The sequence below is a fragment of the Pandoraea soli genome, assembly GCF_902459595.1.
Lineage (GTDB): Bacteria > Pseudomonadota > Gammaproteobacteria > Burkholderiales > Burkholderiaceae > Pandoraea > Pandoraea cepalis.
The window spans coordinates 113546-344231 of record NZ_CABPSG010000002.1; the positions used below are offsets into that span (position 1 = coordinate 113546).

Annotated in this window: 207 protein-coding genes, 7 tRNA genes and 4 pseudogenes (2 of these 218 cut by a window edge); 115 read left to right on the plus strand and 103 right to left on the minus strand. The window is 64.3% G+C overall.

Translation table 11 applies throughout. The annotated features are described in order from the left end of the window. The 7 genes from purH to PSO31014_RS04520 all read right to left on the minus strand — a co-directional run. On the minus strand, positions 1-1477 hold the 5' portion of the coding sequence (gene purH, locus PSO31014_RS04490; protein WP_150550529.1) for a bifunctional phosphoribosylaminoimidazolecarboxamide formyltransferase/IMP cyclohydrolase. 89 nt of this gene lie to the left of the window's left edge; 1477 of the gene's 1566 nt are visible here — the first part of the coding sequence; its start codon is at positions 1475-1477; its stop codon lies beyond the left edge, outside the window. 143 nt (positions 1478-1620) lie between these two features. Continuing rightward, on the minus strand, positions 1621-1854 hold the full coding sequence (locus tag PSO31014_RS04495) for a Fis family transcriptional regulator (protein WP_010803993.1): 234 nt from the start codon (positions 1852-1854) through the stop codon (positions 1621-1623). Further along, on the minus strand, positions 1851-2879 hold the full coding sequence (gene dusB / locus PSO31014_RS04500) for a tRNA dihydrouridine synthase DusB (RefSeq protein ID WP_425494847.1): 1029 nt from the start codon (positions 2877-2879) through the stop codon (positions 1851-1853). The genes PSO31014_RS04495 and dusB overlap by 4 nt, the downstream gene beginning before the upstream one ends. 108 nt (positions 2880-2987) lie before the next feature. Beyond that, entirely contained in the window at positions 2988-4322 is a 1335-nt protein-coding gene (locus tag PSO31014_RS04505; RefSeq protein WP_150550531.1) for a UbiH/UbiF/VisC/COQ6 family ubiquinone biosynthesis hydroxylase, read from the minus strand. Then, complete coding sequence (locus PSO31014_RS04510; protein ID WP_425494848.1) at positions 4322-5665, minus strand: aminopeptidase P N-terminal domain-containing protein; 1344 nt, start codon at positions 5663-5665, stop codon at positions 4322-4324. Before PSO31014_RS04510 ends, PSO31014_RS04505 begins: the two co-directional genes overlap by 1 nt. Before the next feature lie 30 nt (positions 5666-5695). After that, positions 5696-6436 (minus strand): N-acetylmuramate alpha-1-phosphate uridylyltransferase MurU, encoded by a 741-nt coding sequence (gene murU / locus PSO31014_RS04515; protein ID WP_150550832.1) that lies wholly within the window; start codon positions 6434-6436, stop codon positions 5696-5698. 19 nt (positions 6437-6455) lie between these two features. Continuing rightward, entirely contained in the window at positions 6456-7541 is a 1086-nt protein-coding gene (locus PSO31014_RS04520; protein WP_174976389.1) for an aminoglycoside phosphotransferase family protein, read from the minus strand. Between the two features lie 214 nt (positions 7542-7755). Between PSO31014_RS04520 and PSO31014_RS04525 the strand changes: the two genes are divergently transcribed. The 4 genes from PSO31014_RS04525 to rsmA are packed head-to-tail and all read left to right on the plus strand — an operon-like array spanning position 7756 to position 13400. Continuing rightward, on the plus strand, positions 7756-10065 hold the full coding sequence (locus PSO31014_RS04525) for an LPS-assembly protein LptD (RefSeq protein WP_174976390.1): 2310 nt from the start codon (positions 7756-7758) through the stop codon (positions 10063-10065). After that, positions 10058-11425 carry a peptidylprolyl isomerase gene (locus PSO31014_RS04530; protein ID WP_150550534.1) on the plus strand — a complete coding sequence of 456 codons (1368 nt, stop codon included), beginning with the start codon at positions 10058-10060 and terminating at the stop codon, positions 11423-11425. The genes PSO31014_RS04525 and PSO31014_RS04530 overlap by 8 nt, the downstream gene beginning before the upstream one ends. Before the next feature lie 51 nt (positions 11426-11476). Beyond that, a complete protein-coding gene (pdxA, locus tag PSO31014_RS04535) occupies positions 11477-12556 on the plus strand; it encodes a 4-hydroxythreonine-4-phosphate dehydrogenase PdxA (protein ID WP_150550535.1) in 1080 nt (359 codons plus the stop codon). A gap of 10 nt (positions 12557-12566) precedes the next feature. Next, entirely contained in the window at positions 12567-13400 is an 834-nt protein-coding gene (gene rsmA, locus PSO31014_RS04540; protein WP_150550536.1) for a 16S rRNA (adenine(1518)-N(6)/adenine(1519)-N(6))-dimethyltransferase RsmA, read from the plus strand. On the opposite strand, the gene PSO31014_RS04545 is transcribed toward rsmA, so the two are convergent. Continuing rightward, positions 13375-14265, minus strand: a complete 891-nt coding sequence (locus tag PSO31014_RS04545; protein WP_130027072.1) for a DMT family transporter — start codon at positions 14263-14265, stop codon at positions 13375-13377. The genes rsmA and PSO31014_RS04545 overlap by 26 nt on opposite strands. 241 nt (positions 14266-14506) lie before the next feature. Between PSO31014_RS04545 and PSO31014_RS22605 the strand changes: the two genes are divergently transcribed. Then, entirely contained in the window at positions 14507-14944 is a 438-nt protein-coding gene (locus tag PSO31014_RS22605) for a rubredoxin (protein WP_150550537.1), read from the plus strand. A gap of 109 nt (positions 14945-15053) precedes the next feature. Here the strand turns inward: PSO31014_RS22605 and gloA are convergent, their stop codons facing one another. The 15 genes from gloA to PSO31014_RS04625 all read right to left on the minus strand — a co-directional run bounded on the left by gloA (position 15054) and on the right by PSO31014_RS04625 (position 30530). Beyond that, the gene (gloA, locus tag PSO31014_RS04555; protein ID WP_150550538.1) at positions 15054-15455 is read right to left on the minus strand and encodes a lactoylglutathione lyase; all 402 of its coding nucleotides are present in this window, start codon (positions 15453-15455) and stop codon (positions 15054-15056) included. A 111-nt stretch (positions 15456-15566) separates the two neighbouring features. Further along, positions 15567-16445 (minus strand): M48 family metallopeptidase, encoded by an 879-nt coding sequence (locus PSO31014_RS04560; protein ID WP_150550834.1) that lies wholly within the window; start codon positions 16443-16445, stop codon positions 15567-15569. Positions 16446-16530: 85 nt separating this feature from the next. Next, positions 16531-17334 carry a lysophospholipid acyltransferase family protein gene (locus tag PSO31014_RS04565; protein ID WP_150550539.1) on the minus strand — a complete coding sequence of 268 codons (804 nt, stop codon included), beginning with the start codon at positions 17332-17334 and terminating at the stop codon, positions 16531-16533. A 91-nt stretch (positions 17335-17425) separates the two neighbouring features. Continuing rightward, a complete protein-coding gene (gene gmhB, locus PSO31014_RS04570) occupies positions 17426-18019 on the minus strand; it encodes a D-glycero-beta-D-manno-heptose 1,7-bisphosphate 7-phosphatase (RefSeq protein WP_017235209.1) in 594 nt (197 codons plus the stop codon). Between the two features lie 32 nt (positions 18020-18051). Continuing rightward, the gene (gene glyS / locus PSO31014_RS04575) at positions 18052-20181 is read right to left on the minus strand and encodes a glycine--tRNA ligase subunit beta (protein WP_150550540.1); all 2130 of its coding nucleotides are present in this window, start codon (positions 20179-20181) and stop codon (positions 18052-18054) included. Further along, positions 20178-21116 carry a glycine--tRNA ligase subunit alpha gene (gene glyQ / locus PSO31014_RS04580; protein ID WP_150550541.1) on the minus strand — a complete coding sequence of 313 codons (939 nt, stop codon included), beginning with the start codon at positions 21114-21116 and terminating at the stop codon, positions 20178-20180. Before glyQ ends, glyS begins: the two co-directional genes overlap by 4 nt. Positions 21117-21321: 205 nt before the next feature. After that, a complete protein-coding gene (lnt, locus tag PSO31014_RS04585) occupies positions 21322-22878 on the minus strand; it encodes an apolipoprotein N-acyltransferase (protein WP_246176361.1) in 1557 nt (518 codons plus the stop codon). A 48-nt stretch (positions 22879-22926) separates the two neighbouring features. Further along, entirely contained in the window at positions 22927-23802 is an 876-nt protein-coding gene (locus tag PSO31014_RS04590) for a CorC family transporter (RefSeq protein ID WP_150550543.1), read from the minus strand. A gap of 152 nt (positions 23803-23954) precedes the next feature. Next, complete coding sequence (locus PSO31014_RS04595; protein WP_174976391.1) at positions 23955-24641, minus strand: gamma-glutamylcyclotransferase; 687 nt, start codon at positions 24639-24641, stop codon at positions 23955-23957. An 11-nt stretch (positions 24642-24652) separates the two neighbouring features. After that, positions 24653-25180 carry an rRNA maturation RNase YbeY gene (gene ybeY, locus PSO31014_RS04600; RefSeq protein WP_150550544.1) on the minus strand — a complete coding sequence of 176 codons (528 nt, stop codon included), beginning with the start codon at positions 25178-25180 and terminating at the stop codon, positions 24653-24655. Beyond that, the gene (locus PSO31014_RS04605; RefSeq protein WP_150550545.1) at positions 25177-26235 is read right to left on the minus strand and encodes a PhoH family protein; all 1059 of its coding nucleotides are present in this window, start codon (positions 26233-26235) and stop codon (positions 25177-25179) included. The genes ybeY and PSO31014_RS04605 overlap by 4 nt, the downstream gene beginning before the upstream one ends. Before the next feature lie 123 nt (positions 26236-26358). Then, the gene (miaB, locus tag PSO31014_RS04610; RefSeq protein ID WP_150550546.1) at positions 26359-27702 is read right to left on the minus strand and encodes a tRNA (N6-isopentenyl adenosine(37)-C2)-methylthiotransferase MiaB; all 1344 of its coding nucleotides are present in this window, start codon (positions 27700-27702) and stop codon (positions 26359-26361) included. 211 nt (positions 27703-27913) lie between these two features. Continuing rightward, positions 27914-28843, minus strand: coding sequence for a metal ABC transporter solute-binding protein, Zn/Mn family (locus tag PSO31014_RS04615; protein ID WP_150550547.1), 930 nt, complete (start codon positions 28841-28843; stop codon positions 27914-27916). Positions 28844-28854: 11 nt separating this feature from the next. Further along, positions 28855-29718 carry a metal ABC transporter permease gene (locus PSO31014_RS04620; RefSeq protein WP_150550548.1) on the minus strand — a complete coding sequence of 288 codons (864 nt, stop codon included), beginning with the start codon at positions 29716-29718 and terminating at the stop codon, positions 28855-28857. Further along, entirely contained in the window at positions 29715-30530 is an 816-nt protein-coding gene (locus PSO31014_RS04625) for a metal ABC transporter ATP-binding protein (RefSeq protein ID WP_174976392.1), read from the minus strand. The genes PSO31014_RS04620 and PSO31014_RS04625 overlap by 4 nt, the downstream gene beginning before the upstream one ends. A gap of 1177 nt (positions 30531-31707) precedes the next feature. Here PSO31014_RS04625 and PSO31014_RS04630 point away from each other — a divergent pair. From PSO31014_RS04630 to PSO31014_RS04645, 4 genes are read left to right on the plus strand one after another with little or no spacing between them, the layout of a single operon-like run. Then, entirely contained in the window at positions 31708-33630 is a 1923-nt protein-coding gene (locus PSO31014_RS04630) for a PrkA family serine protein kinase (RefSeq protein WP_150550550.1), read from the plus strand. A 15-nt stretch (positions 33631-33645) separates the two neighbouring features. Next, the gene (locus tag PSO31014_RS04635; protein WP_017232878.1) at positions 33646-34908 is read left to right on the plus strand and encodes a YeaH/YhbH family protein; all 1263 of its coding nucleotides are present in this window, start codon (positions 33646-33648) and stop codon (positions 34906-34908) included. Between the two features lie 37 nt (positions 34909-34945). After that, complete coding sequence (locus tag PSO31014_RS04640) at positions 34946-36490, plus strand: SpoVR family protein (protein WP_150550551.1); 1545 nt, start codon at positions 34946-34948, stop codon at positions 36488-36490. Next, complete coding sequence (locus tag PSO31014_RS04645; protein ID WP_150550552.1) at positions 36490-36909, plus strand: VOC family protein; 420 nt, start codon at positions 36490-36492, stop codon at positions 36907-36909. The genes PSO31014_RS04640 and PSO31014_RS04645 overlap by 1 nt, the downstream gene beginning before the upstream one ends. A gap of 13 nt (positions 36910-36922) precedes the next feature. On the opposite strand, the gene PSO31014_RS04650 is transcribed toward PSO31014_RS04645, so the two are convergent. Further along, positions 36923-38290 carry a GGDEF domain-containing protein gene (locus PSO31014_RS04650; RefSeq protein ID WP_150550553.1) on the minus strand — a complete coding sequence of 456 codons (1368 nt, stop codon included), beginning with the start codon at positions 38288-38290 and terminating at the stop codon, positions 36923-36925. 887 nt (positions 38291-39177) lie between these two features. Here PSO31014_RS04650 and PSO31014_RS04655 point away from each other — a divergent pair. The 7 genes from PSO31014_RS04655 to PSO31014_RS04680 all read left to right on the plus strand — a co-directional run bounded on the left by PSO31014_RS04655 (position 39178) and on the right by PSO31014_RS04680 (position 44501). After that, on the plus strand, positions 39178-39912 hold the full coding sequence (locus PSO31014_RS04655; protein ID WP_174976393.1) for an ABC transporter permease: 735 nt from the start codon (positions 39178-39180) through the stop codon (positions 39910-39912). A 20-nt stretch (positions 39913-39932) separates the two neighbouring features. Further along, the gene (locus PSO31014_RS04660; protein WP_246176229.1) at positions 39933-40874 is read left to right on the plus strand and encodes a glycine betaine ABC transporter substrate-binding protein; all 942 of its coding nucleotides are present in this window, start codon (positions 39933-39935) and stop codon (positions 40872-40874) included. A 48-nt stretch (positions 40875-40922) separates the two neighbouring features. Next, positions 40923-41570 (plus strand): ABC transporter permease, encoded by a 648-nt coding sequence (locus PSO31014_RS04665; protein WP_150550554.1) that lies wholly within the window; start codon positions 40923-40925, stop codon positions 41568-41570. Further along, positions 41567-42766 carry an osmoprotectant ABC transporter ATP-binding protein OsmV gene (locus PSO31014_RS04670; RefSeq protein WP_150550555.1) on the plus strand — a complete coding sequence of 400 codons (1200 nt, stop codon included), beginning with the start codon at positions 41567-41569 and terminating at the stop codon, positions 42764-42766. Before PSO31014_RS04665 ends, PSO31014_RS04670 begins: the two co-directional genes overlap by 4 nt. 167 nt (positions 42767-42933) lie before the next feature. Continuing rightward, positions 42934-44181 carry a mechanosensitive ion channel family protein gene (locus PSO31014_RS04675; RefSeq protein ID WP_150550556.1) on the plus strand — a complete coding sequence of 416 codons (1248 nt, stop codon included), beginning with the start codon at positions 42934-42936 and terminating at the stop codon, positions 44179-44181. Between the two features lie 36 nt (positions 44182-44217). After that, positions 44218-44361, plus strand: a complete 144-nt coding sequence (locus PSO31014_RS22335) for a hypothetical protein (protein WP_174976394.1) — start codon at positions 44218-44220, stop codon at positions 44359-44361. Between the two features lie 11 nt (positions 44362-44372). Beyond that, positions 44373-44501, plus strand: a complete 129-nt coding sequence (locus PSO31014_RS04680; RefSeq protein WP_246176362.1) for a type II toxin-antitoxin system PemK/MazF family toxin — start codon at positions 44373-44375, stop codon at positions 44499-44501. Positions 44502-44600: 99 nt separating this feature from the next. On the opposite strand, the gene PSO31014_RS04685 is transcribed toward PSO31014_RS04680, so the two are convergent. Together PSO31014_RS04685 and PSO31014_RS04690 are read right to left on the minus strand one after the other, a co-directional pair. Then, the gene (locus tag PSO31014_RS04685; RefSeq protein WP_150550558.1) at positions 44601-45725 is read right to left on the minus strand and encodes an alkene reductase; all 1125 of its coding nucleotides are present in this window, start codon (positions 45723-45725) and stop codon (positions 44601-44603) included. Between the two features lie 179 nt (positions 45726-45904). Beyond that, positions 45905-47191, minus strand: a complete 1287-nt coding sequence (locus PSO31014_RS04690) for an MFS transporter (protein ID WP_150550559.1) — start codon at positions 47189-47191, stop codon at positions 45905-45907. 210 nt (positions 47192-47401) lie between these two features. Between PSO31014_RS04690 and PSO31014_RS04695 the strand changes: the two genes are divergently transcribed. Beyond that, positions 47402-48169, plus strand: a complete 768-nt coding sequence (locus PSO31014_RS04695) for a TetR/AcrR family transcriptional regulator (protein ID WP_150550560.1) — start codon at positions 47402-47404, stop codon at positions 48167-48169. Positions 48170-48206: 37 nt separating this feature from the next. On the opposite strand, the gene PSO31014_RS04700 is transcribed toward PSO31014_RS04695, so the two are convergent. Beyond that, positions 48207-48803 (minus strand): helix-turn-helix domain-containing protein, encoded by a 597-nt coding sequence (locus PSO31014_RS04700; RefSeq protein ID WP_246176230.1) that lies wholly within the window; start codon positions 48801-48803, stop codon positions 48207-48209. A 204-nt stretch (positions 48804-49007) separates the two neighbouring features. On the opposite strand from PSO31014_RS04700, the gene kbl reads away from it, so the two are divergent. Together kbl and PSO31014_RS04710 are read left to right on the plus strand one after the other, a co-directional pair. Next, complete coding sequence (gene kbl / locus PSO31014_RS04705; RefSeq protein ID WP_150550561.1) at positions 49008-50225, plus strand: glycine C-acetyltransferase; 1218 nt, start codon at positions 49008-49010, stop codon at positions 50223-50225. Positions 50226-50227: 2 nt separating this feature from the next. Continuing rightward, positions 50228-51193, plus strand: a complete 966-nt coding sequence (locus PSO31014_RS04710) for an NAD-dependent epimerase/dehydratase family protein (RefSeq protein WP_174976395.1) — start codon at positions 50228-50230, stop codon at positions 51191-51193. A gap of 157 nt (positions 51194-51350) precedes the next feature. On the opposite strand, the gene PSO31014_RS22340 is transcribed toward PSO31014_RS04710, so the two are convergent. Beyond that, positions 51351-51494, minus strand: a complete 144-nt coding sequence (locus PSO31014_RS22340; protein ID WP_017232894.1) for a hypothetical protein — start codon at positions 51492-51494, stop codon at positions 51351-51353. 442 nt (positions 51495-51936) lie between these two features. On the opposite strand from PSO31014_RS22340, the gene PSO31014_RS04715 reads away from it, so the two are divergent. Continuing rightward, positions 51937-52821 carry an outer membrane protein gene (locus PSO31014_RS04715; protein ID WP_150550563.1) on the plus strand — a complete coding sequence of 295 codons (885 nt, stop codon included), beginning with the start codon at positions 51937-51939 and terminating at the stop codon, positions 52819-52821. Between the two features lie 71 nt (positions 52822-52892). On the opposite strand, the gene PSO31014_RS04720 is transcribed toward PSO31014_RS04715, so the two are convergent. Together PSO31014_RS04720 and PSO31014_RS04725 are read right to left on the minus strand one after the other, a co-directional pair. Then, positions 52893-54209 (minus strand): ABC transporter ATP-binding protein, encoded by a 1317-nt coding sequence (locus PSO31014_RS04720; protein ID WP_150550564.1) that lies wholly within the window; start codon positions 54207-54209, stop codon positions 52893-52895. A 10-nt stretch (positions 54210-54219) separates the two neighbouring features. Beyond that, entirely contained in the window at positions 54220-55959 is a 1740-nt protein-coding gene (locus PSO31014_RS04725) for an ABC transporter permease (protein WP_150550565.1), read from the minus strand. Positions 55960-56425: 466 nt separating this feature from the next. On the opposite strand from PSO31014_RS04725, the gene PSO31014_RS04730 reads away from it, so the two are divergent. Then, the gene (locus PSO31014_RS04730; RefSeq protein WP_174976396.1) at positions 56426-58027 is read left to right on the plus strand and encodes a tetratricopeptide repeat protein; all 1602 of its coding nucleotides are present in this window, start codon (positions 56426-56428) and stop codon (positions 58025-58027) included. Here the strand turns inward: PSO31014_RS04730 and PSO31014_RS04735 are convergent. Together PSO31014_RS04735 and PSO31014_RS04740 are read right to left on the minus strand one after the other, a co-directional pair. Further along, entirely contained in the window at positions 58009-59082 is a 1074-nt protein-coding gene (locus tag PSO31014_RS04735) for an AI-2E family transporter (protein WP_150550567.1), read from the minus strand. The genes PSO31014_RS04730 and PSO31014_RS04735 overlap by 19 nt on opposite strands. Continuing rightward, the gene (locus PSO31014_RS04740; RefSeq protein ID WP_150550568.1) at positions 59069-60034 is read right to left on the minus strand and encodes a LysR family transcriptional regulator; all 966 of its coding nucleotides are present in this window, start codon (positions 60032-60034) and stop codon (positions 59069-59071) included. Before PSO31014_RS04740 ends, PSO31014_RS04735 begins: the two co-directional genes overlap by 14 nt. A 185-nt stretch (positions 60035-60219) precedes the next feature. On the opposite strand from PSO31014_RS04740, the gene PSO31014_RS04745 reads away from it, so the two are divergent. Both PSO31014_RS04745 and PSO31014_RS04750 read left to right on the plus strand, forming a co-directional pair. Then, positions 60220-60999, plus strand: a complete 780-nt coding sequence (locus PSO31014_RS04745) for a TerC family protein (RefSeq protein WP_150550569.1) — start codon at positions 60220-60222, stop codon at positions 60997-60999. A gap of 173 nt (positions 61000-61172) precedes the next feature. Continuing rightward, a complete protein-coding gene (locus PSO31014_RS04750) occupies positions 61173-61493 on the plus strand; it encodes a TFIIB-type zinc ribbon-containing protein (protein WP_150550570.1) in 321 nt (106 codons plus the stop codon). Between the two features lie 113 nt (positions 61494-61606). Here the strand turns inward: PSO31014_RS04750 and PSO31014_RS04755 are convergent. From PSO31014_RS04755 to PSO31014_RS04770, 4 genes are all read right to left on the minus strand, one after another. Beyond that, positions 61607-61683 (minus strand) — tRNA-Met (locus PSO31014_RS04755). 180 nt (positions 61684-61863) lie between these two features. Next, a complete protein-coding gene (locus tag PSO31014_RS04760) occupies positions 61864-63522 on the minus strand; it encodes an MFS transporter (protein ID WP_150550571.1) in 1659 nt (552 codons plus the stop codon). Between the two features lie 171 nt (positions 63523-63693). Beyond that, positions 63694-65337, minus strand: a complete 1644-nt coding sequence (locus PSO31014_RS04765; RefSeq protein ID WP_150550572.1) for a sensor histidine kinase — start codon at positions 65335-65337, stop codon at positions 63694-63696. A 50-nt stretch (positions 65338-65387) separates the two neighbouring features. Continuing rightward, positions 65388-66077, minus strand: coding sequence for a response regulator transcription factor (locus tag PSO31014_RS04770; protein ID WP_150550573.1), 690 nt, complete (start codon positions 66075-66077; stop codon positions 65388-65390). 202 nt (positions 66078-66279) lie between these two features. On the opposite strand from PSO31014_RS04770, the gene recA reads away from it, so the two are divergent. From recA to PSO31014_RS04810, 8 genes are all read left to right on the plus strand, one after another. Further along, on the plus strand, positions 66280-67344 hold the full coding sequence (gene recA, locus PSO31014_RS04775; RefSeq protein ID WP_150550574.1) for a recombinase RecA: 1065 nt from the start codon (positions 66280-66282) through the stop codon (positions 67342-67344). Positions 67345-67443: 99 nt separating this feature from the next. Next, complete coding sequence (gene recX, locus PSO31014_RS04780; RefSeq protein ID WP_150550575.1) at positions 67444-67989, plus strand: recombination regulator RecX; 546 nt, start codon at positions 67444-67446, stop codon at positions 67987-67989. Between the two features lie 309 nt (positions 67990-68298). After that, entirely contained in the window at positions 68299-68985 is a 687-nt protein-coding gene (locus tag PSO31014_RS04785) for a DUF2889 domain-containing protein (protein ID WP_150550839.1), read from the plus strand. After that, on the plus strand, positions 68982-70148 hold the full coding sequence (gene sucC, locus PSO31014_RS04790) for an ADP-forming succinate--CoA ligase subunit beta (protein WP_150550576.1): 1167 nt from the start codon (positions 68982-68984) through the stop codon (positions 70146-70148). The genes PSO31014_RS04785 and sucC overlap by 4 nt, the downstream gene beginning before the upstream one ends. An 82-nt stretch (positions 70149-70230) precedes the next feature. Continuing rightward, positions 70231-71112, plus strand: a complete 882-nt coding sequence (gene sucD / locus PSO31014_RS04795; protein ID WP_017232938.1) for a succinate--CoA ligase subunit alpha — start codon at positions 70231-70233, stop codon at positions 71110-71112. 155 nt (positions 71113-71267) lie between these two features. Next, positions 71268-71996: a TerC family protein gene (locus PSO31014_RS04800; protein WP_150550577.1), complete on the plus strand. Its 729-nt coding sequence runs from the start codon at positions 71268-71270 to the stop codon at positions 71994-71996. Positions 71997-72225: 229 nt separating this feature from the next. Then, on the plus strand, positions 72226-72744 hold the full coding sequence (locus PSO31014_RS04805) for a pilin (protein WP_150550578.1): 519 nt from the start codon (positions 72226-72228) through the stop codon (positions 72742-72744). 309 nt (positions 72745-73053) lie between these two features. Beyond that, complete coding sequence (locus tag PSO31014_RS04810; protein ID WP_150550579.1) at positions 73054-74850, plus strand: PglL family O-oligosaccharyltransferase; 1797 nt, start codon at positions 73054-73056, stop codon at positions 74848-74850. 90 nt (positions 74851-74940) lie between these two features. On the opposite strand, the gene thiD is transcribed toward PSO31014_RS04810, so the two are convergent. Further along, on the minus strand, positions 74941-75783 hold the full coding sequence (gene thiD / locus PSO31014_RS04815) for a bifunctional hydroxymethylpyrimidine kinase/phosphomethylpyrimidine kinase (protein ID WP_150550840.1): 843 nt from the start codon (positions 75781-75783) through the stop codon (positions 74941-74943). A 217-nt stretch (positions 75784-76000) separates the two neighbouring features. On the opposite strand from thiD, the gene PSO31014_RS04820 reads away from it, so the two are divergent. The 7 genes and pseudogenes from PSO31014_RS04820 (at position 76001) to PSO31014_RS04850 (ending at position 82101) form a co-directional block, all read left to right on the plus strand. Next, positions 76001-76171, plus strand: a complete 171-nt coding sequence (locus PSO31014_RS04820; RefSeq protein ID WP_006400971.1) for a rubredoxin — start codon at positions 76001-76003, stop codon at positions 76169-76171. Positions 76172-76411: 240 nt separating this feature from the next. Beyond that, on the plus strand, positions 76412-77800 hold the full coding sequence (locus tag PSO31014_RS04825; RefSeq protein ID WP_150550580.1) for a hypothetical protein: 1389 nt from the start codon (positions 76412-76414) through the stop codon (positions 77798-77800). Between the two features lie 135 nt (positions 77801-77935). Continuing rightward, complete coding sequence (locus PSO31014_RS04830; protein WP_150550581.1) at positions 77936-78505, plus strand: YqgE/AlgH family protein; 570 nt, start codon at positions 77936-77938, stop codon at positions 78503-78505. Beyond that, positions 78502-78930 carry a Holliday junction resolvase RuvX gene (gene ruvX, locus PSO31014_RS04835; RefSeq protein WP_150550582.1) on the plus strand — a complete coding sequence of 143 codons (429 nt, stop codon included), beginning with the start codon at positions 78502-78504 and terminating at the stop codon, positions 78928-78930. The genes PSO31014_RS04830 and ruvX overlap by 4 nt, the downstream gene beginning before the upstream one ends. Positions 78931-79028: 98 nt before the next feature. Then, a pseudogene (locus PSO31014_RS04840) lies at positions 79029-79982 on the plus strand (aspartate carbamoyltransferase catalytic subunit); the annotation flags it as partial. 7 nt (positions 79983-79989) lie between these two features. Next, positions 79990-81258, plus strand: a complete 1269-nt coding sequence (locus tag PSO31014_RS04845) for a dihydroorotase (protein WP_150550584.1) — start codon at positions 79990-79992, stop codon at positions 81256-81258. A gap of 12 nt (positions 81259-81270) precedes the next feature. Beyond that, positions 81271-82101, plus strand: a complete 831-nt coding sequence (locus PSO31014_RS04850) for a lysophospholipid acyltransferase family protein (RefSeq protein ID WP_150550585.1) — start codon at positions 81271-81273, stop codon at positions 82099-82101. 123 nt (positions 82102-82224) lie between these two features. Here the strand turns inward: PSO31014_RS04850 and PSO31014_RS04855 are convergent, their stop codons facing one another. The 6 genes from PSO31014_RS04855 to PSO31014_RS04880 form a co-directional block, all read right to left on the minus strand. After that, positions 82225-83232: a symmetrical bis(5'-nucleosyl)-tetraphosphatase gene (locus PSO31014_RS04855; protein ID WP_150550586.1), complete on the minus strand. Its 1008-nt coding sequence runs from the start codon at positions 83230-83232 to the stop codon at positions 82225-82227. 96 nt (positions 83233-83328) lie between these two features. Then, on the minus strand, positions 83329-84420 hold the full coding sequence (locus PSO31014_RS04860; protein ID WP_150550587.1) for an MraY family glycosyltransferase: 1092 nt from the start codon (positions 84418-84420) through the stop codon (positions 83329-83331). Then, the gene (locus PSO31014_RS04865; protein ID WP_150550588.1) at positions 84414-85556 is read right to left on the minus strand and encodes a glycosyltransferase family 4 protein; all 1143 of its coding nucleotides are present in this window, start codon (positions 85554-85556) and stop codon (positions 84414-84416) included. Before PSO31014_RS04865 ends, PSO31014_RS04860 begins: the two co-directional genes overlap by 7 nt. A gap of 19 nt (positions 85557-85575) precedes the next feature. After that, positions 85576-86706 (minus strand): glycosyltransferase, encoded by a 1131-nt coding sequence (locus PSO31014_RS04870; RefSeq protein WP_174976397.1) that lies wholly within the window; start codon positions 86704-86706, stop codon positions 85576-85578. Then, positions 86703-87839, minus strand: a complete 1137-nt coding sequence (locus PSO31014_RS04875; protein ID WP_174976398.1) for a glycosyltransferase family 4 protein — start codon at positions 87837-87839, stop codon at positions 86703-86705. The genes PSO31014_RS04870 and PSO31014_RS04875 overlap by 4 nt, the downstream gene beginning before the upstream one ends. Positions 87840-87843: 4 nt before the next feature. After that, positions 87844-89061 (minus strand): oligosaccharide flippase family protein, encoded by a 1218-nt coding sequence (locus PSO31014_RS04880; protein WP_150550591.1) that lies wholly within the window; start codon positions 89059-89061, stop codon positions 87844-87846. A gap of 357 nt (positions 89062-89418) precedes the next feature. Between PSO31014_RS04880 and PSO31014_RS04885 the strand changes: the two genes are divergently transcribed. From PSO31014_RS04885 to waaA, 4 genes are all read left to right on the plus strand, one after another. After that, positions 89419-90816: a phosphomannomutase/phosphoglucomutase gene (locus PSO31014_RS04885; protein WP_150550592.1), complete on the plus strand. Its 1398-nt coding sequence runs from the start codon at positions 89419-89421 to the stop codon at positions 90814-90816. A gap of 244 nt (positions 90817-91060) precedes the next feature. Beyond that, the gene (waaC, locus tag PSO31014_RS04890) at positions 91061-92029 is read left to right on the plus strand and encodes a lipopolysaccharide heptosyltransferase I (RefSeq protein WP_246176378.1); all 969 of its coding nucleotides are present in this window, start codon (positions 91061-91063) and stop codon (positions 92027-92029) included. A 5-nt stretch (positions 92030-92034) separates the two neighbouring features. Next, the gene (gene kdoO / locus PSO31014_RS04895) at positions 92035-92922 is read left to right on the plus strand and encodes a Kdo hydroxylase KdoO (RefSeq protein WP_150550842.1); all 888 of its coding nucleotides are present in this window, start codon (positions 92035-92037) and stop codon (positions 92920-92922) included. 3 nt (positions 92923-92925) lie between these two features. Then, positions 92926-94233, plus strand: coding sequence for a lipid IV(A) 3-deoxy-D-manno-octulosonic acid transferase (waaA, locus tag PSO31014_RS04900; RefSeq protein WP_174976418.1), 1308 nt, complete (start codon positions 92926-92928; stop codon positions 94231-94233). Positions 94234-94245: 12 nt separating this feature from the next. On the opposite strand, the gene PSO31014_RS04905 is transcribed toward waaA, so the two are convergent. From PSO31014_RS04905 to PSO31014_RS04915, 3 genes are read right to left on the minus strand one after another with little or no spacing between them, the layout of a single operon-like run. Further along, a complete protein-coding gene (locus PSO31014_RS04905) occupies positions 94246-94569 on the minus strand; it encodes a rhodanese-like domain-containing protein (RefSeq protein ID WP_017232120.1) in 324 nt (107 codons plus the stop codon). A gap of 33 nt (positions 94570-94602) precedes the next feature. Further along, positions 94603-95271, minus strand: a complete 669-nt coding sequence (locus PSO31014_RS04910; RefSeq protein ID WP_150550594.1) for a protein-L-isoaspartate O-methyltransferase family protein — start codon at positions 95269-95271, stop codon at positions 94603-94605. Positions 95272-95331: 60 nt separating this feature from the next. After that, positions 95332-96018, minus strand: a complete 687-nt coding sequence (locus PSO31014_RS04915) for a TetR/AcrR family transcriptional regulator (RefSeq protein ID WP_150550595.1) — start codon at positions 96016-96018, stop codon at positions 95332-95334. Between the two features lie 98 nt (positions 96019-96116). Here PSO31014_RS04915 and PSO31014_RS04920 point away from each other — a divergent pair, with 98 nt between their 5' ends. The 4 genes from PSO31014_RS04920 to PSO31014_RS04935 all read left to right on the plus strand — a co-directional run bounded on the left by PSO31014_RS04920 (position 96117) and on the right by PSO31014_RS04935 (position 98808). Next, a complete protein-coding gene (locus PSO31014_RS04920; protein ID WP_174976399.1) occupies positions 96117-96899 on the plus strand; it encodes an SDR family NAD(P)-dependent oxidoreductase in 783 nt (260 codons plus the stop codon). Between the two features lie 5 nt (positions 96900-96904). Next, positions 96905-97168: a YkgJ family cysteine cluster protein gene (locus PSO31014_RS04925; RefSeq protein WP_150550597.1), complete on the plus strand. Its 264-nt coding sequence runs from the start codon at positions 96905-96907 to the stop codon at positions 97166-97168. A gap of 68 nt (positions 97169-97236) precedes the next feature. Continuing rightward, positions 97237-97878 carry a DUF1439 domain-containing protein gene (locus PSO31014_RS04930; RefSeq protein WP_150550598.1) on the plus strand — a complete coding sequence of 214 codons (642 nt, stop codon included), beginning with the start codon at positions 97237-97239 and terminating at the stop codon, positions 97876-97878. A gap of 87 nt (positions 97879-97965) precedes the next feature. Further along, positions 97966-98808: an undecaprenyl-diphosphate phosphatase gene (locus PSO31014_RS04935; protein WP_150550599.1), complete on the plus strand. Its 843-nt coding sequence runs from the start codon at positions 97966-97968 to the stop codon at positions 98806-98808. Between the two features lie 48 nt (positions 98809-98856). Here PSO31014_RS04935 and trmB read toward each other — a convergent pair whose 3' ends face one another. The 11 genes and pseudogenes from trmB to PSO31014_RS22910 all read right to left on the minus strand — a co-directional run. Next, positions 98857-99657: a tRNA (guanosine(46)-N7)-methyltransferase TrmB gene (trmB, locus tag PSO31014_RS04940; protein ID WP_246176236.1), complete on the minus strand. Its 801-nt coding sequence runs from the start codon at positions 99655-99657 to the stop codon at positions 98857-98859. Positions 99658-99943: 286 nt separating this feature from the next. Further along, positions 99944-100834 (minus strand): DUF2894 domain-containing protein, encoded by an 891-nt coding sequence (locus tag PSO31014_RS04945; protein WP_150550601.1) that lies wholly within the window; start codon positions 100832-100834, stop codon positions 99944-99946. Then, positions 100827-101495 (minus strand): OmpA family protein, encoded by a 669-nt coding sequence (locus tag PSO31014_RS04950; protein ID WP_017232113.1) that lies wholly within the window; start codon positions 101493-101495, stop codon positions 100827-100829. The genes PSO31014_RS04945 and PSO31014_RS04950 overlap by 8 nt, the downstream gene beginning before the upstream one ends. After that, complete coding sequence (locus tag PSO31014_RS04955) at positions 101492-104332, minus strand: DUF802 domain-containing protein (protein ID WP_150550602.1); 2841 nt, start codon at positions 104330-104332, stop codon at positions 101492-101494. The genes PSO31014_RS04950 and PSO31014_RS04955 overlap by 4 nt, the downstream gene beginning before the upstream one ends. Then, a complete protein-coding gene (locus tag PSO31014_RS04960) occupies positions 104313-105110 on the minus strand; it encodes a DUF3348 domain-containing protein (RefSeq protein WP_150550603.1) in 798 nt (265 codons plus the stop codon). Before PSO31014_RS04960 ends, PSO31014_RS04955 begins: the two co-directional genes overlap by 20 nt. Before the next feature lie 74 nt (positions 105111-105184). Beyond that, positions 105185-106201 (minus strand): glycoside hydrolase family 191 protein, encoded by a 1017-nt coding sequence (locus PSO31014_RS04965; protein ID WP_246176239.1) that lies wholly within the window; start codon positions 106199-106201, stop codon positions 105185-105187. Between the two features lie 76 nt (positions 106202-106277). Then, positions 106278-106351: transfer RNA gene (locus PSO31014_RS04970), tRNA-Gly, on the minus strand. A gap of 175 nt (positions 106352-106526) precedes the next feature. Continuing rightward, a complete protein-coding gene (locus PSO31014_RS04975) occupies positions 106527-106862 on the minus strand; it encodes a hypothetical protein (RefSeq protein WP_150550604.1) in 336 nt (111 codons plus the stop codon). Between the two features lie 378 nt (positions 106863-107240). Beyond that, positions 107241-107948, minus strand: a complete 708-nt coding sequence (locus PSO31014_RS04980) for a VIT1/CCC1 transporter family protein (protein ID WP_150550605.1) — start codon at positions 107946-107948, stop codon at positions 107241-107243. A 106-nt stretch (positions 107949-108054) separates the two neighbouring features. Further along, a pseudogene (locus tag PSO31014_RS22905) lies at positions 108055-108198 on the minus strand (IS3 family transposase); the annotation flags it as partial. 82 nt (positions 108199-108280) lie between these two features. Then, a pseudogene (locus PSO31014_RS22910) lies at positions 108281-108412 on the minus strand (transposase); the annotation flags it as partial. A gap of 253 nt (positions 108413-108665) precedes the next feature. Between PSO31014_RS22910 and PSO31014_RS04990 the strand changes: the two are divergent. Next, a complete protein-coding gene (locus tag PSO31014_RS04990; RefSeq protein ID WP_150550606.1) occupies positions 108666-109454 on the plus strand; it encodes a deaminated glutathione amidase in 789 nt (262 codons plus the stop codon). A 91-nt stretch (positions 109455-109545) separates the two neighbouring features. Here the strand turns inward: PSO31014_RS04990 and PSO31014_RS04995 are convergent, their stop codons facing one another. The 3 genes from PSO31014_RS04995 to PSO31014_RS05005 form a co-directional block, all read right to left on the minus strand. Then, positions 109546-111462 (minus strand): EAL domain-containing protein, encoded by a 1917-nt coding sequence (locus tag PSO31014_RS04995; protein WP_150550607.1) that lies wholly within the window; start codon positions 111460-111462, stop codon positions 109546-109548. Positions 111463-111799: 337 nt separating this feature from the next. Then, complete coding sequence (locus PSO31014_RS05000; RefSeq protein WP_017234820.1) at positions 111800-111991, minus strand: hypothetical protein; 192 nt, start codon at positions 111989-111991, stop codon at positions 111800-111802. A gap of 380 nt (positions 111992-112371) precedes the next feature. Then, positions 112372-113148, minus strand: a complete 777-nt coding sequence (locus PSO31014_RS05005) for an NAD(P)H-dependent oxidoreductase (protein WP_150550608.1) — start codon at positions 113146-113148, stop codon at positions 112372-112374. 106 nt (positions 113149-113254) lie between these two features. Between PSO31014_RS05005 and PSO31014_RS05010 the strand changes: the two genes are divergently transcribed. After that, entirely contained in the window at positions 113255-114148 is an 894-nt protein-coding gene (locus tag PSO31014_RS05010) for a LysR family transcriptional regulator (protein ID WP_150550609.1), read from the plus strand. 3 nt (positions 114149-114151) lie between these two features. On the opposite strand, the gene zapE is transcribed toward PSO31014_RS05010, so the two are convergent. Then, positions 114152-115186: a cell division protein ZapE gene (gene zapE / locus PSO31014_RS05015; protein ID WP_150550610.1), complete on the minus strand. Its 1035-nt coding sequence runs from the start codon at positions 115184-115186 to the stop codon at positions 114152-114154. A gap of 232 nt (positions 115187-115418) precedes the next feature. Between zapE and PSO31014_RS05020 the strand changes: the two genes are divergently transcribed. Next, positions 115419-116276 (plus strand): arylamine N-acetyltransferase family protein, encoded by an 858-nt coding sequence (locus PSO31014_RS05020; protein WP_150550611.1) that lies wholly within the window; start codon positions 115419-115421, stop codon positions 116274-116276. 108 nt (positions 116277-116384) lie between these two features. Here PSO31014_RS05020 and PSO31014_RS05025 read toward each other — a convergent pair whose 3' ends face one another. Next, positions 116385-117623 (minus strand): MFS transporter, encoded by a 1239-nt coding sequence (locus PSO31014_RS05025; protein WP_150550612.1) that lies wholly within the window; start codon positions 117621-117623, stop codon positions 116385-116387. A 98-nt stretch (positions 117624-117721) separates the two neighbouring features. Between PSO31014_RS05025 and PSO31014_RS05030 the strand changes: the two genes are divergently transcribed. After that, the gene (locus tag PSO31014_RS05030; protein ID WP_425494849.1) at positions 117722-118702 is read left to right on the plus strand and encodes a LysR family transcriptional regulator; all 981 of its coding nucleotides are present in this window, start codon (positions 117722-117724) and stop codon (positions 118700-118702) included. A 6-nt stretch (positions 118703-118708) separates the two neighbouring features. Here PSO31014_RS05030 and PSO31014_RS05035 read toward each other — a convergent pair whose 3' ends face one another. Further along, the gene (locus PSO31014_RS05035; RefSeq protein WP_150550613.1) at positions 118709-119686 is read right to left on the minus strand and encodes a LysR family transcriptional regulator; all 978 of its coding nucleotides are present in this window, start codon (positions 119684-119686) and stop codon (positions 118709-118711) included. Positions 119687-119828: 142 nt separating this feature from the next. Here PSO31014_RS05035 and PSO31014_RS05040 point away from each other — a divergent pair, with 142 nt between their 5' ends. The 3 genes from PSO31014_RS05040 (at position 119829) to mmsB (ending at position 123711) form a co-directional block, all read left to right on the plus strand. Then, positions 119829-121067, plus strand: a complete 1239-nt coding sequence (locus PSO31014_RS05040; protein ID WP_150550614.1) for an ABC transporter substrate-binding protein — start codon at positions 119829-119831, stop codon at positions 121065-121067. A gap of 179 nt (positions 121068-121246) precedes the next feature. Continuing rightward, a complete protein-coding gene (locus PSO31014_RS05045) occupies positions 121247-122746 on the plus strand; it encodes a CoA-acylating methylmalonate-semialdehyde dehydrogenase (protein ID WP_150550615.1) in 1500 nt (499 codons plus the stop codon). A 35-nt stretch (positions 122747-122781) separates the two neighbouring features. Next, positions 122782-123711: a 3-hydroxyisobutyrate dehydrogenase gene (gene mmsB / locus PSO31014_RS05050; RefSeq protein ID WP_150550616.1), complete on the plus strand. Its 930-nt coding sequence runs from the start codon at positions 122782-122784 to the stop codon at positions 123709-123711. A gap of 87 nt (positions 123712-123798) precedes the next feature. On the opposite strand, the gene PSO31014_RS22345 is transcribed toward mmsB, so the two are convergent. Next, positions 123799-123972 carry a hypothetical protein gene (locus PSO31014_RS22345; protein ID WP_174976380.1) on the minus strand — a complete coding sequence of 58 codons (174 nt, stop codon included), beginning with the start codon at positions 123970-123972 and terminating at the stop codon, positions 123799-123801. A 90-nt stretch (positions 123973-124062) separates the two neighbouring features. Between PSO31014_RS22345 and PSO31014_RS05055 the strand changes: the two genes are divergently transcribed. The 4 genes from PSO31014_RS05055 to PSO31014_RS05070 all read left to right on the plus strand — a co-directional run bounded on the left by PSO31014_RS05055 (position 124063) and on the right by PSO31014_RS05070 (position 126963). After that, entirely contained in the window at positions 124063-124977 is a 915-nt protein-coding gene (locus tag PSO31014_RS05055) for a bestrophin family protein (protein ID WP_150550617.1), read from the plus strand. A 55-nt stretch (positions 124978-125032) separates the two neighbouring features. Next, complete coding sequence (locus tag PSO31014_RS05060) at positions 125033-125389, plus strand: ArsR/SmtB family transcription factor (protein WP_017234833.1); 357 nt, start codon at positions 125033-125035, stop codon at positions 125387-125389. Next, positions 125373-126320 (plus strand): SRPBCC family protein, encoded by a 948-nt coding sequence (locus tag PSO31014_RS05065; RefSeq protein ID WP_150550618.1) that lies wholly within the window; start codon positions 125373-125375, stop codon positions 126318-126320. Before PSO31014_RS05060 ends, PSO31014_RS05065 begins: the two co-directional genes overlap by 17 nt. Positions 126321-126555: 235 nt before the next feature. Beyond that, positions 126556-126963 (plus strand): DUF4148 domain-containing protein, encoded by a 408-nt coding sequence (locus PSO31014_RS05070; protein WP_017234835.1) that lies wholly within the window; start codon positions 126556-126558, stop codon positions 126961-126963. Positions 126964-127056: 93 nt separating this feature from the next. On the opposite strand, the gene kefC is transcribed toward PSO31014_RS05070, so the two are convergent. Beyond that, a complete protein-coding gene (kefC, locus tag PSO31014_RS05075; protein ID WP_150550619.1) occupies positions 127057-128982 on the minus strand; it encodes a glutathione-regulated potassium-efflux system protein KefC in 1926 nt (641 codons plus the stop codon). After that, complete coding sequence (kefF, locus tag PSO31014_RS05080) at positions 128982-129716, minus strand: glutathione-regulated potassium-efflux system oxidoreductase KefF (RefSeq protein ID WP_246176241.1); 735 nt, start codon at positions 129714-129716, stop codon at positions 128982-128984. Before kefF ends, kefC begins: the two co-directional genes overlap by 1 nt. 284 nt (positions 129717-130000) lie before the next feature. On the opposite strand from kefF, the gene PSO31014_RS05085 reads away from it, so the two are divergent. Then, a complete protein-coding gene (locus tag PSO31014_RS05085; protein WP_150550620.1) occupies positions 130001-130294 on the plus strand; it encodes a hypothetical protein in 294 nt (97 codons plus the stop codon). A gap of 56 nt (positions 130295-130350) precedes the next feature. On the opposite strand, the gene bcaP is transcribed toward PSO31014_RS05085, so the two are convergent. The 4 genes from bcaP to PSO31014_RS05105 all read right to left on the minus strand — a co-directional run bounded on the left by bcaP (position 130351) and on the right by PSO31014_RS05105 (position 136187). Further along, entirely contained in the window at positions 130351-131751 is a 1401-nt protein-coding gene (gene bcaP, locus PSO31014_RS05090; protein ID WP_150550621.1) for a branched-chain amino acid transporter BcaP, read from the minus strand. 612 nt (positions 131752-132363) lie between these two features. After that, a complete protein-coding gene (locus PSO31014_RS05095; RefSeq protein ID WP_150550622.1) occupies positions 132364-133134 on the minus strand; it encodes an SH3 domain-containing protein in 771 nt (256 codons plus the stop codon). A gap of 78 nt (positions 133135-133212) precedes the next feature. Then, positions 133213-134319: an S-(hydroxymethyl)glutathione dehydrogenase/class III alcohol dehydrogenase gene (locus PSO31014_RS05100; RefSeq protein ID WP_150550623.1), complete on the minus strand. Its 1107-nt coding sequence runs from the start codon at positions 134317-134319 to the stop codon at positions 133213-133215. Positions 134320-134465: 146 nt separating this feature from the next. Continuing rightward, on the minus strand, positions 134466-136187 hold the full coding sequence (locus PSO31014_RS05105; RefSeq protein ID WP_150550624.1) for a putative bifunctional diguanylate cyclase/phosphodiesterase: 1722 nt from the start codon (positions 136185-136187) through the stop codon (positions 134466-134468). 496 nt (positions 136188-136683) lie between these two features. On the opposite strand from PSO31014_RS05105, the gene yfiR reads away from it, so the two are divergent. From yfiR to PSO31014_RS05125, 4 genes are all read left to right on the plus strand, one after another. Continuing rightward, complete coding sequence (yfiR, locus tag PSO31014_RS05110) at positions 136684-137238, plus strand: regulatory sequestration protein YfiR (protein WP_150550625.1); 555 nt, start codon at positions 136684-136686, stop codon at positions 137236-137238. Positions 137239-137348: 110 nt separating this feature from the next. Then, entirely contained in the window at positions 137349-138605 is a 1257-nt protein-coding gene (gene dgcN / locus PSO31014_RS05115) for a diguanylate cyclase DgcN/YfiN (protein ID WP_150550846.1), read from the plus strand. Positions 138606-138686: 81 nt separating this feature from the next. Next, on the plus strand, positions 138687-139277 hold the full coding sequence (yfiB, locus tag PSO31014_RS05120) for an outer membrane lipoprotein YfiB (RefSeq protein WP_246176243.1): 591 nt from the start codon (positions 138687-138689) through the stop codon (positions 139275-139277). Between the two features lie 190 nt (positions 139278-139467). Beyond that, positions 139468-140739 (plus strand): SGNH/GDSL hydrolase family protein, encoded by a 1272-nt coding sequence (locus tag PSO31014_RS05125; RefSeq protein WP_150550626.1) that lies wholly within the window; start codon positions 139468-139470, stop codon positions 140737-140739. An 18-nt stretch (positions 140740-140757) separates the two neighbouring features. On the opposite strand, the gene PSO31014_RS05130 is transcribed toward PSO31014_RS05125, so the two are convergent. After that, the gene (locus tag PSO31014_RS05130; protein ID WP_150550627.1) at positions 140758-141420 is read right to left on the minus strand and encodes a 2-hydroxychromene-2-carboxylate isomerase; all 663 of its coding nucleotides are present in this window, start codon (positions 141418-141420) and stop codon (positions 140758-140760) included. A 291-nt stretch (positions 141421-141711) separates the two neighbouring features. Here PSO31014_RS05130 and PSO31014_RS05135 point away from each other — a divergent pair, with 291 nt between their 5' ends. Further along, positions 141712-142731, plus strand: coding sequence for a YeiH family protein (locus PSO31014_RS05135; RefSeq protein WP_150550628.1), 1020 nt, complete (start codon positions 141712-141714; stop codon positions 142729-142731). A gap of 122 nt (positions 142732-142853) precedes the next feature. Next, on the plus strand, positions 142854-143024 hold the full coding sequence (locus tag PSO31014_RS22350) for a hypothetical protein (protein WP_157211307.1): 171 nt from the start codon (positions 142854-142856) through the stop codon (positions 143022-143024). Between the two features lie 93 nt (positions 143025-143117). Here the strand turns inward: PSO31014_RS22350 and PSO31014_RS05140 are convergent, their stop codons facing one another. From PSO31014_RS05140 to PSO31014_RS05155, 4 genes are all read right to left on the minus strand, one after another. Next, positions 143118-144011, minus strand: a complete 894-nt coding sequence (locus PSO31014_RS05140) for a glycosyltransferase family 2 protein (RefSeq protein WP_150550629.1) — start codon at positions 144009-144011, stop codon at positions 143118-143120. A 15-nt stretch (positions 144012-144026) separates the two neighbouring features. Beyond that, positions 144027-145220 carry an O-antigen ligase family protein gene (locus tag PSO31014_RS05145; protein WP_174976401.1) on the minus strand — a complete coding sequence of 398 codons (1194 nt, stop codon included), beginning with the start codon at positions 145218-145220 and terminating at the stop codon, positions 144027-144029. A gap of 242 nt (positions 145221-145462) precedes the next feature. Next, entirely contained in the window at positions 145463-145810 is a 348-nt protein-coding gene (locus tag PSO31014_RS05150) for a hypothetical protein (protein WP_150550631.1), read from the minus strand. Between the two features lie 60 nt (positions 145811-145870). Next, positions 145871-146083, minus strand: coding sequence for a hypothetical protein (locus PSO31014_RS05155; RefSeq protein ID WP_150550632.1), 213 nt, complete (start codon positions 146081-146083; stop codon positions 145871-145873). Positions 146084-146368: 285 nt separating this feature from the next. On the opposite strand from PSO31014_RS05155, the gene PSO31014_RS05160 reads away from it, so the two are divergent. The 3 genes from PSO31014_RS05160 (at position 146369) to PSO31014_RS05170 (ending at position 149605) form a co-directional block, all read left to right on the plus strand. Next, the gene (locus PSO31014_RS05160; RefSeq protein WP_150550633.1) at positions 146369-147322 is read left to right on the plus strand and encodes a LysR family transcriptional regulator; all 954 of its coding nucleotides are present in this window, start codon (positions 146369-146371) and stop codon (positions 147320-147322) included. Between the two features lie 214 nt (positions 147323-147536). After that, positions 147537-148190 (plus strand): DUF4286 family protein, encoded by a 654-nt coding sequence (locus tag PSO31014_RS05165; RefSeq protein ID WP_150550634.1) that lies wholly within the window; start codon positions 147537-147539, stop codon positions 148188-148190. 65 nt (positions 148191-148255) lie between these two features. Further along, complete coding sequence (locus PSO31014_RS05170) at positions 148256-149605, plus strand: MFS transporter (protein ID WP_246176245.1); 1350 nt, start codon at positions 148256-148258, stop codon at positions 149603-149605. A gap of 67 nt (positions 149606-149672) precedes the next feature. Here the strand turns inward: PSO31014_RS05170 and PSO31014_RS05175 are convergent, their stop codons facing one another. The 4 genes from PSO31014_RS05175 to PSO31014_RS05190 form a co-directional block, all read right to left on the minus strand. Beyond that, positions 149673-152435: an ATP-binding protein gene (locus PSO31014_RS05175; RefSeq protein WP_150550635.1), complete on the minus strand. Its 2763-nt coding sequence runs from the start codon at positions 152433-152435 to the stop codon at positions 149673-149675. Then, the gene (locus PSO31014_RS05180) at positions 152432-153193 is read right to left on the minus strand and encodes a response regulator transcription factor (RefSeq protein WP_246176384.1); all 762 of its coding nucleotides are present in this window, start codon (positions 153191-153193) and stop codon (positions 152432-152434) included. Before PSO31014_RS05180 ends, PSO31014_RS05175 begins: the two co-directional genes overlap by 4 nt. A 426-nt stretch (positions 153194-153619) precedes the next feature. Then, on the minus strand, positions 153620-154921 hold the full coding sequence (locus tag PSO31014_RS05185) for a UDP-N-acetylglucosamine 1-carboxyvinyltransferase (RefSeq protein WP_150550636.1): 1302 nt from the start codon (positions 154919-154921) through the stop codon (positions 153620-153622). A 207-nt stretch (positions 154922-155128) separates the two neighbouring features. After that, positions 155129-155929: a GntR family transcriptional regulator gene (locus PSO31014_RS05190; protein WP_246176247.1), complete on the minus strand. Its 801-nt coding sequence runs from the start codon at positions 155927-155929 to the stop codon at positions 155129-155131. A gap of 314 nt (positions 155930-156243) precedes the next feature. On the opposite strand from PSO31014_RS05190, the gene PSO31014_RS05195 reads away from it, so the two are divergent. The 7 genes from PSO31014_RS05195 to mdoH all read left to right on the plus strand — a co-directional run bounded on the left by PSO31014_RS05195 (position 156244) and on the right by mdoH (position 166205). Then, positions 156244-156480: a DUF3311 domain-containing protein gene (locus tag PSO31014_RS05195; RefSeq protein WP_150550637.1), complete on the plus strand. Its 237-nt coding sequence runs from the start codon at positions 156244-156246 to the stop codon at positions 156478-156480. Next, positions 156477-157952, plus strand: a complete 1476-nt coding sequence (locus tag PSO31014_RS05200) for a sodium:solute symporter family protein (RefSeq protein WP_150550638.1) — start codon at positions 156477-156479, stop codon at positions 157950-157952. Before PSO31014_RS05195 ends, PSO31014_RS05200 begins: the two co-directional genes overlap by 4 nt. 20 nt (positions 157953-157972) lie before the next feature. Next, positions 157973-159163, plus strand: a complete 1191-nt coding sequence (locus tag PSO31014_RS05205; RefSeq protein WP_150550639.1) for an amidohydrolase family protein — start codon at positions 157973-157975, stop codon at positions 159161-159163. Continuing rightward, entirely contained in the window at positions 159160-160431 is a 1272-nt protein-coding gene (locus PSO31014_RS05210) for an MFS transporter (RefSeq protein WP_150550640.1), read from the plus strand. Before PSO31014_RS05205 ends, PSO31014_RS05210 begins: the two co-directional genes overlap by 4 nt. 184 nt (positions 160432-160615) lie before the next feature. Continuing rightward, a complete protein-coding gene (locus PSO31014_RS05215; protein WP_150550641.1) occupies positions 160616-161692 on the plus strand; it encodes an alpha/beta hydrolase in 1077 nt (358 codons plus the stop codon). Positions 161693-162042: 350 nt separating this feature from the next. Further along, the gene (locus tag PSO31014_RS05220) at positions 162043-163566 is read left to right on the plus strand and encodes a glucan biosynthesis protein G (RefSeq protein ID WP_150550642.1); all 1524 of its coding nucleotides are present in this window, start codon (positions 162043-162045) and stop codon (positions 163564-163566) included. Next, on the plus strand, positions 163563-166205 hold the full coding sequence (gene mdoH / locus PSO31014_RS05225; RefSeq protein ID WP_150550643.1) for a glucans biosynthesis glucosyltransferase MdoH: 2643 nt from the start codon (positions 163563-163565) through the stop codon (positions 166203-166205). Before PSO31014_RS05220 ends, mdoH begins: the two co-directional genes overlap by 4 nt. A 114-nt stretch (positions 166206-166319) precedes the next feature. On the opposite strand, the gene PSO31014_RS05230 is transcribed toward mdoH, so the two are convergent. Continuing rightward, positions 166320-167084: a peptidoglycan DD-metalloendopeptidase family protein gene (locus tag PSO31014_RS05230; protein ID WP_150550644.1), complete on the minus strand. Its 765-nt coding sequence runs from the start codon at positions 167082-167084 to the stop codon at positions 166320-166322. Between the two features lie 336 nt (positions 167085-167420). Here PSO31014_RS05230 and PSO31014_RS05235 point away from each other — a divergent pair, with 336 nt between their 5' ends. From PSO31014_RS05235 to PSO31014_RS05245, 3 genes are all read left to right on the plus strand, one after another. After that, the gene (locus PSO31014_RS05235; RefSeq protein ID WP_010805153.1) at positions 167421-167624 is read left to right on the plus strand and encodes a cold-shock protein; all 204 of its coding nucleotides are present in this window, start codon (positions 167421-167423) and stop codon (positions 167622-167624) included. A gap of 223 nt (positions 167625-167847) precedes the next feature. Further along, complete coding sequence (locus tag PSO31014_RS05240) at positions 167848-168483, plus strand: LysE family translocator (protein ID WP_150550645.1); 636 nt, start codon at positions 167848-167850, stop codon at positions 168481-168483. 269 nt (positions 168484-168752) lie between these two features. Next, positions 168753-169520: a flagellar brake protein gene (locus tag PSO31014_RS05245; RefSeq protein WP_150550646.1), complete on the plus strand. Its 768-nt coding sequence runs from the start codon at positions 168753-168755 to the stop codon at positions 169518-169520. Between the two features lie 98 nt (positions 169521-169618). Here PSO31014_RS05245 and PSO31014_RS05250 read toward each other — a convergent pair whose 3' ends face one another. From PSO31014_RS05250 to PSO31014_RS05280, 7 genes are all read right to left on the minus strand, one after another. Continuing rightward, on the minus strand, positions 169619-170968 hold the full coding sequence (locus PSO31014_RS05250; RefSeq protein WP_150550647.1) for a hemolysin family protein: 1350 nt from the start codon (positions 170966-170968) through the stop codon (positions 169619-169621). Positions 170969-171112: 144 nt separating this feature from the next. Next, positions 171113-172024, minus strand: a complete 912-nt coding sequence (locus PSO31014_RS05255) for a LysR family transcriptional regulator (protein WP_150550648.1) — start codon at positions 172022-172024, stop codon at positions 171113-171115. Between the two features lie 124 nt (positions 172025-172148). Beyond that, positions 172149-172976, minus strand: coding sequence for a dioxygenase family protein (locus PSO31014_RS05260; RefSeq protein ID WP_150550649.1), 828 nt, complete (start codon positions 172974-172976; stop codon positions 172149-172151). Between the two features lie 47 nt (positions 172977-173023). Continuing rightward, entirely contained in the window at positions 173024-173428 is a 405-nt protein-coding gene (locus PSO31014_RS05265) for a DoxX family protein (RefSeq protein WP_150550650.1), read from the minus strand. A 183-nt stretch (positions 173429-173611) separates the two neighbouring features. After that, complete coding sequence (gene glcF / locus PSO31014_RS05270) at positions 173612-174862, minus strand: glycolate oxidase subunit GlcF (protein ID WP_150550651.1); 1251 nt, start codon at positions 174860-174862, stop codon at positions 173612-173614. A gap of 8 nt (positions 174863-174870) precedes the next feature. Continuing rightward, positions 174871-175995: a glycolate oxidase subunit GlcE gene (gene glcE, locus PSO31014_RS05275; RefSeq protein WP_150550652.1), complete on the minus strand. Its 1125-nt coding sequence runs from the start codon at positions 175993-175995 to the stop codon at positions 174871-174873. After that, positions 175995-177491: an FAD-linked oxidase C-terminal domain-containing protein gene (locus PSO31014_RS05280; RefSeq protein WP_174976402.1), complete on the minus strand. Its 1497-nt coding sequence runs from the start codon at positions 177489-177491 to the stop codon at positions 175995-175997. The genes glcE and PSO31014_RS05280 overlap by 1 nt, the downstream gene beginning before the upstream one ends. Positions 177492-177859: 368 nt before the next feature. Between PSO31014_RS05280 and PSO31014_RS05285 the strand changes: the two genes are divergently transcribed. Beyond that, entirely contained in the window at positions 177860-178666 is an 807-nt protein-coding gene (locus tag PSO31014_RS05285) for a FadR/GntR family transcriptional regulator (RefSeq protein WP_174976403.1), read from the plus strand. A gap of 995 nt (positions 178667-179661) precedes the next feature. Continuing rightward, complete coding sequence (oxlT, locus tag PSO31014_RS05290; RefSeq protein ID WP_150550654.1) at positions 179662-180987, plus strand: oxalate/formate MFS antiporter; 1326 nt, start codon at positions 179662-179664, stop codon at positions 180985-180987. Between the two features lie 150 nt (positions 180988-181137). Here oxlT and PSO31014_RS05295 read toward each other — a convergent pair. The 3 genes from PSO31014_RS05295 to fdxA form a co-directional block, all read right to left on the minus strand. Further along, positions 181138-181213, minus strand: a tRNA-Asn gene (locus PSO31014_RS05295). A gap of 86 nt (positions 181214-181299) precedes the next feature. Next, positions 181300-181375 (minus strand) — tRNA-Asn (locus PSO31014_RS05300). A 103-nt stretch (positions 181376-181478) separates the two neighbouring features. Then, positions 181479-181802 (minus strand): ferredoxin FdxA, encoded by a 324-nt coding sequence (gene fdxA / locus PSO31014_RS05305; RefSeq protein ID WP_150550655.1) that lies wholly within the window; start codon positions 181800-181802, stop codon positions 181479-181481. A 262-nt stretch (positions 181803-182064) separates the two neighbouring features. Between fdxA and pncB the strand changes: the two genes are divergently transcribed. The 5 genes from pncB to PSO31014_RS05330 all read left to right on the plus strand — a co-directional run bounded on the left by pncB (position 182065) and on the right by PSO31014_RS05330 (position 188348). After that, positions 182065-183258 (plus strand): nicotinate phosphoribosyltransferase, encoded by a 1194-nt coding sequence (gene pncB, locus PSO31014_RS05310; protein WP_150550656.1) that lies wholly within the window; start codon positions 182065-182067, stop codon positions 183256-183258. 190 nt (positions 183259-183448) lie between these two features. Then, on the plus strand, positions 183449-184111 hold the full coding sequence (locus tag PSO31014_RS05315) for a LutC/YkgG family protein (RefSeq protein WP_150550657.1): 663 nt from the start codon (positions 183449-183451) through the stop codon (positions 184109-184111). Positions 184112-184356: 245 nt separating this feature from the next. Then, entirely contained in the window at positions 184357-185775 is a 1419-nt protein-coding gene (locus PSO31014_RS05320; protein WP_150550658.1) for a sodium:proton antiporter, read from the plus strand. Between the two features lie 14 nt (positions 185776-185789). Further along, positions 185790-186806, plus strand: coding sequence for a 2-hydroxyacid dehydrogenase (locus PSO31014_RS05325; protein ID WP_150550659.1), 1017 nt, complete (start codon positions 185790-185792; stop codon positions 186804-186806). An 87-nt stretch (positions 186807-186893) separates the two neighbouring features. After that, positions 186894-188348, plus strand: a complete 1455-nt coding sequence (locus tag PSO31014_RS05330) for a DNA recombination protein RmuC (RefSeq protein ID WP_150550851.1) — start codon at positions 186894-186896, stop codon at positions 188346-188348. A gap of 48 nt (positions 188349-188396) precedes the next feature. On the opposite strand, the gene PSO31014_RS05335 is transcribed toward PSO31014_RS05330, so the two are convergent. The 7 genes from PSO31014_RS05335 to PSO31014_RS05365 all read right to left on the minus strand — a co-directional run bounded on the left by PSO31014_RS05335 (position 188397) and on the right by PSO31014_RS05365 (position 197083). Next, on the minus strand, positions 188397-188900 hold the full coding sequence (locus PSO31014_RS05335) for a GNAT family N-acetyltransferase (RefSeq protein ID WP_150550660.1): 504 nt from the start codon (positions 188898-188900) through the stop codon (positions 188397-188399). A gap of 114 nt (positions 188901-189014) precedes the next feature. Next, entirely contained in the window at positions 189015-189299 is a 285-nt protein-coding gene (locus PSO31014_RS05340) for a hypothetical protein (protein WP_150550661.1), read from the minus strand. A gap of 103 nt (positions 189300-189402) precedes the next feature. Beyond that, on the minus strand, positions 189403-190686 hold the full coding sequence (moeA, locus tag PSO31014_RS05345; protein WP_150550662.1) for a molybdopterin molybdotransferase MoeA: 1284 nt from the start codon (positions 190684-190686) through the stop codon (positions 189403-189405). 87 nt (positions 190687-190773) lie between these two features. After that, positions 190774-191430 (minus strand): molybdenum cofactor guanylyltransferase MobA, encoded by a 657-nt coding sequence (mobA, locus tag PSO31014_RS05350; protein ID WP_150550663.1) that lies wholly within the window; start codon positions 191428-191430, stop codon positions 190774-190776. Positions 191431-191469: 39 nt separating this feature from the next. Next, a complete protein-coding gene (locus tag PSO31014_RS05355) occupies positions 191470-192150 on the minus strand; it encodes a hypothetical protein (protein ID WP_150550664.1) in 681 nt (226 codons plus the stop codon). A 271-nt stretch (positions 192151-192421) separates the two neighbouring features. Next, the gene (moaA, locus tag PSO31014_RS05360; RefSeq protein ID WP_150550665.1) at positions 192422-193549 is read right to left on the minus strand and encodes a GTP 3',8-cyclase MoaA; all 1128 of its coding nucleotides are present in this window, start codon (positions 193547-193549) and stop codon (positions 192422-192424) included. Positions 193550-193846: 297 nt separating this feature from the next. Further along, entirely contained in the window at positions 193847-197083 is a 3237-nt protein-coding gene (locus tag PSO31014_RS05365; RefSeq protein WP_150550666.1) for an Rne/Rng family ribonuclease, read from the minus strand. Between the two features lie 621 nt (positions 197084-197704). Here PSO31014_RS05365 and PSO31014_RS05370 point away from each other — a divergent pair. The 4 genes from PSO31014_RS05370 to PSO31014_RS05385 all read left to right on the plus strand — a co-directional run bounded on the left by PSO31014_RS05370 (position 197705) and on the right by PSO31014_RS05385 (position 200903). Continuing rightward, positions 197705-198709, plus strand: coding sequence for an RluA family pseudouridine synthase (locus PSO31014_RS05370; protein ID WP_150550852.1), 1005 nt, complete (start codon positions 197705-197707; stop codon positions 198707-198709). Then, positions 198696-199358, plus strand: a complete 663-nt coding sequence (locus tag PSO31014_RS05375; RefSeq protein ID WP_150550667.1) for an HAD family hydrolase — start codon at positions 198696-198698, stop codon at positions 199356-199358. Before PSO31014_RS05370 ends, PSO31014_RS05375 begins: the two co-directional genes overlap by 14 nt. Then, positions 199355-199771 carry a Rieske (2Fe-2S) protein gene (locus PSO31014_RS05380; protein ID WP_150550668.1) on the plus strand — a complete coding sequence of 139 codons (417 nt, stop codon included), beginning with the start codon at positions 199355-199357 and terminating at the stop codon, positions 199769-199771. The genes PSO31014_RS05375 and PSO31014_RS05380 overlap by 4 nt, the downstream gene beginning before the upstream one ends. Positions 199772-199847: 76 nt before the next feature. Further along, a complete protein-coding gene (locus tag PSO31014_RS05385; protein ID WP_150550669.1) occupies positions 199848-200903 on the plus strand; it encodes a S49 family peptidase in 1056 nt (351 codons plus the stop codon). 90 nt (positions 200904-200993) lie between these two features. Here the strand turns inward: PSO31014_RS05385 and PSO31014_RS05390 are convergent, their stop codons facing one another. Both PSO31014_RS05390 and PSO31014_RS05395 read right to left on the minus strand, forming a co-directional pair. Beyond that, positions 200994-201710, minus strand: a complete 717-nt coding sequence (locus PSO31014_RS05390; protein WP_150550670.1) for an SAM-dependent methyltransferase — start codon at positions 201708-201710, stop codon at positions 200994-200996. After that, positions 201707-202327: a Maf-like protein gene (locus tag PSO31014_RS05395; RefSeq protein WP_150550671.1), complete on the minus strand. Its 621-nt coding sequence runs from the start codon at positions 202325-202327 to the stop codon at positions 201707-201709. The genes PSO31014_RS05390 and PSO31014_RS05395 overlap by 4 nt, the downstream gene beginning before the upstream one ends. A 178-nt stretch (positions 202328-202505) precedes the next feature. Here PSO31014_RS05395 and PSO31014_RS05400 point away from each other — a divergent pair, with 178 nt between their 5' ends. The 21 genes and pseudogenes from PSO31014_RS05400 to nagZ all read left to right on the plus strand — a co-directional run bounded on the left by PSO31014_RS05400 (position 202506) and on the right by nagZ (position 222074). Further along, a complete protein-coding gene (locus tag PSO31014_RS05400) occupies positions 202506-203108 on the plus strand; it encodes a YceD family protein (RefSeq protein ID WP_150550853.1) in 603 nt (200 codons plus the stop codon). 128 nt (positions 203109-203236) lie between these two features. Beyond that, complete coding sequence (gene rpmF, locus PSO31014_RS05405) at positions 203237-203416, plus strand: 50S ribosomal protein L32 (RefSeq protein ID WP_017232500.1); 180 nt, start codon at positions 203237-203239, stop codon at positions 203414-203416. A 118-nt stretch (positions 203417-203534) separates the two neighbouring features. Then, on the plus strand, positions 203535-204587 hold the full coding sequence (plsX, locus tag PSO31014_RS05410; protein WP_150550672.1) for a phosphate acyltransferase PlsX: 1053 nt from the start codon (positions 203535-203537) through the stop codon (positions 204585-204587). A 39-nt stretch (positions 204588-204626) separates the two neighbouring features. Then, entirely contained in the window at positions 204627-205616 is a 990-nt protein-coding gene (locus PSO31014_RS05415; RefSeq protein WP_150550673.1) for a beta-ketoacyl-ACP synthase III, read from the plus strand. 96 nt (positions 205617-205712) lie between these two features. Then, entirely contained in the window at positions 205713-206642 is a 930-nt protein-coding gene (gene fabD / locus PSO31014_RS05420; RefSeq protein ID WP_150550674.1) for an ACP S-malonyltransferase, read from the plus strand. A gap of 24 nt (positions 206643-206666) precedes the next feature. Then, positions 206667-207416, plus strand: a complete 750-nt coding sequence (fabG, locus tag PSO31014_RS05425) for a 3-oxoacyl-ACP reductase FabG (protein ID WP_150550675.1) — start codon at positions 206667-206669, stop codon at positions 207414-207416. A gap of 136 nt (positions 207417-207552) precedes the next feature. Next, positions 207553-207792 (plus strand): acyl carrier protein, encoded by a 240-nt coding sequence (gene acpP / locus PSO31014_RS05430; RefSeq protein WP_017232505.1) that lies wholly within the window; start codon positions 207553-207555, stop codon positions 207790-207792. A gap of 147 nt (positions 207793-207939) precedes the next feature. Then, complete coding sequence (gene fabF, locus PSO31014_RS05435) at positions 207940-209178, plus strand: beta-ketoacyl-ACP synthase II (RefSeq protein ID WP_150550676.1); 1239 nt, start codon at positions 207940-207942, stop codon at positions 209176-209178. A 167-nt stretch (positions 209179-209345) separates the two neighbouring features. Further along, a complete protein-coding gene (gene rpoE, locus PSO31014_RS05440; RefSeq protein WP_150550677.1) occupies positions 209346-209945 on the plus strand; it encodes an RNA polymerase sigma factor RpoE in 600 nt (199 codons plus the stop codon). Between the two features lie 38 nt (positions 209946-209983). Next, on the plus strand, positions 209984-210679 hold the full coding sequence (locus tag PSO31014_RS05445; protein ID WP_150550678.1) for a sigma-E factor negative regulatory protein: 696 nt from the start codon (positions 209984-209986) through the stop codon (positions 210677-210679). Next, entirely contained in the window at positions 210680-211738 is a 1059-nt protein-coding gene (locus tag PSO31014_RS05450; RefSeq protein ID WP_150550679.1) for a MucB/RseB C-terminal domain-containing protein, read from the plus strand. Between the two features lie 129 nt (positions 211739-211867). Beyond that, entirely contained in the window at positions 211868-213355 is a 1488-nt protein-coding gene (locus PSO31014_RS05455) for a DegQ family serine endoprotease (RefSeq protein ID WP_150550680.1), read from the plus strand. Positions 213356-213367: 12 nt separating this feature from the next. Next, complete coding sequence (locus PSO31014_RS05460; protein WP_130026950.1) at positions 213368-213613, plus strand: glutaredoxin family protein; 246 nt, start codon at positions 213368-213370, stop codon at positions 213611-213613. 199 nt (positions 213614-213812) lie between these two features. After that, positions 213813-215618, plus strand: a complete 1806-nt coding sequence (gene lepA / locus PSO31014_RS05465) for a translation elongation factor 4 (RefSeq protein ID WP_130026949.1) — start codon at positions 213813-213815, stop codon at positions 215616-215618. A gap of 18 nt (positions 215619-215636) precedes the next feature. Beyond that, positions 215637-216551: a signal peptidase I gene (gene lepB / locus PSO31014_RS05470; RefSeq protein WP_150550681.1), complete on the plus strand. Its 915-nt coding sequence runs from the start codon at positions 215637-215639 to the stop codon at positions 216549-216551. A 274-nt stretch (positions 216552-216825) separates the two neighbouring features. Then, a pseudogene (gene rnc, locus PSO31014_RS05475) lies at positions 216826-217785 on the plus strand (ribonuclease III); the annotation flags it as partial. Positions 217786-217844: 59 nt separating this feature from the next. Then, complete coding sequence (gene era, locus PSO31014_RS05480; RefSeq protein WP_150550683.1) at positions 217845-218738, plus strand: GTPase Era; 894 nt, start codon at positions 217845-217847, stop codon at positions 218736-218738. Further along, positions 218725-219729 (plus strand): DNA repair protein RecO, encoded by a 1005-nt coding sequence (recO, locus tag PSO31014_RS05485; RefSeq protein ID WP_150550684.1) that lies wholly within the window; start codon positions 218725-218727, stop codon positions 219727-219729. Before era ends, recO begins: the two co-directional genes overlap by 14 nt. Further along, positions 219726-220487 (plus strand): pyridoxine 5'-phosphate synthase, encoded by a 762-nt coding sequence (gene pdxJ / locus PSO31014_RS05490; RefSeq protein WP_150550685.1) that lies wholly within the window; start codon positions 219726-219728, stop codon positions 220485-220487. The genes recO and pdxJ overlap by 4 nt, the downstream gene beginning before the upstream one ends. Positions 220488-220524: 37 nt before the next feature. Then, positions 220525-221043: a holo-ACP synthase gene (gene acpS, locus PSO31014_RS05495; RefSeq protein WP_281349070.1), complete on the plus strand. Its 519-nt coding sequence runs from the start codon at positions 220525-220527 to the stop codon at positions 221041-221043. Beyond that, a complete protein-coding gene (gene nagZ, locus PSO31014_RS05500) occupies positions 221040-222074 on the plus strand; it encodes a beta-N-acetylhexosaminidase (protein WP_150550686.1) in 1035 nt (344 codons plus the stop codon). Before acpS ends, nagZ begins: the two co-directional genes overlap by 4 nt. 123 nt (positions 222075-222197) lie before the next feature. On the opposite strand, the gene efp is transcribed toward nagZ, so the two are convergent. Both efp and earP read right to left on the minus strand, forming a co-directional pair. Then, the gene (gene efp / locus PSO31014_RS05505; RefSeq protein WP_150550687.1) at positions 222198-222755 is read right to left on the minus strand and encodes an elongation factor P; all 558 of its coding nucleotides are present in this window, start codon (positions 222753-222755) and stop codon (positions 222198-222200) included. A 139-nt stretch (positions 222756-222894) separates the two neighbouring features. Then, positions 222895-224130, minus strand: a complete 1236-nt coding sequence (gene earP, locus PSO31014_RS05510; protein ID WP_425494851.1) for an elongation factor P maturation arginine rhamnosyltransferase EarP — start codon at positions 224128-224130, stop codon at positions 222895-222897. Positions 224131-224281: 151 nt separating this feature from the next. Here earP and uvrC point away from each other — a divergent pair, with 151 nt between their 5' ends. After that, on the plus strand, positions 224282-226519 hold the full coding sequence (uvrC, locus tag PSO31014_RS05515; RefSeq protein WP_246176259.1) for an excinuclease ABC subunit UvrC: 2238 nt from the start codon (positions 224282-224284) through the stop codon (positions 226517-226519). Positions 226520-226532: 13 nt separating this feature from the next. Here the strand turns inward: uvrC and kch are convergent, their stop codons facing one another. After that, positions 226533-227741, minus strand: coding sequence for a voltage-gated potassium channel protein (gene kch, locus PSO31014_RS05520; protein ID WP_150550689.1), 1209 nt, complete (start codon positions 227739-227741; stop codon positions 226533-226535). Between the two features lie 194 nt (positions 227742-227935). Here kch and pgsA point away from each other — a divergent pair, with 194 nt between their 5' ends. From pgsA to PSO31014_RS05545, 5 genes are all read left to right on the plus strand, one after another. Next, the gene (gene pgsA / locus PSO31014_RS05525) at positions 227936-228529 is read left to right on the plus strand and encodes a CDP-diacylglycerol--glycerol-3-phosphate 3-phosphatidyltransferase (protein ID WP_150550690.1); all 594 of its coding nucleotides are present in this window, start codon (positions 227936-227938) and stop codon (positions 228527-228529) included. Positions 228530-228706: 177 nt separating this feature from the next. Further along, a tRNA-Gly gene (locus tag PSO31014_RS05530) sits at positions 228707-228782 on the plus strand. Between the two features lie 49 nt (positions 228783-228831). Further along, positions 228832-228907, plus strand: a tRNA-Gly gene (locus tag PSO31014_RS05535). A 113-nt stretch (positions 228908-229020) separates the two neighbouring features. Further along, positions 229021-229094, plus strand: a tRNA-Cys gene (locus PSO31014_RS05540). A gap of 201 nt (positions 229095-229295) precedes the next feature. Beyond that, positions 229296-229949: a glutathione S-transferase family protein gene (locus tag PSO31014_RS05545; RefSeq protein WP_150550855.1), complete on the plus strand. Its 654-nt coding sequence runs from the start codon at positions 229296-229298 to the stop codon at positions 229947-229949. A 136-nt stretch (positions 229950-230085) separates the two neighbouring features. Here the strand turns inward: PSO31014_RS05545 and PSO31014_RS05550 are convergent, their stop codons facing one another. Beyond that, positions 230086-230686 carry the 3' portion of an MBL fold metallo-hydrolase gene (locus tag PSO31014_RS05550; protein ID WP_150550691.1) on the minus strand. Its footprint extends 161 nt past the window's final position, so 601 of the gene's 762 nt are visible here — the last part of the coding sequence; its start codon lies off the right edge, out of view; the stop codon is at positions 230086-230088.

Below are 230686 nucleotides of genomic sequence, written 5' to 3' on the forward strand. Positions count from 1 at the left end.
CGCCCGGGTGAATCACGCAGGTCGCGCCTGCGTCGACCACCACGTCGAGGCCGTCACGGAACGGGAAGAAGGCGTCCGAGGCCACCGCGGAGCCGCTCAGCGACAGGCCGGCGTTCTGGGCCTTGATGCTGGCGATGCGCGCCGAGTCGACACGGCTCATCTGACCGGCGCCCACGCCCAGCGTCATACCGCCGGCGCAGAACACGATGGCGTTCGACTTCACGTACTTGGCCACGCGCCAGGCGAAGAGCAGGTCTTCCATTTCCTTCGGCGTCGGATGACGCTTCGTCACCACGCGCAGTTCATGCGGGGCCACGTTCTTCGCATCCGGCGACTGCACCAGCAGGCCACCGCCCACACGCTTGAAATCGTACTGATTCACGCCGTTGCCGAGCGGCACTTCGAGAAGACGCACATTCTGCTTGGCCGCAAAGACTTGCTTGGCGGCGTCGGTGAACGACGGCGCGAGCAGCACTTCCACGAACTGCTTGGCGACGGTTTGTGCGGCGGCTTCGTCGACTTCACGGTTGAACGCGATGATGCCGCCGAAGGCCGACGTCGGGTCGGTCTGGAACGCCTTGGCATAGGCTTCGACCGGCGATGCGGCCACGGCCACGCCACAAGGATTGGCGTGCTTGATGATGACGCAGGCAGGCGCGTCGAACGTCTTCACGCATTCCCACGCGGCATCGGCGTCGGCGATGTTGTTGTACGACAGTTCCTTGCCCTGGAGCTGGCGATAGTTCGCCAGCGAGCCTTCCGGCGTGACGATGTCGCGATAGAACGCGGCGCTCTGATGCGGGTTCTCGCCGTAGCGCATGTCCTGCACCTTCGTGTACGCGAGATTCAGCGTGGCCGGGTAGGCGGAGCGCTCGGTGTGGCGCAGCGACTCGCCCAGGCTCGTGAGGTAGTTCGTGATCGCGCCGTCGTACTGCGCCGTGTGAGCGAACACCTTCGTGGCCAGACGGAAGTTCGTGGCGTAGCCGACCGTGTTGCCGTTCGCCTTCATTTCGTCGAGCACCACGGCGTAGTCGGCCGGATCGACGATCACGGTGACATCGCGATGGTTCTTCGCGGCCGAGCGCAGCATCGTCGGGCCGCCGATGTCGATGTTCTCGATGGCGTCTTCGAGCGAGCAGTCATCGCGCGCGATGGTCTGCACGAACGGGTACAGGTTCACCACGAGCAGGTCGATCGTCGGAATGTCGTGCTTCGCGAGCGCGGCCATGTGCTCGGGCAGGTCGCGGCGGGCCAGAATGCCGCCGTGAACCTTCGGATGCAGCGTCTTCACGCGTCCGTCGAGCATTTCCGGGAAGCCGGTGTAGTCGGCCACTTCGGTCACCTTGAGGCCGGCTTCCGCCAGCAACTTGGCGGTGCCGCCAGTGGAGAGGAGCGACACGCCCTGGGCAGCGAGCGACTTGGCGAAGTCGACGATGCCGGTCTTGTCGGAGACGGAAATGAGAGCTTGCTTGATCATGACGGACGGTAGTGAAGCGGCAAAAACGGGCGATGTGGGCAAATGGGGCGGGCACCATGCGGCGTCGTCGACGCAGGTGCGCCCCGCGATGGGGCTGACGGGCGGCGCGCGGGTCTAGACGGCCTCCCGTTCGCGCGCAACGGCTAGAGCAGGCCGTGCTGCTGCAACTTCTTGCGCAGCGTGTTGCGGTTGATCCCCAGATATTCTGCAGCGAGCGACTGGTTGCCGTCGGCCTTGCCGAGCACGAACTCGAGCAGCGGCTTCTCGACGACCGAGACGACCATATCGTAGACATCGTGTGGCCGTGCGCCATCCAGATCGCGGAAATACGAATCCAGACTGTCGCGCACGCATTGTTCTATGTTTGTTTTGCTCATGCGGCTAATAGCTCCCTCGGCGATTCTTGTTCATAGCAGAGACGGTCCGAGTGCGCCTTCTGCTGTTCGAAAAACTCGTTGACCGCAGCCAACTGGTCCTGCGTGGTGTCGAGCGTATTCATACGCTGGCGGAACGTGGCTGCCCCCGGCAGGCCACGCGAATACCACGCGATATGCTTGCGCGCGGTCCGCACACCGGTGTATTCCCCGTAAAACTCGTAATGATCCTCGAGGTGTTCGTTCATGATTTGCTGAATCTCGTCGACGCGCGGCGGCAAGGCGATCTCGCCCGTCGTGAGAAACAGCTCGATGTCGCGGAACAACCACGGACGCCCTTGGGCGGCGCGCCCGATCATGATGGCGTCCGCGCCCGTGACGTCCAGCACATGCCTGGCTTTTTGCGCCGAGTCGATATCGCCGTTGGCGACGACCGGAATGCGGGCCGCAGCCTTGACGGCGGCGATGGTCTCGTACTCCGCGTCGCCGTGGTACAGGTCGGCGCGCGTGCGGCCGTGCACCGTGAGCATGCTGATGCCGCAGTCTTCGGCGATACGGGCGACCGTGAGGGCGTTTTTGTGGTCGCGATCCCAGCCTGTGCGAATCTTCAGCGTGACCGGTACCACATCGCCCACGGCGCCGACGACGGCGGACACGATGCGGGCAACGAGCGGTTCGTTTTGGAGCAGGGCCGAACCGGCGGCGACGTTGCACACCTTCTTGGCCGGACAGCCCATGTTGATGTCGATGATCTGGGCGCCGCGCTCCACGTTGTAGCGGGCGGCCTCGGCCATCATGGCCGGGTCGGCACCTGCGATCTGCACGGAGATCGGCGCGACTTCGCCCGCGTGATTGGCGCGGCGCATCGTCTTCTCGCTCTTCCAGAGCTGGGCGTTCGAGGCCACCATCTCCGAGACGGCATAGCCCGCACCGAGTCGTTTGCACAACTGGCGGAACGGCCGATCCGTCACACCCGCCATGGGGGCGACGAACAGGTTATTGCGAAGTTCGTGGGGGCCGATATGCACGATGAAGGGAAAAGGCGGGAAAAAGTTGGCATTTTACTGCGAAAACCCATTCTCGTCGCCTAAAAAATGAGCAGGCGGTTCGATCGTCGCACCGGGCAATCCAGACACTCAGCCGCGCTGGCCGAACATCATCTGGCGGGCAAAGGCCGTTTTGAGCGGCGGAACGAGGTCGAGGCTGGCGAGGGCCACACTGCGCAGCAGGGCGACCGGGGCTGCGTCGATGCCGAAGACGCGGGGCAACAGGTCGGTGATGCGGATCGTGAGACTCCGGTCGGCGCGGCGCCGGCGGGCGAAGTCGGTCAGCGCCGCGGGGCCCGGCACGCCGTGGTGTGGCGGGCCGCCGCGAATGTCACGAACGAGGGCGTCGGCCAGGTCGAAGGCGTCGCGCAGGCCGAGATTCAGCCCTTGTCCCGCCACCGGGTGGAGCGTTTGCGCGGCGTTGCCGATGGCGGCGATACGGCCGTCGACGACATGGCCAAGCGCGTTGAGGCCCAGCGGGAAACCCGCACGGCCAACAATCGAGGTGAACCGGCCCATGCGGTCGCCGAAGGCGGCGTGCAGCTCGCCCAGGAACTGGGCATCGTCCAGTTCGCGCCGACGTTTCGCCTCGGCGTGCGGGCAGCACCACACCAACGCGTAACCGTTTTCCTGCGGCAGCAGGGCCAGCGGGCCGTCCGGCGTGAAGCGCTCCCATGCCCAGCCGATGCGCGGCCGCTCGCAGGTAACAAACCCGACGAGGGCCGTCTGACCGTAATCGCGCGCGTGAGGGCGCGCCATCTGACGCTCGAACAGACCACCTTCCGCATTGACGGCCAGGGCGGCGTGCAGCGTTTGGGCGCGATCGTCGACGGACGTGCCGAGGGTCATGGTGACTTGCTGTGCGTCCTGGCTTAGGGCGATGGCCCGATAGGGGCGGAAGTGATGCAGACCCGGTCGATCCGGTGCGGGCAACGCGTCGGCCCCCTCCGGCGAGGCGGACGCTGGCGGCGGCGCGTGTTCGACGCGCCCGGGAACGCGCGACATGGCGGCGTCCAGTGCGCGCATCAGGGCGCCGTATCGCACCACGTAACCGAGTGCGGGGACGCGGTGATCGAGATAATCAATTTCCGTGCTGCCGAAGCGTCGCGCTTGCGAGACGTGAATATGTTGAATCGGTGTGCTGTCGAGCCCGGACGCGTTGTGCGGCCAGGCGCCGGCGCGCGCGAGAATCTGGCGGCTGCCATGCGAGAGCGCGAGGGTGCGCGGGTCGTCGTACCCGGCCTGCGCGCCGCGCGCGTCCACCAGCGCGATCCGTAGCTGCGGCGCGCGCTGCGCGAGCAGAAGCGCGAGTGCCGTGCCGACGGGGCCGGCGCCAACGATCGCCAGATCGAACCGACGCGCGCGACCGGCGTCCGCCACGGGGGCGGCGTGGGCGGAGACAGCGGGGGCCTGAGCGTCAGTCATCAGCCACGCATCAGCGCTTCGATCTCGTCGGCATCGACCGGCACGTCGCGCGTGAGCAGCGTGCAGCCGTCGGCGGTCACGACCGCATCGTCCTCGATGCGAATGCCGATGTTCCAGTAGCGCTCGTCGATGTCCGGCGCGGGACGCACGTAGATGCCTGGCTCGATGGTCGTCACCATGTTCGCGGTCAGCGTGCGCCACGGACGTTCGCCGTTCGGACCCTCCTCGCGGTACTCGCCGCAGTCGTGGACGTCCATGCCGATCCAGTGCCCCGTGCGATGCATGTAGAAGCGGCTGAACGACTTGTTGGCGATCACGTCGTCGAGGCCGCCCACCGCATCGCGCTTGAGCAGGCCCGTGTCGAGCATGCCTTGGGCAAGCACGCGCACGGCGGCGTCGTGGGGAGCGTCGAAGCGCACGCCTGCGCGCGTCACGTCGATAGCGGCCTGTTGCGAGGCGAGCACAATGTCATACAGCTCGCGCTGTGCCGCGGTGAACTTCCCGTTGACCGGGAACGTGCGCGTGATGTCCGATGCGTAGCCATCGAGTTCGCAAGCGGCATCGATCAGGCATAGATCGCCGTCGCGCAGCTTGGCGTCGCCGGCGCGATAGTGCAGCACCGTCGCATTGGCGCCGGTGGCGACAATCGAACCGTAAGCGGGGAATTGCGAGCCGTTGCGGCGGAATTCGTACAGCAGCTCGGCTTCGAGGTGATATTCGCGCAGCCCCGGGCGCGACGCCTTCATCGCACGCACATGGGCTTCTGCCGAAATCTTGCCCGCGCGCGCCATGATGTCGATTTCGACGGGGTCTTTGACCAGACGCATCTCATCGAGGATCGCGCGGATATCGCGTGCGGCAGACGGTGCCGACACGCCCGTTCGGCCCTGCGCGCGCACCGCGCTCAGCCAGTGACGGACCTGACGATCCTGCTGTGCCGACGCCCCGAGCGCATAGAACAGTGCCGGGGCGTCGGCGAGCAGTTGCGGCACGCGTGTATCGATCTCGTCGATGGGGTAGGCGGCGTCGAATCCGAAGGTCTCGCGCGCGGCTTCCGGGCCGTAGCGATAGCCGTCCCAGATCTCGCGTTCTTCGTTCTTCGCGCGGCAGAACAGGATGGAATGACCCGTGCGGCTGTCGAGCACCACGACCGCATCGGGCTCCGTGAAGCCTGACAGGTAATAAAAATAACTGTCGTGACGATAGGGATAGTCGCTGTCGCGGTTGCGCGGCACTTCGGGCGCGGTCGGCAGAATGGCGACGCCGCCACCGGCCTTGCGCATCTGTTCGATGACGCGCTCGCGGCGGGCGCGGTACGGGGAATCAGTCATCGCGGGCTCCATTTCGGTCGGTACGGTCGATTGAAAACGTCGTCAGGCGATTCTACTGCCGGGTGGGCGGTTGTGCCGGGCTTGCACGTCGGCATCCAAGGCGACGAGTTGTGCCGGGGTGCCAACGTTTTCCCACAGACCATCGAAGCGCTCGCCGCTCACATGCCCTGCGGCGATCGAGCGCTGGTACAGCGGCGTGAGCGCCATGCGCGTGCCCGAGGCGATGTCGGCAAAGAGCCGAAGGTCGTACAGCGCGATGCTGCCGAACGTCAGCGCCTGGGCCGTGGGCGGCGCGGCGTCGGGGAGATACAGTTGGCCAGCCGGGTCGAGGGCGAAGTCACCTTTCGGATGAAACGGTGGGTTCGGCACCATCACCAGGTGCATGCCGGGCGTAGGCTGCGCGGCCATGCGTGCCGCGTGAGGGCGCAACGCCGCGTAGTCGAACGAGGTGAAAATATCGCCCGCGATCGCCAGGAACACGTCGCCGGCGCCTTCGAGCAAGGGGCGTGCGCAGGCGATTCCGCCGGCGGTTTCCAGGGCTTCGCGCTCGGCCGAGTACGCAAGCCGAACGCCGAATGCGCGGCCGTCGCCGAGCGCGGCCTCGATCTGCGCGCCCAGCCAGGCGTGATTGATCACGATATCCGTGAACCCCGCGCGCGCCAGCGCTTCGATCTGCCAGACGATGATCGGCTTGCCGCCAACACCGAGCATTGGCTTGGGCGTGGCGTCGGTGAGCGGGCGCATGCGCTCGCCGCGCCCGGCCGCGAAGATCATCGCCTTCATTGCGGACATGCGGTGCGCCTCAGAACGTGTAGCCGACATCCGTCTGCTGGCCAGTCAGTGCATCGAGCAACTGGGCCAGCGGGCGGAGCGGCGCGTAGCGGTCGGCGACCTTGCGCGCGTAGCCGAGGAAGCGCGGCGTGTCGGCCAGATAGCGCGGCTTGCCGTCACGATAGTTGATGCGCGCGAAAATACCGAGCACCTTCAGATGGCGCTGCAGCCCCATCCATTCCGCCTGACGGTAGAACTCGCCGAAGTCGGCGTCGACCGGCAGGCCGGCCTTGCGGGCGCGTTCCCAGTAATACGCCAGCCAATCGAGCTGACGTTCCTCGTCCCAACTGAGGAAGGCGTCGCGCATCAGCGAGATCACGTCGTACGTGAGCGGTCCGTAGACGGCGTCCTGGAAGTCGAGAATGCCGGGGCCCGTGGTGCCCGGCAGGCCCGGCATCAGATTGCGCGGCATGTAATCGCGGTGCACGAACACCTTGGGTTGCGCGAGCGCATTGTCGATGAGCAACTGATTGACGCGGTCGAGCGTCGCCCGTTGGTCCGCGCTCAGTGTCACCTTCAGGTGCTTGCCAACGTACCAGTCCGGGAACAGATCGAGCTCGCGCTGGAGCAGTGCCGTGTCGTAGGCGGGCAGCACGTCCGGGCGGGACTGCATCTGCCAGACGATCAGCGCATCGAGCGCGGCACGCATGAGCGGGCGGGCATTGTCCTCGTTGATGACGTCGAGATACGTCTCGCGCCCGAGGTCCGTGAGCAGCAGGAAACCCTGCGCAAGATCTTCGGCGAGCACCTTCGGGGCCTGCAGGCCCGCGTCGGCGAGCAATTGGGCGACGTGCACGAACGGACGGCAATCCTCCTGCGGCGGCGGCGCGTCCATCACGATCAGGCTCGGATGGGCAGGATCGTGACTGCCGATACGGAAGTAGCGCCGGAAACTGGCGTCCGCGGAGGCCGGCGCCCACTGCGCCATGTCGAGCGCGAACGGTTCGGCGATGCTGGCGAGCCAATGGCCGAGGGCTTGCAGGCGAGAATCGGTGGCGTTGGAGAGCGCGTGGGAAGCGTCGGAAACACTCGCGGAGGCGGTGGGATGTGCGGTCATGATGGGGGTCGTAAACGTCTTGCCATATAATACCCGATCATGTTTTCCAGACGCCCTGTTTCTCGACCTCGATCGACCGTCCCGAATGTCCCGGCAACGCCGTGCAGACATGCGGGATTGGCTGCCTGCAAGCGGCGCCTCGATTGTCACGCTGTTTGCGTACATGCCGGATAAACAAGTCCATACGAATGATGTTTCTTCGCTGCGGCGCCTGATGCGCGCGCGCCGAAAGCCACTGGCACTCCTGCTCTCCCTGCCGGGCGTGTGGTGTTCGCTCGCCGGTGCGCAGGAAGCCCCCCCTCCCGATATTGCCAAGAGCGACGGTTTGATGTTGCGCACGGTGCCGGCGCTCGTCGACAACCCGTTGGGCGCCGGTGAAGACGTGCCGATGTATGTGCGCGGCATGCACCTCACCGGCCGGACCAACGTGGATGCGACGGTCGATGGCGACGCCGAGGCGCGCAAGTACCGTTCGTTCGTGAAGGGCGATCGCCTCACGTACGATCAGGACTCTGACGAGGTCGTGGCGCGTGGCAATGCGCGCTTGTCGCAAGGGGGCAATCTGTTCCTCGGCCCCGAGGCGCATATGTACACCGGTGCGGGCGACGGCTATATGCTGACGCCGACCTACAAGCTCGTGACGGGCGGTGGCGGAAAGTCGGAGCGCGCGGACGTCGAGGCGAGCAATGTGGTGACCCTGCAGCGCGGCACGTATTCCGCCTGCGCATGCACGGACGACGGCAAGACGCCGGCCTGGTACATCAAGGCGTCCGAGTTCGAGTTCGATCAGGAGCAGCAGGAAGGCACGGCGTACAACGGCATCCTGTTCTTCCAGGGCGTGCCGATTCTGGCCAGCCCGTATTTGTCGTTCCCGACGTCGAACGAGCGCCGCTCGGGTTTCCTGGCACCGACCTTCACTCAGTCGAGCCGCACCGGCTTCGAGCTGGCGACGCCGTATTACTTCAATATCGCGCCGAACCGTGACCTGACGCTCACCCCCCGCTTCATGACCAAGCGCGGTGTGATGCTCAACGGCGATTTCCGCTACCTCGAGCCGACATACGCAGGGTTGTTCCATTTCGAATACCTGCCGAAGGACCGAATTACGGGGGACGCCCGTTACACGTTCACATGGCAGCATAGCCAGTCGCTCGGCTACGGCGTGAATGGCTACGTCAACTTCACGAAGGTCTCGGACGACACCTATCCAGACGATTTCGGTGCCGGTACCAACTTCCAGACCGGTGTGCAGCGTGTCTACAATCGCGAAGCCGGGTTGACGTGGGGGTACGGCAATTGGTCGTTCCTCGCTCGAGTGCTGAAGTATCAGACGCTCGCGCCGACCGCGCCGCAGTATGAGTCGGTGCCGGAACTGTCGGCGACCTACAACAAGCTGGACTTCCACGGCTTCGATTTCACGATGCCGATCAAGTACAACCGGTTCCAGATTGCGTCGTCGACGGGGCAGCCAAATGGCGAGCGCCTTTATGCGCAGCCGACGTTGAGCTACCCGATCCTGACCCCTGGCTACTTTATCGTGCCGAAGGTCATCTTCAACGCGGCCGCGTACAACATCGATTATCCGAACGGCTCGACGATGCAGTCGTCGATCACGCGCACGGTGCCGACGGTCAGCCTTGATACCGGACTGACGTTCGAGCGCCCGCTGAACCTGTTCGGCTCGGCGATGCGGCAGACGCTGGAACCGCGCCTGTTCTATGTCTACACGCCATATCGAAATCAGAGTTCCATTCCGATTTTCGACAGCGCGGTCTCCGACTTCAACCTGGCGGAAATCTTCAGCGAGAACTCGTTCATCGGTGTCGACCGGATTCAGGATGCCAATCGCGTGACGGCGGCACTGACCTCGCGCCTGATCGATGCGGAATCGGGGGTGGAACGAGGCCGTGTCTGGTACGCGCAGCGCTACAACTTCACACGCTCGCTCGTGACGATGCCGGGCGGCACGCCGGAAGACGCTGGCATTTCCGACTTCCTGGTCGGGGGTTCGGCGTTGCTATACAGAAACATCACGTTCAGCACCGCCGTGCAATACAGCCCGAGCACGTCGGAGTTCAACCGGTCGGATGTCGGGGTGACATGGCGCCCGGGGGAGCGACGGGTGTTCAACGTGTATTACCGCTACCTGCGAAACCCCGTGCCGGTCGTGGGACAAACGGCGTTGACCGTCACGCCGATCAATCAGGTCGAACTTTCCGGTCAGTGGCCGATCACACCGCGGTTGGGCGTTGTGGGGCGATTGAACTACAGCATTACCGACAAGACCTTCATCGATGCCCTGGCGGGTTTCGAGTATGATGCCGACTGCTGGGCCTTCCGGGTGGGGCTCCAGCGCTACGCGACCAATGCCACCACGACAACTTCGCGTATCTTCGCGCAGTTGGAGCTAAAAGGCTTGACGAAGTCCGGCAACAGCGCCACAGAAGCCTTCAAGGTCGGGGTGCCGGGATATCAGGCACCGCCGACGAACCAGATTCCTTCTCGATTCAGCAACTATGAATGACATGTTTGTGAAGCGTGCCTCGCTGCTGGCGAGCCTGTGTCTCGCCGCCGGGGTGGCGGTGGCCCAGCCGGCGCCGGTCGGTGCCCGTGTCGCGGGAACGCCTGCGTCGTCAGTGCGCGCGGTCGATTCCATCGTGGCCGTGGTCAACGACAGCGTGATTACCCGCAAGGAACTCGACGCGCGTATCGAGGAGGCCAAGCACCAGCTCGTGCTGGCCAAGCGCCCGATTCCGGACGCCGATCTGCTGCAACGCCAGGTGCTCGAGCAATTGATCGTCACGCAAGTGCAGCTTCAACGCGCGAAGGAAGACGGCATCGTCGTGAAGGACGCCGACGTCGAGCAGGCCCTGCAACGCATCGCCGCCGACAACCATCTGAGCATCGATCAGTACAAGGCGCGACTGTCGCAGGCCGGTGTGCCATGGGACGCTTTCCGCAAGGAAGTGCGCGAACAGATCGTGATGGCACGCCTGCGCGATCGCGAAGTCGACAGCCAGGTGCAGGTCAGCGATTCGGAAGTCAACACCTTCCTCGCCGCACAGCGCGGTGCCACGGCGACGCCGTCCGAGACTGAGTACCGCCTGAGCGAAATCCTCGTGAAGCTGCCCGAGGGTGCGTCGCCCGACCAGGTGAGCGCGGCGCAGAAGAAGGCTGACGAAGCGCTCGACAAGGCGAAAGCCGGCGGAGATTTCGCGGCGCTTGCCAAGCAGTATTCGGATGCCTCCGATGCCGCCAGCGGTGGCGACATGGGCTTCCGCATTCCCGAACGTATTCCCGATCTGTATCTGAGCCAGATTCAGAAGCTGAAGCCAGGGACGGTGGTCCCGCAGGTGCTTCGCAGCGACAACGGTTTCCACGTCATCAAGCTGGTCGAGACCCGCAAACAGGGTGGAGAGCAGGGCATGACCGTGCCGCAGATCCATGCGCGTCACATCCTGATCCGGGTGGGCGATGGGGTGTCGGAAGCGCAGGCGCGTCAAAAGCTGCTCGACATCAAGGCCAAGATCGAAGCGGGCAAGGGCGATTTCGCGGACTTCGCGCGACAGTTCTCGGTGGACGGCTCGGCATCGCAGGGCGGTGATCTTGGCTGGATTTCGCCGGGTGAGACCGTGCCGGCATTCGAGCGCGCCATGTCCGAACTCAAGGACGGTCAGATCAGCGACCCCGTGCGCTCGGAGTATGGCTATCACCTGATTCAAGTGCTGGGTCATCGCGAGACACAGGTCTCGGGCGATCAGGAGCGCAATGTCGCCATGCAGGAACTGCGTGGCCGCAAGGCCGAACAGCAGTACCGCGACTGGTTGCAGCAACTGCGCGACAGTGCTTACGTCGACTATCGTCTCAATAACGCGCAGCAGTAAGCGGCGTGTGAGACATTTCACTCCCCCTCTCCTTTCTCTCTCGTCCCAGGCATGACTTCCGACCGGTCCTTCGTCCTCGCCATCACCACGGGTGAACCGGCGGGCGTCGGGCCGGAGTTGACGGTGCAGGCACTCGCGAAGTGCCTGTCGCCGGCGGAAGGTGCCACCGCCGTCAGCGTCGACGCCCCCCTTGCCCGTTGCCAGTTCGCCGTGCTCGGCGATGCGTCGCTGCTCGCTGCACGCGCGCAGGCCGTGGGGCTCGGCGACGCGTGGCAGGCATTGCTGGCCGCTGCTCGCGTACGTGTGGTGCATCATCCGCTCGCCGTCACGGCGCAGCCCGGGAAGCTCGACGCCGCCAACGGTCGTTACGTGCTGGCCTTGCTCGACGATGCCATCGATGGTGCGCTGGCGGGCACGTATGACGCCGTCGTCACGGCGCCGCTGCAGAAGAGCACGATCAATGACTGCGGCGTGGCTTTCACCGGCCACACCGAGTATCTTGCCGAGCGCACCGGCACGCCACGCGTCGTGATGATGCTGGCCGGCGGCGGACTGCGCGTGGCGCTGGCGACGACGCACCTGCCGCTCGCGCAAGTGCCGGGCGCGATTCGTCGCGACGATCTGCTGAAAACGCTCGTCATCCTCAATCAGGATCTGATGCGTCATTTCGGCGTGACGCGTCCGCGCATTCTCGTCACCGGACTCAATCCGCACGCAGGGGAGTCGGGCTACCTCGGCCGCGAGGAAATCGACGTCATTACGCCGGCCCTCGACGACGCACGCGCCGCAGGCATCGACGCCCGCGGCCCGTATCCCGCCGATACACTCTTCCAGCCACGCTATCTCGAAGGGGCCGATGCGGTCCTCGCGATGTACCACGACCAGGGCCTGCCGGTGCTCAAGTACGCGAGCTTTGGCGCAGGCGTGAACATCACGCTTGGCCTGCCGATCATCCGCACGTCGGTCGATCACGGCACGGCACTCGATCTCGCGGGTACCGGGCATGCCGAGAGCGGCAGCCTGCTTGAAGCATTGCGTACGGCGGCCACCATGGCGGCCAACGCCGCGACACACGCATCATTGACCGCAGGCGCGAGCGGCGATCCGCACGCCCCAAAACCGCGTTCATAAGGAATTTCACATGAGTAGCGCATCGAAGCGCACGGGCGTCCAACAGGGCCACGTGGCGCGCAAACGTTTTGGTCAGAATTTTCTCGTCGACATGGGCGTGATCGACGCGATCGTGGGCGCGATCTCGCCGCGCACCGACGACCTGATGGTCGAGATCGGGCCGGGGCTGGGTGCGCTGACGACGCCGCTCACGGAGTGGCTCGCGCATCTGCATGTGGTCGAACTCGATCGCGACCTGGTCGCACGGCTTACGCGCAAGTTCGGTGAGCGCGTGAGCGTGCATGCGGGCGATGCGCTCGACTTCGATTTCGGATCGCTTGTTCCGGCGGATCGACGTGACGAAGCTCCGCTGCGTATCGTCGGCAACTTGCCGTACAACATCTCAAGTCCGCTGCTTTTCCACCTGATGCGCTACGCCGCGCTCGTGCGCGATCAGCACTTCATGTTGCAGGACGAAGTGGTCGAGCGCATGGTCGCGCCAGCGGGGTCGAGCAACTACAGCCGGCTCTCGGTCATGCTTCAGTATCGCTACTGGATGGACAAGGTGCTCGACGTGCCGCCGCAGGCGTTCAATCCGCCCCCGAAGGTCGACTCGGCCGTGGTGCGGATGATTCCGCGTGCCGTGGCCGACCTGCCGCAGGTCGATCTGGAGGTGTTCGGCGCGGTGGTGGCGCAGGCGTTCTCGCAGCGCCGCAAGATGCTGCGCAACACGCTGCACAGCTACCGCGATCGTGTCGATTTCGACGCGCTTGGATTCGATCTCACGCGCCGCGCCGAGGACGTTCCGGTCGACGAATACGTGAATCTCTCGCGCGCTATCAGTGGCGTCGGTTCACCAGGCTGATCCCGGCGAACACGAGCACGACGGCGCCCGCGAAGCGCCAGCCGACGGATTCGCCGAGCACCAGCACGCCGAACGTCACGCCGAAGAGCGGACTCAGGAACGAGAACGACGCGAGGCGGGCGGCGCTGTAGCGCGTCAGCATCCCGAACCAGATCAGGTAGCTTGCAAACGCCACGCCAATGGACTGATAGGCGAGGCTGACCCATGTCGTGGCCGTCATCGGGCCGACGTGCACGCTGCCTGTCCCCAGTGCCAGCGCGCACAGCAACACGGCCGAGACGGCGAGTTGGTAAAGCAGCGTCTTCGACGGCGCGGCGCTCGCCAGGCGTGACGCACGGACGATCACTGTCGTCATTCCCCAAAACACGCCAGCGAGGAGACCGAGCAGGTCGCCGGGCCATGTTTTCGCGAGGTCCGAACCGCTGCCGTCGGAGAACGCCACCACGATGCCGCAAAAGGCGACGGCCATGCCGAGCCATTGCATCGGTCGCAGCCGTTCGCTCGGCACCGTCCAGTGAAGACCCATGGCGGTAAAGCACGGGGCCGAGTACAGAAAGACGGCCATGCGCGAGGCCGTCGTGTGCGTCAGGCCGACGAAGATGCAGAGGAATTCCAGCGAGAAGAGCAAGCCCGCGAGGAGGCCCGCCGGCAAGGTGCCATCGCCGGTGAAGAGCTTCTGACGGCGCCACAGCATCCAGCCGCCGACAAGCACGGTCGCGATCAGCGAACGCAGGCCGGCTTGCAGCACGGGCGGCACGACAGGCACGGCCAGTTTGACGGCGACCTGCTGGCCGCCCCAAACCGCACATAGGCCAAACATGATGGCGAGCGCGGCGGCATCGATCGGACGCGGAGTGGTTTTCATGGAATTGGTTCGGATGGCGACGTATCGTGAGCCCGCTACGCTGTGTCGCACATTGTCTCCGATCCCGGTCGCTTGGGCATCATTCTGGTGCGGGCAACAGGGGTAATGCGGGGTGTATTGTTTCGTCTCGCGACACAATGTTTCCCTATTCTGCGGGTTTATTGCACATAGCCGTGCCGATACAATGCTCCGCACGGGCCATGGTGCCCACCCCCTGCCGTCATTTTCTGCAACATTGCGCATGTACAAGAAAGGCTCCGCCGTCGAACTTCAGTTCTCCCCGTCACGACTCAATGATGGGGCCGGCGATCCGTACTGGATCGATCTCACCCGCGACGAAGCGCAAGCCCTGCTCGCCGCGCTGCAATCGCATCTGAGCCGACCGGAACACGCTGCCTCGGGCACCGAATCGCCGCTTGTGTTGTCGCTGTTTGATCCGGGGGCAACGAAGACGACCGAAACGACACAGAACGACGGCGTTGCGCCGGTCGTGTCGGGTGATACGGCATCGGCCTACCGCCAATGGGTCTGCGTGATCTGTGGCTGGATTTACGACGAAGCGCTCGGCTGTCCGGACGACGGCATTGCACCCGGAACCCGCTGGGAAGACGTGCCGGAAGATTGGCGCTGCCCGTTGTGCGACGTGGGCAAGGAGGACTTTGCGATGGTGGAGTTCTGACGCGTCGGGCCGGTCTGCACAGAAGTTGCCGGCACGCTGTTGTGTCATCCGGGTAACGGCCGCCGCAAATGGTCGGCCGCTACCGCATGGCGCGCAGACTGGGCGGGCTTTACAAGCCGCCCTTGGCCGAATGCTTCTGGATCAATTCGATCTTGTAGCCGTCCGGATCTTCGACGAAGGCGATGACCGTGGTGCCGCCCTTGACAGGACCGGCTTCGCGGCTGACCTTGCCACCGGCCGCACGGATTGTGTCGCACGCAGCGTAGGCGTCGTCGACTTCGATGGCGAGATGGCCGAACGCGGTGCCGATTTCATACGTCTCCACACCCCAGTTGTAGGTCAGCTCGAGCACGGTGTGCTCCGACTCGGCGCCATAGCCGACAAAGGCCAACGTGTACTTGTACTCGGCGTTCTCGCTCTGACGCAGCAGTTGCATGCCGAGCACGCGCGTGTAGAAATCGATCGAGCGCTGCAGGTCGCCGACGCGCAGCATGGTATGGAGCATTCGCATGGTGTTTTTAACCGATGGGGACAACGAGAACTCGATTGTACCCGCGCGCATGAAAATGAGCTGCATTCACGCAGCGTTGAGCCATTCTAACGATCAGGCGCGATCGTACGGTCAGAATTCCGGTAGCCACTCGGGCGCATGCGACTTGAGGGTGTCGCGCGCAGACTCGAACTCCGGGAAGATCGACGCCACGGCTTGCCAGAAACGAGGCCCGTGGTTCATCTCCTTCAGATGTGCCAGTTCGTGCGCGACCACGTAATCGATCACGCCCAACGGGAAGTGGATCAGCCGCCAGTTCAAGCGGATACGCCCGTCAGCGCTGCAACTGCCCCATCGCGTCGTGGCCGACGACAGCCCCAGCGCCGAATGGCGCACGCCGAGGCGCTCGCCATAGACTTCCAGCCGTGTCGTGAAGAGTTTGCGGGCTTCCTGCTGCAGCCAGCCTTGCACGCGGTCGCGCATCTGCTCCGGTGCGGCTTGCGGTGGCAGATCGAGCCACAACGTATGCGTATGGATGTCGTACTGCGCAGCGCGAGCGCTCGCGCCGAGTCGAATCGTCAGCGTGTGGCCGAGGAACGGCAGCGTGGTGGCGTCGGTCCAGATCACGCGCGGAATCACACGACGCGCGGCGCGGTCGCGAAATTCGGCAATCTTGTTGAAGATCCAGCGTTTTTTCTCGACGACGGCCGCCTCGACATCCGCGAGCGTGACCCAGCGCGGGGCCGTGACGGCCAGTCCCGACTCGTCGATCATGAACCCGATGGTGCGTCGTGAGGAGCGCTTGAAGCGGTAGTAGATGGCATGACCGTCGAGCACGATCACCCGCTCGCCGGCGGCGGGCATTCGACGCGGACCCGGTGCCCCCGACGTGGGCCCGTGGCGTGTGCTCGTGTCGCTGCCCGAGGGGTTTAGTGCGACGGAAGGGCCCGGCGCGTCGGTGGCCACGCCATTCGCTTCGGCCGCCGGGTTGCCGAATAAATCGAGTTCCATCTGGGGAACGGCTGTCTCATGCCGGGAGCGGGTGTCGCGCATAGCGTATTTGACTTTCGACATGAGACGGTCTCGGGGGATGGCGTCAGGTCCGTGGCGTGGTGTCGGGCTTGTCCGACGAGGCGGGTGAATCCGACGATTGGGCCGCGGTCTTCGCCGGCTTTGCCGTATAGGCACTCGGGTCGATACGCACCATCTCGCGCTCGATCCACTCGGCCACGTCGGCGTTGACGGCCTCGGCCGTGCGGCCTGCCGTCTCGATGACCGGCCCGATCGATACGATCACTTCCCCGGGTTTTTTCATGAACGTGTTGCGCGGCCAGACGCGTCCGGCATTGTGCGCGATGGGCACCACAGGCGCGCCGGTCGCCGTTGCGAGACGCGCGCCGCCCGACTTGTACTTGTTGCGCGAGCCAGTCTTCGTGCGCGTGCCTTCCGGGAACATGATGATCCACGATCCTTGGGCCAGGCGCTCGCGACCCTGCGCAACGACCGACTGAAACGCATCGGTGCCTTTGCTGCGATTGATGTGAATCATGCTGAGCAGGCCCAGCGTCCAGCCGAAGAATGGCACGTAAAGCAGCTCGCGCTTGAACACGAAACACAGCGGACGCGGCATGAGTGCCGGCAGCGCAATCGTCTCCCAGGCCGACTGATGCTTCGACAACAGGACCGCGGGGGTATCCGGCAGATTTTCCCAGCCGATGACCCGGTAGCGCATGCCACACAGCTTGTCGCCCACCCAGATGACCACCTTGCACCAGCCCGCCGCGACCCAGTAGCGTTGCACGCGCGAGAGGAACGGGAAGGAGACGATGCACGCGATGGCGTACGGAATCGTCCAGACGATCTGGAAGATGAAGAAGAGAATCGAACGAAGTTGCAACATCGGATCTTGGCCTGAAATAGGGTGCCGGAGCGATTGTCCTACGCGCGCTGATGCGCGTCCTGGGTTATGAGGCGGGCACGCGCCGCGCCACTCACGCGCTCTTGGCGTCCTCTTCGGCGAGCAGGTCGTTCACAAACGCCTGCAGGCTGTCATGCACACGCGTGCCTTCGGGCAGATTGCCTGCGGCGAGCGTCTTTTTGCCCTTGCCGGTCAGCACCAGATGCGGGCGTGCGCCGACCGCCGCCGCCGCCTGCAAATCGCGCAACGAATCGCCTACGGCCGGCACGCCGGTCAGGTCGACCTCGTACCGGCGCGCGATTTCCTGAAACAGGCCGGGCCTCGGCTTGCGGCAGTCGCAGGCGTCGGCGGCGGTGTGCGGGCAGAAGAACACGGCGTCGATGCGGCCGCCGGCGGCGACGGCCAGCTTCGACATCTTGGTGTGCATGGCACCGAGCGTCGCCATGTCGAACAGCCCGCGCCCCACGCCTGACTGGTTCGTCGCCACGACGACCCGGTAGCTGGCCTGATTCAGGCGGCCGATGGCCTCCAGACTGCCGGGCAACGGTACCCACTCATCCGTCGACTTGATGAACTGATCCGAGTCGGCGTTGATGACGCCGTCCCGGTCGAGAATCACGAGCTTGCGGGCGGCGGGGCCGGGGGTGCGGTCTTTACGCGAATCCATGACGAACGGGCTTCCGGGACATTAAGCCGCAATCAAGCGGCGAGCTTCGAGAGATCGGCCACGAGGTTCATCTTCAGATGCAGATGGCTGAGCAGGGCGAGGCGATTGTTGCGCAGTGCCTCGTCGTCGGCCATCACCATCACGTCGTTGAAGAACGCGTCGACGGCATCGCGCAGGTCGGCCAACGCCGACAATGCTTGCGCATACTCGTGTGCCTTGAACTTTTCATCCACCACCGGGGTGACTTTGTCCAGTGCGGTGGCGAGTGCCTTCTCGGCCGGCTCGATCAGCAACGACGCCTTGATGACGCCCTCGGGCGGCGGCGCCGTCTTCTTGAGGATGTTGCCGATGCGCTTGTTCGCGGCGGCAAGCGCGTCGGCTTGCGGCAGCGCGGAGAACGTACGCACGGCCTCCAGGCGCTCGATCACATCGCTCAGGTCAAGATAGATCGACGGGGAAACCAGCACGGCCTCGATCTCGTTGGCGGCGTAGCCACGCTCACGCAAATAGCCACGCAGGCGATCGAGCACGAACTGGTAGACGTCGCTCAGGTAGGCGTCGCTGGCGACACCCGACGTAAATTGTTGGTAGGTCACGTTCAGCAGGTCCGACAGCATGACCGGCAGGCGCCGCTCGACGAGCATACGCGCGATCCCCAGCGCATGGCGGCGCAGCGCGAACGGGTCTTTCTCCCCAGTCGGTTGCAGGCCGATGCCCCAGATGCCGACGAGCGTCTCGAGCTTGTCGGCCAGCGCCACGAAGAGACCCGTGTCGCTCGCGGGCAGGGCGTCGCCCGCGAAGCGCGGCTGATAATGCTCCGAGCAGGCGCGCGCGACGTCTTCGGCTTCGCCGTCGTGACGCGCGTAATACGTGCCCATCGTGCCTTGCAGTTCCGGAAACTCACCGACCATATCGGTCAGCAGGTCGGCCTTGGCCAGCAGGGCGCCGCGCTCGGCCAGTGCCACGCCGTTCTGGTCCGCGCCGCGGATCATCTGCGCAATGGCGCCGGCCAGTCGCACCAGACGTTGCGTACGCTCGAACTGCGAGCCCAGCTTGTTGTGATAAACGACGTTCGCGAGCTGCGGCACACGGTCCGCGAGCGGCTTCTTCTTGTCCTGCTCGAAGAAGAACTTCGCGTCCGCGAGACGCGGGCGCACCACACGCTCGTTACCCGTGACGATCTGCTCGGGCGTGTCGGTCGCAATGTTGGAGACGATCAGGAAGCGGTTCGTCAGACGGCCGCCCTCGGCGAGTGGCTTGTCGGTGAGCGCGAAGTACTTCTGGTTCGTCTGCATCGTGAGAATCAGACATTCCTGCGGCACCGCGAGAAATTCCTCCTCGAAGTGGCAGGCGTAGACCGCGGGCCATTCGACGAGTGCAGTCACTTCGTCGAGCAGTGCGTCGGGCATGATCACATGATCGTTGCCCGCCGCGTCAAGCAACTGCGTGCGAATCGCGTCGCGGCGATCCGCGAAACCGGCAAGCACCTTGCCTTCGGAGGCGAGGGTCGAGGCGTAAGCGTCGGCATGCGCGACGACGACTTCGCCGTTCGACAGGAAGCGATGTCCCAGCGTCTGGTTGCCCGAGGCGAGGCCAATCGCCGTGGCGGGCACGACGGTGTCGCCATGCAGCGCGATCAGGCCGTGCACCGGGCGCACGAATTGCACCGTCTCGCCGTCCGGACGCTGGTAGCTCATGACCTTCGGGATCGGCAGTTTGCCGAGCGTCTCGTCGAGCGACCCTTGCAGCGCGTCGCCCAGTTGGGCGCCCGCCGCCGTGTAAGTGTGGAAAAAGGCCTCGGCCTTGCCATCCATCGCGCGCTCCAGGCGGGCGACCGGCAGGTCGGCAAAGCCCATGGCGGCAAGCTTCTTCGCCAGCGGCGGGGTTGGGTTGCCGTCGGCGTCGAGGGCGACGGAGACCGGCAGTACCTTGGCGCGGATGGTCGCGTCCGGGGCGCGTTCGAGCACGTTCGAGATCGAGACGGCCAGGCGTCGCGGTGTGGCGTACGGCGTGACGACGCTCGCGTCCGTGGTGAGGCCGCGCGAGCGCAGGCCGTTGGCAATGCCGTCGGCGAACGCGTCGCCCAGACGCGCCAGCGCCTTCGGCGGCAGTTCTTCGGTCAGCAGTTCGACCAGCAGGGTGCGTTGTGCGGTGCTCATCATGCGGCTTGCGTTTGAGTTGGGACGGCAGGGGCGTTCAGCATCGGAAAGCCGAGCTTCTCGCGCGAAGCGTAGTAGGCCTGTGCGATCAGGCGCGACAACGCCCGGATACGGCCGATATACGCCGCACGTTCCGTCACCGAAATGGCGCCGCGCGCGTCAAGCAGGTTGAACGTGTGGGCGGCCTTCAAAATCATCTCGTAGGCGGGCAGCGCAAGTTCGGCTTCGATGAGGCGCTTGGCTTCGCTCTCGTAGTTGTCGAAGAAGCCGAACAGCATCGGTTGATTCGAATGCTCGAAGTTGTACGTCGACTGCTCGACTTCGTTCTGATGGAACACGTCGCCATAGGTCAGGCGACGCGTGACGGGGCCGTCGGCCGTTTGTTCTTCCCACTCAGTCCACACGAGGTCGTAGACGTTCTCGACCTGTTGCAGATACATGGCCAGACGCTCGATCCCGTAAGTGATCTCGCCGAGCACCGGCTTGCAGTCCAGCCCGCCGACCTGCTGGAAATACGTGAACTGGGTCACTTCCATGCCATTGAGCCACACTTCCCAGCCTAGGCCCCAGGCACCGAGCGTGGGGTTTTCCCAGTCGTCTTCCACGAAGCGCACGTCGTTTTCGGTCAGATCGAGGCCAAGCGCGCGCAGCGAACCCAGGTACAGGTCGAGAATGTTCTCCGGCGCTGGCTTGAGCACCACCTGGTATTGGTAGTAGTGCTGCATGCGATTCGGATTCTCACCGTAACGGCCATCCTTGGGACGGCGCGACGGCTGCACGTAGGCGGCGCGCCACGGCTCGGGGCCGATCGCGCGCAGGAACGTGGCAGTGTGCGAGGTACCGGCGCCGACCTCCATGTCGTAAGGCTGGAGCAACGCACAGCCTTGCTTGTCCCAGTAATCCTGCAAAGTCAGGATGACTTGTTGAAAGGTAAGCATGATGAATTCGCGCGGACGATCAGAAAAAATGCGGATTTTGCGCAGTCTTTCGGCCCGGCCGCGAGCGCGACCAAAAGACTAAAACATTGAATTTTAGCGGGAATTCGACTTGAACGGGGCGTCGATGCCCTTCGGACAGCGCGACAGGGGGATTTTCACGGCCCCCCGCGTCATTTCGATGTCGTTGGTGCGACCTCGGCGCGACTCAGCGCACCCGGCGCGACATCGCCAGTCCGAGGCCCAGCGCGATCAGGGCGAGCCCCAGCGCGGGCAGGTTGCCAAAGCGGACGTACGGCGTGAGGCCGCTGTAAGGCTGCACGCTGCCCGTGAGAGCGCCCGTGGTCATCGTCGGCAGACGGCCCTGTACGCGGCCGTGCGCATCGATGATCGCCGTCGTGCCGGTGTTCGTCGCCCGCAGCATCGGGCGTCCCGTTTCGAGCGTGCGCATGCGCGCAATTTGCAGATGCTGGTCGAGCGCGATGGTGTCGCCGAACCACGCGAGGTTGGTCGAGTTGGCGAGCACCGTCGCGGGCTCGGGCATGCTGCGCAGCGTCTGGGCGATTTCCTCGCCGAACAAGTCTTCGTAGCAGATGTCGAGCGCCACGCGCTGGTCGGCGACCGCGAAGCCGCTCGGCGTGGCCGTGCCGCGCAGGAAGTCGCCCAGCGGGATGTGCATCATGTCGACGAACCAGCGAAAGCCCCACGGAACGAATTCGCCGAACGGCACGAGATGATGCTTGTCGTAGCGGTGCAGCGTCGCGTCGCGCGGCGTGACGCCGAACAGGCTGTTGGTCAAGTCCGTGGGGCCGCGATCGGTGAACGTGGCACCGACGGCCCCGAGCACCACGTGGGAGCCGGTGCGATCGGCGAATTCGCGGATCGGGCCGGCCACATCGGGCGGAATGCCTTGCAGCAGCACGGGGAAGGCGGTCTCCGGCGTGATGATGAGGTCCGCCGGCGCGGCCACGATCATGTCGCGATACAGTGCCATCGCGTGATCGATCCCCGTGCGCTCGAATTTCATGTCCTGCGCGATATTGCCCTGCAGCAGCCGAACGGTGAGCGGCTTGCCCGACGGGGTGGTCCAGGCGTGGCGCGCGAGCCCGGCACCTGCGCCGAGCAGCGCCAGCACACCGGCGACCGCCGCCAGTCGCCGGGCCGGCCCAGCCGGTGGTGTCGTGTCGGCGACGGGAAGCACTGCGCGGGCGAGCCAGGCCGCCGCAAGTGCGGCGAGTCCGCCAATGCCGTAGACCCCGATGAGCGGCGCAAAGCCTGCCAGTGGGCCATCGACATGGGCGTAGCCGGGCGACAGCCACGGGAAGCCGGTGAAGACGGTGCCGCGCAGCCATTCCGCGAGCGTCCATGCCCCCGCGAACGCGAGGGTACGCCACGGGCCGCTGGGGGAGACGCCACGCGTGATGAACGTCGCCAGCGCAGGATAGATCGCGAGATAGATCGAGAACAGCAGCACGGCTGCGCCAGCCATGATGCCGGGCATGCCGCCGTACGTATGCATGCTGATATAGAGCCACCAGATGCCGGACGCGAACGACGCGACGCCGAAACTGCCGCCCAGCCAGAGGGCTTCGCGCCGCGACGCGCTGCGCTCGACGAGCGCGAACAGCCCGGCCATGGCAAGCAGTTGCAGCCACCAGACATCGCGCGGTGCGAAGGCGAGGGTCTGGGCGATACCGGCCAGGCCGGCGAGCGCGCGGGCACGCCAAGCGGGCCACGAGCGCCGCTCGGGCGCGTGGAGGGTCATTTCCTGCATGGGTCGATGAAGACGTTGATCGGAACGTGGGTCAAGACGTCAGGCGGACGGATCGGCGCCCGCCGTTTCCATGCGCCGCAACAGCAGCACGTGAATCTGACGGCCGTCGGCACGCAGCACTTCGAACACGAGATTGCCCATGCGCATGCGCTCGCCACGACGCGGCACACGGCCGAACTGGTGCGTGATCATACCGCCGATCGTGTCGTTCTCGGCATCGACGAACTGCGTGCCGAACGCCTCGTTGAACTGCTCGATCTCGGTGAGGGCACGAATGCGATACGTGCCGTCGGGCGCGGCAATGATGTTGTCTTCTTCCTCGTCGAAGTCGTACTCGTCCTCGATATCGCCGACGATCTGTTCGAGCACGTCTTCAATCGTGATGAGGCCGGCCACGCCGCCGTATTCGTCTACGACGATGGCGATGTGATTGCGATTGACGCGGAAGTCGTGCAGCAGCACGTTCAGACGTTTCGACTCAGGAATGAACACCGCCGGGCGCAGCATGTCGCGCACGTCGAAGTCGTGATTCGCGTAGTAACGCACCAGATCCTTCGCGAGCAGAATGCCGATGATGTTGTCGCGATTGCCTTCGTACACCGGATAGCGCGAGTGCGCCTGTTCCAGCACGAAGGGGACGAACTCCTCGGGCGTCTGCTCGATGTTGATGGCGTCCATTTGCGCGCGCGGCACCATGATGTCGCGGGCGCACAGGTCGGCCACCTGGAACACGCCCTCGATCATCGCCAGGGAGTCGGCGTCCATCAGGTTGCGGGCGTGGGCGTCTTGCAGAATTTCGAGCAACTCGGCACGCGACTCCGGCTCCGGAGAAATCAGATCGGTGAGGCGTTCGAGCAGCGAGCGGGGTTTATCGGTGTTTTTTCGACCGGGTCGACTGGGATAAGGGTCGTTCATGACGGCGCGTCCAAGGTGGGCGGACGCCGAGCTGTTACAGGAAGCTCAAGGATACACCAGATGTACGGCAACTCTGCGTCAGTACCGCAGCGTCTCGTGGCGCCGACTTCGTGCCCACGCGATGCCGCGGATTTCAGGACGAACAGACGACGTCAGCGCGCACCGCAGCGGTGCAGCACGGCTTCCAGCGCCGGATCGGGCATGCCGGCGTCGCGCAGCGCCTTGACCGTGCGCGCGACATAATCGTGCGTTGTGCCGTAGCGACCCTGCGCCTGATCGAAGACCTTGCGGATGATGTCGTCGGGCAGGCGGCCGGCGTAGCTTTTTACGTCGCGTCGCATGACAAATGCGAGCGCGGGTGCGCTGCGGCCGTCGGCGAGGCAGCAATTGAGCCATGCCGGACGATACGAGCCCATCGCCATCTCGCGATACCAAAGCGTTTCGAGTTCGGCGCGTGCCTTGGCTGCCGAGAGCCGCAGGGCCACCCCTGCGCACGACCCGCCACGGTCGAGGGCGAGTACGAGTCCCGGCTGCTCGGGGGTGCCTCTATTGACGCGCGACCATAGATACAGCCCCCGGTGATAACCGAAGACGCGAGCGTGCAGGCTCTCCTCGACGGGCAGGCCCGGATTCCAGATGAGCGAGCCGTACGCGAAGATCCACAGATCCTCGCGACCGTCCCAGTGGGCGAGCGCGGTATCCAGCGAGCCGGCGAGTTCTTGCTGGCTCAGATGACGGGCGTCGCCGAGATCCGGTGGGTACTGGTTGCACTGGGGACCGCTCGACACACTGGCCGGAAGCGTTTCGGGGGCAGTCGGGCGATCGGGGCGGCGGTCCATGCGATATCGGTTCAGGCGCGGCGCGTGTTGGCCGGTGTGCGGGTCTTCGGGGACTTTTCCGCCAAGTAAGGGTCGGCGTAGCCGAGACCGGTGAGAATCTCCGTTTCGAGGCCTTCCATCTCCTGTGCCTCATCGTCCGCTTCGTGGTCGTAACCTTGCGCGTGAAGCACGCCGTGCACGATCAGATGGGCGTAATGCGCTTCGAGCGTAATGCCCTGTTCGGTCGCTTCTCGCTCGACCACCGGGCAGCACAACACGATGTCGCCCGTTACCGGGTCGCTGTCGTCCTGCGCATAGGCAAATGTGAGCACGTTGGTCGCGTAGTCTTTGCCGCGATAGCCGCGGTTCAGCGTCTGTCCTTCTTCCGCGTCGACGAAGCGCAGGGTCAGTTCGGCGTCGGCGAGCAGCGCGGCCTGCACCCAGCGACGCAGCGCGGCGCGCGTGAGCAATGCCTTGTGCGTGGCGAACGCCGGACCGGCCACGAACTGGTGCGTCAGCGTGAGCGCGTGACGCGGCGAACGCGGGGCCCGCTCGCTCATGCCTTGCCTCGCGATGCGCGGGCGGCGCGCGGGGCGCGTTCGGCCGACGCCCGCGCGTCGAGGCTGGCTTCGTCGAGCTGCGCGTGCGCGTCGTAAGCATCGACGATGCGGGCGACCAGCGGGTGACGCACCACGTCCACGCTGGTAAAGCGGGTCACGGCGATGCCGCGAACGTTCTTCAGGATCACCTGGGCTTCCATCAGGCCGCTCTTCTGGCCGCGCGGCAGGTCGACCTGCGTGGTGTCGCCGGTCACGACCGCCTTGCTGCCGAAGCCGATGCGAGTCAGGAACATCTTCATCTGCTCGGGCGTGGTGTTCTGTGCCTCGTCCAGAATGATGAACGCGTGGTTGAGCGTGCGGCCGCGCATGTACGCGAGCGGCGCGATCTCGATCATCTGTTTTTCGAAATACTTCTGAGTCTTGTCGAAGCCGAGCAGATCGTAGAGTGCGTCGTAGAGCGGACGCAGGTACGGGTCGACCTTCTGGGCCAGATCGCCGGGCAGAAAGCCCAGGCGTTCGCCGGCTTCCACGGCGGGGCGCGTCAGGACGATGCGCTTGACGGCGTCGCGCTCCAGGGCGTCGACGGCGCAGGCCACGGCCAGATAGGTCTTGCCGGTGCCCGCCGGGCCGATGCCGAATGTCACGTCGTGCGACAGGATCTGCTTGAGATAGTCGCGCTGTGCCGGGGTGCGACCGTGCAGGTCGCTGCGGCGCGTGTGCAGCACGGGCGATCCGTCTTCTGTCTCGCCGGCGGCAAACGGGTTGTCGTCGCCGTGACGCACGCTCGGCACGAGCCCCTGACGCGACTCCACGAGTCCCAACTGGATATCGTCGACCGTCAGCGGCTCGGTCGCGCGGTTGTAAAAGCTCTCGATGGCCTGGGTGGCGATTGCGGCGCTCTTGCCGCGAACGGAGAAGCGATGGCCACGGCGGGAAATGGAGACGTCGAGCGCCTGTTCGATCTGACGCAGGTTCTCGTCGAGCGGGCCGCAGAGGTTGGCCAGACGGCGATTGTCGTCGCGCGGAGCGGTGAATTCTTGGACGGGTGCTTTCAAGATGATCCGGTCGGGTGCCTGTTCAGATCGTTCGATGGAGTCGCCGGGGGCAGGCTCGGGCATGCGATGCATGGGGTAGGCGCGCCCGAATCTGCCGGATCCGATCATAGTCGCAAATTTCGGTCAGTGCGTGGTGAGCAATTCGCCACGCAGCGAGTGCGGGTAGGCGAGCGTGATCACGACGTCGGTCATCTGGCCGATCAGGTGGGCGCGCTGGGCTTCGGTTGCCGGGAAGTTCACCACGCGGTTGTTCTCCGTGCGGCCTTGCAGCTCGTTGGGGTCCTTGCGCGACACGCCTTCGACGAGAATACGCTGACGCGAGCCGACCATGCGCTGGCTGATGCGTGCGGCGTTCTCCTCGATCACCGCCTGCAAATGTTGCAGACGGCGCAGCTTGACCTCGCGCGGCGTATCGTCCGGCAGGTTGGCGGCCGGCGTGCCCGGGCGCGGGCTGTAGATGAACGAGAAGCTCGTGTCGTAGCCGATCTCGTGAATCATCGCCATGAGCTTGTCGAAATCCTCTTCCGTCTCGCCGGGGAAGCCGACGATGAAGTCCGACGACATCGACATGTCCGGGCGCACCTGACGCAGGCGGCGGATGATCGACTTGTATTCCAGCGCGGTATAGCCGCGCTTCATCGCCGAGAGCACACGGTCGGCGCCGTGCTGCACGGGCAGGTGCAGGTGGCTCACGAGCTTGGGCACCTTGGCGTACGTGTCGATCAGGCGTTGCGTGAATTCCTTCGGGTGGCTGGTCGTGTAGCGGATGCGCTCGACGCCCGGTACCTCGGCCACATATTCGATGAGCAGCGCGAAGTCGGCGATCTCGCCGTCGGCCATCGTCCCGCGATAGGCGTTCACATTCTGGCCCAGCAGCGTGATTTCGCGCACGCCTTGTTCGGCCAGGCCGGCAATCTCGGTAAGCACGTCCTCGAACGGGCGCGAGACTTCGTCCCCGCGCGTGTAGGGCACCACGCAATAGCTGCAGTACTTCGAGCAGCCCTCCATGATCGAGACGAATGCGGTCGCTCCCTCGACCTTGGCGGGCGGCAGGTGATCGAACTTCTCGATTTCCGGGAACGAGATGTCGACCTGCGAGCGCCCGGTGACGCGGCGCGCTTCGAGCATCTGCGGCAGACGGTGCAGGGTCTGCGGGCCGAACACCACGTCCACGTAGGGGGCGCGCTGCACGATGGCGGCGCCTTCCTGGCTGGCGACGCAGCCGCCGACACCGATGACCAGGTCCGGCTTGATTTCCTTGAGCGCGCGCATGCGGCCCAGATCAGAGAAGACCTTTTCCTGCGCCTTTTCGCGTACGGAGCAAGTGTTGAACAGGATGACGTCGGCGTCTTCGGGAGAGTCGGTCTTTTCCAGACCTTCGGCGGCGCCGAGTACGTCCGCCATCTTGTCCGAGTCATACTCGTTCATCTGACAGCCGAACGTCTTGATGTAAATCTTCTTTGCCATTGAGTGTGCGCCGTTCGCAGTGGTTGACCTGGGGGCGTCCGTATGAGTGTTTCAGGGGTTCAGTCTTGCCCGGCCGCGAGAGAAAAGCGGCGGTCCAAACGCAAAAGCCGGCGTGGCCGGCCTGTCCGGACCTCCGTAGCGGGGCCGGTGTGTGGTGCACGCATTATAGCGCGTATAGCGCGTGCACCGTGGCGGGCGGGGCGGCGGCCGACTAGCGGTTGTCCTTCATCGCGGCCGCGATGGCGCGCACGTTGTGCTGGAACAACTGAAGGTAGGTCGTGGCTTCCGGATTCTGCGACAGGGCATCGGAGTACAGCTTGCCGTCCACGCTCACCTTGGCGTCCTGGGCGATGCGCTGGATCAGGCGCGGATTGGAGATGTTTTCCATGAAGACGGCCTTGATCCCGGTACGGCGGATCACGCGAATCAGGTTCGCCACGTCCCGGGCACTGGCTTCGCTCTCGGTCGACACGCCTTCCGGGGCAAGGAACCTGACGCCGAAGCGCTGGCCGAGGTAGCCGAAGGCGTCGTGCGACGTGAGGACAACGCGGCGGGCCGGCGGAATCGGGGCGAACTGCTTGTTCGCCCAGGTGATCAGGTCATCGAGTGCGCCGCGGTAGTTCCTGGCGCGTTCCGCGTAATAGGCGCTGCCGGACGGGTCCGCTTGCGACAGGGCGGCGGCGATGTTATCGACCATCGTTTTGACACGTTCGGGATCCTGGAACATGTGCGGGTCGGGCACGGTCCTTCCCTCGTCGACCATGGTGCGCGCTTTGAGGCCCTTGGTGACGGTGACGAGCTTGCCGGGATAGTGGCTCGCCTTCATCAGGCGCGGCATCCAGCCTTCGAAACCCAGGCCATTGACGAAGAAGAGCTTGGTTCCCGAAATCTTGGCGACATCCGTTGGCGTGGGCTCGTAGACGTGCGTGTCCTGGTCGGGACCGACGAGCGTCGTCACGTCGACCCGGTCGCCACCGACAGCCTTGACGATGTCGGACAGGATGCTGAAGCTTGCGGCAACAGGCAGGTGCGTGTCCTGCGCGCGTGCCGGGCTGGCGAGCGCCAGCGCCATGGCGAGCAGTGCGGCGAGGCGCGCTGCGCCAAACCACGATTTGCCAGCCGATTGACCCAATCCGAACATGTTTTCCTCTCTCAAAGCGCCGGGGCCTTGGCCGCATTGGCGTGGCCCGGCGTGGCGAGCAGCGCGCCCAGGTAGGCGATGCCCGCCGTCAGAATGATGGCCGGTCCCGAAGGGCAGGCCAGGTAATACGAAAGCAGCAATCCGATCACGCTCGACGCGCTCGCGACCACCCAGGCCACGAGCAGCATGCCCGGCAGCGTGCGGGCGACGAGCCGGGCGGTGGCCGCCGGCAGCATCATCAGTCCCACGGCCATGAGCGTGCCCATCGCCTGAAACCCCGCGACGAGGTTCATCACCGTGAGCACCGTGAAGCCCAGGTGATAGCGCATCACGCCCCTGCCGTGGCCGTGGCCGAGGAACGCCGGATCGGCGCTGTCGAGCACGAGACCGCGATAATGCCATCCGAACCATACAAGCGTCACGGACGCGATCGCGGCCACGAGAATCAGCGACGGATCGTCCACCGCGAGCACCGAGCCGAAGAGCAGGTGCATCAGGTCGACGCTGTTGCCCCATTTCGAGACAATCACCACGCCACCGGCCAGCGCCAATAAATAGAAGCCCGCGAACGATGCCCCCTCGTCCAGCCGCGTACGGCGGCTCGACAGTCCGGCGAGCAGGGCCACCAGCAAGCCCGCCACCATCCCGCCGCCCGCCATCCAGGGCAGCGACAGACCGCCAATCAGGTAGCCGATGGCGGCGCCCGGCAACACCGCATGCGAGAGCGAATCGCCCATCAGGCTCATGCGCCGCAGCAGCAGGAAGACCCCCACCGGCGCACAGCCGACCGACAGCGCGAGGCTGCCCACCAACGCGTGGCGCATGAAGTCGAACTCCGAGAACGGGCCGACGATCAGATCGAGAACCGCGCTCATCGGTGGCTTCCCCCCGAGGTCGTGATCGTACCCGGCGCGCGCGAGCCCGCGTGGGGCGGCAAGCCATAGGCCGCCGACGCGGGGCCGGCAATGCGGGCGGTGTAGCCGCCGGCGCCGGACAAGCCCGCATGCGCGCCGCCACCCGCACTGTCGGTAGGCGGCAACCCACCGTGCAAACACTCGGCCGGCGTGCCCGTCGACACGAGCCGACCGGCCATCACGGCGACGTGCGCGAAGCGCTCGCGCACGAGCGGCAGATCATGGAGCACCGTCACCACCGTGCGTCCCTCGCTGCGCCATTGATCCAGCAAGGTGAGCAACAGTTCCGCCGAAGGCAAGTCGATGCCGGTGAGGGGTTCATCCAGTAAAACGATCGGGGCGTCTTCCACAATCAGCCGCGCGAAGCGGGCGCGCTGCCACTGCCCGCCCGACAATGCTTCCAGCGCTTGCGTTCGTTTGTCGGCAAGACCGACGCGTGCAAGGGCGTCGTGAGCGCGCTCGACTTCGTCGCGCCCGAGACGTCGTGCGTCGCCCGTGCGTCGCCATGTGCCGGTCAGCACGTACTCTTCGACACACATGGGGAATCGGTGGTCGGTCTCGGGCCGTTGCGACAGGTAGGCGACCGGCCCGTCGCAGACGATCTTGCCCGTCGAGGGCTTTTGAAGGCCCGCGAGCGCTCGCAGCAGCGTGGTCTTGCCGCCGCCATTGGGGCCGACGACCGCGCAGAGCACGCCGGGCGCAAAGGTCACGCTGACGCGATCGAGCGCCACGTTCGGTCCGAAGTGAACCGAGAGATCCTGGCAGCCAATCACGGGGCGACCCCCTGCAGAGCCCAGTAGACGAGCGCCCAAAGCGGCAGGAGCACCAGCAACGTCAGGACGGTGCGTTCCCAGCCAGCCAGGCGGTAGAGCCAAACGGAAAAACGGATCATGGACGACGCATGGATGGATTAGGCGTCGGCGCGGCGACGCTCAGACACAGTTTGCAACTGTGTAATAAATGCAACAAGGTTGCATTATGGCACGAATCGATGCGCGTCGCCGTGTTCTTGGATCGTCGGGGCCGTTGGGCTCGAGCGGTCGGCGAGGCGTGCCGGGACACGGCACGTTACATATCGGCGCAGCAGAGTCGGGCGAACCGGCGTAACATGGGTTCAAGCTCGATTCACTGGCACGCTGTTCGCTTCATTCCAGGGATCGGCAATTTGCAAGGTATTGATGAGACGGTGGCATGGTGGGCGGCAGCGGCCCGGGTCGGAACCTTCCGGCAGCGGGCAGGGCGAGCGCCGCAGGCATGCCGATATCGCCCAGGAGGTTCGCTCGTTCAGACATCCGGCCGTCGTCGACTTTCCGCTCGCGACACCATGCGTCCCTGCATGATGATCGCACGACCTTCGCGACTTCGCGCAGTCGCGTCGCCTCGACAGGAAAGCACTCCATCACGCGCCCACGTCTTCGCGTTCGTCGACGTCGTCGGGCCGCCCACTTTTTTCCGCAAACGCCCACGCACGGCGCGCCGAATGTGCGTGGGAAAATCTATCGGATAGATAGCATTCCTTAGTAAGCGTCGACGAATTCAAACACGGTCGAATGCAGACAAACCCGAGTGCGCATTGCGTGGAAAAATTGACGAAGAATCGCGCGGTTTGTGAGGCGGTTCCGCCGACGTGCGCAATGCGTAGATGAGGCGCAAACCCGCATGGAATATGGCGGATAGACGATGCTTAGCGCTGCGGAAAATATCTAGCGACAGTTTTTTTGTTTTGTGCATATGATGAGGTAACGGTTGCAATTTTCAGCGACAAGTTTAAAGTCAACCTAAACCTATTTTGAGTCGTTCATGTGAGGGAGGGGACCGTGCGAAAGGTTTCGCGACAGTCGCTCCGGCATGCAGTGAGCCAGGTCGAAACCTTTGCGCAGTCATCCAGGTCTTAGGCAACAGAGCGGACATCGCGTCGCGATGTTTTCCGATGAGGCGGGGGTGAGGCATATGGATATTTTCAGCCACTACACGACACGTTTCGAAGCACGCAAGGAAGAGGAATACAGCATCCAGGAGTATCTGGAGATCTGTAAGAAAGACGCGACGGCTTACGCATCGGCTTCCGAGCGGATGCTGCGCGCCATCGGTGAGCCTGAACTCATCGACACGCACCACGACCCGCGCCTTTCGCGGTTGTTCTCGAACAAGATCATCAAGATCTATCCTGCCTTCCGTGACTTCTACGGCATGGAAGACACGATCGAGCAGATCGTGTCGTTCTTCAAACACGCCGCGCAAGGGCTCGAAGAGCGCAAACAGATCCTGTACCTGCTGGGCCCCCCGGGCGGCGGCAAGTCGTCGCTGGCAGAGAAGCTCAAGGCGTTGATGGAAGACGTGCCCATCTATTGCCTGAAGGGATCGCCGGTGCACGAATCACCCCTGGGCCTGTTCTCGCCCGACGAAGACGGCAAGATTCTGGAGGAGGACTTCGGCATTCCGCTGCGGTATCTCAATACGATCCCGTCGCCGTGGGCCACCAAGCGCCTGAACGAATTCAACGGCGACATCACCAAGTTCCGTGTGGTCAAGGTGCGCCCGTCGGTGCTGCAACAGATCGCCATTGCCAAGACCGAGCCGGGCGATGAAAACAACCAGGACATTTCGTCGCTGGTCGGCAAGGTCGACATCCGCAAGCTCGAGGAATTTCCGCAGGACGACCCGGATGCCTACTCGTATTCGGGGGGCCTGTGCCTGGCCAACCGCGGCCTGCTCGAGTTCGTGGAAATGTTCAAGGCGCCGATCAAGGTGCTCCACCCGCTGCTGACCGCCACCCAGGAGGGCAACTACAAGGGCACGGAAGGCTTCGGCGCGATTCCGTTCGACGGTATCGTGCTGGCGCACTCGAACGAGGCCGAGTGGCAAAGCTTCAAGGGCAACCGCAACAATGAGGCTTTCCTCGACCGGATCTACATCGTGAAGGTGCCTTACTGCCTGCGGGTGACCGACGAGGTGAAGATCTACGAGAAGCTCGTCAAGAACAGCTCGCTCTCCAACGCGCCACGCGCGCCGAATGTGCTCAAGATGCTTGCCCAGTTCGCGGTGCTCACGCGTCTGAAAGAGCCAGAGAACTCCAACATCTTCTCCAAGGTCCGTGTCTACGACGGTGAGAATCTCAAGGACATCGACCCAAAGGCCAAGTCGTACCAGGAGTATCGCGACTACGCCGGGGTGGACGAGGGGATGACTGGGATGTCCACGCGCTTCGCCTTCAAGGTGCTCTCCAAGGTCTTCAACTTCGACAACACGGAAGTGGCGGCCAACCCGGTGCACATGCTGTATGTGCTCGAGCAGCAAATCGAGCGCGAACAGTACCCGGGAGAAGTCGAGAAGCGGTATCTCGCCTACATCAAGGAGTATCTGACGGCACCGTTCGTGGAGTTCATCGGCAAGGAAATTCAGACGGCGTACCTCGAGTCGTATTCGGAGTACGGTCAGAACATCTTCGATCGCTATGTGAATTTTGCGGATCTCTGGATTCAGGATCAGGAATATCGCGATCCGAACACCGGCGAGATCCTCGACCGCACCGCGCTCAACGACGAACTGGAGAAGGTCGAGAAGCCGGCCGGGATCACGAATCCGAAAGACTTCCGCAACGAGATCGTCAACTTCGTCCTGCGCGCGCGCGCCAACAACGCGGGCAAGAATCCGCTCTGGACGAGTTACGAGAAGCTGCGCGCGGTCATCGAAAAGCGCATGTTCTCGACCACCGAGGACTTGCTGCCGGTGATCTCGTTCAACGCGAAGTCGTCCAAGGAGGATCAGGAAAAACACGCCAACTTCGTCAACCGTATGGTGGAGAAAGGCTATACCCCGAAGCAGGTTCGCTTGCTCGTGGAATGGTATCTGCGCGTGCGCAAATCCTCGTAACCAATCGGGGCCTCTATGTCAGCAATCATCGACAGACGGCAAAACGGCAAGAACAAAAGCGCCATCAACCAACAGCGCTTCATCAAACGCTATCGCGATCAGATTCGACGCGCGGTAGCGAAGGCGGTGGCTGGGCGCAAGATTACCGATATCGATGGCAGCGGACAGGTCTCGATCCCGGTCAAGGACATTTCGGAGCCGTTGTTCCACCATGGACCCGGCGGGCGGCGGGAGATGATTCATCCCGGCAATCGCGAGTTCGTGGTGGGCGACAATTTCGAGCGTCCGCCGTCGGGCGCGGGGGGGGGCGGCAGCCGCGCCAGCGACTCGGGAGAGGGCGAGGACGATTTCGTCTTCAACCTCTCGCGCGAGGAGTTCCTGAAATTCTTCTTCGAGGACATGGCCCTGCCGGACCTCGCGAAACGCCGGCTCGCGCAGATTCCGGAATTCCGCAAGGTTCGCGCGGGCTATTCCGTCGACGGCACGCCGTCGAACCTGAACGTCATTCGTACGATGCGCAGCTCGCTGGGTCGCCGCATCGCGCTCACCGCGCCGTACCGCAAGCAGTTGCGTGAGCTGGAGGCCGCGTACGCGGACATTGTCTCGCGCGAGGGCGACACATCGCCACGCGCGCTGGCGATGTTGCCGGAGATGTCGCGGCTTCGCACGCGCATCGAAGCCATTCCGTACATCGAGAAGCTCGACCTGCGTTATTCGAACCGAATCATGCAGCCGCGGCCGCAGGCGCAGGCCGTCATGTTCTGCCTGATGGACGTCTCCGGGTCGATGGACCAGAGTCGCAAGGAACTGGCCAAGCGCTTCTTCATGCTGCTCTATCTGTTTCTGCGGCATAACTACGAGCGCATCGATCTGGTGCTCATCCGGCACCACACGACGGCGAAGGAGGTCAACGAAGACGACTTCTTCTACGCCCGCGAGTCGGGAGGGACGGTCGTCTCCAGCGCGCTCAAGCTGATGACGGAAATCATCGCGGATCGCTACTCACCGAGCGATTGGAATATCTACGGGGCGCAGGTGTCCGACGGCGATAACTGGGACGGCGATTCGCCCATCTGCCGCGATATCCTGATGCAGTCGATCATGCCCGCCGTGCAGTACTTCGCGTACGTGGAGGTGGCCAGCGCCGAGCCGCAGAACCTGTGGAACGAATACTTGTCGGTCAAGCAGCGGCACCCGAATTTCGCGATGCAGCGCATCATGGAGGCGGCCGAGATCTATCCGGTGCTGCACGACCTGTTCAAGAAGAAGGCGGCCTGAAAACCGCCCGGCGTCGGCCCCGCAACGAGGACGCATCATGGCGTATATATCCACCGGATCGGAATGGACGTTCGAGCTGATTCAGCGCTACGAGCATGAGATCGCGCGCATCGCGGCGAACTTCAGGCTCGACACGTATCCCAACCAGATCGAGATCATCACCGCCGAGCAGATGCTCGACGCCTATGCGACCGTGGGTCTGCCCATCGGCTATCACCACTGGTCGTACGGCAAGCACTTCCTGTCGTCCGAGCGAGGCTACAAGCGCGGACAGATGGGGCTCGCGTATGAGATTGTCATCAATTCGAACCCCTGCATCGCGTATCTGATGGAGGAGAACAGCATGACCATGCAGGCGCTGACCATCGCGCACGCCAGCTATGGTCATAACTCGTTCTTCAAGGGCAATTACCTGTTCCGCACCTGGACGAGTGCCGACGCCATCGTCGATTACCTGCTGTTCGCGCGCAACTACATTACCGAGTGCGAGCAGCGCTACGGCGAACAATCGGTCGAACTGCTGCTCGACTCCTGCCATGCGCTCATGAACTACGGCGTCGACCGCTACAAGCGGCCCAAGCGCCTGTCGCTCGCGCAGGAGCAGGCGCGCCAGAAGGAGCGCGAGAACTATCTGCAAATGCAGATCAACGATCTGTGGCGCACGTTGCCTCATCATCCGTTGCACGATGACGACGAGGACGACGGGCTCGATCCTGCCGAGTCTGAAGAGGCGCCGTTCCCGAGCGAGCCGCAGGAAAACCTGCTGTACTTTTTCGAGAAGAACGCCCCGAAGCTGGCCCCTTGGCAGCGCGAGATCGTGCGCATCGTGCGCAAGCTCGCGCAGTACTTCTATCCGCAGCGTCAGACCAAGGTGATGAACGAGGGCTGGGCAACGTTCTGGCACTACACGATTCTGCAACAGCTCTACCAGGAAAAGCTCGTCAACGACGCGTTCATGATGGAGTTCCTGCATGCGCATACGAACGTGGTGTACCAGCCGTCGTTCGACAGCCCGTACTACAGCGGTCTGAATCCGTATGCGTTGGGCTTTGCGATGTTCCAGGACCTTCGCCGCATGTGCGAAGCGCCGACCGAGGAAGATCGCCAATGGGCGCCGGACATCGCCGGCACCGACTGGCTGACGACGCTCGACTTCGCCATGCGCAACTTCAAGGACGAGAGCTTCATCCAGCAGTTCCTGTCGCCCAAGGTCATTCGCGATCTGAAGCTGTTCTCCGTGCTCGACGACGACCGCGACAGCCGCCTGCGCGTGACGGCCATTCACAACGACTCCGGCTATCGTGAGATTCGCGAGATGCTCGCACAGCAATACAACCTCAGCCAGCTGGAGCCGAACATTCAGGTCTCGCACGTCGATTTGCACGGCGATCGATCGCTCACACTGCGTCATGTGCAAAGCGATCGCAAACCGCTCGACGACAGCTTCGACGAGGTGCTCAAGCACGTGGCGCGACTGTGGGGCTTCACGGTGCGGTTGGAGACCGTGTTCGAGGACGGCCGCAACGAGATGACGCACGAGACCAAGGTCGAGAAGCGGCGGCGCTATGCGCTGAGTGCCTGATGAGGATTCCGTTCGTTGCGCTCGATCACGTGGTGCTGCGCACCAACGACATCGAGCGGCTCCAGCACTTCTATATCGATGTCCTGGGCTGCACGCTGGAGAAGGTGCAGGCCGGCATCGGGCTGGTGCAACTGCGCGCGGGCGACGCGTTGATCGATCTGGTCGACGTCGCTGGCGAAATCGGCCGCCGGGGCGGCGCGGCGCCGGGCCCCGAGGGGCGCAATCTCGATCACTTCTGTCTGCGGGTCGAACCGTTCGACGAAGTGGCCATCCGTCAGGCGCTGGCCTCGCACGGGGTGACGTTAGGTGAGGTTGTGCCGCGCTACGGCGCGCACGGCGAAGGGCCGTCGTGCTATCTCGACGATCCCGACGGCAATACCGTCGAACTCAAGGGGCCGCCGTTCCGTCCACATCGTTGAGTGCGGCGCGGCATCAGGCCGCCAACTGACCCAGCACGCTTTGATCGCGGCCCTTGTGCTTGGCCTGATAGAGCGCCTTGTCGGCGCGCTCGAGCATCGCGCTGATGACGAGCGGCTCGCCGGGTTGCCACGTGGCAATGCCGATACTGATCGTGATGGCCTCGCCTTTGTCGCGCGCCTTCTCGGGGAGCATGTCGGTGCTCGCGCGCTTGACCGATTCGCGAATGCGGTCCGCCACGCGCAGCGCTGCCTGTTGATCGATTTCCGGCAGCACCACCGCAAACTCCTCGCCGCCCAGGCGCACCGCGAAATCGCTCGGTAGCCGAATGCAGTGCTGGATCGTGCTGGCGATACGTTGCAGCACGGTGTCGCCGAACGGATGCCCGTAGCGATCGTTGACCTGTTTGAAGAAGTCGATGTCGATCAGCAGCACCGACAGGGGAATCGCACGTTGCTGAACCCGGTCGGCGACGAGGCGGATGCGATTGTCGAAGTAGCGGCGATTGTAGATCTGGGTGAGCGGATCGACGAAGACCTTCTCGACCAGGTCCGTGTTGGTGAGCGCAAGCGACTGGTACTGGCGCGTGATTTCCCAGACCAGGGCGAGCGTCGCCACGCCGGGCGATGCCAGCGCAAGCAGGCGTGCGGCATACCATTGATACGACGCGTCGTTGGGCGCTGTCAGCGAAAGCAGCAACTGGCACAGCGAGATGGTGACGACCACCCACACGAGCAGAAACAGTTTGTGAGACAGGCGCGTGACGGCCGCGACACGCCACCACAGCGCGACATAGGCGACGAAAAGCGCGCATAGGGCGAGCGTCTCGACACTGATGCCACCGACCGGACGCGGCATGACGAGCGGGCGACCGGTGCCGACCAGCGCCAGCGACACCGTCGCCCAGATGACGAGCACCGTGGCGCCATACCACGCCGCTTCCTTGTAGCCGGGACGAATATGCGGATCGCTGCGCGTGCGTGTATAACTGCGCACGCTCAGCATCACATACGCCGCGAAACTCGCTTCGGCCATCAACCAAAGCCAGAAGGGGGCGTGCGTGACAGGCGTCGTAATGCCGGCGAGTTGGTTCGCGAGCAACACCCCTTCGGTAAACATGAAGAGTCCGCGCAGCAGAAATGCGCATCCGAATTGCGCGAAATATCGCTTGCCGTTGTACAGGTACTGCACGCCGAGCAGACACGCGGTCGACAGATTGAGAATGCCGCCGGCCGAGACGAGGAAGAACGTCAGTAACGGATTGACGTCGCCCCGAATGGCGCGCGCGAGAAATCCAGCGAGCGTGAATGCGGCGCACGCGACCAGAATGGTGGTGGCGGCGACGCGATTGCCTGGTTCGGTACGGCTGATGGTACTTTTCATAGTTCTTATTCGCCAATCAACGACCTCGTGCCTTGCGCACGATCGCCCGTTTGCCGTTCAACTATCGCGCCCGAGACTGGCCGCAAGATCGTTGCCTCACGTGACCGTCCCGTTTCCCCGATTTTTCGCTAAATAGTTGAAAACTAAGATAAACATCGGAGAATACACGAGTTTCTTCGGGTTGGCATCCGTTTCGAATGGCGGGCGTTGCATTCCCGTTGGACCCTCGCGGAAGCGCGGATTTTGGGCGGCTCGCGCATTGTTTTCGGGCACGCGAACACGCGATGCCGTCGTCGGGAAAATAAATCGGAGCGGCACACCGATCCGCTCTGCGGAACTTGGCGTTGGCGAATTTCGGGGCGCGCGCGGGAGAATTCCCGCAACGCCAGTGATGACGGTGGATTGAAGCGCACGCAATTGATTTGGAGTCCGATTCGTGCGGAGGGGTGTGAGCGGAAATTGCATCGAAATCCATGGGATTCCTCCCGTAAGGTGGGCTGCGGCTTGGCAGCGACGCACTATCTGTACTAGAATAAAAAAAGCCAATCGCCGCGATTGGCCCATAGAAACAGAAGTCAAAGGGTTGTCGGTGTTCCTCGTTGCGCCGACATTCCGTTCCATCACACAATGAGTTCATGCCGTAGAACATTCGCGCGCTTTCAATAAGCGTGCACCGAGAGGCCCAGGCGCTCATGGCGTCGAAAGCTTGTCTCTCATGTCGCATTTCGCGACGCCTGGTTCGTCACCGTTGTCTTCCACAGACCTTCGGAGCGAACACTTCACAATTCGCAAGGCAGCTAACAGTTGTCATGCTTGTTTGACCGCGTTGTCACGCGGGGCGATTGCTATTGCCTCGCGCCAGCGCTGCCAACCCATTCAAAGGGAGCATGAACGTGGCGAAGCAGTACCGCATTTTCTATTTGGCCGGTTTCGGACTGCTCGGCGTTGCCGCCGCAGTCTCCGGTCTGCTGTATTGGCTGGGTGTCGATGCGCTCGTCAAATACCGGGGCGATCTGGTCTATTACACCCAGCAACACCTCAAGCTCGTGGCGATCTCGATGACGATGGCGATCGTGGTCGGCGTGCCTGCCGGCATGCTGATCTCGCGCCCGAAGTTCGAAAAGCATGCCGAGCGCGCCGTGCAGATCTTCAATATCGGCAATACGCTGCCCTCGCTCGCCGTGCTGGCGCTGTCGATGGCCGTGCTGGGTATCGGCGATCGGCCCGCCATTCTCGCGCTTTGGCTCGCCTCGCTGCTTCCCATCGTGAGAAATGCGTACGAAGGCCTGCGGCAGGTGCCGCCCGCCTTGCGGGAATCGGCGCGCGGCATGGGCATGACGCCCGCGCAAGTGCTGTTCCGTGTCGACCTGCCGAGCGCCATGCCGGTCATCGTCGGCGGCATTCGCACCGCCCTTGCGATCAACGTCGGCACCGCGCCGCTCGCATTCCTGATCGGCGCGGACAGTCTGGGGCAACTGATCTTCCCGGGCATCTATCTGAACGACCCGACGAAGCTGCTGCTCGGCGCCGGCGGGACCGCACTGCTCGCGCTCGTGCTCGACGGCATCGTCGCCTTCGCCAGCGGCCTTTGGTTCGCGCGTCACGGCGCCCCTGCTCGCTAAGGCAAAGGAGACCCATACTTATGCAAGTTTCATTTTCTCGTCCACGCAAGGGCATGACGCCGCGCTGGATACGACGACTCGGCGTGGCCTGTCTGGCGCTTGGTGTGATCGTCGCGGGCGCCGTGAGCGGCACCGCGCATGCCGAGACCCTCACGGTCGGCGGCAAGAACTTCACCGAACAGTTGATCCTCTCGGAAATGACGACGCAGTATCTGCGCAGCCTGGGGTACGACGTCGACCTCAAGAACGGTCTGGGCAGTGTCGTCATGCGTCAGGGCATGGAGAGCGATCAGCTCGATATCGTTTGGGAGTACACCGGTACCTCACTGATCGTCTACAACAAGGTCACCGAGAAGCTCGATCCGGAGCAGACCTATGCGCGCGTGAAGGAACTCGACGGCAAGATCGGTCTCGTCTGGCTCAATCCTTCTGCGCTCAACAACACGTACGCGTTTGCCGTGCCCGGCAATATCGCGCGCGAAGCCGGCATCGAGACGGTTTCGCAACTCGTGGACAGATTCCGAGCCAACCCGAAGATGCAGTTCGCCTTCGATTTCGAGTTCGTCGGCCGCTCGGACGGGCTTGGGCCGATGGAGAAGCTCTACGACTTCCATCTCGCGCGACGCAACATCAAGCAGATGGATCCGGGCCTCGTTTATACGGCACTCAAGAACGCGCAGATCGACGCCGGCCTCGTCTACACGAGCGACGGACGCAACAAGGGGTTCGATCTGAAGGTGCTGGCCGACGACAAGGGCTTCTTCCCGGCGTACGCGGCCACACCCGTGGTGCGTCAGGCGGTGCTCGACGCTCATCCCAAGCTCGCCGACGAACTCAACGCGCTGTCCGCGAAAATCAACAACGAGAACATGCGCGACATGAATGCGATGGTCGACATCGATCATCGTGCCGTGTCGCGTGTGGCGAGCGACTTCCTCAAGCAGGAAGGACTGGTGCAGTAACGGCGATCGCCCGTTGCTGCTCCTGAAAGTGACTGACCGAGGAGTCCCATGATTGAATTTCTTACCTATAACTGGCACCGCATCCTGATCCTCACCGGTCAGCATGCGTGGCTGGTGGCCGCGTCGGTAGGGGCGGCCATCGTGGTTGGCGTACCCCTGGGTGTGCTGGTCACGCGTTTTCGCTGGCTGTCGGGCGCCGTGCTCGGCCTGGCCACCGTCGTGCTCACCATTCCGTCGATTGCGCTGTTTGGCCTGATGATCCCGGTGCTGTCGGTCTACGGCATGGGGATCGGGCCAGCGCCGGCCGTTGCCGCCGTGTTCCTGTATTCGTTGCTGCCGATCATGCGTAACACGAGCCTCGCGTTGCAGCAGATCGACCCAAGCATTCGCGAAGCGGGCATCGGCATCGGCATGACGTTCTGGCAGCGCCTGCGCCTGGTCGAATTGCCGCTGGCCGTGCCGGTGGTGCTGGGCGGCGTGCGCACGGCCGTCGTCATGAATATTGGCGTGATGGCCATTGGCGCCATCGTCGGGGCCGGCGGTCTCGGGGTGTTGATCACCCAGGGGATCAGTCAGAGCGATACCCGGCAGCTCATCGCGGGTGCGGTCATGGTGAGTGTGCTCGCCATCGTCGCCGACACCCTGTTGCACCGCCTGCAGCGCGTGCTGACACCCAAAGGAATCCGAACCGTATGATTACACTCGACAATCTCACCAAGCACTTCGTCCAGAAGGACGGCACGCCCATGACCGCCGTGAATTCGGTCAGCCTTGACGTGCCGCCGGGCGAGATCTGCGTCTTCCTCGGCCCGTCGGGGTGCGGCAAGACGACCACGCTCAAGATGATCAACCGACTCATCAAGCCGACGTCCGGGCGCGTTCTGCTCAACGGCGAAGACACGGGCAACATCAACGAAATCGAACTTCGACGCCACATCGGCTATGTGATTCAGCAGATCGGCCTGTTCCCCAATATGACCATCGAGGAGAACATCACCGTCGTGCCGCGTTTGCTCGGCTGGGACAAGACACGTTGCCGTGCCCGCGCGACCGAGCTGATGGCGATGGTGGCGCTCGATCCGAAGCGCTATTTGTCGCGTTACCCTCGCGAGTTGTCGGGCGGTCAGCAACAGCGCATCGGTGTGATTCGCGCGCTGGCCGCCGATCCGCCCGTGTTGCTGATGGACGAACCGTTCGGCGCGGTCGATCCGATCAACCGCGAATCGATCCAGAACGAGTTCCTGCAGATGCAGCGTCAACTGGGCAAGACCGTCATCATGGTCAGCCACGATATCGACGAGGCGATCAAGCTCGCGGACCGCATCGCGATCTTCCGTCAGGGGCGCCTGGTGCAGTGCGCGCAACCCGATGCGTTGCTGGCGCGTCCGGTCGACGAGTTCGTGGCGAGCTTCGTGGGACATGACCGAATTCTCAAGCGTCTGTTGCTGGTGCGCGCAGAAGACGCGGCCACGCCGCAGCCGACCGTCAAGCCGCAGACAACGCTGGCCGAGGCTTACGGCATGATGGACGAACTCGACACGCGCTCGTTGGTTGTCGTCGACGAGAATGCGCGCGCGTTGGGTTACATTGCGCGTCGCGACACGCGTCATGCGCTCGGGGCGTGCGGTGAGCGGGTGCGCGAGTTCAAGGCGTCGGCGGTGGCGGGCGACAACCTCCGGGTGCTGCTCTCACGCATGTATGAGCACAACCTGGCGTCGTTGCCGGTGCTAGGCGACGACAACCAGTACCTCGGCGAGGTCACGCAGGATTCCATCGCGGATTATCTGAGTTCAGGCAAGTCGCGCGGCAACGGGGGCGGGACGATCACCGTGCCGCCGCCGCCGGGCGCGCCGCATGTGATCGCGAGTGTTCCCTTCGGTGCGACGGTGTAATCTGGCGCCCGATTCGAGACGATGGCTTGCGCGGTCGTCGACGGGTGAGCGTCACTGACATTCGCCCGGCAAGTCAACGAATGACGGCCCGATGTCTGGCCGTCATTTTTTTGTATTCACCTGCGCGGCGCAACGCTCGGGACAATCAGCAGGCAAGGAGTTGCAGGATGACGTGGGAAGCAATGATGGCGTGGCTCGACAACGCGCCGTGGGCACGATTGGCCGGTGCGTTGGCGATACTGTTCGCGGTGGCGCTGCTGGCGCAGGCGGTGGCGCAGCGCCTGATCGTTCGCGTGGTGCGCATGGTCGTACAGCGCACGGCGAATCGCTGGGACGACGCCTTGCTCGCGCATCGCGTTTTTCACCGCGTGGCGCGGATCTTGCCGTACCTCGTGATTCAGTTCGGCATCGCGTGGGTGCCGGATCTGCCGGCGAAAGCGCTCATGATCGTCGGCAACGTCGCGCTTGCGATGACGCTGCTCTACGCCACGCTGGCCATCGCGGGCATTCTCGACGCCGCACAAACGGTCTACGCGCTCTCGGAGCACGCGCGCACGCGCTCGATCAAGGGATACGTGCAGTTAGGCAAGATCGCGCTATACGTGGTCGCAGCGATCGCGATCGTGGCGACGATCATCGACCGCTCGCCGTGGCTGCTGCTCTCAGGTCTTGGGGCGATGTCGGCGGTGCTGTTGTTGGTGTTCAAGGACACGATCATGTCGTTCGTCGCCAGTGTGCAACTCACGTCGAACGACATGCTGCGCGTGGGTGACTGGATCGAAATGCCGCAAGTGGGCGCCGACGGCGACGTGGTCGATATCGCCCTGCATACCGTGAAGGTGCAGAACTGGGACAAGACGATCACCACGATCCCGACCTGGCGATTGATTGCCGAGAGCTTCCGCAATTGGCGCGGCATGCAGCAGTCGGGCGGACGCCGCATCAAGCGCACGCTGTGTGTCGATGCGGGTAGCGTCGGCTTTCTCGATGAGGCGGAGATTGCGCGCCTGTCACGGCTGCATCTGCTCGGGTCGTATCTGACGGATAAGCAGCGTTCGTTGGCCGATGCGAATGCGGCGCTGGGCGCGCTGGGGATTGCCGCGGCGGTACCGGCCAACACCCGGCGGCTGACGAACATCGGCACCTTCCGCGCGTATGCGCTGGCGTATCTGAAGGCGCATCCGAACATTCACGAGGGCATGACGTGCATGGTGCGCTCGCTCGAGCCGTCGGCCACGGGCATCCCGGTCGAACTGTATTGCTTCACCAACACCACGGTGTGGGCTGAGTACGAACGCGTGCAGGGCGATGTCTTCGATCATCTGCTCGCGATCCTGCCCGAGTTCGGCTTGCGCATGTACCAGAATCCGGCAGGCGCCGATCTCGTGCGTTGGCAAGGACAGCGGGCGGCATAACCACGCAGTGTCGGGGGAATGACGTCGGAGTGGGATATGGATGAACGAGACGAACTGGGTTGTGTGGGGAGTGAACAGAGCGAAATGCCGCCGATTGAACTGGGCGACATGGACAGCGACGAGGAACGGCAGTTGTGGAGTTTCGGCAACGACTTCGATGACGAGGAGTGGGCGTGGTGAAACGAGGCGAAGTGTGGGTCGTTTCACTGGACCCCGCCATTGGGTGTGAGATCAGGAAGACGCGGCCATGTGTCGCGATTCTTCTCGGACGACTCGCACGACGCACGAAGCACGACGCGATTGATATTGCACTCGCCTGACAGAAAGGGCTCCCGCAGGAGCCCTTTCTGAAGCAGCGCAACGATCCGACGCGAGAGCGTTACGGGTCGTTACGGAGCGTTACGCCGCGTTAGGACGCGTTATGCCGCCGATTCGTCAAGCGTCGGATAGTCGAGATAGCCGTGCGCGTCGCCGCCGTAAAGCGTGGCGCGATCCAGGTCGTTGAACGGGCCGCCGCGCTGCAGGCGCTCCACCAGATCCGGATTGGCGATGAACGGTTTGCCGAACGCGATAAGATCAGCGCGGTTCTCCTTGCGCGCCTCGATCGCCAGCGCGAGGTCGTAACCGTTGTTGGCCATGAACGTGCCCGTGAAGCGTTGACGAAGCTTCTGCAGATCGAAGCCGTTTTCGACCTCACGCGGACCGCCCGTGGCGCCTTCGACGACGTGCAGATACACCAGGCCGAAACGGTTGAGCTGTTCAACCGCGTACGTGAATACCGGCTCCGGATGGCTGTCGCCGCAATCGTTCGCCGGGCTGACCGGCGAGAGGCGGATGCCGACGCGATCGGCGCCCCACACATCGACGACGGCCTGCGTGACTTCCAGGGTCAGACGCACGCGATTCTCGATGCTGCCGCCGTATTGATCGGTGCGGTGGTTTGTCTTGTCGCGCATGAACTGATCGAGCAGATAGCCGTTCGCCGCGTGGATTTCCACGCCATCGAAACCGGCACGCTTCGCGCACTCGGCCGCATGACGATACTGCTCGACGATGCCCGGGATCTCGGCGGTTTCCAGCGCGCGCGGCGTCGGGTGCGGCTCGAAACCGTGTTCGGTGAAGGCCTTGCCCGCCGGTTGAATCGCCGAAGGCGCGACCGGCAGCGCACCGCCAGGCTGCAGCGACGCGTGCGAGATACGGCCGACGTGCCAGAGCTGGCAGAAGATCTTTCCGCCCTTGGCGTGGAGCGCGTCCGTCACCCCTTTCCAGCCGGCGATTTGCGCTTCGGTGTAGATGCCCGGCGTGAAGGCGTAGCCCTTGCCTTGCTGCGAGATGTTGGTCGCTTCGCTGATGATGAGTCCGGCCGATGCGCGTTGCACATAGTACTCGGCGTTCATCGGGCCCGGCGCGTCGTCGGCGCCGGTGCGGCTGCGCGTAAGCGGTGCCATCACGATACGGTTGCGCAGTTCGAGCGGACCCAGCCGGTACGGCGAGAAGAGGTCGGTGTCGAGCGCGGTGAGTTGAGGGTGTTGCGAGTCCGTCATTGTTCAGGGTCCTGTGAAAATGGGGGGATGCTGTCCTGCACAAAACTTGAATAGGTTACGGCAATTGCTGAAATCTCGCCGACGTCACCAAAGGCGACGCCTGTCGATGCAAAAACGCGCCGCGACGCTTGGCCATGCGTGTGCCGGTGCGAGGCATCACGGCGACCCGATGGCAGACATTACGCGCCGGCCGGGACGGGCTGACTCGGTGCGCGCCGGTTAATGCGCAGCACCATGAACGCGCCGATGATGCACACGCCGCCCGAGAGCATCGATGCCATTGTGTAGTTGCCGAGCGTGGCGCGCAGCGAGCCGGCGACCAGGGCGGCCGTTGCTGCACCGAGCTGGTGCCCCGCGACGATCCAGCCGAACACGATGGGGGCCGCGGTTTTGCCGAACACATCGGTCGTCAGGCGCACGGTCGGCGGCACGGTCGCGATCCAGTCCAGGCCGTAGAACAGCGCAAAGAGCGGCAGGCCAAAGAAATCGAAGCCGAACGCATACGGCAGGTAAATCAGCGACAGCCCGCGCAACCCGTAATACCAAAACAGCAACACGCGACTGTTGTAGCGATCGGAGAGCCAGCCCGAAAGCGTGGTGCCCACGAGATCGAGCATGCCCATCGCCGCGAGAATGCCAGCCCCCTTGACTTCGGAGAGCCCGTAATCGCTGCACATCGCGATGAAGTGGGTGCCGATGTAGCCGTTGGTGCTCGCGCCGCAGATGAAGAAGCTGAAGAACAAGAGCCAGAAGTCGCGCTTGCCGGCCGCCACGCGCAGTACCGACAACGCGTGGGTCAGCGGATTGCCTTGCGCGAGCGGGATATCCGGCGCGTCTTCAGGGGCGCCGACCGGGCGCAGGCCAACCGACCCCGGACGCTCCGGCAGGAGGAAGGCCACGAGCGGCAGCACCAGCGCAGCCACGATCGCCACGATCAGCACCACGGGTCGCCAGCCGTGACGCTCGATGATCGCGGCCATCATCGGCAGAAAGACCATCTGACCGGTGGCCGAGCTGGCCGTCAGGATGCCCATCGCCAGACCGCGATGCGTGTGGAACCAGCGGTTCGCCACGGTGGCTGCCAGCGTAATGGCCGCCACACCCGTGCCGCCGCCGACCATTACGCCCCAGATCAGCACCATCTGCCAGGGAGCGGTCATCAGGGACGACAGGGCCGTGCCCGAGGCGAGCAGCAGCAACGCCACCATGACCGTCGGGCGAATGCCGAAACGCTGCATTGCAGCGGCGGCGAACGGGCCAGTCAACCCGTATAGCGCCAGATTCACCGAAATTGCCAGCGAGATGGTGGCGCGGCTCCAGCCGAAGTCGTGCTCGAGCGGCACCATCATCACGCTGGGCGTCGCGCGAATGCCTGCCGACGCGAGCAGAACCAGGAATATCACACCGACGACGATCCAGCCGTAGTGGAAGTGACCGTTGATGCGCCTTGCGATGGCTGCCTTCATGGCGGAAATCCTTGCAGGGGATCGGTCTCGTCAGCCAATCCGGGAACGTTTGCGGGAACCGCGCTGTCTACGTTCACTCGTGTGGTTGTGACAGATCGGTAACATTAGGTTGCCATGTTATGAACCGATCGGTAACATGTCAAGTATTCGTTTGCGACGTCCGGGCGCTGCCCGGCAACGCGAACCATCGCCTTAAGGGAGCGCCGGATCATGGCCAAATCGACAGCGCCTGTCATGCCCGATGTGCCCGGGACGCCGGACCCGGCGAAATCAGGGGGGGAGTCGACCGCTGTAGCGAAGGCCACGAAGGCGGCCAAGCGCGAAGGCGCGGTTGTCCCTGCGCGCCGCAGCCGAACCGCGACTCGCTCGGGCAAGACCGAGCGGCATGTGACGCCGGCGTCCGTCGCGCAGCAGTATCTGCTTAACGCTGCCGTGGAACTCTTCCACACGGAAGGGGTGCGCGCCGTGGGCGTGGACGCGGTCGTCAAACGTGCCGGCGTCAACAAGATGTGCCTCTATCGCCAGTTCGCGTCGAAGGACGAGCTGATTCTGGCGTATCTCGATCACATGCAAACGGCGAGTCTGGCGCGTATCGACGAAAGCATTGCAAAACGGCGCGGCGAGCCGCGCGCACAATTGCTGCAAATCTTTGTGGATCTCTCCGAGCGGGCGAGTCGGCCCGGTTATCGCGGGTGCCCGTTCGTGAATGTGGCCGCCGAATTCCCCGACCCGGCGCATCCCGCGCGCCAGTCGGTGGTGAATTACAAGGCGGAAATGGTGCGGCGCTTCACCGAACTCGTCACGGCCGCGGGTCTGCGGGAGCCGGCGCCGTTGGTCGACGCGCTCTCGCTGATTCTCGAAGGCGCTTATGCGGCGAGTCAAACCTTCGGACCCGGTTCGCCGCCGCTACGTATTTTGCCGACGGTGGCGCGTCAGATCATCGACGCCGGGATGACGGGCGCGCTGGCGGCCGCCTGAGTGCCTTCAGGCCGCTGTTGCCGTGGCGGCCCGCCACTTATCCGTGGATCACCACGAGCAGGCCACGTGCGACGGATTTGCCGACGTTGCGAATCGCGTGGGCGCGATCGGCGGGATAGCGCGCGGTCTCGCCCGGCTTGGCGCGTCGCGAGCAGTGTTCGACTTCGATGTCGACCTGGCCGTCGAACACGGTGAAGTGTTCGCGCGTGCCCGGATCGTGCGGCTCGGAGACGAGTGCGGCGCCGGGTTGCAGCGTCAATTCATACCACTCGTATTTGCCCGCCAGCTCCATCGGCCCGAGGATCTTGAGCTGATACGCGTGCTCCGCGCCCGCCAATGTCGGAATTTCATGCTTGCCGATCACGCGTACCGGCTCGGGGTCGCCCGCCGGGGCACCCAGCAATTGGTCAAGGCGCACGCCCAACGCGTTGGCCAGCCGCCACGCCACGGCGATGGTCGGATTGGCCTTGTCGCGCTCGATCTGCGAGAGCATCGACTTGGAGACGCCGGACGCGCGCGAAAGCGTCTCCAGCGTCATGCCGCGCTCTTTGCGCAGTTGCTGAATCATGTCGCCGACCGGCGGCGGGGCCACCGGTGACATCGTCGATGCTGCGGGAGTACTTGCCATATGCATTCCGGGATATTAGAATTTTCCAATATATTGAAACTAGTTCAATATAAAGTATAGTTTCCGATAAGGTGAATGGCTGCATGGTAGCAGAGCAAGCGCTCGATGCCTGACTGCCCTTCGCGACCGGCCGGTATCCACCGATGCCGCTGGATTCCCACGACGGCGCTGCATAACGGCGCCGACGACCGCACCAAGGAGAGGCGCACGATGACCGCACAAACCCCGGAAGCCCGCGAAGGCTTCTACCGTCAACTGACCGAACGACTCGCAGACACGCGCCGGCAGGGCCTTTTCAAGCAGGAACGCGTGCTGATGTCGCGGCAGGGGCCGGAGGTCATGTGCGACGACGGGCAGGCCCGTATCAACCTGTGCGCCAACAACTACCTCGGCCTTTCGGGCAGTGAAACGCTCGTCAAGGCCGCGCAGCAAGCGCTGGAAGACTTTGGATTCGGCTTGTCGTCGGTGCGCTTCATCTGCGGCACGCAAGGTCCGCACAAGGCCCTTGAGGCTCGCATCGCCGCGTACCTCGGCACGGAAGACGCCATCCTGTACGCCGCAGCGTTCGACGCCAATGGCGGCGTCTTCGAACCGCTGTTCGACGAGCAGGACGCGATCATCTCCGACGCCCTCAACCACGCCTCGATCATCGACGGCGTGCGTCTTTGCAAAGCGCAGCGTCTGCGCTATGCCCACAACGACATGGACGACCTGGAGCGCCAGTTGCAGTCGGCGATGGGGGCGCGGCATCGCATCATCGTGACCGACGGTGTGTTTTCGATGGACGGCACGATTGCCCAGCTCGATCGCATCGTGGCGCTGGCCGAGCAATACGGCGCGCTCATCATGATCGACGAGTGTCACGCGACCGGGTTCATGGGGCCGACGGGGCGCGGCACGCATGAGCATCACGGAGTGCTCGGCAAGATCGACATCATCACCGGCACGCTGGGCAAGGCGCTCGGCGGCGCGATGGGGGGCTTCACGGCCGGGCGACGCGAGGTGATCGAGACCCTGCGTCAGCGCTCGCGCCCGTACCTGTTTTCGAACAGCCTGGCGCCAGCGATTGTTGGCACGTCGCTCGCTGTGTTCGACGAACTCGAACACTCATCGGCGCGACGCGAGCAATTGCATGAGAACACCGCATTCTTCCGCCGCGAAGTGGCAGCGCTGGGCTTCACCATCAAGCCCGGCACGCACCCGATCGTGCCGGTCATGCTCTTCGACGCCACGCTCGCACAGCGTTTCGCGCAGCGGCTCTATGAGCTGGGCGTGATCGCCACCGGCTTCTTCTATCCGGTGGTGCCGCACGGACAGGCACGCGTGCGCGTGCAACTCTCGGCGGCCCACACGCGCGATCAACTGAACCGGGCGCTGGCGGCATTCGCCCAGGCCGGCAACGAACTTGGCATTCTCAAGCAAGGTTGAACATGGAACGCATCCTCATCATCGGCGCCAATGGGCAGATCGGCAGCGAACTCGTCGATGCGCTGGCCGCGCAGTATGGCAACGAGAACGTCATCGCCACGGACATCGCACCCGGGCCGTCACGTCATGCGGTGCATTACGAGACGCTCGACGTGCTCGATGCCGCACGACTGGCCGCGCTGGTCGAGCGCTTCGGCATTACCCAGATCTTCCATTTGGCGGCGCTGCTCTCCGCAACGGGCGAGACCCGGCCGCTCCAGGCCTGGACACTCAACATGAACGGCTTGCTCAATGTGCTCGAACTGGCGCGCGAACGCCAGGGACTGCGCGTGTTCTGGCCATCGTCGATTGCCGCGTTCGGTCCGCATACGCCGGCCGTCGAGACGCCGCAGCTCGCCATCATGGATCCGACCACGATGTACGGCATCAGCAAGCAGGCGGGCGAGCGGCTGTGCGAGTACTACTTCACGAAGTTCGGCGTGGACGTGCGCAGCCTGCGCTATCCCGGCGTCATCAGCTACAAGACGCCCCCGGGCGGTGGCACGACCGATTACGCCATCGAGATCTTCCAGGCGGCGCGCCGCGGCGAGACGTACACCTGTTTCCTGAAGGACGACGCGACGCTGCCGATGATCCACATGCCCGATGCGGTGCGTGCCACGCTGGCGTTGATGAATGCCGACGCCTCGCGCCTGCGCGTGCGTTCCTCGTACAACGTGGCGGGGGTGAGCTTCGACCCGGCCACGCTGGCCGCGGCAATTGCACGTCGTGTGCCGGGCTTCACGGTGACATACGCGCCGGACTTCCGTCAGGCAATTGCCGAGACCTGGCCGCATACGCTTGACGATACGCATGCCCGCTACGATTGGGACTGGCAGCCCGCGTTCGGTCTGGACGCGATGGTCGACGACATGCTCGCCAACGTGCCGCTCGACTGGCATGCGCCGGCCTTGGGAAACGCGGCTTGATCGGGAATGGAGAGACGACGACGGTGCTGACGACGAGGTGATGGCGCCGAAAGGCAAGCCGGTTATTGCCAGGGGAATTGGGACAAGTCGAGCAAGGCGCGTGCGATATCGAGTCGTACGCGCCTTGTTGCGTTGCGCGCAGGGATTGCCGTGAGCCTTACTTCGGGTGGTGCACCGCGTAGTACGCCAGTGCGGCGATGACCGCACAGGTCACAGCAAAGGCGCGTCGGCGCCAGCGGTACGCGGGGGTCAAGCTGATCGCCCGCCCGCGGACGGCTTCTTTCGAATGGTAATAGCTCATATTGCGTCTTCTCGGGTCTGATGCACGGTCTTCGCCGCGGAAAGAACCTGCATGACTGCGCGTCACTGCGCCCCCCGGTGCATGACCAGCAGGTTCCGTGTTCATTATGCGACCGCACAAAAACGACCGCGAATCAGTATCTATACCGATACGTGTGGCCTTTTTGACACGGTCGCATCGATCGATGCGCCTCAGCAATGACGGTTTTGGCCGAGCGCAATTCCCGGATGTTTGCGCATCTGTCAATCGTCGCGGCCATGCGGCTGAGGTTTCCCACTTCGATCACTCGAACCACGCGAATCTCGATTTGCTAAGGATCTGAAGAATCCACATTTCTCCGCTTGCATGCCACCTCACGCGCTGAAACAATGCCGAAAAACGGTGGCCACGCCGATGGCCATTTTCGAGTCGTCTTAGAGAACACGCCTGGGAGGGACGTGCCATGACGCCTGACATCCGCCGCACCATCGCTTGCGGCCATCGCGGAACCGCCATCAAGCGCGCCGCGTTCGTCTTCATTGTCGCCAGCGTGTGCGCGGCCAACGTCTCTGCGCAGGAAGCCATGCTGCGTGCCAACAATCAGGTCTGGGTCGACGCAGGTGCCCAGCAATTGCATTACTGGGAAAATATCGGGCCCGGCAAGAGCGATTCCGAACGGGGGACGATCGCCGCGTTCGCGCTGGGGGCATCGACCCAGCGAGACCTGTTCGGCGTGTCCAACCTCTATTTCGCTGGCTCGGTGCGTGTCTCGCACGGCAACGTCGATTACGGCGGTTATCTGCAAGATCTAACGGGCCGCGTTGTCCAGCCGAACTATCAGATGAGCACGCGTTCGACCGCGACGGACGTCACGCTCAAGGCCGGCAAGGCGATCCCATTCCAACTCGGTACCTGGCATGCGCAGGTGATTCCGTATCTGAGCTACAGCTACCGGGACTGGATTCGCGACAGCAGTCGCGACCCGAACGGCTTCTACGAGCGCTATCGCCATCATGTGATCGGAGGCGGCCTCATGGGGCAGCTTGAAGTCACACCGAAGCTCGTGGCGACCGCGGACGTTCGTGCGGGCGCGATGGTAGGCGCCTCGATGACGCTGGCGGGCTCGCAGAACTCGTTCAGCCTCGGCAACAAGCCGGTCGTCGTGGCTGGCTTGGGGCTCGACTATGCGATCGCGCGCAACTTTCATGTGAACGCCAGCTACGAGTGGTCTCGTTTCCAATATGGGCGCTCGAGCGTCACGCAGGTCGCGCCGGGCACGAATGCCTACGAGCCCGATTCGAAGACGATCAACCAGACCTGGATGGTCGGTGCGGGCTACGCCTTCTAAAAATCACAACGCCGCGCGCTCAATCGAGTCGCGCGGCGTGGGATTCCGGGCTGGACGTCGGCGGACGATGATCAGGTCGCGCCTTCCACGTCTTCCAGACTGAACGTCTCCGTGTGGTCGTTGTACGAGAAGATCTCGGCGTAACGTCCCCAGTTGATGGCGGTATCGAGCGTTTCCTGCGCGAGATCGTCCGACATCGAATCTTCCAGCTCCTGCTCGAAACGCACGCGCGGGGCGCGTTGCCCGCGGCGCTCCTGCAGCACGGCGCGAATCTTCGCGGCGAGCGGCACGTGACGCAGCAGATGCTCGGCGAACAGCACCTTGCGTTCCTGCGTGCTCACGTCCACGAAACGTTTGCCGGCGACGGTCAGCAGGATGTCGCCCTCCTTGAGTTCAGCGAAGCCCAAATGGTCGAGGATCTCGGCCACGGGGAAGAGGTCGTCGACCTCGAGCAGCAGCGTCTGTGCGATTTCGGGCAAGTCGGCGCGGCCGTTGTAGGGCGGGCCGGCCAGCGCTTCGAGCAGACCGGCCATCAGGTTGGTCGACACTTCGTGCAGCGGGCTCGACAACTCCAGCGTCATCTTCTGCGTGGTGTGCGCGTTGCGACGCGACGTCATCAGCGCATAAATGTCGTCGACCATCTTGCGGAAGGCCGGGTCGAGGCGGTTACGTCGATGTGGGAACGGTACCTTGATCTCGGCGACCACGCGCCCGGGATTCGACGACAGCACCAGAATCCGGTCGCACATGAACACGGCTTCTTCAATATTGTGCGTGACGATCAGGATCGACTTGATCGGCAACTGCCGCTGGCTCCACAGGTCAAGCAAGTCGGTACGCAGCGTCTCAGCGGTGAGCACGTCGAGCGCGGAAAACGGCTCGTCCATGAGCAGCAGCGTGGGATTGACCACGAGCGCGCGCGCGAAGCCCACCCGCTGGCGCATGCCGCCCGAGAGTTCGCGCGGATAGGCGTTCTCGAAGCCGTCCAGACCGATCAGATCGATGGCGGCGAGGGCACGGCGGCGACGTTCCTTCGGCTCGACGCCAAGCGCTTCCAGTCCGGCTTCCACGTTTTGCAGCACGGTCAGCCACGGAAACAGCGCGAAAGTCTGGAACACCATCGCCACCCCTTCGGGCGGCCCTTCGAGTGGTTGGCCGAGATAACGGATGTCGCCCGCGCTCGGCTGAATCAGGCCGGCGATGATACGCAGCAGCGTCGACTTGCCCGAGCCCGAGCGGCCGAGCAGGCCGACGATTTCGCCTTCGTGCAGTTGCAGATTCACACCGTCGAGCACTTGCCGCTCGTCGCTGCCCTTGCGGAAGCCTCGGCCGACGTTGGCGAGCGAGAAGATCTCTTTTCCGGCAATCAGTTGGGTATCGTTCGGCATCACGGTCCCTTTAATTCAGGCGAAGCTTGTTTTCAGCGATGGCGTACATCGGACGCCACAGCAAGCGGTTGAACAGTACGACGAACAGCGCCATCACGGCGATGCCCAGCAAAATGCGCGGATAGTCGCCCGCTTCCGTCATTTGCGCGATATAGGCACCCAAACCATGCGCGGCAACCTTGTCATTGCCCCACTGCACGTATTCCGAGACGATCGACGCGTTCCACGCACCGCCCGACGCCGTGATCGCGCCCGTCACGTAGTAGGGGAAGATACCCGGCAGCATGATCTGACGCCACCACTGCCAGCCGCGAATGCGGAAGTTGGTGGCGGCTTCCTTGAAGTCATTGGGAAACGCCGTCGCACCGGCGATGACGTTGAACAGGATGTACCACTGCGTGCCCAGCACGATGAGCGGCGAGAGCCAAATGTCCGGATTGGCGTGGAAATGGACGATGGCCACCACGAAGACCGGGAACAACAGGTTGGCCGGGAACGCGGCGAGGAACTGGGCAACCGGCTGGATGCGTTCGGCAAGCTTCGGGCGTAGCCCGATCAACACGCCCAGCGGCACCCACACTACTGAGGCGATGCCAATGAGCACCACCACGCGAACCAACGTGACCAGACCCAGGCCGAACACGCGCAGCACTTCGGAGACGCCGACTTCGGCCGTCACGAAGGCGTAGATCTTCCAGGCGGCGACCACGCCCAGCACCACCAGCAGCGCGGCCCACAGCCAGTCGATCACGCGCGAGAGCGGGGTTTTCGATTCGGAGTGCATCGCGGCGGGCAGCGAGAGCGGCATGCGTGCACGCGCGAGCGTGCGCAGCAGCTTGCCGAACGGGCGGAGCAGGAACTGAATCGCTCGTGTGCGTTGAATCAGGTTGAGCACCCACGACTCGGGCGCTGCCTGCGAGACGGTGTCTTCCAGACGGAATTTGTCGGACCAGGCGACCATCGGCCGAAACAGGAACTGGTCGTAGATCACGATGACGACGACCATCGCCAGAATCACCCAGCCCACGGCGTGCAGATCGCGCTGCACGATGGCCGTGGCGAGATACGCGCCGATGCCTGGCAGCGTGACCGTCTTGTCGCCCACGGTGATCGCCTCAGACGCCACCACGAAGAACCAGCCGCCCGACATGCTCATCATCATGTTCCAGATGAGGCCCGGCATCGAGTACGGTACGTCGAGTTTCCAGAACCGCTGCCACGGCGAGAGGCGCAGATTCACTGCCACTTCCGACAGGTCGCGCGGCTGGGTGCGCATCGACTGATAGAACGAAAACGTCATGTTCCACGCCTGGCTCGTGAAGATCGCGAAGATGGCGGCGCATTCGGCGCCGAGCACGCGTCCCGGGAACAGGGCGAGAAAGAAGGTGACCGTAAACGAAATGTAGCCCAGCACCGGCACCGACTGGAGGATGTCGAGCATCGGCACGAGCAGCTTCTCGGCCCGGCGACTCTTGGCGGCGAGCGTGCCGTAGACGAGCGTGAAGACGAGCGACGCGACCATCGCCGCGAGCATGCGCAGCGTGGTGCGCAAGGCATACTCGGGCAGGTTGGCCGGATCGAGCGAGATGACCTCGGTCTGCAGGTTGGCCAGCGGGGCCAACGTTTGACGAATGCCCGACGAGCTGACCATCAGGAAACCGATGATGATCGGGAACGCAATGAAATCCCAGCGGTTGGGCAGCAGGCGTCGCGCAGTGGCGGGGATGAACGGACGGGCTACGCGCGTCATCAAGACCTCGTGAGGATGAGGGGTCGGACGGATAACAGGATTCGGCGTCGACATGCAGCGCGGCAGCGACGTTGCGCGCATGCAGGGACGGCAGCGGATGCTACCAGATTGCCCCGAAAAAAGATGTGAAAGCGCGTGTCATCGGCTGGCAAACCAAATCTTCCAGGAGGGATTGTGGTTTTTATGTTGCACTGCGGGAAATCGGAGTTTCGATAGATGATACCCGAGGTGTGTGCGAAGACCGTTCGCGCCGACGCCACGATGCAAAATGAAGCCCGGAAGATGTGAACTTTATGAGCGTTGCGCGGACCAATTCCCGCGGCTTGCTTCGCGCCGTGCGGTCGTGTAGTGTGCACTGCTCGATCGGGCCACGGCGCCAGTGGCCGGTGGCGCAAGGCGCCCCCGGTTGTCGTGCGGCTTGCCGGCCCGTCTCCCTCTCATTCCAAGACAAGCAAGGATGCGCCGCATGACGACGCCATTAGACGCGCGTTGCGAGCGTGCACGACAACTGAGTGCCGCCGGCCGGCTCGACGAGGCGATCGCCGAGTTGCGCCAAGTACTGAAACAATCCCCCGAATTCCTGCCGGCCCTCGAGGGCCTCGCCTACGTCTCGTTGCGCACCAACGCCTTCGAGTCGGCTGCCGACGCCTTCGACCGCCTGATCGCGCTCGTGCCGCAACCGGGCGCGCAGGCGAGTTTCGACGCCGCGATGGCCAGCCTGCAGGCGGGGCGTCAGATGCGTGCCGAGGCGCTGTTCGATGCCACGGTGCAGCAGTCGCCGGACGTCATCGGCACGATGCACACCATTGGTCTGACCTGGGCGCAGGCGGGCGACAACGCGCGTGCGCTCGGCTGGTTCGAGCGCACGTCGGCCAAGGCGCCGGCGTTGTGGCAGGCGCATTTCAACCGTGGCCGCGCGCTCGGTGCTCTGGGCCGCTACGACGAAGAGATCGACGCGTACCGGCTGGCCAACGCCATCGCCCCGCAGCAACCCGATCCGCTGGTGAACCTGGGCGTGGCGCTGCGTGAGCGACACGCGTTCGATGAGGCATTGCAATGCTTGCGCGAGGCGGTGAAGCTCGCGCCGGACCATGCGGGCGCGCGCACCAACCGGGCGCAGACGAATCTGCTACTGGGCGACTTCGAGCATGGCTGGCACGACTATGAGTGGCGCTGGCAGGAAGGCGGTCAGCGGCGGCGCTTCAGCGACCGGCTCTGGGACGGTCGCGCGCCGCTCGCGGGCAAGACGGTGTTCGTCCATAGCGAACCGGGCCTGGGCAATACATTGCAGTTCGTGCGGTTTGTGCCGCGTCTGGTCGAAATGGGGGCGAACGTCGTGCTGTCGGTGCAAGCGCCGCTCGTCACGTTGCTGGGCGGCTTCGCGCGCGGGGTGACGGTGCTTGCCGAGCACATGCCGGTGCCGTCGTTCGACTGGCAGGTGCCGCTGCTCAGCCTGCCGCATCTATTGAAAGCGGGGGGCGATGTGGCAACCGCTTTGCCTTACGTGCGCTCGAGCGCAGGGCGGGAAATGATCTGGCGGTCGATGCTGGGCAAGCCGCCGGAAGGCGCGATGCGGGTGGGCTTCGTGTGGCGCACCGGGCCGTTTCCGCCGCATCGCGACGTGGCGCTTGCGCATTGGGCGCCGGTCTTCGGCGCCGACGCGCATTTCTACGCGTTGCAGGTCGATGTGACCGACGACGAGCGCGCCGAACTGGCCCGGTATGCCAATGTGCATGACATCGGCGCGAAGCTCAGCGATTTTGCCGAGACGGCGGCCGTCATGGCGCAGATGGATCTCGTGATCGCGGTGGACACGGCGGCGCTGCACTTGGCCGGAGCGCTGGGCAAACCGGTGTGGGGACTCGTTGGCTTCACGCCGGACTGGCGCTGGCAGTTATCGCGTCGGGACAGCGACTGGTATCGGTCGCTCACGCTTTATCGCCAGTCGCCGCGCGGCGACTGGGATGGGCTGATGGCGCAGGTCGGGTCCGATCTCGCTAGCCTCGTACAGGAAGCGCGGGCGGCAGTGCCGATGGATGCCCACGGATATCACCCGGCGTCGGCCTGATCGTTGTCGTCGTCGCGCAGGCGCGTGTAGATATTCCAGCTCGAGATGAACAGAGCGGCGATGAGCGGTCCGATCACGAAGCCCGTCAGGCCGAAGAGCGACATCCCGCCGAGGGTGGCGATCAGCACGACCCAGTCGGGCAGCTTCGTGTCCTTGCCCACGAGAATCGGACGCAGCACGTTGTCGACCAGGCTCACGATGGTGCCGCAGAACGCAAACAGCACCACGCCTTTCCAGACTTCCCCGGAGAGCAACAGCCAGGTCCCCACGGGCACCCACACGACGGCCGCGCCCACGGCGGGCAGTAGCGACAGGAAGGCCATCACCACGGCGGCGAGCACGTAGCCCTGGATGCCGAGCACTGCGAAGATGAAGCCGCCGAGCACGCCTTGCACCACGGCGACGGCGATGTTGCCCTTGACGGTGGCGCGCACGACCGTGGTGAACTGGCGGATCAGTTGGGTTTTGTGACGTTCTTCGAGCGGCAGGGCGCGTCGGACCATCGCGCCGAGCACCGTACCGTCGCGCAGCAGAAAGAACAGCAGGTAGAGCATTACGCCGAAGCTCACGAGCAGTTGCGCCGTGTTCTGACCGATGCTCACCAGATAGACCGCGACCAGGCGGCCGATTTGCGCGGCGCCGTCGCCTAGCTTTTGCTGGATCGCGTTGACGTCCTGTACACCGGCCAGATCCATTACCCGATGGACACTCGCGGGCATCCGGTCGAGCAATTGCTGGAAGGCTACCGTGAGTTGCGGAAGATCGGTTCGGAAGCGAACGAGTGCCGTGCTGATTTCCTGGGTCAGCATGCCGATGACGAGGGTGAGCGGCAGGATCACGATGACCAGGATCAGCGCCAGCGTGGCAAGGGCGGCCAGATTCGGCCGACCGCGCAGACGGGTGAGGATGCGGCGCTGCACTGGCTGGAACAGCACGGCGAGAATCGCCCCCCAGAAGATGGCGCCGAATAGCGGAAACAGAATCCACCCGAACACGATCGTTACGACGAACAGCATGAGGTGGAAGAACTTGCGCTGATCGCTACGACTCGACATGAGGTTTCCTCGCAGATGACGGCGGCGCAGACGGAGACGGCTCGCCAGTCGTTTTTATAGCAGAACCGGCCATCGGGCCGATTTCACGGATGATTTGCGCCACGAGCGGATGGCCTTCGCCACGTCGCGAGCGAATGGCGTGGATGTCCTCGAAGACGTCGGCGGGGCGGCCCAGCCAGCGCAGGCCGCGCAGCAGCGAGACGTCGCCCGCGCCCGCCTCGCTCAGTGGAAAGACGCCCATGCCGCGGGTGGCGAAGACGGCCATGAGCGCGCTGTCTTCGAATTCACCGACGATATTCGGGCGAATGCTCCGTGCCTCAAACCATTGATCGAGCCGGGCACGCAGCGCCGAGTGACCGGTTGGCAGCACGACGGGGAGGTCGGCCAGGCATTGAGGAAACGCGTCTCGCGCGGTCTGGCGTACCAGCGATGCCGGCCCATACCAGTCGACCGGCGACGCGACCAGACGTTCGCTCGAGAGTCGCAGCGTAGGGTTATACGGGGCGGGCTGGCTCGCGAGCACGAGGTCGAGCTTGTGCAGCGCAAGTTCGGCGAGCAACTGCTCGTGCTCACCTTCATGGCAGACGAGCCGCAGAGAGGGCGTGTCGAGCACCGGCGCGAGAATCGCGTGCGCGGCCAGTTTGGAGATACCGTCGGCCAGTCCGATGGCGAGCCTGGCCACACGGCCGCTGGCGGCCTCGCGGACATCGTCGGGGATCGACTGGCCGAGGCGAAAGATCTCTTCTGCGCGTCGAAACGCCGCCTGCCCGGGGTCGGTCATTGCGACACCGCGTCCGGCGGGCTTGAGCAACTGGTGGCCGAGTGATTTCTCGAGCTCGCGCACCTGGGCGCTGATCGTCTGCACGGCCATGTCGAGACGCTCCGCCGCGCGAGCAAAGCCCCCTTCCTTGACGACGACCCAAAAATAGTAAAGATGACGGTAGTTCAACATATCCAATAGGCTTCGGAAAAACCGAACTATTTTGAAGTATATAACTGGTTTTTGCGAAACATGAGTTCGGGGATGATGCTGTCCTGGACCCGCGCCTCGCGTTAGGTGGGGGATAACGAAGGGGCATGGCCGCTGTCGACTGGTGGCGAATGTTCCGATAACCCTAGGGAATCTCTGGCGCACATATGGACTATCTTCTTGCTTTGGCGGTTGACCCGGCGGTATGGGCGGCACTTGTCACGTTGGTGGTCATGGAAGTCGTGCTTGGCATCGACAACCTGATCTTCATCTCCATCCTGACCAACAAATTGCCGTTGTCGATGCGTGCGCGCGCGCAGCGTATGGGCATCGGTCTGGCGCTGGTCATGCGTCTGGCGCTGCTGGGTACGGTGGCATGGATCGCCAAGCTGACGACACCGCTCTTCGAGATGTTCGGTCACGGCTTTTCGTGGCGCGATCTGATTCTGATCTCCGGTGGCCTGTTCCTCGTGTGGAAGGCGACGAAGGAGATGCATCAGCATGTGGCGTCGGCCACGGACGATGTTGAACATGGCGAGGGCGCATCGACGGCGGGAACGATGGCGACGATCACCGCGCGTGCCGCCGTGGTTCAGATCCTGATGCTGGACCTCGTGTTCTCGATCGACAGCATCGTGACGGCCGTGGGCATGACCGAGCACATCCCGATCATGTTCGTTGCGGTGATTGCCGCTGTGACGGCAATGTTGTTCATGGCGGGGCCGCTCTCGCGATTCATCGAGGCGAATCCGACGGTCGTGATGCTGGCGCTGGGCTTCCTGCTCGTGATCGGCATGACGTTGATCGCGGAAGGCTTCGGGTCACATATCCCGAAGGGTTACATCTACGCGGCGATGGCATTCTCGGCCTTCGTGGAGGGGCTGAACATGTTGACGCGTCGTGCCAAGGCGCGCCGTAAGGCAGAGCAGGGGCGCGTGCTCCACTAAGCGGTGCGGTAACGAAAGCGTAAGTGAGGCGGCGGCGGTCACCACCGCCGCCGCTTTTTTTGTCTGGACGCTTCGGTTTTTACGAACGTGGATGAACGGAAAAGCAGGTTTTTCCGTGGTGCGACAGCCGATACATTGAGGGCGTTGTCTCATTTACGTGATGGAGCGAAACGATGAAATGTCCTGTATGCGGTACCCCGGATTTGCTGATGGCGGAGCGTCAGGGAGTGGAGATCGATTATTGCCCGAGCTGTCGTGGTGTGTGGCTCGATCGTGGGGAGCTGGACAAGCTGATCGAGCGGACGGAGGGTGGTGGGGCGAGGTCGGCACCTGCGGTGCACGACGGCGATGATCAAGGGAGTCGTCGCGCCTCCCAAGCGCCTCGGCGCGATCATGCACATCGCGATAGATCTCGTGGGGACGATGACCGAAGTCGCGAGTACGACCGGCCACGCAAGAAGAAGTCGCTGTTCGAGATGTTCGACTTTGACTGACGCCGGCGGGTAACTGACGTTTGTGCCCTTTGGCGTAGGCTGCGAAACGCCAGCAGCGCTTTTGTGCAACCGCCAAAAAAAACGGCTCCCATCGCTGGGAGCCGTTTTAAATTTGGTGGCGAATCAGGGACTCGAACCCCGGACCTGCGGATTATGATTCCGTCGCTCTAACCAACTGAGCTAATTCGCCGTAGAAGAAAGAGTATAGGTAAGCCCCCATGGGCTGTCAACATATTTTTTCTGGGTGACGCGAATAATGGTCACCGCCGCTCATCCCGCCTCGCCGCCCCGGGTTCCAGAAACGACAACGCCGAGACCCGAAGGCCGCGGCGTTGTCGATCCGTTTCAACCTGTCGGGCAGGTCACCCCATCAATCGTTGGCGTAGATATCGACGTCCTTGGTTTCCTTGATGAAGAGCATGCCGATCACAAAGGTCGCCAGGGCGATGATGATCGGGTACCACAGGCCGGAGTAAATGTCGCCCTTGGCGGCCACGATCGCGAACGCCGTGGCCGGCAGGAAGCCGCCGAACCAGCCGTTACCGATGTGATACGGCAGCGACATCGACGTGTAGCGAATGCGCGTCGGGAACATTTCCACCAACATCGCGGCAATCGGCCCGTACACCATCGTCACGAAGATCACCAGAATCGTGAGCAGCACCACGACCATCGGCTTGTTCATCTGCGCCGAGTCAGCCTTCGGCGGATACCCGTCGGCCTTGAGCGTACCGGACATGTCCGCCTCGAACGCGGCGGTCTTTTCCTTCGCATCCGCCGCCTTGCCATCGACCGACGAAATCACCTTGTCGCCGATCTTCACCGTGGTCATCGTGCCCGCCGGCGCCGCTTGGTTCTCATAGTTCAGGCCGGAACGCGACAGGTAGCTCTTGGCGATGTCGCACGAACTCGTGAACTTCGACGTGCCCACCGGGTTGAACTGGAACGAGCACTCGTTCGGATCGGCGATCACCGTGATCGGCGAGCGAGCGGTTGCGGCCTCCAGGGCCGGGTTGGCGTAGTGCGTGAGTGCCTTGAAGATCGGGAAGTACAGCAGTGCGGCGATCAGACAGCCCGCCATGATGATCGGCTTGCGCCCGATCTTGTCCGAGAGTGCGCCGAAGAACACAAAGAACGGACTGCCAATGAGCAAGGCCAACGCGATCATGATGTTCGCGGTATTGCCGTCGACCTTGAGCACCTGCGTCATGAAGAACAGTGCATAGAACTGACCCGTGTACCACACGACCGCCTGACCGGCCGTCAGGCCGACGAGCGCCAGGATCACGATCTTCAGGTTCTTCCACTCACCGAACGACTCCCTGAGCGGCGCCTTCGAGGCCTTGCCCTCGGCCTTCATGCGCTGGAACGCCGGCGATTCGCTCAGTTGCATGCGGATCCACAGCGACACCAGCAACAGCAGGAGCGACAGAACGAACGGCACGCGCCAGCCCCAGTTGGCAAACGCCTCTTCGCCAATCACCGTGCGGGTGCCAAGAATCACCAGCAGCGAGAGGAAGAGACCCAGCGTGGCGGTCGTCTGAATCCACGACGTGTAGAAACCGCGACGGCCATGCGGTGCGTGTTCGGCAACGTACGTGGCGGCACCACCGTATTCGCCACCGAGGGCCAGACCTTGCAACAAACGCATGGCGATGAAGATCACCGGGGCGGCGATCCCCCACGACGCGTAGCCCGGCAGCAAACCGACAACCAACGTCGACAGCCCCATCAGCGTGATGGTCACGAGGAACGTGTACTTGCGACCGACCAGGTCTCCGATGCGGCCGAACACGATGGCGCCGAACGGACGCACCGCGAAGCCCGCAGCGAATGACAATAACGTGAAAATGAAAGCGGCCGTCGGGTTGATCCCCGAGAAGAACTGCCGGCTGATGAAAACGGCCAACGACCCGGCCAGGTAGAAGTCGTACCATTCGAACACCGTGCCCAGCGACGACGCGAAGATGACCTTCCTTTCTTCGGCGGTCATCGGCGCATGGGAGGTGGCTGTCGTTGTAGTAGCCATGCGGTTGTCTCCTGTAATGTAAGCACGCCCCTGGGTCGTGCCCGGGCCGCTGCCACTGATTATTGGAGGACAACCTTACCGACGTCTGACGCCAAACTGACTCGAAGCTTACGTTGCTAGGGACTTACCCTCGACTTTGGCCTGAAATTGAACGTATTTCGCGTGAATTCGTCACGCATGCGGGTTTTCGATAGGCGCGTCGGCGAGGGGGAACGTGACACGAATGAGCGTGCCAGTTGCTTCGGGGTGCTGCGCGTCGACATGGTCGAGCACGCTTACGTCGCCCCGGTGGATCTGCACGATCTCGCGCACGATGGCCAGACCAAGTCCGCTGCCGTCGCTGTCGCTGCCGAGAATGCGATAGAAGCGCTCGAACACGCGCGGACGCTCCGATGCCGGAATGCCCGGTCCGGTGTCTTCGACTTCGAGATGAACGAAGCCGTCGGACGCCTCGTGGCGCAGACGTACCGTCACCTTGCCGCCCGGCGGCGTATAACGGATCGCGTTATCGATCAGGTTGTTGAGCAATTCGCGAAGCATCACCGGCTGCCCCGATAGATGCACCGAAAACGGCGGCTCCTCGAAGCCCAGATCGATCCGCTTGGCGAAGGCGGCCTGGAACCAGTCCTGCATGGCGCTCCGGGCAAGCACGCTGAGGTTGACCGGTGTGAAAGCGGCGGCGTCGTTCGCACTGTTCTCCGCGCGGGCCAGCGCCAGCAACTGGTTGACGAGGCGCGCCGCCTGCTCGGAACTCACGGCGATCTGCGACAGTGAACGGCGTAATTCGTCGGGAGAGGTCTGGCGCAAGGCGAGTTCGGCCTGCATGCGCAGCCCCGCGAGCGGCGTTTTGAGCTGATGCGCGGCGTCGGCGATGAAACGTTGTTGGAGTTTCATGTTCTGCTCCAGCCGACCGAGCAGATCGTTCAGCGAACCCACGAGCGGCGCAATCTCCGGCGGCGCCTGGCTCGCTTCGAGGGGCGACAGATCGTCGGGACGCCGGGCGCGGATGTGTTCCTGCAACGCATGCAGAGGCGCGAGGCCGCGCGACAGGCCGAACCACACGAGCACGATGGCCAGCGGCAGAATCACGAACTGCGGCAGGATCACGCCCTTGATGATTTCGTTCGCCAGTTGGCTGCGCTTGTCGAGCGTCTCCGCAACTTGCACGAGCGCCATGCTGCCGGCGGGCATCATGCGCGGCAAGTCGACGTAGGTGAACGCCACGCGGATATCGTTGCCGCCCACGGTCTCGTCGCGAAACTGTACGACGCCCGGTTGCGGACGGTCGTCTTCGTGCGGCAGCGGCAGGTCGGGCGTGCCACCGACGAGTTCGCCCTTCGCCCCGAGCACCTGGAAGTACACGTTGTCGGTGGCGTCGGCGCGCAGCAGATCGCGTGCGGGCATGGGCAGCGTCAGCGTGACTTGGCCGCGGTCCGAATGGACTTGCTGGGCGAGAACGTAAGCGTTGGTCTCGAGCGCCCGGTCGAAGGGGCCGTTGGCAATCGATTTCGCGACGAGGTACGTCACGGCAATGCTCATCGGCCAAAGCAGCAACAGCGGCGCGAGCATCCAGTCGAGAATTTCGCCGAAGAGCGAGCGCGGTGGCGGCTCAGCCTCGTGCTCGAGCGGCGCGCCGAAGCCGGGACGTACGAACGGATCGGCGTACGGGTCGAGCCGGTCGAACGGATCGTCGGCGTCGGGCGGCGAGGGAGTGTGACGTCGTGAGGGCGCGCCCTCAGGGGATGAGGGCGAATGCAACGACGCGTCCGGATCCGCAGGCGTGGCGCGATGATGGTGGCGAAAGCTCAGACGCATCGGACGGAAAGGCTAAAGAGGCTGGGACGGCCGCGGCCGCATTCGACGGACTATGCCGCATTGGCAGGCGCGGCGGCCGGCTTCTCCAGACAATACCCCAACCCGCGGATCGTGGCGATGCGCACGCCACTCGGCTCGATCTTTTTGCGCAGCCGGTGCATGTACACCTCGATGGCGTTGTTGCTCACCTCTTCGCCCCAGCCGCACAGGTGGTCGACGAGCTGCTCCTTGGAGACGAGCCGGCCCGTACGCAACAGCAGGACTTCGAGCAATTCGAGTTCGCGGGCGGACAGGTCGAGCATCTGCTCATGAATATAGGCGGTGCGCCCGACCTGATCGAAGCTGAGCGGGCCGTGACGGATAACCGTCGAGCCGCCGCCCGCGCCGCGCCGGGTCAGCGCCCGCACGCGCGCTTCGAGTTCGGCCAGCGCGAACGGCTTGGCCATATAGTCGTCGGCACCGAGATCGAGCCCCTTGACGCGGGCGTCGACGCTGTCCGATGCGGTCAGGATCAGCACGGGCAGATGAGAATTGCGTGCCCGCAACCGGCGCAGGACTTCGTGACCGGGCAGGCGGGGCAGGCCGAGGTCGAGAATCAGCAGGTCGAACGTCTGGGCGCAGAGTGCGGAATCGGCTTCGAGCCCCGTCTTGACGTGATCGACGGCATAGCCTCCCTGGCGCAGCGAGCGGGTCAGGGCGTCGGCCAGAATGCTGTCATCCTCTGCGATGAGAATTCGCATGGGCGTGATAGGCTCGTATAGGCACCGTCGCCTGACGGCTGCGGTGTGTCTCCTGTGATGTTGCGGCGCGTGGTTCGCGGCTTTTTTTGTCGTTTCGGCGCTTTCGGACAACAGGCACTTGCAAACAGCACTGGTTTTTTATACAGTACTGGCATTCACGCCTCACCCGAGCCGTCTCGCTCATCATATCAAAGGACGATTCATGGAAGAAAGCAAGAAAGGGTCTGCCAATCTGTCGGCCGAGAAAGGCAAGGCGCTGGCCGCCGCCCTCGCGCAGATCGAAAAGCAATTCGGCAAGGGCTCGATCATGCGTCTGGGCGACAGCGAGGTCGAAGCGGACATCCAGGTCGTCTCGACTGGCTCGCTGGGTCTGGACATCGCGCTGGGCGTGGGGGGCTTGCCACGCGGGCGCGTGATCGAAATCTACGGTCCGGAATCGTCGGGCAAGACCACGCTCACGCTGCAAGTCGTGGCGGAAATGCAGAAGGTCGGTGGCACCTGCGCGTTTATCGACGCCGAGCACGCCCTCGATGTCGGGTACGCCAACAAACTGGGCGTTTCGGTGCCGGAACTGCTGATTTCGCAGCCGGATACGGGCGAACAGGCCCTCGAAATCGCCGACGCACTGGTGCGCTCGGGTTCGATCGACCTCATCGTCATCGACTCGGTGGCGGCGTTGGTGCCGAAGGCCGAAATCGAAGGGGAAATGGGCGATTCGCTGCCGGGTCTGCAGGCCCGTCTGATGTCCCAGGCCCTGCGCAAGCTGACCGGTACCATCAAGCGCACGAACTGCACGGTGATCTTCATCAACCAGATTCGGATGAAGATCGGTGTGATGTTCGGTAACCCGGAAACGACGACGGGCGGTAACGCACTGAAGTTCTACTCGTCGGTGCGTCTGGACATTCGCCGGATCGGCTCGATCAAGAAGGGTGACGAGGTCGTCGGCAATGAAACCCGCGTCAAGGTCGTCAAGAACAAGGTGTCGCCGCCGTTCCGCGAAGCGATTTTCGACATCCTTTACGGTCAGGGGATTTCGCGCGAAGGCGAAATCATCGATTTGGGTGTGAACGCGAAGATCGTCGAGAAGGCTGGCGCCTGGTACAGCTACAACGGCGAGAAGATCGGTCAGGGCAAGGACAACGCGCGTGAGTTCCTGCGCGAAAATCCGGATATCGCCCACGAGATCGAAAATAAGGTGCGCGCATCGCTCGGCGTCACGGCAATCAACGAGACCGGCGTGATCGAAGCAGACGACGAGGCCTGAGTACCTCCCACCTGTTCCGGAGCGGCAACGCGAAGCCAGTCGGCGCCGCGTTGCCGTTTTGCTTTCCGGCCCCCGCTTTGATGGCACCACGATGACGTCATGATCACTCGCCGTCCTCCCCGAGATCCGAACGCGCCACCCCCTCCGCCGGGTGACGCCGCCGTTGCGGTCAAGCCGTCGCGCAAACCCGTGCTGAGCCTCAAGGCGCGCGCGATGTCTTATCTCGCGCGTCGCGAATACAGCCGAGCCGAGCTGCGTCGCAAGCTTGCGCCGTTTGCCGATGCCGACGATCCCGAGGCGCTCGATCGCCTGCTCGACAGTCTTGAGCAGGAGCGTTGGCTGTCCAATGAACGATTTGCGCAAAGCGTCGTGCATCGACGTGCGTCGCGCATGGGCACGACGCGTATCGTCAACGAACTCAAGCAGCACCAGGTCGACGCCGAAACCGTAACGGCCCTCGCGACACAACTGCGCGAAACGGAACTCGCCCGCGCCCGCGCCGTATGGCAGAAGAAGTTCGGCGAGATCGCCACGACGCCCGAGGCGCGCGCCAAGCAGATGCGTTTTCTTGCCTCGCGCGGGTTCTCGCGTACCGTTATCAGCAAAATCGTGTGGGGTGCCGACGAATACTCGGACGACTTTTGACGCGACATCCATCATTTTCCTGATGGATGCCGCGCCATTCATCGGGGAAGGGCGGGTGACGCCCGTGGGCTCGCAACCCGCATGAATACTGGCGTGACATGGCGAGGTATCTCGCGTGTCGCGTCATGCCACAGTTATCGCGATATGGCGTTGCACCATACGCCCATCGCTCGCCGAGTTTTGATAATCCGACCAATGGGTCGGGTAATTCAACCTTATGCGGCGGGCTTCTGTTGCGCTGCGGCAATCGCCCTCGCTGCCTATGCTAGAATTCAGATCTTTCCGCGTTCATGCATTGCACACTCTCGCATGCCGCTCTCTGAGCCTGCCTCTCGTACCCTGCGTCACCGCCGCGCGATCGCTGTCGAAGCGTTTTCCCGCGACGATGGCCTATGGGACATCGAAGCCTGTCTAACCGATCACAAGGATCGGGATTTTGCATTGGCAACGGGGCTTCGCAAGGAGGGCACGCCGATTCACTCGCTATGGCTGCGTCTGACGATCGACGAGCGTTTCGAGGTGCATGACGTCGAGGCCGTCTCCGACTGGGTGCCTTATCCCGGCATTTGTGACCAGATTGGCCCAGACTACCGTCAGTTGATCGGACTTAACCTGCGACGCGGGTTCCGCCATGCGGTGCGCGAGCGCCTCGGCGGCGCGGCGGGTTGTACCCATCTGACCGAACTTTGCAGTGTCCTGCCCACGGCAGCGATTCAGGCCTTCGCCGGCGAGGTGATCCCCACCCCCGACACGGCGCTCAAGGCCGCCCAGGAGGCCGATGCTTCGGCACCTCCTTTCCAACTCGGACATTGTCACGCCCTGCGGTTTGATGGCGAGGCGGTGCGCCGGTTTTACCCGCGCTGGTTCAACGGCCGCGCAAACGATCGAGCGAACGAGCCCACGACGCCCGCCACAACCGAAGCGGTGCGCGATGGTGCCTCGACTCGACAGCTCGAACCCAAACTTCCAACTCAGCAAGAAGGGAATCACGCATGAAGATTCATGAGTATCAAGGCAAGGAAATCCTCCGAAAATTCGGAGTCGCGGTACCCCGCGGCATTCCGGCGTTTTCCGTGGACGAGGCCGTGAAGGCAGCCGAAGAACTCGGCGGTCCGGTTTGGGTGGTCAAGGCCCAGATTCACGCAGGCGGTCGCGGTAAGGGCGGCGGCGTGAAGGTTGCCAAGTCGATCGAGCAAGTGCGCGAATACGCCGGCCAGATCCTCGGCATGCAACTGATCACGCACCAGACCGGACCGGAAGGTCAGAAGGTCAACCGCCTGCTGATCGAAGACGGCGCCGACATCAAGAACGAACTCTACGTCAGCCTCGTGGTCGACCGCATCACGCAGAAGATCGTGCTGATGGGTTCGAGCGAAGGCGGCATGGACATCGAAGAAGTCGCCGAAACGCATCCGGAACTGATCCACAAGGTCATCGTTGAGCCGTCCGTCGGTCTGACCGACGCGCAAGCCGACGATCTGGCCAAGAAGATCGGCGTTCCCGACGCTTCGATCGCCCAAGCCCGCACGATCCTGCAAGGTCTGTACAAGGCATTCTGGGAAACCGATGCGTCGCTGGCCGAAATCAACCCGTTGAACGTGAGCAGCAATGGCACGGTCACCGCGCTGGACGCCAAGTTCAACTTCGATTCGAACGCCCTGTTCCGTCACCCGGAAATCGTCGCTTACCGCGATCTGGATGAAGAAGATCCGGCAGAAGTCGAAGCCTCGAAGTTCGATCTGGCCTACATCTCGCTCGACGGCAACATCGGTTGCCTGGTGAACGGCGCCGGTCTGGCCATGGCCACGATGGACACCATCAAGCTGTTTGGCGGCGAGCCGGCGAACTTCCTGGACGTGGGCGGTGGCGCCACGACCGAGAAGGTCACCGAAGCGTTCAAGATCATGCTGAAGAACCCGAACCTGACCGCCATTCTGGTCAACATCTTCGGCGGCATCATGCGTTGCGACGTGATCGCCGAAGGCGTGATCGCAGCCTCGAAGGCCGTCTCGCTGAAGGTACCGCTGGTCGTGCGCATGAAGGGCACGAACGAAGACCTGGGCAAGAAGATGCTCGCCGAATCGGGTCTGCCGATCATTTCTGCGGACAGCATGGAAGAAGCTGCCCAGAAGGTTGTCGCGGCTGCCGCAGGCAAGTAACCAGAACAGTCGAAGCCGCAGCGGCGCGGCCCCAAAGGGGTGTGCGAACGCTGCCCGGCAACCGGATGAAGGAAATCAAGCAATGTCGATTCTGATCAACAAAGATACAAAGGTCATCACCCAAGGTATCACTGGCAAGACCGGCCAGTTCCATACCCGCATGTGCCGCGAATACGCGAATGGCAAGAACGCGTTCGTCGCCGGCGTGAACCCGAAGAAGGCCGGCGAAGACTTCGAAGGCATTCCCATTTTCGGTTCGGTCAAGGACGCGAAAGCGCAGACCGGCGCGACCGTGTCGGTGATCTACGTGCCGCCCGCAGGCGCGGCCGCCGCGATCTGGGAAGCCGTTGAAGCCGATCTGGACCTGGCGATCTGTATCACGGAAGGGATCCCCGTTCGTGACATGATCGAAGTGAAGGACCGTATGCGTCGCGAAGGTCGCAAGACCCTGCTGCTCGGCCCGAACTGCCCGGGCGTGATCACGCCGGACGAACTGAAGATCGGCATCATGCCGGGTCACATCCACAAGAAGGGTCGCATTGGCGTGGTGTCGCGCTCGGGTACCCTGACGTATGAAGCCGTGGGCCAACTGACCGCGCTGGGCCTGGGCCAATCGACCGCTGTCGGTATCGGTGGCGATCCGATCAATGGTCTGAAGCACATCGACGTCATGCAAATGTTCAACGACGATCCGGATACGGACGCCGTGATCATGATCGGTGAAATCGGCGGTCCGGACGAAGCCATGGCGGCCGAGTGGATCAAGGGCAACATGAAGAAGCCGGTCGTCGGCTTCATCGCGGGCGTAACGGCGCCCCCGGGCAAGCGCATGGGCCACGCCGGCGCGCTGATCTCGGGCGGTGCCGATACGGCTGAAGCCAAGCTGGAAATCATGGACGCCTGTGGTATCAAGGTGACCAAGAACCCGTCGGAAATGGGCCGTCTGCTCAAGTCGGTGCTGTAATTCCCGTCGGACGACCGGTTCGTGCGCGCCGGAACTGGCGCGCGCGAACGAGGTCATGAAAAGGGAGCCCGGGACATCGGGCTCCCTTTTTTGCTATGGCGTTTCACAAGCCATTCGTTTCCATCGTTGCATTTGTTCCTGAGGATATCCCCGCCATGCTTGCGTTTTTTGCCGAGCTGAACTGGGCTGCGGTCCTGCAGATCATCATGATCGACATCCTGCTGGGTGGCGACAATGCCGTGGTGATCGCGCTCGCCTGCCGCAACTTGCCGGCCAAGCAACGTTTGCAGGGCGTCGTGTGGGGCACCATCGGCGCCATCGTGCTGCGCGTGATCCTGATCGCGTTCGCCGTGACGTTGCTCGCGGTGCCCTATCTCAAGGCAGTGGGTGGCGCGTTGCTGCTTTGGATCGGGGTCAAGCTGCTGGTGCCCGACCATGAGGCCCACGATAGCGTAAAGCCGGCCGACAAGCTCTGGACGGCCGTCAAGACCATCATCATCGCCGACCTGGTGATGAGCATCGACAACGTCATCGCCATTGCCGGCGCGGCGGAAGGGGCCGCCAAAGACCATCAATTGCCGCTCGTCGTCTTTGGTCTGCTCGTGAGCATTCCGCTGATCGTCTGGGGCTCGCAACTGGTGCTCAAGGCCCTGGACCGGTTCCCGTTCATCGTGATGGCCGGGGCGGCGTTGCTCGGCTGGATTGCGGGCGGCCTGATCGCGTCGGATCCGGGCATTGGCGACTGGCTGCATCTGCCTGGCGCGGCGGCCGAATATTCACATTACGTGGCCGCTGCGATCGGCGCACTGCTCGTGGTGGTGGTGGGGCGGGTGCTCAAGCGTCGGGCCGATGCACGTCAAATGCGTGCAACCTCTTCGGAATGATCGGGTCCATTTCCGGGACCGACGTCGTCGGTCCAAGGGGGTTTTTCCAGGCGCCTCGTTCCTGTTCGGACGAATCGTCCCGCCGCTGAATAGGACGATTCTCCTCACCCATACGGCCCTGCCCGATTTTGATCTACGGCAGGGCGCTGGCCGAGGGGGGTATGGCATACTCCGCCCACTTCCCCCCGATGTCCTTTTTGTTTTCATTGCTTTCGCAGGGAGTTACACAATGCGTCGTTTCGGCCACCGGACCCCCGGTATTGCCAAGTCCCGGGGTTTCACCCTGATCGAGTTGATGATCGTGTTGGCGATCATCGGTGTGTTGGTCATGGCAGGGGTCCCGTATCTGCAGAGTTATCTGGTGCGTGCACGTGTAGTCGAAGGGCTGGGGGCCGCGGCGTCCGCCAAGGCACTCGTGAGCGAGAACGCCATGCACGGCGCGCCGTTCAACAGCGGTTGGCAAGCGCCGAGCGCGACCGACAACGTGAACGCGGTGAGTATCGATGCCGTGACCGGCAACGTGACGGTCGCCTATACGCAACGTGCAGGCGATGGCGCCCTTGTGCTGGTGCCGACGAGCGCCGCTGCCGATGGCTCGCCCAAGGCGCTGACGGTCGGCAAGGCCCCCGAAGGCCAGATCGTCTGGACGTGTTACGCCCAAGGCCGCGAAGGAGCCCCGAATGGTGCGACGCTGCCGGGCAAGCTGGCGCCGCCGGAGTGCCGTGCGGCGGCGGTCACCGGCAAGTAGGGCTGAGGCCGGTGCTCTGGCGGCCGGATTGCGTCGAGCCGTACTGGCGCGACATCCATGCAACGTCGGCACAACGTCTGCCGACGCGGGCCCAGCGCGTACGTAACGTCGACCTTGCGTTGATATAGCGGCGACCTGGCGTTGACGCACCGGCGGCGCAACCTTGACGTGCCCCCGCGTGGCCTGCCGAGATGGCGGATTTGTCGACGGCGCAGTGATATGCGTCCGCGGTGAAATGGCTGCCCCTGGGGCAGCCATTTTTCGTTATGCTTGCGCATCTTCCAACGGGTGCATTGCACGGCGGCGATCTTGTTTCCTCCTCTGCTTCTCTCAATGATCGGGCTCACGCTGGCCCTGATCTGGGCCTTGCCCTATAACCTCGTCAAGCACACGTATCCGATTTCCACCTTCTACGCGGAAGCGCTGACGTTCTCGCTGTTCGCGTTGCTGGGTGCGCTCTCGATGATCGCCGTGTGGCAACGCGACGCACGCGCGCTACGCATGCCTCGCGTCACCTGGATGCCGCTCGCTTTTGTGGCGGTCATCCTCGTGCAGCGTGCCACGATGTCGACCCAGCTGCCGCAACTGATGATGACTGCGCTGCTCTACGGCGTGGCGATGATCGTGGCCGTGAATGCGGGGTTCTGGCTGGTACAACTTGGGTGGCGCGACGTGCTCGCGCGATGGAGTGCGATGGCGCTCACGCTGGGTGGGCTGTACGCCGTGGGCGCGCAGGTCCTGCAGGCGTTTCATCTGGAAGCCGACGTGCCCTGGCTGGTGGCCAAGTACTCCGTGACGGTCGCGCGCCGACTGTTCGGCAATATGTATCAGCCGAATCACCTGGCAACGTATTTGTCGCTCGCCAGCGCGGGGGCGTTCTATCTCTGGTATCAGCGCAAGCTGCCCGCCTGGCTGTGGCTTGTGGTGTGTGCGGCATTCGACATCGGTATCTGTCTGACCGGCTCGCGTACACCGTGGCTCCAACTGGCGCTGTTGTCGGCGTTTGGCGTGTGGCTCGTGTGGATGGCGCGTGCCGAGACGGCACGCAACATGCGCCGGTCGACGCGCTGGTTCGTGCCCGTTGCCATCCTTCCGTTGCTCGCGCTGATGACGATGTTCGTCGGATGGGCGAATGTTGCCTGGGGACTGCAGCTCGACGGCAGTGCCGTGGCCCGCATGCAGCAGGCCGGTCAAGTGGCGGGGCGCTTGAACCTGTGGGAGTACGGTCTGGCAATCTTCCGCGAGCATTGGTGGTTCGGCGCGGGCTGGTCGAACTACATCGACGCGCAGTTTGCCTTGGTCGACAAGCTCGGCCCGGTTGAGATGGCCGACAACGCCCATAACGTGCTGCTCGATTTGCTCGCGAAGACCGGCATTATCGGTGCGCTGGCGGTACTCGCGCCGCTGGCGTTCTGGTTCGCGCGCGCGGTGCGCGACATCAAGACGGCGTCTGTCGCGCTCGCCTTCGTTCTGCTCGGCATGCTCGCGGTGCACGCAATGCTGGAGTATCCGCAGCACTACGCATTCTTCCTCTTGCCCGCGCTGTTCCTGCTCGGTTTGTGCGAGACAAAGGCGATCGATAGTGTGTCACCCACTGCCGTCGGTGCCATCAATGGTGTGATCGTGCTGTTTGCATGCGTGGCGATTCCTTGGCTCTACCACGACTACCAACGCGTCGAAGTGGCTTATCGCGCAGGCAAGATCGAAGCCTATCGTACGGATCCAGCGCTCTTCTTCGCGCCGTATGGTGACTATGCGGTCACAGGGGCGTTGTTCCTGAATCGCGATCAGCTCGACGAGAAGCTGGCGGCGCATCGTGAAGCGCTGGCGCTGGGTGCCGGGCCGACCATGATCAAGCGTTATATCGTGCTGCTCGCCCTCGCAGGGCGCGACGATGAAGCGCTCGAAGACATTCAGCGCCTGAAGAATTACAACTCGGCGATTTTCGATGGGCAGTACGCTGCGCTCGTTCGGATGTTGCGCGAGCAGGGCGACACGCTGAAGCCGTTCGTCAAGCGGGTCATCGAGGCGTGGGGTCGGCCGAAGGGCGAGGCGGACGAAGACGCGCGCGTTCCGCCGCAAGCGACGACGTCATCAATGTCATAAGGACAGTGGCGAGCATGCCCATGAAAACCAACGCCCGTGAAATTCACGGGCGTTGTGTTTTTGCGGCGCCGTCGAACATCGAATCACGGCTCAAGCCTTGGGGGTGTCGCCTTCTTCCTCTTGATCGTTCTCGTCGCTACGCGCCCAGAAGAAACGGTCGGGGAAATGGCGTCCCATGCCCGGGCGGAATGCGTTCTCCAGGACCTGCTGCAGATACTCTTGCGCTTCACTGACGGCTTCTGGCACGGCGAGGCCGTTGGCGAGCATCGCGGTGACGGCGGCCGCCAACGTGTCGATGGCGCCGGCGACGTTGTGCGGCGGCCGGTCCCAGGCGTCCTCGCGCACCACGCCACCGTCGGTGTAGAGCGTGTGCGTGAATTGCGGTGCGTTGTTGTCGCTCACCAGGATGAACTCGCAGCCGTTTTCCAACAGGATGGCAACCGCGTCGTCGAGGGAAAGGTTTTCGTTCTCCGTGACGGTCTGTGCCAGCGCGATGGCATTGGCCGGGCTCACGACGAGCACGCTGGCCTGTGGAACGAGCAGACTGGCCGTGGCCTCGCGCAACTCGTCGGCCGAGAGCAGGTGCTCGCCGGCCAGGCCGAAGTCGGGCGCCACCACGAGCGGCGTCTCGTCGTAATCGGCCACGATCTCGGCAATGGCCGCGACGTTCTCGGCGTTGACAGCGCTTCCGACCTTGAAGGCGGCGACCGGCATGTCTTCGAGCAGCATGCGCGCCTGATCGACGACCCAGTCCGGGTCGACCGGCTGGACGTCGTTGCACGTGCGCGAGTCCTGGGAGGAGTAGCCGGTGAGCACCGACACGCCGTAGCCGCCCATGCTCGCGAAGGTAAGCAGGTCAGCCTGGACACCCGTTGCCGAAGTCGGGTCGGAGAGTCCGAAGGTCAGGAGAATGGGAGGGGATTCAGTGTGCATGGAGGCAAGATAGACGGCGATCTGGTCACGCCTTGGGTTCGTTGGTACCATCACGCCTTAAATGCCCGTTTCGGAGCGCTGGAAAGCGTCGTGGGCAGCGCCCGCCGAGCAACGAATGCCCCGGCAGGTTCCCACTCCACCGTGCGACATCTTTGTCGGCGGGGCCCGAAGCGGTTGACAAAGCCATTGTAACGGAACGCTCGTCGCCGAAGAAAGCATGGAATACAAGAGCTGGATGTGCCTCATTTGCGGTTGGATTTACGACGAAGAGGCAGGTTTGCCCGATGAGGGCATTGCGCCCGGCACGCGCTGGGAAGACGTGCCCATCAATTGGACCTGCCCGGAGTGCGGCGCGCGCAAGGAAGATTTCGAGATGGTGCAGATTTGAGGACGGGCGGCCCCGCCGCCGTTGGTTCCTCGCGGTCCTTGCGCGTCCGCCGCGTCCGCCGCGCTTGTCGCGCGCTCCGATGCAACTGATGCCTTCGATGCGTCTGATGTACCCGATCGCCGATACGCCGTCGGTACGGCATGGCGCTCGACGATCTGCCCGGCCCACGGCCGGGACGGTGACGCAGCGGACTTCCCGCCCGAATTCACGAAGACCGGCCGCATGGCCAGGAGATGGCCTATGGTGACGCCGCAAACGCCTTCCGACACCACCATCAATACCGCCGAGACGTCGGCGCGCGAGACGCGCGACACGCCCTTGTGGCGTTTGCCCGAAGTGGCAGACGCGCTGACCGAGGCGTCCGACGCCTGGTCGAACGGTCCGGCGGCCTCGCTCGGCCCGCTGCGACGGGCCAACCGTCTGCTCCAGTCGAGCGGCCACGCCGATTGGGCGCTGCAGGGCGAGCGCCTTGTGCAGGCGATCGCCGAAGCGGCCTATGGGCAGCCGGCCAGCCAGGACACCCAGCGCAATGCCCTGCGTCAGTTCGAGCGCGACATCTGGCAGGCGGGGACGGCGTCTGGTTCGGCTCCCGTGGCGCCCGACGATGCCCCTCGCGCTTCCGAGAACTTGCCCGGCGCGCCGTCGCTGGGTGAGCTTCGTATGGCAGGCTGGGCGGTCGCGCACCCGCGCCTGGACGGTCTGCCTGTGGGCACGGCACCGTTGCGAGCCGACGTCGAGCGTGTGCTGTTACGCCTGCTGCGTCCTGATGCGCAGGCGACCGACACCACGGCGGCGCTGAGCCAACTGGCCGATCTCGCGGCCGATCTTCATCGAGCGGGCGCGACAGCACCGCTCGACTACTGGCGTCTGGCCGCCGCATGGTTGCGGCTTGCCCGTGCGCCGTTGAGTCTGGCCGACAAGCGCCAGATCGGCCGGATGAATATGGCGTTGCGCAAGCAACTGACGCGTGCTGTTGTGCCGGAGGGCGGGGCACCTGCCGCAACCGCTCCCTCTGCCACGGCGGGGGCCGGCGCAAAGAGCGCAAACGAGGCCGTTCCCGGCCACGATCTGCTCGAAGCGCTCGCCACGTGGCATGCACAAGCCCCGGATCGCTGGCTGGGCGCGCTGCTGACCGATTTCGGCGTACTGCGTCATGCTGGTCATCTGCCCGAGCCGCTGGTCGATGCCGCACAGGTCGGGCAGAAGCAGGGTACGGGAAGCAGTTCGCGCGATTGGCTGCGCATTGGGCCGCTGGCGGTACGGCAGGACGTCTGCCAGACGTTCCTCAGCCTGGCGGACGAGGCGCTGCCCAATCTGAACGATCCGGCGGTGGCCGCGAAGGTGGCGCAATACTCGGCAGGCATCGGGCTGGCACCGGTCGCGCGGCTCGCGGCGGCGGTGGCGGCCACCGGCGAGCGGCTTGCCGCCTCGCCGCCCGCGGAACCAGGGGGGCCAGCGGCGCTGGCGATGACGGTCAAGGCGTTGCGCGGCATGCTGCATCAGTTTGCCGCCGATACGTATCCGGAGTCGCGGCCCGACCTGATCGCGGAAATGGCGATGTGGCGCGAGCGTGCGCTGGACGCCAGCGTATTCGGACAGCGGCTCGTCACCGGGCGCGACGTTCCGTGATAAAGTCGGCGCAAAGGCTGCCATTGGCAGCCGATGGCCGTATCACGATGCGGAAAAAGTTCGTCCGCTGACCCGCTGCGCAACGCAACACCCGGGCAGCAGACCGTCAAACAGCTTCCGATAAACTTTGGCCCTATGCCGAACGACCGTATCAACCTCACGAATCAATTCCTCATCGCCATGCCGGGCATGGCCGATCCGACGTTTTCCGGTACCGTCGTGTACCTGTGTGAACACAGCGAAAAAGGGGCGATCGGGCTGGTCATCAATCGTCCCACCGACATCGATCTGCAGTCGCTCTTCGAGCGGCTCGATCTCAAGCTGGAAATCGATCCCCTCGCGCATCAGCCGGTGTTTTTCGGCGGGCCGGTGCAGACCGAGCGCGGCTTCGTGCTGCATGACTCGACCGGCGCGTCCTATAGCTCCTCGCTGTCGGTGCCAGGCGGTCTCGAGATGACGACCTCGAAAGACGTGCTCGAAGCCGTCGCGAATGGTCAGGGACCGCATCGTTTCCTGCTTACGCTGGGACATTCGGGCTGGGGCGCCGGGCAACTGGAAGACGAGATCGGCCGCAACGGCTGGCTGACGGTCGCGGCGGATCCGGGCATCGTGTTCGACGTGCCGCCGGCCGAGCGCTTCGATGCCGCGTTGGCGTTGCTGGGCGTTACCTCGTCAATGCTGTCCGCCGACGCGGGTCACGCATGACGGCTGGCAGTGCCACGGTCCTCGCCTTCGATTACGGCGAGCGTCGAATCGGGGTCGCGATCGGCAATCTGATGTTGCGCGAGGCCAGCGCATTGACTGTCGTCGCCAATCTCAACCGTGAAGTCCGGTTCGCCGAGACCGGTAAGCTCATCGCCGAATGGCAACCCGAACTCATCATCGTCGGGCTGCCGTGCCATCCGGACGGCACGCCGCACGAGATGACCCAGCAAGCCAAGCGCTTCGGCAACCAACTCAACGGACGATTCAGCGTGCCAGTCGTGTGGGTCGACGAGCGCTACTCATCGGTCGCCGCCGCAGCGGCGCTGGCCGCGGCGGGCGTCAAGGTCTCGCAGAAGACATCGCTCGACGCCGAGGCCGCTCGCATCATCCTTCAGCAGTATTTCGACGAGCATGTTCCTGTCTGATATCCCGAGCGGCATTACGCCCGCGCGTCGCCAATGCGACGCCGCGCATCGCCATCTCGCTGCGGAGCCCCTGCATGGCTAACGGAATCCTCGGCCGGCGCGGCCATCCGCAGCTCAACCGCAACGGCGAGCTGAAGCATTTGCTGACGGTGGAAGGGCTGCCGCGCGCCGTATTGATGCACATTCTCGACACCGCCACGCAGTTCGTCGGCGTGAACGATGCCGACGTGACGAGGGTGCCGCTGCTACGCGGCAAGTCGGTCTTCAATCTCTTCTTCGAGAATTCGACACGTACGCGCACGACGTTCGAGATTGCCGCTGCGCGTCTGTCGGCGGATGTGTTGAATCTGAATATCAATGCGTCCTCGACCAGCAAGGGCGAAACACTCCTCGATACCATCGGCAACCTGTCGGCCATGCACGCGGATCTGTTCGTCGTGCGTCACGCCCAATCGGGCGCACCCTACCTGATCGCGGAGCATTGTGCGCCGCACGTGCATGTCATCAATGCCGGCGACGGACGCCATGCGCACCCGACGCAAGGCTTGCTCGACATGTACACGATTCGTCATCACAAGGGCGAATTTCAGAATCTGACGGTAGCGATTGTCGGTGACATTCTGCATTCGCGCGTCGCGCGCTCCGACATTCACGCGCTCACCACGCTGGGCGTGCCGGAAGTGCGCGCCATCGGGCCGCGCACGCTGTTGCCCGAGGGCCTCGAACAACTCGGCGTGCGCGTATTCCACGACATGGATGAAGGGCTGCGCGACGTCGACGTCATTATCATGCTGCGTCTGCAAAACGAGCGGATGAGCGGCGCATTGCTGCCGTCGGCAGCCGAGTATTTCAAATATTACGGTCTGACGCCGGCGCGTCTGGCCCTGGCCAAACCCGACGCCATCGTCATGCATCCCGGACCGATGAACCGCGGCGTGGAAATCGATTCGGCGGTCGCGGACGGTCCGCAGTCGGTCATTCTCGAACAAGTGTCGTTCGGCATTGCCGTGCGCATGGCGGCGATGAGTATCGTTGCCGCAACTCACGGGTGAGGGCGCCATGAAACTGCATCTGAAGGGCGGCCGCGTCATCGATCCCGCGACCCGAACCGACCGCGTCCAGGACGTCTTCATCGCGGCGGGCAGCATTGCTGCGCTGGGCACGCCGCCGGCCGACTTCGCCGCTGACCGAACCGTCGACGCGACGGGACTGACGGTCATGCCCGGGCTGGTCGACCTGGCGGCACGTCGCATGACGGCGGCCAGCGAAGCCGCGGCGGCGCTCGCTGGCGGGGTCACGCGCGTCGTTTGCCCGCCCGATACCGACCCTGTGCTCGACGAGCCCGATCTCGTCGAAATGCTGCAGTTGCGCGCCCGTGCCGCGCATCATGCGCAGGTGCATCCGCTGGGCGCCTTGACGGTGGGGCTTGCGGGGCGAGAACTCACCGAAATGGCGCAGCTGACACGAGCGGGCTGCATCGGGCTGTCGCAGGCCAACGCATCGACCACTGACAACCGCACCTTGCTGCGCGCGATGCAGTACGCGGGCACGTTTGGGTTGACTGTCTGGTTGCGCGCGCAAGACGCCGCGCTGGCGGCCGGCGGCGTCGCGGCCAGCGGTGCCGTTGCCTCCCGTCTCGGGCTGGCGGGCATTCCGGTCGCGGCCGAGACCATCGCGCTACACACCATTTTGGAACTCGTACGCGTGACGGGCACGCGCGTGCATCTGTGCCGTCTATCGTCCGCCGCGGCGCTGGCGCTCGTGCGCTCGGCCAAGGCCGAAGGGTTGCCGGTGACGTGCGACGTCGCCGCGCATCATCTCCACCTGAGCGACATGGACATCGGTTATTTTGATGCCCAGTACCGACTCGATCCGCCACTGCGAGGGCAACGCGACCGAGAGGCCATCCGCGACGCCGCGCGCGACGGCACGGTCGATGCCATCTGCTCGGACCATACGCCGCTGGCGGCCGACGCACGTCTCGTCCCGTTTGCCGAAGCCGAACCGGGCGCGAGCGGCGTGGAGTTGCTCCTGTCACTGGTGTTGAAGTGGGCCGACGAGTCGCGCGTGCCGCTGGTCGATGCGCTGGCACGTGTGACGCACGGCCCGGGACAGCGGCTCGCGACGGCGGCCCCGGGAGCGGGCCGGCTTGCGCCGGGGCAACCGGCGGACATATGTGTGTTTGCGCCGTCGGCGCACTGGACCGTGGCCGCGCAGCAGTTGCGCAGCGCCGGCCACAACACCCCGTTTTTGGGATACGAAGTGCCGGGCCGTGTACGTCTTACGCTGGTGGGTGGCCACGTGGCGCACGAAACCCTCGCCGTCTAGGATGCGATTGTCGTGCTGCTGATCAAAAAAATTCGTCTTGGCTTGCACCTCACACGCGGTCTGCTGACCGCGCTGCTGTTTTTCCCGTTCCTGTCGGAAGCGGCGAAGCATCGTCGCATTCGCGCATGGTCGCAAAAGCTGTTGAAGCTGTGCGGGATGCGTCTCGAAGTCGAGCAGCGGGCGCCGTTGCCCGACAGCGGCGTGATGCTGCTGTGCAACCACGTGTCGTGGATCGACATCTTCGCGATCAATGCGTGGCAGCCGGTGCGGTTTGTCGCCAAGGCCGAGATTCGCCACTGGCCGTTGGTCGGCTGGCTGTGCGTGCAGACGCGCACCATTTTCCTGCAACGTGAGCGCCGTGCCGACGCGCGCCGCATCATGCATTACCTGTCCGATTGCCTGCGCGATGGGGACATCATCACCGTCTTCCCCGAAGGCACGACCACGGACGGTCGAAGCTTGTTGCCGTTCCACGCCAATCTGCTGCAGGCCCCGGTGGCTACGGCCAGGCCCGTGCAGCCGCTGTGTCTGTTCTACACCGATGCCGAGAGCGGGCGCCATACGATGGCGCCGGCGTATATTGGCGAAACGAGTCTGATCGAGTCCATCGACATGATTCTGCGCGCGCCGCCCATGACGGTGCGCTTGTCGGTGGGCGAACCGCAGCATCCGCAAGACGGTCAGCACCGTCGCGAGTTCGCGCTTGGTGCGCAGCGGGCGGTTGGCGATGCCCTGCAAGGGTTTCTGCCCGAGGCGGTGCTGCCGCAGAGTGGCTCGGTCGGCTCGCGCGACTCGGCATTGGGCGACGAAGACGGCGATACCGTGCGGGCCGTTCAGGTCTGACGCGCGTCGCGACGACATAAGAAAACGGCGCCCGCGGGGCGCCGTTTTCGTTGGTCGGGGCGATGACCCAAGCGACACATACGTCACGAGACAGGCCACGAGACGAAGCCCGCACGCGATCAATTAATTGCCTTTGCGCTTCTCAGCTTTGTCCGCTTTCGCCGATTTCTCAGCCTTCTCTACCTTTCCAACCTTTCCGATTTTGCTTGCGGCGCCTCTGCCGGACTTCTCGGCTTTCGCGGCTTTGGGCGCGTCTTGGGGCCTGTCCGCCTTTTTGACCTTGTTGCGCCTCTTGTCGTCGGCCAGTGAAAGCGGATCGCGAATCTGCGGGCAGTCGACCTGGACCAGCTCGCGCGCGGCGGGCGTGCTGGCGAGCTTCACCGCGGATAATTGCCCGCCCCAGACACAGCCCGTATCGAGCGCGAGCAGATTGTCGCGCATGACCAGTCCGAGTGCGGACCAGTGACCGAACGCCACCGTGACGTCGGCCGTGCGACGGTTCGGCGTGTCGAACCAGGGCTTCAACTCGTCCGTGGCCGCGTCGGCCCCTTCCTTGATCTTGAAGTCGATGCGCCCGTCCGCTGTGCAAAAGCGCATGCGCGTGAGGGCGTTGATCGTGAGACGTTGACGGTCTTCGTCGCTCAGATCGTCTTGCCACCGATCGGGCTGATTGCCGAACATGCGAGACAGGAACGTTCTCCAGTCCGGGCCACGCAACTGCCGCTCCACGTCGCGAGCGAGCGTGATGACCTGCGCAGCGTCCCATTGCGGGAGGACACCGGCATGCACCATCAGATGGCCCTGTGCGAAATGCGCGAGCGGTCGATGGCGTACCCAGTCGACGAGGGCGTCGCGGTCGGGGGCGTTGAGAATGTCGTCGAGCGTGTCGCTGCCGTGGGTCTGACGCACACCCGCCGCCACGGCCAGCAGATGAAGATCGTGATTGCCGAGTACGGCCGTGACGCGATCGCCCAGCGCGATGACCTGGCGCAACGTGTCGAGCGAGCGCGGTCCGCGATTGACGAGGTCGCCTGCCAGCCAGAGATCCGCGTCCCGAGGCAGGTGCGCGAGCAGTTGTTCAAACGACGTCTGGCAACCCTGCAGGTCGCCGATAGCATAGATGTCACGCATTGCGGAGGTGGCGCTGTCTCGTCTGTCTAGTTGTCCCGATCATGGGGATGGCGGGTGCCGCGGCTTCGCGCCTGCGATGCGTTGCCCGGGGGGCGTTCATTTTTTGAAGATCAGCCAGCGAGGTGCTTTGAAGCGAACGATGCGCAGATACAGCCAGACATACGTCACCATGAAGGCGACGCAGCACAGCGCGAGCACCAGACTGTGTCGCCAGAACACCGTCGCCGGGATCACTGCCAGCAAGCATAGCAGCCAGAGGTACGGTGACGTCAAGGAGTTGCGTTGTGTCAGCGCGCTTGCCGTGCGGGCGCCGACGGCCCAACGCATCAGCCGCTTGTAGACGAGCATGTGCAGGTGCACGCCATCGGGAATGCCGGGCGACATGCCGCGCACAAAGCGCTTGCGATAGATCGAGAAGCAGACCTCGAAGGCTGGGTAAATCACCATCAGTGCCGGGTACCAGGGCGACACCTGAGGGTTGCGCATGACCAGCAATACAGCAATTTCGGCCAGCATGAAGCCGATGAAATACGCGCCGCCGTCGCCGAGAAAGATGAGTCCGCCGGGAAAGTTGAAGATGAAGAACCCGAGGATCGCGCCCACCATGATCATTGAGGTAGTGAGCACGACGGGGTCTTGTACCTGAAACCCGACATAGCCGAGCGAGGCGAACATGATCATCGCGACCATCGCGGCGAGTCCGTTGAACCCGTCGATGATGTTGACGGCATTGGCCATGCCGGCCACGCAGAGCACGGTGAGTGGTACCGACACGGCGGCGAGCATCAGCGCGTGGTCCGCCAAGCCGATGTCGATGCGCGTGATATGGATGTCGAGCAGAAGCCACGCCAGTAGCGCGGCGAACATCGTGCAGATGAGACGCACCGTCGGCGTCACTTTCTTGGTCAGGTCTTCGACGAAGCCGGAGAAGAACGCGGGCAGGCCGCAGGCGACGAGCAGGAGGATATTGCGCGAGACGACGGGATACGAGAAACCGAGCGCCGTGGCGGCCACGATCAGGCCCGCCAGAATGCCGACGCCGCCGATGCGCGGCACCGGCCGCACGTGAAACTTCTGCACGCCGGCAACATCGCTATCGCCGGAGAAGCGGGCGTGAACGTGCGCATAGCGGACGATCAAGAGCGTCGCGATGAACGACACGAGCAGGGCGATGGCGAGACTCAGCATGATGCGGGGAGGGATCCGAGAATCCGAAAATACTCTGCAATGACGACATGTTCGTCGAATTCGCGCGCTACTTTAGCACGCCCGGCATCGCCCATCCGGACGAGCTGGCTCGCGGGCATTTCGGCCATGTCGCGCAGGCAGGCGGTCAGTGCGGCGGCGTCGCGTGCGCGCACGAGCCGACCGGTCACCCCGTCGTTGATCACGTCGCGGCAACCCGGCACGTCGCTCGCGATGAGCGGGCGGCCCATCGCGCTGGCTTCGAGCAACGTGCGCGAGAGACCCTCACGGTACGACGGCAGTACCACGCAATGCGCATCCGCAATGAACGGCCGGACGTCGCGGGTCGTGCCAAGATACTGGACGATACCTTCGCGCTGCCACGCGTCGACCTCGTTGCGCGTGACGGCCGTGGGATTCTCGACGTCGGTCGCGCCGAGCATCTGAAAGGTCACGTGCGGCATCTCGGTGCGTAGGGCGCGTGCGGCCTCCACGTATTCCAGCACGCCCTTGTCGCGCAGCAGACGGGCGATGAGGAGAAAGCGCATTGGCTCGGGTGCGGCGTCGGCGGGCGAGTTCGACGTCGGCCACGGTGCCTTGGCGAAGTGGGTGAGATCGACACCTTCCCCCGGCAGCAACCGGGTCTTGCCGATCGCAACAAGTCCGCCTTCGACAAACGCGCGATGGTCTTCGGCGTTGAGAAACCAGTTCTCGAGCGTATGGCGAAACGCGACGCGGTAGAGTTGTCGCGCCAGCCTTGTAGTCAGCGATTCGCGAATGAAGACGTATCCGAGCCCCGTGGTCATCGACACGGACGGAATGCGGGAAAGGCGTGCGGCGATGGACCCGTAGATGTTCGGCTTTATCGTGTAATGAAAGATCACCGCCGGACGAACTTGTCGGTAAAGACGAAAGAGCCGCCACATCAGCCCGAGATCCTGCAGCGGATTTTGTCCCTTGGCGGCCATCGGGACGCGATGGACGACGCAGCCCATTTCGGCGAGCTGCGTGGCGAACGCATCGTCTGGCGCCGCGACGTGCACCGGATGGCCCGCCGCCAGCAGCGCGGCAATCGGGCCACGCCGGAAGTTGTAGATCGACCAGAAGGTGTTGGAGCAGAGCAGGACGGGCGAAGTCATTGACAGGGTCGTGGTGTGATCAGGAGCGGTTGCGACGCGTTTCGCGCAGACGCGCATAGACCGCGATCCAGCGCGTCACGACTGCATCGAGAGAGTAATGGGTGATGATGCGCTCGCGATTGGCGACGCCGGTCGCGTGACGCGCGCTCGCGTCGGCGCGCAGGTGGCGAATCAGGGCGTCGCCGAGCGCCTGCGCGCTGCCGACTGGCACGAGCGTGTTGCCAGCGACGGTGCCGAGGAGTTCACGCACCCCTCCGCAGTCGGTCGACACCACGGCCAAGCCGCTGGCCATCGCCTCGCCAATCACGAGCGGCAATCCTTCCCAGGCGGACGACATCGCATAGACGTCCGAGGCACACATCCATTGCGCGATGTCGTTGCTACGCCCGAGCAGCGTAATCGCATGGGCGAGCCCGCGTGCATCCACGAGCGCCTGCATAGCGCCGCGCAACGGACCGTCTCCGGCGATCACCAGGCGTGCTTCGGGCACCGCCAGGAGCACGTGCGAGAACGCGTCGATCAGCGTCGGATAGTCCTTCGCTTCAACCATCCGGCCCGCCGCGAAGACGATGGGCGTCGCCGTCGACGGCAACGTGGGCATGGCCGCGCGCCACTGCGACCGAACCTGCCCGTCGGGACGGTAGCGATCCGTGTCAATGCCGTTGGGCACGCTCACGATACGTGCGGCCGGCGCGGCGCGTTGCGCAACGAAGGCGGCCACCGCGTCATCGCTGACGTTCGTCGTCAAATCCGTCCACCGATCCGTCAGCCGATAGGCCAGCATCCGCAGACGTCCGCCTTCATTGCGGCTGTGCGCGCTCGTCACCAGCACCGGCACCGGGGCAAACCACCGCGCCACGCGAGCCAGCAGATTGGCATGCACCATGTGCGCGTGCACGACGTCGGGCTGCCACGCGCGCAGGTGCGCGACGAGGCTTCGCAACGCACACGCGAGCGACCATGGCGTCTTGCCCGCCTTCAATTCAATGAGCGTGAGCCGCGGCGATTCCGGCAAGGCGATGGCACAGGTGCCCGTGAGCGAGATGAGTGCGACATCATGCCCGCGCGCGAGGAAACCCCGGGCGAGATCGGCCACCTGCGTCTCCGCCCCCCCCAATTGCAAACCGGTGACGAACAGGACGATCCTCATCGCGCGCTCCCCGGTGTCGAACCACCCTCGGCCCATAGCGCTTCCCAACGCGCCGCGATGGCATCCGCGCCGAAGTCCCGCGCATGGGCGTAGCCCGCCAGGCCAAGTCTGCGTCGCAGGGAGGCGTCGCCGATCAGCCGTTTGAGCCCGCCAGCCAACCCCTCGATATCGCCGTCGTCGATGATCAGACTGTCGACCCCGTCATGCAACAGCGCGCGGGGCCCCGCATCGGCAGCGTAGGCCACGATGGGCACCGCATACGCCTTGGCTTCAATTAACACGAGTCCGAAACTTTCACGTCGCGACGGGAGACAGTAAATCGCCGCCCGCGCATAGTGCTGCGCGATGTCGGCCACGGCGGGCAGCACCTGCACGCTGTCGCCGACCCCGGTGTCGCGCGCTTGCGCGAGCAGCGCGTCGCGCAGCGGGCCGTCGCCCACGATCCGCACCTGCCAGCCAGGGGCGTCGCGGGCGATACGTGCCCAAGCGTCGATCAGGCGGTCGAAGCCCTTCTCCGGAATCAGACGCCCGACGGCGAGAATGCCGCCCTCGCTAGTGGGCTCGGGAGGCGCGTCCGGGATCGGGAGGCCCAGCGGATTGGGTAGCGTGACGAACTGCGCCCGGGCGTGGGGATGATGCGTTCGCCACGCGTCGCGGTCGGCGTCGGTGAGCACGACCACGGCGTCGTACCGACGTGCCGCCAGCGCACGCGCCCATCGGCGGGCGCGTCGGCCGAGGTCACTGGCGTAGGTGCTGTGCTCCCAGGCGATGCGTTGCAGCGGCAGTCCGATCGTGGCGGGCACGGTGTAGAGCGCGAGCATCGGATCGACGTCGATCAGCACATCGATGGCGTGCTCGCGCACATAGCGCCGCACCTGCCGAACGATGGAAACGTAGTGATGCTTGAACGCCAAGCGCTCGGCGAATATCGCGTGGTGCGCGACACCGGGCGTCAACGGGAAGACGGGCTTATGGCCCCACAACGACAGCACGTGCACGCGATGCCCGCGCGCCGCAAGCGCGTTCGCGAGCGTGGCCGTCGCGCGTTCGGCGCCGGCGAAGGCCGCGAGCGTACCCGTGAACAGGCAAAGGGTACGGCCGACGTGGTTGTTCGGGGAATGAGACAGCGTCATCGCGTCAGTCTCGTCGGAGCAACCAGACGCCGAGCACCAGCGCGGCCGCATACCCTGCACCGTAGCCAAATGCGCCGGCGAGCGCTCCGAAATGCGGGGCCAGGCCGCGCACGACCGCAAAGGCCACCACGGCCGCACATAGCCACTTCGCGATGACCCAGCGTCCGGCGCCGCGACGAATCAGCGTGAGGTTCAGGGCGGCGTCGGCGAACACCAGAATCCCCATGAGCGCCGAGACGCGAAGAATTTGCGCCGACTCCGCGAACCCGGCGCCATAGATCAGGTGCACGATCCAGGGCGCCAGCAGCGCAATCGGCATCGCCAGGCAAGCGCCTGCGCCGACCATCAGCCACACGGCACGCACCGTATTGCGTCTCGCGGTGGCGTTGTCGAACGTCTGAAAAATCAGTTGCGGCGCCAGCGAATTCGCGATGATCGGCGCCACGAGCACGAAGTTTTCCGTGATCTGCATGGCGGCGGCATACGCGCCGAGTTCCGCGAGCGGGATGAGCGGCTTGAGCACAAGCTGGTCGATGCGCTTGAAGAGGATCATGAGCATCAGGCCGCCCCAGAACGTCATGCCGCTCGAGAGCAGGTCGACCAGCAACGTGCGCCGCCAGATCACAGGCGTCTTCGGCGAATGCTTGAGGTAATACCGAACCAGCAACGCGGCGGCCACGATGGCCTCGACGGCGTAGACGACCGCGAACGCGGCAACGCCCGCGTGCGTCACGAACAGGAGCGCCACGAGGGCGAGTTTGACGCCCAGGCCGCAGAGGTTGGCCGCGACGCTCGGCCGGTTGAACGTGCGCGCCTGCAACCATGCGATGACAATGCCCGCAGGCTCGCGGAACCAGAGCGCCACGCCGAGCCAGAGGGCAACGGCGACCAGCTCGGACTCGGCAAACCCGATGACGTAGATGGCCAACGCCGCGTAGGCGACGGCCGCAGCGGCCAGGCGCAGCACGAAAGCATGGGCGATGACTGTGCGCTGCTCCGCCTCGGTCTTGCCGACCAGTCGTGGCACCACGACCTCGCTGCCACACAACAGCGTGAGGGACGCGGCGAGGAACACTAGCGATTGCGCGTACTGAAACAGGCCGAACTGCGCGGCGCCGAGACTGCGTGCCAGAAGCCCGGAGACGGCGATGCCGCCGGCGATCTGCGCGCCGCGCTCGGTCAGCATCCAGAGGATGTTGCGAATGATGGTGCGATAGGGCATGTGGCGCTCGCGCGGCTCACTCGTTCTCAAGTCAAGATAAGCAAAACCGGCCTCGCAAGGCCGGTGCTGGGGGATGTCACACGCTTGTCACGATGCGCGGATACCGATTGTAGGCGATCACTGACGAGGGTTTGGGGGAAATGCCGCAGTGCGGCGAAGTCCCGTATAATTTTAGCGCAATGCAGCCGATCCCGGCCGGGCTTCCTGCCGGGATTTCACGTTTGCTGCGCGCTCGGCGCTGGCTTTCCGGCCGACGCCCCTCGACATTTCCGTTACGTATGGGTTCGCCCAGGCGATGCGCCCGGCCCCTCGCGTCGGATGACGACTTTTTCCCTCGTTTCCGAGAGATCCTCCCCCATGACGCAAACCACGCAAGTTTCACCTGCGATTTTCAAGGCATACGACATCCGCGGCATCGTCGGCAAGACCCTGGATGCCAACGTCGCGCACCTGATCGGACGCGCGTTCGGCACGGCGGTGCGTCGCGAAGGCGGCAACGCGGTCGTGGTCGGTCGCGACGGCCGTCTGTCCGGACCCGAATTGGTCGGCGCGCTCGCCGACGGCCTGCGCGCCGCCGGTGTCGACGTGGTCGATATCGGCGTCGTCGTCACGCCGATGGTGTATTTCGCAACGAACGTCACCCTGCACGGCCGCATTGTTGACTCCGGCATCATGGTCACGGGTAGCCACAACCCCCCCGACTACAACGGTTTCAAGATGGTCTTGCGCGGCCGGGCGATTTACGGCGATGCCATTCAGGGCCTCGCGACGCTGATCGAACAGCAGGACTTCGAGACCGGGCAGGGCACTTACACGGCCGACGAGATCGGTGAATCGTACCGCTCGCGCATCGCGGGCGACGTGCATCTGGCGCGGCCGATGAAGATCGCGGTGGACTGCGGCAACGGTGTGGCGGGCGCCTACGCCCCGGCGCTGTTCCAGATGCTCGGCTGCGACGTCATCGAACTGTTCTGCGAGGTCGACGGCACGTTCCCGAACCATCACCCGGACCCCGCCCATCCGGAGAACCTCCAGGATCTGATCCGGACGCTGCAGACGACCGATGCCGAAATCGGCCTCGCGTTCGACGGCGACGGCGACCGTCTCGGCGTGGTCACCAAGGATGGCCAGATCATCTATCCGGATCGCCAGTTGATGCTTTTCGCTGCCGAGGTGCTGAGCCGCCATCCGGGCGAGAAGATCATCTACGACGTGAAGTGCACCCGCAACCTCGCGGATTGGGTGCAGAAGCATGGCGGCGAGCCGCTGATGTGGAAGACGGGGCACTCGCTGGTGAAGGCGAAGCTCAAGGAAACGGGCGCACCGCTCGCGGGCGAGATGAGCGGCCATGTGTTCTTCAAGGACCGCTGGTACGGTTTCGACGATGGCCTTTACACAGGCGCGCGTCTGCTGGAAATCCTGTCGAAGACGGCCGATCCGAGCGCGGTGCTCAATGCGCTGCCCAACTCTATTTCGACGCCCGAGCTGCAGATCCCGCTGGCCGAAGGCGAGAACTTCGCGTTGATCGACAAGCTGCGCGAGACCGCCAAGTTCGACGGGGCGCGGGACATCGTCAAGATCGACGGCGTGCGTGTCGAGTATGCGGACGGATTCGGTCTGGCCCGTTCGTCGAACACCACGCCGGTGGTTGTGCTGCGTTTCGAGGCCGATAGCGATGTGGCGATTGCGCGCATTCAAGACGACTTCCGCCGTGCCATCCTGGCCGTGAAGCCCGACGCGAAGCTGCCGTTCTGAGGCGAAGCGCGGCGGGTGCCCGTTGCTGGGCGCCCGGCGCGGAATGCCGCCAGGGATGCCATACGGGATACCATCCGGGACGCCGTAAGGGGACCGCTGCGAGAACAGCGCAATCAACGCTATTCGGCGGGGCGGGTCGGGGTAAAATCGCGGTTTTGCTCACGAGGCCCGGCCGAACCGCCGGGGCGTGCAGTTGCAGGTTCTGATCGTCAAAGTCTCGTCGCTCGGCGACGTCGTCCATAACATGCCCGTGGTGCAGGACATTCTGCGCCACCATCCCGACGCCCAGATCGACTGGGTGGTGGAAGAGGGCTTCGTCGACCTCGTGAAGCTCGTGCGCGGTGTGCGCCGGGTCATTCCTTTTGCACTGCGCCGGTGGCGCAAGCAGCCGCTCGCGGCGCGCACCTGGCAGGAAATCGGCGCATTTCGCCGCGCGTTGCGCGAAACCCCTTACGACTACGTGATCGACACGCAAGGCCTGATCAAGACCGGCTGGATCGCGCGAACGGCGCGCGGCGCCGTGTGGGGGTTGGGCAACCGGACCGAGGGGGCCAGCTACGAATGGCCGGTGCGGTTTCTCTACCGACATACCGTGCGCATCGAGCCGCACACGCATGTGGTCACGCGCTCGCGGCGGCTGGTGGCCGAAGCGATGGGCTTCAAGGTGGCGGACGAGATCGACTTCGGCCTTGCCACCGAGCGCGCCGATCACAGCCAGTGTCCCGACCATCCGTATGCGGTGTTCGTGCACGCCACGTCGCGCGACGACAAGACCTGGCCGGAAGACGACTGGATTGCGCTGGGTCGCGATCTGGCGTCGCAAGGGTTGCGGATCGTATTGCCGTGGGGCAGTGCGGCGGAGCGCGAGGTGTCGCGGCGACTGGCCACTGCGTTGGGTGACAACGCCTGGGTGCCGCCGAAGATGAATCTGTCGCAGGTCGTTGGCCTCATCGATCGCGGCGCGATCACCGTCGGCGTGGATACCGGTCTGGTGCATATTGCCGCAGCGCTGAACCGTCCCACCATCGAGTTATACAATTTCAGCACCGCGTGGCGCACCGGCGGGTTCTGGTCGCCGCGCATTGTCAATCTTGGCGACGCCGCCCACAAGCCAACGCTCGCGCAAGTCCGCGACGCCGTGCGCCAGCTCGCACCGTCGCTGCGGCCTGTGCCGAGCGGCGACGGCGCGCCCCGGGAGGACCGAAGCGCATGAGCCAAATGAATGAAAGCGGCCAGATCGTCACCGTGGAATCCGGCGACTGGCAGGGGGGGCAACTGTCGGTGCCGCGCGAGACGCTGGTGGCCGATGTCGAGGCCGGCAAGGTGCTGTATTTCCCGCACCTGGCCTTCGCGATCGATGCCGGCGAGCGGCGTCTGCTCGATCCGGCCATTGCCGATCCGAAGCGCAAGAACATCAGCCTCGATCCCAAGTCCGACGTGCTGGTCGGCGTGGCCGCCGACGACAGCACGCAGCGCGCCGTGCATGCGCTGGTCAAGCGTTACTACACGCAGGCGTGCGGCCTGATCGACGGCCTGCTGCCCGAGTACCGTGGCAAGTTGCGCGCGGCGCCCACGAGCCTGCGTCTGCATCAGGTCGAAACGCGCCAGTCGTCTTGGCGCAAGGACGACAGCCGACTGCACGTCGACGCCTTTCCGTCGCGCCCGAACTACGGCGAGCGCATTCTGCGCGTGTTCACCAACGTCAACCCGGCAGGGCAGCCGCGCGTCTGGCGTGTGGGCGAGCCGTTCGAAACGGTGGCCAAACGCTTCCTGCCGAAAGTGCCTACCCAATGGCCGGGCTCCGCGTGGCTGCAGAACGCGCTGGGCATCACCAAGCGTGAACGCAGCGGCTACGACCACATCATGCTGCATCTGCACGACGGCATGAAAGCCGACATGGACTACCAGCGCGACGCCGAACAGCAGACCATGCCGTTCCCGCCGGGCAGTGTGTGGGTCTGCTTCTCGGACCAGACGTCGCACGCGGTGATGTCGGGCCAGTTCATGATGGAGCAGACCTTCTTCCTTCCCGCCGAAGCGATGGTGCACCCCGAGTGCTCGCCGCTGGCGGTTTTGCAACGTCTCACGCATCGGGCGCTCATCTGAATGTTGCTGCGTCTCGTCTATCGCGCGCTCTGGTGGATCGTCGCGCCGCTGGCCGTGGTGCGGCTATGGTGGCGCGGCCGCTTCGAGCCCGGGTATCGCCGTCACATCGGCGAACGCTTCGGGTTTTACGACGCGCCGCCCTACACCGGTCGCCCGCTGATCTGGGTGCACGCCGTCTCCGTCGGTGAGACGCGCGCCGCGCAACCGCTCGTCGATGCACTGCTCGAGCGTTATCCGTCGCACGGCATCCTGCTCACGCACATGACGCCCACCGGACGCGCGACCGGGGAGACCCTGTTCGGCGATCGCGTGCTGCGTTGCTATCTGCCGTATGACATGGTCGGCCCGATCCGACGCTTCCTGAAGCAATGGCGGCCAAGCGTCGGCGTGGTGATGGAGACGGAAGTCTGGCCGAATCTGATCTTTACGTGCCGCGAGCGTGGCGTGCCGCTGGTGCTGACCAACGCGCGGATGTCGGCGCGGTCGTTCCGGCGTGCAGCGCGCTTCGGCGATGCGGCCAAGCCCGTCTTCGGTGGGTTCAGTCGCGTGCTTGCGCAGAGCGATGCCGATGCCGAGCGTCTGCGCATGTTGGGCGCGAACGACGTCGACGTGATGGGCAACCTCAAGTTCGACATGACGCCGCCGCCCGCGCAGCTCGCGCTGGGGGCACGCTGGCGCGAGCGCTTCGGCGAGCGCAAGGTCTGGCTGGCCGCAAGTACGCGCGACGGCGAGGAGTCGCTGGTGCTTCAGGCGCGCGCCATGTTAGCGGCGTCCTCGGACGTGGGGCGGCGTTCGTTGCTGGTACTCGTGCCGCGTCATCCGCAGCGCTTCGACGAGGTGGCCGAGATGCTGGATAGAGTGCGGATCCACTACGTTCGTCGCAGCGCATGGGCCGACGACGACACGCCGCTGCCCGCAGACGTCGACGTTGTCCTGGGCGATTCGATGGGGGAGATGGCGGCGTATTTCTCGGCGGCGGACGTCGCGTTCATCGGCGGCAGCCTGTTGCCGCTGGGCGGTCAGAACCTGATCGAAGCCTGTGCGGCGGGCACGCCGGTCGTCTTCGGTCCGCACATGTTCAATTTCACGCAGGCCAGTGAGAACGCATTGACGGCGGGCGCCGCGCGACGGGTGAGCGACGCGGGCGAACTCGCGACGGCACTGGCCGAATTGCTGGTCGACGACGACCGGCGGCTCGCGATGCGCACGGCCGCCATGCTGTTCGCGAAACAGCATCAGGGCGCGACCGCGCGTACGGTCACCGCGCTAGGACGTTGGCTCGACGTGAGCTTTGCCGTCCCGCAGGACTGACTTCCCGCAGGTTCAGTAGGTCGGCATCGACGGGTCGACCTGGCGAGCCCAGGCATCGATTCCGCCGTCCAGATTGAACAATTGGGTAAAGCCCTGTTGTTCCAGGAACATCGCGGCGCGAGCGCTGCGCATGCCGTGATGGCAGATGCACACGATCGGCGCTTCGGCGTCGAGTTCCGTCAGGCGGGCGGGCACGTCGCCAAGCGGTACGTTCCGGCTCTCGGCGATACGGCAGGTCTGCACTTCCCAGTCCTCACGCACGTCGAGGAGCGTGGGTTGGCCGCGCTCCCCGTCCGCGAGCCACTGGGCCAATTGCGCCGGTGTAATGTTTTGCATGATGGTCGTGTGTCGTTTGGGGCGCGGCCCGGCTCAGAACTTGAAGCTGGACGGCTTCGTCGCGACCAGATAGGCCACTTGCGTCTCGAACAGGTTTTCGCGGCGGTATTCGGTCTCGGACACGCGCGTGATGAGCACGGCTTCCATGACCGGGCTACCCCCGATGAACGCTGCCAGACGGCCGCCGACCTTGAGCTGATCGAGGAACGCCTGCGGCAGTTCGACCAGCGCGCCCGAAATGGCGATCACGTCGTAGGGCGCGGCGGCGCTCCAGCCTTGCGAGCCGTCGGCGTTGACGACTTCCACGTTGGTCACGCCGTTGGCGCGCAGCGTCTGCTGGGCGGTCTGGGCGAGGTTGGCGTCGAACTCGACGCTCGTCACGTGGTGCGCATTGTAGGCAAGCAGCGCGGCCATGTAGCCCGACCCCGTGCCGATTTCAAGCACGTTCTCGTGCTTCTTCGGCGCGAGCGCTTGCAGAATGCGCGCTTCCACACGCGGAAACATCATGTGCTGGCTCTTGTCGGCGATCGCTGCGCCCGGGAGCGGCAGTTCGACGTCGGTAAACGCGATTGCGCGCTGGGCCGTCGGCACGAATTCCTCGCGCTTGACGAGCTTGAGCAGATTGAGCACTTCTTGGTCGAGCACATCCCAAGGACGGATCTGCTGCTCGATCATGTTAAAGCGGGCCTGTTCGTAATTCATTTCGATTACCGTGGGTAGTAGGCAAACACAACCCGGCATTTTACCAGTTCCGGGCGGTAGTCATGTTACCGCGTGAACTTTTGTCGCCGCGACGTCGTCGGCCGCCCTCGCCACGCGATGCAGATAGGCGCCGCACATCGTCGCCATCTGATCGGCGATCTGGCTGGCGAGCGTCGCATAACAGGTACCTGCGGGCGCGCGATTCTCCAGAATCGCCTTGATGGGCCCGGTCATCGAGTTCAGGAACACGAACGCGACGGTCTCGGGATCGTCGAAATGCGCGTTTTGCGCCGTTTTCAGCATAGCGACGACGGCCACGTGCATGCGCGTGGACGCCCCCGCAAACACTTCCCGCCCATCGAGATCTTCCGAGAGCCGGTACAGCGCCTGGGCTTCTTCGATGTCCGTCATCTTCGCGCCGACATACGCCTTGGCGAGCGTCTGCGCCATCGTTTCCAGCGGCTGGGCGTGCGAGGCCAGACAGGTCGCCTCCACCGTCTCGACGATCCGGTCGATGTGCCGCCCGAGCACCGCATAGAGCAGCACCTGTTTGTTCTGGAAATACTGATACAGCGTGCCGACCGACACGCCCGCCCGTTCGGCCACGCGCGTCGTGGTCAATTGACGCCCGCCATCGAGCAGCAAAACCTGAAGCGCCGCTTCGAAAATGGCGTCGATGGTGACCCGCGAACGCGCCTGCTGCGGCGTTTTACGGGGCGTTGCGGGGCCCCGGCTGTCAGGTTTCATATGCGAATGGAAAATCTGAAGGATTCTTCATAAACTCGATGCTAACAAATTTGCGTGCGGTCGGGCGCAGCACAACAGGTCAATCGACGGGAGCAGGGATGAAACGGGACGCCATCGAAAATACGGTGCGCGCGGATGCCGAACGCCATCTGGGACGTGTGGCGCTGGTGACGGGCGCGACCCGGGGCATCGGGCTGGAAGTCGCGCGCGGGCTGGCCGAGGCGGGGATGACGGTGCTGGTGGGCGCCCGCGAGCCCGCGAAGGGCGACGAGGTGGTTGAGCCGTTGCGCAAGGCGGGTTTTCAGGCAGAGACGCTCGTGATCGACCTGCTGCAGCCCGAGACGTTGCATGCGGCTGCCTATCGGATTGGCCGCTACTACGGTCGACTTGACCTGCTGATAAACAACGCGGGCGTGACCGATCCGCGCGACGACGCGCCTGAGAAAGCCTCCATCGAAGCCGTCGAGCGGGTGTTCGCGACCAATTTCTTCGGCACCTTGCGCGTCACGCAAGCCATGCTGCCGTGGCTCGCGCGCTCCGCGCGGGCGCATATTGTCAACGTGTCGAGCGGCCTGGGCTCGCTGGCGCACAACAACGATCCGGCGTGGGAGCATGCGGCGTTCCGGCAGATCGGGTTCAACGCATCGAAGGCGGCCTTGAACATGCTGACGGTGCAGCTCGCGCAAACTTTGCGTGAGACGTCGATTACTGTGAATTCGGTCGATCCGGGCGCGCCCGCCGATCTGACGGTGGACGCGAATGGCAAGCGTGCGCGGCAGGGTGTGGCCCAAGGTGCGCGCAGTGTGCTGCTGCTGGCGCTCGGCGAGCGCGGGCCGGTGACGGGCGGCTTCTTCGACGGCGCGGGCCGCTTGCCGTGGTAAGCGTCATGCAGTGTCGTCCTCACTGCGCGGCCTGCTGCATCGCGCCTTCCATCTCGACGCCCATTCCCGGCATGCCGAACGGCAAGCCGGCGAACACCCGTTGCGTGCAACTGGACGACGAGGACCGTTGCCGGATTTTCGGCAGCCCACTGCGCCCGGCGGTCTGCGGATCGTTGCAGCCCTCGGCCGAGATGTGCGGGAACGATCGTGCACAGGCCGTCGCCTGGCTGACGCAGCTCGAAGCAATGACCGCACCGGTGACGCCGTAGTGGGCCGTCGCGAGCGAGTGCTATAGTCGCGCGTGTCGGGCGCCGGGCGCCCAGTCGCGGACTTTGTCATGCCGGGTAGTGCTCATCCAGATCAGCGAATTCGTCAGCAGTGCGACGGGCTTGCGTCGCAGGACGCCGCGCCCCTCACGCGTCGCCTCGCGCGCCGTCGTTGGCTGGCGCTGGCTGGCGCGACAGCGCTCGCCGCGGGGCTGACCGCCTGCGCGGGGTTGCCTTTCGGCAACGACTACACCTTCTCCGAGAGTCAGTTGCAGCGCGCGCTCGAACGCAAATTTCCGTTCGACCGTCGCGTGCTGGCGGTGCTCGACGTGAACCTCTCGCATCCGCGTCTGACCTTGTTGCCGGCACGCAATCGTCTGGCGGTGTCCGTCGATGCGACGGTGACGCACCCGTTCGGTGGTGCGCCGCTCACTGGCACGCTCGCCATCGAGAGTGCGCTCGCGTACGACCCGGCGACGATGTCGGTCGTGCTGCGCGATCCGGAGGTGGAGACGTTCACGGTCGACGGTTTGCCCGAGCGCTGGTCGCGTCAATTGAACGCCGCCGGGGCATTGATCGCGACGCAATGGCTGCAGGGCACACCGCTCTACACGTTCAAGCCCGAGCAACTGACCATCGGCGGCGTAGCGCGACAGCCGGGCGCGATCACCGTGCGCTCACGTGGCGTGAACGTCAAACTCGATGCGCGTTGACGCGGTTCGTCCGACGCGGCCTGGCGCATCGCTCTCGCTTCCCGTATTCCCCTATTCGCAATTCGCAACTTCTCAGGAACTCATTGCATGGACCTGTTGCTGGCGTTCAAAGCCCTCATTCTCGGTGTCGTGGAAGGTTTGACCGAATTTTTGCCTATCTCCTCGACCGGTCACCTGATTCTGGCGGGCAGCCTGCTCGACTTCAACGACGAGAAGGGCAAGGTCTTCGAGATCGTGATTCAGTTCGGCGCCATTCTCGCGGTGTGCTGGGAGTATCGCGAGAAGATCGCACAGGTCGTGGCCGGCCTCGGCAGCGATGCCAAGGCGCGTCGCTTCGCGGTGAACGTGATCGTCGCGTGCCTGCCCGCCATCGGGCTCGGCCTGTGGCTCGGCAAGCACATCAAGGCCGCGCTGTTCAACCCCACCGTCGTCGCCACGGCGTTTATCGTCGGTGGCGTGGTCATCCTGCTGGTAGAGCGGCATAACCGTCGCAACACTGAAGCGGGCAAGCGCCCGCGCGTGAATTCGATGGACGACCTGTCAGTCGTCGACGCCCTGAAAGTTGGCCTCGCGCAATGTCTCGCGCTCGTGCCGGGCACGTCGCGCTCAGGGGCGACGATCATCGGCGGCATGATGTTCGGGCTTGAGCGCAAGGTGGCGACCGAGTTCTCGTTCTTCCTCGCGATCCCGATCCTGTTCGGCGCGACCGTCTACGAACTCTACAAGGCGCGCGCGACGCTCTCGGTCGACGACTTCAGCCTGTTCGGCATTGGCTTCATTGCCGCCTTCATCAGCGCCTTCATTTGTGTGCGCTGGCTGCTGCGCTACATCGCGTCGCACGACTTCACGGCGTTCGCGTGGTACCGCATCGTGTTCGGTCTCGTGGTGCTGGCGACGGGCTACAGCGGATGGGTGGTCTGGGCCGACTAAAAAAATGGGGCACCGCGTGGTGCCCCTCGTTGTCTCTGGCGACGCGTCTCAGCCGCGTTTGCGGAACACGAGATCCCACACGCCGTGACCGAGGCGCAGGCCGCGATTCTCGAACTTCGTCACTGGACGATAGTCGGGACGCGGTGCATAGTCGGCCGCCGTGTTTTCAAGCGTGGGTTCGCCGCCGAGCACTTCGAGCATCTGCTCGGCATATGCCTGCCAGTCCGTTGCGCAGTGCAGGTAGCCGCCTGGCTTCAGGCGCGACGCGAGCAGCGCCACGAACGGCGGCTGCAGCAGGCGGCGCTTGTGGTGGCGCTTCTTGTGCCACGGATCGGGGAAGAAGACGTGCACGCCGTCCAGCGAGCCTGCGGGCAGCATGTGCTGAACGACTTCCACGGCATCGTGCGCAATGATGCGTACGTTCGACAAGGGCGTTTCGCCGATGCGCTTGAGCAATGCGCCCACGCCCGGCTCGTGCACCTCGACGCCAAGGAAATCGTCTTCCGGACGCAGCTTCGCAATGTACGCCGTGCCGTCTCCCATGCCAAAGCCGATCTCGAGAATGCGAGGCGCATCGGCGCGCGCGAAGGCGGCGGGCCAGTCGAGCGGCTCAGGCGCGTAAGGCAGCAGGAACTGCGGGCCGAGGACGTCGAACGCGCGCTTTTGCGCCTCCGAGCTGCGCCCAGCGCGACGCACGAAGCTGCGAATGCGGCGCGGGTGCGCCACGTCGTTCGGATCGACGTGCGTGTCGTCGTCGCCCGTGGCGTTGGATTGCGACGCGCCCAAGTCGGCGTCGTCGTCGTGGGCCGGTGGCGCGTCGTCAGCCGGCGGATGTCCGTGGTTCGTCATGGAAACAAAAAGCCGTCTGGGCGACGGCTTGTCGAGGAATGCTGCGGCGGGCGGCACATCCGGCATTGCGGCCGGAGTCGGCACCCAACACGATGATTTTTCGAAAGTTTTTCCCGTGCCATGGCAGCGGGAACGGGCCCGATTATCTCCCGGAACGTCCTTCACTGGCAAGTTGACGTCGCGCACAAGCCAGGCAAGCGACCCGCAATGAGCGTAGACGCATGGCACGAGGGCCCGGAATCTGCGCCTGCGACGGCCACCGACGCGGGCTATGTCCGTGCAGGCGTTAGCGCGCCTTCGTGCGCGGCGGCTTGGCCGCCACGCGAGCCGCCGGCTTCTTGCCAAGCACGCCGGTGGTCTCCATATCTTCGAGCCAGGAGAGCGCGTCGGCGTGGCGCAGGAAGTGCCGCAGATAGTCGGGCGAGATGTCGTGCATCAACGACAGTGCGCGGTGTACCAGATGGCTGGAGTTGAGCGGCCCGGCGTTCTCCGGCACTTGGGCAAGCGACTGACGCAGATTGCCGTCGGTGCTCACTTTCGACCACGTCTCGCGGAAATATTCGAGGACGTCGAGGTCGTCGAAGGCATCGTCGGTGGCGATGACCGTCGGTGTAAGCGCCACGGGGGCGGGCGGCGCGACGGGGCGTTTCGGTGGTGCCGTGGTCCCGCTGACCGGCTGAACGGTATCGGTGGTGCTGGTGCTGGAGCCATCGCGCAGCGTCTGGCCCGGCGGCGTTGCGGCTTTGGCGGCGCTAGACGTCGTCGGCGGCGCTGACCGTTCGCGGGTGGGGGCCACGCGTTGCGCAATGCTCGCTGTCAATTCCGCAAGCGGTGAGGCGAGACGTTGTGTCGTCGGGGCGGCATTATCGGCGGATGCGGGCGATGCGGCGGATGCGGCAGATTCGGCAGATTCGGCAGATTCGGCAGATTCGGCGCCGGCCGCGCCAAGCGACTGCGTAAACGCGTCGACGAGTGCCGTCAAACGCTCGTCGAGCACGCGTCGCACGTCGCCACGAAAGGCACGGCTGCGCAGCGCCAACGCTTCGATGCGATGAAAGCGCACCGGGTCTCGTTTGTCGGCCCCGTGCGCCCGCCATGCCGCGAGTTGCTCGGACAACGTGTCCGTTGCCTCGTGCGCCTGCGCGGCGCCAACCTCGGCGTGCATCGTGTCACGCATGGGGCTTGCCCGCGTTGCTGGCGCTGCTGCGTGGCATCGGCGCGATTTCCACGCGGCGGTTCTTCGCGCGACCGGCCTCGTCGCGGTTCGACGTGACGGGTTGTTCCGAACCAAACGCTGCGGAGAAGACCGACGACGGCGGCACGCCCGCGGCGATCAATTCGCGCGTAACGGTGAGCGCACGCTGGGCCGACAACTCCCAGTTATCGGCAAATCGCCGGTTCGTTTCGCGCACCTGTTGATCGTCGGTGAAGCCGCTGACCATGAGAATCTCGTCGCTCGCCCGCAGATAGGCGGCCAGCGGGGTGGCCAGGCTGCGCAGCACTTCACGCCCCTGCGGTTGCAACTGGTCCGAGTTCAGCGCGAAAAGCACATTGCCGCTGATGCCGATACGACCGTTCACCAGTGTGACGCGCCCGCCCGCGAGGGGGCCGGCCAGCGCTTTCTCGAGCGTCTCGCGGCGTTGCGTTTCGGCCCGGCGCTCCTTCACTTCACGATCGAGCTTGGCGGAGAGTTCGATCTGCACGCCGATCACGCCGAGCATGATGAGCACGAACGCGCCGAGCATCACCGACATCAGGTCGCCGAAGACAGCCCATGTCGGCGCTGCCGCACCGACCTCGCCGCTGTCCCCGATGTCCGCGTCGAAATCGTCTCTCATGCTGCCGCGCTACCCGGTTGTGAGCGCGTTTGCGCCAGTTCCTGAAGGTTTTCGAGGATCTGCTTTTGCGACATCACGCTCAGCTCCACGACTTCGCGTGCCTGCGCAACGTAGTAGCCGAGTTGTTCGTCACTGCGCGCCATCGACTTGTCGAGCGCGGCTTCGATGCGTTGCAGATGGTCGAGCAGTTGCGCGTTCGATTCGCCGAACGATTGCACGGCGGCGCCGAAAGCGTCGCCCAGGCTCGCGATTTCCACCGCGCTGCCGGTGACCTGCGCCGACGCGGCGGTGAGCTTCTCCGTTTGCGCGGCGATGGCGTCGCCCAGATGCGTGCCGGCACGTTCGAGCAGTTGTGCGGACGTCGTCACCAGGTCGTCGACCGCGGCGCGTTGCTCGATGCCGGCGTGCTTGACGGTGTCGAGCAGCGTGCCCAGCGTGTCGAGCAGACGCGAGCGCTCTTCGAGCATGGCGTTGTCGCGCACCATGCTGTCCGAGAGTTTCTGGCGCAGCTCGCCAATGATCTCGGCGGCGGCCTTCGGCGCCTCGGATGCCGTTTGCACCAGACGCGAAATCTCGGCGAGGGTGTCGTTGGCGTGGGCGCGCGTCTGTTCGGACATCTCCAGCGCGGTGCGCGCGAGCGTGTCGCAGATGGCCTGTTGCTGGCTGGCGCTGTGCTCACCGATCTGCTGCCATTCCGAGCGCAGCGTGGCGAGCGTGCCTTCGAGCGTTTGCGTCCACGCGGACAGGCGTTGCGTTTCGCGCTCGGCCGTGGCGTCGTGATGGGCCGCGTTGGCTTCCTGAAGCGCTTGCAGCAATGACGCGCTGTGGTCCGTGAAGACGCTGGTCGTCGCGGCCACGAGTTGCTGGTTGCCGTCAGCCAGCCGTTCGCTCGTGCGCGCGTGCTCCGCGATGGCGTCGCGCCACGTTTGCGCGACGTTGGCCGATGTCGAATCCATCTGAGCCGAGACGCTTTGCAGCAATTGCGAAGCGCGTGCCTCGAAGGTGTCCGCAAAGCGGGCAAGCGCGCTCGCCAGATCGCGGGCGAGTGCGTCGTTGGCGGACTGTTGCGCTGTGAGGGCTTGCTTCCACTCGCCGGACACGACGCTGGCCGTCTCCGACACGCTGTGCATCGCGCCTTCCGTGCGCAGGCTCACGCCATCGATCAGGTGCGCCGAGCGTTGCTCGAAGGTCTCGGTGAAGCGCGCGAGTGCGGCGCCGAGTTCGGTATTCAGGGCGGCGTTGGCTTGCTGTTGCAGCGCGATCGATTGATCCCACGCCTGGGCGACGCGCTCGTGCGCGCCGCTGACGTTCCCGCTGGCGGCGTCGAGCTTGGCGGCCACGTCGCCGAGCAAGGCCGTGGAGCGGACTTCGAACGTCTGGGCGAAGCGTTCCAGCGCGGTGCCGAGGTCTTGCGTCAAGGCGTTGTGCGAGCGCTGCTGTTGGGCGAGGGCTTGCTCCCATGCCTGGGCGACGGTCGTCTGCGCCGTGGCGATGCTGCCGGTCGCATTGTCGAGGCGCGAGGCGACGTTGGCCAGCAGGTCGGTGGAGCGGGTCTCGAAGGTATGGGCGAATTGCGCAAGCGTGGCGCCGAGATCGCTGGCGAGCGCATCGTTGGTCTGTTGCTGTGCCGCGAGCGAGGTTTCCCACGTTTGCGCAACGCCGGCGTGCGAGGCGCTCACTTGCCCCGCTGTGGTTTCGAGACGCGTGGCGACCTCGTCGACGAGCTTGGCCGAGCGGGCCTCGAAGGTTTGCGTGAATTCGCCCAGCGCGGCGCGCAGATCGGTGGCGAGCGATGCGTTGGTGCGCAACTGGGCGTCGAGCGAATCCGTCCAGACGTTTGCCACGCGTGCGGTGGTGGCCTCGAAGCGATCCGACAGACCGTCCATTCGATCCTGCATGGCGGTGGACACGGTCTGGTGCCACGAGGCCGACTCGCGCGCGAGGCTGGCCATCGTCGCCTCGACCTCGGGGCGGATGGCGGCACTGGCCGCGTTGGCCGTCGTTGCCACGCTGTCCTTCAGGTACTGCTGCATGGCGCTCGTGAGTTGCGCGTACGAGGCGTCGGTCTTGGCGTGCAGGGCGTCCTGATTGGCGACGAGCCGTTCGCCAAGCGACTGACTCTGGCGCTCCAGGGCGGCCATCATGTCTTGCAGACGGTCGACGAGGGTGGGCATGACCGTCGCCTGCTGTTGAAGCAACTGCAGTGTGGTGTCGCGCTGATGCTGTCGCGAGAAGCCGCGCAGCGTCGTGACGATGCGCGCGTCGAGCGATTGCACGACCTGGGCGCGTTGCTTGCGGGCGAGCGCGGCGAGCAGACCGAGCATCGCGGACGTGGCGACCCCGGCCACCGACGTGCCGAATGCAAAGCCGAGGCCCCGGACGGGCGATGCGAGCGAGGCGCGGATGGCTTCGAGATCGGTGGCGCCTTCGAGCGCGAGACCGGTGCCGCGCAAGGTGGCGGCCATGCCGAGGAAGGTGCCGAGCATGCCGAGCAGCACGAGCAAGCCGACCAGATAGGGCGTGAGGGCGGGGCCGGGCAGGCCGACGCGTTCCCCTTCGACGCGCAGACGCACGGCGGTGCGCAGGCCGGCCGGCAGCGTGTCGAGCCACGACGGCAGCGACGCGGGGGGGGAATTCAGGCCGGAGACGGCATTGGCGAGAGCGTCCGTCGCTTGATGGAAGCGTTTGAGTTCGAGGGCGCCGAAGAGATAGACGGCGGCGATGAGCAGGGCGACGGCCAGCGCGAGCGGGTTGGTGCCGGCATAGCCGATGGCGATCCAGCCGACGACGGCCAGGCCTGCGACAAAGGCGACGAGATCAACGAGGTAACGGTTCATGTTGTCCGGGTTCACTAACGTTTTCGCCGGGGGGCGCCGAGGCGAGGGCGGCGATCAGCCCTTCGATCGGTTCGAGGCGTATATCCAGTTCCGCGAGCAGGATGCTCTGCATGTCCCGGTGAAAGGTGTCGAGCCACGTGCCGGCGGGCGCGAGTGGCGGCGCGCCGGGCACGCGCGGGGCGGCCATGGCGGCTTGTTCCGTATCGCGCAGTCGCACGAAGTGCCCTTCGAGCAGATTCGGTACGCCGGCGAGAAGTGTGCGCTCACGCGCGGCCATTACACGTTCCATGACGGCGTCGACGCTGGCGAGCCGGGCGGCGTGCGGCGCGCGGCGTGCCAACTGTGCGCGCAGGCGGGTGCGCAGGGCGCTGATCGCCGTATCCATCGTCTGTTGCGAGGTCGCGTAGCGCTGACGATAAGCGGGAAATTCCGCGAAGGACGCGGCTCGTTGACGCTCGGCGGCGCTCAGGGCGCGGATCTGCCCGCCGGGCGCGGCGGCCAGGCCGCAATCGCGGGCGATGGCGGCGGCGAGGTCTGCGCGCACGCGTGCCAGTTCGCTCGCCGGATCGTACGCAGCCGCGTGCGCGCCGGGCGTTGCGGCCGGCGGGGCGGATTTGAGGGCCGACGACAGGGCGATGGCGTCGGTCCAGCCCAGCCACTGGCTCATGCGGTCCGAGAGCGACGGCGCGGCCTCGGGTGGCGCGAACGTGCTCAGACGGGCCAGCGAGCGTATGAGTGTCGGGGCGCTGATAACGGGACGCCGGGGCACTTGCACCATTTCACTGGGGGGGTCGAAAACCCAGCAGTTTACACTGCGCGCGCCCTTCGCTTGCCCTTTGCCCGTCCGTTGCCTCAGAAGCCCCAGTAGCACACTACGTTCTGGCCTGCGCTGGCGTCGCTCACGGACGGGCTGAAGCCGTGCGCCCGGCTGCGGGCGAAGACGATTTTCGCCTGGCGCGCGTTGCCGCATCCGCCGACATAGTCGAGCGTGCCGATCCAGAGCTTGCGACCTCGCCCGCCGGGGTGCTCCCGTGACCACGTCAGCAATTCGCGCTCGACGGCAGCGTCGTACGTTGGCGCGTAGACCTCCTCGTGCGCAATGCCGTCGAGCAGCGACGTGAAGGCGACGCCGCCGGTGATGCCCTGACGCGTTGCCGGGCCGGTGGCGTTCTGCATGACGAGGATCTTGTCGGGGAAGGCGTGGCGGAGTTCGCGCACCAGATCGAGCGCGCCTTGCTGGCAAGTGGCGTCGCAGGGGCCATTGCGGGTGTGCAAGCCATGCTCGATCAGTTCGAGATTGTCGAGATAGAAACCGTCGACGCCCTGCGCAATCAACCGCGGTGCGACGTACGCGACGATGAGCTTGCGGTACGCCGGGTCGGATGGGTTCATCCAGGTCTCATCACGGTAGCCGTCATAGCGGCCCAGATGCGCGCGGCGATTGCGGCCGCAGGGGAGGAAGCCGGCGGGGGCGTGCTGCCAGTACGAACGAAAGCGCTCGCAGGCGCCTAGATTGAGATAACTGATGACGCGGTTCGTGCCGTCGGCCTTGAGTGTGGCGATTTGAGCGGGCGTGACGTTGCCTTGATCAGGGTCGGCGTCGATATCGATGAGGCGGAAGGTGCTCGCCACACGGGCGAGGTCGAGGTGGGCGACGTTGCCGTAGTAGCTGACCCATGGGGCACCGATACCGATATCACGCCCGGTCGGTGCGGCGACGGCTGCTCGGCGCTGTGTGGGCGTTTGCGCCGACGACACCAGGGTCGTGAGAGCGAGAAGAAAGCACAGAACGCAGCGCAGCCATGACATCGGGGCTCGCGCACGCTGTGGGAATTCGTGTAGATCGACCTGCCGGGCGTGAGTCGTCATGGATGCGATGGACGCAAAAAAGCCGTCTGCAAGACGGCTGATCGATGAGTGCTACGAGCGCTGCTGAAGAATTCTGTGGAGCGGGCGATGGGAATCGAACCCACGGCTCTAGCTTGGGAAGCTAGGGTATTACCATTATACGACGCCCGCGCAGACCAGCATTTTACGCGGGGTTTGGGGAGTTTGGCAATCCACGCGTTTCGCAGGTGTGTACGATTCTGGGGGGAGAGTCTTGGGATCGATTCCCATCGCAGGCGCTTTTTGAGATTCCCTTGAAGCCGTTTTCAGGCGGTGTCGGGGCTTTCTTGGTCGCCCTAAATCTGGATTAGCTCTTGCTGCCCGGGGGTACGAGGATGTCAGCTGGTTTATATCGATCGCAGTAGACCTCCAACCCCAGTTTGATCAGCAGTGCAGTTACCGAAACGGCGATTGCCTTTATGCCGAACCCGATGTCCGCGAGCGCCGAAGTCACCGCAAGCGCGTAGTACTTCTTGGAAAGAAAAGTGCTCATCCCTTGGGAGTACCAAGCCTTATATATTTCACTCGCTGGATCACACAGTGATTTCCATACAACGAGCTTGAGGGATGAGAAGAACGACTTCCCGAGTTCAGACTGCTTTTCGAGATTCGCGCTGGGCGGCAAATACTTGATCTCGGTCATGGTCAACTGACGCCTCGCCGTCAGGTCAACCTTGCGCACGAATGCCACGACCTCCGGTGGAAGTGCTCTCCTGTAATGACCCAGCGAAACCTGCACAAGTTAAGCGGCTAATGCAAATGCCTCAGCCGGGGGGGCATCCCAAGCGCCTGATGTGGGCGCCAGTGGTCGTAGACGCGTGTTGACGTCCCCTCAAAAAACCGTAGCGGCGAGAATTGCATTTTTCCGTCCATCGCGTCCTCCGTCGGAAAGTCAACACGCGCGTCAACGGATTCGTTCACGGTCTTGCAAGATATCCTTGGGACAAGGTGGGGAATGTATCCACACGACAAGTCGCGCGGATACACCGGCCACCAATTCCTGGTCGCCGCTGCTCTGAGATCAAACAGTGGTCCCGAACACGGCCCCCACGCCCGCTGTCACCGCCATCGCAAAGGTGCCCCAGAACGCCACGCGCAGCGCGCTTTTGAAGAGGGGCGTTCCGCCAACGGCAGCAGCGGCAGCGCCGAGCAGGGCCAGGAAGATAATCGCCGTCGCCACGATCCAATAGAGCAGGCTTTGCTCCGGCGCCAGCAGAACCACAGCTAGCGGCATGGCCGCGCCCACGGCGAAGCTCCCGGCAGACGCCATTGCGGCTTGCAGCGGGCGCGCGCTCAACGTTTCCGAGATGCCCAGTTCATCGCGCGCATGCGCGCCCAGCGCATCGTGCGCCATCAGCTGCGTGGCGACTTGATCCGCGAGCTGCTGATCCAGGCCACGCCGCACGTAGATGGCCGTCAGTTCCCGATGCTCTGCCTCCGGGCTGTGCCTCAGTTCTTCACGCTCTCGCGTCAAATCCGCCTTTTCTGTGTCGGCCTGCGAATAGACCGATACGAACTCGCCGGCAGCCATGGACATGGCGCCTGCCACCAATCCCGCCACGGCCGTGGTCAAAATGCTGGCGTGGCTTGCATGGGCCGCGGCCACACCGGCGACCAGACTGGCGGTGGAAATGATGCCGTCATTGGCCCCAAGGACGGCGGCGCGCAGCCAGCCGATATGTTCAGTGCGGTGTCTTTCAGGATGGGCACGATGGTGAAACTTTGTCATTGTAGATTCCGATCCATGTGAAGCAGCTTTGGGCAATCCGTTCAGGTGCGACGCCTCGGGAAGCCTGCGAACCCGTGTGCTGTCGCGCATGACGTCGTCGGCAACGCCAGCGCCCCTGCGCCCATAAATACGTGATGTCGCCGCACCAGACTTGATTCGACGCCGCCACATTGAACTCGCGAGTCAATACGTTCGGAATGTCGATGCGCTCCAGCGTAGCGCGCTTGTATGCGTGGTTGCCAGGTTGCTTTCTTGATGGCCAGCAGATATATACTGCGCGGCGTGATGCCGCGGCGTTCCTGGTGCAGTTGTTGAACCCCGCGGCGCAGAAACGACTCCGCGACGCCGACCGACCGGCTGGCATCGACGTGACTATAGCGCTGGTCGAGGACTAGAGACGCAGCACTGCGCTTGAACTCAGGGGAAACCGTACGACGTTGCTTGCTCATCAGACACCTCCCCATGGCGAGTATTCTCGCCTAAATTGGTGTCCGGGGAGATTAGACCACAACACATGGCCATCAGAATCGTGCAACGCCAGGCCTGCCGGTGTCGATGCCGAGCGAGTGCCCGTTCGCGTGCGAGGTGCAAACTGCCAAACTGGCATACTTAAGCAAGGTTGAGCCACGTTCCCCGTTCCCACACTCGGGAATTCGGCCGAGCCGCGCCCCATCCTCCGCTTGGGCCTGAGTCGCATCCGTCTTGAGAGAGAAAGTCATGAAAGCAGCCATTGGACAATTCGCCGTTGCCGCAGACGCGTCTATCAACGCGCAGACCTGCCTGCAATGGATGGCCAAGGCACGCGCCGCCGGTGCCGACCTGCTGGTACTCCCCGAGGGCGTGCTGGCGCGCGACATCGCCGACCCTGACCTGGTGCGCCGCGCCGCGCAACCATTGGACGGCGAGTTTGTGACCTCCTTGCGCGAAGCAAGTCGAGGCAACCACCTCACGACGATGATGACGGTGCACGTGCCCGCGACCGCCGACGGCAAAGTGTGGAATGTCCTGATCGCACTGCGCGACGGCGAAATCATCGCCGAGTACAAGAAGATCCACCTTTACGATGCGTTCTCGGTGAAGGAGTCGACGAACGTGGTCCCCGGTAACGAGGTGCCGCCGCTGGTCGACGTCTGCGGACTCAAGGTCGGCCTGATGACGTGCTACGACGTGCGCTTCCCCGAGCTGGCGCGACGCCTCACGCTCGATGGCGCCGACGTGTTGGTGTTGCCGGCCGCGTGGGTGAGGGGACCGCTCAAGGAGGCACATTGGGAAACCCTGTGCACCGCGCGTGCGCTGGAGAACACGTGTTACCTGGTGGCGTCGGGGGAATGCGGGCCCCGCAATATCGGCGCAAGCATGGTCGTTGACCCGTTGGGTGTGATTGTCGCGCGTGCCGCGGAAGCGCCCGCCTTCCTGCTTGTCGAGCTCGATCCGGCCCGCATCGCCGAAGCGCGCCGCGTGCTGCCTTGCAACGAAAATCGTCGTTTCGCCGCGCCGCAACTTTAGGGCGTGTCGGGCCGGCTCAGCGCATCGCATGAACGGCTGACGTGCCGGGCAAGCCGAGTGACGATGTCCGCCATGTCGCACGAAGCCACCATTACATCAACCGATTGCGCGCTTCGAGCAGCAACTGCGCCGCCAACTTGCCCAGCACCGTACTTGGCGCGTGTGTGTCGGGCACGCTCGGCACGCACGCCATCCATTCGGTCAACGCTTCGGCCGGCATCGGGCGCGCAATCGCATACCCTTGGGCGATATCGGCGCCGAGAATCACGACCGCCTCGAGCATGCCCTCGTCTTCGATGCCCTCCACCACGACGGCCTTGTTCAACGAGTGTCCCAGCTGGATCAACTGATAGGTGAAGCGCAGGGTCTCCAGGGGATCCCGACCGACAGCGCTCACAATGTCCCGGTCGATCTTGACCAGGTCGAACGGCACTTCGCGCAGACGCGTCAGACTGCTATAGCCCGAACCAAGATCGTCCTCTGCCAACTGGATCCCCAGGGCTTTGAATTTCGCCAGTTCCTGCGATACGTCCACACCGAGCGGGAAGGCATCGGTTTCCAGCACTTCCAGCGTCAACTGGTTTGGCGCGGCACCGCTCTTTTTGAGCGCCCGCTCCGTGACTTTGAAATAGCGGATGTCGCCAAGTGCACTCGATGGCAAGTTCACGGAGACGCTCAGCGGGAAACCCGCCCGCAGCCAGACGCGGCGCTGCGACAGCGCTTGCTCGAGCCCGCGCTTGTATAGCGTGAGGAAGTCCTCGGACGACAGGGCCGGGAAGAATTCGCCGGGTGCCAGAAGGCGATCCCCATCCTGCAAGCGGGCCAACGCCTCCACCTTGGTCACCTGCCCCGTTTTGAGATCGAGCAGCGGTTGATAGTGGATCTTCAGCGCGTCAGACCAGAGAAGCTTGGACCAACGCTGCCGAACGGTATAAGGCACGGTGCGCGTGTTGCCGGCCAGGCGCTCGGTGCCGGCAATGGCGAAGCCCAATATCGTCTGCAACAGGGAAACGAAGGCAATCTGATCGGCGCCGGTCAGTGCGCCGGGTAAGGGGCTGTACAGGTTCAGGATGGCGGCCGTGGGTTCGCCCGGCTGGTGCAGGGGAATCGCAATGCAGGAATGAAAACCGACCGGCAAGGCCGCCGCCCGCCACGGCACCATCTTCGGATCGTTCGCAATATTGAGCGAGCGCACCACATGACCGCTGCGCCAGGCACGCCCCGTGGGCCCCTGACTGCCGGACGAATTGCCCACCGTGATGGGCGCCGTTTTTTCGATCCCGGCGAGATAGCGCTCGATGGTGCCGCCGGCCGCCAATTCGAAGCGAAACACCCCCTGACGATCCGGCCTGCCCACCGCGCAGCCGGCGATCTCGTCGTGTTCCCCCAGAATCTGGACCACCTGGCTGATCAGGTCGGTATAACTTTCCGTTCTCCACGCCAGCAACGTGACGCGCTGCAATACCTCATGACGGGAGATCTGCAGGCGCTGATAGGCCTCGGCCTGCCAGGCGAGATCCTGGTTCATGCGCCGGCTCAGCAGGCATAGCGCCTCGCCATGCGCCGCTGTATCGATGTATTTGACGATGGCTTCGCCCAGGACCCCGCGGGCGCGAACCAGATCTTCCCAGTTGAGACCGACAATGGCATGCGTACGCCCGGCCCTGATGGCTTGCGCACGATGATCGGCAGCCGTCAGCGCAGGCGCCGAAAGTGCGCATAGTCGCTTGGTCTGGCGCGATTTGGCATATCGCATTTCCGCTGGCGTCAGGTGATCCAGGATGCGTTGGGGCGCCGGCAGGCAAGCAAGTCCATGGTGGAACTGGCTGACGATATCTGCGGCATGGCGTTGCACCTCTGCGAAGAGCGCCGCGAGCTGTGGCGTCCCGGCCATGCCGTACATCTCCCGTCCCTCGCTCACGGACGCAGGATCCTGGAGCGGGTGCCAGAACTTCTCGACGTTCGCTGAAACACCGGGAGATTGCATCTCGTCGTCTTGCGTGACCATGAACGTCGGCGGATCTGTGGTTTGCCTTGAAGGAATTAACGACCGGCAGTTGGAAATCTGCAGGCCGCGTCCAGCGACGAGCATACTGCACGGCCGGCCGCCATGCTACCGTGGTTTCACCTGACGATCCCAACGGGGATCGTCGACAAATGGCCGACAGCGACGGATTGGGGACGGATTGGGAGCGCATCGGGCAGGGAGAGCCGATGGCGGCAGAGAAAGGGTGCCGACGCCTCCACACGCCGGCACGCTGACGTGCGGCAAGTCCTGGAGGGCGGCTGCGGCTATGGGGGGCCGCATTGTCTCGGTAACGCGCTAACGCGTTACCGCGTTTCGATCAGCACCAGGCGGGGACGTAGGCGGACCGGCAGTACGATCTGCCATACGGCGTCAATTCGAGACGCTCGCCCACTCGGCAGACCAGTTCACGCGCGAGCAGCGCATTAATGATGGCATCCGAAGGGGGATCGTCATTGCGAATGACGCGATAAATGGCAGCGACTATGGCCTGCTTCGACAGCGTGAGCATTCGTGCTCCTGACATGGATGAGATAACTGCGAGCCGCGTTGACCGACGCACATTTCGCGTCGGGCCTGAGATACCCGCACATGGCTCACGAACAAGATCGGTCGCGTAGCGATGGGCTATTGAGTTGGGTTGGTTTGTCGATGCCTGCAACGCTTTTGGACCGTGCACCCCATCAAACGACGTAGGTCGGTTCTCGCGAAGTGATCGAATTCGTTTCGACCGACTGATTGGATCTCGCAAGGATCGAGGAGATTGACGCGGTGTGGACAAGCGTCAGACTTGAGATTCTCTTTGTCACTTATACGCGTGTTCCGCGCATCGCGCAATGCTTTGTGCCGCCGAACGCCCGCCGACTGTGGCATCCGACGACACACCCCCTGTCAGCCGATATGCGCGGCAAACCCCGTCTGTCCGGTGGCGACGTTGTCCTTGAGCGTTAGCGCCGGAATGTCGTATGCGCCGTGGTTCTGCCGACGATACGGAATCGGCGCTGTCGTGGCCAGTGTATCGAGACGCTCCCCCAGCTCGCGCTGAATCTGTGCAAAGCGCTCGGCATCGATGCGTCCCGTCCGGAAGGCGACGTAGGGCGGCAACACGTCGAACCCCGGGTAGAACAACATGCCGTGCTGAATCGGGAACAGCACTTCGTCAATGGGCCCGTTGATGCCGCGAGCACTATAGTGCGAGTCCCAGCCGCCGGTCGTCACCACGAGCATTGCGCGCTTGCCCGCCATCGACCCTTCGCCGTAGCGGTCGCCCCAATGCGTATTCGAGTGCTCGCCAACGCCATAGGCGAAGCCGTAGGCATACACGCGATCAAACCACCCCTTCATGATCGCCGGCATCGAGAACCACCACAGCGGGAATTGCAGGATCACCGTGTCCGCCCAGCGCAGCTTCGCCTGCTCGCGGGCGATGTCGGCGCGCTGCGTGCCGCTCGCGAACGCATGCTTCGAGTCGAGCGACGCATGGAACGGCTCGCTCGCATTGCGTTGCGGCGCGTCGTCCTCGTCGATGGTGGTCTTCCACTGCATGGCATACAGATCCGAGACTTGCACGTGGTGTCCTGCCGCTTCCAGTCGCTGCACGGCAAAGTCGCGTAACGCGCCGTTGAGCGAGCGCGGTTGCGGGTGGGCATAAACGATCAACACATTCATTTTTCAATCTCCGTTGCGATCAGGTTCATTCGTTTCAGGGAACAAATGCAGGTTAGGCGCACGGGAGGTATATTAGAAATGAATTCCTGATATGCCAGGTATAACAATGAATAATTTGCGACGTATCGATCTGAATCTGCTGGTCACGCTCGATGTCTTGCTTGCCGAACAGAACGTGACACGTGCCGCCGAGCGGCTGTACATGTCGCAGCCGGCGGTCAGTGTGCATCTGGCGAAGTTGCGCGACTTGCTCGGCGATCCGCTGTTGCTGCCAGGGCCGCGCGGTATGCGTCCTACCACGCGCGCCGACGCGCTGCGCGAGCCGTTGCGCGACGCGCTTGAATCGCTGTCGCGTGCCGTCTCACCCGCTGCGGCTTTCGATCCGGCGAACGCCGAGTTGACCTGGCGTATCGCCGCCACGGATTACACGGAGTCGACCCTGGTGCTGCCAGTGCTTCACCGCCTGCGAGCGGCGGCGCCACGCACGCGTCTGGCGGTGTTCGATTTGTCGCCGTCGCGCGTCGCCCGGCAGGCGGAGCAGGGTATCGTCGATATCGCGTTTCACACCACAGATGGCGCACCACAGGGCTTGCGTCGCAAGGCCCTGTTCGCGGAGCGCTATGTCCTGGTGGCGCGGCGTGGGCATCCGAAGCTCAAACGACGGCCCACGCTCAAGCAGTTCTGCGAGCTGGAGCACGTCATTGTGTCGCAGGACGGCGGCGGCTTCCACGCGAGCACCGACGATGCCCTCGCGAGGCTCGGGGCATCGCGGCGCGTTGTCCTGTCCGTGCCGCATTTTCTCTTCCTGCGATCCGCGCTCGCCAGCACGGATCTGGTGGCGATGGCCCCCGAACGCCTCGTTCGCGACGATCCGGCGTTGCAGGTGACGACGCCGCCCGTCGACCTGCCGGGCTTCGAGATCTCGATGTACTGGCACGAGCGTGTGCATCGCGATCCGTCGCATCAATGGCTGCGGGAATGCATCGCGAGCGTCGTGTGACCTTCAGCTTGGGCGAACGAGCGTGCGGCGCTCGTAGTCGCGCGATCCCATCTCGGCCAGTCGGCTGATCGTACGCGACAGATCGCGCCAGTCGCGCAATGCATCGAGCGCGGGAATGAGCGGCATGTCGGACGCGATCAGCAACGTGCGTTGGCGGTCGTAACAAATGTCGATGAGCCACAGGAATCGTTGCAGGGTGTCGGGGCGCTGGAGCCGTTCGACGTGCAGATCGCCCACGATCAAGCAGGGCCAGCGCTCGGCGAGCGCGAGGTAATCCAGATGCGAGCGATGTGCGACGCAAAGGTCGTCGAAATCGGCCCACAGCACGCGCGCGCCTGCGCTTTGTGCCGGCAGTGCACGACCGGCGATCGTCACCGTTGACGGATTTGACGCGGGTCGCCCCTCCAATTCGGCATAACGTAGCGGCAAGAGCTCGCGGGCTTCGTCGGGGGGCGCGATCCAGCGCGGTAGCTGTGCCGCTTCGCCGCCCATGCGGTAGTCGGTGGCGCCGTCGAAATGCACGACCGCGAAGCGTTGCAGAATCACGGCGATGGTCGGTTCGAAACGCTCGTGAAACTCGGGATCGGGCAACAACTGCTGCGGCGCGTAGTTCGACGTCAGCACCAGCCGCACACCCCGCGCCAGCGCGATGTCGAGAAATCGCCCGATCAGGAAAGCATCGGCAATGTCGTGGACGTGAAACTCGTCGAAACACAGTAAGGCAACGCCGTGGAGCCAGCGATTCGCTACCGCCGCGAGTCGGTCGTCGCATGCCGGTTCGCGCACGAGTTGCCGATGGACGTCGCGCAGGAATTCGTGAAAGTGCACGCGCCGCTTCTCGCACTCGGCGACGGCGAAGGCGGCGTCCACGACGAGGCTCTTGCCGCGCCCGGGGCGTCCGTAGCAGTACACGCCGTCGAAGGCCGGCCTGGCGGTTCCCAGCAGTGCGGTGAGAGCGGCGAGGGCGTCGCGTTGGCGAAGGTCGGGACGGACGTGGCGCTCAGCCAGCGCCCGCGTCACGCGCGCAATGTCGATCATGTAAAGCAGACTCCGGATAGCAGCAGCCGGCGTACCCAGCCGGCCAATGGGGGCCACTATACCGACGCTGCGCGGTTCCGGCTAATTTGGACTGCGGTGCGAAATCCGCGCATTTCGGCGTCGCCTGATCGCCCGCTCACCTCGTCGCCGCGATGGCGTTGCCCAAAGACACGGCGGATGCGCTAACGTATGGGCTCTGCGTAGGTCCGCATCCCTCAAGAGGACGTCAGGCATGTCTCATCCCTTCGATCCGGAACGCTATTTTCAGCGCATCGGTTACACCGGCCCGCGTGAAGCAACGCTCGACGTTCTGCGCGCCATCCACTCGCTGCATCCGCTGGCCATTCCGTTCGAGAATCTCGATCCGATTCGTGGTCAGCCGGTCGACGTCGAGCTGCCGTCGGTCGTTGCCAAGTTGCTCGATGGCGGACGCGGCGGCTACTGCTTCGAGCAGAACGCGCTGTTCGCCCATGCGCTGACCCATCTCGGGTTTGTCGTCACGCCGTTGATCGGACGCGTCGTGTGGGGGCGCTCGTTTGATGGGGAAGCACCGCTCACGCACATGCTGCTGCGCGTCGATCTCGACGGCGAGGCCTGGCTGGCCGATGTGGGTTTCGGCTCCGTCACGCTCACCGCGCCGCTGCGTCTGCATTCGGCGCAACCCCAGTCGACCCTGCTGGAAACGTTCCGACTGGAGACGGTTCGTACGGAGGATGGCGGGCCGCCCAGCGAGTACCGCCTGAGCGTGCGCTCCGCCGACACGTGGTTGCCTGTCTATCGCTTTGCGCCGAAACCCGCCGAGTGGATCGACTACAAGCTGGGCAATTGGTACACGTCGAGCGCGCCCGATTCCATCTTCCGGAATCAGCTCATCGTCTGCCGTGTGCTGCCGCTCGGACGCATTGCGCTACTCAACACAACGCTGACGGAGCGCTCGGCGCAAGGCGACGTCGTGGCGGAAACCGACATCGCGTCGGCGGCGCAACTCGCGCAAGTGCTGCGGGAACGTTTCGGCCTGAGGCTCGACGGCATCGATACCGACGCTTTGTACGAGCAGGTGCGCGCCTGTGCCGCAAAGGCCGCTGGCTGAACGTTGTCGGCGCCATGAACTCGCCCGGTGTGTCAAACGACAAGGCCGCCTCCCGAGGGAGGCGGCCTGCGTGTCTTTGTTCCGTCGTCGTCAGCGGCGGGCTGGGCGTCAGTGTGCCGACGTCGTGCCGGGCCACAGTCGCACAACGAGCGCGGCGAGGGCCGCCAGCGTGGCGAGCGACGCGACACCCGTCCAGCCCCAGTGCGCCAATGCCTGAGCACCGAGTGCCGCGCCGATCGACATGCCGATGAAGACGCCGACGAAAAGCACGGCGTTCAGACGGCTGCGGGCGGCGGGTTCGATGCCATACACGATGGTTTGATGCGAGACCAGCGCGACCTGCACGCCCAGGTCGAAGCCGATGGCGGCCAGACCGATCAGCCACAGTTGGGCATGGGCGCCGAGCATGGGCGCGAACAGCATCGCGGCGAAGGACACGGCCACCAGGCTCGCCCCAAGACGGGTGACGATCTGCGGCCCCTTGCGATCCGCAATGCGGCCGGCCAGCGGTGCGCCGAGTGCCCCGGCCGCGCCTGCCAGACCGAATGCCCCCGCCGCCGCCGCGCCCAGATGGAACGGGGCGTCGTGCAGCATGACGGCGAGCGTCGACCAGAAGGCGCTGAAGCCGACCGACAGCAGGCCCTGCGCCAATGCCGCCCGGCGCAGCGCCGGATGACGACGCCACAGGCCGGCCACCGAACCGAGCAATTGGCGATAGGTCATCTGCGTCGTCGGATGGAACGACGGCAGGGCGCGCCACGCCACCACGCCGAAGCCGGCCACGCTGATGGCGGCGACGACATACATCGCCCGCCAACCGAAGTTCTGGGCCACGAAGCCGGACACCACGCGCGAGAGCAGAATGCCCAACAACAGTCCGGTCATCACGGTGCCGACGACTCGGCCCCGGATCGATTCGGGCGCGATCGCGGCCGCGGCGGGCACGATGTCCTGTGCCATCGTCGCGGTCAGCCCGATGGCCAGACTCGCGGCGAGCAGCGTGCCAATGCCCGGGGCAAAGGCGGCCAGCAGCAGCGCGAGCGTGAGAATCGCGCCCTTGACGAGCACGATACGACGCCGGTCGATAATGTCGCCGAGCGGCACCAGCAGCAGAATGCCCAGCGCGTAGCCGAGCTGGGTGAGCGTCGGAACCCAGCCGACCGTCGTGTTGGCGGCGTGGATGTCGTCGGTCATGATGCCGAGCATCGGCTGGGCGTAGTACAGCGAGGCGACCGTCAGGCCGGTGCCCGTTGCCAGCAGCAGGATAAGCCGGGCAGACAGCTCGGGCTGCGCTCGCGTGGCGGCCTGATTCGCGCCAGTGGCGCTGGAAATCTGTGCAGAACGCATGAGGTGAGGCTCCAGTAGCAAGGTACGGGGCGTAGTGTCGCGCTTGGTGCAGTGCGGTGGTAGGCCTATAATCCGTACAACCTTTATACGTGTTGCGTATGACAGAGCCCCTTCATCCCCCTGCCATTGGCACCGATGCGCCCGCTGGCCGAGGCGGCGGTGCCGACCGTGTCGAGCTGATGCAGACGTTTGTGCGCATCGTCGAGGCCGGCAGTCTGTCGGCCGCCGCAGCGCTGCTTGGCACCACGCAGCCGACCGTCAGCCGGCGTTTGCAGATGCTCGAACGCTCGCTGGGACTTCGCTTGCTGCAACGCTCGACGCATCGCATGAAGCTCACCGAGGACGGTGAGCGTTGCTTCGTTCGGGCGAAGGAACTGGTGACGAGCTGGGAGGCGTTCGAAGCCGATCTGCGCGGCACCGGCGACGACCCGGAGGGCACCTTGCGCGTGCTCGTACCCCACGCGTTCGGTCAGGAAATGATGATCGGCCCGCTCGCGGACTTTCTGGAGCGCTATGCCGGGATGAAGGTGCATTGGTTCTTGCAGGACCGCGAGCCTGATTTCATTGCGGAAGGCATCGACTGCGCGATTCACGTGGGCGAACTGCGCGATCCGTCGAATGTGGCGATTTCGTTGACCGACGTGCCGCGCATCGTCGTAGCGTCGCCCGACCTGCTGCGCGGACGTCCGTTGCCTTCGCACCCCTCGGACCTGGCCTCGTTGCCGTGGCTCTCGCTCACCACGTTCTACCGCAACGACATCACGCTCACGCACGAGCAAACGCACGAGACGGCCCGCGTCACATTCGATCCGCGCATGAGCACGGACAACCTCTATGCATTGCGCAGTGCCGCATTGCGCGGGTTGGGTGTGGCGGTTTGTTCGGCATGGTTGATGGCTGAAGACGTGGCGCAGGGTCGCCTGATGCAGCTCATGCCGCCATGGCGCTCGACGGCCTTGCCGATGTACCTCCTCTACCCGTACGCGAAGTACTATCCGGCCCGGCTGCGCCGCTTCATCGAAGCGATGCGCGCGGCGATTCCCGCCGTGATCGACGCCGAGCAACGCAAGATTCGCTGATCGGGATCAGACCAGCCGCAGTTGTCCGGATTGGCCTTGCAACAGGGCGTCATTGCGCTGGGCGGCGTCGCGTAAGTAATCCCACAGCACCGTAATGCGCTTGAGCGAGCGCAATTCCTCGTGACAATAGATCCAGAAGCTGCGCGTGACGACCACGTCGTCGACGAGCAACGGCACCAGCCGTGCGTCCTGCGCGGCCATGAAGCATGGCAGGATCGCCAGCGCCTCGCCCTGCAATGCCGCCTGATATTGGGCGATGACGCTTGTGCTGCGCAGCACGACGTTGCCCCCGGGCACGATGTCCTCCAGATAACGCAACTCGTTGCTGAACGTGAGTTCGTCGACGTAGCTGATGAACCGGCGTCCGGACAGATCCGCGAACGTCGCGACGTCGCCGTATTGCGCGAGATAACCGGGCGTCGCATACAACTGCAGACGGTAGTCGCACAGCTTGCTGCACACGTAAGGCCCGCGCTGGGGGCGTTCGATGGTGATCGCCAGATCGGCCTCGCGTTTCGACAGGCTCACGAAGCGCGGCACGGGCAGCACGTCGAAAGCGATAGCGGGGTATTCGCGCTGAAAGCGTGAGAGGACCGGCGTGACGAAGTACGTGCCGAACGCTTCCGTCGAGCCGATACGAACGTGGCCCGAGAGCGTTTGCCCGAGCCCCGCCACCTGCTCGCACGCCGATTGCAGCGTGGTCTCCATTTGCTCCGCGTAGACGAGGAGCTGCTGCCCCTCGGGCGTCAGCGCAAAGCCCGCGTTGCGCGATTTGTCGAACAACAACGTGCCGAGCGACTGCTCCAGCGCGCGCACTCGTCGCGAGACGGTCGTGTGATCGACCCCCAGGCGTTGCGCCGCGGCGCTTACGCGCTGTGTGCGCGCGACCTCCAGGAAGTAGCGCAAGTCGTCCCAGTCGGGACGCGGCTCCGCCCCCGAAGCGCCAGCGATGCCCGACGGTCTTGCTGCGGCGGCGCGAACCATTACGCTCTCTCCTATGTGTATTTATGCACAAAGTAGATGCATATATTCGCTATGTAAAGCAAATTCGCACAAATACAATTCATGAGCGCCGCGCATAGACGGCGACGACGAACGCATAAAAAAACCTGAAGGAGACGAAGCGATGAAGATCAAGCCGTGGTTGCTCGCGCTGGGATTCGGCGCGGGCTTGGGGTTGATGTCGATGGCCGGTATGGCGCAGTTGCCGGACCGCCCGGTGAAGGTGGGCGTGCTCACCGACATGTCGGGGCCGTATTCGGCGATGGGCGGTGCCGGCTCGGTCGCGGCCGCGCAAATGGCGATCGACGATTGTCTGGCGGCCGAGTGCAAGGGCATGAAGATTGCGCTGGTGTCGGCCGACAACCAGAACAAGGCCGATGTCGCCGCCAACAAGGCCCGGGAATGGTTTGATCGCGACAATGTCGATGCGATTGCCGATCTCACGAACTCGGCGGCCGCCCTGGCGGTGCAGAAGATCGCCATGGACAAGCAACGCGTGACGTTGTTCTCAGGGCCGGCGACCACGCGACTGACGAACGAAGACTGCTCGCCCACGGGCTTTCACTGGATGTTCGACACCTACTCGCAGTCGGCGGCAACCGCGCGCGCCGTGGTCGGTGACGGTGGCAAATCGTGGTACTTCATCACCGTCGACTATGCCTTCGGGCACTCTCTTGAGAAAGACGCCGCCGATATCGTGAAGACGCTCGGCGGCACGGTCCTGGGACAGTCGCGACATCCGCTCAATGCATCCGACTATGCATCGTTCCTGTTGCAGGCGCAAAGCTCGAAGGCACAGGTCGTGGCGCTCGCCAACGGCGGGCAGGACACCGTCAACGCGCTCAAGCAGGCACGCGAATTCGGCATTGTGCAACGCGGGCAGAAGTTGGCGGCGCTGCTGGTCTTCCTGTCGGATGTTCATGCGCTCGGCCTGAACACGGCGCAGGGCTTGATGTTTACCGATGGCTTTTACTGGGATCAGGACGACGCCGCGCGTGTCTGGTCGGCCCGCTTCCAGAAAAAGTACAAGGATCTGAAGCCGACGATGGTGCAGGCGGGCGTGTATTCGAGTGTGCTGCATTACTTGCGTGCGGTCGCGGCGTCTCAGAGCGTGGACGCCAAGGTGGTCGCGCAAAAAATGCGGGAAATGCCGATTCGCGATCCGATCATGCACAACGCCTCGATTCGTCCGGACGGGCGCGTGATCCACGACATGTACCTGTTCCGCGTAAAGTCGCCCGCCGAGTCGAAAGGCCCGTGGGACTACTACACCAAGGTCGCTACGGTGCCCGCGACGGAAGCCTTCCAGCCGCTGTCTAAATCGACCTGCTCGCTCGTGAAGACGAGCACGGCGGCGAAGTGAGCGACGCTTGATCGTCATGGGATCGTCGCGGCGCAGGCCTCGCTGCGATTGCCTATCTTGTAATTGCCGGCGGCGCTGCGTGGTCACTCACCGCAGCCCGCCTTCCACCGAACCCTGAAGTCATTCGCAGTCTTTTCGCCCCCGAATCCTCGCATTCGTTTCCATCAGGAGAGCATGTCATGTCCCTACCCACCATTCCGCTGCTGATCGACGGCAAGCGCGTCGAGTCGAAGTCCTCGCAGTGGCGCGACGTTGTGAACCCGGCCACGCAGGAAGTCGTCGCGCGCGTGCCGTTTGCCACGACGGAGGAACTCGATGCCGCCGTGGCGTCGGCCAAGGCGGCCTACAAGGGTTGGCGCAGTACGTCGCAAGCCAACCGCATGCGCGTGATGCTGCGCTTCCAGCAACTGCTGCGCGAGCACACCGGCGAACTCGCCGAATTGATCACGCGTGAGCACGGCAAGACGTTGCCCGACGCCGAAGGCGAAGTCGGACGCGGCCTCGAAGTCGTCGAACACGCATGCTCGATTGCCTCGCTGCAGTTGGGCGAATACGCCCAGAACGCCGCCGGCGGCGTTGACGTCTACACGCTGATCGAGCCGCTGGGCGTGTGCGCCGGGATCACGGCGTTCAACTTCCCGGTGATGCTGCCGTGCTTCATGTTCCCGCTGGCGGTGGCCACCGGCAACACGTTCGTGCTCAAGCCGTCGGAGCAGGATCCGAGCGCGTCGCTGCGCCTGGCCGAACTCGCACTCGAAGCCGGCCTGCCGCCGGGCGTGCTCAATGTCGTGCATGGCGGGCCGGACATCGCCAACGGCATTTGCGATCATCCGGACATCAAGGCCGTGTCGTTCATCGGCTCGACGCATGTCGGCACGCATATCTATCGTCGCGCCTCGGAGGCGGGCAAGCGCTGCCAGGCGATGATGGGCGCGAAGAACCACTGCGTGATCCTGCCCGACGCGGATCGCGAGCAGGCCATCAACCACCTGCTCGGCGCGGCGTTCGGCGCGGCGGGGCAGCGTTGCATGGCCACGTCCGTGGCGGTGCTCGTGGGCGAAGCGCGCGAGTGGGTGCCTGAGCTGGTGGCGCGTGCGCGCGCACTCAAGGTCGGTCCGGGCTCGGACCGCACGGCGGATCTCGGCCCCGTGGTGTCGAAGCAGGCGCGTGCGCGCGTCGAGAAGCTCATCGGCGCCGGCGTGGAGGAGGGCGCGAAACTGCTGCTCGACGGCCGCGGCCACACCGTCAAGGAAGCGCCCGACGGCAACTTCGTCGGTCCGACGATTTTCGACGATGTCACGGCCGACATGTCGATCTATCGCGACGAGATTTTCGGCCCGGTGCTGTGCATGACGGGCGTCGATACGCTCGATGAAGCGATCGCCTTCGTCAACGCCAATCCCAACGGCAATGGCGTGGCGCTGTTCACGCAGGATGGCGGGGCGGCACGTCAGTTCCAGAACGAGATCGACGTTGGGCAGGTCGGGATCAACCTGCCGATTCCGGTGCCGGTCGCCTGGTTCAGCTTCACCGGGTCGCGTGCGTCGAAGCTGGGCGATCTGGGGCCGAACGGCAAACAAGCGATTCTGTTCTGGACGCAGACCAAGACCGTGACGGCACGCTGGCAAGCGCGCGGTACGGGCCCGGCGGGCGTGAACACGACGATCACGTTGAAGTAACGCGCACGACTCTTTCGGAGATTCGGAGACAGACGATGGCTACGGAAACGCAACAAAAGGCCTGGCGTGTCGCCTTCATCGGGCTCGGCAACATGGGCGGGCCGATGGCGGCGAATCTGGTGAAGGCGGGGCACGCGGTGCGCGGCTTCGACTTGTCGGACGCGGCGCTCGCGCGACTCACGGCGGCCGGTGGCACGGCGGCCACTTCGATTGCCGACGCCGTGCGCAACGCTCAGGTGGTCATCACGATGCTGCCCGCCGGCGAGCATGTGCTCGCGGCGTACGATGGCCCGGACGGTGTGCTCGCGCACGCCGCGCCGGATGCGGTGCTGATCGACAGCAGCACGGTGCCGCCGGAAATTCCACGCCAGTTGGCGACGCTCGCGCGTCCGGGCACGCCGTTGCTCGACGCGCCGGTCTCCGGCGGCACGGCGGGGGCGGCTGCGGGTACGCTCACGTTCATGGTGGGCGGCGATGCAGCGCTCGTCGAGCGCATGCGGCCGCTGCTCGGCAACATGGGACGAGCGATTCATCACGGCGGGCCGCTGGGCGCGGGACAGACGCTCAAGCTGTGCAACAACATGCTGCTGGGTATTCTGATGGCAGGCACGAGCGAGGCGCTGCGTCTGGGGATCGCCAACGGACTCGATCCGAAGGTGCTCTCGGCGGTCATGCAGCAAAGCTCCGGGCGCAATTGGACGCTGGAGGTCTACAACCCGTGTCCGGGTGTGATGGAGAATGCCGCGTCGTCGCGGGGTTACACCGGCGGTTTTGCGACCGACCTGATGGCGAAGGACTTGCGTCTCGCTCACGGGGCGGCGGCGGCCGGCGACGTGGCGACCCCGCTCGGCGATCTGGCGCGGCGCATCTTCGAGGTGCATCGGGCCAACGGGCACGGCGCGCTCGATTTTTCGAGCATTTTCCAGGACCCGGTCACGCTGGCGCAAGCATTGGCCGTGAAGTAACGGTGGTCCGGTAAGGCCATTGAAACGCCCGTCGGCTTAGCGGCCGACGGGCGTTGTCTTTGCTGGATCACGGCAGCCGTGTCGACGTCAGCCGGCGATCACTCGATGCAGTGGGTCGAGTTCCTGATTGCGGGCGCGTTGCTCGTCGCCCGACAGGCCGCCGCCGCGTTGTGCGGCCATGGCGCGCGTTTCCTGCGCAATGGCGCCAAGGCGGCGGTGCAACGCATAGCCGCGCGGCGGCGGGTAATCGGTTGCAACCATTTCAAACCGGCCGATATGGGCGTATCATCCCGGCGCAACGGCTCCCCCCACAGCCAGTCTTTCCGCGCTTGCGAGCGCCTCCATTCCCCCATGATCGTTCGACCCAATCTGAACTGGCTGCGCATGCTCTTCGTCGTGCGCGGTTCGATCGTTCCCAAGATTGCTCCGCAGCTTATTTTCACCACGCTCATCTCGATCGCCGTCACGCTGGCCCACGGACGCGTCTTCGAATGGAAGATTCCGCTCACGTTCGTGCCGTTCTCGCTGATCGGCATCACGCTCGCGATTTTCCTCGGCTTTCGCAATACCACGAGCTACGCCCGCTACTGGGAAGCCCGGATGCTCTGGGGCAGCGTGCTCAACGAGACGCGCGCGCTGGCCCGCCAGTCGATGACGCTGGTGTCCGATACCTCGGATTCGTCGCGCTTCGTCGCCTATCTCATCGCCTTCGTGCATGGCATGCGTCATCAGTTGCGCGGCACGGACCCGCAGGCCGACTTCGAACGGCTGCTCGACAAAACGGACGTGGCCTGCCTCGCCCGCAAGCAGTTCAAGCCCATCGCGATCCTGCTCATGGCGGGCGAATGGCTCCGGGAACGCCGCTCGCGCGGGCAGATCGAAGCGCCGCTTGCGCAGGTCATGGAGATGCATCTGGATCGGCTCGGCGAAGCCATCGGCGGCTGCGAGCGCATCGCCACCACGCCGATCCCGTTCACCTACGGTGTGATCCTGCACCGCGTGACCTATCTCTACAGTCTGCTGCTGCCCTTCGGTCTGGTCGATTCGATTGGGCCGATGACGCCGGTGGTCGTGGCCTTCCTCTCGTACACCTTCTTCGCGCTCGAAGCGGTCAGCGCCGAAATCGAGGAGCCGTTCGGGCTGGAGCCGAACGACCTCGCGCTCAACGCCATGTCCGAGACCATCGAGCAATCGCTGCGAGAGATCCTCCATCGCCAGCACACGGCCCGCCTGCGCCCGCGCAACGAGCATCACATCATTACCTGATGATATTGATACTAAAGTGCTTGCTTTACTTTTTTGAGCGTCTATACTCAAGTACATGCTTGACCATGACATCACCCTCGATCTGACCTTTCAGGCGCTGGCCGACGCGTCGCGGCGCGCGATGCTTGCGCGGCTGGCGCAGGGGCCGGCGTCGGTGAGCGCGCTCGCGCAGCCGCTGGCGATGTCGTTGCAGGCGGTCATGCAGCACCTGGCCGTACTTGAGAGTGCGGGGCTGGTGCGAACGGAAAAGGCCGGACGCGTGCGAACGTGCCGGATCGAACCCCAGGCGCTGAGCCTTGCCGAGCGATGGATTCATCAGCGCCGTCATGAGTGGGAGGGCCATCTCGACCGATTGGGCGAGTATCTGGCCAGCCTGCCGCCCGAAGGAGGAGTTCATGAGGACAGCCAGTGAAGCCACACCCGAAACGCAGCCGCGTCCGTTGAGCGTTGGCCGGACTTACGCAACCAACCGCGAAACCGTATTTCTCGCCTGGACCCGCACCGATGCCGTGAAGCGCTGGTTTTGCCCAACCGGCTACACCGTGCCCGAAGCGCAGATCGATGCCCGCGTGGGCGGCGTTTTCGACCTGCGCATGCAATCGCCCGAAGGGGAGTCGCATTGGATTCGCGGGCGTTTCATCGAGATCGACGCGCCGGCGCGTCTTGTGATCGACATGGAAGTGACCGACGCGAAGGGGCAGGCCCTGTTCGGCACGCGCACGACGGCGAAATTCACGGAAGTGGCGCAAGGCACGCGGTTGGATGTCGAGCAGCGCTACACCGTTCACGATCCCGCGTTCGCCTGGATGCCCGCAGGTGCCGCTCAGGGCTGGGCGCAGACACTCGACAAGCTGGGCCGCGAGGTCATGCGCGAGGCGGAGGCGCCAACGCAACGCAGTGTGGTGCATGCGACCTTTCGCATCGAGCGTCAATACGCGGCGTCGCCTGCGCGCGTGTATCGTGCGCTGACCGAGCGCGACGCCAAGGATCGCTGGTTCGCCAGAAGCGATGGTCTGACGTTGCTAGAACGCTCGATGGATGTGCGCCCCGGTGGCCGCGAGGTGGCCAAAGGGCAGTGGGCAAGCGGTATGGTGTCGACGTTCGACGCGCTGTACTTTGATGTCGTGCCCGATTCACGGCTTGTCTACACGTACGAGATGCATCTCGATACGCGCAAGATCTCCGTGTCGCTTGCGACGCTCGACCTTCGTGCGCACGATGGCGGCACACAACTCGTCATGACCGAGCAGGGCGCGTTTCTGGACGGCTACGACGACGCGGGCTCGCGCGAACGCGGTACCCAGCAGTTGCTCGATGCCCTCGGCGCTTCGCTCGTCGACTGAGTCCCCGCCCGCACGTTTCCCCAACGCTTACGACGCCGCTGTGCCCCGGTTTCCGGGGGCCGCGGCGTTCGTCGCTTCGCCATTGCCCCATTGTGGTGCGTTCATTCTCTTCGAAAGCCGCAATAGTTCCTCGACAAATATCGCGTTTTTCATCTTGGCGGCGAGTTCTAGACTTCTTTCCATCGACGGCGCAATTGAAAACAAAGTCGTCGCAAACTAGACAGGAGTTAAGAAAATGAACCGCAAGAACATCGCAATCGCCCTTATCGCCGCCGTGGCTTCGTTCGGTGCTGTGGCCAGCAACGCTGCCGAGAACGGTAACAACTACCCCGAGATCGCCTCGCAAGGTCAGCCGCTCACGCGTGCCGCCGTGCTGGCTGATCTGGCACAGGCCCGCGCTCAAGGGCTGATCCCGAACGGTGACGCCGACTATCCGGTCTATGTCGCTTCGGCCTCGACCAAGAGCCGCGCCGACGTGAAGGCCGAACTGGCCCAGGCACGCGCCCAAGGCCTTGTGCCGCAGAACGACGTCGACTACCCGATCGTCGCCTCGCAAGGCCCGAGCGCCACGCGCGCTGGCGTGAAGCAGGAACTGGCGCGTGCCCGCGCCGCAGGTGAGCTGAACGTCAGCCAAGGCAGCTGATCGCCGGCGGGCTGTCGCCGCACAGTCAGAAGCCGTCCCGAGGGAAATCCTCGGGACGGCTTTTTGTTCGTCCGATGAATCGTGACTGGGCGCTCAGGCGCGGCGGTTGCCGTTGTCGGCCGCGGGCTTGTCCTGCGCTTGTGACGCCAATGCGTCGGTGGGCGTCGGGGCAGCGGCCGTGTCGGGCGCGCGGTCGCCGTCCCAACCGAACGTGACGTGCCGCCGCGCATGGCGCTGCTCTCGCTCGCGTGCCATCTGCTCTTCGAACTGACGGCGGCCTTCCTTGGCGGTGGCGACCATCGCCTTGCGATCCTGGTAAGCCGGATACATCTCGTCGGTCAGTTGCAAATTGGCGCGCCGGAAGGCCATCGCCGCCTCTCTCGCCTCGGCCGCCGGCCAGCCCAGGGTTTCAAGCACCGACCGTGCACTGCGCAACGACGACTCGAAGACTTCCCGTTCAATGTGTTCGACGCCACGATCGCGAAGCTGGAACAGATGGCCGACGTTGCGTGCCCGCGCCACGATGGGTACGCCGGGGAAGTGTTCGCGTAACAGGTCGACGATTTCCAGAGACTGATCGACGTCGTCCACGGCGACGACCACCGCGCGGGCATGTGCCACGCCCGCGATACGCAGCAGATCGAGCCGTGTCGCGTCGCCGTAGAACACCCGGAAGCCAAACTGGCGCAGGCTCTCGATGGTGTCGGGATCGTGATCGAGCACGGTCACCGAAACGCCCTGCGGCACCAGCGTGCGGCCAACGATTTGCCCGTAGCGTCCAAAGCCGCAGATCACGACGCTGGCCGACTGCGGCTCGTCGATCTCTGCCATGCGGGGCGATCCCGTCACGCTGTAGCGCGGCAGCAGCCACTTGTCGATGGCCACGAGCAGCAGCGGCGAGACCAGCATCGAGAGCGCGACGGCGCCGATGAGGAACGACGACACCGCCGGAGGCAGCACTTGCGGTCCGGCCGACTGGAACACCACGAAAGCGAATTCACCGCCCTGCGCCAGCAGCAGAGTGAAGATCGGCCGTTCTTGATAAGGCAGTTGCATCCACCGCGACACCCCGTAGATGGCCAGTCCTTTGAGCGCCATGAAGCCGACGACGACGGCGATCATGCGCAGCGGTTGCGCGAGCAGCACACCGAAGTCGATGCTCATGCCGACGGCAATGAAGAACAGCCCGAGCAGAAGCCCCTTGAATGGTTCGATGTCGGTTTCCAGCTCCCGCCGGTATTCGCTCTCGGCGAGCAGCACGCCGGCGAGGAACGCGCCGAGCGCCATCGACAGGCCGACCCATTGCATCAGTGCCGCGATGGCGACGACGAGCAACAGCGACGCCGCCGTGAAAATCTCCGGCGTGCGGCTGTTGGCGATCCAGCGCAGCAGCGGGCGCAATGCCAGCCGCCCGCCAAGGATGATCGCCGCAATCACGCCGACGATTTTCAGGGCTTCGAGCGCGCGCGCCGTGCCGGTCATCACGTGGCTGTCGAACGAATTGGCCAGCAAGGGCAGCAGCGCGAGGATCGGGATCGCGGCAACGTCCTGGAACAGCAGGATCGAAAAGCCTGCCTGGCCGCTCGGGGTGCCGAGCAAATTGCGCTCGGCCATCACCTGCAAGGCGATCGCGGTCGACGAGAGCGCGAGACCGAGGGCCGCGACGAGGGCGATGCGCCACGGTGCGCCAAGCGCGACGCCCGCCGCGAAGAGCAACACCGCGCAGCCGACGACCTGCGCCGAGCCCCACCCGAAGATCGGCCGTCGCAGATTCCACAGGCGTCGCGGTTCCAGTTCGAGGCCAACAAGGAAGAGCATCAGCACCACGCCGAATTCGGCGAAATGCAGCACGTCTTCCACGCGCGCGACTAGACCGAGTCCCCAGGGACCGATGGCAATCCCGGCGGCGAGATAGCCGATGATCGCGCCGAGTCCCAGCGCACGCGACAGCGGTACGACAATGACCGCCGCGGCGAGGTAGATCAGGCTGGCAAGCAACCAGGCCGGCACGTGTTCCATCAGGCGGCCCTCCCTGGGCTTGCATTCGTGGTGCCGGCGACATCGGCGACGCCGGTTGCGCAGCGCGGACGATCCGCGACCGGAATATCCTGACACTCGGGCGCGTCTGCCATGGAAATCAGCTCGGGCCATTGCGGGTACGTGGCGAGCTTGCCGGCAAACGCGCTCACGTGGGCGTCGAGTGCGGCATCGTCGCTGCGTCGCGCGCCAAAGAACACGTGCGGGGGCAGAAAGCGCATGTTGCACAGGCGCGCCATCTGCTCGTAGGGCGGCAGGAACGCCGAGAACGCGTGCTCGTTGTAGCCCTCGGGGCGATAGCTCGACTGTGGTCCGCCGGCGCTCGCCACGAGCCAGAAGTCCTTGTTCGCGAGTGCGTGGCCGTCGTGGCCGTACGCCCAGCCCCACGACAGCACTTCGTCGAGCCAGAGCTTCTGCAGCGGCGGCATGCTGTACCAGTAGATCGGGTGGACGAGCACGACCAGATCGGCGCGCGCCACGCGCTGTTGTTCGGCGGCAATGTCGATGCTGAAGTCGGGATACGTCGAGTACAGGTCGTTGACGTCGACACCTGCGATACTGCGAGCAGCGTCGAGCAGGCGGTGGTTGACGCGTGAGTCGCGCCAGCGCGGGTGCGCCACGATGACATACACGGCTCGCGTCGGCGCATCGTGACGGGAAGCGCCATCGGTGTTCGGGACGGCGGCGGGGAGAGGAGAAGGCGCGGGGGCAGTCATGCGAGGGAGCATACCGCATTCGTTTGGCGCCTGACATCACGTCGGACATCGCCGGGTGTGTCCCGCGTCATTCCATTCGATATCGCGCCCGATACTACCGCGTGGCGCGCGCCGACGTGGTGCCAGGCTAAAGACTGCGGTAGCGACAGCCGTTAAGACTGGATAAGCGCTGCGCAGATTCTGCAGGTCGCGACAAGCCGAACGGCATGCCGCACATCACACGACGAATAACCAGAACCCTGGCGCCGGTGGGGCATCCGTGCTCACGCCGGTGCAACACCGACATGTCGCCGCAATCCTTTCGTACTACCGTCAATCTGATCTATCACGGCCGCAACGTCGCGCTCGCGCTATTGCTCGTCGCGCTGATGTACAACCAGACGTTCTGGATCGTCGTGAGCGTGGTTGCGGCGGCGCTTTGCACCGGTGCGTTGCGCGAAGCGGCGCGTATGCCGGAGGAGGCAGATCTGCCGCCGCGTCCGCTGGTCATCCAGGTGCTGCGCATCTCGGTGCCGCTGCTGCTCACCATGTTCGCGCTCGGCTACGGCGCGGTGTGGCTCAATCGCAATTTCGGCTGAGCAGGCCTGTCCGCGCGCTCGCGCCTGGGCGCGAGGCGGGACAGCAAGCGGCGCGATTACGACTGCGTCGACTTGTGCAGCAGCGCGTTGCGACGCGCATACGTGAAATAGATTCCCAAGCCGATGACGAGCCACACCACGAAGGCGATCCAAGTGGTCGCTTGCAGGTGTGCCATCAGGAACAGGCACAGACCGGCGGAGATGAGCGGCACGACCGGGGCGCCGGGCACGCGGAACGCGCGCGGCAGGTCCGGGTGCGTGCGACGCAGCACCAGCACGGCCACCGACACCAGCGCGAACGCCGACAGCGTGCCGATGTTGATCAGCTCCGCGAGCACGCCCAGCGGCACGAAGCCCGCGATGACGGCGAACACCACGCCAATGATCCACGTGCCGGTGAACGGCGTCTTGTGCGTCGGATGAATACGCGAGAGCAGCGGCGGCAGCAGGCCGTCGCGCGACATGGCATACGTGATGCGGGTCTGGCCGTACGTCATCACCAGGATCACGGTCGTCATGCCGAGAATCGCGCCCAGATCGACGAAGCCCGCGATCCAGTTCTGACCGGCGTATTGCAGCGCCAGCGACACCGGGTGGTCCACGCCCGCGAACTTCGCAAACGGCACGATGCCGGTCATGATCGCGGCGACCGCCACATACAGCAGCGTGCAGACGATCAGCGAGCCGATAATGCCGATGGGCAGATCGCGGCCCGGATTGCGGACTTCTTCCGCCGCCGACGTCACGGCGTCGAAGCCGATGAACGCGAAGAACACGAGCGCGGCGGCATTGAACATGCCGCGGGTGCCGAACGGCATGAACGGTGTCCAGTTGGCCGGTTTCACATGCCACACGCCCACCGCGATGAACAGCAGCACGACGCCGATCTTGATTGCCACCATCAGATTGTTGATGCGGGCGGACTCACGCACGCCGTACGACAGGACCCACGTGATGAGCAGCATGATGATCACGGCCGGCAGGTTGATGAAGGTCGTGACGCCGGGCACGCTGCCGGGTGCTGCCGTGATGGCGGCGGGCAAATGCAGACCGAAACCTGCCGCGAGCGACTGGAAGTAGCCCGACCACCCGACCGAGACGGCCGACGAGGCCAGCCCGTACTCGAGCATCAGATCCCAGCCGATGATCCACGCGACGATCTCGCCGAGCGTGGCGTAGCTGTAGGTGTAGATCGATCCCGAGACGGGAATCGTCGACGCGAATTCCGCGTAGCACAGGGCCGCGAAGCCGCAAGCGGTTGCCGCGACGATGAACGAGAGCGTGAGCGCGGGGCCGGCGGTGAGGGCGCCGGTGCCCGTGAGGACGAAAATGCCGGTGCCGATGATGGCGCCGATGCCCATCAGGACCAGATCGACCGGGCCCAGCACCTTCTTGAGACTGCCGGTACGGCTCGCGACCAGCATGTTCTCGATGTTTTTGGTTCGAAAAAGACTCATGACCTGCAAAAGGTTCCTGCAACGTATGCCCCTGGCGTTCGCGTGGCGCGCCATCGGGGAATCCACGGGAGAGGCCTCCCGCGCCCTGGCTGCAAGGGCACCCCGGGCTTGTGGCCGCTCGTTCCCATGCCTGGCGGAACACCACAGGGTGGGTCGAACCTCCTCGTTGCGCTAACGTCGCCGGTGCACACGGCACCGGTCTGTCGGCCGTCGGCAGCGTGCATGGGGATGCGCGCCGGATGCGGCAAGACGATAGGCAACCACGGCGCGCGCTGCGCACACCGGGGCGGGACGAACACGATCGAGACTTACGGAGGATCCTGCCGGACTGCCGTGTGCGTGGCGACTGTCGCCGCGGCACATCGGAGAAGGGTGGGTCTGCAAGGTGGGTGCCCGTTCAACGCCGTGGCGTCGTTCGGGCGAAGGCTCGCTGTCCTGCGGTCCGGCCATCGGTGCCTGATCGGCGCCTCCGCCTGGCCGGAATTGCTCATATTTTAAGCGATTTTTCCCAAGGTGCGTACAGCGTCTGCTGAATTGGGGGCACATGGATGGGGCAGCCGCGGCGCGAGGGCCGCGGCGTCGCGGACAGGGCGACGCCCGCGGTTGGCGCGGTCAGTGGTTGGAACCGCCGGGGCCACCGCCCCCCGGACCGCTGCCGGGCGGACGTCCACCGTGTCCACCCCCCTGTCCGCCTCCGCGTCCACCGCCTCGTCCACGGTCATAGTCTGGGCGATTCCCCCCACCAGACGGACGTGGACCCGCGCTACCGCCGCCTCCCTGTGGGCGCGGCCCTGGACTGGCGCCGTGCCCCGGGGGACGCGACCCGGGTCCTGGACCCGCACCGTATCCGGGCGGGCGGTGCCCCGGTCCGGCCCCCTGTCCCGGCGGGCGAGGCCCTGCGCCGGGATAGTGTCCCGCGGGCGGACGCGGTCCGGCGCCTGGATAGTAGTGCCCAGGCGGGCGCGGCCGGGGGGGCGGCCGTTGCCAATAGCGCTGATCGTGATACCACGGCCGACCACGGTAATAGTTGCCCCAGTACGCGCCGATCGAGAACGTCACGATGGGCAGCCCGATCATCGGGCCGTAGTTGAGCACGGGCACCGGGTTGCCCTGATACGGATAGCTGAGCAGCGCCGCGTAGATCCAGCCGCGCGTGCCGGGCAGGCCGATGTCGCACCACGAGTAATCGGACAGACAGCCGTAGACCGTCACGGGCATGCCCGCGCCGGTCTGGGCGACAACCGGGTAGTCGACGGCCGGACCGGCGCGCACGTTGGCCGGCGCATTGATCACCGCCTGCCCGGACTGCGCCGACGCCACCTCCGGCCGCGCGACCAGCATCATGGCGCCCGCGAGCACGAGCGGCAAAGTCCATGTTTTCATGTCCGTCTCCTTGTCGTGACAGCGGTGCGTCCGGCACCCGTGACGCGCGGGCGGAACAGCGCCTTCGAAACGTGTCGATCAGTACAGCACGACCGAGCGGATCGACTCGCCGCGCTGCATCAGATCGAAGCCTTCGTTGATCTGGTCCAGACGCAGCGTGTGCGTGATCAGGTCGTCGATGTTGATCTTACCCTCCATATACCAGTCGACGATCTTCGGCACGTCGGTGCGACCGCGCGCCCCGCCGAACGCCGACCCCTTCCACTCGCGGCCGGTCACCAACTGGAACGGACGCGTGCTGATCTCCTGGCCCGCGGCGGCCACGCCAATGATGAACGACTGGCCCCAGCCCTTGTGGCAGCATTCGAGCGCCTGACGCATGGTCGTCACGTTGCCGATGCACTCGAACGAGTAATCGGCGCCGCCGTCGGTCAGTTGCACGATCGTGTCGACGACGTTCTCGACGTCATTCGGATTGATGAAGTGCGTCATGCCGAACTTCTTGGCCAGTTCCACGCGCCCCGGGTTGATATCGACGCCGATGATCTTGTCGGCACCGACCATCTTCGCGCCCTGGATCACGTTCAGGCCGATGCCGCCGAGGCCGAACACCACGACGTTCGCCCCCGCCTCGACCTTGGCCGAATAGACCACGGCACCCACGCCGGTCGTCACGCCGCAACCGATGTAGCAAACCTTGTCGAACGGCGCGTCCGAGCGCACCTTGGCGACGGCGATTTCCGGCACGACGATGTAGTTCGAGAACGTGGACGTGCCCATGTAATGGAAGATGGGCTTGCCGTCGAGCGAGAAGCGCGACGTGGCATCCGGCATCAAGCCGCGGCCTTGCGTGCTGCGGATCGCCTGACACAGGTTGGTCTTGCGCGACAGGCAGAACTTGCACTGGCGGCATTCGGGCGTGTACAGCGGAATGACGTGATCGTCTTTCTTCAGCGTGGTGACGCCCGGGCCAACATCGACGACGACGCCCGCGCCCTCGTGGCCGAGAATGGCGGGGAAGATACCTTCCGGATCGGCGCCGGAGAGTGTGTAGTAGTCCGTATGGCAGATGCCGGTGGCCTTGATCTCGATCAACACCTCGCCGGCGCGCGGCCCTTCCAGATCGACTTCCTCGATGGTCAGGGGTTTGCCGGCTTCCCAGGCAATGGCGGCTTTGGTCTTCATGGCGATAATCCTCGTTGCAACGTCGTTCGGGGGAGTCCCTTCGCGACGTACCATACCGCGTTCTCAAGACGCGCGCGAGTCTTGACACGCCATGTCTGCGGAAATAGCGGGGCCGGAGGCAAGGATTGCGTGACGGCGGCGAGTGGTCAGCGTCGGGCGCCGCTGCCCAGCGGCGCCACGATGTGATAAAAGCCGCGCATGTCGACGGGCCGCGCGAACCAGAATCCCTGCGCTTCGTCGCACCCCAGCTCGGTGAGCCGCTCGGCCTGCGCCTGCGTTTCCACACCTTCAGCCGTTACACGCAAGCCAAGCGAGTGCGCCATCGCGACGACCGCGCTCACGATGGCCTGGCTGGGGGCATGCGTGAGCATGTCGCGCACGAAAGTCTGGTCGATCTTGAGGCGATTGACGGGGAAACGGGTCAGGTAGGCGAGGCTGGCATACCCCGTGCCGAAGTCGTCGACGGCGATCTCCACGCCCATGTCGTGCAGTGAGCGCAAAGAACCGACTGCGGCGCTCGAGTCGCCGAGCAGCACGGTTTCCGTGATCTCGATCTCCAGGTGGCGAGGTTCCAGCGCATGCGCGCTCAGGGCCCGCTCGACCATGCCCACCACGTCCTGCCGTGCGAACTGCTGCGCCGAAACGTTGACGGAGATGCGCGGCAGATGGCCGCACCGCCGCAGCAGACGGCTCGCCTCGCGGCAGGCCGTTTGCATGACCCATTCGCCCAGCGGCAGGATGAGTCCCGAGGTTTCCGCGATCGGGATGAATTCTGCTGGTCCGATGGCCCCCAGCGCCGGGTGACGCCAGCGCAGGAGCGTTTCCGCGTGGCGGATCTCGCCGTCCGACAGACTCACTTGCGGCTGGTACACGAGATGCAGTTGCGTGTTCGCCTGCTCATGCACCGCGACGCGCAACAGACTCTCGAGTTCGTTGCGCCGCCGCGTCTGCGCGTCCATCTCGCTGCTGAAGACGCGCAGTCCGCCACCGGCGGCGCTGGCGATGCCTAGCGCAATGTGGGCGCGGCGCAGCAGCGTCTCGGGGGTGTGGCCGTGTTCGGGATAGCTGACCGCGCCGATGCTCGCGTCGAGCGCAACGGCATTTTGGTCGACGTCGGCCCATTCGGCGAGCCGTGCCTGCATCCGGGCGGCGAGCAGACGTGCGCCGTCGCCCGTTTCGTTGGTCACGATGACGAAACGGCTGCCGCCGAGGCACGCGAGGGCGTCTTCGGGGCCGCTGGCGTCGCGCAGACGTTCGGCGGCGATGCGCAGCGCCAGCTCTGCGGTCGGCGGACCGAAGGTGCTGCGCAATTGGCGCAGGTGATCGAGTTCGACCAGCAAAACCGTCAGCCCGACCTGCTGGCGCGCGCAACGATGGATCGCCAGTTCGAGCCGTTCGTTGAGCAGCGTCTGGTTGGGCAACTGGGTGACCGGGTCGTGATGCGTGACGTACCAGAGCCGGGACGCCACCTGCACCTGTTGCGATAGGTCGAGCACGATGCCCACCCAGCGTCGTTCGCCGGGGGCATGTTCGACGCAGGAAAGCGCCAGGCGTACGGGCAGCCAGCTGCGCACATGCGTGAGCAGATGCCATTCGTCGTCGTACGGTACCGTTTCGGTGGCCGACAGACTGGCCAGCGCCGGCAGGCGACGACGCGCCAGCTCGGACGGATCGAGCAACGACAGGAAGCTGCGCTTGCCCAGCAGGTCGTCCGGGCGATGGCCCGTCAGCCGCGTGAACGCGCCGTTCATTCGCTCGAGCATGCCGTCGTCCGTGCAAACGAACATGGCATAGGGCGCACTGTCGAGCGCGGCGCGGCTCAACTCGGCTTGTACGTCGGGCACCCGACGAGGCACGGGATCGTTCATGCCCGGGCCCCCCGAAAGCCGGCCAAGCCGGACTTCAGGAACGTCATGCAATACCTCCCTGGCGTCGCGATTTTTATCTCGAAAATCGAGAGATCGGATCGCCAAATTTCTTTTGTTTTTCAAATGGTTGTGCGTACCATTCTGCCATGAGGAAAGCGCGCGCGGGCAAGGGAAAACGCGGGGGCGATGGGGGTTCCGAAAATGCGTGGGCACGCGCATGCTGTGGGCTGCGATCCGCCGCAGGCGCGCCTTGAATCGCGGCGGCCAGCGACGGCAAAACGCCGGCCGCGTCGGGGGGCGAGCGCGGCATTCCTATGGCCCGAGCGCGATCCCTTCGGTATGATGCGGCCTGATTCACGCGGGTTTGCGCAGCACGCCGGTCAAGCCTCGCGTGACGTGCCCGCCACCACCGACATTCGGCAAAAGGAAGATAGCGTTGCATAACGCCTGGACATGGACGAGCGGTATGACCCGGGGCCTCTGGCGAGAGCGTCGGATGGCATTTCGTCTGCGCGCGCCCCTGGCGTGTTTCCTGTGGTTCGTGTGCTGGGCCACGTTCGGCAGCGCGTTCGCGCAGACGCCGGAGGCCGCCACTGCACCCAACGTGCGGGATGCCAACGTGCGGCAGGTGGTGCTCGGCATCATCAGTTTCACCCGCTGGCCGACGGACCCCGCCAAGGTGCGACTGTGCGTGGTCGGCAACACCGACTACGCGCACGAGTTGCTCGCTGGACCGTTGCCCACCCTGGGCTTGCCGGTCGAGGCGAAGCGTGTTGCGGTGACGGAGCCCGCCATTGGTTCGTTGTGCGACGCGTTGTACCTCGGTGCCGTGAGCGACAGTGAGCGTCGGCAATTGCTGGCGAACCTCGCCGGTCACCCCATCCTGACGATCAGCGAGCGGAACGACTCGTGCACGCTCGGGGTCATGTTCTGCCTGAACGTCGATTCGGAACGAGTGACGTTCGACATCAACCTCGACACCGTTGCGCGTAGTGGCGTCCGTGTCCACCCCAACGTGCTGAAGCTGGCACGGAAGCCGGGGACACCATGACGTCCCATCGTCCTTCAACCCCGCCCATGCCTCCCGGCGCTTCGTCTGTCGCCGGCCTGCTGCCTGCCGATGCGTCGGCCGAAGGCGAACGTGAGCCGCCGCTGGCGACCATGCACGCCGCGACCCCAGACCCGGCGCGCGGTCGTCGGCCGTCGTTGCAGGGCATGCTGCGCCGTACCCACTTGCGCCTGGCCGTGTCCGCCGTTGTGCTCGCCGCGGTCTCGCTGTCGCTGGTGGCGTGGATCGCCCTGCGCGCGTATGCCGAGAACAATCTGCTGCTGATCGGGCGCTCGCTTGCCTACACCACGGAGGCCGCCGTCGTGTTTGGCGACCGCGTGGCGGCTCAGGAAGCGATTGCGCTCATCGCGAACGATGAGGACCTTGTTCAGGTGCGCGTGTTCGATGCGAACAATGCGCAGTTCGCGCAGTGGCGTCGTCCCGACGGCGGCGCCCTGGCACAGGTCGAGCGTGCGATCGCGAACGTCGCGATGCCCGGACCCGTGACAATGCCGATTCGTCATGACGGAAAGGTTGTCGGCAGTATCGATGTGCAGGGGCAGGGGCATCAGTTCTTCCTGTTCCTGCTAAGCGGGGTGGGCGGCGTGCTCGCCTGCCTGTTAGTGACGTTCGCCGTGGCGAACGTGCTGGCCAAACGAATGCATCGCGATATTGTCAAACCGTTGCGGGCACTGGCGGAAGTGGCCCACGCGGTGCGCCGGGAGCGCGCGTTCCATCAGCGTGTGGCGGCGACGCCACTGGCCGAACTGAAGGAACTTGGCGATGACTTCAACGCATTGCTCGACGAATTCGAGGGGTGGCAGAATCACTTGCGCGCGCAGAATGCCACGCTCGCGCATCAGGCCAATCACGATCGGCTGACGGGGCTGCCGAACCGGGCGTATTTCGAATCGCGCCTTACGCAGGCACTTGCCGACGCGCGCGAAATGGGCACGCATGTCGCGCTGCTCTATCTCGACAGCGACCGCTTCAAGGAAATCAACGACCAACGGGGTCATGGTGTGGGTGACGCGGTGCTGGTAACCCTTGCCGAGCGACTGCGCCAACCGCTGCGCGAGGGGGACCTGGTGGCGCGTCTGGGCGGCGATGAGTTCGCCGTCATGCTCGTTGGCGTGCGACAGACGTCGAACGCCGTGCGCCTCGCGCAGAGCCTGCTCGTGGCGATGGAAAAGCCGATTGTGCTGCCGGATGGCAGCGAAATCGTCACGTCGATGAGTATCGGTGTCGCGTTGTACCCGACCCACGCCGAGGACGCCGCCGCGCTGCTGCGCACGGCGGACGCGGCCATGTATCAGGCCAAACGTGCTGGCGTCGGCACCTGGTTTGTGGCGGGTAGTCCCAAAGGGTGAACCAACGTGAATGGCTCCATGCTGGATGAACACCATAACCATAATTGACGACCGGATGACACACTGCTATGGGGATCTGCTTTGGACTTCGCTGTTGAAACGCACGACACGCACGACTCGCATTCCGACCTTTCGCGCCGCGCAATGGTGGCCCATGGCGCTCGCGCCCTCGCTCGATGGAAGGTGCTGGCTCGCAGGCTGATGGGGCTGGTGTGCCTGGTGGGATTTGCCGCCCTGGCGGGCTGCCAGACCACGCCCGTGCACGGCCTGACGGCCGAGCAGGTCGCGGCGCTGAAATCTGAAGGCTTTACGCAAACTGAAGACGGTTGGGAGTTCGGTTTGTCCGACAAGGTGCTGTTCGATACCGACGAGTTTGTGATTCACGATGCGGCGCGCCAGACGGTGGCTCGCATCGGCCGCACGCTCCTGAAGGTTGGCCTGAACAGCGTGAACGTCTATGGTTATACCGATTCATTGGGCAGCGATACCTACAACGAGCAGCTTTCGGCTCGCCGCGCCGACGCAGTGGCCGACGTGCTGGTCGAAGCAGGCATGCAGCGTGCGGCCATCCAGACGATCGGGGCCGGCAAGCGCAATCCCGTTGCGGATAACAGCACGGCGACCGGTCGCGCCCAGAACCGGCGCGTTGCGATCGTGATCTCTACGCGCTGAGCGACGACGCATCCCGTTTCGTTCTGCCAAACCCGAGGGTGCCGCGGTACCCTCGGTAGCTACGGCCACCTTTGCCAACGACCACAATCAGGCACAATGACGGCTGCCGCCGGGCGATTCCGGCTGAACTGCCCACGTTGTCCCGATGCTTCCGACGTTTCTGATTCCCCGGTCTTCCTCTGCCGACGGTATGCCCCAAATGCCTCGTGCGCTACCTTTTGCTCTGATCTGTGCGCTGCTCGCCGTCGTGGCGTCGGCTGCGGCGACGACGGCCTTCGCGCAGAACGCACGCGTCGGCGTGTGGGCGACGGCACCGCAAGCGGTGGCGCAACATCCGGCGGCGCCGTCGTTCAACCGGGCACCGGCCGTGGGCGGGCGCACTGTGCGTCAGATTGTCTATCCGACACTCTCCGGCAACGACGTCCGCGTGCGCTTCTCCAACGCTTACGGCACGCAGCCGCTGGTGATCGAGCGGGCGAGCCTCGCCGTGTCGCTGCGTGGTGCGACTGTCGATGCCGCCAGCTTGCGCACGATGACGTTCGGCGCTCAGCCGACGGCGCGGATCGCACCGGGCGCTTTCCTCGAGAGCGATCCTCTGCCGTTCGCGGTTCGCGCCGGGACGCCGCTCGCTGTCAGCCTGTTCACGCGCGAAGCCAAGCCCCCGACGACGTGGCACAAGATTGCGCAAGAGACGGCATTCCTGAGTGGCGCCGGTGACTTTGTCGATGCCGCACAGGCGTCGGCTTATCCCACGCGCTTCACGAATACACTTTGGCTGGCCGGCGTCAGCGTGGTGCCGGAGCGTCCTGCGCAAGCGATCGTCGCCATCGGCGACTCGATCACGGACGGCATGCGCAGCACGTTGAATGCCAACCGGCGTTGGCCGGATGGGCTGGCGAGACGGCTGGAAAATGCCGGACGACGTGATATTGCCGTACTCAATCTTGGCATCAGCGGCAATCGTCTGTTGCACGATTCGGCCTGCTACGGCGAGCGGCTCGTCGCCCGCTTTCGGCGCGACGCGCTGGAACAGCCCGGCGTGCGAACCGTCGTCGTGCAAATCGGGATCAACGACATCAATTTCGGTTACGTGCCGCCCCACGCGCGACTCGACTGCGACGTGCCGCATGCGATCGTGACCGCGCCCGAGATGATCGCCGGGTATCAATCGCTGATCGCCGCCGCGCGCTCGCGCAACGTGCGCATTCTCGGCACGACCATCCCGCCGGGCAAATTACCGCCCGAGCGCGAGGCGGTGCGTGACGCCGTCAACCAATGGGTGCGAACGAGCGGGGCCTTTGATGGCGTCATCGATTTCGACGCCGCGCTGCGCGATCCTGCCCAGCCGACGCGCTTGCTGCCGCGTCTCGATAGCGGCGACGGCACCCACCCGAGCGATGCAGGCTACGCTGCGATGGCCGACGCTGTGCCGTTGCCGCTGCTCCTCGGCGGGGCGAAGTGAGCGCGAGACTCCGCGTTGTCAGCCCTCACGCCTTACCCCGATCGTGATTTGTTGCAAGCGCTCGACATCGGGCGAATGCAACCACTCCGGATGAGCAAGGCAATGGCGGAGCAGCGCGGTCGCGTCGTCTCCCCAGTACAGCACCCCGTCGAACGCGAACGTCGGCACGCCAAACACCCCGGCGGCAATCGCGGCTTCGGTGTTTGCGCGCAAGGCGGCCTTGACCGCCGGAGTTTCCGTCAGGGCGACGGCCTCGTCTGCGCGTAGTCCGAGGCGTTCGCTCAGATCCTGCCAGCCCTGCGCGTCGGTAACGTCGCGCCCCTCCGCCCAGATGAAACGGTAGATCGTACCCACCACGTCATGGGTCGCGCCGAGCGCTATCGCCAGGCGCAGCACGCGAATCGGATGAAACGGGTGTACGGGCGGCATTCGGTAGGCAATACCGTCTTGCTCGGCACGGAACTGCGCCATGCGATAGGTGAAGAGGCGTTTGTGCGGTGTCTCTGCCGGCCCCTGCGTTTGCAGATGCGCAAGGATCGCGCCGAGCACGATCGGCTTGAGGTCGATGTCGAGCGAGCGCGGCAGCGAGTCGAACCGCTCGAATTGCAAGTACGAGAAAGGGGAGGCGAAATCGAAATACCACTGCGCACGGCGGGCAGGGGTGTCGGCAGCTTGCGACATGGGGCTCGGTCTCCGGGGTAGGGGGCTGATCGGCGCTTCTCGGTGGTGTCGGAGAGTGTAGCGTTCCACGGGAGGGGTTGGCTCGGGATGTCATGCGCAAACGCAGGCGCTAACGCAGGCGAAAACAGCCATTGACTCGGGACATGACGTGTGAAGTCGCGAATTATCGCAATTTCGGATAATTCGTATTTGATATAACGATTTTTATTATTTAATCGGCGTTCGTAGACTTGTAGTCATTCCAGAAGTGAGGCTGCGATGACAACAAAAACCGATACGACTCCCCCCCCCATGGCCAGCCGTCCCAACGCGCTGGTGCCGGACCGTCAAAATCCGTGGGCAGGCCTGATTCTCTCGACCGTCATTGCATTTGTCGCGCTGTTGCTGGGGCGTCAGATGCCGCTGGTCGGCGGCCCCGTGTTCGGCATTCTGCTCGGTATCGTCGTTCGCAATGTGTTCTCACCCGGTGCGCGCTACGAAGCGGGCATTCGGTTCGCTTCGAAGTATGTGCTCCAGTGGTCGATCATCGCCCTCGGCTTCGGCCTGAGCCTGTCGCAAGTGGCGCACACGGGGCTGGAGTCCCTGGCCGTCACGGCCGTGACGGTCACCGCCGCCGGCCTGTCGGCCTGGGCGCTGGGCCGCGCACTGGGTGTGGGCGGCAAGCTCAAGCTGCTCATCGGCATCGGCACGGCGATCTGCGGCGGATCGGCTATTGCAGCCGTCACCCCCATCATCAAGCCGGACGACCACGAAACGGCGTTCGCGATCTCGACCATTTTCCTGTTCAATATCGCGGCCGTGGTGCTGTTCCCGACGCTCGGTCATCTGCTGCATCTGTCCGATCTGGGCTTCGGCATGTGGGCGGGTACGGCGATCAACGATACCTCGTCGGTGGTCGCTGCCGGGTACAGCTACAGCAAGACCGCAGGCGATTACGCGACCATCGTCAAGCTCACGCGTGCCACGCTGATCATCCCCATCTGCCTCGTGCTGGCAGCGATTGTGGCGTACCGCGCCAAGCGTGCCGGGGCCGCCAACTTCAGCCTCGCCCGCATCTTCCCGTGGTTCATCCTCGGATTCCTGATCGCCTCGGGAGCGCGCACGGCAGGGTTTGTGCCGGCCGGGCTGCAACCCTGGATTCACGACGCGGCCGAATTCCTGATCATCGTCGCCCTTACGGCCATTGGCCTGTCATCGAACCTGCGTCGCATGGCATCGACCGGCGTACGTCCCATCCTGCTGGGGCTGGGCGTATGGGCCGCCGTCTCGGTGAGCAGCCTCGCGGTGCAACTGGCAATGGGCCAGCTCTGACACGCCGGACGGTCGACGCCGAGTTCAAGTCGCGTCGATCGGGCGGGCGAGCCGGGTTACGTCGCCTAGAATGGAATCACGGACGGCCGCGGGTCGTCCGTGATGCCTTTCGGGAGGCCGTCATGACAACGTCTTTTGGTGAGATGTGGTACACGATCGGTGCCCTGGCCGTGATCGTGCTGCTGGCCGGGATGGTGTGGGAGTTGGGGCTGTGGTGGACGCGTCACCCCAATCATCGCGCGGTGCAGCGAGTCGAGCACGCGTGGGCGAGAATTCGTCACCCTCGGCATTGATGGCCGGACATTCGGCGTTTCGGACCATTCGTGCAGGATTCACGCCATGCGGCTGACGCGTGTCGGCCGACGGAAGTGCGTTGGCTGCGCCGCTCAGTCCAGCGTCAAATGTTGGGGCACGTTGGGGTCCCAGCGTTCGAGATCTTCGAGCGGATAAGGCTTGCTGCCGTGCAGCGCGCGCTTGATGCGGCTCTTGCCGCTGGGGCGGGGAACGTTAGGCAGCGCGGCACCGGCCGGGGTGCCGGCCAGATCGAGGTAGTCGCGCTTGAACTCGGCCTGGGTCATGCCCCACTTCATCAGAAACTCGCGACTGCCGCGATTCTTCACCACACGTCCGGTCGAGCGGCAGCCGAAGTGATACACGACGCTTTTGCCCACGATGCGGAATGTGCGGCAGCCCACGAGCCACAACTTCATCAGGAAGTCGTCGTCGCTGCTCATGCCCGGCCCGAATTCGATACTGTAGCCGCCGACCAGATGCCATAGCCCGCGGCTCACCAGCGTGGGCTGCGTCGGCACCCCGTTCACGTCGCTGCGGTTCAGCGAGGCGGCGAAGGCCAGCAGGGCGGCTTCGTCAAACGTCTGCGGGGCCGTGCCGAAGTCATGCGATACCACTTGTTTGCTGACGCCGGCGTTCGGTTCGATCATCACCGACGAGAGGTAATAGATCGGCGTGTCGAGCGCGCGGGCGGCGTCGATGAGCGCGGTGTCCCAGCCGGGGGTGACGAACATGTCGTCGTTCAGGAAGAGCAACTGGTCGTGCGAGGCCAGTGGCGCAAGCTGATTCAGCGCGAGGCAGACGCCCACGTTGCCGACGCTGTGCGTGTGACGCAAGCCCTGCTCGCGGACCCATGCCAGCGTGCCATCGCTCCCGTCGTTGACGTGCACGAGGATTTCATGCGCCTCGCCGGAATGACGGCGAACGCTATCGATGCACAGCTTGAGAAACGGCAGGTTGTTCCAGGTCGGGATCAGGATGCTTAGCATGGGGGGCGAGAGCGGTTATTTGCGCTTCGGTGAGCTGGCCGTAGCCTCTGCGCGTTCCGATCTCACCGGGCACGCAATGGCAGCGAATGCAGCCAGCATCGTCGCGTAAAACGCGGTCGTGACCCTGAGATTGAATGTCTCCACGGTCAGCCCAAAGATGAAGAACGCCACGGCGGTGAGCAGGCCGAGCAGGCCAGTGCGGCGGGCTCGCTTGTCTCCACGGCGAATACAGAGGATGAAGAACCAGGCCGGTACGAAGTACACGGCAAGCATGGCGATTAAGCCGCCGATGCCATAGTCGACCGTGTAGGCAAGAATCTGATTGTGGACTTCGCCACGTCCCAGCTCGGCGGCGGTTGGCGTGATGATGCCTTTTTCTGCCATTGGTGACATGGCGTCGTGGAAGCCGTGTGCGCCTAATCCCGTGACAGGGTTTTGGCCAATGAGGATAAGGGCTGCCTTGTATAGCTCCAGCCGTACGCCGACCGAAGAATCGGGTTGCCCCTTCGCCATGTTCGACAAATCGAGCGAAATATCCGTGAACATGCGTGTGCGAACGGTCTGCGAGAGGCCGATGGGCAACACGATGGCGGCACACAGCACGACGATTGCCGCCCCGCGAGCGCTGCGATTCAGCGCTTTGCCGCCGATCCAGATACACAGGATGACCATCACCGGTAACGCAATCCAGCCACCCCGCGACAGACTGGCCCACGACGCATAACCACCGGCCAGGGCGCCTACCAGTTTGACGATTACCCCCAACACATGGTCTCGCTTGAGCCAGTTGATCGAGAGCGCTGACAGCACTCCCAGCAGCAAGGCGATGTCACCGAAATGAATCGGATTCAGGAATGTGCTCTCTGCTCGTGCCGCTAGTTCGATGACCGAATAGGACGCCATTACGGCTGCCGCAACTGCCCCCAAGGGGAGGCCGAACGACACCCAGGCCGGTAGGTTCTCGCTGACGCGCCGCAACGCGAACATGACCGCGATTGCAATCAGGAACCGGGATGGCGAGTCAAGTGTGTTGCCTGCGACATGCCCGTGGATCAACTCGCTGAACATCACTGCAGCAAACGGCAGGCAAAGCGCAATGTTGAGGGCAGTCAAGGCGTGACGCGGCATAACCGTCACCGACGGCTTCGGCGATGGCGTTCTCGCGCCGGCGACAAGCACGTAAAGACTGCACGCAAGCAGAAGGAACATCACGACGTTTCCCCCGCGAGGTACGACTAGCGTCGCAGCGGGAAAGAGAAGAAGCAATGCACCTAGAATCGATGTAACCGCACGCCGTCGAATGCAGGACGGCAACGTCGAAGTGAGGGGCATGGGGTACTGAGGACGGATCCGCTAAAAATTAGCGAGAAGTATGCCAGAAACAGTCCCCAACAGTCGGGTTTTGCGTCTTCCGCGTGAAATCGCGTCGCGCGCGACGCTTGTCCCGCGCACTACAAATTCATCGCCCCCAGCACGCCGCACAGATGCAGCGCCACGTGAGTCCAGGCGGCTTCATCGTACGACTGCCCTTCGCGGGCCAGCCGCTGCGCCTCGTGAAAGGCGCGCCAGAGCGCGGCGGCGCTCGACGGGGTGCCGCCGGCCAGTTGATATTGGCGTTGCAGCGCTTCGGCCAGCCATGGCTGCTCATGGGCACAGGCCTCGGCGTACGCCTCGACCGCGACACGGGCATAAGGGTCGCCCGCGGGATCCAGCACGACCGGCTGGCGGGGGGGCGAGCGCGGGATAGCGGACAGGATGTGGCGCTCGGCGGCGCTGTGGCGGGTGGCGTGCTGTTTCATCAGAAGATCTCGTCTCGTTGACCGCGCCAAGGCCGCTGGCGCGGAATCGCTTACGCGGACTCACTCGCTTTCCATCTCTCGGATGAACAGCATGGCGGCGTGCTTGGCCTGATCGATGCTGGTGAAGGTCCGGCCGTCCATGGGCCAAACATCGACCAGTACCGCATAATTGCCGGGCCGATCGGCCTGCATGATGCGTATGTAATGCTGCCGGAACACGCAGCGAGCAAGCTCCACGGTCGGATGCGGTCGGTGGAAATGGGCGATGGCCATGACAGTCTCCAGAAATTCGGCCCTCCGGCCTCGACGGGCCGTTGCAAGACATCCAGCAAATCTCGTGCCAAGCCGATCGAGACGATTAAGTGCATGATTTGTAAGGGGCGAGGCAACGCTTGCCACCGACATCCGACATAAAACGTTACGGAAACGAAACACGGCGGGAACGCCCGGCCGTAACAACCTTTCCCGGATGTCGCATGCCAGGCCATTTCGGGTGCCGGTTTTCTGTTCCCGCTAGAATCAGGGACTCCCGGCACTCACTACCGCCCATCACACCGCATGAACCTGCGATTTCTCGAAACCTTCGTCTGGCTCGCCAAGCTGCGTAATTTCCGTTTGACGGCCGCACGTCTGCACACCACGCAGGCGGGCGTGTCGAGCCGGATCGCGTCGCTGGAGCAGAGCTTCGGGGTGCGTCTGTTCGACCGCAGCGCCCGGGAGGTCACGCTCACGGCGGCCGGGCAGAAGGCGCTGGCGTATGCGGAGCGCATCGTCATGCTCGGGCAGGAGATGAAACGCGAGTTGACCGATCCCGACATGCCACCGGGTGTGCTCAAGATCGGTGTGGTCGAGTCGATCGTGCATAGCTGGTTTCCGGATCTGGCCGCGCGAATTCGCCACGAATATCCGCAACTCGAGATTGAAGTCACCAGCGAGACGACCATCCGACTTTGCAAGCAACTCGAAGCCGGTACGCTCGACCTCGCGTTGCAAACCGACGTTCTGCACGGTGCCGGTATCGAGAATTTGCCGTTGGCCGAATTTCCGATGCGCTGGGTGGCGAGCCCGAAGCTCAATCTCGAAGGCGAAACGCTCGATGTGGCCGATCTGGCGGCGTACCCGCTAGTGAGTTTTTCGCGCAACTCCGGCCCGCACAAGACCCTTGAACGCATGTTCTCGGTGGCGGCCGAGCGGCCCGTGCGCGTGAACTGCATGACCTCGGTCGCGGCGATCATCCGGCTGGTCGTGGACGGCTTCGGCGTGGCGATGCTGCCGCCGGCCATCATTCAGCGCGAACTGGGCGAGCACAGCCTGCATCTGCTGCGCGTGAACGCCCATTTCCCCAATCTGTCGTTCGTCGGGTCGTTCCGCCAGGGCGCACTGCTCGCCGAAAACGTGGCGCGCCTCGCGCAACGCACGGCCAGCGAATTTGCCCTGAACATGGGGCCGGACATCGCCATCCCACCCGCCGCCGCCATGACCGCCCCGGCCTGGGGCGCCGCCGAATCCTGAGCCTTCGGCGCTCGGCCCTGACCCTCGCCATGCCCAGCGCGCACAAGCCCCGCGCCGCCACCGCCCGACATCGGTCATAAGAATTTTCTGTCGCGGCGAATTTGATTTCTTGTTGGACGCGTTTTCCTCCGTTTTGCACACTCGGCGAGACGGTCGACCCGCGAGCATCGCGTGTTGGCCGGCCTCCCGATTGTTGAAACCGATGGAATGCCTCATGACTGCGACTGCTCCCCGCGCCCAACTCTGCATCTGGACGAATATCGATCCGGCCTTCGACGCTGACTTCAACCGCTGGTACGACCGCGAGCACATGCAGGAGCGTGTGGCCATCCCGGGCTTCCAGTTCGCTCGTCGCTTCAAGGCCCTGCACGACTGCGCGCGTCCCTATCTGGCGCTTTACTGCACGCAAGACGCCGCCGTCTTCACCAGCGAACCTTACGCCCGGGCTTTCCAGCATCAGACCGAATGGTCGCTGCGCAACTTCGCGCGCATGCAGGGCACGCAGCGCCGTGTCGGCACGCTCGACGTCGAGGCAGGCGAAGGCCAGGGCGGCATGCTGGCCATGTTCGTGCTGAGCGAGGCGGTCGTCGCCCAGGCACATGCGCGGCTGGGCACGCAGCTCACCGAACTCGCTCAGGGCGATGGTATCGTCCGCGCCACGCTCCAGGTCACCGTGCCGACGCTGTCCGTCTCGCTCACCGCCAAGGACGCGCCGCTGCCGCCCGCCGATGCCGTCGTACTGATTGAAGGCACGGACCCGGACGCCGTGCATACCGCCGCGCTGACGCTCGCCGCCGCCTACGGTGTACCGGCCGGTGAAGTCACCCGCTTTGCCATGTTGTGGCGTCTCGGCGCCAACGACGACTGACGTCCCGCCACCCTCTCGCGGGATCCGGCCGTCCGGTGAATCCCGCAGACTCCCTGGAGCCCTCCATGACAACGTATTCCGACACCCGCGACGCTCGGCTAACCGACGCCGCCGCCTCCCCCACCTCTGCCGCCATCGGTCATGCGCGCGCGAACAAAGGGCGGCTCGCGACCGCCAGCATGGTGGGCACCACGCTCGAGTGGTACGACTTCACCGTCTACAACACGCTGGCCGCGCTGGTGTTCAATCATCTGTTCTTCCCGTCGGTCGACCCGCTGGTCGGCACCATTCTCGCCCTGTCGACCTATGCCGTGGGCTACGTGTCGCGGCCCCTTGGCGGCTTCGTGTTCGGCAACCTTGGCGACAAGATCGGACGGCGCGCGGTGCTGGTGCTCACGCTCGTGGTGATGGGCCTGACGACCGGCCTGATGGGCGTGCTGCCGACGTACGCGTCGATCGGTATCTGGAGCCCCGTGTTGCTCGTCGCCCTGCGCTTCGTGCAAGGCGTGGCGCTCGGCGGCGAATGGGCGGGTGCGGTGTTGCTGTCGGTCGAGCATGGCGATCAGCGCAAGCGCGGCTTGAATGCATCTTGGACGCAAGTCGGCCCATCGTTCGGCACGCTGATCGCGACCGGCCTCATCGCGCTCATCACGCTGTCGATTTCACCCGACGATTTCCTCGCGTGGGGTTGGCGCCTGCCGTTCGTGCTGAGCCTCGTGCTGGTCGGCTTCGGTCTGTGGGTGCGTCGCGGTGTGGAGGAAACGCCGATGTTCGAAGCGATGCAGCACTCGGCGCGCCAGGCGGAAATGCCGATTGCCGAAGTCTTCCGCTCGCACTGGCGTAACCTGCTGGTGGCCGGCGGCTCGCGCATCGGCTCGGACGTGCTCTACGCGCTGATGGTCGTCTTCACGCTGACGTATGTGACGGGGACGCTGCACCTCTCGCGTCCGCTCGCGCTCACGGCCGTGCTGGCCGGCACGGCGTGCAACGCGCTGACGGTGCCTCTGTTCGGCGCGCTGTCCGATAAGCTGGGTCGCCGCCCGGTGTATGGCTTTGGCGTGCTGTGTGGGGCGATCTGGGCATACGGCTTCTTCGTGCTGCTCGACACGTCCCACCCGGCACTGATCGTGCTGTCCGTGATGATCGGATTGGTGATTCACGCGATCATGTACGGGCCGCAGGCGGCCTTCGTCACCGAGCAATTCCCGACGCGAGTGCGCTACGCCGGTTCGTCACTGGCCTATACGCTCGCGGGGATTCTCGGGGGCGGCTTCGCACCGCTCATCATCGTGACGCTGTACAAGACATACGGCACGACGCTCTCGGTGTCGCTGTACGTCACGGTGGCGCTTGCCGCCACGGCCATCGCGCTCCTGGCCGCGCGCGAGACGGCACACCAGCCGCTCAAAGACTAAAGGGACCGGCTCTCCGACTCGGTACCACGGCACGCCCTCGGGCGTGCCGTTTTCGTTTGGCGGGCGCCTAGTGGGATGGCGATGCCGCAGGGGCCCGGCACAGCGCGGTCAGTCCGGCCAGATCGCCACGCTGCGCGAGTTGATGGACCTGCCGCGCAAAGCCATCGAGCGTCGGCACGTGATCGCTCAGTTCGCGCGCCCATTCCATCAGATCGGTCATGGCGCCCATCGCGATCAACTGCCGGGCCTGGCGCAGATGCTCGCATGACGGACTCGCCCGGGACGTATCGCGCTTCGGGCTCGCCTCGTCCGGGTCCGCGCCGTCTTCGTGCGCATCGGTCCGCGCCAGACCGAGCAGGCGCGCGAGCGCGTTGCGCAGGTCGGCGAGTTCGATGGGCTTGAGCAGGCACGCGTCGTAGCCGCTGCCCTCAACCATCTGCGGCGAGGCAGAAACGGCGAGCACGGGCACGTCGGGCCAGCGTCGGCGCGTGGCACGCGCCACGGCCAGCCCGTCGGCGTTGGGCATCATGTGATCGGTGAGCACGAGGTCCGGCGTAGTCTGAAGCGCATTGCCCAGCGCGGCGATGAGCGTCACGCCATCGCCAAACGTGCGCACCGTGAAACCCAGGCTCGCGAGTTCGTCATGCAGGAATTGCCGGATCTCCGGTGAATCTTCGGCGAGCCAGACGTGGCGCCCATGACCGTCGATCGGGGGCAGCGTATGGGGCGCGCCGGTGGGCCACGGCGGCACGAGATCGGCCTCGCGCGCCACGCGCAACGGCAACGTAAACGCCACGCGTGTACCGACATCGGGCGTGCTGTCGACGGTGATCGTGCCACCCATGCGTTCGACCCATTGCCGCACGATGGCAAGCCCGAGGCCCACGCCCGGCAGGCGTCGCGCCCGGTCGAGTCTCGCGAAGGGTTCGAAGACGCGCGGCAGGTCGTCCTTGGCGATGCCGCAGCCGGAATCCTCGACGCCGAAACAGACCTGCATGAGATCGGCGCGCGTCGCGTCCGGCGTTGCTGAAAGCGAGAGGGTGATCGTTCCGTTGGCGGTGTACTTCGCCGCGTTGTCCAACAGATTCCCGAGCACCTGACGCACGCGCTTGGCGTCGAACGCGAGCAGCGGCGGCAGCGGCGCGCGCACGTCGAGCAGGAAGGCGTTGCCGTGCTTGCCGGCGAGACTCATGCCCTCGTGCGCCATGCCGTCGACGAACGCATGGGTGTAGACCGGCGCGACGTGCAGCGGGTCGGCCGCGCCCCCGCTCGCATACTCGATCAGGTCGTTGATCATGGCGAGCATGTGATGCGCGCTGCGGCGGATGATGCGTCCGCGGTCGGCGTCTTCGCGCCCGCCCGACTGCACCAGGTCGGCAAAGCCGATGATGGACGTGAGCGGCGTGCGCAGATCGTGACTGATGCGTGCAAGGAAGTCGCTCTTGGCGCTGTTGGCTTCGTCCGCGGCGATGAGGGCGGCCTGCAACTCGCGCGTGCGTGCGTCGACGGCGTTGGCGAGCCGCGCCTGCTCCTCACGACGCGTCTGCAACACTTCGCGCTGCGCTGTGCGCTGTTCGCGTACGAGTTCGCGCGAACGTCCCGCCACGAGCATGGTGAGCATGAGCAGCACGGAGATGTTCGTGCTCCACGCCATCGCGGTGTTGGCCAGCCAGTCTTCCGGCAGCAGGCCGTTGATGATCGCCAGCCGCCAGAACAGCACGAGGCAGCCCGGCGAGAACGACAGCAGGCACAGCCGCGCGTTGGCGAAGCCGCGTCGCCAACCGTCTGCCAGCGACGCGACCCAGATGACGTTGAAGACCATGAGCAGTTGCAGGTGCGTGAACGCCGCCGCCCGATGATCGCCAAGCGCGACCCAGACGGCCATGACGGCCATGAGCCCGATCATGACGCGATACGTCCAGCGCCAGAGCCGCACGCGGTTCAGTCCGGCGAAAATGGTCACCATGGCGCTGAAGCACGCCACGGTCAGCGTCGAGAAGAAACTCGGCGCCCGCACGACGCATTCACCGCCTTGCGGCAGGAGATAGCGATACAGGAAGCCCTGGAACGCCATGTCTTGCGCGACCTGCGTCATCGTCGTGAGCGCGAGCAGTACGAACACGGGATCGCGCCGCGCAATGCCGAGCACGAGGGCGTACATCGCGACGGAAAGCATGGAGCCCACCAGCAGCATGGCGATCATCGCATTGCGCGATTCGGCCAAGCGAAAGTCGTCCGGCCGCCAGAGCTGCGGCACCATGCTCACCGACGATCGCGACTCGACGCGCACAAGGAATGTCAGATGCTCGCCCGGCGCAAGCGTGATGGGGAAGACGGAGGTCTCCGACGTGATCGGGTGCCGGTCGAGCGGGACAGTGTGCCCGGCCCGCCATCGGATCTCCGGCTGACGGCCGCCGGCCGGCATTGCGTAATAACGCACGTCTTCGAGCCGCACGATGCCGACGCTCAGCCAGCGCGTAACCGATGCCGTGCCGAGATTCTCGACACTGCCCTTCAACCAGAACGCCGAGCGGCTATAGCCCGGATTGAGCATGCGTGGGACGACCTGTCGCCAACCGGGAGCGGCCAGCGCTTGCACGGCGTCGAGGCGACCGGACGGGTCTTCCAGCAAGCGCAATTGGGTGTCGAGCGCCAGCGGCGACGCCGCGTGCGCGAGATCGATGGGCGCGCTCGACGTAGCGGTGGCCGGTGCGGCCATGCTGGCACTGGCGCGCAGTACCAGGGCGACGAGGATAGCCGTGAGGCACAGCCAGACGACGACTGTCCGGCGCAGCCCGTGCGTCGGCAGGCTCAAGGGCAGGACGTTCATGGGGCGGGCGGTGCCCCCGCGGTGTCCGACAGGTGCGGGATTTGCGCGGCCTGCTCGCGAAAGCCGCTGGGTGGCATGCCGAAGCGCTCGCGAAACGCGGTCGCGAAATTGGCGGCGCTCGCGAATCCGACGGCGGCCGCGATGTGCTGCACGTCGAGCGACGTCTCCGACAGCAAGCGGCGCGCTTCCTTCATGCGCTCCTCGCGCAGAAAGTCGAACACGGTCACGCCGACGCACCGTCGAAACGCCAGGTTGAGTCGGCGCGTGTTGGTGCCGACCGCGCTGGCGAGGCCGGTGAGTTCGGGCGTGGTGTCGAGACGGTCGAGCAGCAGCGCACGCGTGGCGCGAAACAGCACGGCGTCGAGCGTATGCGCCTGCACGGGCAGCGGCGCGCGCTTGCCGCCGTCGTCGGCAGCGCTCGGCACTGGAACGGGTGTCGTCTTCAGGTGAATCGACAGACGCAGGCGCACTTCTTCGAAATCGTAAGGCTTGGTGACGTAATCCACCGCGCCGGCCGTCAGTCCCGCCACACGTTCGCCGGGCAGGGCGGCCGCCGTCAGGAAGATCAGCGGAATGTGCCGGGCGCCGGGGTCGGCCTTGAGCAGGCGGCAGGCGCCAAGCCCGTCGCACACGGGCATGCGGATATCCATGAGGATCAAGTCGGGCTGCACGGTGCGGGCCTTGGCATAGCCGTCGCGACCGTCGTGCGCGATGTAGACGCGACAGCCCTGCTGGCTGAGGAAGTCCATCAGCAGCATGCGGTCTTCCTGGTTGTCGTCGACGACGAGTACGCGCGCGCCCGACAACTGACGGGCATGCGGTGTGGCCGGCCATGCGTCGGCCGAAGGAAGGGCGCCGTTCGTGGCACGCGGCTGCGGGGGCGGGGGGCGATCGCTCATGATGGCCGCCATTCTTTCACATTCGCGCTATCGCGCTTCGCGGGGGCGGTGTGCGTGTTGGCAGGTGGGAAATAAATTTCCGTTGGGCAAACGTCATGTGCCGTCTGGCAAAGGTGCGGTGATCGCGGGCGCGAGCGGCTCAGGTAAGGTCATCCGTCGGGTTCGTCGGGGCGAAGACCGGTGTGGGGCGATCGGGGGGTCGTCTACCGCTGGCGTGCCGCGTATGGCGAGCCCGGCCCCCCCGGGGGGCCGGCAAACGACACGCGCGCACACGAAAGCGCGGGCTTACTCCTGCGGCGTCCAGACGACGTTCGCGCCCACCGAGCACAGGTTCTCGACGAAGCGCGGATGCGCGCGCCGAATCGGATCGGCGTTCTTGATCGTCGATTGACCGTCGATGCTGGCCGCCACCATCAGCAGTGCAATCGCCACGCGGATGATGTACGGACTCTCCACGACGGCGGGCGAGAGCGGCACGCCACCGAACGTGATCAGGCGGTGCGGATCGGACTGGAACACGTGCGCGCCGAACTTCGACAACTCGGTCGACCAGCCCATCGCGCCGTCATAGACCTTGTTCCAGAACATGGCGCTGCCTTCGGCCTTCACCCCCAGCGCGATAAAGATCGGCAGCAGGTCGACCGGGAAATACGGCCAGGGCGCAGCTTCGACTTTCGTGAGGATGTTCTGCGTGAACGGCGCTTGCACCTTGAGCTTGCCCTGCGCGGTGGCCGTCGACCAGCCGTCGCGATGCTCGACTTTCACCCCGAACTTCGCGAACGTGCGGTCGATGAGCGGGAACTGGTCCGGCGCCGTGTTCTTGACCGTGATTTCGCCGCCGGTGATGGCGCCGAGCGCCAGAAACGTCGTGATTTCATGGAAGTCTTCGGCGAAGCGGAATTCGCCGCCGCCGAAGCGCTCCACGCCTTCGATCGCGAGCTGCGACGTGCCGATACCCTCAATGGGTACGCCCAGCATCTGCATGAAGCGGCAGAATTCCTGCACGTGCGGCTCCGACGCCGCGTTATTCAATTGCGAGCGGCCGCTGGCCGTTGCCGCGCACAGCACGAAGTTCTCCGTGGTGGTCACCGACGCATAATCGAGCCAGTGATGGATCGCTGGGCGCGCCTCGTCCGCGTGGATGAGCAGCGAGCCCTCGGTGCGCTCGACACGTCCGCCGAAATGGCGCAGCACTTCGATGTGCGGATCGATCTCGCGTACACCGAGCGTGCAGCCCTTGACGTTGTCTTCGATGCGGGCGACGCCGAAACGCGCGAGCAGCGGCGGCACGAGCATGATCGACGAGCGCATCTCCTCCGGCAGGTGGTCCGTGCGCGGATCGAAGCGCGTATCGCGATGGTGGATGTCGAGCGTACCGGCGTCGAAATCGACGCTCACCTCGCTGCCGAGCTGACGGAAGATGTCGAGGATCTTGCGAACGTCGGTGATCTCGGGCACACCGATGAGGCGCACCGGCTGATCGGTCAGCAGCGTGGCGCACAGCACCGGGAGAACGGCATTCTTGTTGGCGGAGGGGGTGATGCGGCCGCGTAGCGGCTGGCCGCCGTGGACTACCAGATGGGACATGGGCTTCCTTCGGGCTTCGTGCTTGAGTGTGTCAGGCGGGGGCAAAAGTGGCCGGCGGGCGCAGGCCCGTCGCGAACAGGCGCAATATACCCCCGATTCAGGAGAGTGTGCCACGCGACCCCCACGCCCGTGGTGGGATTGCCGCGCCGCTTGACGGGCAACGGCGCGACGTGTCGCATGGGTCGCCGTGGAGTCGCTGGGGAGGGCTTATGACCCCGTGCCCGCGAACGCTTCGGCAAAAATGGCGCGGAAGTCGGGTGTCTCTGCGGCGGCGGCGCGGGTGAGCACGCGTGCTTCGAGTTCGTCGAGGTGCGCCGTGGCGAGCGCAATGGCCGCCTGCGTCTTGCCGTCACGCAACTGGCCGACCAGTTGGGCGTGCTCCGTGGGCGCGCAATGCAGGAATTCCGCCGGGTCGTACAGCGCCTTGTAAAGCTCTGTCTTGGCCACGAGCTGACGCGCGAACGTATCGAGTTCGACACTCTGCGCCATGCCGATCAAGGTCAGATGAAACTCGCCCGCCAGACGAATCGATCGCTCGTGCGTGCCCTGCGCATGCGAACGGGCTTCCAACGCGACGTGCGCGTCGAGCGCCGCGAGCTGCGACGTACTCAATTGCCCGCAAAGGCTCGCAATCACACCACTCTCCAGCACGCGGCGGGCGCGATAGGTCTGCCGGATGTCATCAAGCGACGGTTGCGGGACGAACGCGCCCCGGTTGGGTTCGAGCACCAGCTTGCCTTCGAAGCCGAGCCGCGCGAGCACCTTGCGCACCGCGCCGCGGGTGCAATCGAGTGCCTGCGCCAGATTGCGCTCGCGCAGCGGCATGCCCGGCCGCAGCTTGCCGGAGAGCAGCGCCTGCGAAATGGCCGTGTAGACGCGCGCCTCGATCTGCTGCCCCGCGCTGCCCGACGTGCCATCGTCGCCGGACGCCAGGCCGGTGGGGGTCTCGGCGGCGACATCGGGGCGGGACGCGTCGCGCGGCGACGCCGGTGCTGCGGTGCGGCTCAAGCCTCATCTCCTGGATAGACGCGGTTCGCGTGGGTGTGGGCCGCATTGTACCCGGCCCCCTTCGCCTGTCGGCGCTGCCGTCCGGAAAACCCTTGGTTTTGGCTATGCCGCCACGTCAACCTTGCATTTCGGTAAATCGTTGCCGATAATGGTCAACAAAAATGGTTAACCATTTTAGTGTGTTTGGTTGATGATGTGGCAAATCGATGCGGTACGCCATGACACCGAACATCACCGAATTGGCCAAGCCAGCGGGCCGTCCACGGCGACGTGTGAGCGGCCGACCATTGAATCCCTTAGGGTCTGGAGACGTCATGAAATCTGTGCATTGCCTGGCCGCGCTTCCCATCGCGGCGTTTTACAGCGGCGGTTGGCTGGCCGAACACGTGGGCACCCGTTTGGCGGGGCTGCCTTTCCTGATGGCGTGGAATATCGTCTGGCTGCTGCTCACGTCAGCGGTCATGGTCGTGATGTTCCGCTTCGACGGTTCGCGCGAGTCTGCGCGGGCGCCTGCGAAGGATGTGCGCGAACACGACGGAGCGACATCATGAACGCCGCCCTGACCGTCATTGCGGCGTTTCTCGCCTTTGCGCTCTTCATCGGACTGCGCGCACGGCGCGGTCGCACGATGAGTCTGGAGCAGTGGGCCGTGGGTGGCCGTGGCTTCGGCACGCTGCTCGTCTTCCTGCTGATGGCGGGCGAGGCGTTCTCGACATTCACGTTCCTCGGCGCGAGCGGATGGGCCTACAGCAAGGGGCCCCCCGCCTTCTACATCCTCGCTTACGGGGCGCTCGCCTACCTGCTCGGCTACTGGATGCTGCCGGCGGCGTGGCGTCATGCAACGCGACATGGCTGTGTGTCGTTCTCCGACTTCTTCGCGACGGCCTACCGCTCGCGCGCGCTGGGTGTCGTCGTCTCGCTGGTCGCCGTGCTCGGCATGAGCGCGCTGCTGATCATTCAGTTGCGCGGCCTGGGCATCATCGTGTCGGAGGCTTCGTACGGCACGGTTCCGCCGGTGGTCGCGATCTGGTGTGGTGCGATCGCGATGGTGGTGTACATCACGGTGTCGGGCATTCACGGTTCCGCGAGCATCGCGATCTACAAGGACATCCTGATTCTCGTGATCGCCGTGTTCCTCGGCGTCTATCTGCCGCTGCATTACTTCGGCGGATTTGGCGAGATGTTCGATCGCATCGAAGCGGCCCGGCCAGGCTTTTTGCAGATGCCCACGAGCGGCCTGACGCTGTCCTGGTACAACTCCACGATTCTGCTCACGTCGCTGGGTTACTACCTTTATCCGTACGTGTTCACCTCGGTGTATGCGGCCAAGACCGAGAGCGCCGTGCGCAAGAACACGATTCTGATGCCGCTCTACCAGATGGTCATCGCGTTCATGTTCTTCGTGGGCTTCGCGGCCATTCTGCAAGTGCCGGGCCTGACCGGCGCGGATTCGGATCTGGCACTGCTGCGCATCGTCAAACAGACGTTCTCGCCGTGGTTCGTGGGCGTGATCGGCGGCGTCGGGGTATTGACCGCGCTCGTGCCCGGTTCGATGATCCTGCTCAATGCGTCGACGCTGATCGCGAAGAACATCTACCGCGACGGCTTTGCGCCGCATGCGAGCGATGCCTTCGTGGGCAAGCTCGCCAAGCGTGTGCTGCCGGTCTTCGGGTTGGTGGCGGTGGGCTTCGTGTTGCGTGGCGGGGCGACGTTCGTGGCGCTCGCGCTCTTCGCGTCGAGCCTGCTCACGCAACTGTTCCCGTCGTTCGTGTCGAGCTTGTTGCCGCGTCCGTTTGGCAACAAGTATGCCGCCTTCGCGGGGATCGGCGCCGGCGCTGTGGTGCTGGCGGCGGCGGTCGGATTCGACGTCACCCTGCGCACGTTGATGCCGGACGCATCGGATACCGTCGGATCGATCAACATGGGGCTGGTGGCGCTGGCGGTGAATGCGCTGACGTTCGTGGTCGTGAGCCTGCTCACGCGCTCGCGCAACGTGGCGGCAGGCGTCCCGCAGGGCACCTGACAGGAAGCATTGAGGAAGGCATGACTACACTGGACATTCGCAATGCGCGCGGTCTCGATGGCGCGCCGCTCGACGTACGCGTCGAGAACGGACGGATTGCGGCACTCGCGCCGTCGCTGCCCGGCTCGTCAGGCAGCGGCATCCGTCAGATCGATGCGGGCGGCGCGCTGCTGCTGCCCGGTCTCGTGGAGGCACACACGCATCTGGACAAGACCGTCTGGGGCATGCCGTGGTACGAGAACGCGTGCGGCTCGCGGCTGATCGAGCGCATCGACAACGAACGTCGGTGGCGTGCCGAGAGTGGGCATGACGCGGGGGCCGCGTCGCTCGCCCTCGCGCGAGCGTTCCTCGCAGCGGGCACCACGCGGCTGCGCACTCACGTCGACATCGATACCGACGCGGGCCTGCGTCATCTCGACGGCGTACTCGCCACGCGCGAAGCGCTGGCGGACACCCTCGACATGCAGATCGTGGCGTTTCCGCAGTCGGGCGTATTGGATCGCGAGGGCACCGTTGCCTTGCTCGACGACGCGCTCGCGCGGGGCGCGGACGTGCTCGGCTGGCTCGATCCGTGCGCCATCGATCGCGACCCGAAGGCGTCGCTCGACGCGATGTTTGCGCTGGCCGACAAGCATGGGTGCCCCGTCGACATCCATCTGCACGAGCCGGGCGAGATGGGGGTGTTCTCGCTCGAACTGATGCTTGAGCGCATCGCCGCGCTTGGCATGCAAGGCAAGGTCGCGGTGTCGCATGCGTTTTGCCTGGGCGAGTTGGACGCCGCGCGCGCCGAGACGATGCTCGCGCGCCTGGCCGATGCCGGCGTCGCGCTGATCACCACCGCGCCGCCGTCGCGTATCGTGCCGCCGCTCATGGCCTGCCGGCGAGCCGGTGTGCCGTTGGCGGGCGGCAACGACGGCATTCGCGACACGTGGACGCCCTATGGCTCGCCCGACATGCTCGAGCGCGCCATGATGATCGGGCTGCGCTACAACCTGCGTCGCGACGATGAACTGGACATAGCGCTCGATTGCGTCACCGATCAGGGGGCGAGGGCTTGTGGGTTCGACGACTACGGCCTGTGCGTGGGCGCGCGCGCCGACCTGGTGCTCGTCGATGCCGTGAATGCTGCGCAGGCCATCGTCACGCGTGCGCCGCGCCGCTGGGTGGTGGCGAACGGTCATGTGGTGGTAAGCGAAGGTGCGGCGGTATGACACTCTGGCTGGCCATCGTCGCGGTCGGGCTGACGCTGCGGCCGACGCTCACGTCCATCAGTCCGCTGCTGCCGCAAATCCGCGAGGCTACGGGGATGACCTATCCCGTGGCGGCGTTGCTCACGTCGCTGCCGGTGCTCGCAATGGGCGCGGGCGCCTTTGCGGCGAGCGGGCTGACGCGCCGCTGCGGTGAGCGGCGTGGGGTGCTGCTCGGACTGGGGGCGCTTGCGCTCGCCTGCGGCATGCGTTTCGTGGCCGACGATACCGCCACGATGATCGCCACGGCGCTCGCGTCGGGCATCGGCATCGCCGTCATCCAGGCGCTGCTGCCCGGCGTGGTGAAGGCAAACTACAGCGCGGCGCGCATGACGGCGATGATGGGCTTGTACTCGGCGGCGCTCATGGGCGGTGGCGGACTTGGCGCCGCGATCAGTCCGTGGGCGGCGTCCGAGGCGGGCGACTGGCGTGTCGGGCTGGGGATGTGGCTCGGGGTTGTCGGCGCGGCCGCGCTGGCCTGGTGGCGTGCGCCGCTGGTTCAGGCGGTGGCGGCACCACCGGGGGCTGTGACGTCTGCGGCGGATCTGCGCGCGGCGTGTCGGGCGGCGGGCGAGCGTGTTGCGTCGGCGACCGGCGGTGCGCCGTCGATGTTTGCGTTGCTACGCAAGCGTCGCGCCTGGACGCTGGCCGTGTACTTCGGTCTCATCAACTGCACCTATACGACGATGGTCGCGTGGTTGCCGCCGTTCTATCAGCAGCACGGCATGAGTGCGACACGCAGTGGGGCTTTGCTGGCCGGGCTGACGGCCTGTCAGGTCGTCGCGGCACTGACGCTGCCTTGGCTGGCGCGCCGTCATGCCGATCGCCGTCGCTGGCTCACGCTCGCGCTTGCGGCCACCCTTGGCGGACTCATCGGGCTGGCGCTCGCACCGGTGGCCGCCGCGTGGGCGTGGATCGGCGCCATCGGCTTCGGGTTGGGGGGCACCTTCTCGCTTGGACTCGTGCTTGCGCTGGATCATCATGCGCATCCGCGTCATGCCGCGGCGCTGGCAGCGTTCATGCAGGGCGTGGGCTTCTGTATCGCGGCGCTGGCGCCGTTCGCTGCTGGGGCGGTGCTCGATCGCACGGGCAGTTTCACGCCGTCGTGGGTCGGACTCATCATGCTCAACGTGGCGTTGATCGCGCTGACGTGGCGCTTCGATCCTGCGGGCTATGCGTCGGCACTTCGCTTGTCGCGCGACACGCCCGGCGGTCGTCCCCAGCGCGCTTGAAGCGCGCTAAATGCGCGCTCGACGCACACTCGAAGCGCGCGCCCGGCGTATGCGCCGCACCTCTCGCGCGTTGCGCACGCGAGACACGTATCCCTTAGGCAAAATTCCTGCGGAGTCCCTACGCAATCCGCGCTAAGATGGTTCGTCGTGTGATGTCACAGCGGGACGTCGGCGCGAGACCGTGATGCCTGGCCCATCGGCTGGATTCGGCCGGGCGCGTGCACCGCTGGATACCAAGGGAGAACGGATGCTCGGAATGTCGCGCGGGGCCGTGGGTCGATCGTTCGGGACGATGCTCGTCGCGCTCGGTGCCTGCAGTGTCGGCGTGGCCTTGCTCGCTGGGTTCCCCTTGCCGGCTACGGCGGCCGACACGACCTTGCCGCGGCATCCTGTGCTCGCCGCCGCACCCGTCCCAGTGCCGGCTTCCGCTCCCGTAGCCGCGCCGAGGGCTGCCTCGTCGGCGACAGTTTCGCCGCTGACCGGCGTCGACCAGCGCGTGCCGCGCAGCGATGGGGCGTACGCCAACCTTCATGTCTTCCGGCCATCCTCGGCCTGTCGTGGCGTGGCGGTGCTGAGTCCCGGTGCGGGCGATGACCGCGACGCGCTTTCCTGGTTGGGCCGCGCACTCTCGCAATATGGGTGGCTAACCGTGACCATGGCCCACAAGGAAAGCGGGCACGACTCCTTGCGCGATCGGGTGCGCAGCGGTGGATTGCGCGACGGTTTGCTGGCACTCACTACGGATCCCGAAGCTTACGACGACCGTCTCGAAGACGCGGGGGCGGCGCTGCACTGGGCGCGAACGCAGTGCCGCGCGGGGCCGGCCATCTTCGCGGGGCATTCCATGGGGGCGGCCACCGTGATGATCGAGGCGGGCGCGAAGAACAAGCTCGGGCTCGACAGCGACGACCGTTTCGATGGCTACATCGCACTCTCCCCGCAGGGGGCGGGGCCGATCTTTCCGTCGGGCGCGTGGCATGACATTCGCAAGCCTGTCTTGCTGGTGACCGGCACGCGCGACGCGCCGCTCGATGGCAAGTGGCAGACGCGCACCGAACCCTTCGCGGATCTGCCTGCCGGTTGTCACTGGCTCGCGGTCGTCGACAGCGCCACGCATTTCAATTTCGCCGGCTTCGGCTATGGGCACGGCGACATCGAGGCCAAGGTGCTGCCATTGATCCAGCGGTTTCTCGACAGTGTGCGCATGCAACGGTGTGCCATACCCACGCCGGCGACCGGTGTGAAATTCGAGGCGAAGTAACGCGGGCCTTGGTCATTGGGGGGCGACGCCACTATGCGCCGTCAGGCGACGAACCGGTGCGGCATTGGCCGCGAGGGCAGGGGGCGAATGGGCAGGAAAGGCGGTGAAAGCCTCCTGTTTTGCCTATCGGTCACAAATCGTCACAAATTTGTGATTCGCCTGGAGCGGTGTCCCAGCGGACGATTGGCATAATGTGAGTGCCCGCTTCGAAGCTTTTGCGGATGCATCTTTAGTCAATCGGTAAATGAGCGGGTAAAATTGCGCGTTCGGCGCAAGCTGGCTACGGTCGGCACGCGCGTTTCACGCTATCTCCGATGCCGATGGAATTCCTGCCCCATTACGTTTCCCGCATGATTTCCCACCGTGCCTTGCGCCTGGCGCTCGCTGGCGTACTCAGTGTGTGTGCGCTGGTCTCCGGCGCCGCGCACGCGTTCTCGTTCGACGACGTTGCCAAGCAGGCGCGCACGCTGGCGAACAGCCGCTACAAGCCGAAGGATCCAAATCTGCCCAAGACGTTGCAGAACCTCTCTTACGATCGTTATCGCAATATCCGCTTCAAGCCCGAAAAGGCGCTGTGGCGTGCGCAGAAGCTACCGTTCGAGCTGATGTTCTTCCATGAGGGCTCGTACTACGACCGTCCGGTCAAGATCAACGAACTGGCCGGCAACCGTGTGCGCGAACTGCGCTACAGCCCGGATATGTTCGATTTCGGTGCGCTGAAGGTCGATCCGAAGCAGTTGCGCGGGCTCGGCTTCGCGGGGTTCCGTATCCACTTTCCGGTGAACACCCCGAAATACAAGGACGAAGTGATGGTTTTCCTCGGCGCGAGCTATTTCCGCGCGCTGGGCAAGAACCAGACCTACGGCTTGTCCGCGCGCGGGCTGGCGCTCGACACCGCGCTCAATTCCGGCGAGGAGTTTCCGCGCTTCACCGAGTTCTGGATCCAGCGTCCGGCCCCTGGCGCGAAGGAGTTGACGATCTACGCGTTGCTCGATTCGCCGCGGGCGACGGGTGCGTATCGCTTTACGCTGCGTCCGGGCGTCGATACGACGGTGGATGTGAAGGCCGAACTGTTCCTGCGTGAGAACGTCACCAAGCTGGGCATTGCGCCGCTCACCAGCATGTTCTTCTTCGGCGAGAACCAGCCGGCGGCGGTGTCCGACTATCGTCCGGAAGTGCATGACTCGGACGGCCTGTCCATCGAGTCGGGCACCGGGGAATGGATCTGGCGCCCGCTGGTCAATCCGAAGCGCCTGCTCGTCTCGTCTTTCGCCTTGACGAACCCGGCCGGATTCGGCCTGCAGCAGCGCGACCGCGACTTCAGCGACTACCAGGATCTGGAGGATCGCTACGAATCGCGCCCTAGCGCCTGGGTTGAGCCCAAGGGCAAGTGGGGACCGGGCCGTGTGGAGTTGGTGCAGATTCCGACCCCCGACGAGACCAACGATAATATCGTGGCGTACTGGGTGCCGGATGCGCCGCCCAAGCCCAAGCAACCGTATTCGATCGAATATCGGCTGTCGTGGCAAAAGGATAATGACAAGCGCCCGCCGATGGCGTGGGTGTCGCAAAGCCGGCGGGGGCACGGCTACCGGGGAAAACCAGACGACAGTCAGCTGTTTGCGCTCGATTTCGAGGGCCCGGCGCTCAAGAAACTGCCGGAAGATGCCAAGGTCGAAGGGAACGTATCCATCGATGGCAATGGCAAGATCCTCGAAGTGCAAACGCAGCGCAATGACGTCACCGGAGGCTATCGCGTCATGCTCCGCATGCGCCGCCTCGATTCCGAGAAACCCGTCGAAATGCGCGCTTACCTGCGCAACGGCAGTAATACCCTATCCGAAACGTGGAGCTACCTGTTACCCCCCGAATGAGCGACCGTTCCGACATTCCGGTCGACGAGCTGTACGTCGACCGGTTGCCACTGCCCGCCGAGAAGCGTCGCGCCCTGCTGGCTCAAGCCAAGCGCGACGGCGGCGATTCGCTTGACGTTCTCACGCGCTTGCAGCGTTTGCTCGCCGCGCGTGCTGTGAACGGCGCGGGCGATGTGCCGACGGGTGCCGACGATGCAACGGCCGAAGCCGCGAGCGCGGCGTTCGCCGAGGCCGCTGGGCGGACCGCCGCGCAGGCCGATGCACCCGTTGCCACGGCCGCCGTGGCAACGGCCGCGTGGCATGCGCACAATAATGAGGAGATCGAATCCGGCAGCGACGCGGTGCTTGCCTCGCAATCGGTGCGTCTCGCACTCACCGACGGGGGTTCGCTCGCCGCCGCTGCCGGGCTGAACGAAGTGCGGGGCGTGCAAACCTTGCGCACCGCACCGCCGGTGCGCCGCACATCACTCATTCCGCGCGCCTGGTCGCTCAATCCCCTCGCGCGGCTGTGGCGCAAACTGACCGGCCGCGGGGATCCCGACCCGCTCGTGCGCGACGCCCCCGATCCCAAAGGCCGATGGTCGCAAGCGGGCCGCCGCCGCCGCTGGATGCTGCTCGCGCTGATGATCGCGCAGACGGCGCTGGCCACCCATTTCATGGCGTCGGTGCTTCCGTATCACGGGGCCGATCCGCTCGAATTCTCCGTGCTGGTGCTGTTCGTGCTGCTCTTCGGCTGGGTCTCGGCCGGGTTCTGGACGGCGATCTTCGGCTTCTTCGTGCTGCTGTTCGGCGGCGAACGTCACATGATCTCGAAGATGGCCGCCGGCGACGCTCCGATCGTGCCGGAGGCGCGCACCGCGCTCGTGATGCCGATCTGCAACGAAGACGTCGGCCGCGTGTTCGCCGGATTGCGTGCGACCTACGAATCGCTGGCCAAGACCGATTCGCTCGAACGCTTCGATTTCTTCATCCTGTCCGATTCGAACGAGGCCGACAATTGCACGGCCGAAGTCGACGCGTGGCAGGCGCTTTGCCGCCAGGTCGACGGGTTCGGCCGCATCTTCTACCGTCGCCGTCAGCGTCGCGTGAAGCGCAAGAGCGGCAACCTCGACGACTTTTGTCGCCGCTGGGGCAGTGACTATCGCTACATGCTCGTGCTCGACGCCGACAGCGTGATGAGCGGCGAATGTCTGACGAAGCTGGTGCGCATGATGGAGGCGCATCCGAGCGCCGGCCTGATTCAGACCGCGCCGCTTGCGGCCGGACGCGAAACGTTTTATGCGCGCCTGCAGCAGTTCGCCGGTCGGGTGTACGGCCCGCTGTTCACCGCCGGCCTGCACTATTGGCAGTTGGGCGAATCGCACTACTGGGGCCACAACGCGATCATTCGCATGGCGCCGTTCATGGCGCATTGCGCGCTTGCCCCCCTGCCGGGCAAGGGCGCAATGTCGGGCGCGATTCTCTCGCACGACTTCGTCGAGGCGGCTCTGATGCGACGCGCCGGCTGGGGCGTGTGGATTGCCTACGACCTGCCCGGCAGCTACGAGGAAATGCCGCCGAACCTGCTCGACGAGCTCAAGCGCGACCGCCGCTGGTGCCAGGGCAACCTGATGAATTTCCGGCTGTTCCTGGCCGAGGGCATGCACCCGGTGCACCGCGCGGTGTTCATCACCGGCGCGATGGCCTACGTGTCGGCACCATTGTGGTTCATCTTCCTCATCCTATCGACCTGTCTGCTTGCCCAGCACACGCTGGTCGCGCCCGAATATTTCACGGCGCCGCGACAACTGTTCCCGGTCTGGCCGGAGTGGCATCCCGAGCGCGCGCTCGCATTGTTCTCGGCAACGGCCACGCTGCTCTTCCTGCCGAAGATCCTGGCCGTGGTGTTGATCTGGGCGAAGGGCGCGAAGCGTTTCGGTGGGGCATTCGCGGTCACGGTGAGCATGCTCATCGAACTGGTGTTCTCGGCCGTGCTCGCCCCGGTGCGCATGCTGTTCCATACGCAGTTCGTGCTGGCGGCGCTCACCGGCATTGCGATTCAATGGAAGTCGCCGCCGCGTGAAGACGCGCAGACGCACTGGGGCGAAGCGATTCGCCGCCACGGCCTGCATACCCTGATCGGGCTGGGGTGGGGGGGCGTCGTCTACTGGCTCAATCCGGACTTCATCTGGTGGCTGATGCCCATCGTCGGATCGATGGCGATCTCGATTCCCGTGTCGGTGTTCTCCAGCCGGGTGTCGCTGGGGCGCGCGCTCAGGCGTGCGCGGCTGTTCCTGATTCCCGAAGAGTCGTGGCCGCCCAAGGAGCTGCGCATGACGGACAAGTACACCGAGGAGTCGCGCCAGCATGTCACCTTTGTCGACGCCGTTGTCGACCCGATGGCCAACGCCCTCGTGGCCGCGAGCGTGGTGCCCACGCTTGACGACGCAAAGCGCGACGCCCGGCGTGCCGGCCGTGTCGAGACAGCGTTGCTCAAGGGGCCGGCGAAGCTGACGAACACGCAGAAGTGGGAATTGCTCAACGACCCGCGCGCGCTCGCCGCGCTCCATCTGCTCGTATGGACGGACCCGCGTGCGCATCGCGATTGGCGCGACGCGCGCACCGAAGGGCTGTCGCAGGGCTTTCTTGCGTCGGCCTGACCGGCAGACAGTGAGAGGCTGGCGGCAATGAAAAAACGGCAGGGCATCGCGCCTTGCCGTTTTTTTTACGTTTGCGGCCTTCGCCCGCGATGAGAGAGAGACCGCATCACTGGATCAACGCGACGGCAGGAAGTCGCGGGGATTGAACGGCGTGCCCTTCTGACGTACCTCGAAGTGCAGCTTGACCGTGCCATGCGAGTCGGTGTCGCCCATCTCGGCAATCTTCTGGCCCTTGCTGACCGACGCCCCTTCCTTGACCAGAATGGCGCGATTGTGCGCGTAGGCGGTGAGGTACCCGTTCTCGTGCTGCACCATCACCAGGTTGCCGTATCCCCGCAAACCGCTCCCTGCATAGACCACCTTGCCAGCGGCTGCCGCATAGATCGGATCGCCCGCTTTGCCGCCGATATCGACGCCCTTGTTGCTGCTGCCATTGAAATTTGCCAACACCGGGCCATTGGCGGGCCAGACCATCGGAATCCGGTGGGTCGCCGTGCGTGGGGCAGCGGGCGCGGGAGCGGGCTTCGGGGCAGGGCGGGCCTGCGGTGCGGGTCTCGCGGCGCCGGACGCGGTGCTCGCAGCACCGGCGGGCGGCACGACGCGCAGCACCTGACCGACTTCGATCTTGTCGGGATCGGTCAGGCTGTTCCAGCGCACCAGATCGGCGGCACTGGCATTGTTGGCGCGCGCAATGCCATAGAGCGTGTCGCCGGACTGCACGCGATAGCTCCCGGCGGGCACTGGGCCATAGGTCGGTGACCCGGCGCAGGCGGCGAGCGTCAGGCAAACGGCCAGACTGAGCGCATGCGTGCGGCAACGGGAGAGCCAAGCCGGTTGGCTTGACGTACGAACGTCGGACGGCGACGGCGAGGGGCGCATGAGGCGAGTAGGCTCCATCCGTAGGCAGGTGTGGGGGTGAATGGCGCGGGCGCGGGAAAAAACGCCCATTGTACGGGCTGCAACCCTGGCTCGAACACCCGGAGCCAGCCCAAATTCCCACCACGGAGAGAAATTGTTACGAGATTTGCAGGCTTTACCCTGTTGACAAGCGACGCGTCTACACGTATAAAACCAACTGCAGATTGTCAAGCCGCGAAGTTGTTGTCAGACGTAGTTTTCCTGCTTCTCGCTGGTTTCTAGTCCTTCATTTTCCCTTGATTGTCAGCGCTCACGGGGTTATTTCGACCTCAAGCTATTGTTTTATTAGGAAAAAATATGGAAACCGGTATTGTTAAGTGGTTCAACGACGCAAAGGGCTTCGGCTTCATTACCCCGGACGCCGGCGGTGAAGACCTGTTCGCTCACTTCTCGGAAGTGAAGGTTGACGGCTTCAAGTCGCTGCAAGAAAACCAACGCGTGTCGTTCGAAGTCAAGACTGGCCCGAAGGGCAAGCAAGCTGCGAACATCAAGCCCATCTAATTGGCTTGATCGCATTCCCGTGATGCCGCGCCAGCCTTAGCGCGAGGCGGCGTCCCGAGATCAACAGGCCCGATGACGAAAGTCATCGGGCCTGTTTGTTTTTTGGCGTCTATTTTGATTCGCATCAGACGTGCACGCGGACGATGCGACTGTCGCGGTTCGACGCTACAATGCCTGATCGAATTCGCGTGAGCCCTCGCGTGAGCCCTTTTCCGAGGCAATCATGAGCTTGCAAACATGGTGGCTGTATGTCGTCACCGTTTTTTTCGTCTCGGCGACGCCGGGACCGAACATGTTGCTCGTCATGACGCATGGCGCGCGTCACGGGCTGCGTCCGTCGCTCGGCACGATGGCCGGCTGCATGACGGCACTCATCGCCATGATGTCGGTTTCCGCGGCCGGACTGGGCGCGGTGCTCCGGGCGTGGCCGATGCTGTTTGACACGCTGCGCTACGTCGGCGCGGCGTATCTCGTCTATCTCGGCTACAAGAGCTGGCGCTCGCCCGTGGTTGCGAACGCCGCGGCGCCGTCCGGCGTGCCCGCCATGGCGGTGGATTCGAGCTTCGGCAAACTCTTCAAGTCGGGCTTCCTGGTCGCGGGCAGCAACCCGAAGGCCATTCTCTTCGCCGCGGCGTTCCTGCCGCAGTTCATCGACCCGACCGCCGCCAAACTCCCGCAGTTCTCGATTCTGCTCGGCACGTTCGCGGTAATCGAGGTGAGCTGGTACCTGGTCTACGCCACCGGCGGGCTGCGCATCGCACCGTACTTGCGCGAAGCGCGTGTGCTCAAGGCATTCAATCGCATCAGCGGCGGCGTGTTCATGGGTTTCGGCGCGTTGATGGCCGCGGTGCATCGCTGATCTGACGCTCGCGTGCGGCAAAGGCCCGAGGGCGCGTCCGGGGTGTGGCGCGCGACACGGGACGCTGCAAGTTTGTGTGCCGGAACCCTCAATATTCCCGGCCAGTGACCGTTAACGTTCTTGACCAGATACATGAGACGGTGCGTCAGCGCCGACAGACACGCATTCGCACTGTGACGCCGTGAGGCGTCACGTGTTGCCGAGACTTTATTACGTACGGCTTGCGCCGCCCGGCGTGGTCCGTCACGGGGACAATTAGAAGATCAGGTATGGAAACGACAGAACCGCAGGTGACACCGGCGCCCACGGACAACGAAACGCAACTGCATGACTCGTATCGCATCAGCAATCCGCTGGAAATTGGCGGCGTGCTGCGTCATCTGGCGACCCGCGGCGATTTCATGACGGTGTACTTCGCGAACGGGCAGCGGCAGCTCGTCACGCGTCTGCTCAAGGTCGAGCCGCAAGTTCGCGGCTTTTATTTCGACTGGGGCGGTGTGGAGGCGGAGAACCGGGCGCTGCTTGCCAACAAGCGCGCGCTGTTCGTTGGCGTGCCCGAAGGCATTCAGGTGCATTTCCCCATTGGCGATGTCGAGGAGCGCGAGTTCGAAGGGTATCCCGCGTTCTACGCGTCGTATCCGGAAACGCTCGTGCGTTTGCAGCGCCGCGATTACTTCCGCGTGAAGACGCCGATCCTTGATCCCTACCCGTGCACGGTCAAATTCCCCGACGACACGCCGATGCGCCTGTCGGTGTTCGACCTGTCGCTCGGTGGCGTCGGCTTGCGCACGAAGGCCGATGCGGCGGCCGAAATTCCGAAGGGCTCGATGCTCATGCACGTCGAGATCGAATTGCGCGACTACGGCACTGTCCAGGTGGACCTCGAAGTCTGTGCCATTCGCACGGTGCCGTTGGCGAAGGACGTCGAGTATCACATCGGCTGCCGCTTTATCGCCCTCTCGCGTACCGCCGAGTCGCGTCTGCAAAAGCTCATCACGCAGCTCGAACTCAATCGCAAGGCGTTCGCTCGCGGCTAAGCGTTCGGTGTGACGCGATCCACCCGGCGCTTGCATCCGCGGCGCTGGTACAGCTCGCCGAGCGCCGATGCGGGCGCGTTTCCCGACGCGCTGGCGCGTCAATCGTCGCGTTGCTGCGTGACAGCGTGGGGCGGTTCGCCACGGGCTTCTCGTACACCGTCGGGATAGATGCGCACCAGCACGATACGCGGTCCCTGCATCTTCTTCACGACGACGGAAAAGCCTTCGAAGTCGACCTTCTGGCCCTCGTGCGGCAGGTAGCCGAGCACGTCCATGATCAGGCCACCCACCGATTCCGCGTGCTCGCTCGGGATCTCGATGCCCAGCGAGCGTTCCAGCGTCAGGATGGGCAAGCTGCCGCGGCCGATGAGCGTGCCATCTTCCATGTGGGTCCAGTCGTCTTCCGTCTGGCGGAATTCGTCGCGGATCTTGCCGACAAGCGCCGAGAGCAGGTTGTCGAGTGTCAGGAAGCCAATGGGCTTTTGGTCCGGCCATCCCACAATGGCGAAGTGAGGCGCGCCCCGGCGAAATCGGCGGAACAGCTCGCGCGCCGGCATGTCGGGTTTTACGCGCTCCACCGGCCGCGCCATGCTGCCCAGATCCTCGATCGACTGGCCATGATGCTCCGCGAGGAACAGGTCTTTCAGGTGCACGACGCCGAGCACGGTTTCGCCATCGTTGTCGAAGTACGGGTAGCGGCTGTAGCGGTGACGATAGGCCGTATCCATGTTCTGCGCGAACGTCGCATTGCGGCGGAAGCTGGCCACTTCGCTCATCGGATGCATGAGATCGGAGACGGTCAGATCGCTGAAGTCGATGGCGTAGGCGACCACGTTCCAGTCGTCGCGCGACAATTTCTCGCTCGATGCCCCCCGGCGCATGATCAGCTTGATTTCATCGGCCGAGTAATGCGCATCGGTGCCGTGCGACGGATCGAGACCTGTCCAGCGCAGCAGGCGGTTGGCGCTGTGGTTGAGAATCCAGATCGCCGGATACATCAGCCAGTAAAAGCCATAGAGCGGGACGGCCGTCCAGACGGAGACGATTTCCGGCATGCGCAGGGCCATCGACTTCGGTGCGAGTTCGCCCACGACGATGTGCAGGTACGAAATCGTGAAGAACGCGATGAAGAAGGCGAGCGCATGAATCAGCTCTGCCGAGTTGACCCCCAGCGCGGCGAATAGCGGCGTGAGAATGCGCGCGAACGCGGGCTCACCGATCCAGCCCAGACCGAGCGAGGCGAGGGTGATGCCGAGTTGGCACGCGGAAAGATAGGTATCGAGCTGGCTGTGAACCTTGGCCAGGATACGGCCGCGCCAGCCGCGTTGGCGGGCGATGACATGAACGCGCGTCTGGCGCAGTTTGACGAGGCCAAATTCCGCCGCCACGAAGAAGCCGTTGAGCAACACCAGCAGGATCGCAGCGACGATCAGTAAAAAATTTTCCAAAATATATGAAATGAGACATCAGGCCCGTCAGTATAAGTGACATTCGCCTGCGGAAATCAATTGCCGTGACGTTCCGGTGTGTTGTCTGTCAGTTGCGTGGGATTCGCAGAGCTTTCGTGGTGGATGTCGGCAAGTCTGCGCGACTCAACGGCGGTCGATGGCCCGCCAGCCGGGCATGGCAAAGGCGTCGACAAGAAAGTCGATGAGGGCGCGAACCTTGGCGCTCAGGTATTTGCGCGAGGGATAGACGACGTAGACACCCATTTCGCCTTGCGTGTATTCGGGCAGGAATTCGACGAGCCGGCCGTCGCGCAAGGCATCTTGCACGAGAAACGCCGGTTGCAGGATGATGCCCGCCCCGGCAACGGCGGCGGCCAGGCAGGTATCGCCGTTGTCGGCGATCAGCCGCGCGCGCGTGCGCACGGAAACCGGACCGTCAGGGCCGTCGAAGCGCCATTCGCGTCGATGCGAGAAGTAGCTGTAGCCGACTGTCTCATGATGGGCGAGTTCACTGGGATGCGTTGGCGTGCCATGCTGCGCGAGGTAGCCGGGCGAGGCGCACAGCACCAGCCGGGTACCCGCGAGCCGCCGATGCACCAGCGACGAATCGGGCAGGCGCGTGATCCGGATGGCCAGATCGTAGCCTTCGTCCACGATATCGATGAGACGATCGCTCAGCGTGATATCGAGTGAGACCTGCGGATGTCGCGAGAGAAACGTGGGCCAGAGCGGCGCGAGATGCAGCACACCGAAGGTGTGCGGGGCGTTGATGCGCAGCGGCCCGGCCGGCAGACCGTCCTGCTCGCCCGCCATGGCATCGGCCTCGTCGAGTTCCGTGAGGATCTGACGGCAGCGCTCGACGTAACGCTGGCCCGGCTCGGTGAGCGACAGGCGTCGCGTGGTGCGTTGGAGCAAACGCGTGCCCAGACGCGCCTCGAGATCGGCCACGTAACGCGAGATGGCTGTCTTGGAGATGCCCAACGTTGCGGCGGCTTTCACGAAGCTGCCCGACTCGACCACGGCGATGAAGCTCTCGATCTCACGAAGTTTGTTCATGCCGGGGCGTGGCTCCTCAGGAATGCGCATTGCGATGCGCGATCAGGCCGGTGGCCGGACAGGCGACGGCGCCGACGGTGCCGCGAAGGCCTGGCCTGTCGCGACACCGTCCGTGCCGATGTCGTTATTGTGCCAGCGCGTCCACTTCGGCGAGCGACGGGGCCGTGTTGCCGAACGCGAAGGCGTCCATGCGCAGTGCGCCGTAGGTGGCGCCGGTGTCGAAATGCGTCTGACGGGAGGCGTTGTCGGCCGCGCCCAGGGCAATGTAAAGCGGCAGCAGATGCTCGTCGGTCGGATGGGCGCGTTCGGCGTAGGGTGCGCGGGCCCGATAGTCGAACAGGGCATCGAGGTCCATCGCCGCGAGATGCTCGGTGAACCAGGCAACGAATTCGGCCAGGTAGGGCGCTTCGGCACGGTCGTCCGACGGGGCACGGAACACCTCATGCAGATTGTGCGTGAAGCTGCCCGACGCGAGGATGAGCGTGCCGTCCTGTGCGAGCGGCGCCAGATGTTGCCCGAGCCGATATTGCCACTCGGGACGTTCATGCCGTTGCAGCGACAACTGGGTGACCGGGACATCCGCGTCGGGGTAGAGGTAGCGCAGCGGCACCCAGGCGCCGTGATCGAGGCCCCACTGGTCGTCGGCGGTCGCGGGCAGACCCGCGCCGCGCAGAATCTGCACCGTGCGCTCGGCGAGCGCGGGCGCTCCCGCAGCGGGGTATTCCAGTGCGTAAAGCTCGCGCGGGAAGCCACCGAAATCGTGGATCGTGCGTTGTTGCGCCAGACTGCCCACGCGCGGGGCCGGCGTCGACCAATGCGGGGAAATCACGAGGATCTCCCGCGGACGCGGCACCGCACGCCCCAACGCCGTCAACAGCGGGCCGGTGCGGCCCGGATCGACCGCGAGCAACGGCGAGCCGTGGGAGACGAAGAGGGTAGGAAGGGCAGACATGGCAATGACTCCGGCAAAAGAACGCTAACGAGAACCCAACAAGGCCATCAGGCGGTGCGCGCGCGGCGTATCGCGCAGGCGCCGTCGCCGAGTAGGGCCAGGACCAGCAGCGCCGCCAGCCAGAACGCCGGGAATTCCCAGCCGCCGCCCTTGTTGGTGAACACCCAGCCGTTGTGGCCGTGCACCGACACAATCGTGCCGAGCATCAACGCCGCCAATGGCAGCGCCGCCCAGCGCGCGTAGAAGCCCGTGATCAGCATCAGGCCGCCGATCAGCTCCAGCGCCATCGTGACATAAGCGACGAAGGGCGGCAGGCCCAGCGAGCCCATGAAGCCAACGAATCCGGGGACGGTAAACACGAACACCTTGAGCGACAGGTGGGCGAGGAAGAGGATGCCCAGCGATACGCGCAGCAGCAGTGCGGCGTAGGGGGCGGTTTTGTTGTCGATCATGACAGGCTCCGGCAAAGGAATCGAAGTAAGGGGCGGCTCAGCCATCGACGCGACGACTGACTCAACTACGATTTTAGGGAGCGCCATCGTTTAGATAAACGGGCGTATTGGGGATTGATTGTCCCTTTCAAAGGGACAATCAATCGTTGCCGCGGAGGTGAATCGGAAGGGTTGCGTCGGCGCTCAGGCCGACGCGATCATTCGGTCGAGCAGTTCGATCCAGTGCTGAACCGGCGCGTGATCGCGCGCGTGCTCGCCCTTGGCGGTTGCCTGCAAATGACAGATGCAACCGACGTTGGCCGAGACGACCAGTTCGGGATCGAGCGCGTCGAGCGACTTCCACTTCGCGTCGCGCAGTTGGTGCGACAACGTTGGCTGCGTGACCGAATAGGTGCCTGCGGAGCCGCAGCAGATATGGCTGTCCTGCGGCAGCATGACGCTCACGCCGACCCCGGCGAGCACCTTCTCCACCACGCCCTTGAGTTGCTGGCCGTGTTGCAGCGTGCAAGGCGGATGGTAGGCAACCTTGCCGGTTTTGCGGCTCGGCACGCGTTGCTGCAAGGCTTCCAGGTTATCGAGCAGCACTTCCGACAAATCTCGTGCAAGTTCCGAGACGCGTTGCGCCTTGCCTGCATATTGCGGATCGTGACGCAGCAGATGGCCGTACTCCTTGACCGTCGCGCCGCAGCCTGACGCGTTGATCACGATGGCTTGCACACCTGCTTCGATCTCGGGCCACCAGGCGTCGATGTTGCGGCGCGCATCGTCGAGGCCGTCGTCCTGATAGTTCAGATGCAGGCGGATCGCGCCGCAGCAACCGGCCGCCGCCGGCCGCACCATTTCGATCTCGAGTGCATCGAGCACGCGGGCGGTGGCCTTGTTGACGTTCGGCAGCATGGCGGGCTGCACGCAACCTTCGAGCATCAGCATGCGACGGGTGTGCGTGCTCTGCGGCCAACTGCCCGAGCGCTGGCGATGCGGCACCTTCTCGCGCAGCGAGCGCGGCAGCAGCGACCGGAACTGTTGGCCCAGGCGAAGGGCGGGCGAGAACAGCGCTCGATTGGGCAGCACGCGGGCGAGCGTCCAGCGCAGCGCGCGCTCGCTGGCGGGGCGACAGACCTTGGCGTCGACATGACGGCGGCCGATGTCGACGAGACGGCCGTATTGCACCCCCGACGGACAGGTCGACTCACAACTGCGGCAGGTCAGGCACCGATCCAGGTGACGCTGCGTTTCACGCGTCACGGGCTGGCCCTCGACCATCTGCTTGATGAGATAGATGCGCCCGCGCGGGCCGTCGAGTTCGTCGCCCAGTAACTGATAGGTCGGGCACGTGGCGGTGCAAAAGCCGCAATGCACGCATTTGCGGAGAATGGCTTCGGCTTCGTCGCCGTCTGGCGTTTGACGGAGAAAGTCTGCGAGGTTCGTTTGCATCGTCGTCTTTAGCGGTACAGCCGATGGCGGTTGAAGATGCGGCTCGGGTCGAACGTGTGCTGCAAACGCTTGCCGATAGCGTGCAGCGCGGCCGATGGCGGGGTAAATACGCCAGCCGACTTGTCGCCGTGGCGAAACAGCGTAGCATGCCCGCCCACCGCTGCGGCAATCGCGCGCACATCGTCGGCGGCGCGCGGTGTGATCCACCAGCGTTGCGCGCCCCCCCATTCGATCAGGTGCTCGTCGCCGTGAGCGAGTGGCGGCGTGGTCGAGGGCACCGACAGACGCCAAAGCGGTTGGCCGTCTCCCGTGACTGGCGCGCTCGCGAAGAAGCGGTGTGTCTGCTCGCGCAGGGTCTGCCAGAATGCATGCGCTTCGAGGGCGTCGACAGGTTCGCCGCCCATCGCGGCGCGCGCTGCGGCGATGGCCGCCGCGGCACCGCCAAGGCGCACACGCAGCACGTCGTCGTGCCAGGCCGACCCCATCAGCGGCAGCGGCTGAGCCCCCCAACGGTTGAGTTGCTCGATCGCTTGCGCCTGCGGCAGTTCGAACTGCAACGTGGCCTCGGCCACCGGGCAGGGCAGCACTTTGATCGAGAGTTCGAGCAAGACGCCGAGCGTGCCGAGCGCACCGGCGAGCACGCGGGAGACGTCGTAACCCGCGACGTTCTTCATCACCTGCCCACCGAAATGCAGCACTTGTCCCTGACCGTTCATGACGACGGCGCCGAGCACAAAGTCGCGCGGCGCGCCAACGTGTGGCCGGCGGGGGCCAGCAAGGCCTGCCGCAATGCAGCCGCCGAGCGTTGCCCCGGGCCCGAAATGCGGCGGCTCGAACGGCAGGATCTGGCCGCGCGCGGCCAGGGCCGATTCGATCTCCGCCAGTGGCGTGCCCGCGCGGGCAGTGATCACGAGTTCGGCCGGATCATACGAAACGATGCCGCGATACGCGCGCATGTCGAGCCGTTCGCCAGTGGGCGTCTGGCCATACCAGTGCTTGGTGTTGCCACCCTGGATATCAAGCGGCGTGCCGTTGGCGGTGGCGGCGAGCACACGCTCGCGTATCGCGGCGAGCACTTGTGCCGCCGCTTGCGCATCCACGTCGGGCAACGCGAGGGAGGGGGCTGACGACATCAGAACCTCGGCAATTCGGGATGGGGCAACAGGCCGCCGCGCACGTGCATCTTGCCGTACTCGGCGCAGCGCGCACGCGTGGGAATGCCCTTGTCGGCGTTGAGCAGGCCGGCGGGGTCGAAGGCGCGCTTCACACCGAAGAACGCATCGCGCTCTTCGGGCGAGAATTGCACACACATCGCGTTGATCTTCTCGATCCCGACGCCGTGCTCACCGGTCACCGTACCCCCCAGCGCCACGCAGGCTTCGAGAATGTCGCTACCGAACGCTTCGGCGCGATGCCACTCGTCGAGATCGTTGCCGTTGAACAGAATCAGCGGGTGCATGTTGCCGTCGCCGGCGTGAAAGACGTTGATGCAGCGCAGTCCATATTGCGCTTCCATGGCTTCGATGCGCTTGAGCAGCGTGCCGATGGTCCGTCGCGGGATCGTGCCGTCCATGCAGTAATAGTCGGGCGAGAGGCGTCCGGCGGCGGGGAAGGCGTTTTTGCGTCCGGACCAGAAGCGCAGACGTTCGGCTTCCGATGTGGACACCTGGATGCGAGTGGCGCCCGACGCGCGCAGCACCGCGGAGACCCTTGCGATTTCCTCCAGGACTTCTTCGGGCGTGCCGTCCGACTCGCACAGCAGAATGGCGGCGGCGTCCAGATCGTAGCCCGCGTGAACGAACGCCTCCACTGCCTGGGTGGCCGGCTTGTCCATCATCTCCAGGCCGGCCGGGATGATGCCCGCCGCGATGATGGCAGCGACGGCGTTACCGCCCGCCTCGACATCATCGAAGCTGGCCATGATGACTTGCTGCACCTGCGGCTTCGGCACGAGCTTCACGGTAATTTCCGTGACCACGCAGAACATCCCTTCGCTGCCGATGAACACGGACAACAGGTCGAGTCCGGGGGCGTCGAGGGCGTGAGAGCCGAATTCCACGATCTCGCCGTCCATCGTCACGGCGCGCACCCGCAGGACGTTATGCACCGTCAGGCCGTATTTAAGGCAATGCACGCCCCCGGAATTCTCCGAGACGTTACCGCCGATCGTGCAGGCGATCTGCGACGACGGATCCGGTGCGTAGTAAAGCCCATAGGGCGCGGCCGCTTCGGAGACGGCGAGGTTGCGCACGCCGGGCTGCACGGTGGCAGTGCGCGCGTAAGGATCGACTTCGAGAATACGTTTGAATCGGGCAAGCGAGAGCACGATGCCGTCGGTGATCGGCATGGCACCGCCAGACAGGCCCGTGCCGGCGCCGCGCGGCACGACGGGCACGTCATGGGCGTGGCAGGCCCGCAGAATACGACAAACCTGCTCCTCGTCGGCAGGCAGTACCACGGCAAGCGGAAGCTTGCGGTAGGCAGCCAAGCCGTCGCATTCGTACGGCGTGATCTGTTCGCGGTCGGTCAGCCACTGGGCGTCGGGCACGGCGGCGCGCAGTGCCGCGAACCGGGCGGCGCGCGTGGCGTCGTCAATCGTCTCGAAGACGGGCTCGTCGGCGGCGCGCATAGGCATCGGCGGCGAAGATGACGACGACGGGACCGGACGCTGCGGACTCAGCGACGCGGGGGGAGACGGGGGCAACGCATTCGATGTCATCAGGCTGGCTCTCGGACAATCGTTAACGTGTGATGGCGTTTCACGGATCGTTGGTCTACTGGTAGACTGGTCGACCAGTTGTCGAATGATGCTATCGTATAGGGAATGATCCGATTTCGACTACAGGGTTAACCCTTGTTATGAGGGGCATCTCTCAGTGATGCCGAGCATCGGGCCGCGCGCCTGCCCTGAGCGAAGCGTCATCCTGTATCGTCGTGTCTGTGATTTTTCCGTCGAGAACCGAAGCCGACATGTCGTCCAACGAGTCGTCCTTGCCTATGTCTTCCTTCCCCGTCAGCGAATCTTCGGGCACCGCCGCGAGTTTTGCGCCGGTCACGCCGCCGCCGCGTCTGCGGCTGTCCGACATGGTGTACGAGCAACTGGAGACGATGGTCGTCGAAGGCCGGCTCGCCCCGGGCTCGGCGCTGCCGTCCGAGCGCGATCTGGCGCAGCAGATGGGTGTGTCGCGCCCGTCCCTTCGCGAAGCGCTGCTGCGGCTGGAGTCGCGTGGCCTGATCGTCGGCCGCGCCGGCGGCGGGTACCTCGTCGCCAACGCCAGTCAGCCGCTGCTCGCGGAACCGTTATCTCAACTGATGTCGCGACACAGCAAAACCGTCGACGACGTGCTGGAGATGCGCGAAGTGCTCGAAGCCAAGGCGGTCGAGCTGGCGGCCGCACGCGCAACGCCCGAGGACATCGCACGGCTCGCACAAGCGCTTGAAGCGCTCGAAGCGGCCTATGCCGCTGGGCGCGATGGTCTGGACGGCGAGGGCGCTGCCAAGGGGCAGTCGCTGCTCACCCGCGTGCCCGAACTCGACGCGCACTTCCATCTGGCGCTGGCGGAAGCCACGCACAATCTTGTGCTGGTGCACCTGATGCACGCGATCTTCGAGCTGTTGCGCGGCTCGGTGGTCGACAACTACCGCGCCATCGTCGGCCATGGCGCGGATCTGGCCGAGCTGATCGAACAGCACCGTCGCATCTTCACCGCCGTGGCGTCGCGCGACGCCACCGTTGCGCAACGTTCGTTGCGTGAACATCTGACCTTCATTCGCAACCATTCAGGCGACGTCGAGCCGGTCTAACTCGATTTTTCTTGCCGGCGAGTCACCTCGCCGAGGGTCGGCAGCCCCCCCTAAAACATCATCGTTTTCCCTGAGCCTGCACCCGGCGACGCGATGCCGCCCGAGGGTGCATCGCGCCTTGTTCCGGTATGCAATGCCCCGCAAGGGCCCGATTTTCCTGCGTTTGCCGGTTATCGGGCGCTTACCCCGACGCCGTCCAAGTGTCCGAGCAGGGGACCAACGGCAACCGGAATGCGTGTGCTCTCGGGTTGACAGTGCCCCGGTCATGAACTACTTTTGGAACCATAAAAATACTTAATTCGATATATTGAATCTTGTATATCAGATGAAAGGCGCCAGGATAGCCCCGATAAGACTCGTGAATTCCTTCGGGCAAGGGCTGAATCGACGCCGTATTTTCTGGAGACATTCGTTGGGTAAGCACGCATTTCCTTTCGGGCAGCGTTCGTGCGACGGTTTATCCGCATCGGCTGCCCTGTCGTATCCGCCGTTGGCGTCTGAGTTGGTGGTTCAGCGCTGCGGTTTTCCTCATCTCCCTGCCGCCCGTTGCGGGCAGGCGATCCGGCGATCACGCGTCTGCGAGGCGCGCTCGCCTGAGTGATGGGACGTGGCCTGCGATGTGACTCATGGGAATCCATCGCGACCCGCTGACAGCGCAGGCCGTTTCCCACTCGAATTGATTCACCCGTCACCCTTCGGCAGCCGGCAACTTGCCGGCGCGGGCCTAAAGCCTGCGTCGCCGCGCCGAAGTGGGGGCCGGAAGCGTCCTTTGGCGCTTTCGAAAGTCAGCCAGCCGGGGCTCAAGCCCTGCGAGCGCGCCGCCAGGCAGCGTTCCGTGATCAAGCGGCCACGCATGAGCCGCATGTAGCGCCAGGAGGCGTGTCGTATGCGCGATTCCCCCACGTCGGGGCGCGAGACGACACGCGATGACGGCGGTTACCGCACAACGAAGCGCGGGCCGGCGTCAATCGTCTGACAGGAACAGGAGGCAAGTCATGCAAGCAAATGGACAACCGGAGGAGAAGACCTCTTTTCTGGGAGGGCGCTGGTCACAACTGGTGATCGGCATCATCTGTATGGGCCTGGTGGCCAATCTGCAATATTCGTGGACGTTGTTCGTCGAGCCGATGCAGGCGAAGCATCACTGGGGCGTGGCGGCCATCCAGGTGGCGTTCTCGATCTTCATCGTGGTGGAAACCTGGCTCGTGCCGATCGAAGGCTGGCTGGTCGACCGCTTCGGGCCTCGGCCGGTGGTGGCGGGTGGCGCGATTTGCGTTGGCCTGTCGTGGATCATGTACTCGTACGCGGAAACGCTCGCGGTGCTGTACACGGCGGCCGTGATCGCGGGTATTGGCGCTGGGTGCGTGTATGGCACCTGCGTGGGTAACGCACTGAAGTGGTTCCCGGACAAGCGCGGTCTGGCCGCCGGTCTGACCGCCGCCGGGTTCGGCGCCGGTGCCGCGATCACGGTGATTCCGATTGCCAATATGATCCGCGGATCGGGTTACGAGGCAGCGTTCTTCAACTTCGGCATCGTGCAGGGCGTGGCGATCTTCATCCTCGCGCTGTTGCTCGTGAAGCCGCGTACGCCGAAGGGTGTCACCGTGTCGCGCCGCAATCTGTCGACGAAGGTGGACTACAGCTCGGGGCAGATGATTCGTACGCCGGTGTTCTGGGTGATCTACGTCTGCTTCGTCGCCGTGGCCGCTGGCGGTCTGATGGCGACGGCGCAGATCGGCCCGATCGCGAAGGATTTCGGCATTGCTTCGATGCCGATGACGCTCTTCGGCGCGACGCTGCCGCTGCTCACGATGACGCTGTCGATCGACAACCTGTGCAACGGCTTTACACGCCCGCTGTGCGGTTTCGTCTCGGACAAGATCGGACGTGAAAACGCCATGTTCATCATCTTCCTGGGTGAAGGGCTGGCGATGCTGGGTTTGATGCACTTCGGTCAGAACCCGTACATGTTCGTGTTCTTCGCCGCGATGACCTTCCTGTGCTGGGGCGAGATCTTCTCGATCTTCCCGGCGCTGTGTGCGGACACGTTCGGTAGCAAGAATGCCGCGTCCAACGCAGGCACGCTATACACGGCCAAGGGCACGGCATCGTTGCTGGTGCCGCTGGCATCGGTGCTCGCTGTCGGTGGACACTGGGATCGTGTTTTTATCGCTGCGGCGGTCATCAGCATCGCCGCGGCCGTGGGCGCGAAGTTCGTGCTCGCGCCGATGCGCCGACGCTGGATTGAAAGCGTGAACAGCAACGAGGTGCAGGCTTCGGCGAATCGCCCGGTCGCGATGGGGGCGCCCGCAAGCGAGTAAGCACGTTGTTAAGGAAGTATGAGAGCGGGGCGCCGGAGACGGTGCCCCGTTTTTGTTTGCGCGCTCGGTGGGCGGAGGTGTTTTGGCCGATGCCGCGGCCTGTCGCCGAAAACAAAAAAGCCTCGCCGATCGGCGAGGCTTTCTGTGTTTTGGCTCCTCGACCTGGGCTCGAACCAGGGACCTACGGATTAACAGTCCGGCGCTCTACCAACTGAGCTATCGAGGATCAAACTTGGGTGCCGCACACCGCTGTCACGGCGCATCGACTAAAACAAAAGCCTCGCGTGCGCGAGGCCATCGCTTTGAAATTCTTGGCTCCCCGACCTGGGCTCGAACCAGGGACCTACGGATTAACAGTCCGGCGCTCTACCAACTGAGCTATCGGGGATCAAAAGAGAAAGAGATTATAGGGGCGGCGTTTGCACACTGTCAACACCGGGTGCGCATTTTTCTGCGCCTGGCGCGCGACGTCCGCCCAAGTCGCCCGAGGCTTAGCGCTCGAGCAAATGAAGCTTTTCGGTCACGTCCTTCCACTGATCCGCGTCGGGCAGTGACGGCTTGGTCTTCGTGATGCTCGGCCAGTTCGGGGACAGTTCCACGTTCAAGGCGATGAAGGCTTGCTGGTCGCCCGGCACGTCCTCTTCGGCATAAATGGCGTTCACCGGGCACTCGGCCACACAGACGGCGCAATCGATGCACTCGTCCGGATCGATGGACAGGAAGTTCGGGCCTTCGCGGAAGCAGTCCACGGGGCAGACGTCCACGCAATCGGTGAATTTACATTTGATGCAGCTTTCGGTGACAACGTGCGTCATGCCAACAACTCCAGAGTAGGGCGCGAAACGGCTTCGAACGGCCGTTAAAGCCGTTATTGTAACGCAGCCCGGGGCGGCAGGTGCGAGAGCCGAAGCGCTTCGCGCGCGTGCCGCGGCGTCGCCCGGTACCCGGCGCAGACGTCATGTGCGACACCGCTTTGCGGTACGATGTCTGCTCTTCTCGTGCGCCGCCTCGTGGCTGTCTGGCCGATCGGTAGCGTGCGCTGCTTTATGTTGCGTGTTCCTCGCGAAGTCTGTCGTCATGATCATCACGTCGCTGCTCGATACCGATCTCTACAAGTTCACGATGATGCAAGTGGTGCTGCATCATTTTCCCGCAGCGCAAGTCGAATACCGCTTCAAGTGCCGCACCGAAGGTGTGGACCTTACGCCGTATGTCGACGAGATTCGCGACGAGATCCGCCTGTTGTGCGGGCTGCGCTTTACCGAGTCCGAACTCCGTTACCTCGGTGCGATGCGCTTCATCAAGAGCGATTTCATCGACTTTCTCGACCTGTTCCATCTGAACGAGAAGTACATCACGGTGCAGCCCTCGCCGAAGGACAACGGCGAGATCGACATCACGATTCGCGGGCCGTGGCTGTATACGATCCTCTTCGAGATCCCGGTGCTCGCGATCGTCAATGAAGTGTATTTCCGCAACACGCAGCGCAAGCCGGCCTACGACGAAGGCCGTCAGCGGCTCAAGGACAAGATCGGCATGCTTGCGGGCCGCATCGATTATCGCGACTGCAAGATCGCCGATTACGGCACGCGACGCCGCTTCTCGAAGGAGTGGCACGAGGAAGTGATTCTCACGCTGCGCGACGAACTGGGCGAACAGTTCGCCGGCACGAGCAACGTGTATTACGCGCTGAAGCTCGGTCTCACCCCGCTCGGCACGATGGCCCATGAGTACCTTCAGGCCTGTCAGGCGCTCGGGCCGCGTCTGCGCGACTCGCAGATCTTCGGCTTCGAGACGTGGGCCAAGGAATATCGCGGCGATCTTGGCATCGCGCTCTCCGATGTCTACGGCATGTCCGCCTTCCTGCGCGACTTCGACATGTATTTCTGTAAGCTCTTCGACGGTGCGCGTCACGATTCCGGCGATCCGTTCGCCTGGGGCGAGCGCCTGCTGGCGCATTACGCGGAAAACCGCGTCGACGCGCATACGAAAACCATGATCTTCTCTGACGGCCTCGATATTCCGAAGGTCCTTCAGCTGTTCGAACGGTTCCGCGAGCGTTGCAAGCTCGCCTTTGGCGTGGGGACGAACCTCACCAACGATCTGGGCTATCAGCCGTTGCAGATCGTCATCAAGATGGTGCGCTGCAATGGCCAACCGGTGGCGAAGCTCTCGGATTCGCCGGGCAAGAATATGTGCAACGACGATGCTTATCTGGCGTATCTGCGTCAGGTATTCGAGATCGCGCCGGAGTCAACGGCCGGCGTGTGACGTTCGATGCCTGCCGCTTTGTCCGAGTGTTGCGGCAGAGCATTCCGATAGTGCGCGAACGTGCATCGCGCTCGCAAGGGCAGCCGCTATAATTGCGCATCGCCCGCCGACGTTGCACCGGTGGCCTTTCGAGAGACGATAAGCGACGACGTCGGCCGTAGACCGGCACGTCGGCTTCACAGGACAGCCCATGGATACCTCCGACGCCCGCAATCGCATCTTTGCCCGCATCCGCAATGCTCAGCATCGTCCCGATGCCGCGCGCGCGAACGAGCAGGCGGCGGCCGAGGATTACCTGGCGCGGCATCCGCAGGGACCGCGTCCGGCCATGTCGGCCGATCTTATCGCCACGTTCATCGACAAGGCGCAGGCGCTCTCCAGCACGATCACGCGCGTGCCGGGCATGAGCGACGTGCCGTCCGCGGCCGCGACGTACCTGCAAGCCAACGGCCTCACGGACCAGGCGGTGGCGTGGCCGACATTGCGCGAACTCGATTGGGCGAGTGCGGGGTGCCGCGTGGAATTCCGCAAGCCGCAGGGCGACGATCTGGTCGGCATCACCGGTTGCTTCTGCGCCATTGCGGAAACCGGCGCGCTGATGATGATGTCGGGCCCCGAGACATTTGCGTCGGCCACGCTGTTGCCCGAAACGCATATCGCTGTTGTGCCCGCGTCACGCATCGTCGCCGGCCATGAGGACGGTTTCGCGCTCATGCGGAGTGAGCGCGGTCAACTCTCTCGCGCCACGAACTTCATCGCGGGCCCGTCGCGTACGGCCGACATCGAACAGACGCTGGTGCTGGGCGCCCATGGTCCCTACCGCGTGCATCTCATCATCGTCGACGGCGCCTGAGGCACGACGCCATCGCTCGGCCCGCGACCACGAGCCACCACCGAATGACTCCCCGCACCATCGCGTCTGCCGATACGCGATGGCGGGAAGGCTTTCGAGAATCGACCGCGCGCTTCGGTATTTGATCCGCCGGGTTGTGCGCGGCCTTTGTTTGAGATATTTCCCAAGGTTGTGCCACTTCGGGCACTCCTGCTTCGCGGGCGACTCGTACATCGTCGACGATCAATCAATAGGAACCAAGAACAATGCACAAGGGGATATGGAGCGCACTGGGCGCGGCGGGGCTGACATTGGCAAGCCCCGCGGCGTTTGCTGCCGGGCCGGACGGCGCACAACTCGTCGCCTGGTGGGGCGTGCCGTTTGCCGGATTGCTGCTCTCGATTGCGATCGGGCCGCTGCTGGCGCCGGCCTTCTGGCATCACCATTTCGGCAAGATCGCAGCGTTCTGGGGCGCGGCATTCCTGCTGCCCTTCGCATTGGTGTTCGGCGTAGGCGCGGCCTGGTATGGCGCAGTGCATGCCGTTGTCGCGGAGTACATTCCGTTTGTCGTCCTGCTTACGGCGCTGTTCACCGCCGCCGGCGGCATCTGTGTGCATGGCAACCTGCGCGGCGGGCCGTGGCTCAATACCGGGCTGCTGACGCTGGGCACCGTGCTGGCCAGCATCATGGGCACGACGGGCGCGGCGATGCTGCTGATCCGACCGCTCATCCGCGCGAACGACAACCGCCAACACAACGTGCACGTTGTCGTGTTCTTCATCTTCCTCGTGGCGAACGCCGGGGGCTCGCTGACGCCGCTGGGCGATCCGCCGCTGTTCCTCGGCTTCCTGCAAGGGGTCGACTTCTTCTGGACGACCGCGCACATCTGGCCCGAGACGCTGTTCATCTGCGCAGTGCTGCTGGTGCTTTTCTTCCTGATCGATAGCTACTACTTCCGGCAGACGAGCGAGCCTCGGGTCGAGGCAATGGACCCGACGCCGCATTCCGTGCCGCTGCGACTCGAAGGCAAGCGCAACTTCGTGCTGCTTGCCGCGGCCGTGGGGCTCGTGCTGATGAGCGGGATCTGGAAGCCGGGCGTCGAGTTCGACATCTTCGGTACGCCGGTCGCCTTGCAGAACCTCGCGCGTGACGTCGGGCTGATCGTCGTGACGTTGATGTCGCTGGCGATCACGCCGCGCACGGCGCGCGAGGGCAACGACTTCAATTGGGAGCCGATGAAGGAGGTCGCCAAGCTGTTCGCCGGCATCTTCCTGACCATCATCCCGGTGGTTGCCATTCTGCGCGCGGGGGAAGCCGGGGCGCTTGGCTGGGTCATTCGTCTGGTCACCGGGCCGGGCGGTGCGCCGGACAACGTCATGTATTTCTGGGCGACGGGCCTGCTCTCGTCGTTCCTCGACAATGCGCCGACGTATCTTGTGTTCTTCAATACTGCAGGCGGCGACGCCGCAACGTTGATGACCACCGGTGCGGCAACGCTCGCGGCGATTTCGGCCGGTGCGGTGTTCATGGGCGCGAACACCTACATCGGTAACGCGCCGAACTTCATGGTGAAAGCCATCGCGGAGCAACGTGGCATTCGCATGCCGAGCTTCTTTGGCTATATGCTGTGGTCGGGCGCGATTCTGCTGCCGCTGTTCGTATTGACGACCCTGATATTCTTCTGAGCCGCGATTGTGTGATGCGGTCAACCTTTGCGAGACGACTGGTGAAACCGAAGATTCTGGTAGCCCGAGCCATTTTTCCCGACGTGATCGAGCGTCTGGCACAGTATTTCGAGGTCGAGCGAAACGACGCCGATATCGTGTATTCGAGCGATGAATTGCGCGCGCGTCTGGCCGACAAGGCCGGCGCGATCACCACGGCGAGCGAGCGCATCGACGCATCGGTGCTCGCCGGTGCGCCGCATCTGCGTGTGGTGGCCAATATGGCCGTGGGCTACAACAACTTCGATATCGAGGCGATGACGGCCGCCGGCGTCATGGCGACGAATACCCCCGACGTGCTCAACGAGACGACGGCCGACTTCGGCTGGGCACTGTTGATGGCGACGGCCCGTCGCGTGACCGAATCCGAGCGTTGGTTGCGTGAAGGGCATTGGGATAAGTGGGCCTACGATATGTTTCTCGGCGCCGACGTGCACGGCAGTACGCTGGGCATCATCGGCATGGGCCGTATCGGGCAGGCGATTGCGCGCCGCGCAATGGGCTTCAACATGCGTGTCGTGTATCACAATCGGTCGCGTCTTGATGCGGCAACGGAAGCGGCATGCCAGGCAAGCTTCGTCGACAAGGACACGCTGCTGCGCACGGCGGATCACGTCATTCTCGTGCTGCCTTACTCGGCCGCAACGCATCACACGATCGGCGCCGCAGAGTTGGCCCTCATGAAGCCGACGGCAACGCTGGTCAATCTGGCGCGCGGCGGCATCGTCGACGACGCGGCGCTCGCGGCCGCCCTTGCGGGCCGGCAGATTGCCGCCGCGGGCCTCGACGTCTTCGAGGGCGAGCCGAAGGTGCATCCCGATTTGCTCAAGGTGCCGAATATCGTGCTGACGCCGCATATCGCCAGCGCCTCGGTGGCGACGCGCCGTGGCATGGCAAGCCTGGCAGCCGACAATTTGATTGCGGCGTTGGGATTCGGGGCGGCGGCGGGCAAGCCGCCGTGCCTGCTGAATCCGGCGGCGCGCCAGTCGTAGCGGCACCATGCAGGCATCGGCAGGTATGAGCCGGCATCGGCAGCAGGATCAAAGGGCATCAACGGGAGTCGCAACGCGATGGTAGAGATGGGGTGGGTGGCGCTGGCGGCGCTGAACTTGTTGGTGATGCTCGCGATTGCCGTGAAGGTCTGGCAGCGCGGCGGCGATTCGACGTTGCGCGAAACGCTCGTCGACTCGCTGGCCCATGTCCGGGATGATTTGCTTCAGGCGGCCGATCGCAGCGAACGTGGCCTGCGCCAGGAGTTCGCGGAAACGGCGCGTGCCGGACGCGGCGAGCAAAGCGCGCAGATGGCGCAGTTCCAGCAGACGCTGGCCGCGCAGATGACGAGCGTGGCCACGGTGCAGAACAACCAGATCGACGCGTTTGCACAACAGTTGGCGAAGCTTACCGAGACGAATGCTGCCCAGCTCGATGCGGTGCGTCAGAGCCTGGTGCTCAACGGCCAGCAGATGCGTGAAGAGCAGGCGTCGACGTTGCGGCGTTTCGGTGAGGCGCAGCATGAGCAACTCACGCAACTGGCCGCGGGCAACGAGCGGCGGCTGGCCGAAGTGCGCGCCACGCTCGAACAGAAGCTCACGGACATCGAGGTCAACAACGCGGCGAAGCTCGAAGAAATGCGCCGCACGGTCGACGAAAAGCTCCATGCCACGCTGGAGCAGCGACTCGGCGAGTCGTTCAAGCTGGTCTCGGACCGGCTGGAGCAGGTGCATCGCGGCTTGGGCGAGATGCAGACGCTCGCCGCCGGCGTGGGCGATCTCAAGCGCGTGCTCACCAATGTGAAGACGCGAGGCATCTGGGGGGAAGTGCAATTGCAGGCGTTGCTGGAGCAACTGCTGACGCCCGACCAGTTCGCCAAGAACGTTGCAACCAAGCCAGGCAGTGCCGAGCGGGTGGAGTTCGCGATTGCGCTGCCGGGACAGAACGGCGACAGCAACACGCCGGTCTGGCTGCCGATCGACGCCAAATTCCCGCGCGAGGATTACGAGCGCCTGCTCGACGCTCAGGAGCGTGCCGATTTGGCGGCGGTGGAAGAGGCATCGAAGGCGTTGGAGACGCGCATCCGCCTGGAAGCGAAGTCCATCGCGGACAAGTATCTCGCACCGCCGCACACGACCGACTTCGCGCTGTTGTTCCTGCCGACGGAAGGGCTTTACGCTGAAGTGCTGCGGCGTCCGGGACTCTCGGATCTGTTGCAACGCGAATATCGCGTGACGGTGGCGGGCCCGACAACGTTGACCGCGCTGCTCAACAGCCTGCAGATGGGCTTCCGCACGCTCGCGATCGAACGCCGTTCCAGCGAGGTCTGGCAGGTACTCGGCGCGGTGAAGACGGAGTTCACCAAGTTCGGTGACGTGCTTGCCAAGACCAAGGCGCAACTGGAGACGGTGACTCGTTCGATCGACAGGGCCGAGGTGCGCACGCGCGCGATGGCACGTCAGCTCAAGTCCGTGGAAGCCTTGCCCGGTGAGCAAGCCATCGAACTGCTCGGCGTGGAGATGGAGGCCGACGACGAGGCGTGAGCCTCCGGGTTCGGCGCAAGGTCAGGGCGCGCCCACCGCGCCCGGCGTTCAGGACCCTGGCGCTGGCGTTTCGCCGCGCTGGGCGAACCGCTCGAGCGCATTGCCCGTCATGCGCACTACGCGCCAGTCGGGCAGCACCGTCGCGCCCTGCGAGGTGTAGAAGTCGATTGCCGGCTGATTCCAGTCGAGCACGGTCCACTCGAAGCGTCCGCAACCTCGTTCGACGGCGATGCCGGCCAATTGACGCATGAGCGCTTGTCCTACGCCCTTGCCGCGCATCGACGGCTGCACATAGACGTCTTCAAGGTACAGGCCGCGCCGTCCGAGGAACGTCGAGAAGTTGTGGAAGTACAGCGCGTAGCCGACCGCCTCGCCATCCCACTTCGCCATCAGGCACTCCGCTGCCGGCGCGGGCCCGAACAGCGCCTCGTGCACGCTTTGCGGCGTGGCTTCGAAAATATCCAGCAACTTTTCATAGACGGCCAGTTCTCGCATCAGGCCGTAAATCGCGCCGACGTCGTCGGCCTTGGCGGTACACAGGGTCAGGGACATGGGGCAGGGAAATCAGAAGCGGTACGGTTGACGGCAAGCGGGGCCGGGCGCGTGTGCACCAGATGCACCCGGCGCACTCGACGCGCCAGGATCAAATCGTCGCCGGTATGAAGGTCAGCACTCTTCGTCGGGGATGTCGCCCAGGGCAACTTCGATGCCGCCGAAGCGCTCCGCCACCCAGTTGTAGGCATGGCAGGCGATCCAGAGCAGTACGAAGCCGACGATGGCGTTCAGGACCAGCGCGGAAATGAAGGCGAGACCCGGCAGTTCGCCGTAGCGGTAGAACGCTGCGAGGAAGGCCAGGAGCACCATCGGAATACTGAAAGTGAGATAGACCAGTACCAACGCTTTGGCTGTCTGGCCAGGACTGATATACGTGATTTGCTTTTTTGTTGTCATTGACGTGTGCTTTCGGTTGGGTGCTGACATCGTCGAAGCGCCGACGCCGGCAATATATCGCAATTTCGCTGCTTCGCTTTAGGGGGAATCCGAGAGGCTCGCGCTAAACCAATCCGTCGAACGCGATGACGTCGACCAGTTCGCCCGCCGCGACATCGCCGCGAGCGGTGCCTAGCGTGACGAAGCAGTTCGCCTCGCTCATCGTGCGCAGAATACCGGCGCTTTGCGCATCGGCCACCGTCACCTGCCAGCGGCCTTGTGCGTCTGCGGCGAGCATGCCGCGCAGGAATTCGGTCCGGCCGGGACGCTTCGCAATGGCCGTGGTCGTCGGCACCGGCAGGTTAGGCGTGACTTGCGGCTCGGCGCCCATCAGCGCGAACAGGCCGTCGCGAACCAGATGGTAGAACGACGCCATCACGGCGGCCGGGTTGCCCGGCAAGCCGAAGAGTAGCGCGCGATGACCGTCCGTCTCGAGTTCGCCGAAGGCAAACGGCCGGCCCGGGCGCATCGCCATCTTCCAGAAGACGACGTTGCCCAGGCGCGTCATCATTTCGCGGGTGAAATCGGCCTCGCCAACGGAGACACCCCCCGACGTAATGACGGCGTCGGCGTCGCGGCAAGCGGTGCGCAGAATGTCCTCGATCGCTTGCGGGTCGTCACGCACGACGCCCAGGTCGAGCACCTCGGCGCCCAGACGTTGCAGCATGCCGAACAGCGTGTAACGGTTGCTGTCGTAGAGATTGCCCGGCGCGAGCGGCTCGCCCACCGAGCGGAGTTCGTCGCCCGTCGAGAAGAACGCGACGCGGATGCGGCGGCGCACCGGCACTTCGCCAATCCCCAGCGAGGCGAGCAGGCCAAGCGCGGCCGGGCGTAGCCGCTTGCCCGCATGCAGCGCCGTATGGCCGGCGGCCAGATCCTCGCCGACGCGGCGCACGTGGCGGCCGGGCGTGACGGCATTGGCCTCAAAGGTGACGATGTCGGTATCGCCTTCTCGCTGCACCTGTTCCTGGGGGATGACGGTGTCGCAACCGGCGGGCAGCAAGGCGCCGGTCATGATGCGCACGCATTCGCCGGGCGCTGCCACGCCGTCGAACGGATGGCCGGCGAACGAGCGGCCCGCCACGCGCAGGCGCACGTTGCCCCCGGCAGCCAGGACACTGCCTGAGAAGGCATAGCCGTCCATGGCGGCATTCTCGAAAGCGGGAACGTCGAGCGGCGACGTGACGTCGCGACCCAGCACACGGCCCAGCGCGCTGCGCACGGCGACTTGCTCGATGGCGGACACCGGACGCGCGGTGCGCGCAATGATGGCGCGCGCCGATTCGACCGTCATGTGGTTGGGGTCGTAGTCCGGCAAGCCGGCCAGGGCTTCGTCAAGTGTTGTCATGGGTGTGGCGTCGTCATCCGGCAAGTCCCCGGCATGAATCCCGTCAATGCGGTGGCGACGGATCGGGCCGCGTCGGTGTCCGGAATTTCAGGGCGCGCGCGGCGTATCGGACGAATCGGACGTATCGGGCCTATCGGAGGTATCGGGTTGGAGGTCGTCCAGCGTGTTGACATTGTAAAACGGACGCTCGTCGCCGAAGTGAACTTGTAGGGCCTTGTGGCGTGCCAGCCACGCCCTGACGCGGTGCTCCCCGGCCGCGAGCGTGGCGGCAAGATCATCGGCGAGCGAGCGATGCAAGAGGGCGAAGACCGGATGCGGCCCCTGTGCCGTGACGGCATAGGCCGCCAGAGGCAGGGCGTCGGCGTCGGTGCCAGAGGCGCTCAGCGCGGCCGCCAGTCGTTCGCCAAGATCCTCGGGGACGTACGGCGAGTCGCACGGTGCGGTGAGAAGGTAGTCCGTGCGCGTTGCCCGCAGACCGGCCAGCATGCCGGCGAGCGGGCCTGCGAAGTCCGCCGTCTCGTCGCACACCACTTGCGCGCCGAACGCCGCATAGGCATCGTGATTCCGATTGGCGCTAATCAGCAACGTCTCGACCTGCGGCTGCATTCGTCCGATGACGTGCTCGGCCAGCGTTCGGCCGGCGAATCGCTGCAAGCCTTTGTCGCGGCCGCCCATGCGTTGGCCACGTCCCCCTGCGAGGACCAGGCCAGTCATAGCGCTACGGAGGATCGGCGCGGTAGTCATGGGGGCAGATGCCAGGACGATGGGCGGGCGGCGAACCGGTCAGGATCGATTGAGCGCGATGACGCGGCCGGACGCATCGAACCAGACGGCGCCGTTGCCCAGCATCACGCCCTGATCGCGCGCGAACATCAGGCGAGGCACGGCCGCACCGATGGTGCGCACGTAACCGTCGGTGAATATCTCGTCGTAGCGCGCGAGCAGCGATTTCGGGTTCCGAAGCATCATCGTCTTGCCGCGCAACGACACCCGCAAGGGATAGCGAATCGATTGCGCAACGACGTCGCGCCGGTCATCGAGTACACCCTTGCGGAACTGGGTGGCCGCACGATTGACCGTTTCGTCGTCGTCCACGCCGGCCACGCCGTAGAGATGATCGAGCTTACCGTTCTGGACGCTGGCGAGCGCCAGTTCGAACGGCACCGAGCGCCCGTTGCGAAGATCCTTCCATTGACCGGAAATGACCTCGCAACGGGACGACGCAGCGTGCTGGCGATCAACGTCGTCGTTGGCGGCGAAATCGCCGTCGAAGGTCGCACGCGGCATGCCGCCCGCGTCGAACTCGGTCAGATGCAGGCGCGACTTGTTCTCCAGCTTGCCCGTGAGGTACGTGTCGCCCAGCGACGAGGCATTGGCATAACGGCCTTCGAGCTTGCCGCCGAACGACGGACGCAGCACGAGCCGCAACGGATTGCGCTCGCCGAGCTGGCCGGTGTAAGTCATCACACGGTTTGCGATGTCGCGGCCGGCGGGGTCGCAATCGGCACGCGCCATCGCGGGCGCGAGGGCAGCCAACAACAATGTCAGAGCGCTCAGGCTGACGGCGATGCAACGTCGGGCCGCAAGGCGAGTGCGCGGGGGCGAGACATGCCGGGAAATCTTCAGGGAGTCTCGGACGCAATGGGCGTCCGGGGCGTCAAAAATCATGAGTCGAGTGAGAGTTCGAGATTACGAAAGCATGCGGACGAGCGGACGGGCACCGCGCCCGGACCGTTCAACCGCCGATGTAGGACATCTCCACTTTCGGAGGGGCGTTTTCGGGCAGGCCAGTCGCCGCCGTGCGCAAGGCGGAGTAACGGTCGGTGCGACCCTGCCAGATGTCGCCGATGACGGTCGAGATCTGCGCGTCGCTCGCGCCGTTGCGTAGCAGCGTGCGCAGGTCGTAACCGGCGCTCGCGAACAGGCATAGATACAACTTGCCTTCCGTAGACAGGCGTGCGCGCGAACAAGTGCCGCAAAAAGCGCGCGTGACCGACGAAATGACACCGACTTCGCCGCCACCGTCGCGATACTGCCAACGCTGGGCCGTCTCGCCGGGATAGTTCGGCTCGAGCGCCTCGAGCGGCAAGGCCTCGTTCAGCCGGGCGATGACGTCGGCCGACGGCAGCACTTCGTCCATCCGCCAGCCGTTCGACGTGCCGACGTCCATGTACTCGATGAACCGCAACATCACGCCGCTGCCGTGGAAATGCCGCGCCATGGGCACGATGTCGCCATCGTTGGTGCCGCGTTTGACGACCATGTTGACCTTGACCGGGCCCAGACCGACGCGTTGGGCTTGCGCAATGCCTTCCAGCACGGTGTCGACCGGAAAGTCGACATCGTTCATCTGCCGGAAAATCGTATCGTCGAGGCTATCCAGGCTGACCGTCACGCGCGTGAGCCCGGCATCCTTGAGCGATTGTGCCCGGCGCGCCAGCAGCGACCCGTTGGTGGTGAGCGTGATGTCGAGCGGTTTGCCCGACGGTGTGCGCAGGCGGGCGAGCATCTCGATCAGACGCTCGATGTGCTTGCGCAACAGCGGCTCGCCCCCCGTGAGGCGCAGCTTCTCCACGCCGTGTTCGACGAACAGGCGCGCAGCCCGCTCGATTTCTTCGAACGACAGCAGGGAGGATTGCGGGAGGAAGGCATAGTCCTTGCCGAACACGTCCTTCGGCATGCAGTAGACACAACGGAAGTTGCAACGATCCGTCACCGAGATCCGCAGATCGTGCAGCGGCCGTGCCAGCGCATCTTCGAGATGGCCGGTGGCGGCGCGCACTTGTGCGGGCGCCTGCGGGGAATACGCTGCATAACGCGCGTCACTACGCAGATCGGTAAGTCGGATAATCGTTTCGGTCATGGTGGGGCCTTGGCGTGCGTCTCCATTCTAACGAATTGGCCTGTTGGCCGCCGACGCCGACGAAATAAGCATCGGATATCGGTACTCAGGCATTCGCTGCGGGACGTCAAACCCGTTCTGAACGACACGATACGGGCCGGGCCGGGCGGGCACAAGTCGGGACAACGCGGGGTCCCAGGGGGAAAAGCGATCCCGAATGGCAAAAAAGGAGGCCGAAGCCTCCTTTTTCAACATCACGTCAGGCGGATGGTCCCCAGCGGGACGGGCACCGCCGCCTGACTGTCACGCTATGCCACCTCAGGCCACGTGATCCGACGAGCCGCGCGTTTCCACTTGCTCCATCGGGCCAGTGCTGGCCGGCGTGGACGGACGGCGCTCACGCGGCACATGCGGTGCCGGTGCGGCTTGCGCTGCGGCCTCCTTGGCAGCGCGGTGCTTGTCGGCGTCCGTGTGGACCCAGACCAGACCCACGTTTGCCAGCGACGATTCCAGCGCGTTGCTTTCCAGCGCAGGCGCAGCAGCGACCGGGGTCGGCCGAGGCGTTGTGACTTCCGGCGCGGCAACGGTGGCTGCCGGTGCTGCCGGTGCTGCCGGTGCCGGCGCGTGCGCCGGTTTCGCCGTTTCGACGATCTCGACCGGCGTCGACGGTGCGGCAGGTGCCGTGGGCGCAGGGCTGACGTCCACCGGGGTGCTCGCGATCGCTGCCGTGGCGGCGATCTCGGTCAGGGCCTCGGCCGGGACAGTGGGCTGCGCCGGGACCGGCGTGGCCGCAGGCAACGGCGCGCTGACCGGCGGGACCACCGGCGCAGCGACTTCCACTGCGGGTAGCGGTGCCACGTTGACCGGGGCGACCGGTTCGGCGATGACCGGCGACGAGACTTCCGGCAGTGCAAACGGTGCGGCTTCGGTCACGCGTGCCACCGGGGCTTCCGCCGGCTCGGCGTGAACCGGGACGGGCGTCGACTCGATCGGCGCACTCGGGGCTTCGACCGCCGTGACAGTCACTGCAGGAATGGCCGGCGCTGCCGTCCGAACCGGGACATCGATCGCGGTGGTGTCGACGGCTTCATGCGTCAACACCGGGGCATGCACATCTGTCCCATCGGTCGACGTTGCGCCTTCGTCCTGATCGCCTTCGACATGGAGTTGCTGCTCATTGGCTTCACGCTCACGACGGCCGCCGCGGCGACCGCGACGACGGCTGCGGCGGCGCTCTTCACCGCCTTGCTCGCCTTCTTCGCCCGCGAGAAGCGGTGCGCCTTCGACCTGCGCCGTCAGACGATCCTGTTCGAGATCGTCCTGCTCGGCGACGAGCGGGGCGGCGGCTTGAGCGACGCGTTGAGGCGTGGCTTGCTGGGCGTCTTCCCCTTCGGGCTGGCGACGATCACGACGCTCGTTGCGGTCGCGACGATTGCCGCGTTCGCGGCCTTCGCGCGGCTCGCGACCTTCCTCGGCACGCACGTCCTGAGCCGGCTGACGCGGCTGCGCCTCGTCGCGCTCACGCTTGTCACGGCCTTCCTGACGCTCATTGCGATCGCCACGTTCGTTGCGCTCGGCACGTTCCGGACGGGGGGCGCGGCCCTCACGACCTTCGCGTGCTTCACGACCTTCACGACCTTCACGACCTTCTCGCACCGGTTGGCCGGCGTTGTCCTTGCCCGACTTGCCGTCGTCGCGGGCATTGCCACGGCGGTTGCGGTTTTGCTGATGCGGACGTTCGTGGCGCTCGCGCGTCGGACGCGCGTTAGGCTTGGCCGGTTCTTCGACCTGAACCGGTGCCGGTGCCGCAGGCTCGAGACCCAGCAGGCGCTTCACGAAGCCGATGAAGCCACCGCTGCGTGCCGGGGCTGCGGGCGCGGATACGGTCGCGGCGACGGGCGCAGGACGCGGTTGCGCGGCCGGTGCCGGCTGTTCAGGCGTAATGCCCTTGACGGCGGCTTCCTGGCGCGGACGCACGTCTTCCTTCTTCTTGCTGTAAGCCGCCGGATCCTCTTCCAGCGCACGCGCTGCCTCTTCGGCGAGGACATAGCTGGCGATCGGGGTATCCAGACGCGGATCGTCGAAGCGCAGGCGCTCGAGCTTATAGTGCGGCGTTTCGAGATGCTTGTTCGGGATCAGCAGCACGCCGACCTTGAAGCGTGCCTCGATCTTGTTGATTTCCTGGCGCTTTTCGTTGAGCAGGAACGCGGAGACTTCGACCGGCACCTGGCAGTGGATGGCTGCCGTGTGCTCCTTCATCGCCTCTTCCTGGATGATGCGCAGGACTTGCAGGGACGACGATTCCGCGTCCCGGATGTGGCCGGTGCCATTGCAGCGCGGGCAGGTCACGTGCGTGCCTTCCGACAGCGACGGGCGCAGACGCTGGCGCGAGAGTTCCATCAAGCCGAAACGCGAGATCTTGCCCATCTGGACACGCGCGCGATCATGCTTGAGCGAGTCCTTCACACGTTGTTCGACTTCACGTTGGCTCTTGGCCGACTCCATGTCGATGAAGTCGATCACGATCAGGCCACCGAGGTCGCGCAGACGCAACTGGCGCGCGACTTCGTCGGCAGCTTCCAGATTGGTGCGAAGCGCCGTTTCCTCGATGTCGGCACCCTTGGTGGCGCGCGCCGAGTTCACGTCGATCGACACGAGCGCTTCGGTGTGATCGATCACGATCGCGCCGCCCGAAGGCAGCGGCACCTGGCGCGCGTATGCCGTTTCGATCTGATGTTCGATCTGGAAACGCGAGAACAGCGGCACGTCGTCGCGATATTGCTTCACGCGATTGAGGTGATCGGGCATGACCACCTGCATGAAGTTACGCGCTTGCTCGGAAATTTCTTCCGTGTCGATGAGGATTTCACCGATATCGGGTTGGAAATAATCGCGGATGGCGCGAATGACGAGGCTCGACTCGAGATAGATCAGCGCCGAGTCGCGCGGCAGTTCGATGTTGGTGGCGGCACCTTCGACGGCGCGCCAGAGTTGCAGCAGGTAGTTCAGGTCCCACTGCAGCTCTTCGGCCGAGCGACCGATGCCTGCGGTGCGGGCGATGATGCTCATGCCTTCCGGCAGTTCGAGCTGACCCATCGTCTCGCGCAGTTCCTGGCGGTCTTCACCCTCGATGCGGCGCGACACGCCACCGCCACGCGGGTTGTTCGGCATCAGCACGAGGTAACGGCCGGCCAGCGAAATGAACGTCGTGAGGGCGGCGCCCTTGTTGCCGCGCTCTTCCTTTTCAACCTGAACGATGAGTTCCTGGCCTTCGGAGAGGGCGTCCTGGATGCGCGCATTGCGCACATCGGCACCTTCGCGGAAGTACGCGCGGGCGACTTCCTTGAACGGCAGGAAGCCGTGACGGCCTTCACCGTAGTTGACGAAGCAGGCTTCGAGGGAGGGTTCGATACGGGTAATAATACCCTTGTAGATATTGCCTTTGCGCTGTTCGCGGCCGGCCGTCTCGATATCGATATCGATGAGTTTCTGCCCATCGACAATTGCCACGCGCAGTTCTTCCTGCTGCGTGGCGTTGAACAACATGCGTTTCATGAAAACGACTCCCACCCGCCGCAGTTGCCTATATGCAGTGCGTCGGGCACGTATCACTCGAGTTATCCAACACGCGAGGTTCGAGCCGGGGGTGGAAGAATTGCCGGGGGGTCCGGGCGATGAGGCCAACGGACGCAATGGCGCCAGCGAATACGTTATCGCGCTCACCCGGATCCGCCGAGGCGCCGGAAAATTCCGGCCCGGCGCGGATCACTTCGGGCTTGCAGTCCCTACCAAGAGATACTGGACGAGAAACTTCATCAGCTTTTTCTCGGGGCGCCTGCCGACACTTTTTCTTCTTGTGACGGCGCCTCACCAAGACTCTTGCGCGAACGATACTCAGCAAAGCGATCAGCCCAGACAATCGAACCCAGGCTGACCGCCAAAAAATTCTATAACCACCAACTCTATCCGCATCCCGCGCGCTGCGACCGAAGCGGCCTATGGGCCCACTTCCTGCCGACGCTGCGTGATGTGCGTGCGCTCGCTGCTCCAGGGTCACCGGACGAGCAGCCTGCCCGGGGTGCAAGTAAAATACCGTTTTGAGGTCAGCACCGACAGAGGTGGGGATTTGGCATGATTCCCGCTACCGCCACCTCTGTTGGGCAAATTATATTCATAATGAATGAGTTAGGCAAAAATCGGCAGAAAATGGTTTCGTCGGCGTCTCCGCCGCAGGTTCGGCTCGTCGAGGTCGACGACGGCTCGGCCGGCCAGCGGATCGATAATTTCCTCTTGCGCGAGTGCAAAGGCGTACCGAAAAGTCACATTTACCGCATTCTGCGTAGCGGTGAAGTGCGCGTAAACAAAGGAAGAATAGATGCTACCTATCGCCTTGTGCTTGGCGATATCATCCGCATCCCGCCGGTTCGCGTTGCCGCGCCGGCTGCCGAAGCGCCGGCCTACGTTCCCGCCGCCACCTTCCCCGTGTTGTTCGAAGACGATTACCTCATGGCGATCGACAAGCCGGCCGGGGTGGCGGTGCATGGCGGTAGCGGTGTGTCGTTTGGGGTGATCGAGCAACTGCGCCGGGCCCTGCCGCACCTGAAGTTTCTTGAGCTGGTGCACCGTCTCGACCGAGAAACATCCGGGATCCTGCTGCTCGCGAAAAAGCGCTCCGCGCTTGTCGGCATGCACGAGCAGATCCGGCACAACCGGATGGACAAGCGTTATCTGGCCTGCGTCACGGGCGAATGGCGGGATCGTCAGCGCGCGGTCAAGGCCCCGCTGTATAAGTATGTGACGGCGGAAGGCGAGCGTCGCGTGCGTGTGCAGGAAGACGGTCAGGCGTCGCACACCGTATTTCGCATGATGGAGTCGCATCCGCCCTATACGTTGCTCGAAGCGGAACTGAAAACGGGTCGGACCCATCAGATTCGCGTTCACCTCGCGCATTGCGGGACGCCGATCGTCGGTGACGACAAGTACGGCGACTTCACGCTGAACAAGACATTGGCCCGTCCCGGCACCCGTCCCGGCATCAAGCGAATGTTTCTGCACGCTTGGCGGCTGAAGTTCAACCATCCGGTTTTAGATACGCCGATTGCGTTGGAAGCAGCGTTACCGCCAGAATGTCAGCAATTTCTGAATCAACTTCGAGGCGCTTCTGCCGATGCCAAGCCCTGAGTTCGACCTGGTCGTGTTCGACTGGGATGGGACGTTGATGGACTCGACGCCCACCATTACCCGCTGCATCCAGGCCGCCTGCCGTGATCTGGGGCTGCCCGTGCCGTCCGACGAGATCGCGAGCCACGTGATCGGCCTCGGACTGCGAGACGCCCTGCAAATGGCTGTGCCGTCCCTCGACCCTGCGCACTATCCGCGTCTGTCTGAGCGCTATCGTTTTCATTATTTGATAGGCGACAAGGAGACCGTGTTGTTCACCGGAATCCGTGAGTTGCTGGAAGCCTTGCGTGCGCGTGGCCGTTTTCTCGCCGTGGCAACGGGCAAGTCGCGTGTCGGTCTGAACCGGGCGCTCGAAGCCGCCGGGCTGATGCGCATGTTCGACGCAACGCGTTGCGCCGATGAGACATTTTCGAAGCCGCATCCGGCCATGCTGCAAGAGCTGACGCGCGAACTCGGGCAGGACCTGCGTCGCACGGTCATGATCGGCGATACCACGCACGATTTGCAGATGGCGCACAGTGCCGGGACGTCCGCCGTGGCCGTTGCATACGGCGGTGCGCACCCGCGCGAGCAACTGGTGGCGCTGGCGCCTGCGTATTGCGCGGGGAGCGTGACCGAGCTGCGTGACTGGCTGCTGGAGCGCGTGTGAGCGAGTCCGCCGTGCCGCTGCCGATCTGTCCGGGCGCCGCGCTCGAGGATGGGGGGCGCGGTGTGCGTTTCGAGGTATGCGTCAGCGGTCGGCCTACTCCGGCATTCGTGATTCGCTATGGCGGACACGTCTACGCCTATCTCAATCAATGTGCCCATGTGCCGATGGAGCTCGACTGGTCTGAGGGGCAGTTCTTCGAAACGTCCGGCTTATACTTGATGTGCGCGACGCACGGCGCAACCTACGAGCCCGATACGGGGCATTGCGTCGGCGGCCCCTGTCGTGGCGGTGCGTTGCAGCCCGTGCGCGTGGAGGAGCGTTCGGCCGACCCGAGCGGGGGCGATGCCGCCCACACGACTGTCGTCTGGTGGCCCGATGCGTACATCGAAGCGCCCGGACCGTCGGCGCACTGACGACGCGACATCCCGGTTTCAATCTTGGTTTTCACCCACAGTTTTCGCCTTTTACCCCAAGTTCTCTGGATACTTTATGGCCGACGCCCTGCCGCCCGATTCGCCCCGCACCGAACCTGGTTTTCCTCCGCCCGGCGGGCGGTCGTCGTCGGCAGCGGGGGGCGGCGCGGGCCGCGATCCGGGCGAGGTGAAGCTTTGGGAGCGCGAAATGCTGGAAAAGGTGTTGATGGCCGGCATTCGCGAGCAACGCGCGTCGCGCCGCTGGAAAATCTTCTTCCGGCTGCTGGTGCTGGCGATCTTCGCGCTTGTCATCTGGTCGATTTCCGATTTCGATGGCGGCACGGCGACGGTCGGCGCGGGCTCCGGCAAACATACCGCGCTGGTCACGTTGAGCGGCGAGATCGCGCCTGACGGTCAGGCGAGCGCCCGGAAGATCAACGCGGCGCTCGAATCGGCGTTCGAGGACTCGTCGGCGGCGGGCGTGATTCTACGGATCAACAGTCCCGGCGGCAGCCCGGTTCAGGCCGGCATGATCTACGACGACATCATGCGTTTGCGGGCGAAATACCCGAAGAAACCGCTGTATGTCGTGGTCGAAGAGATTTGTGCCTCGGGCGGCTACTACGTCGCGGCGGCCGCCGACAAGATCTACGTCGACAAGGCGAGCATCGTCGGTTCCATCGGCGTGTTGATGGATGGCTTCGGTTTCACCGGACTGATGGACAAGCTCGGCATCGAGCGGCGATTGCTGACGGCTGGGCGCAACAAGGGATTCCTTGACCCGTTCTCGCCGCAGACGGATCAACAGAAGACGTACGCCCTCGACATGCTCGAGCAGGTCCATCAGCAGTTCATCGGCGCGGTGAAGAAGGGGCGTGGCAATCGACTGAAGGACGACCCCGATCTGTTCAGCGGTTTGTTCTGGACGGGCCAGCGTTCGATCGAACTGGGCTTGTCGGATGGCCTTGGGACGGTCGATTCGGTGGCCCGTGACGTACTCAAGGCACCGAATCTCGTCGACTACACCGTCAAGGAAAACTTGCCCGAGCGCGTGGCGCGACGTTTCGGTGCGGCCGTCGGTGCTGCCGCGATGAAGACGATGATGATGGGTGCGACCCTCTCGCTCAAGTAACGCCGACGCACCGCGGAACGCAAGCACGCAAGCGACAACGCCACGGAAGTTCTCCGTGGCGTTGTCTTTTGCCCAAGCTGATATCGGGCGTTACTGGCCCAGAAACAGGAAAATGGCGGGGCGCTTGTGCAGATCGACACGCGTCTGAGGCCATCCCTTGACCTGATGCGTGACAATTTGCTCGCCGTCCTGCGTGATGTCGACGGCGACGCAAAGCAGGGTGGAAGCGTCGCAGGTCTGCAGTAGCGCGTCGAGCATGGCCTTGTTGCGATAGGGCGTCTCGATGAAGATCTGCGTCTGCTTCTCCTTGCGCGAGCGCTGCTCAAGTTCGCGCAAGCGCTTTGCACGATCGGCCCCATCCGTCGGCAGGTAGCCGTGGAAGGCGAAACTCTGCCCGTTCAGTCCGCTGGCCATCAAGGCGAGCAGAATCGAACTCGGGCCGACGAACGGCACCACGCGCACCCCTTTATCGTGCGCTCGCCTTACCAGAAGCGCCCCCGGGTCCGCCACGGCTGGGCAGCCGGCCTCCGAGACGAGGCCGCCGTCGGCGCCGGCAAGGATCGGCGCGAGGAGTGCATCGATGGCCGCTGCCGGCGTGTTGACGTTCAACTCGCGAATATCGATTTCCTGAATCGGTGTGGACACCCCGACCAATTTGAGGAATGCTCGCGTGCTCTTGGCCTGCTCGCCGACAAAATACGTCAGGCCGGCCGTCACGTTGCGGACGTCTTCAGGCAGTACTGCAGGCAGGCCGCCGCGGGTGTTCGTGCCAAGCGTGTTCGGGATCAGATACAGCGTGCCGCTCATGCTGCCGCCCCTGTTGCGCCGGGGCCGGGCAGGCGAATGCCGGTGTTCATCAGCATGGTCGTGAGCGCAATCAGCGGCAGGCCGATGAGCGCGGTCGGGTCGTCGTTCTCGATGGTTTCGAGCAGCATGATGCCCAGCCCCTCGGATTTGGCGGCGCCGGCGCAGTCGTAGGGGGTCTCGGCGTGAAGATAGGCGGCGAGCACGTCGTCGGGCAGATCGCGGAACTTCACCCGCGTCACGACATCTTTGGCTTGCGTTTCGCCGTTGCGGGCATCGTGCACGCACAGGGCAGAGTGAAATTCGACGACCTTGCCGCGCATGTCGCGCAACTGTGTCATGGCGTTCTCGAAATTGCCGGGTTTGCCGATCTGGCGGCCTTCGAACGTGGCGACCTGGTCGGAGCCGATGACGATGGCGCCCGGTCGGCGCTCGGCCACCGCCTGTGCCTTCCGACGGGCCAGGCGCAGCGAGGTATCGCGCGGCATTTCGCCGGGGGCGGGCGTTTCGTCGATGTCCGGGGCGTCGACCGTGAAGGGCACGCGCAGGCGCTCGAGCAGCTCACGTCGATAGCGCGATCCGGAGGCCAGGATCAGCGGTGGCGGGGGTTGTACGGTCATCGGGTTTAAGTGTTTGACGAGAAACGAAAAACTATTTAAAATTCACGGCTTTTGCAATCTGGCGCTCGGTCCCGCCAGTCTGCACGGTACTGGTCCAAACGCCCGGAAACGGCGTCGGATCAAGGCGCTGCGGGTGGCAGGGGACGTTGAAAACGCGCTCAGATGCGCCAAGGCAAGGATGAGCGTGATGAACGAATATATCGTCGATCTGTTCGAATTCGCGCGTACCGGCCGGGTGGCGGAAGGTGACGTGCAACTTGCGGCATTGCCGCGCATGGTAACCGAAGTGCCCGCCGAAGTCTCGGCGTCGGGACGCGCCCAGGGTGTGTTCCACTGGCGCGCCGAAGGCGTCGAAAAGCAGGTGCTGCGTGCCGACGGAAAGCCTACGGTGGCGCAGTTCCTGACGCTGTCGGTCGAAGGCCCGATGTGGCTCGAATGCCAGCGATGCCTCACGCCGTACCAGGAGCCGCTCGATTCGGAGACGACCTTCGAGATTGTGCGTGACGAAGCGGCCGCGGAAGCCCGCCCCCTCGATGACGATGAGTTCGAGGCGTTGGTCGGCTCCAAACATTTCGATTTGCGCGAGCTGATCGAGGAAGAATTGCTGTTGGCTTTGCCGATCGTGCCCAAGCATGAGGTTTGTCCGAATGTTCACGAAAGCTTGGCCACGGGCGACGACGGGTTGACAGAACCTGCCCTGCCGCCCGAAGAAGAGGATAAGCCGTCTCCGTTCGCGGCGCTGGCAGCGCTCAAGCGCTCGCCGGACAAGGACGGAAAGTAACGTGCGGCCGGGTCTCCGGCGCACCAACGTACAAGTTTGCGTTAGTCGCACAGGTCGGGCCGACAGGCCGACACCGTAGGGCGGCGCTCGAACTGTGTTAAAATTTCGCGATATTTTGAGGAGTTATCATGGCCGTTCAACAGAACAAGAAGTCGCCGTCGAAGCGCGGTATGCACCGTTCGCACGATTTCCTGACCGCGCCGGCGACTGCCGTCGAGCCGACGTCGGGTGAGACGCATATGCGTCACCACATCTCGCCGAACGGTTTCTACCGTGGTCGCAAGGTCATCAAGACCAAGAACGACTAATTCGGCCCTCCAGGCGATACGCGCCCATCATGGCGCTGCTTGATCGTCCGATGTGGCAAAAGCGGCACTTATCCTGCCGCTTTTTTTGTTACCTGTACCGCAAGCCAATCACGTCGACATGACAGTCACCCTGACGATCGATTGCATGGGCGGAGATCACGGCCCATCGGTGACGGTGCCGGCCGCGGTTCGCTTCGTGCAGTCCACCGACGATGTCGAACTTGTGCTGGTCGGACAGCAGGAGATCATTAACGCGCAACTCGCGAAGTTGCGCGCGACGGATCATCCGCGCCTGTCCGTGGTCAACGCGACCGAAGTTGTCGCGATGGACGACTCCGTCGAGACCGCCCTGCGCAGGAAGAAAGACTCCTCGATGCGTGTGGCGCTCAATCTGGTCAAGGACGCGCGCGCGCAAGCCTGCGTGTCCGCCGGTAATACCGGCGCGCTGATGGCCGTCTCGCGCTATGTGCTCAAGACGCTGCCGGGCATCGAGCGGCCGGCCATCGCCACCGTGCTGCCGAACCAGAAGGGCGGCTATACCACGATGCTCGATCTCGGCGCGAACGTCGATTGCGAGCCGACGCACTTGCTGCAATTCGCCGAGATGGGCCATGCGCTCGTGGCGGCGGTCGATGGCAAGGAGCGTCCGTCGATCGGCCTGCTCAACATTGGCGAAGAAGTCATCAAGGGCAACGACGTCATCCGGCAGGCGGGCGAGCTGCTGCGCGGCTCCACGCTGAACTTCTACGGCAACGTCGAGGGTAACGATATCTATCGCGGCACGACCGACATCGTCGTGTGCGACGGATTCGTGGGCAATGTTGCCCTCAAGACTTCCGAAGGCCTGGCACAAATGCTCGGCGACATGATCCGCGAAGAATTCACCCGTACGTGGTGGACGAAGGTGATCGCTGTCGTTGCGCTGCCGATTCTCTCCCGCTTCAAGAACCGCGTCGATCATCGCCGTTACAACGGGGCAGCATTGCTCGGGTTGCGTGCGCTTGTGATCAAGAGCCACGGCTCCGCCGATGCCTATTCGTTTGAATGGGCCATCAAACGCGGCTATGATGCAGTTCGCAATGGCGTGCTCGACCGTTTGTCGCGCGCCATGCATGAGAATCAGACCCAGCTCCAGGACAACAAGCCGGTGGGCGCCATCCCGGCGCTTTGACGCCGGCGGCCTCGCTCCGGCGCTCTAACCGATCATAAGATGACTCAGTCCGCGATTCATTCCCGCATCGTTGGTACCGGCAGCTACCTGCCGGCGCGCCGCGTGACCAATCAGCAGTTGGCCGACGAGCTGGCCACCCGTGGCATCGAGACGAGCGACGAGTGGATCGTTGCGCGCACCGGTATCCAGGCCCGCCATTTCGCCGCGCCCGATCAAACGAGCAGCGACATGGCCGTGGAAGCCGCCAAGCGCGCGCTCGACATGGCCGGTCTGAGTGCCGACCAGCTCGACCTCATCATCGTCGCCACGTCGACGCCGGATTTCGTGTTTCCGAGCACCGCCTGCCTCGTGCAGAACAAGCTCGGGATCGATAACGGCTGCGCGGCGTTCGACATTCAGGCGGTTTGCTCCGGTTTTGCCTACGCCATGGCAACGGCCGACAACTTCATTCGCACCGGTGCGTACCGCAACGTCCTCGTTATCGGTGCCGAGACCTTCTCGCGTATTCTCGATTTCACCGACCGCACGACGTGCGTGCTGTTCGGCGACGGTGCGGGCGCGGTCGTGTTGCAGGCGTCCAGCGAGCCGGGCATTCTGGCGAGCGCGCTGCATGCGGACGGAAGCCACGCGAACATTCTGTGCGTGCCGGGCAATGTGAGCGGCGGCGCAGTGCGGGGCGAAGCGTTCCTCTATATGGACGGCCAGGCCGTGTTCAAGCTGGCGGTGCGCCTGCTGGAAAAAGTGGCCCACGAGGCCCTCGACAAGGCCGGGTTGGCGTCGTCGGAAATCGACTGGCTGATTCCGCATCAGGCCAACCTGCGCATCATGACGAGTTCGGCCCGCAAGCTCGGACTGCCGGAAGAGAAGATGGTCGTGACCGTTGATCAGCATGGCAATACGTCCGCCGCGTCGATTCCGCTGGCGCTCGACGTCGCGGTTCGTGACGGTCGCATCAAGCCGGGCCAGAACGTCATGATCGAAGGCGTGGGTGGCGGCTTTACGTGGGGCGCTGTGTTGTTCCGCATGTAAGCGGGCGCGGCGCTCGCGCGCGTGCCGCCATGCCTCCAAGTCGGTGCGCGACAGGGCGCCGCAATGTTTCTGAATCTGACTGCAAAACCAGGCGCTATGACATTCGCTTTCGTTTTCCCGGGACAAGGTTCCCAATCGGTGGGCATGCTCGATGCCTTCGCAGACAACGCGGTAGTGCGCGAGACCCTTGCCGAAGCTTCGGATGCTCTTGGGCAGGATATCGCCAAGCTGATTGCCGCCGGCCCGGCCGAAGACCTCAATCTGACGACCAACACTCAGCCGGTGATGCTCACCGCAGCCTACGCGATGTACCGCGCATGGTTGGCCGACGGCGGTGCCAAGCCCGCGTTCGTCGCGGGCCACAGCCTCGGTGAATACACGGCGCTGGTCGCTGCGGGCGTGATCGCGTTCAAGGATGCCGTGCCGCTCGTGCGTTTTCGCGCGCAAGCGATGCAGGAAGCCGTCCCCGTCGGGCAAGGGGGCATGGCGGCCATTCTGGGCCTGGATGACGACACCGTTCGCAACGTCTGCGCCGAAGCGTCGGCCGCGGGCGTCGTCGAGGCCGTCAACTTCAACGCGCCGGCACAGGTCGTGATTGCCGGCGCGAAGGCGGGCGTGGAAAAGGCCTGTGAACTGGCGAAGGCCGCCGGGGCAAAGCGCGCGCTCGTGCTGCCGGTGTCGGCGCCGTTCCACTCGTCGCTGCTCAAGCCGGCGTCGGATCGTCTGCGCGAGTACCTGGCCGACGTGACGTTCAGCGCGCCGCAGATTCCGCTCGTCAACAATGTCGATGTCGCCGTCGAAACCGATGTGGCGCGCATCAAGGAGGCGTTGGTGCGTCAGGCCGCGGCGCCGGTGCGCTGGGTCGAATCGGTCAAGTGGCTTGCGGCGCAGGGTGTGACGCAAGTCGTTGAATGCGGTCCGGGAAAGGTGCTCAGCGGCCTGACCAAGCGCATCGACGGCACGCTCACCGGACTGGCGATCACCGATCCGGCGTCGCTCGTCGACGTGCGCGCGCAACTCTCGTAAGTCACAGTCAAGGGTATTTCTCTCATGAGCAAGCAACTCGACAACCACGTGGCGCTGGTGACCGGCGCTTCGCGCGGCATCGGTCGTGCCATTGCCCTCGAACTCGCTCGCCAGGGCGCCACGGTCGTGGGCACCGCCACCAGCGAAGCCGGTGCGCAAGGCATTACCGCGTATTTCACCGAGGCCGGCGTGACGGGCAGGGGCATCGTCCTGAATGTGACCGACGCCGAAGGTGTGGCAGCGGCACTCGACGACATCCTCAAGCAGTACGGCAAGCTCGACGTCCTCGTCAATAACGCCGGCATCACGCGCGATAATCTCGCCATGCGGATGAAGGACGACGAGTGGGACGACGTGATCGACACGAACCTCAAGGCGATCTTCCGTCTGTCGCGGGCCGTCATCAAGCCGATGATGAAGGCACGTACCGGCCGAATCATCAACGTGACCTCGGTCGTCGGATCGGCGGGCAACCCGGGGCAGGCCAATTACGCGGCCGCCAAGGCCGGCGTTGCCGGAATGTCCCGTTCGCTGGCTGCCGAGATCGGCAGTCGAAACATCACCGTCAACTGTGTCGCCCCGGGTTTCATCGACACCGATATGACCAAGGCGCTGGGCGAAGCGCAGCACGAGGCGCTCAAAGCGCGGATTCCGCTGGGCCGCCTCGGTGCACCGGAAGACATCGCCAATGCCGTGGCGTTCCTCGCGTCGCCGCAGGCGGGCTACATCACCGGGACGACGCTGCACGTGAACGGTGGCATGTTCATGAATTAAAGGAATTTCGTGGGAATTGTGCTGATAATGCGCAATTTTGAGCGATATTGAACATTATTTGGCGCAGGCTAACTTTGCTTGGCAAACCTGTTAAAATGCGCGCACTTGTCTGAACTAACTACCCCGGAGGGTTTGAATGGATAACATTGAGCAACGCGTCAAGAAGATCGTCGCCGAACAACTTGGTGTGAACGAAGCTGACGTCAAGAACGAATCCAGCTTTGTGAATGATCTCGGCGCCGACTCGCTCGACACGGTTGAGCTGGTGATGGCACTGGAAGAAGAGTTCGAGACGGAAATCCCGGACGAGCAAGCCGAAAAGATCACCACGGTGCAGCAAGCCATCGATTACGTTCAAGGCAATTCCAAGGCCTAAGAGGCCCGCGGAGGATCGCCTGGACGGCCGGGGTGCCGACCGGTTCCCGGCGCCAGGCATGCCTGTCAGCCGCAGGGAGCACAGGGTCGAACCCTGTCGCCTCTGTGGCTTTTGTTTTGTAAGACCCAGCAGAAGAAGGGGAGTATCGTGAGTCGTCGTCGCGTCGTCATTACCGGTCTGGGCCTGATCTCGCCGGTCGGCAACACTGTTGCCGAGGGTTGGGAGAATCTGGTCGCGGGCCGTTCGGGCATCGCCAACATCACGAAGTTCGATGCGAGCGAATTCAAGGTGCAATTCGCCGGCGAAGTCAAAAACTTCGAGACCGAGAAGTATCTGTCGGCCAAAGAAGCGCGCCGCATGGATACCTTTATCCATTTCGGCCTCGCCGCAGGCATTCAGGCGTTCGAAGACAGTGGCCTCACGGTCACCGAAGCGAACGCGGAACGTATTGGTGTGCTGGTCGGTTCGGGCATTGGCGGTCTGCCGATGATCGAAGACACGCATGACGATTTGCTCAAAGGCGGTCCGCGCAAGATCTCCCCGTTCTTCGTGCCCGGCTCGATCATCAACATGATCTCGGGCCACCTGTCGATCAGGTACGGCCTGAAGGGCCCGAACCTGGCGATCGTCACCGCCTGCACGACCGGTCTGCACTGTATTGGTCAGGCCGCGCGCATGATCCAGTACGGCGACGCCGACGCGGTGCTCGCCGGTGGCGCCGAGTCGACGGTGTCGCCGCTGGGCATCGGCGGTTTTGCCGCGATGACCGCGCTGTCCACGCGCAACGACGATCCGGCGACGGCGAGCCGTCCGTGGGACAAGGATCGCGACGGCTTCGTGCTTGGCGAAGGCGCTGGCGTAATGATGGTCGAAGAGTACGAGCACGCCAAGGCGCGCGGCGCGAAGATCTATGCCGAGCTGACGGGCTTCGGCATGAGCGCCGACGCGTATCACATGACCGCCCCGTGCGAAGACGGCGACGGCGCGCTGCGCGCCATGACCAACGCGCTGCGCGATGCCGGCATCAATGCCGATACCGTGAACTATGTGAATGCGCACGGCACGTCGACCCCGCTGGGCGATATCGCCGAGACGGTTGCCGTCAAGCGCCTGATGGGCGATGCCGCCAGGAACGTCGTGGTGAACTCGACCAAGTCGATGACCGGTCACCTGTTGGGTGGCGCGGGCGGCCTGGAATCGGTCTTTACCGTGCTGGCCGTCCATCATCAGAAGTCGCCGCCGACGATCAACATCTTCAACCAGGACCCCGCTTGCGACCTGGATTACTGCGCAAACGTGGCGCGCGATCTGAAAATTGACGTCGCGTTGAAGAACTCTTTCGGATTCGGCGGGACTAATGGCACGCTGGTCTTCCAGCGAGTCTAAGTTCGCGGGACGCCGCGCAGGCGTCCCGTTCCGCTGACCCACGCTCCGGCGAGTGTGCCCGGGCGTGCGGCGTAACAGACACTTCCCGCCGCGGTGGCCTGTGCTGCCGTGGAGCCATCAGGCCCGACTGGGGCCTGGCCGCCAGAGAAAATACGGATCCCAATCAGGTGAGTGAACGAGAAATCGACCAGGCGCTCGTCGAGCGCGTGCAAAAAGGCGATAAAGCCGCCTTCGAGCTGCTGGTCGCGAAATATCACCGCAAGATCATCCGCCTCGTATCGCGGCTCGTGCGCGACGCCGCCGAGGTCGAGGATGTGACGCAGGAGGCCTTCATCAAGGCCTACCGTGCCTTGCCGCAGTTTCGCGGCGAGTCGGCGTTCTATACTTGGCTGTATCGTATTGCTGTGAACACGGCAAAGAACCATCTGGCAACGCAGGGACGCCGTGCACCGACTTCGACTGAAGCGAACGCTGAAGAAGCGGAAACTTTTGCCGAGGCCGATCAACTAAGGGATATCAACACGCCTGAGTCGATGCTGATGAGCAAGCAGATTGCTCAAACGGTCAACGCGGCGATGGAGGCTTTGCCCGATGAGCTTCGAACGGCCATTACCCTGCGGGAAATCGAGGGGTTGAGCTACGAAGAGATCGCCGAAGCCATGGGGTGCCCGATCGGAACGGTCCGTTCGCGAATTTTCCGGGCGCGTGAAGCGATTGCCAGCCGGCTCAGGCCGCTGCTGGACACGCCTGACGGCAAGCGTTGGTGAGCGCGCCGCCGGGGAAGTTATTTTCGTTAGGGGATATCATGGGATCAGCGACGGTGCAAACGCGGCGGGGGCTGCAAGCCGAGCGAATTTCCGCGTTGGTGGACGGGGAATTCGAATCGGACGAGCTAGCTGCCCTGCTGGATGAGGCTGACGCCTCCGGCCGGCCTTTGTGGGACGACTACCACCTGATCGGAGACGCCTTGCGTTCCGATGAACTGACGTTGCCGCGATCGGAGTCGGCCTTCATGGCGGCCTTCTCGGCGCGCCTCGAAACCGAGCCTCACCTTCTCGCGCCGGCCGCACTGGCCGACGCCCAGGCAAGCGGCGCACAAGGCGCCAAGACGGCGGGCTCGCGCGTCACCCGTATCAATCCGTTCCTGCGCGTACGCCGCGTGCTGCCGACGGCGGCTGCCGCGGCAGCGGTGGCGGCGCTGTCATGGGTGGTGGTGCCACGTCTGCAGGATCACCCGGCTGGCGGCACGCAGCCGCAGGTGCTGGCCCAGGCCGCAACGCCGGCCGCCGGGGGCAATAGCCTCACGCGCGTCACGCTGTCGCAGCCGTCGCAAGCCGCCGTGGCGGCCAACGGCGCGAGCGCGGGGGCACCGAACGATCTGATTGTGCTGCGCGATGCGCGCCTCGACCAGTATCTGGCGGCACACCAGCAATATGCCCCGACGCCGATCGGCCAGAGCGTTTCCCCTTATATGCGAGCCTCGGCGCAAGCGGACGAATAAATGCAGCGCCTGAGTATCGAATCCTTGCCGCGTGCGCCCATCGGGCGCACCTTCTTCCTGTTCGCCTTACTGCTGGCGACCACGCTGCAATCGCAGGCGTGGGCCCAGGCTTCCGCGCCGACGAACGACCCGCTGATCGAGCGGCGCGAAGTCGGCGCGTGGCTCAACAAGATCCACCGCGCGGCGCAGACGCAGAACTACATCGGTACGTTCGTTTATCAGCGTGGCTCGACCATGCGCTCTTCGAAGATCAGTCACTTCGCCGAGAAGGGTAACGAGTACGAAGCGCTCGAGACGCTGGACGGACGTCAGCGTCGCATTCTCCGGCAGAACGACGATGTCTACACGCTCATTCCCGAGCAGAAGACCGTGTTCCTGGAAAAGCGCGAGAGCAAGGATTCGTTCCCTGCCTTGCTCGCCACGCCCAATCGCGACGTGCTCGACTATTACGCTCCGAAGCTGCTGCCGAATGAGCGCATGGCGGGCTTCGACTGCATGGTGATCGAACTCACGCCAAAGGACGAGTACCGCTTCGGCTACCGGCTGTGGGCCGATCGCAACACGGGTCTGTTGCTGCGCGCCCAGACCCTCGATGCCGAAGGTCATTTGCTCGAGCAGGCGGCGTTCTCGCAGATCTCGATCGGTGTGCCGAGCGAGAAGGCGCGCATCGTGCACGCCATCCAGGCAACGCACGGCTGGCACGTCATCAAGCCGCAAATCGTACCGGTGCATCTGTCCGATGCCGGTTGGAGCATCGACGTCGACAAGAAGGTGCCGGGGTTCAAGGCGGTGCGAGAAGTACGTCGCACCATGCGCTCGACCGCCGACGGCAAACCGCTGGAAGTCCAGCAGGTGGTATATTCAGACGGCATGGCCGGGCTTTCGGTGTTTATCGAACCGGCCACGCGCGAGCGCAAGGAAGGCCACGGCAGCGCCGGCGCGACGAACATTCTCATCAAGCGCTATGGTGACTACTGGCTGACCTTGCTTGGCGAAGTGCCGCAGGCAACCTTGCAGCAGTTCGCTTCCAGCATCGAGTACAAACAGCCGGCGAAGTGACCGGCTGTCGGGTGGGCCGCGACCGGTGACGGCGCGGTCCGGGCAGCGAGGCGCCGACAGACGCAATGCCCTGTCGGGGGCTGGACTGCCTTCACGCATTCCGAGACTATCGCGCACCACGATCTTCCAATGAAGAAGACCTTCCTGCTTCGTGTCATCCTTGGCGGCGCCATTGCCGCGCAATTGGCGGGGGCACCTGCTGCTTTTGCCGCCCCGGCCTCGGGGTCGGCGGCGCCACTCGTCAGCAATCTTCCCGATTTCACCCAGTTGGTCGACCGGGTCGGCCCGGCCGTCGTGAACATTCGGACGACCGAGCGCGTCAGTCGCAGTCAGAGCGGCTTGCCGCCCGGCATGGACGGCGACATGGCCGAGCTGTTCCGCCGCTTCTTCGGTGTGCCCCTGCCGCAGCAGCCGGGCCCGAAGGGCGGTACGCCCCGACGCGGCCAGCCGCAGCCGGATGAAGAGCAGAACAGCGGTGTCGGATCGGGCTTCATCGTCTCGGCCGACGGCTACATTCTGACCAACGCGCACGTGGTCGATGGCGCCGAAAGTATCTACGTTACCCTCACCGACAAACGCGAGTTCAAGGCGAAGCTGATGGGCGCGGACAAGCGCACCGACGTTGCCGTGGTCAAGGTCGACGCCAAGGACCTGCCGACCGTGCCGGTGGGCGACTCGAACAAGCTGCGCGTTGGCGAATGGGTGGTGGCCATCGGTTCGCCGTTCGGTCTCGACAATACGGTAACGGCGGGCATCGTATCGGCCAAGGGTCGCGATACCGGCGATTACCTGCCTTTCATTCAGACGGACGTGGCGGTGAACCCGGGCAATTCGGGGGGGCCGCTCATCAACATGCGCGGCGAGGTGGTGGGCATCAATTCGATGATCTACAGCCAGACCGGTGGCTTCATGGGCATTTCGTTTGCGATCCCGATCGACGAAGTCATGCGCGTGGCCGACCAGCTCAAGAAGAGCGGCAAGGTCGTGCGCGGCCGGATCGGCGTGGCGATCAGCGAGGTCAGCAAGGAAGTCGCCGATTCGCTGGGGCTGCCGCGGGCGCAAGGTGCGCTGGTTCGCAGCATCGAGCCGGGTAGTCCGGCCGAGAAGGCGGGGGTGCAGCCGGGTGACATCATCATGAAGTTCGAGGGCCGGGCCGTCGATCATGCGACCGACCTGCCACGCATGGTCGGCGAGACCAAGCCCGGGTCGAGCGCGATGCTGCAGGTGCTGCGCAAGGGCAAGAACCAGGACTTGCGCGTCACCGTCGCGGAAGCCGATACGGATACGCCGAAGGCGTCCAAGGCGCAGAGCGGGAGTGCCGACACGCCCCACCCGAATGCGCTGGGTCTGGTGGTCTCCGACCTGACCGAGTCGCAGAAGAAGGACATGAAGCTGCGCGGTGGCGTGCAGGTCGAACTGGCCGAAGGTTCGGCAGGGCGGGCCGGTTTGCAGCAGGGCGACATCATCCTGCGCGTGGGCGATGCCGACATCGTCAGCGCGAAGCAATTTGAGGACGTGGTCAAGGCGCTCGATCCGAAGCGCCTCGTGCCGATCCTCGTGCGTCGCGGCGATGCCACGCAATTCGTGCCGCTGCGTCCGCGCACGCCCGGCAAGTAACACCGCTGTCTCATGCATGCGCCGGCGCTGACGCTCTATGGCCGCAAGTGGTGTCATCTTTGCGATGACATGCTTGCGGCGCTCGAAGCGATGCGTCCGGCGTGGAATTTCTCGGTCACCGTCATCGATGTCGACAGTGACCCGGCGCTGGAAGCGCAATACGACGAGATCGTGCCGGTGCTTGCGCTCGGCGAGCGCGAGTTGTGCCGGTATCGTTTCGACGCAGCGGCGGTCGCTGCCGCATTGCGCTCAGGTTGACGTTTCGCCCTTTCCCATCCCTGCCACGAACGACGCCCTATCGCCCCAAGCTTCCCGCCATTTCCGATGGACTGCCGCGATGCATGCGATTCCGGACGGCATCGCCACGCTTTCGGCTAAAATATCGTGTTTGCCGATTCTCTCGAAAGTCGCTGCCGAGCCGAATCCGATGGCACCGACTCTTCTCTAGCCCCGCCTAATGGACCATATCCGCAATTTTTCGATCATCGCCCACATCGACCACGGGAAATCGACCCTGGCCGATCGCATCATCCAGTTGAGCGGCGGTCTGTCCGATCGTGAAATGGAATCCCGGGTCCTCGACTCGATGGATCTCGAGCGAGAGCGTGGCATCACCATCAAGGCGCAAACGGCTGCCCTGGAATACAAGGCACGTGACGGCAAGGTATACAACCTGAACCTCATCGATACCCCGGGGCACGTCGACTTCTCGTACGAGGTGAGCCGCTCGCTCTCCGCATGCGAAGGCGCACTGCTCGTGGTCGATGCCTCGCAGGGCGTCGAAGCGCAGACCGTGGCGAACTGCTACACGGCGATCGAGCTGGGCGTGGAAGTCGTGCCGGTGCTGAACAAAATTGACCTGCCGTCTGCCGAACCGGAGAACGCGATCCAGGAGATCGAGGACGTGATCGGTATCGAGGCAACCGACGCCGTGCGCTGCTCCGCGAAGACCGGCTTCGGTGTGGAAGAAGTGCTCGAGGCGCTCATCGCCAAGGTTCCGCCGCCCAAGGGTGACGCCGCAGCCCCGCTGCAAGCGTTGATCATCGACTCGTGGTTCGATAATTACGTGGGCGTGGTCATGCTCGTGCGAATCGTCAACGGCACGCTCAAGCCGAAGGAAAAAATTCAGTTGATGGCCACGGGCGCGACCTATCCGGTCGAGCAAGTGGGCGTCTTCACGCCGAAGTCGCAGCCACGCCCGTCGCTGTCGGCCGGTCAGGTGGGCTTCATCATCTCGGGCATCAAGGAACTGGGTGCCGCGAAGGTCGGCGATACCGTCACGCATGCGCTGACGACCACGACCAAGCCGGCGCCCGAGGCGCTGCCGGGCTTCAAGGAAGTCAAGCCGCAGGTGTTCGCCGGCCTGTACCCGGTCGAGGCGAACCAATACGACGCGCTGCGCGAATCGCTCGAAAAGCTCAAGCTCAACGACGCCTCGCTGCAATACGAACCGGAAGTTTCGCAGGCACTGGGATTCGGTTTCCGTTGCGGCTTCCTGGGCCTGCTGCACATGGAAATCGTGCAGGAGCGCCTGGAGCGCGAGTTCGACATGGACCTCATCACCACGGCGCCGACCGTGATCTATGAGGTGGTTGAGCGCGATGGCACGGTGACGACGGTGGAAAACCCGTCGAAGATGCCGGATCCGGGCCGCATTGAAGAAGTGCGTGAGCCGATCGTCACGGTCAACCTGTACATGCCGCAGGAGTACGTCGGCTCGGTGGTTACGCTGTGTCAGCAAAAGCGCGGTGTGCAGATCGATATGCAATACCACGGCCGTCAGGTGCGCCTGATTTACGAAATTCCGATGGCCGAGATCGTGCTCGACTTCTTCGATCGTCTGAAGTCGGTGTCGCGCGGTTACGCGTCGATGGACTACGAGTTCAAGGAGTACCGCACGTCGGACGTGGTCAAGGTCGACATGCTGATCAACGGCGACAAGATCGACGCACTGTCGATCATCGTGCACCGTTCGGAGAGCCGCCGTCGCGGCGCGCAGGTCGCGTCGAAGATGCGCGAAATCATTCCGCGCCAGATGTACGATGTGGCGATTCAGGCGGCCATCGGCGCAAACATCATTGCCCGTGAGAACATCAAGGCTTTGCGCAAGAACGTGCTGGCGAAGTGCTATGGTGGCGACATCTCGCGCAAGAAGAAGCTGCTTGAGAAACAGAAGGAAGGCAAGAAGCGCATGAAGCAGGTGGGGAGTGTCGAGATTCCTCAGGAAGCGTTCCTTGCCATTTTGCAAGTCGAAGACAAATAACGTAGCGACAGGTCCCGCATGAATTTCGCCCTGATTCTTTTTGTCCTGGTGCTGGTGACCGGGGTGGCCTGGCTGGCCGACAAGTTGGTGTTTCAACCGGCGCGCCGCCGGGCAGCACAGGACGCCTTGGCGCAATTCGATCAACAGCAGCTTGCCACGCAGGGGTCTGGCATCCAGGGCTCCGGCTCACAGGATGGCGGCGTGATTGCAAGCGCACGTGCGAAAGTGCGCGACGACAAGCTGCGTCAGCCATGGTGGCTCGAGTATTCGGCGAGCTTCTTCCCCGTGATTCTCGCGGTGTTCATGCTGCGCTCGTTCGTGGTCGAACCGTTCAAGATTCCGTCGGGCTCCATGATTCCGACGCTGCTCGTGGGCGACTTCATCCTTGTGAACAAGTTCGACTACGGCATTCGCCTGCCGGTGGTCAACAAGAAGATCATCTCGATCGGTGAACCCAAGCGGGGCGACGTGATGGTGTTTCGCTACCCGAAAGATGAGTCGATGGACTACATCAAGCGCGTGATCGGCCTGCCGGGCGACGTGGTGGCCTACGAGAACAAGAAGCTCACGGTGAACGGTCAGCCGGTGTCCGAGACCGCCATGCCCGACTACTTCGACGAGGAGCACATCGCCTACTTCAAGCAGTTCGAAGAGACGGTGGGCGGCGTGAAGCACCGCATTCTTAACGACCCGAACGTGCCGCCTTACATCCTGGGCGCCGACGACTTTCCGAACAAGCAGAACTGCCAGTACAACAGCCAGGGCGTGATCTGCAAGGTGCCGGAGGGCAACTACTTCATGATGGGCGATAACCGCGACAACAGCGCGGACAGTCGCTACTGGGGCTTCGTGCCCGAGCAAAACATTGTGGGCCGGGCGTTCTTCATCTGGATGAATTTCTCGAACCTCAAGCGCTTGGGCGGCTTCCAGTAAGCTTGCTGATCGACGGCGAGCTATCTCCCCGGGGGATCGTTCGATTAATGCGGAAATTGGCGATAAAAAGCCATTTTCCGCATTATTATTTTCAAATTTGAATTAAATGATGCGACGGGCAGGGGGCACTAGGGGGATCGACGTATCGTCACCTCAGAAATGTCCGATCCCTCCCCCTCTCGCGAGTCCGAAAAGCCTGCCGCAAGGCGGTCCAGCCCGTCGTTTCTTGGCGACGACGCGCGCCGGGGCGGGAGCGTCGCGCTATACTTGCGCCATGCCTCAATCTCTGAATACGCTGGAAGAACGTCTCCAGTACCGCTTCCACGATGCGGAATTGCTTTGCCAAGCACTGACGCACCGTAGCCACAGTGCCGCCAATAATGAGCGGTTGGAGTTTCTTGGCGATTCCATCCTCAACTGTTCGGTCGCAGCGATCCTGTTCCGTCGCTACGGCAAGCTCGACGAAGGCGACCTCTCGCGTGTGCGCGCCAATCTCGTCAAGCAGCAATCCTTGTACGAAATCGCGCAGACATTGGGCGTCTCCGAATTTCTGCGCCTGGGCGAAGGCGAACTCAAGAGCGGTGGTTTCCGCCGCCCGTCGATTCTCGCCGATACCCTTGAAGCGCTGTTCGGGGCGATGTATCTCGATGGCGGGTTCGAAGCGGCGTATGCCGTGATCGAGCGGTTGTACACGCCCGTGCTTGAACATGTCGATCCGAAAACGCTCGGCAAGGACGCCAAGACGCTGCTCCAGGAATACCTGCAGGGCCACAAGATTGCGTTGCCGCAGTACACGGTGATCGCGACGCACGGCGCCGCGCACAACCAGCAGTTCGAGGTGGAGTGCACGGTGCCGAAGCTCGACATCAAGGCGGGCGGATCGGGCGCGAGCCGACGAGCGGCTGAGCAGGCGGCCGCCAAGAAGGCGCTGGAGGAAGTGCAGAAGATGCCGGCACTTGCCAAGCCGAAGGCCGAGAAGAGCGCCAAGGCCGCGAAGAAGCGGGCGGCGAAGGCCGCGGCATCCGAGGCGAAAATGGCGGAGAGCGCCGGGCAGATGCGCGTTGCGCCGGCCATGACGGCGCTCGTTGGCAACGGTGCGGCTCGCACGCCGACAGCGTCCGCGGAAAAAGCGGCCGATAAAGCCGCCGATAAGGCCACCGACAAGTCCGCTGACAAGTCCGCCGAAAAACCTGCCGAGAAGTCGGACGCCGCCAAGCAACCCCCGGCCGCCGCCTGAGCCCCATTCAGGGGGAGGGCGCAATGCGCCGCCCCCTTTCAAGAGAGTTTCCAAACATGAACGATAAGACGGATTTTCGCTGCGGGACCGTGGCGATCGTCGGGCGTCCGAACGTCGGCAAATCGACACTGCTCAACGCCCTCGTCGGTCAGAAGATCAGCATCACCTCGCGCAAGGCGCAGACGACGCGGCATCGCATTACCGGCATTTGCACCACCGACGATGCGCAGTACATCTTCGTCGACACGCCGGGGTTTCAGACGCGTCACGCCACCGCGCTGAACCGATCGCTCAATCGCGCCGTGACCTCCACGCTGTCCAGCGTCGATGTCGTCATGTTCGTCATTGAAGCGGGCAACTTCGGCCCGGACGACGAGAAGGTGCTCAAGCTGCTGCCCGACAACACCCCGGTGCTGCTCATCGTCAACAAGTTCGATCGCATTGCCGACAGGGCGGAAATTCTACCGTTCCTGAAAATGGTCGGCGATCTGCGCGACTTCCGCGAGATCGTGCCGCTGTCCGCGAAGCGTCCGGATGACACCAAGCGGTTGCTTGGGGTGTTGCGTCCGTACTTGCTCGAAGGCGAGCCGATCTATGGCGAAGACGATCTCACCGACCGAAGCGAGCGGTTCATGGCGGCCGAGATATTGCGTGAGAAGGTGTTCCGCTGGACGGGCGACGAGCTGCCCTACACAAGCACGGTGATCATCGACAAATTCGAGCAGGAAGGGGATCTGCGACGGGTGTTCGCAACGATTCTGGTCGATCGCGACAGCCACAAGGCGATGATCATCGGCAACAAGGGGGCGAAGCTCAAACAGATTTCCACCGATGCCCGTCTCGATATGGCGAAGCTCTTCGACGGGCCCGTGTACCTGGAAGTCTGGATCAAGGTGAAGGGTGGCTGGGCCGACAACGAGGCCGGCCTGCGGGCGTATGGCTACGAGTGAACCCGACACCTTACGTGACGACATTGCGCTGCCGGACGATGTGACGCTGGCGGCAAGCAACGTGTCGGCTGCCGGTGTGCCGCTGACTTCGGCCCTTCGTGCCTCGCACGCCGGGGCGATCGGGGCTCGCCAGGCGCGCAGCGCGCGCGCGCGCAATGTGGACGACGACGCGTCGGAAGCCTTCCAGCACGCCGACGCCAACACCGATACCGTCAAGCGCGAAACGAAACGCGCGCGCCGCGCACCATCGCCCGCCCGGGCGGCCGAGCGTGAGCAAAGCCGCGTGACCGAGCAGCCCGGCTTTGTGCTGCACAGCTACCCCTATCGCGAAACCAGCCTGATCATCGACGTGCTCACGCGCGACCACGGCCGCGTTGCGCTCGTGGCGAAGGGCGCCAAACGTCCGCACTCGGCGCTGCGTGGCGTACTCCAGACGTTTCAGCCGCTCTCGCTCGCCTGGCTTGGCAAGGGCGAGCTGCGCACGCTGACCAAGGCCGAGTGGGTGGGCGGATTGCGTCCGCTTGAAGGCGATGCGCTGCTCTCCGGCTTCTACCTGAACGAATTGCTGGTGAAGTTCTGCGCGCGCGACGATCCGCACGACAAGCTCTTCCAGCACTATCTGACCACGCTGCATCATCTTGCGCATGGCGAGCCGGCGGGCATCATCCTGCGTGCATTCGAGCGCGTGCTGCTGCGTGAGACCGGTTACGCCGTGGCGTTCGACCGCTGCACGCAGACGCGCGGCAAGGTTGCGCCCGAGCGCCGCTACGTGTTTCATCCTGACCGGGGGGTGCGCCCGGCGGGCGGCGATGAGCCGTCAGACTGGCCGGTCGTCATCGGGCAGACGTTGCTCGACATGGAGCAGGACGATTATTCCCGCGCGCAGACCGTGCAGCAAAGCAAGCTGCTCATGCGCTTTCTTCTCAACCACCACTTGGGCGGCATTCCGCTCAACACGCGGCAGATCCTGCTCGACCTGCAAAAACTATGAGCCTCTTCTTCCACGGCAACCCCATCGACCTCGGGGTGAACATCGATCACGTCGCCACGCTGCGCAACGCGCGCGGCACGGCCTATCCCGACCCGGTCAAGGCGGCATTGCTGGCCGAAGCGGCGGGCGCCGATGTCATCACGCTGCACCTGCGTGAGGACCGTCGTCATATTCGCGACGACGATGTGGCGAATCTGCGCGACAAGCTGCTCACGCGGATGAACCTCGAGTGTGCCGTGACGGACGAGATGCTGGCGATTGCATGCCGCACCAAGCCGCACGACGTTTGTCTGGTGCCGGAGCGTCGTCAGGAACTGACGACCGAAGGCGGGCTGGACGTAGTCGCTCAGTACGACCGTGTGGCTGCGGCGACGCAGCAACTCGGCGAAGCGGGCAGCCGTGTGTCGCTGTTCATCGATCCGGACGAAGCACCGATCCGCGCGGCGGCGCGCATGGGCGCGCCGGTGGTCGAGCTGCACACCGGCCGCTACGCGGAGGCGCACGACGAGGCCACGCGCGAGGCCGAGTTCGCTCGCATCGAACGTGCCGTCGCACTCGGTCTGTCGTTGGGCCTGCGCGTCAACGCCGGACATGGCTTGCATTATGAAAATGTGCAGCCGATCGCCGCGATTGAAGGCATTTCCGAACTGAACATCGGACACGCGATCGTCGCCCACGCCCTTTTCGCGGGCTGGGAGAACGCCGTGCGCGAGATGAAGGCCATCATGGTCGCCAGCCGCATTGCGGCGCGCGGCTGAGTCGCGACACCTTCCCTCCCACCATCAGGCGCTGCCCATGAGCGATCCGACGATGCCGTCGCCCCCGTCCCCCGACGTGCCGCCGCCAGGCGGGCATGCCGCTGGCCCTGAGGCCGGGGGCACGGTGATTTACGGCGTGGGCACGGACATCCTCCAGATCAGCCGTGTTGTCGGCGTCATGACGCGCACCCATGGGCGGTTCGCCGAGCGCGTGCTCGGGCCCGAGGAACTCAAGGTTTATCACGCGCGTCAGAGCCGGTCCGCCGTGCGCGGACTCGCGTATCTGTGCACGCGCTTCGCGGCGAAAGAGGCCGTGTCGAAGGCCATCGGGCTGGGTATGCGGTGGCCGATGACGTGGCGTGCCGTGCAAACGCTCAATGCGCCGTCCGGCAAGCCGGTCGTGGTGGCGTCGGGCGAGTTGGTGCAGTGGCTGGCCGAGCGGCAACTGTCGATCGAGATTTCGATCACGGACGAGAAAGAGTACGCGGTCGCCTTTGCGATCGCATCACGTAATGTAGGCAACATTCGCAATATTGCATCGGAGAAAACGCAATGACGAAGCGCAGGCCGGGCCCGGTGATGCTGGACGTCGTCGGGCTGACCCTCAGCGAAGACGACGTCCGTCGCATCGACCATCCGTTGACCGGGGGGGTGATCCTGTTCGCCCGTAACTTTGACGATCGCGCGCAACTGTGCGCGCTCACGAAGCAGATTCGCGACCTGCGCGACGACATCGTGATCGCTGTCGATCATGAGGGCGGGCGCGTGCAGCGCTTTCGTACCGACGGCTTCACGCACCTGCCGGCCATGGGCAAGCTGGGCAAGCTCTGGCACGACGACGTGTTCAAGGCTACGCGCGTGGCGACGGCCGTCGGCTATGTGCTGGCGTCCGAATTGCGCGCGTGCGATATCGACCTGAGCTTCACGCCCGTGCTGGACCTGGACTACGGAACGTCGGCGGTCATCGGCGATCGTGCGTTCGACGCCGACCCGCGCGTGGTGGCCATGCTGGCCAAGAGCCTCAATCACGGCCTGCTTCTCGCGGGGATGGCGAACTGCGGCAAGCACTTCCCGGGGCATGGTTTCGTGGCAGCCGACTCGCACCACGAAATTCCGGTCGACGAGCGCTCGCTCGACGAGATCCTCAGCGTCGATGCGCAGCCGTATGACTGGCTCGGCATGTCGCTGGCGGCGGTCATGCCGGCGCACGTGATTTACCCGCAGGTCGATCCGAACCCCGCCGGATTCTCGGCCAAGTGGCTCAAGGAGATCCTGCGCGGCAAGTATGCGTTCGACGGTGTGATTTTCAGCGACGACCTGTCGATGCAGGGGGCGAGCGCGGCCGGCGATGTCGTGACGGCGGCGCACGCCGCCATGGCGGCCGGCTGCGACATGGTCCTCATCTGCAACAGCCCGGAAAAGGCGGACCGATTGCTGCATGAGATGAAGTCGGTGCCCGATACCGCGTCTCAACGCCGCATCAAGCATCTGCAGGGCCGCGGCAAGGTGCACGGCTGGGAAAAAATGCTCGCGCAGCCGGAATATCAGGCGGCGAAGCGTCTGATCGCGGAGACGTTCGGCGCGTAAGCGAGACACGCCCGCCAAACAAAAAAGCGCTCGACCCTGACGGGAAGAGCGCTTTTTTGTTGCCTGACGGGGCGCAGATCGCGCCGCGTCGTCCGTAGACGGCGCGGGCGGTGTCGCAATCGCTTAGACGCGGCTGCGGTACTCGTCGGTACGCGTATCGATTTCGATCTTGTCGCCGGTGCTGACGAACAGCGGCACCTGGATTTCCAGCAAATCGTTGATCTTGGCGTTCTTGAGCACGCGGCCCGACGACGTGTCGCCCTTGACGGCCGGTTCGGTGTATTCCACAACGCGCACGAGCGAGGTCGGCAGGTCGACCGAGATGGCCTTTTCATTGTAGAAAACGACTTCGCACTTCATGCCGTCTTCCAGGTACTTGATCGCGTCGCCCATGTTTTCGGCTTCGACTTCGTACTGGTTGTAGTCGGCGTCCATGAACACGTACATCGGGTCGGCGAAGTACGAGTAGGTCACTTCCTTCTTGTCGAGCACAACGACGTCGAACTTGTCGTCGGCCTTGTAGGCAAATTCGCCACGGCCTTCGCCCATCAACTTCTTGTACTTCATCTTGACGACGCTGGAGTTACGGCCCGACTTGACGTATTCGGTCTTCAGCACGACATTGGGCTCACCGTCGATCATGACGACGTTACCGACGCGGAGTTCTTGAGCGGTTTTCATAAAAAACGAGATCCTGTGACGAAATAAGCGATTTGCCGCTTGTTGAGCGCTTCCATACGCCCACTCGCCGCTTGATTCCCGCGCCCGCCTGGAAACGGTCCGGTGCAGCAGGTTCAGCAGCAAAGCGTTGAAAAACCAGCTATTTTACCTGATTTTCGGTGAAGCTTGCCAACTGTCGCGCGAGGTCCGGGAGGGCCGCCTGCCGGCTTGCCCACACGCCGGCATGGCGATTGAGCTCGGGTAGGGCAGCGGCCAGCGCCGGCCAGTCGGGTGGGGTGCTGGCGTAGCCGTTCCAGAGATGCCAGAAAGTGCGCAGCGCCTCGCGCGCGTCATGTCCCAAGGCACCGGCTCCCGGCGAGTCGGCGCTCAGATCGCTCAAATAGCGGTCGAGAAACGCGTCGAGTTTCACGTGGTGCGCGTTGTCGTCCTGCGGGTAGATATGCCAGACGAGCGGTTTCGCCGCCCATTGCGCGCGCACGAACGAATCTTCCCCGCGCACGAAATTAAGATCGCTCGCCCACAGCAACGCGTCGAACTCGGATTGTGGAACGAAGGGTAGCCCGTACACCGTCAGCGCTCCTTGCGTTGCGCAGTCGCGTGGCGCCAGTGCCTCGCGGCCAAACCATGCGCCGACCGACGGTGCGATCCGATCTGGCGGGACCAGGCAGACGATGGGCGTCTCGCTGGCGGCCCATTGCGCAAGCAACGCCGGAAGCGCGGCGTTTTCATACGTGAAGAGCGATACCACCAGCGTGTCCCTAGGTGCGCCCGGGAGTCCGAGCGTGCGCTGCCACCAGGCGTCACGAAGCTCGGGAGACGCAAGGAAGGCGTCTCGTCGCGAGAACAGCTCCCGTTCGCGCGCGAGCCCTCCCGTGCGTTCCGTGAAGCCCGGAAGGAAGAACGTTTTGACGAGTCCCAGTTGCGGGTGTATCGACTTTTGCAGATGACATCCCTCGACCCAGTCTTCGGCGCTCAGGTACTCGAGGTTGATCCAGACCGGCGCGTGTCCCGCCTGTTTGCGCACATGCATCGCCTGAATGCAGGCGTCGGGAATCTGGCAGGCAAACGCTTCGATGACGATATCGCCCGGCGCATTGTCGTCGGTGATCGGGCCAAAGTCGGCATCCCAACGGCGCACGTCCACGCCATCGCAGCGTTGCCGGGCCAGGGAAGGATCGATGTCGGGGCGCAGGTGACGGAAGCTCGCGAGGTCGTCGACCCACAGCCGCACCGACCAGCCGTGTTCGCGCACGAGTTGTCGCGCGAGCCGCCAGCACACGCCGATGTCGCCGAAATTGTCGACGACGGTGCAGAACAGATCGCAGCGCGGCACCAGAGGCAGGGTACTTGCGGCGGGCGAGAACGTAGTGGGCAGGGACATTGAGAAGCGGCAACGCGGATTGGTCTAAACTTCGGATTCTAGTCCCTGCGCCTCCTGGCGACGCGTGACGATGCCGTCGCGCACGATGCGCGTGCGGCCGCGATCGCACGGTCGCGCCCACGGGGACGCTCCGATGCCTGAGTTCATGACTGAAGACGCCCACGACGTCACGCCGCCGCGCAAGTCCCGCAAAGCCAAATCCGCCACGGCCCCCGCGGTCGCCACGGCGGCCGATGCCGCGCAGCCCCCCGTCGAGGCGTCGCCCGACAGCGCGGCGTTCGACGCCCGCACGGTGCTTGCTCAGTTGCCGAACCTGCCTGGTGTCTATCGCTACTACGACGCGGCGGGCAGCGTGCTGTACGTCGGCAAGGCACGCAATCTGAAGAAGCGCGTGTCGAGCTACTTCAACAAGACGCAGCTTTCCCCGCGCATTGCGCTCATGGTTGCGCGCATCGCGAAGCTCGAGACAACTGTCACGCGCTCGGAGACCGAAGCGCTGCTGCTTGAGAACAATCTGATCAAGGCGTTGCATCCGCGTTACAACATCCTGTTTCGCGACGACAAGTCGTATCCGTTTCTCAAGCTCACGCAGCACAAGTATCCGCGCATGGCCTACTACCGCGGCTCGGTGGATCGCCGTGGACAGTATTTCGGACCATTTCCCAGCGCTTGGGCCGTGCGCGAGAGCATTCAGATCCTGCAGAAAGTATTCCAACTGCGCACCTGCGAGGACTCCGTCTTCACGAATCGCACGCGGCCGTGCCTGCTGCATCAGATCGCTCGGTGCAGCGCGCCTTGCGTGGGCGCCATTCAGGATGAAGACTACGCCCGCGATGTGAATAACGCGGCGGCGTTTCTCTCGGGGCGTCAGAGCGAAGTGCTGAGTGCGCTCGAAGCGAAAATGATGACGTACGCCGAGGCGCTCCAGTTCGAGCAGGCCGCAGTGGTGCGCAATCAGATGCAGGCGCTCTCGGGCGTGCTGCAGCAGCAGTCCGTCGAGACGGCAGGGGATGTCGACGCCGATATCCTCGCCGTCGCCTATGCGGGCGGGCGCGCGTGTGTGAATCTCGCGATGGTGCGGGGTGGGCGCCATCTCGGCGACAAGGCGTATTTCCCGGCGCACGTGGAGCGCGGTGTCGAAGGTGGGATTGCCGACGAATTCGAGCCGGACGAGGTGCTCGCGCCGGACACGTCCGAGGCCAACGCGGACGATGCTGGCGCACAGGCGCGCGAGATCGTCAACGACATGCCGTCGGATACCCCGTTGGCATCGCTCGAATCGCGTTTGCTTGAAGCCTTCGTCGCGCAGCACTACCTGGGACAGTCGGTGCCGCCAGTGCTGGTCGTAAGCCATGCGTTGCCGAGCGACGAGTTGCTGGCCGCGTTGTCCGAGCAAGCGGGCCGGCGCATTGCGATGGTGCGTCAGCCGCAAGGGCAACGGCGCGCCTGGCTCGACATGGCGCAGCAGGGCGCGCAGCTCGCGCTCACGCGCTTGTTGACGGAGCAGGGGAGTCAGCAGGCGCGCACGCACGCGTTGGTGCAAACGATCGGACTCGACATCGACGATCCGGCGCGGCTGCGGGTGGAGTGCTTCGACATCAGCCACACGCAAGGCGAGGCGACGCAGGCGTCGTGCGTGGTGTTCCATCATCACAAGATGCAGACGAGCGAATACCGGCGCTACAACATCGCGGGCATTACGCCGGGCGACGACTATGCGGCAATGCGCCAGGTGCTCACGCGCCGCTATGGTCGTTTGATGGAGGCGGCGGCCCAGGTGAGCGATGCGGCCGATCCGTCCTCCGTGGCCGCCGACGTGGCGCGCGCCGAAGCCGAGACGCGCGTGCTGCCGGACGACGGGGCGGCGCTTCAGGCCGACGAGTCTTCCGACGCCGGCGGCGCATCGGCGGCTCCCGAAGTGTCTGACGGGGAGGCCAATTTGCCGCAGCTCGTGCTGATCGACGGCGGCAAGGGGCAGGTCGAGGTGGCGCGCCAGGTGTTCGTCGAACTGGGCATCGACATCGGTCGATTGGTCGGCGTGGCGAAGGGCGAGGGCCGCAAAGTGGGGCTTGAGACGCTGATCTTTGCCGATGGACGCGCGCCGCTGGAATTGGGGCGCGAGAGTGCCGTGCTGATGCTGATCGCGCAGATTCGTGACGAGGCGCACCGGTTTGCGATCACGGGCATGCGGGCCAAGCGCGCGAAGGCGCGTCAGACGTCACGGCTCGAGGAGATCGAGGGCATCGGAGCGAAGCGCCGTCAGCGCCTGCTGATGCGGTTCGGCGGGTTGCAAGGAGTGGCGTCGGCCAGCGTGGACGAACTGGCCAGTGTCGACGGCATTTCGACAACGCTCGCCGAGCAGATCTATCGCCAACTGCACTGACGCACGCAGCGCGTCACGTATCGCCGTGGAACAGCAGGCGCATGACGGTCTCGTTGTCGACGGTCTCGCCGGACAGCGTGCGGGCGAGAAGCTCGCCGCCGACGACGGGTGGCGCAAAAATCATGTCGGGTTGAACACGTTTGAGTTTGCTCAGGTGCTTGCTGTCGTTGACGGACGCGATGGTGCGCACCGTTGGCGCGATCTCTTTCGCGGCGAGCACGATGAAGGCGTTCTCCGAGTCGTCGGCCCGCAGCGCGAGCACGGCCTTGGCGTGTTCGATGCCGGCGTGGGTGAGCACGGTGTTGTCGCTGGCATCGCCGCGCATGACATCCGCCTCCTCGGGATACGGGTTGTCGCTCCCGCTCGCGATGATGACGGTGACCGGCCAGCCGCGCTTGGTGAGTTCGTGGTGCACGTTGATCGCGAGCGGCGATGCGCCGGCCACGATGAAGTGGTTCTTTCGTATCACGTGAGTGAACCTCCCCGAGAGAATTTTCTTTAGGTTGCCGCCGACGAGCGGGCCGATGACGACGGTCAGCGACGTTGCGAAGACACTGATCCCGAAGACGATGACCGAGGCGGTGAACAAGCGTGCGTCGACGCTGTGCGGCACGATGTCGCCGTAGCCGACGGTCGTCATCGTGACGATGGCGAAGTAGAACGCCGTGGCCAGGTCGGTGACGGGCGGTGCGAACTCGTGGCCGAGATACATGGTGCCGAACGTGGCGTAGACGAGCAGCGCGAACACGGCGACGAGCGTGTAGAGCGTGGCTGCCGCGAAGCTGGCGCGGTCGAATTCCCGCCAGTACCAGAGCAGCAGCGCAATGCAGGCGAGCGAGAGCGCGAACGTCAGGTCGAAGCGAATGTTCAGGTGGAAATTGATGGCGGCGGCCAGCACGAGCATGACGAGCGTGAAGGCCCAGGCGGTGCGCGCGCGGATGACGAGTCCGCAGGCGAGCGCGATGAGCGACAGGCCGGCGAGCGCACGGGGCAGATGCGAGAAGTCGATGCGCTCGATGGCGTTCAAGCCGAAGAGCAGTCGGGGCAGGTGGCTGGCTTCGATGCGTGCGAGTGCCGAGAGATCGCCGCGCACGAAGAGATCGATGAGCAGTGAGCCGGGCACGCGCAGCAGCACGGAGGCGACGAGCAGCAGGCCGTCGGTCCCGACCAGTACCGCGATGAGGATGTGGGGTGACAGCAGCGGTCGTCGTAGGGTGGGCAAGGGCCAGGGCGGTTTCACGAGATCGGCGCTATTGGCGGAGGGTTGCAAGCAAGATAGGGGCACACCGACGCACATGTCAACCGCTGCGCGGCGGCTCGGCCTTGTCGCTACGGGGCAGACACGGCACAATGCGGGTCTGGTACGGCTGCCGAGGGCGCCGTGTGTCGACCGCCGTTTGCCGAACTCATGCTGCCATGCCCTTTAACGTCCCGATATTACTGACCTGGCTCCGGATCGTGCTGATCCCGCTGGTGGTCGGCGTCTATTACGTGCCGACGACCTGGTTGTCGCCGGTCGAGATGAATTGGGTGGCGTGCGGCGTCTTTGTGCTGGCGGCGCTGACCGACTGGTTCGACGGCTTTCTGGCACGACGCTGGAATCAGACATCGGCGTTCGGCGCGTTCCTGGACCCGGTGGCAGACAAGCTGATGGTCGCGGCGGCGCTGCTGATGCTGTTGCAGATGGGACGGATCAATGCGTTGGTGGCGTTGATCATCATTGGCCGGGAGATCACGATTTCGGCGTTGCGGGAGTGGATGGCGCAGATTGGCGCGTCGCGCAGCGTGGCGGTGCATCAGTTGGGCAAGGTCAAGACGGCGGCGCAGATGGTGGCGATTCCGTTGTTGCTGTTCAACGGCACGGTGGTCTGGGGGGCGTGGCACTTCGACTCGCGGTTCTGGGGGATGTGGTTGATCTACGTGGCGGCGATTCTCACGTTGTGGTCGATGATGTATTATCTGCGCCGCGCGTGGCCGCAGATTCGAGAGCGGGGCGCGGGCAAGATGTGAGTGCAAGTCCCTGAAGACGCGGGATTTGCGCGGTGAAGGAGAACAATCTTCACAAATTTTCGGTGTGGATGCTTGACACTGAATCACGGTTTGGACATAATCTCCTTCTCGCTGCTACGGCGCCAGCCCGGCAGCGAAGTTTTAAGAAGCGGTTGGATTGGTAGTACGCATGACAATGCGGGAGTAGCTCAGTTGGTAGAGCGCAACCTTGCCAAGGTTGAGGTCGCGAGTTCGAGACTCGTCTCCCGCTCCAGTTTTCACACTGGGCATTGAGTGAAGCAATCCTTGGTGTTCGGTGTCATGCGGGAGTAGCTCAGTTGGTAGAGCGCAACCTTGCCAAGGTTGAGGTCGCGAGTTCGAGACTCGTCTCCCGCTCCAAATCCAGAGGGAAGCCTGGCTTCCCTTTTTATTTGCCGAAAAGCCCGCGGCGATCGATCCGAAGGGCGCCCTCGATGGCAACAGCGAGCGGTTACAATGCGGCATATCCCAATGGCGGGATGGCAGAGTGGTCATGCAGCGGCCTGCAAAGCCGTGTACGCCGGTTCGATTCCGACTCCCGCCTCCAAAATTCAAAAGCCCTGACTTGTCAGGGCTTTTTCTTTTTCTGCCGTTGTTACGCGGCACGTCCATGCAGATGCTTGTGCGATGCCAAGTGCCGCTCGTTCACAGCGTTGCGCGGCTCACCCATGTCAGCAACATGGTCCGTTGAGAATTGCCGCATTAATATTCTGAGAACGACCCCAGGCATCGGAAATCGATGAAAGACATGACCGTCCCGAAACTGTTTTATTACCCGAGCAACGCAAGCATGGCCCCTCATATCGTTCTGGAGGAAATCGGCCGGCCATTCGAATTGGTGCTTGTTGATCGCAAACACGATGAACACAAATCTGCGGATTATCTGCGCCTGAACCCCAACGGATTGATTCCGGTGTTGGTTGATGGCGACATGGTGCTGTATGAGACGGCCGCCATTTGCCTGCACTTGGCAGACGCATATCCTGAAAGCGAGATGGCAGCCAAACTGGCCACGCCGGAACGTGCTCAGTTTTACAAGTGGCTCATGTGGTTGACGAATACGCTTCAAGCCGCGTTGATTGTCTATTTTTACCCGGACCGTTGGGTGGACGCCGGCAACGTTGCAGGCGCGGACCAAGTGCGGGCGCACGCCGAATCGAAGGTGGGTACGTTGCTTGAACAGTTGGCGTTGCAACTTCAATCGAGCGGTGGCCCTTGGTTGCTGGGCGATAAATACTCGATCCTCGATCCCTATGCATGGATGCTCTGCCGATGGACAAGGGGCTTTGCGAAACCGGCACGCGAGTGGCCGCCACTCGGCCAGTATTTGCAACGAATGCTCGCCCGGCCAGCGATCCAGCGCGTGCTCGACACGGAAGGACTCGCCGCGCCGTTCGTGTGAGCTACCGCATCGCGTGGCTGTCCGTCCCCGTTCAAGACGAACGGCTGCCCGGTTGAATCCGCAACCGGTCGCGGACATGGGAGCCGGTGGCATGAGCGCATTTTTGACGAGCGCGCATTGCCGATGCTGGAAAGGGCTAGTGATGCAGGTGTTTGCATTGGCCAGACACGCACGGATTGCCCGCCAGCTTCGCAAGCGCTTGGGCATGGCGCAGCACCTCGCGAACCTCCAACGGCCCACCGTGCCCCATGTGGAACCGCTTGCCGCCGCTCTGCACCATTCGAATCAATTCACGCGACACAATGGCGGGATCATCTTCGAACGGCGGCCGAATGGCTCGCCCCTTTCGGATCACACCACCGATAAGAATGCCTGAGGCGATCAGGTCGCCAACCATCATGTCCTGGGACGACAGCTCCACGGCAATCGAGCCGGGCGTATGGCCGCCCGTATGCCGCACGATGCCATCAACCCCGAAGTCGAGCAGGTTCACCGTGTGGCCGTTGGTCATCATGATGTCCGGAACAAAGCCCTCGTACGGTTCATGCGGAACTGGCGTCTTGAGAAACAGCTTGCCGACCCAACTCGTCGTGCAATAGGTCATCGGCTCCTTGCGGCTGTAAAAATCCGCGTCATTCTGATGCGCCAGAATGGGCGCGCCCGACAATGCGCGCACACGTGCCGCGCTGCCGGCGTGATCGGTATGCGCATGCGTGACAACGATCAACTTGATGTCG

Bases quoted from the DNA above. Each gene is read 5' to 3' on its own strand.
- PSO31014_RS04495 (WP_010803993.1), bottom strand. From the start codon at position 1,854: ATGAGCAAAACAAACATAGAACAATGCGTGCGCGACAGTCTGGATTCG.
- PSO31014_RS04505 (WP_150550531.1), bottom strand. From the start codon at position 4,322: ATGACTGACGCTCAGGCCCCCGCTGTCTCCGCCCACGCCGCCCCCGTG.
- PSO31014_RS04510 (WP_425494848.1), bottom strand. From the start codon at position 5,665: ATGGAGCCCGCGATGACTGATTCCCCGTACCGCGCCCGCCGCGAGCGC.
- murU (WP_150550832.1), bottom strand. From the start codon at position 6,436: ATGAAGGCGATGATCTTCGCGGCCGGGCGCGGCGAGCGCATGCGCCCG.
- PSO31014_RS04520 (WP_174976389.1), bottom strand. From the start codon at position 7,541: ATGACCGCACATCCCACCGCCTCCGCGAGTGTTTCCGACGCTTCCCAC.
- PSO31014_RS04525 (WP_174976390.1), top strand. From the start codon at position 7,756: ATGCGCGCGCGCCGAAAGCCACTGGCACTCCTGCTCTCCCTGCCGGGC.
- PSO31014_RS04530 (WP_150550534.1), top strand. From the start codon at position 10,058: ATGAATGACATGTTTGTGAAGCGTGCCTCGCTGCTGGCGAGCCTGTGT.
- pdxA (WP_150550535.1), top strand. From the start codon at position 11,477: ATGACTTCCGACCGGTCCTTCGTCCTCGCCATCACCACGGGTGAACCG.
- rsmA (WP_150550536.1), top strand. From the start codon at position 12,567: ATGAGTAGCGCATCGAAGCGCACGGGCGTCCAACAGGGCCACGTGGCG.
- PSO31014_RS04545 (WP_130027072.1), bottom strand. From the start codon at position 14,265: ATGAAAACCACTCCGCGTCCGATCGATGCCGCCGCGCTCGCCATCATG.
- PSO31014_RS22605 (WP_150550537.1), top strand. From the start codon at position 14,507: ATGTACAAGAAAGGCTCCGCCGTCGAACTTCAGTTCTCCCCGTCACGA.
- gloA (WP_150550538.1), bottom strand. From the start codon at position 15,455: ATGCGAATGCTCCATACCATGCTGCGCGTCGGCGACCTGCAGCGCTCG.
- PSO31014_RS04560 (WP_150550834.1), bottom strand. From the start codon at position 16,445: ATGGAACTCGATTTATTCGGCAACCCGGCGGCCGAAGCGAATGGCGTG.
- PSO31014_RS04565 (WP_150550539.1), bottom strand. From the start codon at position 17,334: ATGTTGCAACTTCGTTCGATTCTCTTCTTCATCTTCCAGATCGTCTGG.
- gmhB (WP_017235209.1), bottom strand. From the start codon at position 18,019: ATGGATTCGCGTAAAGACCGCACCCCCGGCCCCGCCGCCCGCAAGCTC.
- glyS (WP_150550540.1), bottom strand. From the start codon at position 20,181: ATGATGAGCACCGCACAACGCACCCTGCTGGTCGAACTGCTGACCGAA.
- glyQ (WP_150550541.1), bottom strand. From the start codon at position 21,116: ATGCTTACCTTTCAACAAGTCATCCTGACTTTGCAGGATTACTGGGAC.
- lnt (WP_246176361.1), bottom strand. From the start codon at position 22,878: ATGACCCTCCACGCGCCCGAGCGGCGCTCGTGGCCCGCTTGGCGTGCC.
- PSO31014_RS04590 (WP_150550543.1), bottom strand. From the start codon at position 23,802: ATGAACGACCCTTATCCCAGTCGACCCGGTCGAAAAAACACCGATAAA.
- PSO31014_RS04595 (WP_174976391.1), bottom strand. From the start codon at position 24,641: ATGGACCGCCGCCCCGATCGCCCGACTGCCCCCGAAACGCTTCCGGCC.
- ybeY (WP_150550544.1), bottom strand. From the start codon at position 25,180: ATGAGCGAGCGGGCCCCGCGTTCGCCGCGTCACGCGCTCACGCTGACG.
- miaB (WP_150550546.1), bottom strand. From the start codon at position 27,702: ATGGCAAAGAAGATTTACATCAAGACGTTCGGCTGTCAGATGAACGAG.
- PSO31014_RS04615 (WP_150550547.1), bottom strand. From the start codon at position 28,843: ATGTTCGGATTGGGTCAATCGGCTGGCAAATCGTGGTTTGGCGCAGCG.
- PSO31014_RS04620 (WP_150550548.1), bottom strand. From the start codon at position 29,718: ATGAGCGCGGTTCTCGATCTGATCGTCGGCCCGTTCTCGGAGTTCGAC.
- PSO31014_RS04630 (WP_150550550.1), top strand. From the start codon at position 31,708: ATGGATATTTTCAGCCACTACACGACACGTTTCGAAGCACGCAAGGAA.
- PSO31014_RS04635 (WP_017232878.1), top strand. From the start codon at position 33,646: ATGTCAGCAATCATCGACAGACGGCAAAACGGCAAGAACAAAAGCGCC.
- PSO31014_RS04640 (WP_150550551.1), top strand. From the start codon at position 34,946: ATGGCGTATATATCCACCGGATCGGAATGGACGTTCGAGCTGATTCAG.
- PSO31014_RS04645 (WP_150550552.1), top strand. From the start codon at position 36,490: ATGAGGATTCCGTTCGTTGCGCTCGATCACGTGGTGCTGCGCACCAAC.
- PSO31014_RS04650 (WP_150550553.1), bottom strand. From the start codon at position 38,290: ATGAAAAGTACCATCAGCCGTACCGAACCAGGCAATCGCGTCGCCGCC.
- PSO31014_RS04655 (WP_174976393.1), top strand. From the start codon at position 39,178: ATGAACGTGGCGAAGCAGTACCGCATTTTCTATTTGGCCGGTTTCGGA.
- PSO31014_RS04660 (WP_246176229.1), top strand. From the start codon at position 39,933: ATGCAAGTTTCATTTTCTCGTCCACGCAAGGGCATGACGCCGCGCTGG.
- PSO31014_RS04665 (WP_150550554.1), top strand. From the start codon at position 40,923: ATGATTGAATTTCTTACCTATAACTGGCACCGCATCCTGATCCTCACC.
- PSO31014_RS04670 (WP_150550555.1), top strand. From the start codon at position 41,567: ATGATTACACTCGACAATCTCACCAAGCACTTCGTCCAGAAGGACGGC.
- PSO31014_RS04675 (WP_150550556.1), top strand. From the start codon at position 42,934: ATGACGTGGGAAGCAATGATGGCGTGGCTCGACAACGCGCCGTGGGCA.
- PSO31014_RS22335 (WP_174976394.1), top strand. From the start codon at position 44,218: ATGGATGAACGAGACGAACTGGGTTGTGTGGGGAGTGAACAGAGCGAA.
- PSO31014_RS04685 (WP_150550558.1), bottom strand. From the start codon at position 45,725: ATGACGGACTCGCAACACCCTCAACTCACCGCGCTCGACACCGACCTC.
- PSO31014_RS04690 (WP_150550559.1), bottom strand. From the start codon at position 47,191: ATGAAGGCAGCCATCGCAAGGCGCATCAACGGTCACTTCCACTACGGC.
- PSO31014_RS04695 (WP_150550560.1), top strand. From the start codon at position 47,402: ATGGCCAAATCGACAGCGCCTGTCATGCCCGATGTGCCCGGGACGCCG.
- PSO31014_RS04700 (WP_246176230.1), bottom strand. From the start codon at position 48,803: ATGCATATGGCAAGTACTCCCGCAGCATCGACGATGTCACCGGTGGCC.
- kbl (WP_150550561.1), top strand. From the start codon at position 49,008: ATGACCGCACAAACCCCGGAAGCCCGCGAAGGCTTCTACCGTCAACTG.
- PSO31014_RS04710 (WP_174976395.1), top strand. From the start codon at position 50,228: ATGGAACGCATCCTCATCATCGGCGCCAATGGGCAGATCGGCAGCGAA.
- PSO31014_RS22340 (WP_017232894.1), bottom strand. From the start codon at position 51,494: ATGAGCTATTACCATTCGAAAGAAGCCGTCCGCGGGCGGGCGATCAGC.
- PSO31014_RS04715 (WP_150550563.1), top strand. From the start codon at position 51,937: ATGACGCCTGACATCCGCCGCACCATCGCTTGCGGCCATCGCGGAACC.
- PSO31014_RS04720 (WP_150550564.1), bottom strand. From the start codon at position 54,209: ATGCCGAACGATACCCAACTGATTGCCGGAAAAGAGATCTTCTCGCTC.
- PSO31014_RS04725 (WP_150550565.1), bottom strand. From the start codon at position 55,959: ATGACGCGCGTAGCCCGTCCGTTCATCCCCGCCACTGCGCGACGCCTG.
- PSO31014_RS04730 (WP_174976396.1), top strand. From the start codon at position 56,426: ATGACGACGCCATTAGACGCGCGTTGCGAGCGTGCACGACAACTGAGT.
- PSO31014_RS04735 (WP_150550567.1), bottom strand. From the start codon at position 59,082: ATGTCGAGTCGTAGCGATCAGCGCAAGTTCTTCCACCTCATGCTGTTC.
- PSO31014_RS04740 (WP_150550568.1), bottom strand. From the start codon at position 60,034: ATGTTGAACTACCGTCATCTTTACTATTTTTGGGTCGTCGTCAAGGAA.
- PSO31014_RS04745 (WP_150550569.1), top strand. From the start codon at position 60,220: ATGGACTATCTTCTTGCTTTGGCGGTTGACCCGGCGGTATGGGCGGCA.
- PSO31014_RS04750 (WP_150550570.1), top strand. From the start codon at position 61,173: ATGAAATGTCCTGTATGCGGTACCCCGGATTTGCTGATGGCGGAGCGT.
- PSO31014_RS04760 (WP_150550571.1), bottom strand. From the start codon at position 63,522: ATGGCTACTACAACGACAGCCACCTCCCATGCGCCGATGACCGCCGAA.
- PSO31014_RS04765 (WP_150550572.1), bottom strand. From the start codon at position 65,337: ATGCGTCTGAGCTTTCGCCACCATCATCGCGCCACGCCTGCGGATCCG.
- PSO31014_RS04770 (WP_150550573.1), bottom strand. From the start codon at position 66,077: ATGCGAATTCTCATCGCAGAGGATGACAGCATTCTGGCCGACGCCCTG.
- recA (WP_150550574.1), top strand. From the start codon at position 66,280: ATGGAAGAAAGCAAGAAAGGGTCTGCCAATCTGTCGGCCGAGAAAGGC.
- recX (WP_150550575.1), top strand. From the start codon at position 67,444: ATGATCACTCGCCGTCCTCCCCGAGATCCGAACGCGCCACCCCCTCCG.
- PSO31014_RS04785 (WP_150550839.1), top strand. From the start codon at position 68,299: ATGCCGCTCTCTGAGCCTGCCTCTCGTACCCTGCGTCACCGCCGCGCG.
- sucC (WP_150550576.1), top strand. From the start codon at position 68,982: ATGAAGATTCATGAGTATCAAGGCAAGGAAATCCTCCGAAAATTCGGA.
- sucD (WP_017232938.1), top strand. From the start codon at position 70,231: ATGTCGATTCTGATCAACAAAGATACAAAGGTCATCACCCAAGGTATC.
- PSO31014_RS04800 (WP_150550577.1), top strand. From the start codon at position 71,268: ATGCTTGCGTTTTTTGCCGAGCTGAACTGGGCTGCGGTCCTGCAGATC.
- PSO31014_RS04805 (WP_150550578.1), top strand. From the start codon at position 72,226: ATGCGTCGTTTCGGCCACCGGACCCCCGGTATTGCCAAGTCCCGGGGT.
- thiD (WP_150550840.1), bottom strand. From the start codon at position 75,783: ATGCACACTGAATCCCCTCCCATTCTCCTGACCTTCGGACTCTCCGAC.
- PSO31014_RS04820 (WP_006400971.1), top strand. From the start codon at position 76,001: ATGGAATACAAGAGCTGGATGTGCCTCATTTGCGGTTGGATTTACGAC.
- PSO31014_RS04825 (WP_150550580.1), top strand. From the start codon at position 76,412: ATGGTGACGCCGCAAACGCCTTCCGACACCACCATCAATACCGCCGAG.
- PSO31014_RS04830 (WP_150550581.1), top strand. From the start codon at position 77,936: ATGCCGAACGACCGTATCAACCTCACGAATCAATTCCTCATCGCCATG.
- ruvX (WP_150550582.1), top strand. From the start codon at position 78,502: ATGACGGCTGGCAGTGCCACGGTCCTCGCCTTCGATTACGGCGAGCGT.
- PSO31014_RS04845 (WP_150550584.1), top strand. From the start codon at position 79,990: ATGAAACTGCATCTGAAGGGCGGCCGCGTCATCGATCCCGCGACCCGA.
- PSO31014_RS04855 (WP_150550586.1), bottom strand. From the start codon at position 83,232: ATGCGTGACATCTATGCTATCGGCGACCTGCAGGGTTGCCAGACGTCG.
- PSO31014_RS04860 (WP_150550587.1), bottom strand. From the start codon at position 84,420: ATGCTGAGTCTCGCCATCGCCCTGCTCGTGTCGTTCATCGCGACGCTC.
- PSO31014_RS04865 (WP_150550588.1), bottom strand. From the start codon at position 85,556: ATGACTTCGCCCGTCCTGCTCTGCTCCAACACCTTCTGGTCGATCTAC.
- PSO31014_RS04870 (WP_174976397.1), bottom strand. From the start codon at position 86,706: ATGAGGATCGTCCTGTTCGTCACCGGTTTGCAATTGGGGGGGGCGGAG.
- PSO31014_RS04875 (WP_174976398.1), bottom strand. From the start codon at position 87,839: ATGACGCTGTCTCATTCCCCGAACAACCACGTCGGCCGTACCCTTTGC.
- PSO31014_RS04880 (WP_150550591.1), bottom strand. From the start codon at position 89,061: ATGCCCTATCGCACCATCATTCGCAACATCCTCTGGATGCTGACCGAG.
- PSO31014_RS04885 (WP_150550592.1), top strand. From the start codon at position 89,419: ATGACGCAAACCACGCAAGTTTCACCTGCGATTTTCAAGGCATACGAC.
- waaC (WP_246176378.1), top strand. From the start codon at position 91,061: ATGCCCGTGGTGCAGGACATTCTGCGCCACCATCCCGACGCCCAGATC.
- kdoO (WP_150550842.1), top strand. From the start codon at position 92,035: ATGAATGAAAGCGGCCAGATCGTCACCGTGGAATCCGGCGACTGGCAG.
- PSO31014_RS04905 (WP_017232120.1), bottom strand. From the start codon at position 94,569: ATGCAAAACATTACACCGGCGCAATTGGCCCAGTGGCTCGCGGACGGG.
- PSO31014_RS04910 (WP_150550594.1), bottom strand. From the start codon at position 95,271: ATGAATTACGAACAGGCCCGCTTTAACATGATCGAGCAGCAGATCCGT.
- PSO31014_RS04915 (WP_150550595.1), bottom strand. From the start codon at position 96,018: ATGAAACCTGACAGCCGGGGCCCCGCAACGCCCCGTAAAACGCCGCAG.
- PSO31014_RS04920 (WP_174976399.1), top strand. From the start codon at position 96,117: ATGAAACGGGACGCCATCGAAAATACGGTGCGCGCGGATGCCGAACGC.
- PSO31014_RS04925 (WP_150550597.1), top strand. From the start codon at position 96,905: ATGCAGTGTCGTCCTCACTGCGCGGCCTGCTGCATCGCGCCTTCCATC.
- PSO31014_RS04930 (WP_150550598.1), top strand. From the start codon at position 97,237: ATGCCGGGTAGTGCTCATCCAGATCAGCGAATTCGTCAGCAGTGCGAC.
- PSO31014_RS04935 (WP_150550599.1), top strand. From the start codon at position 97,966: ATGGACCTGTTGCTGGCGTTCAAAGCCCTCATTCTCGGTGTCGTGGAA.
- trmB (WP_246176236.1), bottom strand. From the start codon at position 99,657: ATGACGAACCACGGACATCCGCCGGCTGACGACGCGCCACCGGCCCAC.
- PSO31014_RS04945 (WP_150550601.1), bottom strand. From the start codon at position 100,834: ATGCGTGACACGATGCACGCCGAGGTTGGCGCCGCGCAGGCGCACGAG.
- PSO31014_RS04950 (WP_017232113.1), bottom strand. From the start codon at position 101,495: ATGAGAGACGATTTCGACGCGGACATCGGGGACAGCGGCGAGGTCGGT.
- PSO31014_RS04955 (WP_150550602.1), bottom strand. From the start codon at position 104,332: ATGAACCGTTACCTCGTTGATCTCGTCGCCTTTGTCGCAGGCCTGGCC.
- PSO31014_RS04960 (WP_150550603.1), bottom strand. From the start codon at position 105,110: ATGGTGCAAGTGCCCCGGCGTCCCGTTATCAGCGCCCCGACACTCATA.
- PSO31014_RS04965 (WP_246176239.1), bottom strand. From the start codon at position 106,201: ATGACGACTCACGCCCGGCAGGTCGATCTACACGAATTCCCACAGCGT.
- PSO31014_RS04975 (WP_150550604.1), bottom strand. From the start codon at position 106,862: ATGACCGAGATCAAGTATTTGCCGCCCAGCGCGAATCTCGAAAAGCAG.
- PSO31014_RS04980 (WP_150550605.1), bottom strand. From the start codon at position 107,948: ATGACAAAGTTTCACCATCGTGCCCATCCTGAAAGACACCGCACTGAA.
- PSO31014_RS04990 (WP_150550606.1), top strand. From the start codon at position 108,666: ATGAAAGCAGCCATTGGACAATTCGCCGTTGCCGCAGACGCGTCTATC.
- PSO31014_RS04995 (WP_150550607.1), bottom strand. From the start codon at position 111,462: ATGGTCACGCAAGACGACGAGATGCAATCTCCCGGTGTTTCAGCGAAC.
- PSO31014_RS05000 (WP_017234820.1), bottom strand. From the start codon at position 111,991: ATGCTCACGCTGTCGAAGCAGGCCATAGTCGCTGCCATTTATCGCGTC.
- PSO31014_RS05005 (WP_150550608.1), bottom strand. From the start codon at position 113,148: ATGAATGTGTTGATCGTTTATGCCCACCCGCAACCGCGCTCGCTCAAC.
- PSO31014_RS05010 (WP_150550609.1), top strand. From the start codon at position 113,255: ATGAATAATTTGCGACGTATCGATCTGAATCTGCTGGTCACGCTCGAT.
- zapE (WP_150550610.1), bottom strand. From the start codon at position 115,186: ATGATCGACATTGCGCGCGTGACGCGGGCGCTGGCTGAGCGCCACGTC.
- PSO31014_RS05020 (WP_150550611.1), top strand. From the start codon at position 115,419: ATGTCTCATCCCTTCGATCCGGAACGCTATTTTCAGCGCATCGGTTAC.
- PSO31014_RS05025 (WP_150550612.1), bottom strand. From the start codon at position 117,623: ATGCGTTCTGCACAGATTTCCAGCGCCACTGGCGCGAATCAGGCCGCC.
- PSO31014_RS05030 (WP_425494849.1), top strand. From the start codon at position 117,722: ATGACAGAGCCCCTTCATCCCCCTGCCATTGGCACCGATGCGCCCGCT.
- PSO31014_RS05035 (WP_150550613.1), bottom strand. From the start codon at position 119,686: ATGGTTCGCGCCGCCGCAGCAAGACCGTCGGGCATCGCTGGCGCTTCG.
- PSO31014_RS05040 (WP_150550614.1), top strand. From the start codon at position 119,829: ATGAAGATCAAGCCGTGGTTGCTCGCGCTGGGATTCGGCGCGGGCTTG.
- PSO31014_RS05045 (WP_150550615.1), top strand. From the start codon at position 121,247: ATGTCCCTACCCACCATTCCGCTGCTGATCGACGGCAAGCGCGTCGAG.
- mmsB (WP_150550616.1), top strand. From the start codon at position 122,782: ATGGCTACGGAAACGCAACAAAAGGCCTGGCGTGTCGCCTTCATCGGG.
- PSO31014_RS22345 (WP_174976380.1), bottom strand. From the start codon at position 123,972: ATGGTTGCAACCGATTACCCGCCGCCGCGCGGCTATGCGTTGCACCGC.
- PSO31014_RS05055 (WP_150550617.1), top strand. From the start codon at position 124,063: ATGATCGTTCGACCCAATCTGAACTGGCTGCGCATGCTCTTCGTCGTG.
- PSO31014_RS05060 (WP_017234833.1), top strand. From the start codon at position 125,033: ATGCTTGACCATGACATCACCCTCGATCTGACCTTTCAGGCGCTGGCC.
- PSO31014_RS05065 (WP_150550618.1), top strand. From the start codon at position 125,373: ATGAGGACAGCCAGTGAAGCCACACCCGAAACGCAGCCGCGTCCGTTG.
- PSO31014_RS05070 (WP_017234835.1), top strand. From the start codon at position 126,556: ATGAACCGCAAGAACATCGCAATCGCCCTTATCGCCGCCGTGGCTTCG.
- kefC (WP_150550619.1), bottom strand. From the start codon at position 128,982: ATGGAACACGTGCCGGCCTGGTTGCTTGCCAGCCTGATCTACCTCGCC.
- kefF (WP_246176241.1), bottom strand. From the start codon at position 129,716: ATGACTGCCCCCGCGCCTTCTCCTCTCCCCGCCGCCGTCCCGAACACC.
- PSO31014_RS05085 (WP_150550620.1), top strand. From the start codon at position 130,001: ATGTCGCCGCAATCCTTTCGTACTACCGTCAATCTGATCTATCACGGC.
- bcaP (WP_150550621.1), bottom strand. From the start codon at position 131,751: ATGAGTCTTTTTCGAACCAAAAACATCGAGAACATGCTGGTCGCGAGC.
- PSO31014_RS05095 (WP_150550622.1), bottom strand. From the start codon at position 133,134: ATGAAAACATGGACTTTGCCGCTCGTGCTCGCGGGCGCCATGATGCTG.
- PSO31014_RS05100 (WP_150550623.1), bottom strand. From the start codon at position 134,319: ATGAAGACCAAAGCCGCCATTGCCTGGGAAGCCGGCAAACCCCTGACC.
- PSO31014_RS05105 (WP_150550624.1), bottom strand. From the start codon at position 136,187: ATGAACGATCCCGTGCCTCGTCGGGTGCCCGACGTACAAGCCGAGTTG.
- yfiR (WP_150550625.1), top strand. From the start codon at position 136,684: ATGGCATTTCGTCTGCGCGCGCCCCTGGCGTGTTTCCTGTGGTTCGTG.
- dgcN (WP_150550846.1), top strand. From the start codon at position 137,349: ATGCACGCCGCGACCCCAGACCCGGCGCGCGGTCGTCGGCCGTCGTTG.
- PSO31014_RS05125 (WP_150550626.1), top strand. From the start codon at position 139,468: ATGCCCCAAATGCCTCGTGCGCTACCTTTTGCTCTGATCTGTGCGCTG.
- PSO31014_RS05130 (WP_150550627.1), bottom strand. From the start codon at position 141,420: ATGTCGCAAGCTGCCGACACCCCTGCCCGCCGTGCGCAGTGGTATTTC.
- PSO31014_RS05135 (WP_150550628.1), top strand. From the start codon at position 141,712: ATGGCCAGCCGTCCCAACGCGCTGGTGCCGGACCGTCAAAATCCGTGG.
- PSO31014_RS22350 (WP_157211307.1), top strand. From the start codon at position 142,854: ATGACAACGTCTTTTGGTGAGATGTGGTACACGATCGGTGCCCTGGCC.
- PSO31014_RS05140 (WP_150550629.1), bottom strand. From the start codon at position 144,011: ATGCTAAGCATCCTGATCCCGACCTGGAACAACCTGCCGTTTCTCAAG.
- PSO31014_RS05145 (WP_174976401.1), bottom strand. From the start codon at position 145,220: ATGTTCCTTCTGCTTGCGTGCAGTCTTTACGTGCTTGTCGCCGGCGCG.
- PSO31014_RS05150 (WP_150550631.1), bottom strand. From the start codon at position 145,810: ATGAAACAGCACGCCACCCGCCACAGCGCCGCCGAGCGCCACATCCTG.
- PSO31014_RS05155 (WP_150550632.1), bottom strand. From the start codon at position 146,083: ATGGCCATCGCCCATTTCCACCGACCGCATCCGACCGTGGAGCTTGCT.
- PSO31014_RS05160 (WP_150550633.1), top strand. From the start codon at position 146,369: ATGAACCTGCGATTTCTCGAAACCTTCGTCTGGCTCGCCAAGCTGCGT.
- PSO31014_RS05165 (WP_150550634.1), top strand. From the start codon at position 147,537: ATGACTGCGACTGCTCCCCGCGCCCAACTCTGCATCTGGACGAATATC.
- PSO31014_RS05170 (WP_246176245.1), top strand. From the start codon at position 148,256: ATGACAACGTATTCCGACACCCGCGACGCTCGGCTAACCGACGCCGCC.
- PSO31014_RS05175 (WP_150550635.1), bottom strand. From the start codon at position 152,435: ATGAACGTCCTGCCCTTGAGCCTGCCGACGCACGGGCTGCGCCGGACA.
- PSO31014_RS05180 (WP_246176384.1), bottom strand. From the start codon at position 153,193: ATGCTGCTGATGGACTTCCTCAGCCAGCAGGGCTGTCGCGTCTACATC.
- PSO31014_RS05185 (WP_150550636.1), bottom strand. From the start codon at position 154,921: ATGTCCCATCTGGTAGTCCACGGCGGCCAGCCGCTACGCGGCCGCATC.
- PSO31014_RS05195 (WP_150550637.1), top strand. From the start codon at position 156,244: ATGAAATCTGTGCATTGCCTGGCCGCGCTTCCCATCGCGGCGTTTTAC.
- PSO31014_RS05200 (WP_150550638.1), top strand. From the start codon at position 156,477: ATGAACGCCGCCCTGACCGTCATTGCGGCGTTTCTCGCCTTTGCGCTC.
- PSO31014_RS05205 (WP_150550639.1), top strand. From the start codon at position 157,973: ATGACTACACTGGACATTCGCAATGCGCGCGGTCTCGATGGCGCGCCG.
- PSO31014_RS05210 (WP_150550640.1), top strand. From the start codon at position 159,160: ATGACACTCTGGCTGGCCATCGTCGCGGTCGGGCTGACGCTGCGGCCG.
- PSO31014_RS05215 (WP_150550641.1), top strand. From the start codon at position 160,616: ATGCCTGGCCCATCGGCTGGATTCGGCCGGGCGCGTGCACCGCTGGAT.
- PSO31014_RS05220 (WP_150550642.1), top strand. From the start codon at position 162,043: ATGATTTCCCACCGTGCCTTGCGCCTGGCGCTCGCTGGCGTACTCAGT.
- mdoH (WP_150550643.1), top strand. From the start codon at position 163,563: ATGAGCGACCGTTCCGACATTCCGGTCGACGAGCTGTACGTCGACCGG.
- PSO31014_RS05230 (WP_150550644.1), bottom strand. From the start codon at position 167,084: ATGCGCCCCTCGCCGTCGCCGTCCGACGTTCGTACGTCAAGCCAACCG.
- PSO31014_RS05235 (WP_010805153.1), top strand. From the start codon at position 167,421: ATGGAAACCGGTATTGTTAAGTGGTTCAACGACGCAAAGGGCTTCGGC.
- PSO31014_RS05240 (WP_150550645.1), top strand. From the start codon at position 167,848: ATGAGCTTGCAAACATGGTGGCTGTATGTCGTCACCGTTTTTTTCGTC.
- PSO31014_RS05245 (WP_150550646.1), top strand. From the start codon at position 168,753: ATGGAAACGACAGAACCGCAGGTGACACCGGCGCCCACGGACAACGAA.
- PSO31014_RS05255 (WP_150550648.1), bottom strand. From the start codon at position 172,024: ATGAACAAACTTCGTGAGATCGAGAGCTTCATCGCCGTGGTCGAGTCG.
- PSO31014_RS05260 (WP_150550649.1), bottom strand. From the start codon at position 172,976: ATGTCTGCCCTTCCTACCCTCTTCGTCTCCCACGGCTCGCCGTTGCTC.
- PSO31014_RS05265 (WP_150550650.1), bottom strand. From the start codon at position 173,428: ATGATCGACAACAAAACCGCCCCCTACGCCGCACTGCTGCTGCGCGTA.
- glcF (WP_150550651.1), bottom strand. From the start codon at position 174,862: ATGCAAACGAACCTCGCAGACTTTCTCCGTCAAACGCCAGACGGCGAC.
- glcE (WP_150550652.1), bottom strand. From the start codon at position 175,995: ATGTCGTCAGCCCCCTCCCTCGCGTTGCCCGACGTGGATGCGCAAGCG.
- PSO31014_RS05280 (WP_174976402.1), bottom strand. From the start codon at position 177,491: ATGCGCGCCGCCGACGAGCCCGTCTTCGAGACGATTGACGACGCCACG.
- PSO31014_RS05285 (WP_174976403.1), top strand. From the start codon at position 177,860: ATGTCTTCCTTCCCCGTCAGCGAATCTTCGGGCACCGCCGCGAGTTTT.
- oxlT (WP_150550654.1), top strand. From the start codon at position 179,662: ATGCAAGCAAATGGACAACCGGAGGAGAAGACCTCTTTTCTGGGAGGG.
- fdxA (WP_150550655.1), bottom strand. From the start codon at position 181,802: ATGACGCACGTTGTCACCGAAAGCTGCATCAAATGTAAATTCACCGAT.
- pncB (WP_150550656.1), top strand. From the start codon at position 182,065: ATGATCATCACGTCGCTGCTCGATACCGATCTCTACAAGTTCACGATG.
- PSO31014_RS05315 (WP_150550657.1), top strand. From the start codon at position 183,449: ATGGATACCTCCGACGCCCGCAATCGCATCTTTGCCCGCATCCGCAAT.
- PSO31014_RS05320 (WP_150550658.1), top strand. From the start codon at position 184,357: ATGCACAAGGGGATATGGAGCGCACTGGGCGCGGCGGGGCTGACATTG.
- PSO31014_RS05325 (WP_150550659.1), top strand. From the start codon at position 185,790: ATGCGGTCAACCTTTGCGAGACGACTGGTGAAACCGAAGATTCTGGTA.
- PSO31014_RS05330 (WP_150550851.1), top strand. From the start codon at position 186,894: ATGGGGTGGGTGGCGCTGGCGGCGCTGAACTTGTTGGTGATGCTCGCG.
- PSO31014_RS05335 (WP_150550660.1), bottom strand. From the start codon at position 188,900: ATGTCCCTGACCCTGTGTACCGCCAAGGCCGACGACGTCGGCGCGATT.
- PSO31014_RS05340 (WP_150550661.1), bottom strand. From the start codon at position 189,299: ATGACAACAAAAAAGCAAATCACGTATATCAGTCCTGGCCAGACAGCC.
- moeA (WP_150550662.1), bottom strand. From the start codon at position 190,686: ATGACAACACTTGACGAAGCCCTGGCCGGCTTGCCGGACTACGACCCC.
- mobA (WP_150550663.1), bottom strand. From the start codon at position 191,430: ATGACTACCGCGCCGATCCTCCGTAGCGCTATGACTGGCCTGGTCCTC.
- PSO31014_RS05355 (WP_150550664.1), bottom strand. From the start codon at position 192,150: ATGACTTACACCGGCCAGCTCGGCGAGCGCAATCCGTTGCGGCTCGTG.
- moaA (WP_150550665.1), bottom strand. From the start codon at position 193,549: ATGACCGAAACGATTATCCGACTTACCGATCTGCGTAGTGACGCGCGT.
- PSO31014_RS05365 (WP_150550666.1), bottom strand. From the start codon at position 197,083: ATGAAACGCATGTTGTTCAACGCCACGCAGCAGGAAGAACTGCGCGTG.
- PSO31014_RS05370 (WP_150550852.1), top strand. From the start codon at position 197,705: ATGAATGAGTTAGGCAAAAATCGGCAGAAAATGGTTTCGTCGGCGTCT.
- PSO31014_RS05375 (WP_150550667.1), top strand. From the start codon at position 198,696: ATGCCAAGCCCTGAGTTCGACCTGGTCGTGTTCGACTGGGATGGGACG.
- PSO31014_RS05385 (WP_150550669.1), top strand. From the start codon at position 199,848: ATGGCCGACGCCCTGCCGCCCGATTCGCCCCGCACCGAACCTGGTTTT.
- PSO31014_RS05390 (WP_150550670.1), bottom strand. From the start codon at position 201,710: ATGAGCGGCACGCTGTATCTGATCCCGAACACGCTTGGCACGAACACC.
- PSO31014_RS05395 (WP_150550671.1), bottom strand. From the start codon at position 202,327: ATGACCGTACAACCCCCGCCACCGCTGATCCTGGCCTCCGGATCGCGC.
- PSO31014_RS05400 (WP_150550853.1), top strand. From the start codon at position 202,506: ATGAGCGTGATGAACGAATATATCGTCGATCTGTTCGAATTCGCGCGT.
- rpmF (WP_017232500.1), top strand. From the start codon at position 203,237: ATGGCCGTTCAACAGAACAAGAAGTCGCCGTCGAAGCGCGGTATGCAC.
- plsX (WP_150550672.1), top strand. From the start codon at position 203,535: ATGACAGTCACCCTGACGATCGATTGCATGGGCGGAGATCACGGCCCA.
- PSO31014_RS05415 (WP_150550673.1), top strand. From the start codon at position 204,627: ATGACTCAGTCCGCGATTCATTCCCGCATCGTTGGTACCGGCAGCTAC.
- fabD (WP_150550674.1), top strand. From the start codon at position 205,713: ATGACATTCGCTTTCGTTTTCCCGGGACAAGGTTCCCAATCGGTGGGC.
- fabG (WP_150550675.1), top strand. From the start codon at position 206,667: ATGAGCAAGCAACTCGACAACCACGTGGCGCTGGTGACCGGCGCTTCG.
- acpP (WP_017232505.1), top strand. From the start codon at position 207,553: ATGGATAACATTGAGCAACGCGTCAAGAAGATCGTCGCCGAACAACTT.
- PSO31014_RS05445 (WP_150550678.1), top strand. From the start codon at position 209,984: ATGGGATCAGCGACGGTGCAAACGCGGCGGGGGCTGCAAGCCGAGCGA.
- PSO31014_RS05450 (WP_150550679.1), top strand. From the start codon at position 210,680: ATGCAGCGCCTGAGTATCGAATCCTTGCCGCGTGCGCCCATCGGGCGC.
- PSO31014_RS05455 (WP_150550680.1), top strand. From the start codon at position 211,868: ATGAAGAAGACCTTCCTGCTTCGTGTCATCCTTGGCGGCGCCATTGCC.
- PSO31014_RS05460 (WP_130026950.1), top strand. From the start codon at position 213,368: ATGCATGCGCCGGCGCTGACGCTCTATGGCCGCAAGTGGTGTCATCTT.
- lepA (WP_130026949.1), top strand. From the start codon at position 213,813: ATGGACCATATCCGCAATTTTTCGATCATCGCCCACATCGACCACGGG.
- lepB (WP_150550681.1), top strand. From the start codon at position 215,637: ATGAATTTCGCCCTGATTCTTTTTGTCCTGGTGCTGGTGACCGGGGTG.
- era (WP_150550683.1), top strand. From the start codon at position 217,845: ATGAACGATAAGACGGATTTTCGCTGCGGGACCGTGGCGATCGTCGGG.
- recO (WP_150550684.1), top strand. From the start codon at position 218,725: ATGGCTACGAGTGAACCCGACACCTTACGTGACGACATTGCGCTGCCG.
- pdxJ (WP_150550685.1), top strand. From the start codon at position 219,726: ATGAGCCTCTTCTTCCACGGCAACCCCATCGACCTCGGGGTGAACATC.
- acpS (WP_281349070.1), top strand. From the start codon at position 220,525: ATGAGCGATCCGACGATGCCGTCGCCCCCGTCCCCCGACGTGCCGCCG.
- nagZ (WP_150550686.1), top strand. From the start codon at position 221,040: ATGACGAAGCGCAGGCCGGGCCCGGTGATGCTGGACGTCGTCGGGCTG.
- efp (WP_150550687.1), bottom strand. From the start codon at position 222,755: ATGAAAACCGCTCAAGAACTCCGCGTCGGTAACGTCGTCATGATCGAC.
- uvrC (WP_246176259.1), top strand. From the start codon at position 224,282: ATGACTGAAGACGCCCACGACGTCACGCCGCCGCGCAAGTCCCGCAAA.
- pgsA (WP_150550690.1), top strand. From the start codon at position 227,936: ATGCCCTTTAACGTCCCGATATTACTGACCTGGCTCCGGATCGTGCTG.
- PSO31014_RS05545 (WP_150550855.1), top strand. From the start codon at position 229,296: ATGACCGTCCCGAAACTGTTTTATTACCCGAGCAACGCAAGCATGGCC.